We start from the raw sequence: 225,509 nt of genomic DNA on the forward strand, positions 1-225,509 counted from the left end.
TGGTGACGCTGCTGCACGAGATGCAGCGCAGCGGTGCCAAGAAGGGCCTGGCGGCGCTGTGCATCGGCGGCGGCATGGGTGTGTCCCTTGCCGTCGAACGGTGACCCACTCCTGCGCCGCCTGTGGCGTCACCCCCTCTCAAGGGGGCGGGGCGAATGGCCCGGCGAGGCCGGTTCCACCGCACCTTGGGTGAGGTCACCGCGTTGCCACAACAAGTTTTTTAATGCCATTCGGCAACACCTAGAGGAGCAAACAACATGAATCAAAAAGTTGCGTATGTCACCGGCGGCATGGGCGGCATCGGCACCGCCATCTGCCAGCGCCTGCACAAGGAGGGCTTCAAGGTCATTGCTGGCTGCGGTCCGACGCGCGACCACCAGAAGTGGATCGACGAGCAGAAGGCCTTGGGCTACACGTTCTACGCGTCGGTGGGCAATGTGGGTGACTGGGACTCCACCGTGGAAGCCTTCACCAAGACCAAGGCCGAACACGGCAGCATCGATGTGCTGGTCAACAACGCAGGCATCACCAAGGACCGCATGTTCCTGAAGATGTCCCGCGAAGACTGGTCCGCCGTGATCGAAACCAACCTGAACTCCATGTTCAACGTGACCAAGCAGGTCGTGCCCGACATGGTGGAAAAGGGCTGGGGCCGCATCGTCAACATCTCGTCGGTCAACGGCGAGAAGGGTCAGGCCGGTCAGACCAACTACTCGGCTGCCAAGGCCGGCATGCACGGTTTCTCGATGGCGCTGGCGCAGGAGCTGGCCACCAAGGGCGTGACGGTCAACACCGTGAGCCCGGGCTACATTGGCACCGACATGGTCAACGCGATCCGTCCCGACGTGCTCGAAAAGATCGTGGCCACCGTGCCGGTCAAACGCCTTGGCAAGCCGAGCGAAATTGCTTCCATCATCGCCTGGCTGGCCAGCGAAGAGGGCGGTTACGCCACTGGTGCGGACTTTTCTGTCAACGGTGGTCTGCACATGGGGTGACAGGCCTTTGCCTCCTTGAAAGCCCCGCATCCGCGGGGCTTTTTACTTTTTGATTCTCTATTTGTGTTGCAAATCGGTCGTTGTAGGTAAATCTCCTAATTTGACAGCGGGCTTGGTGTGTAATGCGCCATCGTGCACAGGAACTGCGTCACACCGATGTGTGGCTGGTTCCTCGACGTATGGTGAGGAAAACGCTTTTTTCATTTCTTCACATGGATCGGGCGAACGGGACCGCAATACTCGACAGGGAGCCATCCGATGGTTCTTTGGACGGTTCCGGTGTCTGTCCGATGGCTTTTTTTGTTTTTTTGGAGTTTTTTCAATGACTTTCAACCTACGAAGCATCGCATTCGCCACGATGTTGGCCGCTGCAGCAACGACCGTTGCAGCACAGACCAACGTCATCAAAGACGCTGACGGCAATGTGGGCTACACCACCGCTGAAGCTTGTGATGCCGCTGTGCTTGACGGTTCCGCCAAGTTCTACACCCCCTCCACCCGCATGGCGCCCAAGCGCCGCGCCGGCGAAGCCACGGTGACCGGCATGACCCTCAAGGATCTGGGTGCCGAATACAACCTCGGCGCCTGTGACAAGGGCGCTCCGCACGCCTTCGGCCGTGGCGGCGTGAGCAAGGCGCTGCAGGGTCGCTGGATTCCGTACAGCGCGTCCATGCCGATCAATGCCTACAAGGACAAGAGCGGCAAGATCGTGCGCGTGACCATGCGCGACTGCGACAACAACTTCTCTGGCATGTTCCCACGCGGCGTGCCGGCTCCTGCGCCCAAGGCTGCCGCTCCTGTGGCGCCGGTCGCCGTGGCACCCGCACCCGTGGTGATGGCTCCGGCTCCGGTGGTAGCCGCTCCTGCGCCAGCGCCGATGGCCAAGCCTGCCGTGGTCGCCTTCCCGTACGTGTTCGGCACCCTGGGTGCCCAGCGCGATCTGATCGGCAACGACGCCGTCAACGGCATTGCCCAGCACGATGACCACGACTCGAAGCTGGCCTTGCAGGCCGGTGCCGGCTACCAGTTCAACAAGCTGTGGGGCGCTGAAGCCTTTGTGCAGGCTGGCAAGCGCCTGAACTACGAAAACGGTTTCGAGTCCCAGGCTCGCACGCTGGGCCTGCGCGCCACCGTGGGCCAGGACATCGGCGAGGCAGCCCGCGTGTTCGCCAAGCTGGGTGTCGCGCGCGTGGATCACCCGCAAGACACGGCCGGTTCGGCGCAAACCCGCCCGACCGTGGGTCTGGGTGTGACGTACAACCTGAGCAACAACCTGGCGCTGCGTGGTGACTTCGACCACTACGTCAAGAAGAGCACCAGCACCGGCAAGGACTGGAAAGCGCTGAACTACGTGGGCATCGGCCTGCAGTACTCGTTCAAGCCTTGAGCGTTGACTGACGGTCGTCCATGACCGAGCCGCCGAGCATGCCGCACACACTGCGGGGTGCTCGGCGGTTTTTTTTGTGGCACCCGGCCTGGGTCGCCGCTGCAGGCCTGTGGTCAGCGGATTCCCGTCGACGGTCTCACCCTTGTTGAACGGGGGTGCTGGGATAATCTTGGCATGTTGTCTTCTGGTTCTCTGGTGTCCGATGTCCCGTCGGGGTCTGCCTCCTCTTTCTGGCGCCTGTCTGTCGCACCCATGATGGGGTGGACAGATCGCCATTGCCGTTTTTTCCACCGTCTGCTGACCCGCCACACGCTGCTGTACACCGAGATGGTGACCACCGGTGCGCTGATCCACGGCAACGCGGCCCAACACCTGCATTTCAATGGTGAGGAACACCCTGTGGCCCTGCAGCTGGGCGGCAGCGAGCCGGCCGACCTGGCGCAGTGCGCGAAGCTGGGCCAGGCACGCGGCTACGACGAAATCAACCTGAACTGCGGTTGCCCGAGCGAGCGCGTGTTGCGTGGGGCCTTCGGCGCTTGCCTGATGGGCGAAGCCGAACTGGTGCGCGACGGCGTGAAGGCCATGGTGGATGTCGTGGACATCCCGGTCACGGTCAAGCACCGCATCGGCATCGACAAGGTGGAGAGTTACGACTTTGTGCGCGACTTCGTGGGCACGGTGGCCGAGGGCGGCTGCACGACCTTCCTGGTGCACGCGCGCAATGCCTGGCTTCAGGGCCTCTCGCCGAAAGAGAACCGCGAAATCCCGCCGCTGCGTTACGAACTGGCCTACCAGCTCAAACGCGACTTCCCGCACCTCACCATCGCGGTCAACGGCGGCATCACCACCAACGCGCAGATCGCCGAACACCTGGTGCAGGTGGACGGTGCCATGATCGGTCGCGAGGCGTACCACAACCCCTGGTTGATGGTGGACTGGGATGCCCGTTTCTATGGCGACCTTTCGCTTGAAATGCCCACGCGCGAAGCGGTGGAACTGGCCATGGTGGACTACATGGAGCGTGCCCACGCCGAGGACGGCGTGAACTGGTATTCCATCGCCAGCCACATGCTGGGCTTGCGCCACGGTCTGCACGGTGCGCGCAAGTGGCGCCAGGTCTGGAGCGACCACCGCCTGAAACCCCTGCCGCCGCGCGAGGTGTGGGCGATGGCTCAGGCGCATGTGGGCCCGCCTGCCGAAGCCGCGCGCACCGATTCCCTTGTTTCGTCCATCTGAGAACCTGAATCATGAAACGTTTGCTGATTTGTTCCGCCGCACTGGCGAGCAGCCTGTTTGCCCTGCCAACCCTGGCGCAAAACGCCGTGTTGGACACCGCCGCCAAAGAGGCCGGTGCCGTGGTCACCAAGACCGGACTGGTCTACCGCTCGCTCAAGGACGGCAATGGCGCCAGCCCCGGCGCGACCGACACCGTGAAAGTGCACTACAAGGGCACCTTCCCGGACGGCAAGGAGTTCGACAGCTCCTACTCGCGAGGCACGCCGATCGAGTTCCCGCTCAACCGCGTGATCCCCTGCTGGACCGAGGGCGTGCAGCGCATGAAGCTGGGGGGCAAGGCCAAGCTCACTTGCCCGAGCGCCATCGCCTATGGCGAGCGTGGCGCCGGTGGCGTGATCCCGCCCAATGCAACGTTGGTGTTTGACGTGGAGCTGCTGGGCATCAAGTAGGTCACCCCCGCGCCGCTTCGCGGCACCCCCCAAAGGGGGCGATGCCTGTGGCCCGGCAAAGCCGGTTCCACGGCATCCTGGAGCAAGCCACCTCAAGCGGCTTACTTGCCCGTGATCTTGGCCTTGAGCTTGGTGATGCCGATGAAGTCCATGATGATCTTTTCGTAGATCGGCTCTGACGTGCCTTTCTCCATCTTGCGCATGAAGTACTTCTCGAAAGCCACCTTGGCCAGGTGCACCCACTTGCCTTCCGCGAACCAGCTCACGTTGCGCGGCGGGATCTGCGGCAGTGCCACAAAGGCCGCGCCGGTGTCGCCGAAGTCGGCCAGGCACACCGTGTTCCAGGTGGCCTTGTGCGTCGGCTCCTGGCCGTCCAGCAGTTCACGGATGTTGTGTGCCGTGGCCGTGACCATGGACTCGATCATGTAGCCAGTCTTGGGCGTGCCGCACGGGATGGGCGTGACCTCCACCGGCGGGATCGCGACGCACACGCCCACGCTGAAGATGTTCTTGAACCGGGCGTTGCGCTGGTGGGCGTCGATGGTGATGAAGCCGCGCGGGTTGGTCAGGCCTTCGATGCCGAAGACCGCGTCCACCCCCTTGAAGGCCGGCAGCATCATGCTGTGCTTGAAGGGCAGCACGTGTTCCTTGATGGGCTGGCCCTGGTCGTTGTGCTCGGTCACGTACATGTTGCCGGCTTCCACCTTGGTGGTTTTGGCGTTGCAGATCCACTTGATGTGGCGCTGGCGCAGGGCCGATTCGAGCATGCCCTTGGAGTCGCCCACGCCGCCCAGGCCCAGGTGACCGATGTAGGGCTCGGGCGTCACGTAGGTCATGGGCACCTGGTCGCGGATCTTGCGCCGGCGCAGGTCGGTGTCCATGATCATCGCGAACTCGTAGGCCGGGCCGAAACACGACGCGCCTTGCACCGCGCCCACCACGATGGGGCCGGGGGCCTCCACGAATTGATCCCAGGCGGTCTTGGTGGTCTCGGCGTGGCTCACATGGCAGATCGACTGCGTGTGGCCGCCGTGCGGGCCCAGGCCTTCGACTTCGTCGAACGCCAGCTTGGGGCCGGTGGCGATGACCAGGTAGTCGTAGTCCACCCGGCTGCCGTCTTCCAGCTCGATCTGGTTGGTGTCGGGGTGCACCCGCCTGGCGCGCTGGATGATGGACTGAATGCCTTTGCGCTGGAGTGCCGGGACGATGTCCACCTCGATGTCCTTGCGTTGGCGCCAGTCCACGGCCACCCAGGGGTTGGACGGGACGAAATGGAACTTGGGCGCCTCGCTGATCACGGTGACCGTGTCACCGGCGCGGGCGAGCGCCTTCATTTCATAGGCCATGGGCATGCCGCCGAGGCCGGCGCCCAGAATGACGATGTGAGCCATGGGATTGTCTCCAAGTGGTCGGTGTGAGAGTCACTTGGATGATGGATGCTCCTGGGGGTATGTGACTTGACAATTGTCAAGCCCGCTCCCCGGACAAACCCTTGACTGGTCAGAGCCCGATGGCGCGCAGATCGATCTCGCCGTTGCACACCGGCGGGCACCAGAAGTACGCCCCCGTTTCGGGCTCGGTGAAACCAAACAGGGCGTCGACGATGCCGTCTTCGGCGCCGGACATGCGGCGCAGCTGGGCTTCAAAGGCGTCGAACGAGCAGCCGAAGGCGGCAAACACCAGGCCCCCTTCGTTGCCCTCGGCCCAGGGCATCGAGCGCCGCAGCACAAAGGCCTCGGGATCGAAGTTTTCCTGCGCGGTGCGCTTCACATGGGCCGACTCGGGCGCGTCGTCGAGCTCCTGATTGCTCTCGCGCTCCCGGCCGATGGCGTGGTCCTGCTGCTGTTTGGACATGGCCTCGAAGCGGCTCATGTGGTGGCACCAGCGCTGCACCGCGACAAAGCTGCTGCCGGCCAGCAGCCCCGCGCTGTCGGGCAGCACGGCGGCCGCCTCGGCATCGGCCCCCTCGGGGTTTTCGGTGCCGTCCTGGTAGCCGGTCAGGTCTCTGCCGTGGTTGTGGTTGAAGGCATCGGTGATGTCCTGCACGTCGAACGCTGGTGCGATCAAGGCCTCCAGGTGGCGGCTGCGGATCAGCAGCTCGCCGCGGTCGGTGCCGCGCAGCCAGATGAGCAGGTCGGCGGGCGTGGCCGGGAGTTTGACGCGCGCGCCCTCAACGCCACGGAAGCTCCTGAGGCCCGGGACCGTCGCATCCAGCTCGCGCACCAGCGATGCGCCCAGCCCGACGATGGTGTGTTGGCCGTCGGCTTGACCGGCCAGCCGGCGCAGCACGGTGCGCGGGTCTGCGCCGACGCGCAACTGGCAGGTGAGGTAGCGGCCCTGGGCCGGAACGGGTTCGAAGATGCCCGGTTGGGCGGTGGGCGCGGTGCTCATGCAGGTTCCTGATGGGTTCGGTGAACGGCCTGACCCGGTGTGATCAAGCCTGCTCCCAACCGAATTTATCAGCCCGTGAGACCACCTTCCGTGGCCCCTCAGGTGATCACGCGGCGGCTTCGAGCCCGTTCTGGAAATGCTCGTGCATGCGCTGCTGCGTCAGCTCGGCGTTGCGCGCGAGCAGGGCGACCATGATGGCGCGGTGTTCGGCCAGCGATTCGTCGATGCGGCCGGTCTTGAACAGCGAGTTGTGGCGGTTGAGCTTCATGACCTTGCGCAGGTCGGCCACCATCTGCTCGCGCCAGCGGTTGTTGGCGATTTCGAGCACGCGCATGTGAAAACGCTCGTTGAGCGCAAAAAACCGGTCGCGGTCAGGGAGGGCGGCTTCGAGGTCGGCGTGCAAGGCCTTGAGTTCGGCCAGCTCGGTGTCGCTTGCGCGCTGGGCCACCACACCCGCAGCGTCGGATTCGAGCAGGGCGAGCAGGTGGTAGACGTCGGCCAGGTCCTTGTCGGACACTTCGGTCACGTAGGCGCCGCGGCGCACCTTCATGGTCACCAGGCCTTCGGCGGCCAGCACTTTGAGGGCTTCCCGCAGGGGCGTGCGGCTGATACCGTATTCCTCGGCGATCTTGAGTTCATCGATCCAGCTGCCAGGCTCCAGCTCGCGCTTGAAGATGCGCTGGCGCAGCAGCTCGGCGACTTCTTCGTACAGGGCGCGGGGGGCGAGCGAAAGGGCGGACATGGATTTACAGCGGGGGGATCTGTGGGTGTGTGACTGGCCGTGATTGTAAGCGGGCAGGAATATTTTGCATCAATAATTATGAATGATATAAAATCGCCGACGCGAATTTGTTGTCCCTTTGTAGCCCCACGCACCCGCCATGAGCCAGAACACGCCCGAATTCACCCCCGCCACCCTCGACGCCTGGACCAAGGCGGCCCAGAAATCCGTTCCCGGCGGCGACGTGAACGCGCTGAACTGGGTCACGCCCGACGGTATTTCCGTCAAGCCGTTGTACACGGCAGAAGACACGGCGAACCTGCCGCACACCAACACGCTGCCGGGTTTTGAGCCCTTCATCCGCGGCCCGCAGGCCACCATGTACGCGGTGCGGCCCTGGACGATCCGCCAGTACGCCGGGTTTTCCACCGCCGAAGAATCCAACGCCTTCTACCGCAAGGCGCTGGCCGCCGGCGGGCAGGGCGTGTCGGTGGCCTTCGACCTGGCCACCCACCGCGGCTACGACTCCGACCACCCACGCGTCACCGGCGACGTGGGCAAGGCCGGCGTGGCCATCGACTCGGTCGAGGACATGAAGATCCTCTTCAATGAGATCCCGCTGGACAAGGTCAGCGTCTCCATGACGATGAACGGCGCCGTGCTGCCGGTGCTGGCGGGCTACGTGGTGGCGGCGGAAGAGCAGGGCGTCTCGCAAGACAAACTGAGCGGAACGATTCAGAACGACATTCTGAAAGAGTTCATGGTCCGCAACACCTACATCTACCCGCCCGAGCCGTCGATGAAGATCATCGGCGACATCATCGAGTACACGGCCCAGCACATGCCGAAGTTCAACTCGATCTCGATCTCGGGTTACCACATGCAGGAGGCGGGCGCCAACCAGGCGCTGGAGCTGGCCTTCACGCTGGCCGACGGCAAGGAGTATGTGAAGACCGCCATCGCCAAGGGCATGGACGTGGACGGGTTCGCCGGGCGCCTGAGCTTCTTCTGGGCGATCGGCATGAACTTCTACCTGGAGATCGCCAAGATGCGCGCGGCCCGCCTGCTTTGGACGCGCATCATGAAGGGCTTCGACGCCAAGAACCCCAAGAGCCTGATGCTGCGCACGCACTGCCAGACTTCGGGCTGGTCGCTGACCGAGCAGGACCCGTACAACAACGTGGTGCGCACGGCCATCGAAGCCATGGCCGCAGTGTTCGGCGGCACGCAGTCGCTCCACACCAACAGCTTTGACGAAGCCATCGCCCTGCCCACCGAGTTCAGCGCCCGCATCGCGCGCAATACGCAGCTGATCATCCAGGAAGAGACCCACATCACGAGTGTGGTCGACCCTTGGGCCGGCAGCTACATGATGGAAAGCCTGACGCAGGAAATGGCCGACAAGGCCTGGGCCATCATCGAAGAGGTCGAGGCCATGGGGGGCATGACCAAGGCCGTGGACAGCGGCTGGGCCAAGCTGAAGATCGAAGCGGCGGCGGCGGAGAAGCAGGCTCGTATCGACAGCGGCAAGGACGTGATCGTCGGCGTCAACAAATACAAGCTCAAGACCGAAGACGCCATCGAAGCACGAGACATCGACAACGTGGCGGTGCGCGACGGGCAGATCGCTCGACTGAAGCAGATCAAGGCCAGTCGTGACGCAGCCAAGGTCGAGGCCGCACTCAACGCGTTGACCGCGTCCGCCGAGTCCGGCCAGGGCAACCTGCTGGACCTGTGCATCCAGGCCATGCGCCTGCGCGCCACGGTCGGCGAGGTGAGCGATGCGCTGGAAAAGGTTTTTGGGCGCCACCGCGCCGATACACAAAAGGTGACCGGTGTGTACGCAGCTGCCTACGATTCCGCCGAAGGCTGGGACGCCCTCAAGACAGAGATCAACGCGTTTGCCGAAGCGCAAGGCCGCCGTCCGCGCGTGATGATCAGCAAGCTCGGCCAGGACGGTCACGACCGCGGCGCCAAGGTGGTGGCCACGGCCTTCGCCGACCTGGGCTTTGACGTGGACATGGGGCCGCTGTTCCAGACACCCGAAGAATGCGCCCGCCAGGCGATCGAGAACGACGTGCATGCTGTGGGCGTCAGCACCCTGGCCGCCGGTCACAAGACCCTGGTGCCCGCCATCATTGCCGAGCTGAAGAAGCAGGGCGCCGACGACATCATCGTGTTCGTGGGTGGCGTGATCCCGCGCCAGGACTACGAGATGCTGTACGAGGCGGGCGTCAAGGGCATCTATGGCCCCGGCACGCCCATTCCCGCCAGCGCGAAGGACGTGCTGGAGCAGATCAAGAAGGCGATTGCGTGACCCCTGCCGAGTTGCAGGCCGGTGTGCTGACCGGCACCGGCGCCGTGCAGCGCCGCGCCATGGCCAAGGCCATCACGCTGCTGGAGTCGACCCGCGCCGACCACCGTGCGCAAGGCGATGAGTTGCTGACGGCGCTGCTGCCGCACACAGGCAAATCGTTCCGGCTCGGCATCAGCGGTGTGCCCGGCGTGGGCAAGAGCACCTTCATCGAGGCGCTGGGCCTGTACCTGATTGGGCTGGGCCACCGTGTCGCGGTGCTGACCATCGATCCTTCGTCCACCGTCTCGGGCGGTTCCATCCTGGGTGACAAGACCCGCATGGAGCACCTGAGCGTGCACGAGCGGGCCTACATCCGCCCCAGCCCGAGCAGCGGCACGCTGGGGGGCGTGGCCGAGAAGACGCGCGAAGCCATGCTCGTCTGCGAAGCCGCGGGCCACGACATCGTGATGGTGGAAACCGTTGGAGTGGGCCAGAGCGAGACGGCCGTGGCGAACATGACCGACATGTTCTGCCTGCTGCAACTGCCCAACGCGGGCGACGACCTGCAGGCGATCAAGAAGGGCGTGATGGAGTTGGCCGATCTGGTGGTCATCAACAAGGCCGACATCGATCCCGACGCCGCTACCCGCGCGCGCGCGCAAATCACGTCTTCGTTGCGCCTGCTCGGCCTGCATGGCCACCCGGAACATGCCCATCACGACGAACGCATCTGGCACCCGCAGGTGATCCAGATCAGCGCGCTGCACAACCAGGGTGTGGACAGCTTCTGGGCCGAAGTGTCCCGATTCCGCACCGTGCAGACCGCCAACGGCCGGCTCGCCGCGCGCCGCCAGCACCAGGCGGGCGCCTGGATGTGGGAGCGCATCGACGCCGGCCTGAAGCAACGCTTCCGTGAACACCCGCAGATCCGCGCAAGGCTCGACGACACCACCCGCCGGGTGCTGGCCGGTGAACTGCCTGCATCCACCGCAGCGCGCCAGCTGCTCGAATTGTTTGACTGAAGACGTACCGATTTTTCTGGAGAAAACGCATGCAAGACATCCTGGACCAGCTGGAGCAAAAGCGCGCCGCAGCCCGCCTCGGTGGCGGTGAAAAGCGCATCGCCGCACAACACGCCAAGGGCAAGCTCACGGCGCGCGAGCGGCTGGAAGTGCTGCTCGACGAGGGCACGTTTGAAGAGTGGGACATGTTCGTCGAACACCGCTGCACCGACTTCGGCATGCAGGACAACAAGATTCCCGGCGACGGCGTGGTCACCGGCTACGGCATGATCAACGGCCGCCTGGTGTTCGTCTTCAGCCAGGACTTCACGGTCTTCGGTGGCGCGCTGTCCGAAGCGCATGCTGAGAAGATCTGCAAGGTGATGGACCAGGCCATGAAGGTCGGCGCGCCGGTGATCGGCCTCAACGATTCGGGCGGCGCCCGCATCCAGGAAGGCGTGGCCTCGCTCGGTGGATACGCCGATGTGTTCCAGCGCAACGTGATGGCCAGTGGCGTGGTGCCGCAGATCAGCATGATCATGGGCCCCTCGGCCGGCGGCGCGGTGTATTCGCCCGCCATGACCGACTTCATCTTCATGGTCAAGGATTCGAGCTACATGTTCGTGACCGGCCCCGAGGTGGTGAAGACCGTGACGCACGAAGAAGTGACCGCCGAAGAACTGGGCGGCGCCGTGACGCACACCACCAAGAGCGGTGTCGCCGACCTGGCGTTCGAGAACGACGTGGAAGCGCTGCTGATGCTGCGCCGGCTCTACAACTACCTGCCGCTGAACAACCGCGAAAAAGCCCCCGTGCGCCCCAGTGGTGACCCGATCGACCGCATGGACCTGAGCCTCGACACCCTGGTGCCCGAGAACCCGAACAAGCCCTACGACATGAAGGAGCTGATCGTCAAGACGGTGGACGACGGCGATTTCTTCGAGCTGCAGCCCGAGTACGCGAAGAACATCCTGATCGGCTTCGCGCGCATGGACGGGCAGACGGTTGGCATCGTGGCCAACCAGCCGCTGGTGCTGGCCGGTTGCCTGGACATCAAGTCGAGCATCAAGGCCGCGCGCTTCGTGCGTTTCTGCGATGCGTTCAACATCCCGGTGATCACTTTCGTGGACGTGCCCGGCTTCATGCCCGGCACCTCGCAGGAGTACGGCGGCATCATCAAACACGGCGCCAAGCTGCTCTACGCCTACGCCGAGTGCACCGTGCCGAAGATCACCGTGATCACGCGCAAGGCTTACGGCGGCGCCTACGACGTGATGGCTTCCAAGCACCTGCGCGGCGACGTCAACTTCGCCTGGCCCAACGCCGAGATCGCGGTGATGGGCGCCAAGGGGGCGGTGGAGATCATCTTCCGCGAAGACAAGGGCGACCCGGCCAAGCTGGCGGCCAAGGAAGCCGAATACAAGGCCCGCTTCGCCAATCCCTTCGTGGCGGGTGCGCGCGGTTTCATCGACGACGTGATCCTGCCGCACGAGACGCGCAAGCGCATCTGCCGTTCGCTGGTGATGCTGAAGGACAAAAAGCTGGAAAACCCGTGGCGCAAGCACGGAAACATTCCTCTTTGAGCCGCATGGTGCTTGGCATGACCTGGGCTGGCGCTGGATCGGACTGTGTGGGCGTTTTGCTCCGTGTCCCCCGGCCTTCGGCCTCCTCCTTTACCTGCGCAAAACGCCCACACAGTCCGATCCTGGTGGGTGGGTATGCCGCTGTCTTGTGTTCAATCTCCTTCGCAGCCATGGGCACGGTGTGCCTGCCGCAGCGAAGTAGAGGAGGAGCCGACCGCAGGTCGGCGGGGGACATGAGCGGAGGCAGGCACACCGTGCCCATGGCGGGCACAGCGGCGCATCCCCGAACAAACAACACACTTGCTCTCGTCTAGGAGACTGAAATGTTCACCAAAATTCTCATTGCCAACCGCGGCGAAATCGCCTGCCGCGTGATCGCCACCGCCAAGAAGATGGGCATCGCCACCGTGGCGGTGTATTCCGAAGCCGACAAGGAAGCGCGCCACGTTCAGCTCGCCGACGAGGCCGTGTTGCTCGGCCTGGCGCCTTCGCGCGAGTCCTACCTGGTGGCGGACAAGATCATTGCCGCCGCCAAGCAGACCGGCGCGCAGGCCATCCACCCCGGCTACGGCTTCCTGTCGGAAAACGAAGCTTTCGCCAAACGCTGTGAAGATGAAGGCATCGCCTTCATCGGCCCGCGCCATTTCTCCATCGCGGCCATGGGCGACAAGATCGCGTCCAAGAAGCTGGCCAACGAGGCCAAGGTCAACACCATCCCGGGCTGGAACGACGCCATCGAAACGGCCGAGCGCGCGGTCGAGATCGCCAAGGACATCGGCTACCCCGTGATGATCAAGGCCTCGGCCGGCGGCGGCGGCAAGGGCCTGCGCGTGGCTTTCAACGACAAGGAAGCCTTCGAGGGCTTCACCTCGTGCCGCAACGAAGCCCGCAACAGCTTCGGCGACGACCGCGTCTTCATCGAAAAATACGTGCTGGAGCCGCGCCACATCGAGATCCAGGTGCTGGGTGATTCGCACGGCAACGTGATCTATCTGAACGAACGAGAGTGCTCGATCCAGCGCCGCCACCAGAAGGTGATCGAAGAGGCGCCGTCGCCCTTCATCTCCGACGCCACCCGCAAGGCCATGGGCGAGCAGGCGGTGGCCCTGGCCAAGGCGGTGAAGTACCAGAGCGCCGGCACGGTGGAGTTCGTGGTCGGCAAGGACCAGGACTTCTACTTCCTGGAAATGAACACCCGCCTGCAGGTGGAACACCCGGTGACGGAGTGCATCACCGGCGTGGATCTGGTGGAGCTGATGATCCGTGTAGCCGCAGGCGAGCAGCTGCCGATCACCCAGGACCAGGTGCAACGCAACGGCTGGGCCATGGAGTGCCGCATCAACGCCGAGGACCCGTTCCGCAACTTCCTTCCCTCCACCGGCCGCCTCGTGCGTTTCCAGCCACCGGCGCAGACCATGCACCAGTCCAACACCGCCGATCTGTACGGCGTGCGCGTGGACACCGGTGTGGTCGATGGTGGCGAAATCCCGATGTACTACGACTCGATGATCGCCAAGCTCATCGTGCACGGCAAGGACCGCAATGAAGCGATTGCCAAGATGCGCGAGGCGCTCAACGGTTTCGTGATCCGCGGCATCAGCAGCAACATCCCGTTCCAGGCCGCGCTGCTGGCGCACCCGAAGTTCGTGTCGGGTGAGTTCAACACCGGCTTCATCGCCGAGCACTACGCGCACGGTTTCCGCGCCGAAGACGTGCCGCACGACGACGCCGACTTCCTGGTCGCTCTGGCCGCTTTCGTGCGCCGCAAGTCGCGCGAGCGCGCAGCGGGCCTGACCGGCCAGCTGCCGGGCTACGGCGTCAAGGTCGGCCACGACTTCAGCGTGATCACGCTGGGTGCCGCTGGCCAGAACCGCTACACCGCCGTGCACGTGGACGAGGTGTTGGGCCAGCTCGGTTCTGCCGTGGTCACCATCGGAGGCAAGCGCTTCGAGATCAGCAGCCCTTCGCGCCTGAACGACATCTGCATCACCGGCGTGTGCAACGGCCAGCCGTTCACCGCGCAGGTGGAGCGTGGCACGCCACGCAACCCGCTGGCCCTGGTGGTGCAGCACAACGGTACGCGCATCGAGACCGTGGTGGTCTCGCGTCGCATGGCCGAGCTGCACAAGTTGATGCCGTTCAAGGCAGCCCCCGACATGAGCAAATACGTGCTCTCGCCCATGCCCGGTCTGCTGGTCGACGTGGCGGTGCAGGTCGGCCAGAAGGTGCAGGCCGGCGAGCGCGTGGCGGTCATTGAAGCCATGAAGATGGAGAACGTGCTGTTCGCCGCGGCCGATGGCATCGTATCCAAGGTGCTGGCGTCCAAGGGCGAATCGCTGGTGGTGGATCAACCCATCGTGGAGTTCGAGAAATGAGCAGCCCCCACGCTTCACCGCTGCGCGGTTCGCTGCCCCCCGAGGGGGCTGATCCGGCTTGGGGCGGCCCGGCGCCGGATCGTCAGGGCACGCCAAGACCGTTCAAGGTGCTGGGCGTCCAGCAGATCGCCATCGGCGGGCCCGACAAGCTGCGCCTGCAGACGCTGTGGGTGGACATGCTGGGTCTGGAGAAGACCGGCAGCTTCCAGAGCGAACGCGAGAACGTGGACGAAGACATCTGCGCCATCGGCAGCGGCCCGTTCAAGGTCGAGGTGGACCTGATGCAGCCCATCGACCCCGAGAAGAAGCCGGCCGTGCACACCACACCGCTGAACCACATCGGCCTGTGGATCGACGACCTGCCTGTGGCGGTGGAGTGGCTCACGGCCAATGGCGTGCGCTTCGCTCCTGGCGGCATCCGCCAGGGCGCGGCGGGTTTTGACATCACCTTCCTGCACCCCAAGGCGAACGAGGAATTTCCGATCGCTGGCGAGGGCGTGCTGATTGAACTGGTGCAGGCGCCGCCCGAGGTGGTGGCTGCCTTTGCGAAGCTGGCGGGGAGCCCTGCCTGAACGATTGAAGAAGCCGAGGAGACAGGCCCTGCGGAGCTCGCGCCCGCAGGGCCATTTTTCTGCCCGCTCGGTTTACTCGCAGATCATGTAGGTCTTGGTGAGCTGCTCCAGCACCTCGAATTCGCCTTCAAATCCGGGCGGGATGTACAGCCCCTCGCCCGGCCCCATCTCTTCAAATCCGCCCAGCGCATCGTGCACGCGGCAGCGCCCGCTGAGCACCGTGAACAGCTCGCGCTCGGTCGGCCCCATGGCGATGCGCCAGCGCCCGGGCTCGCAGCGCCACACGCCGCAAAACACCTGCCCGGCGGGCAGGCCTTCGTCCACCCGGTTCCAGGTTTCGCGCAGCGGGTTGCCCCGGAGGAGGCGCTCGGGTCTGGGGTGATCGGTCTCGGGCTGCCCGGCGGGCTGGGCATCCAGCCGGATGAGGCGGTTGGGGTGGGTTGTGGACATCCCTGGATTGTGCCAAGGCCATGTCGAGGGCTGGAGCAGGGCGGTTTTTCCCGTGTTGTTCGAGGGACCCGTCCACGCGCGGGTGGGTACGCTGGTGCCACACGTTCAACCCAGCAGGATCCCGCCATGGACACCACGCCCAACCCCTTCAGTGCCATGCCGGGCCTCGCCCCGGTGGTGACCGCCGTCCAACAGGGCGATCGCCGGTGGGCGCAACAGCCGCCGGTCTGGCGCGAACGTGAGCTCTCGCTGCACTGGCCGCTGGAGTTGCTGGAAGCGTTCAGCCTTCGCATGGCCAGCCACGGCATGTCGATCAGCCGGGCGCTGATGCTGAGCGACAAGCGCTACGCCTTGAAACAGCTCGTGCACGCGCAAACCCTGTGCGACGAGACCCTGCGTCTGATCTCGATGCAGCTGTTTCGCCACTTCGAGGCGCGGCAGGCCGGCATCTCCCCGCTGCACTGATCCGCGCCGTGACGCTCCTGGGGCTCAAGTACGACCCCATTCGCGTCGATAGATGTTTGTTGCAGTCTTTCTGGAGCCACTTGGTCATGTTCCGAATTCAACCCATGATGCCCGGCGTATGGCTGATGCGCCGCCTGCGTCTGCCCGTCAAGCTCGGTCTTCTCGCCATGGCGCTGGTGGTGCCGATGGTGGTGGTGTGCGTGCTGCTGGTGCAGCGCATCGGGGGTGACATCGACTTCACCGAGCGGGAGGCGCAAGGTTCGCACAGCATCGCGCGCCTGGCCGACCTCGTCACGGCGGTCCAGACGCACCGTGGTCAAACCCACATGCTGCTGTCGGGCAACGCGTCCGTCCGCGGCGCGCTCGACAAGACACGCGGCGAGCTGCAAGCTGCGCTGGCGGCGGTGGGCGCCGAACTCGACCGACGCCCTGACTTCGAGGTGGCTGCCGAATGGAAGACCCTGGCCAGCCGGCTGGAGCAGCTCCCGGCGACCGAGCGCTTGCCGGCCCCGGAGTCCTTTCAGTCCCACACCGCCTTGATCGACGATCTGCGTCGTCTTGTCTACACGATGGGTGAACGGTCCAGCCTGCTGTTTGACCCCGACCCTGCCAGCTACTTCCTGATGGACATGGTGGTCTCCCGCACCGTGCCCTGGACCGAGTTGATCGGGCGCCTGCGCGGCCAGGGGGCCGGCCAGCTGAGCCTGCCCCAGCCGGACCCTGAAGCCGTGACCCGCCTGCGCCTGCAGCTCGACAGCCTGCAGGCCGACGCCCTTGACCACCGGTTTTCCATGGGGTTTGCCGAACGCTACGGTCAGAACGGCCTGCAAGGCGAGTCCGCGTTGAAGGGCAGCGAGACCTTCATTGAGCAGGCGCGGCGTGCGCTGGACAACCCTGGAACGGTGACGAGCGCTGCCTTTTTTGAATCCGGCACCGCCGCGATCGGCGCAGTGCGCACCTACCAGACGGCGGTGCTGCAGCGGCTGGACACCTTGCTGGAGGCCCGGCTGGCGGCCTTGCGCACCCAGCGCCAGGTGGCCATGGGCGTGGCCTTGTTGGGCCTGGCCGCATTGACGTACCTGCTGTTGTCCTTCTACATGAGCTTCGTGGTCGACTTCCGCCATGTGAGCAGCGTGATGAGCCAGACCGCCCAAGGCAACCTGCGGGCGCATGTGCAGGTGCGGGGCAACGATGAGCTGGCCGACCTGGCGGCGCAGCTGGCGAACATGATCAACAAACTGTCGGGCATGGTTGCCGAAGTCCGCAGCAACTCGGCGCTGGTGGCCTACGCGGGCAAGAGCCTGGTGGCGGGCAACCGCGATCTGGCCGACCGCACCGAACAGCAGGCCGCCAACCTGGAACAGACGGCGGCCAGCGTGCAGGAACTGTCCAGCACCGTGCACCAGAACGCCGAAACTGCGGTCAATTCCGACGCTCAGGCGGCCCGCGTGCGCGACGTGGCGGAAGCGGGTGCCCAGGCCATGGTGCGCGCGGTGGATTCGGTCGAGGGCATCCAGAAGAGCGCACAGCAGATGAACGAGATCATCGGCGTGATCGACAGCCTGGCGTTTCAGACCAACATCCTGGCGCTCAACGCGGCGGTGGAAGCGGCGCGCGCCGGCGAGCAGGGCAGGGGGTTTGCCGTGGTGGCGAGCGAGGTGCGCAGCCTGGCGCAGCGCTCGGCCGCCTCGTCGCGCGAGATCCGTGAACTGATCCAGGCCTCGGGGGCGCAGGTCTCGGCCAGCGTGGCGCAGATGCGCGTGGCCGGCACCAACATGACCGAGATCGTCAACGGGGTGCGTGGGGTCGCGGCCAACATGTCGCTGATCTCGGCCGCCAGTGCCGAGCAGAGCAGCGGCCTGAGCGAAATCTCGACCGCCGTCGGCCAACTGGACGAAATCACGCAGCGCAACGCCCAGATGGTGGAGCGCGCGGTGCAGCAGGCCACCCAGCTGGAAGGCCGTGCGGCCACGCTGGCGCAGGCGGTGTCGTCCTTCATGCTGCAGCAGGGGGCGGCCGAGGAGGCCATGCAGCTGGTGCAGCAGGCGCTCGCGTTGCGGGCGCAATCGGGTCGAGAGGGTTTTCTGCGCGACATCACCGACCCGGCCCGGGCCTTTCACGACCGCGACATGTATGTGTTCGCCCTCGACCGCCTCGGCAGCTACCGGGCTTTCGGTGGCCGGCCCGACAAGGTCGGTGGCCGGGTGCAGGACATCCCCGGCGTGGACGGCGCGTCGCTGCTGGAGGCCATCGTGGCGCAGGCCGAGCTGGAACCGGGCTGGGTGGAGTACGACATCACCAACCCGCAGAGCGGCATCGTCCAGACCAAGATGTCTTACGTGACCAAGGTGGACGACCTGTACGTGGGCTGCGGGGTGTACAAGTCGCTGAGCGTGGCGGCCTGACGGCGCCGGCGCTCAGGCCGCAGCGTCCCGTTTCGCGCGGGCGCGGGCCAGGGCGGCTTCGATCACCGAGCGCTTTTTGTCGAGCACGGCGGGGTCGGTGTGTTGCGAGTGGGTCGCCAGATCGGCCAGCTTCATCCGGGCCTTGGCTTCCTGCCGTTGATCGTGTTCAAGCTGCTCGCGCGCCAGGCGCGCCGTGCGCTGCTGGTACCGTTCGCGGCCCTGCGCCGCCTGGGCCGCGGTCCAGGCCTGCCAGCCCGTGCGTTCGCCGCTCACCACCTCCAGTGAAATGCAGTCCACCGGGCAGACCGGCAGACAGAGCTCACAGCCCGTGCAACAGGGCTCGATGACGGTGTGCATGAGCTTGTTGCTGCCGACGATGGCGTCGGTCGGGCAGACCTTGATGCACAACGTGCAGCCGATGCACCAGTCTTCGTCAATGACCGCCAGGGTCAGCGGGCCTTCGATGCCGTTGGCGGGGTTGAGCGGGGTGACGGGCTGGCCGGTGAGGGCCGCGAGCCGCTCGATGCCCTCTTGGCCGCCAGGCGGGCACTGGTTGATGCAGGCCTCGCCGGCGGCGACAGCCTCGGCGTACCGGGCGCAGTCCGGGTAACCGCAGCGCGTGCATTGCGTCTGTGGCAGGGCGGCGTCGATGCGCCGGGCGAGGTCGTTCATGAAGCCAATATACCGGGGAGCGGGCTGCTCCCCGGGGTCCGCACCATCAGGCTGCGGGTGCCTTGCCCTTGGCGGCTGCTTTGACCACGGGCTTGGATGCGGTTTTGCTCGCGGCCACGGCCTTGACCGCAGCCTTGACCACGGGCTTGGCTGCCACCTTGGGCGTGGCCTTTTTGGCCACAGGCTTCACCACGACCGCGGACTGGCGCGCGGGGCGTTCGGCCGGTGGGGCCACCGCCGCAGGGGCCGTGTCGGGAGCCGCCGCCTTGGGCTGGTGCGCCAGGATGAAGGTCTTGACCACCGGGTACACCATCTCGCGCCAGCGGCGGCCGCTGAAAATGCCGTAGTGGCCCGCGCCCTTGGCTTCGTAGTGCATCTGGTGCGTCTTGGGGATGCTGGTGCACAGGTCGTGCGCCGCAGCCGTCTGGCCCGAGCCCGAGATGTCGTCCAGCTCACCTTCCACGGTCAGCAGACCGGTGGTGGCGATGTCTTCGGGGCGCACGCGCTCGACCTTGCCGGCTTCGTTCTTCACGTCCCAGGTGCCATTGACCAGCTTGAAGTCCTGGAACACGGTCTCGATGGTTTCGAGGTAGTAGTCGGCGTCCATGTCGAGCACGGCGTTGTACTCGTCGTAGAACTTGCGGTGGCTCTCGACGCTGGAGTTGTCGCCCTTGATCAGGTCTTTGAAGTAGTCGTAGTGGCTGGTGGCGTGGCGGTCGGGGTTCATGGCCACAAAGCCGGTGTGCTGCAGGAAACCGGGGTAGACGCGGCGGCCGGCACCAGGGAAGTTGCTCGGCACCCGGTAGATCACGTTGTTTTCAAACCAGCTGTGGCTGCGCTGCGTGGCCAGGTTGTTCACCGCGGTGGGCGATTTGCTGGCGTCGATGGGGCCGCCCATCATGGTCATGGACAGCGGCGTGGTTTCGCCGCGGCTGGCCATCAGCGACACGGCGGCCAGCACCGGCACGGTGGGCTGGCACACGCTCATCACGTGGCAGTTGCCGTAGTTCTTCTGCAGGTAGCGGATGAATTCCTGCACGTAGTTCACATAGTCGTCGAGGTGGAACTCACCCTCGGACAGCGGAACCAGGCGCGCGTTCTTCCAGTCGGTGATGTAGACCTTGTGGTCTTTCAACATGGTGCGCACGGTGTCGCGCAGCAGGGTGGCGTAGTGGCCCGAGAGCGGGGCCACGATCAGCACGACCGGCTGGCCCTTGAGCTTGCCCAGGGTGGCGGAGTCGTCGGTGAAGCGCTTGAAGCGGCGCAGTTCGCAGAACGGCTTGTCGATCTCGATGCGCTCGAAAATCGCCACGTCCACCCCGTCCACATCGGCGGTGGTGATACCGAACACCGGTTTTTCGTAGTCCTTGCCCAGGCGGTGCATGAGGTCGTAGCCCGCTGCCACCCGCTGCGCCAGCGGCATCTGCGCCAATGGCAGCGCAGGGTTGTTGTAGAGCTTGGCGGCGACCTCGGCCAGGTCCGCGAACGGCTCCATCATGGAGCGCTGGGTTTCGTAAATCTGGTAGAGCATGGGGGAACCAATGGTTATGTTGCAGTGCAATATAACAGCATGTGGCAAGACCCGAAACGGTGGAAACACCTAATTTCCCCGGGCTTTTGTCACCTTTGTGAAAGAATGACCGGCCCGGTTTTCAGGGTCGCCACAAGCCGAACCGCAGGGAGTGAGGCCACCCAGCAAAAAGCCGCTCCAGGAGCGGCTTTTTGCTGGGTGGGGGCAGGTTCAGACCACTTTGGCGATGGCCTGGCAGACGTAGTCGATGTTCTTGCTGTTGAGCGCGGCCACGCACATGCGGCCGGTGTCGGTGCCGTAGACGCCGAACTCGCTGCGCAGGCGCACCATCTGGTCCTTGGTGAGGCCCGAGTAGCTGAACATGCCGATCTGGGTGGTGATGAAGCTCATGTCCTGCTTCACGCCGGCGGCCTTCAGGCCGTCCACCAGCTTCTGGCGCATGGCCTTGATGCGCACGCGCATCTCGCCCAGCTCTTTTTCCCACAGGGCGCGCAGCTCGGGGTTGTTCAGCACCGCGGCGACCACGGCACCGCCGTGGATCGGCGGGTTGGAGTAGTTGGTGCGGATGACGATCTTGAGCTGCGACAGCACGCGGTCGCATTCTTCCTTGCTTTCGCAGACCACCGACAGGGCGCCCACGCGCTCGCCGTACAGGCTGAAGCTCTTGGAGAAGCTGGTGGATACAAAGAAGGTCAGGCCGGCGGCCACGAACTTGCCGATCACGGCGCCGTCTTCGGCGATGCCGTAACCGAAACCCTGGTAGGCCATGTCGAGGAACGGGGTCAGGCCCCTGGCCTTGACCACGGCGATCACCTGGTCCCACTGGGCGGGGGTGATGTCGTAGCCGGTGGGGTTGTGGCAGCAGGCGTGCAGCAGCACGATGGTGCCGGGCGCTGCGGCATTCAGGCTGGCCAGCATGCCGTCAAAGTCCACATCGCGCTTCTCGGCGTCGTAGTAGGCGTAGGTGTCCACGGCGAAGCCGGCGCTGGTGAACAGGGCTCGGTGGTTCTCCCAGCTGGGGTCGGAGATCAGCACGGTGGCGTTGGGGCTGACCTTCTTCAGGAAGTCGGCGCCGATCTTCAGGCCGCCCGTGCCGCCGATGCCTTGCACCGTGGCCACGCGGCCACTTTTGACGACGTCGCTGTCCGCGCCAAAGACCAGGCCCTTGACGGCCGCGTCGTAAGCGACGATGCCGTCGATGGGCAGGTAACCACGGGCGGTGGGCTTCTCCATCATGGCTTTTTCAGCCGCCTGCACGCACTGCAGCAGGGGCAGCTTGCCGGTGTCGTCGAAATACACGCCCACGCCGAGGTTGACCTTGTTGGGGTTGGTGTCGGCAGCGAACTGCTCGTTCAGACCCAGGATGGGGTCGCGGGGGGCCATTTCGACGGCGGTGAACAAAGACATGTCAGAGGTCCTGAAGTGTTGAATGCGCAGGGGCTGTGGGGGATTCGCTGCCCAGGCAGCCCAGCGCTGATTGCGGTAGGCTGTCGGGTTGTCCCGCAATTTTATCCGCCCATGTCCGCCTCCCCGTCCGCTTCCCTGAGCCTTGTTGAGGAACCGACCGTGCCAGAGGGTGAATTCGTTCGCTTTCCCGGTTCACCGTTCGAGCTCTTCATGCCCTATCCGCCGGCGGGTGACCAGCCCACCGCGATTGCGCAACTGGTGGAGGGTGTGAACGATGGTGAGGTGTTCCAGACCTTGCTGGGCGTGACCGGCTCGGGCAAAACCTTCACCATGGCCAACGTGATCGCCCGCCTGGGGCGCCCGGCCATCGTGTTCGCGCCCAACAAGACGCTGGCCGCGCAGCTGTACAGCGAGTTCCGCGAGTTCTTCCCGAAGAACGCGGTCGAGTACTTCGTCAGCTACTACGACTACTACCAGCCCGAGGCCTATGTGCCGCAGCGCGACCTGTTCATCGAGAAGGACAGCGCGATCAACGAGCACATCGAGCAGATGCGGCTGAGTTGCACCAAGAGCATCCTGGAGCGGCGCGATGTGGTGATCGTGGCCACGGTGTCGGCGATCTACGGCATCGGCAAACCCGAGAGCTACCACCAGATGGTGATGCTGCTGCGGGTGGGCGACAAGATGGGCCAGCGCGACCTGATCGCGCAGCTGGTGCGCATGCAGTACGCGCGCAACGAGGCCGATTTTTCGCGCGGCAAGTTCCGCGTGCGCGGTGACACCATCGATGTGTTTCCGGCCGAACACAGCGAGATGGCGATCCGCATCGAGCTGTTCGACGACGAGATCGAAACCCTGCAACTGTTCGACCCGCTCACCGGCAAGGTGCGGCAGAAGATCCCCCGCTTCACGGTCTACCCCAGCAGTCACTACGTGACGCCGCGCGAGCAGGTGCTCAACGCGGTGGAGCTGATCAAGGACGAGCTGCGCGAGCGCCTGGGCCAGCTGGTGGGCATGGGCAAGCTGGTGGAGGCGCAGCGGCTGGAGCAGCGCACCCGGTTTGACCTGGAAATGCTCAGCGAGGTGGGCCACTGCAAGGGCATTGAAAACTACTCGCGCCACCTGTCGGGCAGCGCTGAGGGCGAGCCGCCGTCCACGCTGACGGACTACCTGCCCAAAGACGCGCTGATGTTCCTGGACGAGAGCCACGTGCTCATGGGCCAGTTCGGCGGCATGTACAACGGCGACCGCGCGCGCAAGACCACGCTGGTGGAGTACGGCTTCCGCCTGCCCAGCGCGCTGGACAACCGGCCGCTCAAGCTCGAAGAGTTCGAGCAGCGCATGCGCCAGGTGGTGTTCGTTTCGGCCACGCCGGCCGACTACGAAAAGACGCACTCGGGCCAGGTGGTGGAGCAACTGGTGCGCCCCACCGGTCTGGTGGACCCGGAGGTGGAGGTGCGACCCGCCACCCACCAGGTGGACGACGTGCTGCAGGAAATCCGCATCCGTGTCGAGAAGAACGAGCGCGTGCTCATCACCACGCTGACCAAGCGCATGGCCGAGCAGCTGACCGACTACCTGACGGAAAACGGCGTCAAGGTGCGTTACCTGCACAGCGATGTGGACACCGTCGAGCGCGTGGAAATTCTGCGCGACCTGCGACTGGGCGCGTTCGACGTGCTGGTCGGCATCAACCTGCTGCGCGAGGGCATCGACATTCCCGAGGTGTCGCTGGTGGCGATTCTCGATGCGGACAAGGAGGGCTTCCTGCGCTCCGAACGCAGCCTGATCCAGACCATCGGCCGCGCCGCTCGCAACCTGAACGGCCGCGCCATCCTGTACGCCGACCGCACCACCGATTCGATGGCGCGCGCCATCGGCGAGACCGAGCGGCGCCGCACCAAACAGATCGCGCACAACCTGGCCATGGGCATCGAGCCGCGCAGCATCAACAAGCGCATCAAGGACCTGATCGACGGTGTGTACAGCGAAAAGGCTGGCAAGGAAGCCGACCGCCTGGCCGCCGAGAGCGCGCTGCGCGCCAGCGTGGACGACATGAGCGAGAAGGATGTGGCGCGTGAGATCAAGCGGCTGGAGAAGCTGATGCTGGAGCACGCGCGCAACCTCGAATTCGAGAAGGCGGCGGGGGTGCGAGACCAGTTGGCGCACCTCAAGGCCCAGCTGTTTGGCGCTTCGGGGCGTGACCAGCTGGCCTGAGGTTCTGCCCCACAATGGAGGGCCAAGCGCCCACGCCGGGGCCGGCCAACAGAGCCGGGTCGTGGGCATCTCCCATAAGAAGACGCCACTCCACCCATGTCAGTTCTGCCTGAGCCGCACGAGTTGCCCGCCACGGACGGTGCCACGCGCATCTATCTGATCGAAGACGACCCCTCCATCGTGCAGTTTGTCCAGCGGGCACTGGTGTCGCGCCCATCGTGGCGTCTGGTGGGCCACTCGGGCAGCGTGGATCACGCTCGCCAGCACGCCCTGGCGGGTCGCGCGAATGTGTTTCTGGTGGACCTCGGGCTTCCGGACGGACGCGGGGAGGAGCTGTTGCGCTGGCTGGCGCACGAACGGCCCGATGCCGAATTGCTGGTGTTCACGGTGTTCGGTGGCGAGTCGAGCTTGGTGGCGGCACTGCAGGCAGGCGCTACAGGGTACGTTCTCAAAGGTTGCCGGTCGGATGAGCTGATCGCTGCGATCGAGCAGATCCGCGATGGCGGCGCCCCCATTTCGCCGCTGCTGGCTCGGATGCTGCTGAAGCAGTTCCGTGTCGCACCGGACGCGCCCGCTCCCTCGCTGGTCCTCCACGATGTGCTGTTGTCCGAGCGCGAGACCGAGGTGCTCAGGCTGGTGGCTCAGGGCTACGTGAACAAGGAGATCGCTCAGCGCCTGACCATTTCCCCCGCCACGGTGGGCTCGCACATCAAGAACCTGTACCGCAAGCTCGCGGTCCACAGTCGTGTGCAGGTGGTCCGGGTGGCGCAGAAGCGTGGGTTGCTGTGATGCCAACGGGTGCCCTGACCCGGCGGATACTGGGCACGCCAGCCTATCTGTGGGCCGGGTTGCTGGTGCTGGCGCTCTTCATCGCCCTGCTGTGGGTGTCTCGAACCGGGGCGGTCGACGGTGCCTACGCGATCCGTCATGCGCAGGTCACCCACAGCCAGTCGGGTGTCGCTCTGCACACCACGGTGAGTTTGCCGCATGTGTGGGACGACCAGACGCCACCTTGGCATGGTGAGGCCCGTTACCGGCTGGACTGGCCCGCCAGCCTGGGCACCGAACGCCCGCTTGGCTTGTTGTTGCCCCGCGTGGGCGCGCGCTACCGCGTGTGGCTGAACGGACATGAGGTGAGCGACCGTTTCTGGGCACGGTCCGGCTTTGTCGACACCTCGCTGGTCCCTCACCTGGTGCTCTTTCCCAAGGCATGGCTTGCTGCTGATCCAGGTGCCAACCAGCTGGACATCGAGGTGAAGGGTCAGCCCTTGCGCAAGAGCGGGCTCTCCATCGTCCATCTCGGCGACGCCGATGCCTTGAACCACCGCTATGAGCAGCTCATGTGGTGGCAGGTGTATGCCACGTGGATGGTGGCGGCCTGTTCGCTCATGGTGGGCCTGATGTCGCTGCTGATGTGGTTGCAGACCCGTGAACGCATGTTCGGTCTGCTCGTAGGCGCGACATTCGCCTGGACCGTGCGCCTGGCGCTGACGCCCATGGAAACGCCACCCATGCCTTTCGAGGTCTGGTATTACCTCCACAAGCTGTCCTTTACCGTCTACTGCGGTTGTCTGTACCTGTTCATGTGGGAACTCTTTGAATACCGGCAGGGTTACATCCGCAACTTCGTCAATGGTTTGCTGGTGGTCGGGCCGGTGTGGCTGGCGGTCACGGTCTATTTCAACCAATACGACATGTACCGCCTCTGGATGGGCATCATCACGGCCACGTCCGCCGTGGCACTGGTCAAGCTCTTCCATCGTGCCCGCTGGGGGCTGGACTCCAATCAGCGCCTCATGGTGCTCGTGGGTGCGGCCACCATGGCCACAGGGGTGCGTGACTTTGCGGTGGTCAACATGGGGGCGCCCGGTGATGCCGACATCCGGTGGATGAATGTGGGCTCACTGATGCTGTTGTATGCCCTGGGCTGGGTGCTGGTGCGCCGCACCGCTTCGTCGATGGAGCAGGTGGGGCGCCTGAACGCTGAACTGGCCCAGAAGGTGAGTGAGCGCGAGAGCGAGCTGCACCGCCTGTTTGAACGCCTGCGACTTGTGGAAAGCCAGCGGGTGCTGGAGTGCGAACGCCGGCGCCTCACGCGGGACATGCACGACGGCCTGGGCAGTCAGCTGGTGCAGGCCCTGAACGTGGTCCGCAGCAGCGGCGGGCAGGTGGACAGTGCGGCGGTGGCCGCGATGCTCAATCACGCGCTGGAAGACCTGCGCATGACGCTGGACTCTCTGGAACCGATGGAGGGTGACCTGCCCACCATCCTGGGGACCCTGCGCCAGCGCATCGCACCTGCGCTTCAGGCGGCACGCATCGACCTGGACTGGCAGGTGCAGGACGTGCCCGCCATTCCCGGCCTGGAGGCGCAGGGTGTGCTGCACGTGTTCCGTTGTCTGCAAGAGGTGTTCGCCAACATCGTGAAGCATGCGCAGGCCAGCCGCGTGACGGTGCGCACGCTGGAAGTCGACGGGTGCGTCGAGCTCAGTGTCAGTGACGACGGTGTCGGGCTGGATGCACCGCCTGACGGCACGGTGAGAGATGGAGGACGGGGGATCGGCCACATCCGTCTGCGAGCGGCAGAGCTGGGGGTACAGGTTCACTTTGACGGAGCCAACCCGGGCACCTGTGTGCGCTTCCTGTTTCCCTTGCAGTCCCCTCCATTCGATGGTTTCTCGATGCAGACCCGGGAACCGGGACAGGCGATTCTGCTCTGACTTTCAGGGTGGTCAAGGAGCAGCCGTGCGCCCGGGAAGACCCAGCGCATTACTGGGGTATGGGGTATACTCGATAAAAACAGTCGGATAACAGTTTGACGATGCAGCTGCACTTGATGCAGTTGGGGTGGGTGGAGAAGTCGCTGGCCAGGACACCGGGTGTTTCAGCCAGCCATTCACAACGACCAAGCCTCACGAACAGGAGCCTCACATGCGCCTCACGACCAAAGGCCGCTTCGCGGTCACAGCCATGATCGACCTGGCCCTGCGCCAGAACAATGGGCCAGTCACCCTGGCGGCCATCAGCCAGCGTCAGCAGATTTCGCTCTCCTACCTGGAACAGCTGTTTGGCAAGCTGCGTCGCCACGAGCTGGTGGAGTCCACCCGTGGACCGGGCGGCGGCTACACCCTCGGGCGCAAGGCGTCCGACATCACCGTCGCCGACATCATCGTGTCGGTGGACGAGCCGATCGACGCCACACAATGCGGCGGCAAGGAAAACTGCCTGGGCGAAGGCAACCGCTGCATGACCCACGAGCTGTGGGCTGCGTTGAACGCCAAGATGGTGGATTTTCTCGACTCCGTGTCCCTGCAGTCGCTCGTGGAAGAGCAGCTGGCCAAGGGCGTGGTGGTGGAAAACGCCCCCATGATCAAACGCGCCATTTCCAGCGCGCCGGTGGTCAAGCCGATCCGAGTCAATGCACCCAACTCGGTGTTTGCCCTCGGTAACGCATTCTCCAAATAACGGGTGAAGCGGCTCGAGAGCGCCCCCTGGCGCCGACGAAACGCGACCTCCAACGCCCAGCCAGCCCCTCTCTTTGCCAGCCATGAGCACACCACACTTTCCCATCTACATGGACTACAGCGCCACCAACCCCTGCGATCCGCGGGTGGTGGACGCCATGATTCCCTGGTTGCGCGAGCATTTCGGCAACCCGGCCTCGCGCAGCCACGCCTGGGGCTGGGAAGCTGAAAAAGCGGTCGAGACCGCCCGCGATCAGGTGGCTGCGCTCATCAACGCCGATCCGCGCGAAATTGTGTGGACCAGTGGCGCCACCGAGTCCAACAACCTGGCGCTCAAGGGCGCGGCGCAGTTCTACAAGACCAAGGGCAAACACCTCATCACCGTCAAGACCGAGCACAAGGCCGTGCTCGACACCATGCGCGAGCTGGAGCGCCAGGGTTTTGAGGTGACCTACCTGGACGTGCAGGCCGACGGCTTGCTGAATCTGGACGCCTTCAAGGCCGCGATCCGCCCCGACACCATCCTGGCTTCGGTCATGTTCGTGAACAACGAGATCGGCGTCATCCAGGACATCGCTGCCATCGGCGCGATCTGCCGCGAGAAGGGTGTGATCTTCCACGTGGACGCGGCCCAGGCCACGGGCCGGGTGGACATCGATCTGCAAACGCTGCCGGTGGACTTGATGAGCCTGACCAGCCACAAGACCTACGGCCCCAAGGGCATCGGTGCTTTGTACGTGCGTCGCAAACCGCGCATCCGCATCGAAGCGCAGATGCATGGCGGCGGCCACGAGCGCGGTATGCGTTCGGGCACGCTGCCCACCCACCAGTGCGTGGGCATGGGCGAGGCCTACCGCATTGCCAAAGAAGAGATGCATGCTGAGAACGTGCGCATCAAGGCGCTGCACGACCGCATGCTGGCGGGTCTGAAAGATGTGGAAGAGGTGTTCATCAACGGCCACGAGACCCAGCGCGTGCCGCACAACCTCAACATGAGCTTCAACTACGTCGAAGGCGAGTCGCTGATCATGGGCATCAAGGGCCTGGCGGTGTCGTCGGGATCGGCTTGCACCTCGGCCAGCCTGGAGCCCAGCTACGTGTTGCGCGCCTTGGGCCGCAGCGACGAACTGGCTCACAGCAGCCTGCGCATGACGATCGGTCGCTGGACCACCGAAGAAGAGATCGATTACGCGATCGGCACGATCAAGGAAAACGTGGCGAAGCTGCGTGAGTTGTCCCCCCTGTGGGAAATGTTCAAAGACGGCATTGATATCTCGACGATTCAATGGGCCGCACACTGAAGGAGAAAGACCATGGCTTACTCAGAAAAGGTCGTTGACCACTACGAAAATCCGCGCAATGTCGGCTCGTTCGACAAGGGCGACGAGTCCGTCGGCACCGGCATGGTGGGCGCGCCCGCCTGCGGCGACGTGATGAAGCTGCAGATCAAGGTGAACCCGACCACGGGGGTGATCGAAGATGCGCGTTTCAAGACCTACGGCTGTGGCTCGGCGATTGCCTCCAGCTCGCTCGTGACCGAGTGGGTCAAGGGCAAGACGCTGGACCAGGCGGCCGCGCTGAAGAACAGCGAGATCGCCGAAGAGCTGGCGCTGCCGCCCGTGAAAATCCACTGCTCCATCCTGGCCGAAGACGCCATCAAGGCGGCGGTGGACGACTACCGCAAGAAGCACCTGAACTGATTCAAGCCCGGTCCATCGACACCATGTCCATCTCGATTTCAGAAGCTGCAGCCCGCCACGTCACCCGTTACATCGCCAAACGCGGCAAGGGTGTGGGTGTTCGCCTGGGCGTCAAGACCACCGGCTGCTCCGGTCTGGCCTACAAGCTGGAGTACGCTGACGAGATCGCGCCGGAAGACGTGGTGTTCGAGGACAACGGTGTCAAGGTGCTGGTGGACCCGAAAAGCCTGGCCTACATCGACGGCACGCAGCTGGACTTTGTGCGAGAAGGCCTCAACGAGGGCTTCCGCTTCAACAACCCCAACGAGCGCGACCGTTGTGGCTGCGGCGAGAGTTTCCGTATCTGATACTGTTGCCGGACCAACCACTTGCGGCCGCCAGTGCGTCACGTGCTGGCGGCTTTTTAACGCCCATGAACCTGCTGTCCAATGATTTTGAGATCTTCGGCGTTGCGCCCGCGTTTGCGCTGGACCGCGACGCCCTGGACGCGCGCTGGAAAGACCTGCAGCGTGAAGCCCATCCGGACCGTTTCGCTGCGGCCGACGCACAGGCCCAGCGCCAGGCCATGCAGTGGTCGGTGCGCATCAACGAGGCTTACCAGCGCCTGAAGGACCCGCTCAAGCGTGCGGCCTACCTGTGCGAACTCAACGGCGCACCGATCCAGGCCGAGAACAACACCGCCATGCCGGCCGCGTTCCTGATGCAGCAGATGCAGTGGCGCGAAGACCTGGAAGACGCCCGCGACGATGCCGCACTCGAGCGCATGGCCGACGACGTGGCTGCCGCACGCGGCCGCATGCTGCTGGATTTGCAGCAGGTGGCGGACGTGCAGCGCGACTTCCCCGCACTGGCCGGGCAGGTCAGAGCCCTTATGTTTGTAGAGCGCTTTGCCCGCGACGTTGAAAACCGGCTCGATCAGCTGGGACAATAGAAGGCTGCGCTCCGCATCCGACCGATTTCCAGCTCCACTGAAACCCCGCGCCCATGGCACTCCTGCAGATTTCCGAACCCGGCCAGTCCCTTGATCCGCACCAGCGCCGGGTGGCGGTGGGCATCGACCTGGGCACCACGCATTCGCTGGTGGCGGCGGTGCGCCATGGTGTGTCCGAATGCCTGCCGTCGGCCGATGGCCGGGTGATCTTGCCGAGTGTGGTGCGTTACCTCGATCCCGCTCAAGGCGGCGCCGGGCGGCAGATCGGCTTTGAAGCGCTGGCCGCGCAGGTCGGCGATCCGGCGAACACCGTGAGCTCCGTCAAGCGCCTGATGGGTCGCACGCGGTCTCAGGTGGTCGATGCGGACAAGCTGCCGTACTCGGTGGTGGACGACAACGGCATGGCCGTGGTCGATACCGTGGCAGGGCTCAAGACACCCATGGAAGTGAGTGCCGAGATCCTGGCCACGCTGCGTTTTCGCGCCGAAGACAGCTTTGACGACGAACTCTTCGGTGCGGTGATCACCGTGCCCGCGTACTTCGACGACGCGCAGCGCCAGGCCACCAAAGACGCGGCGCAGCTGGCCGGCATCAACGTGCTGCGGCTGATCAACGAGCCCACGGCCGCGGCCATCGCCTACGGTCTGGACAACGGTTCGGAAGGCATTTACGCGATCTACGACCTTGGTGGTGGCACTTTCGACATCTCCATCCTGCGCCTGACGCGCGGCGTGTTCGAGGTCATGGCCACCGGCGGCGATTCCGCGCTGGGCGGTGACGATTTTGACCAGGCGCTGGCGGCCTGGGTGCTGGCGCAGCTGGGCGTGGCCCATGCGCCCACCGCGTCCGAGCGCGCGGGTCTGCACGCCGAGGCCCGCCGCTGCAAGGAGGCCTTGTCCAGTGTGAAAGCAGGCGATGACGGCGTCGTGTTCGAGGCCATGGTGGCCGGCCAGGCGCTGCGCCAGACCGTGACCCCTGCCGAGTTCGAAGCCTGCACCGCCGGCCTGACCGCCCGCACCATGACCGCCTTGCGCAAGGTGCTGCGAGATGCCGGCATCGGCAAAGACGAGGTCAAAGGCGTGGTGATGGTGGGTGGCTCCACCCGCATGCCGGTGATCCGGCGCACCGTGGGCGAGTTCTTCGGCCAGGAGCCGCTGACCAACCTGAACCCCGACGAGGTGGTGGCGCTGGGCGCCGCGATCCAGGCCAACGCACTGGCCGGCAACAGCCGCGACGGTGACCTGCTGCTGCTGGATGTGATTCCGCTCTCGCTCGGCATCGAGACCATGGGCGGCCTGGTCGAACGCATCGTGCCGCGCAACAGCCCCATCCCCACCGCGCTGGCGCAAGATTTCACCACCTACCAGGACGGCCAGACCGCGCTGGCGCTGCATGTGGTGCAGGGTGAGCGCGACCTGGTGGCCGACTGCCGCAGCCTCGCGCGCTTCACGCTGCGCGGCATCCCGCCGATGGCGGCGGGCGCGGCCCGCATCCGCGTGAGCTTCACGGTCGATGCCGATGGCCTGCTGTCGGTGAGCGCGAAAGAGCAGGGCAGCGGCGTGGAAACCAGGATCGATGTCAAGCCGTCCTACGGCTTGTCGGACGAGCAGATCGCGTCGATGCTGCAAGACAGCTTCGCCACCGCACAGCAAGACATGGCCGCCCGCGCGCTGGTCGAGGCCCGGGTGGATGCCGACCGCATGATCGCCGCCACCCGCAGCGCCCTGGCCGCCGACGGGGACCTGCTGGACCCCGCCGAGCGCGAAGCCATCCATGTGCTGATGAACCAACTCGCCGAGGTCGCGACCGGCGACGAGGCTGCTGTGATCGAGGCAGCGACCACGGCCCTGGCCAAAGGCACCGAAGCGTTCGCCGCCATGCGCATGAACCGGGGCATCCAGCACGCCCTGGCCGGCAAGCGGCTGGAAGAAGTCTGAGTCGCGCCCAAGGCCCGAGAACCCCATGCCCATCATCAAAATACTGCCCCACCCCGAATACTGCCCACAAGGCACCCAGGTCAGCGCGCCCGCTGGCACCTCCATCTGCGAAGCCCTGCTGGACAATGACATCTCGATCGAGCACGCCTGCGACATGGTGTGCGCCTGCACCACCTGCCACGTGATCGTGCGCGAGGGTTACAACAGCCTCAATGAGCTCGACGAGAACGAGGAAGACATGCTCGACCGCGCCTGGGGTCTGGAGCCGCAGTCCCGCCTGTCGTGCCAGGCCATCCTGGCGCAGCAGGACGTGACGATCGAGATCCCGAAGTATTCGATCAACCACGCCAAAGAGAATCATTGACCCCCACGCTTCGCCGCTTCGCGGGTCGCTGCCCCCCGAGGGGGCTGATCCACCTTGGGGCGGCCCGGCGGTGGATCACCACTGATGCGAGAAAGCCATGAGACAAATTGTTCTGGACACGGAAACCACCGGCCTGTCGGCTGAAAACGGCGACCGCATCATTGAAATCGGCTGCGTCGAGTTGTTCAACCGCAAGCTCACCGGCAACAACCTGCATTTCTACGTCAACCCGGAGCGCGACAGCCACGAAGACGCGCTCAAGGTCCACGGCATCAGCAACGAGTTTCTGCGCGACAAGCCGAAGTTCGCCCAGATTGCGGACGAGGTGCTGGCGTACCTCAAAGATGCCGAACTCATCATCCACAACGCGCCGTTCGACATCAGCTTCCTGAACAAGGAGCTGGAGCGTTTGAAGCGCCCGCCCATGAAGGCGCACGTGGCGGGCGTGATCGACACACTGGTGATGGCCAAGGAGATGTTCCCGGGCAAGCGCAACGGCCTCGATGCCCTGTGCGACCGGCTGGAGGTGGACAACTCCGGCCGCACTTTGCACGGCGCCTTGCTGGACGCCGAGTTGCTGGCCGATGTGTACATCAACATGACGCGCGGGCAGGACGCGCTGCTGATGGACGTGGGCACCACCGAGGTGGCCGGCGAGGTGTCGGTGCAGGTGGACCTCAGTCAGGTGGTGTTGCCGGTGCTGCGGGCCAATGAGCAGGAGGTCGCTGCACACGGTGTCGCGCTGGCGGACATCGACAAGGCCTGCAAAGGAAAAACGCTCTGGCGGCAGCTCGAAACCGCATGAGTTGCACAGCGCTTCAGAAATCTGAGAAAAACAGGCTATAATCTGAGGCTTCCGAATGATCGGATCGAAAGAACACAGATCATTTGGGCGGTTAGCTCAGTGGTAGAGCACTGCCTTCACACGGCAGGGGTCGCAGGTTCGAACCCTGCACCGCCCACCAGACGGAAAACCCCGTAAGTTTCAGGACTTACGGGGTTTTTTATTGCCCCTACCAGCGCGGGGTGGCAAAGCGCTGCACCAGAAAGTCCATCAAGGCGCGCACCGCGGGCGACAAGTGCTTGCGTGAGGGGTAGAGCGCGTGGATGGCCATGTCGGGTGGTTGCCAGTCGGGCAGCACCGCCACGAGCGTGCCATCGGCCAGGTGCGGGTTGGCCAGGTAGGTCGGCTGCAGCGCCACACCGCCGCCCGCCAATGCAGCTTGCAACAAGGCGGTGGCCTCGTTGGCGCTGAGCTGGCTGCGCACGCCGACCCGGCTTTGTTCCTTCCCACGGATGAGCGTCCAGACGCTTTTGCCGAAGTTGGCAAAACTCAGGCAACGGTGGCCTTCCAGATCGGCCGGAGTGGTGGGTGTGCCATGTTCCGCCAGGTAGGCCGGAGAGGCCACCAGCACCGAAGCGCAAGGCGCCAGCACACGACCGATCAAGGCAGGGTCGGGCTCGGCGCTGATGCGGATGGCCAGGTCGATGCGCGCCTCCACCAGGTTGAGTGCACCTTCGCTGGCGTTCAGGTCGATCTTGAGCTGCGGGTGCAGCTTCAGGAAATCGGCCAGTGCGGCCGCCATCTGCGCGTAGGCGAACGAGATGCTGCAGGTGACGCGCAACTGCCCGCGCAAGGCGGTGTCTTGGCGGCTGGTTTCCTGTTCCACGTCGTCCATCAGCGCCAGCATCTGCTGGCTGCGGCGCAGGCAGGTCTCGCCCGCGTCGGTGAGCGTGACGCTGCGCGTGGTGCGCTGCAGCAGGCGGGCGCCCAGCCACTGCTCCAGCGCGCCCACATGGCGCGTGACCATGGCGCGCGACATCTCCAGTTTGTCGGCCGTGGCGCTGAAGCTGCCGCTCTCGGCCACCGCCACAAACACGCGCATGGCGGTCAAGCGGTCCATGATTTGCTCTGTTTTTGAAACATATATGGCCGGATTATGCGGTTTATCTGTTCGGATACTGAAACTACAGTTCGTTCCAGCGCTGAACAGTGCCACCTCAACCATCCAACAGGAGCCTTCCATGATCCGCACCACCGTCGTCGCCGCCTCACTGGCCATCGCCTTCACCAGTGCCCAGGCCGCACAGCCGCTGACCGTCAAGGTCTACAACGCCGCCGGCAACAGCTTCAACGTCAACTCGACCCTGGTCTATAGCGAAAAAGAGGCCATGGTGATCGATGCCGGCTTCACCCGCGCCGACGCGCTGCGCATCGCCGCCAACGTGCTCGACAGCGGCAAGCGGCTCACCACCATCTACGTGAGCCAGGCCGACCCGGACTACTACTTCGGCGTCGAAACCCTCAAGGAGATCTTCCCCCAGGCCGACGTGGTCACCACACCCGCCGTGCTGGAGAAGCTGAGCGCCAAGATGGCGGGCAAGGTGGCGTTCTGGGGCCCCAAGATGGGCGCCAACGCGCCGCGCCAACCCGTGGCACCACGCGCGCTCGTTGGCAACAGCTTGAAGCTGGAAGGCCAGACCATTGAAATCCGTGGCACGCAAGGCCTGCTGGCCCACCGTCCCTACGCCTGGATCCCGTCGATCAAGGCCGTGGTGGGCAACATCGGTGTCTTTGGCCACATGCACGTGTGGACCGCCGACACGCAAAGTGCCGCCGAGCGCGCCGCCTGGGTGGCCCAGCTCGACGAAATGGCCGCCCTCAAGCCCGAGCTGGTGGTGCCTGGTCACATGAAGGCCGGTTCCGCCGTGGACGCCAGCGCCATTGCCTTCACCAAGGACTACCTGCAGACCTTCGAGAAAAACCTGGCCGCCAGCAAGACCGGCGCCGAGCTGATCGACGCCATGAAAAAGGCCTACCCGCAGCTGACCGACGGTGCGATGTCGCTGGACATCGGCGCCAAGGTCAACAAGGGCGAGATGAAGTGGTGAGGCGATACACCATGAGCACCTCCGTCACCTACCTGTTCGATCCCCTGTGCGGCTGGTGCTACGGCGCCTCGCCGCTGGTTCAGAAGCTGGGGCAGCACAGCGGGATCAACCTGACGCTCGCCCCCACGGGTCTGTTTGCCGATGGCGGTCGGCGCATGGACGCGGCCTTTGCCGAGTTCGCCTGGTCCAACGACCAGCGCATCGCCCAGCTCACGGGCCAGCGCTTCACCGAGGCCTACCGCCAGAACGTGCTGGGTCGCCACGGCAGCTCCTTCGATTCGGCAGCGATGACGCTGGCCCTCACGGCGGTGTCGTTGACCGAGCCGCAGCGCGAACGGGACGTGCTGAAGGCTTTGCAGGAGGCACGCTATGTCGAGGGGCTGGACACCGGCAGTGTTCAGGTGGTTGGCGGTCTGTTGCGCAGCCTGTGTCTGGATGCGGCGGCCGACCGGCTGGCGGCTGCCGACGCCGATCTGATGGAGCGCCACGCGGCGCGACTGGGCCAGGCCCGTCGCCTGATGCGGACGCTGGGCGCGCAGGGTGTGCCGGCCCTGGTCGTGCACCGCGCGTCGGGCGACCGGCTGCTGGGCGGCCAAACGCTGTACGGTGATGTCGATTCACTGATCGGCCAGATCGTGGCCGGCTGAAGGAGCGAACCATGGGCGTTCTTCACACCGTGCTGGAGCATCTGCACGCCGGGCGCTGGACCGAGGCGCACAACCTGGTTCAGAGCGACGCCTCCGAGCTCGGTGCCTGGCTGCACGGCATCGTGCACATTGTGGAGGGCGACCTGGAGGACGCCGAGCACTGGTACAACCAGGCCAACCGCCCCTTTCGCAGCCGCGGTACCTTGCGTGAAGAACTGGACAGCTTGGCGCGTGAACTCGCGAACGCACCGGATGGTGCGCGCCGATGAGGATGCCGTGGGCCAGGCGGGGTGACCGGGCGCCCCTGTCGAACCTGGTCCCGCTGAACGCAAGGCCGTGCGCTCCGGACCGTGTCTGGGCGTGCCCGCTGGCGCCCGACGCCATGGGGTGATTCCCGTCGTTTCAGCGTGAAGGCGCGCGCGCCCTCTACAGTGTGGTCCCTATGCCCAGAACCGACGACGACCTGTCTCCCCTCGCGCCGCTGCGCCTGCCGGTGTTCCGCATGTTGTGGACCACCTGGCTCATGGCCAACGTGTGCATGTGGATGAGCGACGTGGCGGCGGCCTGGATGATGACCTCGCTCACCACCACGCCGCTCTGGGTCGCGCTGGTGCAGACGGCCTCCACCCTGCCGGTGTTCCTGCTGGGCCTGCCCAGCGGCGCGCTGGCCGACAGCCTGGACCGCAAGCGCTACTTCCTCGTCACGCAGTTGTGGATCGCCGTGGTGGCGTCGATCCTGAGCGTCTTCGTCTTCCTGGACGTGATGTCGCCGGCCCTGCTGCTGGCGCTGACCTTCGCCAACGGCATCGGCCTGGCCATGCGCTGGCCGGTGTTCTCGGCCATCGTGCCCGAGCTCGTGCCCCGCACCCAGCTGCCGGCGGCACTGGCGCTCAACGGGGTGTCGATGAATGCCTCGCGCATCATCGGCCCACTGGTGGCCGGCGCGCTGATCGCCAGCGCCGGCAGCGCCTGGGTGTTCCTGCTCAACGCGGTGCTCTCGCTGGTGGCCGCGGTCATCATCAGCCGCTGGAAGCGTGAGCACATACCGCACCCGCTGGGGCGCGAGCGCCTGGGCTCCGCAATGCGCGTGGGCCTGCAGTACGTGGCTCAGTCCTACCACCTCAAGGGTGTGCTGCTGCGCATCTCGATCTTCTTCTTCCACTCGACCGCGCTGATGGCGCTGCTGGCCCTGCTGGCGCGCGGCATGCAGGGCGGCGGCGCCGGCACCTTCACCCTGCTGCTGGCCGCCATGGGCGCGGGCGCCATCGCGTCCACGGCGTTCCTGCCCGGCTTGCGCCGGCGCTATCCGCGCGACGGGCTCATCCTGCGCGGCGCGGCCCTGCAGGCCGCCGCCATGGCGACCATGGCCTGGACCGACCTGGTCTGGGTGGCGGTGCCCGCGATGTTTCTGGGCGGCGCGGCCTGGATCACCACCGCCAACACGCTCAGCGTCTCGATCCAGATGGGCCTGCCCGACTGGGTGCGCGCGCGCGGCATGTCCATCTACCAGATGGCCATCATGGGCGCCAGCGCCACGGGGGCCGCGATATGGGGCCAGGTGGCCACCTGGACCAGCGTGCCGGTCAGCCTGGCCATCGCGGCCGCGACGGGGTTGCTCGCCATGTTCCTGGCCAACCGCCTGTTGCCCGACGCCGGGATGGAAGACGACCTCACGCCCAAGCGCATCTTTCCCGCACCCCAGATCCACGCGCCGCCGCCCCAGGGCCATGTGATGGTGACCATCGACTACCGCATCGACCCCGCACGTGCGGCCGACTTTCGGGAGCTGATGCTGGGCGAAGGGCGCCGCAGCCGCCTGCGCCACGGGGCCTTGTCGTGGGAGCTGCTGCACGACATCCACGAGCCCAGCCGCTTCGTCGAGGTCATCGTCGACGAGTCCTGGACCGATCACCTGCGCCGCTTTGACCGCGTCACCGCCGCCGACGTGGCGCTGCGCGACCGCAAGCTGGCCTTCCACCTGGGCGAGGAGCCGCCTCGCGTCACCCGCAGCCTGATGGAAACGACGGTGAAGACCCCCTGAATCCCGCCCGGTACCCTATCGCGGCACGATGAAGGTCGAGGGCTCCCGGACGGGCGGGAGCGACGGGTGCCCGGGATCGGTCACCTCGAAGTGGATGTCGATGATCTCGCCCGCCTTCGTGGCCGCGACCGCCTGGGGCATGTGGGCCGTCACCGTGATGGTGTGGGCCTGGGCGGGTGGCAACACCACCGTGGATGGGCCGAGCAGGTTCACCCCGCTGGACGGTTCAATGGCCACGTTCAGCGACCGCGCGCGGTCCGATGCGTTCATCAGCTGCAGGGTGTACACGTTCTCCACCGCGCCCTGGTCCACCGTGCGCGCCATCACGCTGCGGTCGCGAACGACGTTGAGCCGCACCTCGGCGCGGGTCAGGAAGGCGGTGGTCATGGCGGCCATGGCGATCAGGAGCAGCGAGCCATAGACCACGACGCGGGGTCGCCAGAACCGATTCAAGGACCGCCCGGGCTTTGAGGTGTCGCCACCCAGCTCCAGCAGCGAGGCCATGCGGATCAGGCCCCGGGGCGCCTCGATCTTGTCCATCACCTGGTTGCATGCGTCGATGCACAGTCCACAACCGATGCAGGCCGCCTGCAGGCCGTCCCGGATGTCAATGCCGGTCGGGCAGACCTGGACGCAGAGCGTGCAGTCGATGCAGTGCCCGGCGGACTTGGCGCGGGTGTCGCTGTCCGCGCCGGCCCGGCGCGGCTCGCCCCGGCGGTGGTCGTAGGCCACGTTCAGCGTGCGTGGGTCCATCAACGAGCCCTGGAAGCGGCCGTAGGGGCACATGTGCAGGCACACGCTCTCGCGCAGGAAGCCCGCATTGCCGTAGGTGGCCAGGCCGTAGAAGCCGATCCAGAAACCTTCCCAGGGGCCGAGTTGACCGGGCACGGCCAGGGCCAGTTCGCGGATGGGCGTGAAGTAGCCCACCAGCGTGAAGCCGGTCCACAGGGCCAGCAGCGCCCAGGCCAGGTGTTTGCCGCCGCGCCGCAGCAGTTTCTGCGCGTTCCAGGGGCCGCGGTCCAGCCGCAGGCGGGCCTGGCGGTCGCCCTCCGTGCGGCGCTCGATCCACTGGAACAGCCCGGTGTACACCGTCTGCGGGCAGGCGAAGCCGCACCACACGCGACCGGCCACCGTGGTGGCAAAAAACAGCAGCAGGGCGCTGATCACCAGCAGGCCGGCGAGGTAGATCAGGTCCTGCGGGTAGAGCACCGCGCTGAACAGGAAGAAGCGGCCGGCCTCCAGGTCGAACAGCACGGCCTGGCGGCCGTGCACCGTCAGCCAGGGCAGGCCGTAGTAGACCAGCTGCGTGATCCAGACCATGGCCCAGCGCCAGCGGGTGAACACGCCCGTGATCGAGCGCACCTGGATCTTGTCTTCGGCGGGCCGGTGGTTGACCGGGACGATGGGGATGGTGCGGGAGGTCATGGTGTTCAGGTGTTCAGGGCAGGGGGGCGGGGCCGGCAGGGCGCCAGGGCCTCGGCCACCGGGGCCAGCTGCTGGGCCATGTGTTGCTCGCCCAGCCACTCGTCTTCGCGGAAGAAGACGCGGTTCAGGTGGAGCGAAGCGTGGGCATGCCCGGGGGCGGCGGGGTGAACGGACAGACCGTCTTCCTCGCTGCGCAGCAGCACCCAGCCCGCGTTGCCGTCGCCCAGGCGCACCGGGGCGACCAGTGAAGAACCTTCCCAGGGCAGGTTGGGCACCCCATGAAAAACGCCGCTCAGCAGCCAGCCCCGGCCCGTGTCTTCGGCGGTCAGTTCCTTGCCGCCCGGGGCCAGCGTGGCCGCCCGGTCGCCGTTCAGAAAATCGGGTAGCCAGAATTCCCGCAGCCCCACGTTGGCGGTCTGCACCAGCGCCTCGATGGCCAGGCGCTGCGCCCACAGGACCGCTGCGGCGGCTGGGTCCTGCCGTTGCAGAAGCCCGGCGGCATGCGCCAGATCGTCGAGGCCGCCGCCGTTGCCGCCGAGATCGCGGGGCACCGCACAGCGCAGCAGGCCGGAGTCCACCACCCGCTGCAGGGGAGAGCGTGAGGCCTGAAGCGCGTTCACAACGGGAGCGGTGCCAAGGAGTCCGGTGTCGGTGAGCATGGCCATGATGGTCGCTGGTGATCATCTGGTTGCAAAGATTCAGTTGAAATGAAATCAGACCGGATCAGATGGTGCTGTTTTTCGCATCTGATCCGCTGTTTCCGGAAAAAGAGCCGTTTCTGAGCCGGGTCGCCATCAGCGGCGCGGAGATACTCGTTCCATGTCTGATTCACACACTCGCCGGTGGCCCCGGCCCGCCAAAGCCCTGCTGGCCATGGCGGGCCTGGTGGTGCTGCAGTTCCTTGGTGACGTCCTGGTGGCGCGAACCGGCTGGCCGGTGCCCGGTTCGCTGGTGGGCTTGCTGCTGCTCCTGACGGGGCTGGCGCTGCGGGGCCGCGTGCCCCAGGCGCTGGACGACGTGAGCGCGCCGCTGCTGCGGCATCTGATGCTGCTGCTCATCCCGTCGGTGGCGGCGGTGGGCCTGTACGCCGGCCTGCTGGCGCAACACGCGGTGGCGTTCCTGCTGGTGTCCGTGGGGGTCACGGCCCTGACCATCGTGGTCACCGCCTGGACCCTGCAGCGGCTTCTGAAGCGGGCGCCCCGTTGATGCTCTGGTCAGCGATCACGCTGGCGGCCTACCTGGCCGCGCTGTGGCTGTACCGGCGCAGCGGCCACCACCTGCTCTGCCTGCCCGTGCTCACCGGCACGGGCCTGGTGCTCGCCGCGCTGGCGCTGGCCGGCACCAGCTACCCGGTGTACGCCGAGGCCACCCGCGTGCTGCGCTGGTTGGCGGGGCCGGCCGTCATCGCCCTGGCCGTGCCCTTGTACCGGCAGGCCGCCTTGCTGCGGCGGCTGGCCGTGCCCTTGCTGGCCGCGCTGGCGGTGGGTTGTCTGGTGTCGGTGCTGGGCACCGTGGCGCTGTGCGTCCTTCTGGGCACGCCGATGTCGTTCGCCCTGTCGCTGGCGCCCAAGGCCGCGACCATGCCCATGGCCTTGCTGGCGGCCGAGCGCGCGGGCGGTGTGCCCGCGGTGACGGCGATGGCCGTGGTGGCCACCGGCGTGCTGGGCCCCTTGCTGGCGGGGCCGCTGCTGCGCTGGCTGCGGGTGGGGGAAGGGCCAGGGGGCGGCGCGGACGGCGAGGTCGTGCGCAGCTTCACGCTCGGCCTGGTGGCGCACGCCATCGGCGTCGCGCGGGTGTTGCAGACGCACCCCAGCAGCGTGGCCTTCGCGGCACTGGCCATGGGCTTGAACGGCGTGGCCACCGCGCTGGTGCTGGCCGTGTTGTCGCGCTGGCTGTGACGACACCGCGGCGGGACCAGCTGCCGGCAGACGCACCGCTGGCATCCGTTGGACCATCGGGTTTGCCGTCCACCGCCTGCACTGCAACAATCTCGGGAAACTGGACCTGGGAAGATCAGATGAGCGGCACCCGCCTGACCCGATACCAACAGCTGGCCGAAGACATGGCCGACGCCATCCGCGCTGGCCTGCTGCGGCCGGGCGAACGCCTGCCCTCGGTGCGGGTCACCTGCGAGCAGCGGCGCGTGAGCCCGTCCACCGTGTTCCAGGCCTACGGCCACCTGGAGTCGCTGGGGCTGATCGAGGCGCGCGCCCGTTCAGGCTACTTCGTGCGCGCCACGCGCCGCCCGCTGCGCGCCGGCCCCGAGCCGGCGCCCCCACGCAGCGAGGCCACGCCGGTGGCCATCAGCGAGCTGGTGTTCGACCTGCTGGGCACCACCCGCGACGCCGACGTGGTGCCGCTGGGCTCGGCGTTTCCGGCCCCGCACCTGTTCCCGTTCGATGAACTCGCGCGCAGCGGCGCGCGCGCCATGCGACGCCTCAAGGCGAGCCAGATCACCGGCGCGCTGACCGCGGGCGACGAAGGCCTGCGCCTGGCGCTGCGCAAACGCTACGCGCTGCAAGGCGTGCCGCTGGCCGACAACGAACTCATCATCACCAACGGCGCCATGGAGGCGCTCAACCTGTGCCTGCAGGCGGTCACGAAGCCGGGCGATGTGGTGGTGGTGGAGTCGCCCACGTTTTACGCCGCGCTGCAGGCGCTCGAACGCCTGCACCTGAAGGCGGTGGAGGTGGCGACCGACCCGAAGGAGGGCGTGGACCTGGCCGCGCTGGGCGAGCTGCTGGCGCGGCAGAAGGTGGCCGCCTGCTGGTTCATGCCCAGCTTCCAGAACCCGCTGGGGGCGCTGATGCCGGTGGCTCGGCGCCAGGCTCTGGTGGCGCTGCTGGCGCAGCACGGCGTGCCGCTGATCGAGGACGACGTGTACGGCGAACTGCACGCCGGCGTGCGCCGCCCGCCGCCGGCCAAGGCCTTCGACCAGCAGGGCGGGGTGCTGCACTGTTCGTCGTTCTCCAAATGTCTGGCGCCGGGTTACCGCGTCGGCTGGGCCGCCGCCGGGCGCTACGCACCGCAGGTGGAGCGGCTGAAGATGATGACCTCGCTGGCCACGGCCATTCCGCCGCAGCTGGCGGTGGCGGACTACCTGGCCCAGGGCGGCTACGACCGGCACCTGCGCCGCCTGCGCGAGGCCCTGGCCACGCAGCAGGCGCACGCGCTGAAGCTGGTGGAGCGGCACTTCCCGGCCGGCACCCGCGTCACGCGGCCCGAAGGGGGCTACTTCATCTGGGTCGAGCTGCCGCCCGAGGTGGACGCGCTGGCGCTGCACCAGCGGGCCAGGGCCTGCGCCATCAGCACCGCGCCAGGCGTGCTGTTCTCGGCCGACCACCGATTCACCCATCATTTGCGGCTGAACGTGGGGCACCCGGGGGATGCGCGGTTTGACGGGGCGATCAGGACGCTGGGGCGGCTGGCGTCGGACCTGCAGTCGGGGCGCTGAGGCGCCAGACACGGGATCAAAGTCGCCCGTGGCGCACTGGCTGCCAGGGATTGGCCGTGGGCTTGACGCGTGCCCTGTTCTGGGGACTCCGTGCAGGCTGGTTCGGCGGGTCAACGACTTGCCCAGAACGGACAGGATGACCCTGCCCGCAGGTGCTGCGGCACACTACGCCAGTTTCGGACCCGAGGCCAAAACTGACGGGCGTGTCAGCCGGGCTGCGGTCCAGAGGAGCATGGCATGGAACGGGTGGACGCGGTGGTGATCGGCGCGGGCGTGGTGGGGCTGGCGGTGGCGCGTGCCCTGGCCCTGGCGGGCCGGGAGGTCATGGTGCTGGAGCGCGAGGGTGCCATCGGGTCTGGGACCAGCTCCCGCAACAGCGAGGTGGTGCACGCGGGCATCTACTACCCCGCCGGCTCCCTCAAGGCCCAGCTGTGCGTGGAAGGGCGTGACCGGCTGTACGCCTACTGTGGCGAGCGCGCCATCGCCCACCGCCGTTGCGGCAAGCTCATCGTGGCCCACACACCGTCCCAGGTGGCGGCCCTGCCGGCTCTGTTGGACAAGGCCCGGGCCAATGGGGTGCACGATTTGCGGTGCCTGAGCCGCGACGAGGCGAGGGCGCTGGAGGCGCAGCTCGACTGCGAGGCTGCCGTGCTCTCGCCATCGACCGGCATCGTCGACAGCCACGGCCTGATGCTCGGTCTGCAGGGCGATCTGGAGCACGCGGGAGGCCTGGTGGCCTGCCACACCGAGGTGAAGTCCGTTCAGGCCCATGCCGACGGGCTGGACGTCGCCACCCTGGATGGCACGGTGCTGCGCGCCCGCAGCGTGGTCAACGCGGCCGGTCTTCAGGCCTGTGACCTTGCCCGTCGCACGCGGGGGCTGGACCCGGCCCAGGTGCCGAAGCCCTGGTATGCCAAGGGCAGCTATTTCACCTTGAGCGGTCGCTCGCCGTTTGAGCACCTGATCTACCCCGCCCCCGAGCCCGACAGGCACCTGGCGGGGCTGGGCGTGCACCTCACGATCGATCTGGGCGGCCAGGCGAAATTCGGCCCCGATGTGCAGTGGACCGACGATCCGGACGATCTGGTGGTGGACCCGGCGCGTGGCGCGTCGTTCTACGCCGAAGTGCGCCGCTACTGGCCCGGCTTGCCCGACGGCGCCTTGTTACCCGGTTACGCCGGCATGCGCCCCAAGATCAGCGGACCCGGCGAGCCGGCCGCCGATTTCCGGATCGACGGGCCCAGGCGACACGGCGTGGCCGGGCTTGTGAACCTGTTCGGCATCGAGTCGCCCGGGCTGACCGGTTGCCTGGCGATCGGCGAGCGCGTGGCGTCGCTGCTCTGAAGGGCTGTGATGCCGGTGGCGTTCAGGCCGCTTCGGCGCGGGCGTTCTTGATCGCCTGCGCCGACGCCCACACCAGCGACGGCCCCTTGTAGATGAGGCCGGTGTAGATCTGGACCAGGTTGGCGCCCGACTGGATCTTGCTCAATGCATTCTGGGCGCTCATCACGCCACCCACGCCGATGATGGGGAAGTCCTTGCCCAGGCAGGCGCGCAGCTGGCGGATCACCCGGTTGCTGGCTTCCAGCACCGGTGACCCCGAGAGACCACCGGCTTCTTCCGCGTGGGGCAGCCCCTTGACGGCGTCGCGGCTCAGCGTGGTGTTGGTGGCGATCACGCCCCACGAGTTGTTGACCCCACCGCGGCTGTCGGCGCCGTAACGCATCAGGGTGCCTGCAATGACCTCCACCTGGGTCTCGTCGAGGTCGGGGGCGATCTTGAGGAAGACGGGGATGCGCCGCCCCGTCTGCTGGGCCAGCTGCTCGCGCCGCTCCGAGACCGCGCCGAGCAGGGCGTCCAGCGCCTCGTCGCTTTGCAGGCTGCGCAGGTTCTTGGTGTTGGGGCTGGAGATGTTGACCGTCACGTAGTCGGCGTGCGGGTACACGCCGCTCAGGCAGGTGAGGTAGTCCTCGGTCGCCCGTTCGATCGGCGTGGCGGCGTTCTTGCCGATGTTCAGTCCGAGCAGCATCGGGCTCACACCGCCCTGATCGCGGAACCGGGCCCGCTGCACATTGGCAATGAACGCGGCGAGGCCCTCGTTGTTGAAACCCAGGCGGTTGATCAGGGCGTTGGCCTTGGGCAAGCGAAACATGCGCGGCTTGGGATTGCCCGGCTGCGCCAGCGGGGTGACCGTGCCGACCTCGACGAAACCGAAGCCCATGGCGGCCAGGCCGTCGATGCAGCGGGCGTTCTTGTCGAGACCGGCCGCCAGGCCGACGCGGTTGGGGAACTGCAGGCCGGCGAGCGTGAACGGATCGTTCACGCGGGGCTCGCTGTACAGGCAGGTCAGTGGGGAATGCTGCAGTGTTGCCAGGCTGCCCAGCGTGAGCTCGTGGGCAGCTTCGGGATCGAGGCCGAACAGGAAGGGGCGGGCGACGGCGTAGGGCAGAAGTGACATTGGATAATCGTGGGATTCTTTGTTACCGCTGATTGTCTCAAATGACCCAAGACGAACTCAAAGCCCTGGTCGGGCAGGCCGCCCTCCAGTACGTGATCCCCGGCGAGGTGGTGGGGGTGGGCACTGGCTCCACCGTCAACAAGTTCATCGACGCGCTGGCGTCGCTGAAAGACCAGATTCCGGGTGCCGTGTCCAGCTCAGAGGCCTCAACAGCCCGCATGCGCGCCCTGGGCATCCCGGTACTGAACGCCAGCGAGGTCACGGAGCTTTCGGTGTACATCGATGGCGCCGACGAGATCGACGCGCGGGGCTTCATGGTCAAGGGCGGTGGTGCGGCACTGACCCGTGAAAAGATCGTCGCAGCCATGTCCAGGCGCTTCGTCTGCATTGCCGACGAGTCCAAGATGGTGCCGGTGCTGGGTGCCTTTCCGCTGCCGGTGGAGGTGATTCCGATGGCCGCGGCCCGTCTGATGCGGCAATTTCAGCAAATGGGCGGCAAGGCGCACGTGCGGTTGAAAGACGGCCAACCGCTGGTGACCGACAACGGCCAGCACATCCTGGATGTCACGGGCCTGCAGATCACCGACCCGCTGGGGTTTGAAAGCCAGGTCAACCAGTGGCCCGGCGTGGTCACGGTGGGCGTGTTTGCCCACCAGAAGGCCGATGTCTGTCTGCTCGGCACGCCCGGTGGCGTCAAGACCCTGAGCTTCTGACACCTGCCCCAGGGTTCAGAAGCGGATGCCGCCCGAGCCTTCCACGGTAGGCGCTGCGGGCGTGTCCGCCGGTGGTGCCGCCGAGCGCCTTCTCTCTGCCGCCGTCTCGCTGGGTGCTGCTGCAGGCAGGGGCTTGGCCTCCACCAGGGCCGTGGCCGCGGGGCGCCGGTAGCTGGCGGGCAGCACCGACTGCTTGGGATACCCGGCCGCGTCCAGGTACTGGTTCCACTCCGATTCGGAATAGCCCTTGATCTGTTGACTGCCGATCGTGAGCAGGGGCAGGCTGTTGGTGTTGCTCAATCGCTTGAATGCAGCGCCGTCGTCCGCGGAGTTCACAGTTTTTTCCGTGTAGGGGATGCCGCGCGCGTTCAGCATGTTCCGACCGTTGTTGCAGGGGGTGCAGTCGCTGCCGGTGTACAGGGTGACCGGGTACCGGCCGGCCGCCTGGCGCAGTTCTGGCGGCAGGGGAGCGCTCCCGCTGGCGCCAGCCGACACGCCAGCCACCGGCCTGGCGTTGGCGCTGGGCGGTGGGGGCTGGTCGGAGTAGCTCACCCGACCGTCGGGTCCGACGATGCGGTAGACACCCTGGGCCATGGCCCAGGGTGCGGCCAGTGTTCCCAGTAACAAGGCCGCTGCCACGATGCCAGCGGGTTTTGGGGCCCGAATCGCGATGTGCTTCATGTCATCTCCTGTCAACCATTTCAAAGGGCGCTTCATGCCATGCCCTGGTGACGCAACAAGGCGTCGATGCCCGGCTCACGGCCGCGAAAAGCCTTGAACGACTCCATGGCGGGACGGCTGCCGCCCGCTTCCAGAATGGCCTCACGGTACCGGCGACCGGTGGCGACGTCCAGCGTGCTGTGACCGCCGGCTTTCGCGGCTTCCTCGAAGGCCGCGTAAGCGTCTGCCGACAGCACCTCGGCCCACTTGTAGCTGTAATAACCGGCGGAGTAGCCGCCCGCAAAGATGTGGCTGAAAGTGTGGGGCGTGCGGCTGTAGGCCGGTGGCTGCAGCACCGCGACTTCGTCGCGCACCTGCTGCTGCAGCGCGAGGATGGCCTCGCCGCTGTCGGCGGGCGGGGTCTGGCTGTGCAGCAGCATGTCGAACAAAGAGAACTCCACCTGGCGAAGCGTCTGCAGGCCGCTCTGGTAGTTCTTGGCGGCGAGCATCTTGTCGAACAGCACACGGGGCAGCGGCTCGCCGGTGTCCACATGGGCGGTCATGTGCTTGAGCACGTCCCATTCCCAGCAGAAGTTTTCCATGAACTGGCTGGGCAGTTCGACAGCGTCCCATTCCACACCACTGATGCCCGATACGTCACGCTCGTTCACCTGCGTCAGCAGGTGGTGCAGGCCGTGACCAAATTCGTGGAAGAGGGTGATCACGTCGTCGTGCGTGAGCAGCGGTGGCTTGCCGTTCACGCCTTCGGCGAAGTTGCAGACCAGGTGCGCCACCGGGGTTTGCAGTGCGCCGGTGTCCGGTCGCAGCCAGCGGGCGCGCACGTCGTCCATCCAGGCGCCGCCGCGCTTTCCGGTGCGCGCGGCCGGATCCAGGTAGAACTGGCCCACCAACTGCGTTCCCGCGGAGGTGTTGCGCTCGATGCGGTAGAACTCGACGCCAGGGTTCCACACCGGCGCCGTGTCGCGGCGGATCGCCACCTCGAACAGGGTTTCAACGATCTGGAACAGGCCAGCCAGCACCTTGGGCGCGGTGAAGTAGGGTTTGACTTCCTGCTCGCTGAAGGCGTAACGCGCTTCCTTGAGCTTTTCGCCGATGTAGGGCCAGTCCCAGGCTTGTGGATCGTTCAGCCCCAATTCGGTGCTGGCGAAAACGCGCAGATCGGCCAGGTCTTGCTCGGCGTAGGGGCGGGCTTTGTGGCCCAGATCGCGGAGGAAGCTGACCACCTGTTCGGGCGATTGGGCCATCTTGGGCACCAGCGACACATCCGCATAGTGACGATGGCCCAGGAGCAGAGCCTCTTCGTGACGCAGCGCCAACAGCTCGGCCATGATGGCCGCGTTGTCGAAGCGCTGGGCATCGTCGGGCGCCTGGTCGCTGGCGCGTGTGACATACGCCCGGTAGAGTTTTTCACGCAATCCGCTGCTGTGGGCAAACTGCATCACCGGCAGATAGCAGGGCATTTTGAGGGTCAGCTTGTGACCCGCCTGACCATCGGCCAGCGCCGCGGCCGAGGTGGCCTGCAGCACATCGGGAGGAACACCCGCCATCTCTTCGGCGGGGACCACGAGGCTGAAGGCATCGGTGGCGTCCAGCGCGTTTTCACTGAACTTCTGCCCCAGTTCGGCCTGGCGCTCCTGCAGCCAGGCAAAGCGCTCCCGGGCCTCGCCCTGGAGCTCAGCGCCACCGAGCACGAAGCTGCGCATGGCGTTGCGGTGGGCCTGGGCCTGCTCGGCGTTCAGGCGGGTCAGGTCCATCGACCGGTATTTGTTGAACAGCCGCTCGTCCGAGCCCAGGCGGGTCCAGAACTCCGTGACACGCGGCAGCGCCTCGTTGTAGGCCGCACGCAACGCGGGCGTGTCGGCCACGCTGTTGAGGTGCCCGACCGATCCCCAGGCCCGCGAGAGTCGTTCCGTTGCAACGTCCAACACCCGAGAGATCGCCGTCCAGTCGCTGGGGAAGTCGTCGGCCGTGACGGTTTCAAGCGCGGCGTTGGCTTCCTTCAGCAGTGCATCGACCGCGGGTGCCACGTGATCGGGCGCAATGGCATCAAAAAGCGGCAGACCCGAGAAGTCCAGCAAAGGGTTGTCAACGGAAATGTTCATGCGGTCTCAGTAGGGGCTCAGGGGAACAACTTCAAGACTCGACGGCGGGGCTTTCACCCATGTCGCGTCAGCGAGCGCTTTTCTTGATGCTCTTTTTCAGAACCTTGGCGCGCTTGACCTGTCCGCCGGGGGTCAGGCGCTGGTTGCCCAGCACTCGCACCACCTTCACTTCAGGGCGCTGGCCGCCACGGCTGCTGAACTTCAGCACCTTCACGTCGCGCGGGCCGGGCATGCGGTCTTCGTCCACCGCTTTCTCCTTCTCGGGCACCGGGCGCCAGAGCACCAGCAGCTTGCCAATGTGCTGGATGGGCGCGGCGTCGAGTTCGTCGGCGAGTGTTTGCAGCATGGCCTCGCGAGCAGCGCGGTCGTCGCTGAAGACGCGGACCTTGATCAGGCCGTGGGCCTTGAGTGCACCGTCGATTTCCTTCTTGACCGAGGGGCTCAAGCCATCGCCGCCAACGAGGACGACGGGATCAAGGTGGTGGGCATCGGCGCGGTGGACTTTGCGCTGGGCGGGAGTGAGTGTGATCTGGGGCATGGGACAATTATCGTTTACACAGAAGCCGGGCGTCCCTCATGGGCATGAAAGTCAAAACGAAGAGCAAGAAGGTCAACAAGGCGTGGTTGAACGACCACGTCAACGACCCTTACGTCAAGCTCGCCAGTCGCGAGGGCTACCGCGCACGAGCCGCCTACAAGCTCAAGGAGATCGACGAAACCCTGGGTTTGATCCGTCCCGGTGATTGTGTGGTCGACCTGGGCTCGACGCCAGGCGCCTGGAGCCAGTACACCCGCCGCAGGCTGAGCCCGCAGGGCGCAGCGGTCGGAGCGCTGCACGGGCACATCCTGGCGCTGGACCTGCTCCCAATGGAGCCGGTGGAGGGTGTGCACTTCATCCAGGGCGACTTTCGCGAGCCGGCTGTGCTGGCCGAGCTGGAGCAGGCCCTGATCGACCGTGGCATCCAGGCGGTGGACGTCGTGGTGTCCGACATGGCCCCCAATCTGTCCGGCATCGGATCCGCCGACGCGGCCCGCATCATCGACTTGGTGGAGCTGGCGGTCGATTTTTCGGTCAAACACCTCAAGCCGAGCGGTTCGCTGGTGGTCAAGCTGTTCCATGGGGGGGCTTACGACCCGATGGTGGCGCTGTTTCGCCAGACCTTCAAGGTGGTCAAACCGTTCAAGCCCAAGGCTTCGCGCGACAAGTCTTCTGAAACCTTTCTGGTGGGCATGGGTCTTAAAAATTGAGGTCGCTCAACGATTGCCGGGGAAACACCGACCATTTCATTGACATTGCCACGTCAAAGATCAATTCAAGGTCATCTTGAAAGACCTAAAATGGTCTCAACATGCCTTATTCCGACAATGTTCTAGCCAGGAGCCGCACTTGAACAACCAGTGGTTCTCGAAAATCGCCGTGTGGATGGTCATCGCCATGGTGCTTTTCACTGTTTTCAAGCAGTTTGATGGTCGCACCTCTGCGGGTGCCGGCACTGTGGGGTATTCCGAATTCCTCGACTTGGTCAAATCTGGCGGGCTCAAATCCGCCACCATCCAAGAAGGGCAAGGCGGTACCGAAATCGTGGCCGTCACCCAAGACGACCGCCGGGTGCGCACCACCGCCACCTACCTCGACCGCGGGTTGGTGGGTGACTTGATCAACAACAACGTGAAGTTCGATGTGCGCCCCCGTGAAGAGGGCTCGCTGCTGATGACTCTGCTCGTGAGTTGGGGCCCGATGCTGCTGTTGATCGGGGTGTGGATCTATTTCATGCGCCAGATGCAGGGCGGCGGCAAGGGCGGGGCGTTCAGCTTCGGCAAGAGCAAGGCCCGCATGCTCGACGAAAACAACAACACCGTGACTTTCGCCGACGTGGCCGGTTGCGACGAGGCCAAGGAAGAAGTGAAGGAGGTCGTGGACTTCCTGAAAGATCCAGCCAAGTTCCAGAAGCTGGGCGGGCGGATTCCGCGCGGCCTGCTGCTGGTTGGCCCTCCCGGCACAGGCAAGACCTTGCTGGCCAAGGGCATCGCGGGCGAAGCCAAGGTGCCGTTTTTCAGCATTTCGGGCTCTGACTTCGTGGAAATGTTCGTGGGTGTGGGTGCGGCCCGTGTGCGCGACATGTTCGAGAACGCCAAGAAGAACGCTCCCTGCATCATCTTCATTGATGAAATTGATGCGGTTGGTCGCCAGCGCGGTGCTGGCCTGGGCGGCGGCAACGACGAGCGCGAACAGACATTGAACCAGATGCTGGTCGAGATGGACGGTTTCGAGACCAACCTGGGGGTGATCGTGGTGGCCGCCACCAACCGCCCGGACATCCTGGACGCCGCCTTGCTGCGCCCGGGCCGTTTCGACCGCCAAGTCTATGTGACGCTGCCCGACATCCGCGGCCGCGAGCAGATCTTGAACGTGCACATGCGCAAGGTGCCCCTGGGCACCGACGTGAACCCGAGCGTGATCGCGCGGGGCACGCCCGGCATGAGTGGTGCCGATCTGGCCAACCTTTGCAATGAAGCAGCCTTGATGGCCGCGCGCCGCAACGCACGCGTGGTCGAAATGCAGGACTTCGAGAAGGCCAAGGACAAGATCTTCATGGGCCCCGAACGCAAGAGCATGGTGATGCCCGAGGAAGAGCGAAAGAACACCGCTTACCACGAAGCTGGTCATGCGCTCATTGGCAAACTGATGCCCAAATGCGATCCCGTGCACAAGGTCACCATCATCCCGCGCGGTCGCGCGCTGGGTGTGACCATGAGCCTGCCCGCTCAGGATCGCTACAGCTACGACAAAGACTACATGCTGAACCAGATCAGCATGCTCTTTGGTGGCCGTATTGCCGAAGAAGTGTTCATGAACCAGATGACCACCGGCGCTTCGAACGATTTCGAGCGCGCCACCTCCATCGCCCGTGACATGGTGATGCGCTACGGCATGACCGATGCGCTGGGCCCGATGGTGTACGCCGAGAATGAGGGTGAGGTGTTTCTGGGTCGTTCGGTGACCAAGACCACCAACATGAGCGAGCAGACCATGCAGAAGGTGGACGCCGAGGTACGGCGCATCATCGATCAGCAATACAAGCTGGCACGTGATCTGATCGAAGAGCACAGTGACAAGATGCACGCCATGGCCAAGGCCCTGCTTGAATGGGAGACCATCGACGCTGAGCAGATCGACGACATCATGGCCGGCAAGCCCCCGCGTCCGCCGAAGGACTGGACGCCACGCAATCCGTCTGTGGGGGGAGGAGGCAGTGGCGGTACACCAGCCGTGACGCCTGATCCAGCGCCGAACGCGGCCTGATTCAGGTCTTATTCACAGTATTCACGGGGCCTCACGGCCCCGTTTTCGTTGGAGCCTTGGACACCCATGCGCTGGATCACGACTCGTTTCGACATCGACTTGAATTCGCCCAAGGTTATGGGCATTGTCAACGTCACGCCTGACTCATTTTCTGATGGCGGACAACATGCTGTTGCCTCAGCCGCTTTGCTTCATTGTGAGCAGCTGATCAACGAGGGCGCACACATTTTGGACATCGGCGGCGAGTCGACCCGCCCCGGCAGCCCTGCCTTGTCGCTGGATGAGGAGCTGACCAGGGTGCTGCCAGTGGTGCGCGAAGCGGTCAAGCTGGGTGTGCCCGTGTCGGTCGATACCTACAAGCCGGAGGTGATGCGCGCCGTTCTGGACCTGGGCGTTGACATCGTCAACGACATCTGGGCTTTGAGGCAGGGTGACGCATTGGGCGTCGTGGCTTCTCACCCACGCTGCGGTGTGTGTCTCATGCACATGCATCGAGATCCTCAGACCATGCAGGTGGCGCCGATGGAAGGCGATGTGCTGTCACAGGTCGCCGAGTTTTTGATGGGATGTGCCCAGGCATTGGGCAATATTGGCGTTGCGCGCGACCGGATCGCCCTGGACCCGGGCATTGGCTTTGGCAAGACGGTGGAGCAGAACTTCTCGCTGCTCGGACGCCAGAACGAGTTGCTTGCGCTGGGGTATCCGATACTGGCGGGCTGGTCGCGTAAGTCTTCGCTCGGCGCCGTCACTGGGAGACCGGTTCCGGCCGAGCGCGTGTCGGCCAGCATCGCCGCAGCCCTGCTGGCCGTGGAGCGGGGTGCCAGCGTTGTTCGGGTGCACGACGTGCATCAGACGGTGGATGCATTGAAGGTGTGGTTAGCTATGCAAGCCTCAGAGAAACACGCAGCCTGAGAAACGTTTTAACGCGCAAAGTTACATGTTGTGTCAACTAAGGTGTTCAGTGAATATTCACGTAGCTGTTTCCACTAGTACACAAGTTACAATGCGCCGCAATAAAACAGATTTTCAGGAGGAAGCGGCCGCATCTCAGCGATCGCTCTGGTCGTCATTGCCGACACCCGTTCGGCATGCATTGAACCAGGGCTTTGTGCGTTCGCCGCGTCATGGTTCTCATGCTGGAATGCCCCGATCTTTCGGTTCCCAAAGAAGTGATGCAGCACGTGGTTCACGTCGAGTCATCACGGAATCCCTTCGCTATTGGCGTTGTGGGCGGGTATCTTGCGCGCCAGCCCAAAAGCCTTGACGAAGCGCTGGCTGCGGTTCGCCAGCTGAAGGAAGAGGGCTACAACTTCTCGGTCGGCATCGCTCAGGTCAATCGCTATAACCTGGCGAAATACGGCTTGAATACCTACGCCGATGCATTCGACGTCTGCTCCAACCTCAGAGCGGGCTCCAGAATTCTTCGCGAGTGTTACGACCGAGCCCAAGATTGGGGCAAAGCCTTCAGCTGCTACTACTCCGGAAACTTTGCCACCGGGTTTGAGCATGGCTACGTTCAAAAAATCTTTGCGTCCATGCGCAAGGTTCAGTACGGCCTTGTGTCCCAAGGGGAGCCGGTCAGGATCATTCCCTACAACAACAGTCCGCGAAAACTGGCTCGTGAAGACAACGTGCCCCTGAGCGGTGTTGGGACTGCCTCCGGTGCATCAATTGCGCGAGTTGCTGCAACCACGGGGCAGACCACCACCTACCCTGAGCCGCATGCGATCCGCAAATACCAGCCCTCGACGCCGCTGTCCATGACCGCCGCCGCGCTGGCCAACGCTCAGGTGCCTTCAGGGCCATCGTCAAGACAGAGCGCGGGCGTCGAAACAGCCGAAAACCGCCCTGCCATACCCGTTCCTGGGCCGGGTGCTGTCATGCCGGACTCAAACAAGTCCCGATCCGATGGATTGAACGGCATCCCGACGCAAGTGGTGGGCGTCAACGGCGACCCATATCAAACACGCTTGCTGCCACCTGCCAGTACAGGCTTGCCCGCAGACAAGCTTCCATTGCCTGACTTGAACGCGCCCTTGTCCCCCGTTGCAGGTGGTGGGCGTAAGTCAGAGAAATTCAGTGCATCCAGCGCCGTGGCCGCTCGAAAAGGCGGCAGCTTGTTGCACTCCATCGAGTCTTCAGGGAAACCTGGAAACACTGCTGAAGGCGCGTCCGACGGCGATACACCCAGTCTGCGAGAAAGCGCAACGCCCTCGGACAGATCATTTGTGTTTTAGAAATGGAAAGAACCATGAATCCTATTTTTTTGAAATCTATTGCAAGCCACTTTCGGGTGCTCATTAATGTTTTTTTGATTGCATTGTTGTTTGCCTCTGAATCGGCGAATGCAGCCGGCTTTGTTGATGCATGCAATAATGTTACCGGGTTTTTTGAAAATTTTGAAACAATACTGAAAGTTGCTTCGATTTCAATCGTTACGATCGCGATCGTGTTTGCTGGATATCAAATCGCATTTGCTCACAAACGGTTGTCCGATGTGGCTCCGATTTTGATTGGAGGTTTGTTGATTGGTGGGGCTGCCACTATTTCTGGATGGTTTGTTGCGGATTGGCAGGCTAACACTGGTGCAAACAACACGTGCGCGGTTAATACTCAGTGATGATTTTAAATGGTTTTTGCCAATTTAATTAAGGTGTAAAATTGCGATGAGGAAAGATGTCCTCTTTCGAGGGTGCACTCGGCCACCCATGATTCTTGGTGTGCCATACATACCTTTTTTGGTTGGTGCTGGTGGGCCATTGTTGCTTGCAATGTATATCTCTTTGTATCTGTTGCTTTTGATCCCATTTATCATTTTTGTCATGAGGATGGCTGCCAAGAGAGATGAGATGATCTTTCGTTTGATCGGGCTTCATTTGGTTTTTAGATTTTTACCTCGAAATTCAACCAATTACGGTGGTGCTTGGGTCTTTGGTCCTGGTAAAAACTTATATAGACGGCGCAAGATGATTGATTATATTGAATAGATCTATTTGTATGGTCTGGCTGAATTTCGCTTACTGATCAATATTCAATGTCACTTGTCTCTCCTGAAGCTGATTACAGCAACTTCGTCCCCTTCAGTACTCATGTGGACACCCATGTGGTGAAGTCGCGGGAAGGGGATTACATGATTACCTGGCTCTTGAGCGGTTTTCCGTTCGTGGGTCGGGAGGATTGGGAGTTGGAGCACCGGCACAAGACGTTCAACAGTCTGCTGCAAAGCTTGCGCGCGCCAGATTTTGAGAACGTCGCATTCTGGGCACATGACGTGCGGCGACGCCGGCCTATCAAGACCAGTGCTCATTTTCCTCATCGCTTCAGTCAGGAGCTGCACGACAGCTACATGGAGCGCTTGTCCAGCAAGCGTCTTATGCAGAATGAGTTGTACCTGACGATGATCTATCGGCCGGTGGTCAGCGGAAAACGATTTGCAGCCATCTCCAGGGACATTGAAGTTCTGCGTCGCGAGGAAAAAGCCTATCTTGAGAAAATCTATGAACTGGTTGGCAACGTAGAGGCGTTACTCCAGGACTATTCGCCGTACCGCTTGGGTCTCTATGAAAGTATCAACAAGCAGGTGTTCTCGGAAAACTTGGAGTTTTTTGGATACCTTTTGAATCATGTCGATGAGCCGGTGCCGGTGTTGCCAGCGCCGATCTACAATTACTTGCCCACGAGCAAGCACATGTTCTCGACGGGTAGTGGTGATTTTGCAATCCGTACGGCCAACGGAGACAATTATTACGGTGCGATTCTCAATATCAAAGAATATGCAGATAGTTCTTGGCCGGGAATTTTGAATGGTCTAAAGTACTTGGAATTCGAGTACATCGTTACGCACTCGTTCACGCCCATGAGTCGATACGACTCAATGAAGGCTCTGGAGCGCACCAAAGGTGCGATGTTGTCGTCAGAAGACAAGGCGGTCAGCCAAATCGTGGAGCTGGATTTTGCGATGGACCAGTTGGCTTCCGGGAATTTTGTTCTGGGACAATACCATTTCAATATGGCGATTTTTGCGTCAGATCAAGAAGAACTCTACAACAATATTTCTCAGGCTCGAGCTCAGCTATCGGGCGCCAGCTTCGTGACCGTGAAGGAAGATGTGGCAATTCCCGCAGCGTTTTACGCTCAGCTGCCTTGCAACTGGCGTTTTCGCCCTCGCATTGCCAATTTGAGCTCACTTAACTTTCTTGGCTTGTGCCCGTTGCATAATTTCGCAACCGGTAAACCTAACTTTAATCCGTGGGGCTCTTCTGTCAGTATTTTGCAGACGCTGAACAATCAGGCCTATCATTTCAATTTTCATGCTACCAAGCCAAACGAGTATTCGCTTGGTGAAAAGGCGATCGCCAACACGATGGTCATCGGCAAGTCCGGCACTGGTAAGACCGCGTTGATCAATTTTCTGCTCGCGCAAGTACAGAAGATTCAGCCTGAGCCCACCATCTTTTTCTTCGACAAAGACCGTGGCGCCGAGATTTTCATCCGTGCCTGCGGAGGCCGTTATTTCACGCTGGAGAAGGGGCGCCCAACTGGGTTCAATCCGCTGCAGTGCGACAACACGCCAGAAAACGAACAGTTCCTGGTAGAGCTGATTCAGGCGCTGTGTGGCAAAGACAAGTATTCCCCATCTGAACAGGAGGACCTGATTCGCGCCGTGCGGGCCATTCTCGACACGCCCATGCATTTGCGAACCATGACCAACCTGCAGAAGAGCTTGCCCAACACGGGCGAAAACAGCCTCTTCGAATGCATTTCGGTCTGGTGCAAGGGCGGCCCGGCAGCATGGGTGTTCGACAACCCCAAGGACAACATCGACTTTTCAGGCTCCAACATCATCGGTTTCGACTACACCGAGGTGATCGAAGATGGCAAGACCCGCGAACCCATCATCCAATACCTGTTGCATCGCATGGAGAGCCTGATCGATGGACGTCCATTTATCTATGTGATGGACGAGTTCTGGAAAGTGCTGGAGGGCAAGGGCGGTCTTAAGGACTTTGCGAAGAACAAACAGAAGACCATCCGAAAGCAAAACGGCCTGGGCATTTTTGCGACACAAAGCCCGCAAGACGCGCTCAATAGCGACATTTCGGCATCGTTGATTGAACAAACTGCCACGTTGATCTTGCTGCCCAACCCCAACGCCGATTCCAAAGATTACCTGGAAGGTCTCAAGCTGACGCAGGCCGAATTTGAACTGGTGGTCGGGCTGGATGAGCGCAGCCGCTGTTTTCTGGTCAAGCAAGGACACAACGCGGTGTTGTGCCAACTCAACCTCAACGGCATGGACGACGAACTCGCTGTGTTGTCTGGCTCCAGCGACAACGTGGAGATCCTGACCGAATTGCTGCGCGAGCACCCGACACCACAGCAACCAGACACTTGGTTGACCGAGTTTCACGCGCGGCGCAAAGGGTTGCGCACGCAGCGCAAGACGGCCATGGCCAACAGCCACGAATACCTCCGCCATGCGCCCACGGAGGTGATCGAAGGCCAAATCTGAGTGGTTTTGGTGCAGAGCCTCATTGGGGCAGTGATTTATTTTTCGAGGGAGTAATGATGAAAACAAAAACATGGTCCTGGCTCTTGAGCGTGGTGCTCTTGAGTTCGGTCCCTGCCAGTGCGATGGCGGCTCAGGGGCAGTCGAAATGCGGAGGTCTTGCCCCTTCTGGAACCAGTACAGGCGGCGCCGCCTTCGACGACGATCTTCCTGCCGATCAAGACGTTTTTTCTTTCTGCGCGTTCGGTTACACGCCCCACTGCTGGGTGGGCGTCAACCCGATCGCCGGCACCTGGAAAATCGCCAACAACTACTGCTTCAATCCCAAGTGGACCAGCAAGTACGAGCAGATTTGCCCAAAAGGTCTCAAGCCTGGCACCTGGAAAAGCCCGGGAAAGGACCCCTTTCAGTACAAAGGAAAGCAGGGCGCACCCGACGGGCTGGAGGAGTGCCAACACCTGATGGAAGGCTTCTGAGTCGGAGGGGTTTCCATGGGTGTTCAGGCCTGCCAGCGTGAGACCACTCATTCGATACATTCATAAGGAAGGTCTGCAAAACCGCGGCGCCGTGGGCCGATGTGAGACAGTGACGTCATGAAGCAAATGAGCCTGGGCGAGAGCGGATTCGAGCGCAAGACCAAGAGAACGCGCAAGCGCGAGTTCCTCGACGAGATGAACCTGGTAGTGCCGTGGACCGAGCTGGTGTCGCTGATTGCACAGCATGCACCAACGCCTGGCGCCAAGGGTGGTCGTCCGCCGTTTGCCGTGCGAACCATGCTTCGCATTCACTTCCTGCAGCAGTGGTTCAACCTGTCCGACCCGGCGATGGAGGAGGCGCTGTACGACACGCCCATGTTTCGAGAGTTTGCGGGGCTGGACCAGGGTGAGGAGAACTTGCCTGACGAGAGCACCATCCTGCGCTTTCGCCATCTGCTCGAACAACACAACTTGAGCCTGCAATTGCTTGCCACGGTCAACGCCACCCTGGCCGACAAAGGCCTGCTGCTCAAGAGCGGTACGGTCGTCGACGCCACGCTCATTGCCGCCCCCAGCTCGACCAAGAACAACAGCGGCGAACGCGACCCCGAGATGCATCAGACCAAGAAGGGCAACCAGTGGCACTTCGGGATGAAAGCGCATATTGGGGTCGATGCCGAATCGGGCCTGGTGCACACCGTCAAGGCCACAGCGGCCAACGCGCACGACATCACCCAGGCCAGCGAACTGCTGCACGGCGACGAAACCGATGTCTTTGCCGACTCTGGCTACCGGGGCGTTCACAAGCGCGATGAGGTGATCAAGGACCATCCCGAGGTCCACTGGTACGTGGCCATGATGCCCAGCCATCGCAAGGCGCTGGACAAGGAAACGCCCATGGGCTCGATCATGGAAGCGCTGGAGAAAACCAAGGCGCGCATCCGAGCCAAGGTCGAACACCCGTTCCGGGTGATCAAGCGCCAGTTCGGATATGTGAAGGTGCGCTACCGGGGATTGGCCAAGAACACGGCGCAGCTGCACACCCTGTTTGCGTTGTCCAACATCTGGATGGTGCGCCGAACGCTTTTGAAGGAGACCCGAGGATGAGTGCGTCCGAATGCGGCCAACGGCCACGAATCAGGGCGAAATCGGCCAACAAAGCGCCCTCGTGAGCCTGAAATCGCCATCATTTGAAATTGCATGCATCACCTCGCGCCGTAGCGGGTGTTGTGCAGACCTTCCATAAGAAATCAAGGAGGAATTATGTGCTTCGCTAGAAATACACGCCAGACACTGGCATTGATCATTGGGACCGTCTTGCTGGGTGCTGCGCCATTGGCGTCCGCTGGCATGTTTGATTCAATCAAACCACCCAAGCCAGGTGAGATGCCGGAGGCTCCAAAACCACCGGAGTTACCGGAATTGCCGGAGCTACCCAGTTTCGAGGGAAAGATGCCTCGGCCAGGCCAATCTGCTGGCCTTCAAGTGTCTTGTTTACAGCAAGGAAAAATGGACATGACCCGTCCGTCGCTCCCCTTGTTGTCTTGCTGGGAAAGCCCGGTGGCCAGTGGCGAGACGCTGGAAGAGATTCAAAAGGCATGCACCGTGCAAATGACGCCGATGACCGACGTTCAATCCACGCTCGTACCCAAATGCCCTTCCAAAGCCCTTGGTACCTGCATTAATGCCAAAAACGGAAAGAGCAGCAAGAGCGATCACTATCACTACACGCCGCAAACCCCTCTCGAATGGATCAAGGCCAAGAAGAACTGCGAGAAGGCGGGTGGTGAATGGTATGGGTTGGGTAATCCGACATCGTGGTTCTGAGAAAAGAGCCGCGCCTGCGAAGACTTACAAAATGTGCACATTTAGCTGTCAGATGTGACAGGGGGTAAGTCGATGGACCACAAATGGTGGCTATGCTCACCCGGTTCCCAGGCGAGGCAAACACAGACGACGCACAGATTGCGTGCACTGGGTTTGGCCGATTGATCAACGTTTCGCTCCGCGCGAACACCAAGGCAGGAAAAAGACCATGACACACATCCCCAAAGACCCCCTGATTTTGTTGAGCCGCCGGCGACTGCTCGGGCGTTTGGCGCTGGGCGGTTCGGCCGCTTTGGCGTTGGCGGCTTGTGGGGGCGGGGGCGGTGGTGACGATTCGGAGGGCATTGATCTTCGGGCTGCTTATGACAGGGTTGTTGAAGGCATGACCAGAGCACAAGTCGTCCGCGCGGTCGGAAGAGACCCCAATTCGGTCAGCTCCGATGAGACGTTGTATTGGAGTGAAAATGGTCAGCAGCTCGAAGTTGATATTTTTGAGCCGACCGGACTTACGTATTATGTGCGTTGGGACAGTCTGGTGGTCCCATACGGAAATTTAAGAAAAGACTTCTTCTGAAACTTGCCTTAGCTCACTTTTGGGGAATATGGTGATTAAGTATTTGATGGCACTTTTTGTATTCTTAGCTCCGAGTTTTGTGATGGCGCAATGGGCTGTATACGACCAAAAAGTATACGAAGAACTGACGAAAATTAATAACATCACTTCACTTGGACGTAACGATAATCTCGGTGGTGATTTTCGAGGGGCCATCTCCAGCTCATCCTCGGGCCAAGATGTCACCTTGGGTACGGGTTCCAATCAGGCAGTCTTGAAAGGGCTGGACACCAAGTTTGAAACCATTACGGTGGACAACCCGGAAAAGTACATTGGTACTGAGCAAGATTGTGGTTCTAATTCCGCACAATTCCTCAAGCATTACAACGCCTGTGCCGGGCTGAGAAACCTGCGCCTACAAACCCTCAAGCAAAGCCAAGACATGCTTAAGGTATTGAATAAAAGGCGTGAACAAATCGTGAACTTGGTGACTGCGTCCCGTGGTGTCAGTGACAAATCAGGCCAAATGCAGCGCTATCACTTTGAACTGCAAGCCCAACAATCGTTGTTGCAAACCGACGCGATGCAGTTGCAGGTGTTGATGGATGGTTACAAGCAGCGGGAAAAGACCTACGAAATGCAAATGGTCGAGGCCAAGCGCGAGCGCGACACGGGTCGGTTCGATGCTGGCAAAGGCGCGTTGCGCAAGCCTGCTGTGCCGTTTTTGGTGAACTGATGCTGACTGCACGTATGTCAGCCGCCGTGCATTTGTTTGTTTCTGGGGAATTATAATGCCTGCTTGTTCCGCTGCGGGAGTGTTGGCTGTAGGGGCCACGTTTGGGCTGAGCGGTATCATCGGCGCAGGCGCCGATTTGTTGACGGTGCTCAACGATGCATTTTTCTATTGCTCGGTGCGTGAATACATCATGGACGACATCATCCAGGGGCCCTACAGGGAACTGGTCGCACAAAAGCTCGCCATGGCATTGGGGGTGATGTCCACCGTGATCATGACCATCTGGGTCTCCTATCAAGGGTTTCAGATCATCACGGGTGCCAACCGAAACCCCATCGTGCCGTTGTTCATTCAGACCGGCAAGATGGTCTTGATCTTGTCGCTGGTGGGGCTTGTGGCAGCCAATTCACCCGTGATTGTGGACTGGGTGGGTAATTTCAAAAACTTGATCTCACAAGCCGTGGCCAACGGTGCAGACATCACAATCCTCGTTGACCTGAATCTGGGCATCACCTCGCTGCTCAACTCCATCACAGAATCCATGAAGGCGGTGGACAACGGCAAGGACCCGAACACCATCACCACCACCGTGGGCTTGATCGGGCAGAGCGGTCCGGCGATGCTGGTGGCGGTGTTGTTGATGTTGAGCGAGCTGTCCGTCACGTTGGCCATCATGCTGGCGCCGCTGTTCATCTTCTTTTTGCTCTTTCAGCAAACCACAGCCCTGTTTTGGTCTTGGGCCAAGTTCGTTCTAGGTGCGCTGTTTTCGATGGCCACCTTGACATTGATTGGCGCCTTGGTGTTGAAGGCAACTGCCATTTATGGCGGTTCGGTGGTTGTGGCGTATTACGGCGGCTTGCTGTCTGGCACCAGCTTGTTTGATATTTCAGGCAGCTCGTTGCGATTGGCGGCGTTGGGAGCCTTGATGTCGGCCATCATCATGGCCATCCCCCACACCATCATGCAGTTTTTCGGTGCAGGCGCAGGCTTTGCCGCCGGGGCGTTCGGGTTTGCAGGCGCTGGTGCTGTGGCGGGCAGTTTGGGCGCGGCCAAGGGGCTGGGCACTGGAGCGGGATTTGCTGCGTTGGGCCAGAACCAGCCGCAAAACAACGGAGCCACCGTTCAAGCCGGTTCTGGCAGCCAGCCCGGCAATGCGCCGGGCCAGATCGGTGGTTCCCAGTCGCTGACCCAGTCGGGATACAGCGGTTCAAGCAACGGTGGGGTTTACAGCGCGCAATCAGCGATTGGGCGGTTCAACTCGGAGGCTTCGCAAATGGGCTCCGAGAGCGATGCTTCCATGGGGCCTCGGAATGTGGCTGGATCCAGAGGGTTGGCCAATGACAGTGGGTTCACGGGCTTTCAGTCCGTTCGCCAGAACCAGAACGCGATGCAGCAGTCAGGCGAGTTGCGTCGCGACGGGTCGATGGGCAACCCGCCGACTGGAAACCACGAGGTCGTGGCCCGCGACGCGCAAGACATGACTTTGGATGAAAAGCGGGGTGTTTACACAACGCCCAGCACCGACGCTGTGCTGGCAGGCAGTGCAGGTCGCGGTGGTGATCTTCGAGTATCTGGATCGGACACAAGCGTCCATGCTGCAGACAAGGTGCTTGTAGCCAAAAACGAAGCGCAGCCCGCGCGTCCGACAGTTCCCTATGGCAACAACGGCAACACAAGAGCCACTTGATGTTGAACAACTGAGCTTTTTAATTCGCGAATACAACATGACCAAGACGAAAACAAAGAAGACATGGGATCAACTGTCGCGCGCGGTGGCAAGCGTGTTCGCGCTGGGCCTCCTCCAAGCCTGTGCCGTGCCCAAGGCCGTTGACATCGCCGACAACTGGAGGCCTATCAACACACTGAGCGCCACACCACAGGAAATCCCGCTCAAGGAAGAGGCTGAGTTGCTGCGGTTTCAGATGCTGCCGACCGACGCGACCTTGCGCAACATGCTGGAGCGCTGGGCCAAAGAGTACGGCGGTACGCTGGATTGGCAGTACCCGAGCGACCTGACGCTGGTGAGCGGTCTTGAGTCTGTCAAAGACAACAACCTTCAGCGTGCCCTCAACACGGTGCGCCGCAGCTATGCAGCGCAGAAGCTTCGTGTTCAGGTGTCGGCCAGCAAAGCGGTACTGGTCACACGCATGCCTTGAGGGGGCGGTTGAGATCAGGTTTTGCGGGTGTGGATCAACAAGGTTTTCAGGGCTGATATGGCATTGTTCAAACGGGAGCTGTCCGAGGCTTCTCAGGAGATTCTCAAGAAATCGATGGACTTTGAGTCGAACGTGATTTCCATGGTCAAGCGCAGCGAGCGCCGAGCCTGGACCGTGGCGATGGGGTCGATGGCATTGACGGTGTTGATGGCAGGTGGCATTGCCTACATGCTGCCGCTCAAAGAAAAGGTGCCCTACTTGGTGACGGTGGACCTGAAGCGCAGCACGAGCACGATTTCGCCGCTGCGGGACAACGTGGCCGCCACCGGCATCTACGCGAGCGAGGCGCTGAACCGCAGCCATGTGGCGCGTTTTGTGCAGGCCCGTGAGGGGTACGACTACGACACCATCAACGAGCACGATTGGGAGTATGTGGCGGCGATGTCGAACGATCAGGTTAAGGGCTTGTTTGTGAAGCAGTTCGACGGGACGAACAACAGCCCGGAAAAGCGCTGGGGCCGCAACATCGCGATCCGCGTCAAGGTCAACAGCATTGTGTTCAATGGCCTGGACGAAGAGCGCGGCGCGAGGCCTACCGGTGCCACGGTTCGGTTTGAAAAGTGGAAGTTCGACAAGACCACGGGCAAGAGCGACTACCTGAGCAGCCACGTCGGAACAATGACGTACGAGTACAAGACCAACCTGAAGATGAGCGACAACCTGCGCTTGCGCAATCCGTTGGGGTTCCAGGTGACGGCGTTCAGGGTGGATGACGAGTTCAACGCGCCGGTGTTCAAGTCGGCGAACCAGGATGCAGGTGTGCCGCTGCTGAATGAGGAGGAGGGCGTGACGCACCGTGGCTCGGACGTGGCGGGGGCGGCGCAAGCGCCAGCTGCCGCAGTTCAGCAGCCGAATTTGCCCGGTGCGCCAGCGACACCAACACAAGGGCAGTGATGTTTTCAGAATCCAACGATTTTTCCGGAATGAACAGGGGCAGCCAAAAATGAGCAAAAAGAACTCTCGAACTTGGGCTTTGTGGGCTCTGCTGGCAGGGGCAGGCTTGGTCTGGCAAGGTGCTGCGCAAGCGCAAGAGGTGCGTGAGGTGCCTTACCGCCCGGATCAGGTGACCCGGGTGAACACCGCCTTGGGCATTGCCACCCAGATCGAGATCAGCCCGCAGGAACAGATCAAGGACTTCGGGACCGGTTTCAGTGATGGCTGGGAGTTGGTGCGCCGCGACAACATCTTCTACATCCGTCCGAAAAACGTGGACGTGGACACCAACATGTACATCCGCACCAACATGCGCTCGTACCTGCTGGATCTGAAGGTGTCGGCCTCCAAGTGGAAGACGTTGGAGGAGGCGAAGAGTGCCGGCGTGTTCTACAAGGTCCGCTTCGTCTATGGCAGCGAGGAGCCCGACAAGGCCAGCGCTTTGGCTGCGGCCAATGCCGTGTTGTCACCGACCGCGAGCGCGCTGAATTCGCAGGTCAACTACCACCTGAACTACGACTACTCGACAGTGAGCGATGTGTCGACCATCGTCCCGACACGGATGTACGACAACCAGCAGTTCACCTACATCCACCTGCCACCGATGGCGAACTTTCCGGCGGTGTTCGGGCGCAACGAGCGCCATGGTGAAGAGTTTCTGGTCAACACCAAGAGCGAGAAAAACGTGATGGTGGTGTTGGGCGTCTATCCGTACCTGGTGATGCGGCTGGGCAATGACGTGATCGGTTTGAGGAGGAACAAATGAGCTTGCAATTTCCCAACGCCAACGGTGGCGGCCAAGGCCCCGTGCTGTCCGACAACATGCCCAAGCTGTCTGCGGGTCTGACCCGCGGGGTCAACAAGACTGCTGTGGCTTACATCGTCCTGGTGTCGCTCGCGACCATCGGCATGACGCTGTGGGTGGCGAGCAATGCGTTTTCGGCCGATGACGACAAGAAGAAGCAGGTCACTTACGAAGAAGTGACTGTTCCCGAAAAGCCGTTGCTCAAGCTGCCGCCGCCTGAGCTAGATGCAGAGGTGGTGGCCAAGGCCAACGTGCCGCCGATGCCGCCCGCCATGCCAATGGGCGAAGGCGCCGCGCCGGTCAAGGACGATCTGATGCAGCGGCGCATGGCCAGCGAAAACAACCTGGTGGCTGCGTCTGAAAAAGGCAAGAAAAATCCGCTCTTTGAAGACGAGTTTTCGTCGGTGAAACGCGGGGCTGTGGAGGCCCTCGCCAACGCCGACTTCACGCTCACGCGCGGTACCTTCATTCGCTGTTCGCTGGAGACCAAGGTCGTGTCGACGCTGGCGGGCATGACCTCTTGTATCGTGACCGAGCCGATCTATTCCGTGAACGGGAGTCGTTTGCTGATCGACAAGGGTTCCAAGGTCACTGGTGAGTACAAGTACGCCGATGAAAATTACGACCGTGTGGGCATCATCTGGACCCGCGTGTTGACGACGACGGGGCTGGACGTCCGGATCGACAGCGCGGGAACCGATGCGCTGGGTGGCGCCGGCGTTCCAGGCGAATACAACGGCCATTGGGGCGAGCGGATCGGTTCGGCCCTGTTGGTGAGCTTGCTGGCGGACGGTATCGATGCTGGCGCGCAGAAGTTCGCCAATGAAAATGACATTCGCGGACGCCAGACCACGACCTATGCGGGCGGTGCCATCCAAGAGCGCGTTGATCCCTGGGAGTCTGCGACGGCCAGCACGGCCAAGAAGGCCGCCAACGACATGCTCGCCCGCTCGGCCAACCGCAAGGCGACGGTGACGGTGCTCAACGGCACGGTGGTCAACATTTTCGCGGCGCGCGACGTCGATTTTTCCAGCGTGATGCGTTGATCGCAGTGGCCTTCATGTCATGACGGTGCAGACCAACGACGAACCCATTGCGAACATATCAACGGAGTTTCTGGAGTACCAGTACCACGTGCTGGGGATCACGAACTTCCTGAGCGATCCCCGCGTCACGGAGATTTGCATCAACCGCCCGGGGGAGGTGTTCCTGGAAACAGTGGCAGGCTGGGAGCGCATCGATGTGCCTAGCCTGACCTTTGACCGGGCGCGGCAGTTTTGCACCACGGTGGTCAACGAAAGCAAGACCGGACAGCGCATCACGCAGGTCGATCCCGTGGTGTCGCTCACCTTTCCCACCGGGCAACGTGCCCAGTTCGTGTTGCCTCCCGCCGTGCCAGCCGACCACGTGTCGATCACGATCCGCTTGCCTTCGCGCTACACCAAGACGCTGAACCAGTACCAGGACGACGGCTTTTTCGCGCAGATTCTGGAAGAGGACGGCAGCATCAGCGCCATGGACGAGGAATTGCTGGCCTTGAAACGTGCACGGGACTTTCATGGCTTTTTCAGCAAAGCGGTGCACTACAAGAAGAACATTGTGGTGTCCGGCGCCACTGGCAGCGGCAAGACCACGTTCATGAAGTCGCTGGTGACGCACATCCCGGACGACGAGCGGCTGATCACCATCGAAGACGCGCGCGAGCTGTTCATTGAGCAGCCCAACCGGGTGCACCTGATCTATTCGCGCGGTGGGCAGGGCACGGCGAACGTCACCGCCAAAGGCTGCATGGAGGCCTGCCTGCGCATGAAGCCCGACCGCATCATCCTCGCGGAAATCCGGGGTGACGAGTCGTTCTATTACATCCGAAACTGCGCTTCGGGCCACCCGGGTTCCATCACCAGTTGCCACGCTGGCAGCACCAGCCAGACTTGGGACCAGATGGCGTTGATGGTCAAGGCCTCCCCCGAGGGCTCGGGGCTGGCGTTCGGCGAGATCAAGCGGCTGCTGATGCTGACCATCGACGTGGTGGTGCACATCAAAGCCCACGCAGGGCAGCGCTACATCACCGGCATCGACTTCGACCCCCAGCGCAAGCTGGCTCTGGACGCGTGACAACCATGATCAACACCTCTTTTCTTTTCAAGGCGCTGAGCGCCGCTTCGCTGTGTGTGGCATCCATGCTGGTCCACGCAGCAACCCCAATTCCGGGTTTGACGCCTGTGGACATACGCGGCCTGTGGTTCCCGAAGTCGGAAGCTGGCTCAGCCAAGTGTGCGAATTACCTGGGACGGCAACCGGTGGAACCCGATGTAGGCGCGCTGGTCATCAACGAGCGCCAGATGGTGCGATGGGTGCAGCCTGGTCAGAGCGCCACGATTTTCGTGACCGACGTTCAACCGCGCCGCCGCAACACTTGGCGCATCCAGGGCCTGCTTGATGCACCGCCCTACGAGGCACCGAAGGTTTTGGAGACCTATGTGTTTGAGGTGCGGCAAGACGACCTGCACTGGTCGAGCCGACGGGAAGGAGCTCGGCTGAGCGAAAGGGTGGAAACCTCCGTGTTTGCGCGATGCGGTTATTGAACGCGCGCCGACCTCTTCAAACCCTTCTTTTGGCAGCCATTGGTGCTGCATTTTCCTGAAAGGTGACCTGATGCGAACTCGCCGGATTTTTGTTGGCGTTTTGATGACCCTGGCATTGGCCTCGGCGTGTGCGACCAAGGTGGCGGAGCCTTGGCACAAGTTCGCTTTTGATGGCTGGAATGACAAGTGGTATCCGGCTCATGAATTGCTGGAGTACAGCTACGGAGATAAGTACCGGATGGTTCGGGCGAGTGTCATCACGCCCGATCAACCTATTCACGAGAGCAAGAGCCAATTGCCTCCTGGTACCAACATCAACGGACCGATGCCCGTCGGAGAGTTCTTGTTCGTCAAATGGCGCATCAAGGCGACGGATGAAGTGGTCGAGGATCGGGTGGATCTGCGTCAACGTCTACCCAAGGACATGAAAGACCATGGTCTGACATTTGTGATTGAAGGCAAGCAGCTCTATGTGTATGTGGTCACGCCCAAGGTCCTGAACAGCGACTTGCCACCCAACAAGAAGACCAGTTCGTCTAGGTACAGGGAAACATTTGAAATCTATCCCACCAACGAACTGTCCAGATAAACCGGAACAAGAGACCCGGACATGGGAACAACCATTGATCGCCATCTGTCGCGAGAAGAAGTCCAGCAGGTGCAAGTTCAGCGCGATGCCATGGGTCAGCTCCATGGCGCTCCAGCCGGGAGTTTGGTTTTTTTTGCGGCTTTTGATGGGACGAACAACGACAAAGACAATCTTGAGCTGTCGGGGAACCCTTATCCGACCAATGTGGCGAACATGTATCGGCAGGCCGAGGATGCAAAGCTGGTCAATCCCAGCCTTCAAACTGGCTACTACCGCGGCGTAGGCACTGGCGGCGAAATGGGCAGATTGCTGGAGGCTGGACCGTTCCCCACGGAACCCGTTCGAGTGGCCGCCAACTATGCTTATCTAGACTTCGCTGAAAAGGCGAGAGACTACCTCCGCGACAACCCCACCGCCACACACAAAGACATCAGCCTTTCCAGCGTCGGTTTCAGTCGAGGTACCGCCTCTCAGGTCTTGTTGGCTCAGATGCTCAACGACAAAGGCCTGGTGACCGAGGATGGCAAGGTGCTGGCACCGCCCGGTGGCATCGAGGTCAAGGGCATGGTGATGCTGGACCCGGTGCACAGCTACATCAAGGGCGACATGCGCTTGCCGCCCAATGTGAAGGGTGATGTGCTGGTGGTGCGTGCCGACGACGAGTTCCGCACGGAGTTCAAGGCAGCCGACTACAGTCACGACCCGCGCGTCAAGACCGTCAACCTGCATGGCAACCATTGCGGCATTGGTGGGGGATCCCACCAACGTGGTACGGCCGCAGCTGCGCTGGAGGGCTCGACGAAGTACCTTCAGAACAGCGGGGTGACGGTGGCGGACGTGCCTGCCGGTCAACGGTTTGACCCAAACGAGCCGATCCCTTTGCACTCCGAGGCGTACCAGACAGCGCGCAATGGCGACAAGCTGTACAGCGACCCTGTCGATGGTGACCCGGCACGTTCCCGGCCCCTGTTGCAATGGGCGGTGCAAGGCGAGCGTGGTTCGCGGGGAACGACACCGGTGCATGCCGATCCAGATCGCTTCGAGGCCTTCCCCGAGCACATGCGTGGCGTGCTGAAGGATGACCGCCTGACCGATGCGCAGAAGGACAACCACGTGCTGTTGCAGCACCGGTTCGACCAGCGGATGCTGAACACCGGCATGCCGGAGACCGAAAAGCAGGCGGTGCGGACGCGAATCGAGCGTCAGTTCCACGAGCTGGCTGCCGAGGGGCGCCTTCATCAGCCGGTTCAGCAGACCGAACAGGCCATGGACGGTGTGTTCGCCTCAGCAGCTCAGGCCACGAAGACGACTGCGCCGGTGCTCGGCGGATCGCTGGGCGCGTTTCAGGCGCAGGCCCGGCAAAGCCTGGGGGCGGGCTTGTCGAACCATGGGTTCACGGCGGAACAGATCGAGCAGGTGCAGGCCTATGCCGTGCGGACGGCGGCCGAGCACCGGATGGGGACAGAGGCCAGTTGGATGGGGCTGAGCGTGGATGGTGCGCGTGTGGCAATGAAAGATGTCGCAGGGGCGATGTGGGACTTCCCGGTTCGAGATGCATTCCGGGAATCTGCAGAAGAGCATTTGCACCGCGCCACGGGACATGAACGTCGCCGGGGTGATGCCACGGCGCTGGCCCAGGTTCAGCCGCAGGCGGTGCCCGCGCAGGAGATGGCGCGAGCCTGAGGCGGTTGGGCGCTGCCGTGACCACCACATGAAACACATGAAAAGGGATGACCGATGAAGAGCAAAAGACTGGGTGTGTTGTTGCTGACCGCCTCGCTGGCCGCGTGTGGGCAACTGCCCATCGATTTCTTTCAGCCGCAACGCGACGGCCTGGAGACCCTCTCTCAGCAGATCGGTCCCGATGCAGGCAGCTTGAATTTTGATTTTGAGTTCGACGACAAGGCCGATGCGACGGCGGGCGAGGTCGGTTCGGGCTACATCGTGGTGAGCCGAGGAGGCAAGGAGTTGCAGGCCCTGCCGCACGCCTTTGAGATGCCTCGAAGCCGGTTGGACCGGCAAGCCTGGCTGCACTTCAAGGATTTCAACGGCGACGGGCTGCTGGACTTCAAGGTCACGCGCCTGTTTGCCATGGACGGCAAACTGCCAGTGGACAGCCTGTACCAGTTCGATGCCAAGACAGGCACCTTTGCCCAGGTGGATGTCGTGTCCAATGCCGGCGAGATCGAGGCGACCGCACCAGGTTGTGTGTCGTTGAAGTTGGTCAATGCCGCCGGCCATGCCAAGCAGGAAGGCCACTGTTTTGTGCCCGCCGCTGCACGCTGGGTTCGGGCCAAGCCGGAGGTGGCGAAAAAAGGAGTCGCGGCGGTGCGTGTCGAAGCGGTCTGCGACCCGCAGACGCCGGAGTTGATCGGCTGTCGTCGCGCGCGCATCGAGCAAGACCGTGTCCTGCTGACGATGGTGCGTGAGTACCGCATGGGCAAGAAGCAGGCCCTGATCGGCCTGCAAGGCAAGGCCTATGCCGAGACCTACGCCAGAATGCAGGACTTGGACCACCAGAGCTGGCAGCGTTATCGGGACGCCCGCTGCGCCTCTCAGTCGCGCGAGCAGGCGGTGGCTGTCAAGGCATTGCCTGCCGCGATCGAGCTGTGTCGCCACGACTGGTCTCGCGATCAGTTGCGCCGCTACAAAGAGCAGGTGGCGCGTTTGGGTGAGGGGAAAGGCAAGCCATGAGGCAAGCCAAGCTGCTGTTGTTTCTGGCGTTGCTGGCGGCAGTCCTGTTCGCTGGTCTGTACCTGAGTGGTCTGGTGCTGTTCTGGCGGCTGGACATGCCCTGGTCGCGCATGCAGTGGCTGGACTACCTGCGCTATTGGTTGGCCTATTCGGATGTACCCGCCCACGCCGGGGTGATCAAGAGCAGCGGGTTGATCGGTTTTGCGGTGCCATTGCTCATGCTGGTCGCGCTGACCGCTCTGGTGTTGTTCCGAAAAAAGCCCAACCTGTATGGCGAGGCCCGCTTCGCGACCACGGGTGACCTGCGCGAGCGCAAGATGCTCAAGCCCGACGACACGGCGCTGGTGGTGGGCAAGAAGGACGGCCAGTTCGTGTACTTCAACGGCCAGCAGTTTGCCCTTCTGGCCGCGCCCACCCGCTCGGGCAAGGGCGTGGGCATCGTGGTTCCCAACCTGTTGAGCTACCAGGGCTCGGTGGTGGTACTCGACATCAAGCAGGAGAACTTTGACCTCACCAGCGGTTTTCGCGCCCGCTACGGGCAGCATGTCTACCTCTTCAATCCGTTTGCCGAAGACCGGCGCACCCACCGCTGGAACCCGCTGTCCTATGTGTCGCGGGACGAACATTTCCGCATCAGCGATGTGCAGAGCATCGCCGCCATGCTGTACCCGGCCTCGGAGCTGCACAAGGACCCGTTCTGGGCCAACCAGGCGCAGAACGCCTTTGTCGCCTTCGCGCTCTACGCCTTCGAGCAGGCGGCCTACCTCGCTGAACAGTTTGACGTCCCCTACGACGCGCCCACCATCGGTGGCCTGTACCGCCTGGCGTCGGGGCGACCGGGGCAGGAGATCAAGACCTACCTGACCGAGCTGGCGGCCTGGCCGCACCTGAGCCCGAGCGCGCGCACGGCGTTCGCCACGTTGCTGGGGCAGGCCAACGAGACCTTTGCCAGCATCATGGGCACCTTCAAGGAGCCGCTGAACCCCTGGCTCAACCCGGTGGTGGATGCAGCCACCAGCGGCAACGACTTCGATTTGCGGGACGTGCGCCGCAAGAAGATGAGCATCTACGTGGTGATCCAGCCCAACAAGCTGGCGGAGAGCCGCCTGATCCTCAACCTCTTCTTCAGCCAGCTGATCAACCAGAACACCCGCGAGCTGCCTCAGGCCAACCCCGAGCTCAAGCACCAGTGCCTGTTGCTCATGGACGAGTTCACCAGCATCGGGCGGGTCGACATCATCGCCAGCGCGGTCAGCTTCATGGCGGGCTACAACCTGCGCCTGATGCCCATCATCCAGAGCATGGCGCAGCTGGAGTCGACCTACGGCAAGGAAACCGCGCGCACCATCATGACCAACCACGCGCTGCGCATCATCTTCGCGCCGCGCGAGCAGCAGGACGCCAACGAATACAGCGAGATGCTGGGCTATACCGCCATGCGCAAGGACAGCGTGAGCCGCAGCCGTTCGCGCGAGAGCAGCTACACCCGCAGCGAGAGCGACGAGCGCCGTGCGCTCATGCTGCCTCAGGAACTCAAGGCCATGGGTGACGAGAAGCAGATCCTGCTGGTCGAAGGCATGGCGCACCCGGTGATGGGCGAGAAGATCCGCTACTTCAAAGAGTCGACGTTCAAGGAGCGCCTGCTGCCGAAGGTGGAGGTGCCGATGCTGGTCTTGCCGGGCAGCCTTCCCACGAGCACCACTGCCCCGGCGCAGGTGCCCATGGCCCGCGAAGCCGTGGTGCTGGATGCACCGCCCGTGGTTCACCGGAGCGTCGAGTCCTCGCTGGCTCAGCAATACGAGGCGCACCGTCAGCGCACCCCCGAAGCGCCTCAGGAGTACACCGGTCTGGCGGGCATCGGCCAGGAGGTGGATGAGGTGATGCGTGGCCTGGCCAGCCTGTCGTTTGAAACAGTTGCTCGCTGAAGGCTTCGCTGGCTTTGGGGGTGTCAGGCGGTCGCCGGCGCGGCCCTAAAATGGTGCCCGAGGCTGCGTCCGGTCGGACCAGCCTTCACCACGGGCCGGGCCCGTCCATCTTTTTCCCTCTATGACACGCAAGTACTTTGGCACCGACGGCATCCGCGGTACCGTCGGGCAGGCCCCCATCACCCCCGACTTCGTGCTGCGCCTGGCGCACGCCGTGGGGCGGGTGCTCAAGCAGAGTGAAGCCCGTCCCACGGTGCTGATCGGCAAAGACACCCGCATTTCCGGCTACATGCTGGAGAGTGCGCTGGAGTCTGGTTTCAATTCCGCCGGGGTGGACGTGGTGCTGCTCGGCCCAGTGCCGACGCCGGCCGTGGCCTACCTCACCCGCGCGCAGCGCGCGAGCCTGGGTGTGGTGATCAGCGCCAGCCACAATCCGTTTGCCGACAACGGCATCAAGTTCTTCAGCGCCATGGGCAACAAGTTGCCTGACGAGTGGGAGTTGGCGGTGGAAGCCGCGCTGGACGAGGAGCCTGTGTGGGTCGATTCGGCCAACCTGGGCAAAGCCCGCCGCATGGACGACGCCGCGGGTCGCTACATCGAGTTCTGCAAGAGCACCTGTTCCCATCTGTTCTCGCTCAAGGGCCTGAAGATCGTGGTGGACGGGGCCCACGGCGCGGCGTACCACATCGCTCCCGATGTGTTCCATGAACTGGGTGCCGAGGTCATCAAGATCGGTTGCACGCCCGATGGCCTGAACATCAACAAGGGCGTGGGTGCCACGCACCCCGAGGCGCTGGTCGAGGCGGTGAAGGCGCACGGCGCTCACTACGGTGTTGCTCTGGATGGCGACGCCGATCGCCTGCAGATGGTGGATGCCACCGGCCGCCTGTTCAATGGCGACGAACTGCTCTACCTGATCGCGGCCGACCGCATCGCACGAGACATCGAAGTGCCCGGCGTCGTGGGCACGCTCATGACCAACATGGCGGTCGAGGTGGCGTTCAGGAAGAAGGGGGTGAAGTTCGTGCGCGCCAAGGTGGGCGACCGCTACGTGCTCGAAGCGCTGGAGCGCCATGGCTGGACGCTGGGTGGCGAAGGCTCGGGCCACCTGCTGGTGCTGGACCGTCACACCACCGGGGACGGGCTCGTTTCCGCGCTGCAGGTATTGCACGCCTGCGTGGACAGCGGCAAGACCATGGCCCAGTTGCTGGCCGACGTGACGCTGTTTCCGCAGACGCTGATCAACGTGCGCCTTCAACCGGGGCAGGACTGGACCACCAACACGCTGCTGGCCGATGAGACGAAGGCGGTGAACGCCGAGCTGGGCGAGACCGGCCGCGTGCTGGTCCGCGCCAGCGGCACCGAGCCCTTGCTGCGTGTGATGGTGGAAGCGCGCGACGCGCAACAGGCGCAGGCCTGCGCCGAGCGTTTGGTCAACGCGGTGAGGGCCGGCTGATGGCGGCCGCATTGTCGGTCCGCCGCGCGGACTACCTGAATGCACGCGATGCCGCCGCCGTGGTCGCCTTGCTCGACGCCTACGCCAGCGATCCCGCCGGTGGCGGCGAACCGCTGTCTGATTTCGTCAAAGTGAACCTGGTGCGTGAACTGGCGGCCCGTCCGCAGGCCTACAGCGTGCTGGCGTTTGATGGTGAAACGCCGGTGGGACTGGTCAACTGCATCGAGGGGTTTTCGTCCTTCAAATGCAAGCCACTGGTCAACGTGCACGATGTGGCCGTGCTCGCCAGCCACCGCGGCCGCGGCATCGCGGAGCAGATGCTGGCCGAAGCCGAGCGCATCGCCGTGGAGCGCGGTGCGGTAAAGATGACGCTGGAGGTGCTCTCGGGCAACGCGCCGGCGCGCAAGCTGTACCAGCGCATCGGCTACGCCGGCTACCAGCTGGACCCTTCGATGGGCACGGCGGAGTTCATGCAGAAATTGTTACCCCCCGCGCCGGGCTCTGATTGAGCCCGTCACCCCCCAGGGGGCGATGCGAGTGGCCCGGCGGAGCCGGTTCCACCGCATCCTGCGATGTCGATGCTCCTGCTCAGTAGAGCAGGAACTGCTTTCTTGCTTCTTCCCAGGCGGCTTCGTCCGGTGCCGTGATCGCGTCGAGCTCTTCGGGCGTTGACTTCGGGTCGTCCACCCACTCGCGCAGTGCCGGCCCGCCATTGATCAGGTCGATGGCCAGGCGATGATGTTCGTATTCGTAGGCGAAGTCGCGCCACAGCGGGTAGTCGGGCGCTTGCATCCTCACCGCCTTGAACGCCAGGGCCTGCAGGCGCCAGGGGCGGAAAGCGGCGTGGTCGTAGTGCGTCGGGTCTTCGATGTGGATCTGCACACCGGCGCAGAGTTTGCCCATGTGTTTGTGGAAGGTCGGCTCGAAGAAACACTCACGCAGCACACAGCCTTGGAGCCACTGCGGCGCGGTGCGGCGCATGTCGGCGATGAGTTGGCGGGCGTCGATGTCGGGCGCGCCGAACAGTTCCAGCGGGCGCGTGGTGCCGCGGCCTTCGCTGAGCGTGGTGCCTTCGAGCATCACGGTGCCTGCGTAAGCGCGGGCCATCCAGAGGTTGGCCGCGTTGGGGCTGGGGTTGACCCAGGTGCGCTCGGTGGGCCAGCCGAAGCCGGGGGCGGCGTCGGGCGCCCAGCCTTCCATGGTGATGACGCGGTATTCCACCTGCAGACCGAGCGTGGCGATGAACCAGTGGCCGAGTTCGCCCATGGTCATGCCGTGGCGCATGGGCATGGCGCCGGCGCCGACGAAGCTCTCCCAGCCCTCGCGCAAGGTCAGGCCTTCGACCGGGCGACCTGCGGGGTTGGGGCGGTCGAGCACCCAGACGGCCTTGCCGTGCTGCGCCGCCGCTTCGAGCACGTAGCGCAGCGTGGTGATGAAGGTGTAGATGCGGCAGCCGAGGTCCTGCAGATCGACCAGCAGCACGTCGAAGCTGGCCATCATGGCGTCGGTCGGGCGGCGCACCTCGCCGTAGAGGCTGAACACCGGCAGTCCCAAGCGCGGGTCGAGGTAGTCGGGCGACTCGACCATGTTGTCCTGCTTGTCACCGCGCAGCCCGTGTTGCGGGCCGAAGGCCGCGGTGAGTTTCAGGTCGGGCAGGGCCGCGAGGGCGTCCAGCGAGTGCGTGAGGTCCCGCGTGACCGAGGCCGGGTGGGCGAGCAGGGCGATCCGCCGGCCGGCCAGGGGCGCGCGCAGGGTGGGGTCTTCGATGAGGCGTTCGATGCCGAATTTCATGCGGGGCTTTGGAGGGCGAAAGGGGGCGGGAGCAGGCGGTGGGTCCAGCCGCTGGCGTGGTGGAAGTCGGGCCGATCGGCGCGCGGGTGGTGCAGCGCCCAGTAACTGAGCTGGCCTTCGCGGGCTTCGATCACGGCGTTCAGGCCGATCTTCAGCCAGGCGTCGTGCGCCGGCTCAGGCAGCAGCGCTGGCGGCAGCCAGACCTGCAGGTCCAGCGTGTCCGCCGAGCGCTCGCAGGTGATGGCAGGCGGGGGACTGTTGCGTTCGGCGGCGGGGTCGCGCGCCCGTTCGTCGCTGAAGCGGTACGCGGCCCACTGACCCGACGGCGAGAAATTGAACTCGCGGTAGGCCGTGCTGCCGGCCGTGCCCACGAAGGCTTCAAAGCAGGTGTGTTGCCAGAGCCCGTCCGCGGGGCCGGGTGGCAGGGGCGCGGGGATGGCCAGTGCGTTCAGGTCACCGGTGAGCGTGTAGCGAAGCCGCCAGCCGGCGCCATCGGGCACCAGCACCACCGCGAGTTGCAGGCCCTCGGCGCTGGGTGCCGCCGGATGGGCCAGCAGCGTCAACGCCGCTGCGTGCGGACCTGGCATCAGGGCTGGTAACACGTGCCGGCGGGGTCGACGTCCATGCGGATGAGCTGGTTGCTGCCACCGCCCCAGACGTTGCCGCCGGTGAAGCTCAGGCAGCCTTCGCCCTTGTAGAGCGTGACGACGCGGCGCGCGTCGCTGCCGAGGTAGAAGGGAATCCAGCGCTTGCCGGTTTCGTGGTTGAAGAGCTCGTCGTAGTTGCCGATCAGCTTCAGCACCTGTTGCAGTTCCATGCCGATCCTCAGCTTGGCGAACCGGCTGTCCGGTGCGGGCGTTCCGGAGACTTCGCCCTCAAACTTGCCGTCGGGCGACTTGACGGTGCGCACCTCCTGGCCGCTGGCCGAGCGCCCGGCGCTGGGCGCGGCAGGGTCGAGCGAGACGCTGGAACACCCCAGGATGGCGATGGACATGGCGCCCAGCGCCAGGGTGGTTCGCAGTGAGGACATGGTGACTCCTTGGGACGTGATCGGCGGTGGCGGTCATTGTAGTGAGCGCCACGCGGCGCTGACCCACGACGGGCGGGGTCATGCCGGCGATGCACCCGCTGGCATGACCACCACGGGCGAGAAGCCACCGCCTTCGGTGCGGAAGTTGGTGGTCTGGCCCGACCAGGAGCGCGCGGCCAGCAGCTGCACCTGGCCACGGTAGGTGTAGGCGCGCAGGTCCAGTTTGAGCAGCGTGGTCTGGCCGTCCACAGACACCAGCCTCTCGCTGGGCGGCACGGTGGTCTGGGCGACGTAGTCCCCCGCCAGGATCTCGCCCCACACACGCTTGGTGAGCTTGTCGCCACGGTAGGCGGCGCGGGCGCCGAAACCGGCGGCGGGCTTGAAGAACAGGGTACGCCGCTGGGCCCAGAGCGCGTCGGCGTTGTCCGCCGTGACGCGCTGCGTGGCGGGCACCACCTGGCGCAGCACGGCACGGTCGGCTTCACTCACGCCACAGGTGTCGAGCAGCGCGGCGTCGGACAGCGCGATCAGGTTGCGTTTGTCGGCGTACAGCGCGTGGGTGCGGGGATGCGGCGTGACCACGGCGGCTCCCGCGCGGTAGGCCTGTTGCAGCGGATTGTGGCCGCTGTCCTGCAGGTAGAAATCGGTCAGGCGGTTGTAGACGAGGTCCACCGGCATGCCGTCCGGCAGGGCCGAGTGCCAGAGCGCGTCGTTGCGCCATTGCAGCTCGCGGGCATCGGCCACGACGGCGATCAGGCCGTGCGCGGCGAACAGGGCGCGCGCCATCTCGAACTCGGGTGCGAGGTACTGCTCGCCGGGAGCGTCGTCCACGATCAGCACGTTGCGCAGCGGCGTGTCGCCGCGCTGCGACCGCCATTCGGCGCGGAACATGGCGACGAACACTTCGTCCAGCCGCAGCAGGGTGTCCGCCGGGTCGAACAGGGGCTCGAACCCGGCGCAGCAGGCGCGGTGCGCCCGGGCCAGCGCGGCGTTGAGCAGGGCGCCGCCGGCGTTGCTGTTGATCTCGATCAGCTTGGGGCCGTCGGCGGCGAGGTGGAAGTCGTAACCCATGAAGACACCGGCCGGGCCCCAGTCCAGCGCAGCGATCGGGTTCGCGCGGGCGAGGGCCTGTTCGCGCCAGGCGGGCAGGGCGATCACGCGCTCCAGCGTTTGCACGGCCTGCACGATCTGCCGCTGCACCCCGGCGTCGAGGAACACCGCGCTGGCGGAGAACAGGTGCGGGTGGCTCTCGGCCAGCCGCGCGGTGAGGCCGCCCAGCGCCGGGCTGGTTTCCAGCTGTTCGCGCAGGCGCGAGGCTTGGAGGGTCTGGCAGGCACAGCCCAGGTTCAGCGCGTCGGCGAGGTTCATGGGGCCTCCTGGGGTTCGCAGCACACCGCGGCACCCGCCCGCTCGGATGTCCGGCCACCGCAGCAGTGTTCGGTGAGGTAGCCCAGCAACGCGTTCATGCGGTGAAAGTGGGCGCGGTAGATCAGGTGGCGGCCCTGCGGCTCGGCGCTCACCAGGTCGGCGTGCACCAGTTCCTTGAGGTGGAACGAGAGCGAACTCGGTGCCACGTCCAGTCGCTCGGCGATGGCGCCGGGCGTCAGGCCCACCGGCCCGGCGACCACCAGCTCGCGGAAGGCGCGCAGGCGCACGGCCTGCGACAGGGCCGTGAGGGCCCGTAGGGCCTGGCTTTCCTGGGGGGTGATTGTTTCCATATTTCGATGATAGTTGAAATATAGGGCCGTCATCCGTCCCCAATCATGGTGGCGGCACCCTGCGGCTGGCCGCGCGCTGGCTTGTATCAGGCGGCCGGCTCGGCGGCGGGGCTTCGGCTCAGGGCGGGCTCGGTGGCGCGGGGCACGCTGTCCGCACCGTCCTGCATGGTGGTCCATTTGGATTCGCTCGCGGCGGAGGCCAGCACCCGCTCGATGAAGCGCACCCCGCGCGCACCCGCTTCAATGCGCGGGTAGTCCGCGGCCAGCGGATCGGCGGCCACGCCCTGCAGGCGGGCGCGGATGTCGGCGGCCACGCCCAGGTAGACGTTGGCAAAGGCCTCGATGAAACCCTCGGGGTGGCCGGCGGGCAGGCGCGAGGCACGCATGGCCGCTTCGCACAGCCCGGCCGAAGCGCGGGTGAGCGTGCGCGGCGGGCCGTCCAGCGGCAGGTGCAGCAGCTGGTTGGGGTTCTCCTGGCACCAGAGCAGGCTGCCGGTGGTGCCGCTCACGCGCAGGCGCAGGTCGTTCTCGCTGCCGGTGCAGATCTGCGAGGCGATCAGCACGCCGCGCGCGCCGCCCTGCAGGCGCAGCAGCATATTGCCGTCGTCGTCCAGTGTGCGGCCCGCGCCCATGGCGCTGAGGTCGGCGCAAATCGCTTCGATCTCCAGCCCGGTCACGGTGGTGAGCAGGTTTTCGGCGTGCGAACCGATGTCGCCCATGGCGCCGGCGGCGCCGCTCAGCGCCGGGTCCACGCGCCAGGCGGCCTGCTTGCTGCCACTGTCTTCCACGGCGGTGGCCAGCCAGCCCTGGTGGTACTCGACCACCACCTTGCGCACCGTGCCGATGGCGCCGCTGTGCACCATGTGGCGCATCTGGCGCACCAGCGGGTAGCCGGTGTAGTTGTAGGTCACGCCAAACACCGTGCCCTGCCGGTTCACGGCGGCCACCAGGTCCCGCGCCTGCGCGCTGGTGTGCACCAGCGGCTTGTCGCAGACCACGTGAAACCCCGCCTCCACGAAGGCCTGGGCCACGGGGAAGTGCAGGTGGTTGGGCGTGACGATGGAGACGAAGTCGATGCGTTCTTCGGGTGGTCGGCGCAGCTCGTCGGCCAGCAGGTCTTGCCAGCGGCCGTGGTTGCGGTCATCGGCCAGAAACAGGTCGCGGCCCGAGGCACGTGCCTTGTCGGGGCTGCTGGAGAGCGCGCCGGCCACCAGCTCGATCTGGCCGTCCAGCGCGGCGGCCTGGCGGTGCACGCCGCCGATGAAGGCGTCGCGGCCGCCGCCCACCATGGCGTAGCGCAGTCGGCGTGGAATGTGGACAAGGGTCACTGGCGTACCTCCGCTCTTCGAGCTGCGGTGCGAGCTGGCTTGGGGCGGCCCGGCGCGGCGCTCATGGGGCTTGTTGGTCTTTGGCGAACACGGCGTCGAACGCGCCGGCGGCCGGTTTGAAATCCAGGCGCTTGCAGAAGGCCGCGCTCTCGGTGGCGCCGTGCACGCGGTCCATGCGGCTGTCTTCCCACTCCACGCTCAGGGGGCCTTGGTAGCCCACGTCGTTGAGCGCGACGATGATGGATTCGAAATCGATCATGCCCCGGCCCACGCTGCGGAAGTCCCAGGTGCGGCGCGCATCGCCAAAGCTGGTGTGGCCGCCAAAGGTGCCCACGCTGCCGTCGCCCTTGCCCCACCAGGCGTCTTTCATGTGGGCGTTGAAGATGCGCGGGCCAAAGCTGCGGATGAAGCGGATGTAGTCCACGCCCTGGTAGGCCAGGTGGCTGGGGTCGAAGTTGAAGCCGAAGCGGCGGTGCTGGTTGATTGCGGCCAACGCGCGTTCGCTGGTGGCGATGTCAAACGCGATCTCGGTGGGGTGGACTTCGAGCGCGAAGTTCACGTCGACCTGGTCGAACACATCGAGGATGGGCGTGAAGCGCGCGCCGAAGTCGGCAAAGCCTTTGTCCCAGTAGGCCTGGCTGGTGGGCGGGAAGGCGTAGATCGAGTGCCAGATGGACGAGCCGGTGAAGCCGGTCACGGTCTTCACGCCGAACTTTTTGGCGGCGCGGGCGGTGTCCTGCAGCTCGGCGGCGGCGCGCTGGCGCACGCCCTCCGGCTCGCCGTCGCCCCACACATGGGCCGGCAGGATGGACTGGTGGCGCTCATCGATCAGGTCGCACACGGCCTGGCCCACCAGGTGGTTGCCGATGGCCAGGCACTGCAGGCCGTGGCTGGCGAGCAGGGCGTGTTTGTCCTTCACGTAGGTGGCGGAGGCCAGCGCCTCCTGCACATTGAAATGGTCGCCCCAGCAGGCGAGCTCCAGGCCGTCGTAGCCCATGGTTTTGGCCAGCGGGGCCAGTTCGGCCAGGGGCAGGTCGGCCCACTGGCCGGTGAACAAGGTGACGGGTCTTGCCATGGAGAGGCTCCAAAAGGAATCAAGTACCCCGTTCGGGCTGAGCCTGTCGAAGCCCTGCGCAAGGGCAGCGTTTCGACAGGCTCAACGCGAACGGCGTGGTTCAACGCGAACTCAGAACGGCGAGTTGGGGAAGTAGAAGTTCCGCGCGGTGTCCTTGGTGATCAGCACCGACGGGATGATGGTGTTGGCGGGCAGCTTGGCGCCTTTCAGGCGGGCTTCGGCCGTCATCTTCACTGCGTCGTAGATGAACTTGGGCGAGTAGGACACGTTGGCCTGGATGCGCGGGTCGCTGCCGTCCATCAGGGTCTTGATGGAGCCCTTGGCGCCCGCGCCGCCGAACACCAGCTTGATGTCGGTGCGCTTGGCCTGGTCGATGGCCTTGAGCACGCCCACCGACATGTCGTCGTCGGCGGCCCAGACGGCGTCGATCTGCGGGAAGCGGGTCAGGTAGTCCTGCATGACCTTGAACGCATCGTCGCGGTTCCAGTTGCCGTACTTGGCGTCCAGCACCTTGATGCCGGGGAAGGCTTTGAGGCCGGCGTTGAAGGCGTCGTTGCGTTCGTTGTCCACGTTGGAGGCGATGCCGCGCAGCACCACCACATTGCCCTTGCCGCCCAGCGCCTTGCCGATGTAGGCCGCCGGCACTTCGCCGAAGGTGGTGTTGTTGGGGGCCACGTAGGCGTCTTGCGCGCTGGTGTCGGTCAGGCCGCGGTCCACCACGGTCACGTACACGCCCTTGCCCTTGAGCTGGGCCACGGGCTTGGTCAGGGCGGCCGATTCGAAGGGCAGCACCACCAGGGCGTTGATCTTGTTCACGGTCAGCAGGTCCTGCAGCTGGTTGGCCTGTTCGGGCGAACCGCTGGCGGTCTTCACGATCACTTCCAGGCCGGGGTTGGCCTTCTCCAGCTCGGCCTTGGCCTGGTTGGCCCAGAACACCACGCCCGCCATGAAGCTGTGTGTGGCGGCCGGGATGGACACACCGAGCACGACCTTGTTCTGTGCGAAGCTGGGGGCGCTGCCGAGGGCGGCCATGGCCACGGCGGTCAGTGCGAGTCTGCGGGTGATTTTTTTCATTTCAGTTGTCTCCTGGGTGCAGGTTGGAAAAAACAGCGTTGTGCTGTGGTGGAAAAATTTATCTTTTTGACCGCTGCATGAAAGCGACGGCGATGATCACGAAGCCCTGCACCGCCGCGTTGAGGTACACGCTGATGATGCTGGTCAGGTTCAGGATGTTGCTGATCACGGAGAGCAGCACGGCGCCCACCACCGTGCCGGTGATGGTGCCCGCGCCGCCCTTGAGCGCGGTGCCGCCCACGATGACAGCGGCGATGGCTTCGAGCTCCCACAGCAGGCCGGTGGTGGGCGAGGCCGAGCCCAGGCGCGGCACATAGAGCAGGGTGGCAATGCCCACGCACACGCCCAGCAGCACATAGGTCAGCACCTTCACGCGGTCCACGTCCACGGCGGCGTAACGCGCCACCTGTTCGTTGGAGCCGATGGCCTGCACATAGCGGCCGAAGGTGGTGCGGTTCAGGATCACGCTGCCCAGCAGCGCCACCGCCAGGAACACCCACACCGGAATCGGAATGCCCGCCACGCTGCCGTAGTACACCGGGCTGTAGACGTCGGTCAGCTCGTTGTCCAGCGTGATGGCGCCGCCGTTGGAGAAGTAGGTCAGGTAGGCGCGGAAGATGCCCAACGTGCCCAGCGTCACGATGAAGGGCTCGATGCGCCCCTTGGTGATCAAGAGGCCGTGCGCCAGGCCGAACGCGGCGCCCAGCACCAGCGCCAGCGCCATGCCCATCACCACCGTGCCCACGGGCGTGCCCAACACGGGTGCGAGCTGGTTCATCGCCAGGATCACGCTGCCCGCGATCAGCGCGGCCATGGAGCCCACCGACAGGTCGATGCCACCCGACACGATGACGAAACACATGCCCACGGCGATGATGCCGATGAAGGCCGTGCGCGTGAGCACGTTGGTGATGTTGTCCAGCGTGGCGAAGTTGCTGTTGAGCAGCGTGCCCACCACGCACAGCACGACCAGGCCGATCACCGGGCCCATGCCCTGCAGCTGGCCCAGCCACCGGCTGGCGTGGCCCAGGGTGGTGTTCTCAGTGGGTTCCTGTGGCATGGGCGATGAGCTCCTCTTCGGTGAGTTGGGGGGATTCCAGAATGGTCTGCAGCCGGCCCGCGCGCATCACCGCCACGCGGTGGCACAGGCCGATCAGCTCCATGAGTTCGCTGGAAACGATGACCACGGCCAGGCCCTGGCTGGCCAGCTTCTGGATCAGCAAATAGATGTCGCGCTTGGCGCCCACGTCCACGCCGCGCGTGGGTTCGTCCAGCACCACGACCTTGGGGCCGGGGTGCAGCACCTTGGCCAGCGCCACCTTCTGCTGGTTGCCGCCCGACAGGCTGGAGGCCTTGATGTGCAGGCTGCCGGTGCGGATGCCGAATTCGTCCACCGCGCGGGCCAGCGCCTGGTGTTCCTGAGCGGGTTGCAGCAAGGGTGTGGCGTAGCGCTCCAGCGCCATGAGCGTGAGGTTCTCGCGCAGGCCGAAGTTGACGTGCAGGCCCTTGCCCTTGCGGTCTTCGCTCAGGTAGGTCAGGCCCAGGCGCACGGCGTCTCGCGGACTGCGGATGGTCTGCACGCGGCCCTGCAGCTCCAACGTGCCCGCGCTGCAGCGGCGCAGGCCCATGATGCCCTCGAAGAGTTCGGTGCGGCCCGCGCCGACCAGGCCGGCAAAGCCCAGGATCTCGCCGGGGCGGACTTCAAAGCTCACGTCCTGCGCCCAGCCCGGCACGCTCAGGCCCTGCACGCGCAGCGCCGGTGTGGCGGCGGCGGGCGGTGTCGCCTTGGGCGGGTACAGGTCGGCCAGTTCGCGGCCCACCATGAGGTTGGCCATCTGCTGGCGGCTCAGGCTGGCCGTGGGTTGCTGCGCCACGCAGCGGCCGTCGCGCATCACCACCACCTGGTCGGTCATGCGCTCCACCTCGTCCAGCTTGTGCGAGATGTAGACCAGGGTCACGCCCTCGCTTTTGAGCTGGCGCATCAGGCCAAACAGGCGCTCGGTCTCGGTGGGCGTGAGCGTGGCCGTGGGCTCGTCCATGATCAGCAGGCGTGCCTTGCGCAAGAGCGCGCGCGCGATCTCCACCAGCTGCTTCTCGGCCACGATCAGGTCTTTCACCCGGGTGTTCACATCGGCCGTCAGGCCGACCTGGGCGATGGCCGCCTGCGCTTCGGTGCGCATGGTGTCTTCGTCCAGCAGCAGGCCGCCCCAGCCGCGTTTTTTCTCGTGGCCCAGGAACAGGTTCTGCGCGATCGTCAGGTCCTCGGCCAGGCTGAACTCCTGGTGGATCAGCACGATGCCCCGGGCCTCGGCGTCGCGGGAACTGGTCAACGCCAGGGGCTGGCCATTGAGCAGCACGGCGCCGCCGCTGGCCTGTTCAAAACCCGCCAGGATTTTCATGAGCGTGGATTTGCCTGCGCCGTTCTCGCCCAGCAGGCCCAGCACCTGGCCCGGGGGCACGGCGAAGTCCACCCCGTGCAGCACCTGCACCGGGCCGAAGGACTTGGTGGTGCCGCGAAATTCAATCTGCAGGGAGGGTGGGCTCATGCGCTGGCCTTCCGGTGTTTCAAGGTCTCCTGCATGGCCAGCGCGCCGGCGCCCACCACGCCGGCCCGCTCGGCCAGTGGGGTGTACTGGATCTCCAGGTGCCGCGTGGACAGGGCCAGCGAGCGGTGGTACACGCTCTGCCGCACCGAGGCCAGGAACAGCGGCCCGATGCGCGTGAGACCGCCGCCGATGAACACGTGCGAGGGGTTGAAGAAGTTCACCACCGAGGCCAGCATCTGTCCGATCAGGCTGCCCGCGTCCTGGATGATGCGGTTGGCTGCGGCGTCGCCGTTGCGGCTGGCCTGGCCCACGTCTTCGGGGGTGATGGCGCCGTTGGCGGCGAGGCTCGCGGCCAGCAGCGGGCTTTCGCCCGCTTCGGCCGCGAGCGTGGCCTGGCGCACGATGGCGGGTGCGGCGGCCATGGCCTCCACGCATCCCGCGTTGCCGCAGTGGCAGCGCGGTCCGCTCGTGTCCACGCAGATGTGGCCCACGTCCCCGGCCGAGCCGTTGGCGCCGCGGTAGACCTCGCCGTGACAGACGATGCCGCAACCGATGCCGGTGCCGACCTTGATCACCAGGAAGTTCTGCAGGCCGCCCTGCAGGCGCCACAGCTCGCCCAGCGCCATCAGGTTCACGTCGTTGTCCACGAACACCGGTGCGCTGTATTCCTCGCTCAGGTAGTCGCGGATCGAGAAGCTGTCCCACTCGGGCATCAGCGGCGGGTTGACCAGCTGGGCGCTTTCAAAGTCCACCGGGCCGGGCACGCCCATGCCGATGGCGATCACCTGCCCGGCGGTCATGCCGCACTGGGCGAGCAACTGGCGCATCAGCACGCGCAACCGGGCCAGCACCACGCCGGGGCCCGTGCGCACGTCGGCCGCTTCGGTGTGGCGGGCCAGCACGCTCAGGTCGGGGCGCATCACGGCCACGTCCAGGCTGGTCGCGCCGAGGTCCACGCCCACCAGCACGCCCAGGCCGGCGCTGAGCGTGAGGGTCTCGGGCCGGCGCCCGCCGGTGGAGCCACGCAGGCCACTTTCTTCGAGCAGGCCGGCGTCCAGCAGGCCGGTGATCAGGTTGTTGGTCTTGCTTTTCGAGAACGCGAGGCGGTCGGCCAGCGACAGGCGCGAACTGCCTTCAGACCAGAAGATGGCCTGAAGCAAGGTGGTCTCGTTCAGAGACAAGTTGTCCCAGGGTGCCAATGTCTGTCTCCTGTATTTTTTGTGCGCCACCCCTGGCCCGAGGGGGTTGGTGGCGCATCGTAGGCGGCCATCTTCCGCCATACAAGATCAAACTTGGGACAAATTCAGGTCAAAGTGAAGACATTCCAGACCATGGAAACCGTTCGGAAACGGCAAAGCCGGCCCAAACGTGGGCCGGCAAACAGGACATGACATGCCCGGGGGGAGGGCGCAACGCGCACAAGCCAGCAGCAGAAGCAAGTGCCCGAAACCCAGAACGCGGCGGAGCTGGCTCGGCCAGTCCGCTCGCGTGGCCCCCTGGGGGGTGACGCCGCAGGCGGCGCGGGGGGCCAAATGCCCGCGGCGCGGGGGGGATCAGTACACCGTCGGCACCAGCATCTCGTCCGGCACCGCCTGGCGCTTGTAGTCTTCGTGTCGTTCGCGCGGGGGCAGCACGATGCCGGGGCGCTCGATCTCGGTGTAGGGCATCTGTTGCAGCAGGTGGTGGATGCAGTTGAGCCGTGCGGTCTTCTTGTCGTTGGCCTGCACCACCCACCACGGCGATTCGGGGATGTGGGTGCGTTCCAGCATCACTTCCTTGACCTTGGTGTACATCTCCCAGCGGCGCCGGCTCTCCAGGTCCATGGGGCTGAGCTTCCACTGCTTGAGCGGGTCGTGGATGCGGCCCATGAAGCGCAGGTGCTGCTCTTCGTCGGAGATCGAAAACCAGTACTTGATGAGCTGGATGCCGTTGCGAACCAGCATCTTCTCGAACTCGGGCACGTCGCGGAAAAAGGCCTCGTACTGCTCGTCGCTGCAGAAGCCCATGACCTTCTCGACGCCGGCGCGGTTGTACCAGCTGCGGTCCAGCAGCACGATCTCGCCGCCGGCCGGCAGGTGCGTCACGTAGCGCTGGAAGTACCACTGCGTTCGCTCGCGGTCGTTGGGCGCGGGCAGCGCCACCACGCGGCAGACCCGGGGGTTCAGCCGCTGGGTGATGCGCTTGATCACGCCCCCTTTGCCCGCCGCGTCGCGGCCCTCGAAGATGATCACGACCTTGTGGCCCGTGGCGACCACCCAGTCCTGCAGCTTCACCAGCTCGCCCTGCAGCCGGAACAGTTCTCGAAAGTAGGTGCGACGCTGCCCGTTGAGCTCGGCGGTGGTGCTCGACGGCGCGCCGCCTTGGCGCGCCGCCTCCTCCAGCACCCGGTCGTCCATCTCCATTTCCAGCTCTTCGTCGTAGCCGTCGAGCAGCTCGTTCTGCACCCGGCGCAGCCAGTCCGCGTCGTGTTCCATCGAGTGAGCGGTGTTCAAGTCATCCATGGCAATTCCATTCAAGCAGTCGGAGCCAAGTGAAACCGTGGCCGGAGCTAGATGCCCCACCCAGACACACCAAGGAGCCGGCTCCGCCGGTCCAAGGTGTGGTCCCCCTGCAAGGGGGAAGCCGCGAAGCGGCGCAGGGGGTCAACTTCCAATCACGCCGCCGTCGTTCTTCGTGATCACGATCGTGGCCGAGCGGGGGCGCTTGCCGGCGCCGTAGCCGGCGTTGGCGGGCCACTGGCTCTCGTACTTCGTCGGGTCGTTGACGTCGGCCATCTTGGTGCTCTCGCCGGGGTGCTGGATGTTGATGAACACCGCGCGGCCGTCGGGCGTTTCGCACCAGCCGGTGATCTCGCTGCCCTTGGGGCCGACGAGGAAGCGCGCCAGCGTGGTCGGCGTCGGGGCCTTGCCCACGTAGGTGGTGACTGTCTTGTCGCCGTGCTTGACCGTGCGCGGTCCGCCGTCGCCCTGCTTGCCGGGGATGGCGGCCAGCATCATGCAGTTGGTCTTGTCGGTGTAGGCGCCGTCGTCGGTCTGGATCCAGCAGATGCCGGTGGCCGGGCTGAACACCAGGCCGTCGGGCGAGGACATGTCGTTGTCGTCGGTCAGGTTCGACAGGTTGACGGTGGACTTGTCGGCACCGGCCTCGGCGCCGAACACATAGATGTCCCACTTGAACGACGAACCTGCGGGCGAGGCGTCGGCCAGGCGCACGATGTGGCCGTTGACGTTGCCCTTCTGCTCCTTGCTGCCCTTCATGTCGGTGTACACGCGCGGGTTGACGGCGTCGGCGCTGGCGGCGGTGCGGTTGCTGTTGTTGGTCAGCGTGAAATACACCTCACCGGTGCGCGGGTGCACGCCGTTCCACTCGGGGCGGTCCATCTTGGTGGCGCCCACGGCGTCGGCCGCGAGGCGCGTGAAGATGGCCATGTCGGCGTTGCTCTTGAACTCGAAGTACGAGCTGCCGGCCAGCACCGGGTTGTTCATCGAGAGTTCCAGCCATTCGCCGCTGCCATCACCCTTGAAGCGGGCGGCAAACAGCGTGCCCTTGTCGAGGTACTTGTCACCGGCGGCGAGGCGGTTGGCGGGCTGGGCATCTTTCGGGTCCCACTTGGCTTCGGACACGAACTTGTAGATGTACTCGCCGCGCGCATCGTCGCCCATGTAGGCCACGATGGGCTGGCCGGACACCGGCTTGGCAAACGCCACGCTCTCGTGGGCGAAGCGGCCCAGGCCGGTGCGCTTGCGCATCGGGGCTTGGGTGTCGTAGGCGTCGACCTCGACCACATAGCCGAAGGTGTTCATCTCGTTGCGGTAGTCGTCCTTGGCCGAGGCGCCGATGGCGCTGTTGTTCCAGCGCACGAAGCGGTCGTCGCTGCCCGCGCTCTCCCAGCCGTGGCGGCTGGCTTCGCCGGCCTTGCGGCCGTAGCGCTTGAGGCCTTGCACCTGCTTGTCCTTCTTGCGGGCCTCGTCGTCCTTGGCGTCGCGGAAGAAATAGCCGTACCAGTTCTCTTCACCGCTGACGAAAGTGCCCCAGGGCGTCTTGCCGGTGCCGCAGTTGTTCAGCGTGCCACGGCACAGTGTCGCGTCGGTGCTGAACTTCGTCACCAGGTGCTCGCTGCCACGGGCCGGACCATGGATGGCGGCGGTGGTCATGGTGGTCACGCGGCGGTTGAACGGCGAGGCGGCCTTGTAGGCCCACTGCTTGCCGTTGGTCTGGACTTCCACGAAAGACAGGCCGTGGATGGCCAGTTCCTTGTCCACTTCGGCGGCCGGGCGGGGCAGGGTGGCGGTGCCGCCGTTGGCGTGGATGAAGAAGGAAGCGAGCTTCTCGTCGGTCGTGGCCTCGTGGTTCATGGCCAGCAGGCCGCGGCTGGTGAAGGCGTTCGAGGGCTGGCCGCTGGCGTCCAGGCCGAACCATTCCATGCCGTCGTGGTGGTCGCCGGCGCGCTGTTCGAAGGCGGCGTCGGTGCCGTCGTTCTTGAAGGCGGGGGTGGTGGCGGTGAGCGGGTCGCCCAGCGCGTAGATGACCTGAGCGGTGTAGCCCTCGGGCACCACCACCTTGTCGGCCAGGCTCTTGGCCACGGGCTTGAAGCCCAGGCTGCTGAGCGTGGCGCCACCGCCGTTCATGGAGGTGGCGCAGCCCGTCATGGCCGTGGCGCCAGCGGCCACACCGACCAGGCCCGCGCCCCTGAACAGGCTGCGGCGGCTCAGGCGGCTGTCCAGCACCTGCTCGAACGCGGTGTTGGACGTGGTGTTGGAGTCTTCGTCGTTGAAATTCATGGGGGTGTGTTTCGGCATGGTGTTGACGCAGTGGATGAAGAACGCAGCGCAGTCTGATGGGTGGTTGTGAAAATTTGATGACGGCTTGAAGGCAGTTCGACGTGATCGCAGCGGACTGTCAACAAAGCTTCATCAAGGCGCCACAGCTTGGTCATCCGGGCTGCCCAGAATTCCATGCATGCCCGGAAAAACCATCCACAACGCGTCCATGAGTGGCGCGCATCTCTTCAAGGAGGCCACCATGCGAGAACTCCCCACCCCGACGCTGGACCTGTCCCCAGCGTCCATTTTCCGGGGGTCACTTCATCCCCGCTCTCAGCTTGTTTCGGCGATCTCCCGCGCCGAAGAACATGCACCGGCCGGCATCGAGGTCGGCTGGGCGCGGCATCTGGACGAGGTCCGCGAAGCGCAACGCCTGAGGCACGACGTGTTCGCCGGCGAGATGGGCGCCATCCTGTCGGGCGCGCTGCCCGGCCACGACGTGGACCTGTTCGACGACTTCTGTGAACACCTGCTGGTGCGCGACGCCGCGACCCGCCAGGTCATCGGCACCTACCGCGTGCTCACCCCCGAGCAGGCCAAACGCGTGGGCAGCACCTACAGCGACACCGAGTTTGACCTGGTGCGCCTGCGCCACATGCGCGAGCGCATGGTCGAGCTGGGCCGCAGCTGCGTGCACCGCGACCACCGCCACGGCGGCGTGATCATGGCCCTGTGGGGCGCGCTCGCGGCCTTCATGCAGCGCAACCGCCTGGACATCATGATCGGCTGCGCCAGCATCCCCATGCAGCACGAAGGCGAACACGGCGTGGTGGGTGGTGGCCATGTGGCGGCCAGCATCTGGCGCCAGGTGAAAGACAAACACATGGCGCCGGTGGATTGCCACGTGCGTCCCCGCCTGCCGCTGCCGGTGGACCGGCTGGACGACACGCTGGATGTCGAGCCGCCCGCGCTCATCAAGGGCTACCTGCGCCTGGGCGCCAAGGTCATGGGCCCACCGGCCTGGGACCCGGATTTCAACGCCGCCGACCTGCCGATGATGATGCGCATCGCAGACATGCCGGCGCGTTACCGCCGGCATTTCGGGATGTGATGACCCCCCGCGCCGCCTTCGGCGTCACCCCCCCCCGGGGGGGCGGCACTGGCCGTCCGGCGGAGCCGGCCCGGCGGTGCCCTGGCCGGGGGAGTTCTGCGGCGCTGTTTGTGCTGACATCAAGGAGCCAACATGAGAGCCGTCTTTGAAGCTTTGGGTGGTGCGGGTTTGGGCGGGGCCTTGCCCTCTGGTCCCGATGCCGACGACGAGCCGCATGAAGATGAGACCGGACGGCCCCACTACCGGGCGGTCTTCATCTCCGACGTGCACCTGGGCACGCCTGGCTGCCAGGCCGCGGCCTTGCTCGATTTTCTCAAGCACCACCCGAGCGACACGCTCTACCTGGTGGGCGACATCATCGACGGCTGGCAGTTGCGCCGCAAATGGTTCTGGCCGCAGGCGCACAACGACGTGGTGCAGAAGCTGCTGCGCCGCTCGCGCAAGGGCTGCCGGGTCGTGTTCGTGCCGGGCAACCACGACGAGTTCGCACGCCAGTTCGACGGCCAGCGTTTCGGCGGCATCGAGGTGCTCAATGAAACCGTGCACACCCTGGTCGATGGCCGCCACCTGTGGGTGGTGCACGGTGACCATTTCGACGGTGTGATCCAGTGCGCCAAATGGCTGGCCTACGTGGGCGACAACCTCTACGGCGTCACCCTGACCCTGAACCGCCACCTCAACACCGTGCGCCAGCGCCTGGGCATGCGCTACTGGTCGCTGTCGCAGTACCTGAAACACAAGGTGAAGCGCGCGGTGAACCACGTCTCGGACTTCGAGCGCGCCGTGGCCGCCGAAGCGCGGCAACGCGGCTTTCACGGTGTCGTGTGCGGGCACATCCACCGGCCCGAGATGCGCACCATCGACGGCACCCTGTACGTCAACGACGGTGACTGGGTCGAGAGCCTGTCGGCCCTGGTCGAGCACCGGGACGGTCGCCTGGAGCTGCTGCACTGGCACCCCCGTCATTCGGGTGGCGAAGGGACCAGCGTGCCCATGGAGGTCGCCTTGATCCCCGCCTGACATGTCTGCCGCCGCCTCCTTCCTCCCCATGAACATCCTGGTGGTGACCGATGCCTGGTTGCCTCAGGTCAATGCGGTCGTGACCACGCTGGTGGAACTGGTGCGCCAGTTGCAGGCCATGGGCCACGCCGCCACGGTGATCCAGCCGGGGCAGTTCCGGACCCGCCCTTGCCCAGGCCATCCCGGGATCGACCTGGCGCTGTTTCCCGGCCGGCGCCTGACCCGGCTCATGGACGAGGCACAGCCCGACGCCATCCACATCGCCACGGAAGGCCCGCTGGGCTGGGCCGCGCGGCGCCACTGCCTGCGCCGCGGGCTGCCCTTCACGACGGCGTTCCACACCCGCTTCCCCGAGATGCTGAAGGCCGCGTTGGGCCTGCCGCTGTCCTGGGGCTATGCCTTGTTTCGCCGGTTTCACCGGCCAAGCAGCGGCGTGATGGTGCCCACCAGCGGCGTGCGCCAGACGCTGCAGCAGCAGGGCTTCGGGCATTTGCGTGAATGGACCCACGGGGTGGACACGCGGCTCTTCGCGTTCGCGGCCCAGGCCACCGAGTCGCCCGCGCTGGGGCACCTGGCCCGCCCGGTCAGCCTGTATGTCGGTGGGGTGTCGCACGAGAAAAACATCAAGGCGTTCCTGGAGCTGGACGTGCCCGGCAGCAAGGTGGTCTGCGGCACCGGCCCGCTCGAAGACGGGCTGCGCGACCGCTACCCCAACGTGCATTGGGTGGGGGTGCTGCCGCGCCGGGAGCTGGCCCACGTGTACGCGGCGTGCGACGTGTTCGTGTTCCCGAGCCGCAGCGAAAGTTTTGGCATCGTGATGCTGGAAGCCATGGCCTGCGGCGTGCCGGTGGCGGCGCATCCGGTGGACGGCCCCTTGCAGGCGGTGGGTGACAGCCCGGCCGGTGCGTTGCGCGAAGACCTGCACGAAGCCTGGTCGGCGGCCCTGAAGGTCCGTCGCCATGAGGCACGGCGACGCGCCCAGGCCTTCGACTGGGAGCGGGTCGCCGCGCTGTTCGTGTCGCACCTCGCGAGGGTGCCTCGGCCGCTGTGGACCGCGCGGCACCACCGCTCCGTGAGCGAAGCACCCGCGGTGCTGGCGCTGCGGCGGGCCGAAGTGTCACACAACCGTCATCCCTTCGTTGAATAATCGTCACAAGTCAGTGCCGCTGCCTCTCTCGGAGCATGCCGACGCCTGACGCCACCTGACGAAACCGATGAAAGCTGAACCTTCGAACCCTGGCCTGGTGCTGCTGGACCGCGACCGCAGCATCCTGGCGTTCAACGAGCGCGTCATGGACTGGGCGCGCCGCGCCGATGTGCCCCTGCTGGAGCGCCTGCGTTACCTGTGCATCGTCTCCAGCAACCTCGACGAATTCTTCGAGGTGCGCATGGCTCCGCAACTCAGCGCTTTCAACCTGGGCGAGAAGCGGGGTGTGTACACCGCCAGCAGCTACGAACGGATCTCGAACAAGCTGCACGAGCTGGTCGCGCAGCAGTACGCGATCTACAACGACGAGTTGCTGCCCCTGCTGGAAAAGCAGGGGATCAAGCTGGTGTCTCACGGTGAACGCGACGCGCGGCAGCGGCAATGGGTGAAGTCGTTTTTCCACCGCGAGGTGCAGCCGCTGCTGATGCCCGTGGGCCTGGACCCGGCCCACCCGTTCCCGCAGGTGGCCAACAAGTCGCTCAACTTCATCGTCCGCCTCAAGGGCAAGGACGCGTTTGGCCGCGAGAACGAGGTCGCCATCGTCAAGGTGCCGCGCATCCTGCCGCGTTTCTTTCGCATGCCACCGGTCAAGGGTTCGAAGCAGACGCACTTTGTCTCGATCTCCAGCCTGATCCGTTCGCACCTGGACGACCTGTTCCCCGGGCGCCAGGTGACCGAGTTCTCGCAGTTCCGCGTGACCCGCCACTCGGACCTGGCTGTGGACGAGGAAGAGGTGAAGAACCTGCGCACCGCGCTGCGCAAGGGCCTGCAGCAGCGCCACTACGGTGAGGCGCTGCGGCTGGAGGTGTCGGCCGGTTGCTCGGAGTTTCTGTCGGGCTTTCTGCTGGAGCAGTTCGCCTTGCCGCCGCAGGCGCTGTTCAGGGTGCCGGGGCCGGTGAACCTGGTGCGGCTGAACCAGCTGATCGACCAGGTCGATGTGCCGTCCCTGCGCTTTGAGCCCTACACCGCCGGCTGGCCGGTGCAGCTCACGCCCGGGCAGTCGTTTTTTGAGCGGCTGCAACAGGGGGACGTGCTGATCCACCAGCCCTACGAGAGCTTCGACGCGGTGCTGGCCTTTCTGCGCGAGGCGGTCGACGACCCCGATGTGCTCGCGATCAAGATGACCATCTACCGCACCGGCGCCAAGTCCGAGCTGATGAACCTGCTGCGCGAAGCGGTGCGGCGCGGCAAGGAGGTCACGGCGGTCGTGGAGCTCAAGGCGCGTTTCGATGAAGAGGCCAACATCAACTACGCCGAACGCCTGGAGTCGGTGGGTGCGCAGGTGGTCTACGGCGTGGTCGGTCTCAAGACCCACGCCAAGATGCTGCTGGTCACGCGCCGGGAGAGCGGCGGACTGCGGCGCTACGGCCACGTGTCCACCGGCAACTACAACCCGGGCACGGCGCGCCTGTACACCGACCTGAGCTACCTCACGGCCGACCGCGCGCTCACGGCCGACCTGGAGCAGCTGTTCCTGCACCTCGCGAGCCAGAACCGCCTGCCGCGCCTGAAGAAGGCGGTGATCGCGCCGTTCCACCTCTACAAGACCATGCTCGACCAGGTCGAGGCCGCCGGACAGGCGGCGTTGGCCGGGAAAGAGGCCCGCATCATCCTCAAGATGAACGCCCTGACCGACGAGCCGATGGCGCGCGCGCTGGCGCTGGCCTCACAGCGTGGCGCGAAGATCGACCTGATCGTGCGCGGCGCCTGCATCCTGCCGGCCCAGGTGCAGGGCGTGACCGACAACGTGCGCGTTCGCTCGGTGATCGGGCGCCTGCTCGAACACTCGCGCGTGTTCTATTTCCGGGTCGGCGGCGAAGAGTCGCTCTGGCTCTCCAGCGCCGACTGGATGAACCGCAACATGCTGCGGCGCGTGGAGCTGGCCTGGCCGGTCACCGACCCGGCGCTGCGCCAGCGCGTGCTGGACGAGTGCCTCTCGGCCAGCCTGCACGACACCAAGGACGCCTGGCTGCTGCAGCCCGATGGCAGCTACCTGTCTGCCGCTGATGGCGCTTCCGTGCGGCACTCGGCCCAGGCGGCGCTGATGGCGCGCTACGGCCACAAAGGCTGAGGAAACACACCATGGACCTCATTCTCTGGCGCCATGCCGAGGCCCACGAACACCCCGAAGGCCTGCTGGGTGCACAGGGCGACGCGCTCGATCTGGAGCGTCGGCTCACGCCACGCGGAGAGAAACAGGCCGCTCGCATGGGCGGCTGGCTGGACCGGCAGCTGCCTGAAGGGGCCCGCGTGTACGCGAGCCCCGCGCAACGCGCCCAGCAGACGGCCGCCGCGCTGGGCCGCAAGTTCCGCACCCGCGACGAGCTGCTGCCCGGGGCCGATCTGGAGGCGGTGCTGGCCTTGGTGGGGTGGCCCGATGGCCGCTCCCCGGTGGTGGTGATTGGCCACCAGCCGACGCTGGGCCAGGTGATTGCGCGGCTGCTGCGCCTGCCCGAGCCAGAGTGCCCCATGAAAAAAGGGGCGCTCTGGTGGCTGCGCAACCGCGAGCGGGCGGGCCGCCAGCAGAACCTGCTGGTGACGGTGCAGACACCTGAACTTTTTTGAACACCCCCGCGCCGCCTGCGGCGTCACCCCCTCAAGGGGACGGCACTGGCCGTCCGGCAAAGCCGGCCCGGCTGTGCCCTTGGTGGAGCCTTCTCATGCCTCGGCGTGTTGCTCTGGCTCCAAGAAAACCCGTTGCCGCTTTGCCTTCAATGCGGTCTGATATCGCTGCAGCTCAGGCCTGGGTGACGGCGACCTTCTTGGCGACCACTTTCTTGGCGGGTTGAGCCTCGACCTTGGCGGCGGGCGTGACCGCTGGCTGCGCGACGGGCTTGGGGGCAGGAGCCTGGACCACGGGTTTGGGGCTCGGGCTGGCTTTCACCGCAACGGTTTTGGGGGCTGCTTTGACCGCCACCTTTGTCGGTGCGGCCTTTTTCACCACCGCCTTGACGGGAGCGGGCTTGGCCGGAGCGGGCTTGGTCGCAGGCTTTTTGGCCACGGCGGGGGCGAAGGGGATCTCCACCTGGACCGTGGCAGCGGGGCGCCCGGTCTTGATCGTCGGCACCGAGGCCATCGCGGCTTTGAAGCGGGCGTCGTTCAGCTGCTGCAGCAGCATGAGACCGGCCCGCAGCAGCTCGCTCTTTTTCACGCCCACACCCAGCTTCAGGGCGCGGCCCTTGAGCGCATCGATGGCGGCGTATTCGGCCTTGGGGATGGTGAAGCTGTCGCGCACGAGCTTGGGTTTTTTTCCGGCGGATTTGTTCTGAGAGTCGTTCATCGGCATGTCCTTCTGAGGTTGAGAGAGGGCGGCATTGTAAACCGTATATACCGTTTATATCTTTGCCGGAAGCCTCGCCGCCACGGCACATGCGTGTGGCCGCAACGTGAAGCCGAAGGGGTTCAGGTGCCGAGGCTTCGGACGGCTTCTTCCAGGCTGCGGCGGGTGGCCGCTGCGGTCGCCAGGAGGGCGGCCATCGCTGCGTCGGGCCGCGTCTGCTGGCTGGCGGCCTGCTCGAAGGCAGCGCACAGTTCGGACAGTGGCCGGGCGCCGATGTTGTCGCAGGCACCCTTGAGCAGGTGGGCTTCGGCAAGCAGCGACCCGAAGTCCTGCGCCTGCGCGGCGCGACCCACGGCGCTGGTGCGCTCGTCGAGCGTGGCGAGAAAGGCGTCCACGATGTCACGGCGCAGGCTGCCTTGCGCGTCATCGAACTCGGCCATCGCGGCCAGCCGCGAAGGGTCGATCCACTCGGTGCTGACCGGTACCGCCTGACGGGTACCGGGCTGGGCCGCGCTGTCCTTCGATGTCGGTGCAGGGGCCGCGCTGGTCCAGTGCCGCAGCACCTGCCCCAGCACCGGCAGCTCCATGGGCTTGACCAGGTAGTCGGCCATGCCCGCGTCCAGGCAGCGCACGCGGTCTTGTGCGAGGCTGGACGCCGACACGCCGATGATGACCGGGGCCTGCGCACCCAGGCGTTCACGGATCTGTTTCGCGGTGGACACGCCATCCATGCCCGGCATGTGGCTGTCGAGCAGCAACAGGGCGTAAGGACGGCGTTCGCGCTGCGCCTGCTCGACCGCCTCGATGGCCCGCAGGCCGTTGTCCAGGGTGTCGTGCGGATAGCCCAGCCGTGTGAGCATGGCCGAGGCCACCTGGAGATTGACCGGGTTGTCGTCCACCACCAGCACCCGTTGCAGGTGCTGCGCGGCAGGCAGGGAAGCGGATCTCACGGGCAGGACATCCTCCAGCCGGGCAGCCTCGGCCTGGAGGGTGAAGCGGAAGGTGGAGCCCACGCCCACCAGGCTGCTCACCTTGATTTCCCCACCCATGAGTTCGACCAGGTGGCGGCAGATCATCAGGCCCAGGCCAGTGCCACCATAGACGCGCGCGGTGGACGTGTCACCCTGCGAAAACGGCTGGAACAGGTCACCCAGGCGGTGCGCCGAGATGCCGACGCCGGTGTCGCTCACGCTGAACCCCAGCACCATGGGGTCGCCCGGCTGGTCCACCCACACCCGCAGCGTCACCTCGCCGTGGTCGGTGAACTTGATGGCGTTGGACAGCAGGTTGAGCAGCACCTGGCGCAGGCGGGTGATGTCGCCCGTGATGGCCGGAGGCACATCGGGCGCGATGTGCACCCTGAGCGGCAACCCCTTTTCCGTTGCCTTGAATCGAACGATCTCGCAGACGCCGGCGATGGTCCCGCGCAGGTCGAGCGGCAGGTGCTCCAGCGCCAGCTTTCCGGATTCGATCTTGGAAAAATCCAGGATGTCGTCGACCACCGAGAGCAGCTGTTCGCTCGACACCTTCAGCACACCGAGCAGGTCTTTCTGCGCATCGGTGAGCCCGGTGTCGCCCAGCAGTTCGCTCATGCCCACCACCCCGTTGAGCGGCGTGCGGATCTCGTGGCTCATCACCGCCAGGAAACCCGCCTTGGCCTTGACCGCTGCGAGGGCCTCTTCGCGCGAGGCGGCCAGCTCGGCGGTGCGCAGGCGGACCCGTTCCTCCAGCATCTGCGCGGCGTCCTGCAAGGCGGTGTTCTTCTGCTGGATTTCCTGGTTGTAGTCGCGCAGCTGGACGGCGCTGTCGTGCATCACCTCCGACAGCAGGTGCACCTCGCGAAAGCGGGTGTTCTGCTGCACCGCCGGCACCTTGCCGGAGCCGACCAGCGTGGCCGAGCGGTTGAGGCGCTGAAACTGCCGCGACAGGCCTTGCGCCACCGTGTAGGCCACCAGCACGCCCACACCGATGAGCGCGGCCATGGCCAGCAGGGCCCATTGCCGGGCCTGGGTCACCTGCTGGGTGAAGTCCTGCTCGGGTGCCACCACGATGAGCTGCCAGTCAAGCTGGAACTTCGAGCCGAACGGCCGCTGCAAGGCCATCAGGCGGTTGTTGGTCAGGCCCAGTCGCTGCAGCCAGTCTTGCTGGGTTTCCAGCCGCACCAGGCCGCCCTGGGACGCACCTTGCGCGCCCCGCGTCTGGACGCTGAGCTGGGCGTAGGACTCGCGCACCAGCGGGTCCGAGCTCTGCAAAGGCGTGATGCGCTGGTGTTTGTCGTTGACCAGCCGGCTCAGCTCCTCCTTGACCGAGGAGGCAACCATGCGACCCTGGCCGTCCACCAGGTAGGTCACGGCGTTGTCGCTGATCCGGGTGTTGCTGATCAGCTCGGTCAGGCGCGCCAGGCTCATGTCGACGGCGATCACCCCCAGCAGCGACCTGCCGTCGATGTCGAAGATCGGCTGGGCCAGCGTCAGGTCGAACTGGCTCTTCACGGCCGATCGGTACACGTCGGTGAACACGCGCTGGCCGGTGCTCGCGGCCAGCTGGTACCAGGGGCGTTTGCGCGGGTCGTACACCGTGGTCTCGGTTTTGACCAACTGGCTGCGGTCGCCCGGTTGACCGATCCGGTAGTGACGCCGACCGCTCTCGCCCGGCCGGATCTCGCGCACGATGAACTGGCCGTCCTCCCGCTCCAGCCCGAAAAAGCTGCCATCGGCGGTGCCGAAATACAGGTAGGGCACGTTGGGGGACTGCTGGGTCAGAGCGTGCGCCATCAGCTCGAACGCGGCGGTGTCCCTGAGCCAGTTGCGCGTGCGTTCGCCCTCGGCGCCGCTGGTGGCGAAGGGGGGGACCAGCGCATTGACCACCGTGTGCGACTCCCCCAGGTGCGCCAGCGCGCCCACGTCCACACGGGCGGCGGCCTGGCTCATGGCGTTTTCCGCCAGGGTGTCGATGGCCTGCGAGCTGTTGGACGACAGCAGCCAGGAGACCAGCAGCGAGGGCACCAGCGCGGTCAGGACCAGGGCCGCGATCAGCGCGGGGCCCAGCGACAGGCGGCGACGTGTCGGCGCGGGGAGGCGGGTGTCGGCGCCGGTCATGGGTCAGGGGGCCAGAGGTTCCACCGCACACACTTCCAGCGTCTCTCCACGGTGGGGCAGGGTGATGAAATGCCGCGACACCGGCTGGATGGCACCGGTGACGCTGCGCAGCACCGGAATCGACACCGTGACGCAATGGGTGGCCGGGGCCCGCCGCTGCATGGCGATCGCATCGATCACCGTCTCTCCCACCGGCAGCAGCTGCTGGGCGCCCCCGAGCAGGCCGTCCAGCCGCATCATCGCCACCGGACCACTGTGCACCGCCACACCGACCTCGAAGCGTGGCAGCTCGATGTCTGGAAACCGCTGCTTCACAAAGTCCTGCATGCCCGCGGCCGCGGTGCGCAAGCCGAAGGCCGCCTTGACCGCGCGCAGGCCCGGGTGGGCCGTGGAGCCCGCGGTCATGTTGGTGAACAGTGCGAGCAGGCCGTCGCCCACGAACTGCACGGTGCTGGCGCCAAAGAGGTGCACGGTGTCGCCGCTGCCTTCGTAGAAACGCTTGAGCACGGTGACGAGCTGGTCGGCGTTGAGCGCCGCGAGCCAGTCCGGGTAGTGCCGGATGTCGGCGAACAGCACGGTGGCCTGGGGGTGGTGTTCCTGCTGGCCCCGGGTGTCACCGGGCCACTGCTCGCTGAGCTCGCGCGCGAGGCGGTTTTCGTATTGCTCCTGCAGGCTCCAGGCCTGCTCTTCGAGCGCCTCGGACACGGCGTCGCGCACCTGCATGTCCAGCGAGGCCGAGCGCATGGCGAGCCGGTTGATCTGCGCCGACACCGCGTCCACCAGCTCGGCGGGACGCACGGGCTTGGTCAGGTAGTCGTCGGCACCCAGGGTCATGCCCTGGCGCATGTCGCGCCGTTCCTGGAGCGAGGTGAGCAGGACAAACGGGATCTGGTTCAGGTCGTCGTGTTCGCGCACGGCGCGCAGCAGCTCGAATCCGGTCACACCGGGCATGTTGATGTCACTGACCACGAGGTCCGGGCGGTGTTCGCGGATCAGCTGCCAGGCCGCCTGGCCATCGCTCGCGGTGAGCACGCTGTGACCCTGGTTGCGCAGCACCACCTGGATCAGTTTGAGTGTCCCGTTGTCGTCTTCCGCCACCACGATCAATGCCATTGCCGCTCACTTGTCCTGACTGAGAGAGGACCCATGTTACTGGTAGGGGGTATCACGCCATGCCGCCAGGCCATGGGTCAGCGGCCTTGCACTCCGGTAGCGTGACGGAATGCCGCCCGGCGTGGGCCCCGCTCAACGAAGCTCTGCCGTGAACTTCCAGGTGGTTTTTTGCCAGGCCAGCACCTCTTCCCCGATCAGCCAGGCCGATTGCGGGTAGCGCCGCGACCACCCCGGGTTGGTGGCGAGCTTGAAGGCGCCGGGCTTGTAGCTGAGCTTGACCGACTCGTGCTCGGGCATCTGCCGTGCGTGGCACAACACCACCGCCAGCCGAAGGCACATCAGCTGTTTGGCGAACAGCTCGTCGGACAGGGCCGATTCCAGTTTTTTGAGCTTGCCACGCTGGCCCAGCACCAGCTGGCTCATGCGGTGCAGTTCGGGGAAGGAGAAACCGGGCGCGTCCACGTTGTCGAGGATGTAGGCGCCATGGTGGTAGGAGCGATCGTGCGAGATGTGGGTGCCGATCTCGTGCAGGCGCGTGGCCCAGGCCAGCTTCTGCGAATAACGCTCGTTCTGGGCGTCCACCGCGGCCACCTGGGAGAAGAGGGCGGTGGCCACGGTGCTGACCCGCTGTGCCTGCGCCTCGTCGACCGAGAAGCGGGCGCACAGCCAGCGCACCGTGCGCTCGCGCACATCGCCGCCGTCGGTGTCGCGGTCGATCAGGTCGTACAGCGCCCCGTGGCGCAAGGCACCTTGCGCCGGCACCATCTGCTGGATGTTGAACAGATCGAAGATCGCGCGCAGCACGCTCACGCCGCCACCGATCACCGGACGACGGTCGTCCTTCATGCCCTCGATCTTGAGCTGGTCGGCGTTGCCGGCCTTGATCAGCCGCTCCACCAGCCAGTCCAGGCCCGAGCGGGTCACCACGCCCGAGGCCCAGCCGTTGGCCGAGAGCACGTCGGCCACGGCACCCACCGTGCCGGACGAACCGTAGGCGATGTCCCATTCGGTGGGGGGGAAGCGGTCCAGCGCCTGGTCCAGCACCGCCTTCGCGGCCACCTCGGCGGTCTTGAAGGCGGCGGCGGTGAACTGACCTTTGGGAAAGTACTTGGTGGACCAGGCCACGCTGCCCAGGCGGTAAGACTCCATCTTGCTGGCCACGTAGCCCTCGCCGATGATCATTTCGGTCGAACGGCCACCGATGTCCACCACCAGGCGCTTCTCGTCGGATTGCGGCAGCAGGTGCGACACGCCCTGGTAGATCAGGCGGGCTTCTTCATGGCCGGAGACGACCTCGATCGAGAAACCGAGGATGGCCTGGGCATTGCGCAGGAATTCGTCGCGGTTGGTGGCCTCGCGCAGGGTCTGGGTGGCCACGGCGCGCACCTGCTGCTTCTTGAAGCCGTGCAGGCGCTCGGCGAAACGGGCCAGGCACTCCCAGCCGCGCTGCATGGCGGCCTGGCTCAACGCCTTGTTTTCGTCCAGCCCGGCGCCCTGGCGAACGGTTTCTTTGATGTATTCGATGCGCTCGATGTGGCCCGATTGAAAGCGGCCGATCTCCAGTCGAAAGCTGTTGGAGCCGAGGTCGATGGCGGCGAGGAGGGTACCGTTTTGCATGGAGATGGGCCGGTGGATCCACGGGCCGGATTCGTTGAACGTCGGGTTTCCCCGGATTGTGACGCATTGCACATCGCGTCCCGGCCGCATGGCACCGGCCCGCTCGGCTTGCCCAGCCAGCGTTCGAGGAAGACATGGCGGAGATGCCCTCTGGTGTGATCGGGGTGTGACACCACGGCGCCTTTCATGCGGTTGTCACAAGGTTGTCACAGAGCATCCCTAGAGTCCCGGTTGTGAACTTTTTCCCCCAACCGAGAGGACTCGAATGAACACCAAACGCACCCTTCTGAAGACCGTTGCCGCCGCCGCGCTGGCCACCGTGGCCATGAGCTCGGCCTTCGCCGCCGACATCACCGGCGCGGGCGCCACCTTCCCGTTCCCCATCTACGCCAAGTGGGCAGAAGCCTACAAGAAAGAAACCGGCGTCGGCCTGAACTACCAGTCGATCGGTTCTTCTGGCGGCATCAAGCAGATCCGTGCCAAGACCGTGACCTTCGGCGCCTCCGACGCTCCCGTGCCCGGTGCCGACCTGGACAAGGACGGCATGGTCCAGTTCCCCGCCATCATCGGCGGCACCGTGCCCGTGATCAACCTGGAAGGCTTCAAGCCCGGTGAGTTGCGCGTGACCGGCCCGGTGCTGGCCGAGATGTTCCTGGGCAAGATCGCCAAGTGGAACGACCCCAAGCTGGTCGCCCTGAACCCCGGCAAATCGTTGCCCGACCAGAACATCACCATCGTGCACCGTGCCGACGGCTCGGGCACCACGTTCAACTGGACCGACTACCTGGCCGCGGTCAGCAAAGAGTGGGCCGACACCGTGGGCAAGGGCGCTGCCGTGAAGTGGCCTGCTGCCTCGTCCGTGGGTGGCAAGGGCAACGAAGGCGTGGCCGCCAACGTCAACCGCGTCAAGGGCGCGCTGGGCTATGTGGAGTACGCCTACGTGAAGAAGAACAACATGAACTTCATGCAGCTGCAGAACGCCGACGGCAAGTACGTGAGCCCCGACGACAAGACCTTCGCCGCCGCCGCCGCCAGCGCCGACTGGTTCAGCGTGCCGGGCATGGGCGTGTCGATGGTGAACGCCAAGGGTGCCGAGAGCTGGCCCGTGTCCACCGCGTCGTTCATCCTGATGTACAAGCAGCCCGTCGACAAAGCTGCTTCGGCCGAAGCACTGAAGTTCTTCGACTGGGCCTTCAGCAAGGGCAAGGGCCTGGCCACCGAGCTGGACTATGTGCCGCTGCCCGACACCCTGACCACCCAGATCCGCAGCAAGGTCTGGAACCAGGTCGCGAAGTAATTCTCGTTCCCTCGGGCCTGGGGGCTGATGCACACTGTGCTTCAGGTCCCAGGCCTTTCTATCTCTGGAAGCGCCCTGAGGGGAATCAATATGACCGTGGGTATCACCATGAGTTCGCACCACAAGGCCGCCGCACCGGCCAACGTCCAGATGCTGTCGATTGCGCGAAAGCAGCGGCTGCAGGACTTCTTCTTTCACCGCGTCACGCAGTCGTTTTCGCTGCTGGTGCTGGTGGCCCTGATGGGCATCATCGTCTCGCTGTTCATCAACGCCTGGCCGGCGTTTCAAAAATTCGGCGCCCACTTCATCTGGTATGTCGAGTGGGACATCATCAACGAAGAGTTCGGTGGCGCGATCGCCATCGTCGGCACCCTGGCCAGCGCCACCATCGCGCTGCTGATCGCTGTGCCGCTGGCCTTCGGCATTGCACTCTTCCTCACCGAAACCTGCCCCACCTGGCTGCGCCGCCCGCTGGGCACTGCCATCGAGCTGCTGGCGGCCGTGCCGTCCATCATCTACGGCATGTTCGGCCTGTTCGTGTTCGCGCCCTTGTTCGCGGATCATTTTCAGGTGCCGGTGCAGAACCTGCTGGGCGGCATGCCCTTGATCGGCACCCTGTTCGGGGGCAGCACCAACGGCTTCGGCATCCTGGCCGCCGGCATCGTGCTGGCCTTCATGGTGCTGCCGTTCGTGGCGGCCGTGATGCGCGACGTGTTCGAGATCGTCCCGCCCATCCTGCGCGAATCGGCCTACGGTCTGGGTTGCACCACCTGGGAGGTGGTGCGCCGCGTGGTGCTGCCGTACACACAGAAGGGCGTGATCGGTGGCGTGATGCTGGGCCTGGGCCGTGCGCTGGGTGAAACCATGGCCGTGACCTTCGTGATCGGCAATGCCAACCGCATGCCGACCTCGCTGTTTTCGCCCGGTACCTCCATCGCCTCCACGCTCGCCAACGAGTTCGGCGAAGCGGCCGACTTCCACATCTCCGCCCTGTTTGCGCTCGGTTTCCTGCTCTTCGTCATCACCTTCGTGGTGCTGGCGTTGGCCAAGTGGATGATCATCCGCGCCGAAAAAGCCAAAGGACTCTGACCATGGACTTCAATCAATCGCTCTACCGCCGGCGCCAGCTGGCCAACACCGTGGGCCTGACGCTCTCCATGGGCTCCATGATCCTCGGCCTGGCCGTGCTGCTGTGGATCCTGACGGTGCTGTTCAGCAACGGTCTGGCCGCGCTGGACCTCAACATGTTCACGCATGACACGCCCGCCCCCGGTACCGAAGGCGGTGGTCTGCGCAATGCCATCGTGGGCAGCCTGCTCATGGTGGGGTTCACGGTGCTGCTGGCCACGCCCGTCGGCATCTTTGCGGGTGTGTACCTCGCCGAGTACGGCGACACGAGCAAGACGGCCGAGTTGACCCGCTTTGTGACCGACATCATGTTGTCCGCCCCGTCCATCGTGCTGGGGCTCTTCGTGTACGCCATCGCGGTGGCCACGGTGGGGGGCTTTTCGGGCTGGGCCGGCACGCTGGCGCTGTCGCTGATCGCGGTGCCCGTGGTCGTTCGCACCACCGAGAACATGCTTCGCCTGGTGCCCGGCAGCCTGCGTGAAGCGGCCTTCGCCCTGGGTGCGCCGCGCTGGAAAGTGGCAACCATGGTGACGCTGCGGGCGGCCAAAAGCGGCGTGATGACCGGTCTGTTGCTGGCCGTGGCCCGCATCAGCGGTGAAACGGCGCCGCTGCTGTTCACCGCCCTGAACAACCAGTTCTACAGCGCCGACATGACCGAGCCCATGGCCAACCTGCCGGTGGTGATCTTCCAGTTCGCCATGAGCCCCTATGAAAACTGGATTCGTCTGGCCTGGGGCGGCGCGCTGATCATCACGATGGCCGTGCTGGTATTGAACATCCTGGCACGTGTCTTTTTCCGCGACCGGGCACCTTCCTAAGCCCGAAGTCCATCCCCAACAGGAACCAGTTGTATGAACGCCATCGCTACCGCCATCGACGTCGAGCAAAAGAACGCGCTTGAAGTCCGCAACCTCAATTTCTTCTACGGCAAGTTTCAGGGCCTGAAGAACGTGACCATGGATGTGGCCGAGCACAAGGTCACCGCCTTCATCGGCCCCTCGGGCTGCGGCAAGTCCACCTTGCTGCGCACCCTCAACCGCATGTACAGCCTGTACCCGGGCCAGCGCGCCGAGGGGCAGATCAATTTTTACGGTGACAACATCCTCGAACCCAAACAGGACTTGAACCTGCTGCGCGCCCGCATCGGCATGGTGTTCCAGAAGCCCACGCCGTTTCCGATGTCGATCTACGACAACATCGCCTTTGGCGTGAAGCTCTATGAGTCCCTGAGCAGCAGCGACATGGACGAGCGGGTGGAATGGGCGCTGACCAAGGCCGCGCTGTGGAACGAGGTGAAGGACAAGCTGAACCAGAGCGGGCTCTCGCTGTCGGGCGGACAGCAGCAGCGCCTGTGCATCGCCCGCAGCGTGGCGGTGAAGCCCTCGGTGCTGCTGCTGGACGAGCCCACCTCGGCGCTGGACCCGATCTCCACCGGCAAGGTGGAGGAACTGGTGCACGAGCTGAAAAAGGACTACACCATCGCCATCGTCACGCACAACATGCAACAGGCCGCGCGCTGCAGCGATTTCACGGCCTACATGTACCTGGGCGAACTGATCGAGTTCGGCTCCACCGAGCAGATCTTCTTCAAGCCCAAGCGCACGGAGACCGAAGACTACATCACCGGCCGTTTCGGCTGATCACAGGGAGCCACACATGGGCGACAAACACATTTCCAGCCAGTTCGACGCAGAACTCAACTCCATCTCCACCCATGTGCTCGAAATGGGCGGTCTGGTGGAGTCGCAGCTGCACCAGGCGGTGTATGCGCTGATCCACCTCAGCCTGGAGACGGCCGAGCAGGTGCTCGAAACCGAGAACCGCATCAACCAGATGGAGGTGAACATCGATCACGAGATCATCTCCACCATCGGCCGGCGCCAGCCCACGGCGCGTGACCTGCGCTTTCTGATGGCGATCTCGCGCACCACCCAGAATCTGGAACGCGCGGGCGACGAGGTGGCCCGTGTGGCGCGCATGGTCAAATCCATCATCGAAGGCGGTACGCCGCGCTCGCTGCCGATTTCCGAGCTGCGACTGGCCGCCGATCTCGCCGCGGGCATGCTGCGCAAGACGCTGGACGCCTTCGCCCGACTGGACACCACCATGGCACTGACCATCATCAAGGACGACAATGAAATCGATGCCGAGTACGACGGCTTTCTGCGCAAGCTGATCACCTACATGATGGAAGACGCCCGCACCATTTCGCCCAGCCTGGACCTGCTGTTCCTGGCCAAGTCGCTGGAGCGCGTGGGTGACCACGCCAAGAACATCGCCGAACAGATCATCTTCATCGTCAAGGGCGAAGACGTGCGCCACTCGCCGATGGACAAGGTGGAGTCGGTGGTCGGATGACACTTGGAACACCCCCCGCGGCGCTTCGCGCCACCCCCCTTGGAGGGGGGCGCCAGCAGCCGCCCGTCCTGAGCCTGTCGAAGGGCGGTTCGGCGCTGGCGCTGGCCTGCTGCACAGGCTGTGATCTTTCAGGAGTCTGGTCGTGAGAAAACTGCCACGCGTGCTGGTCGTGGAAGACGAACCGGCGATCGCTGAGCTCATCGCGGTGAACCTGCGCCACAACGGCTTTGCACCCACAGTGGTGTTTGATGGTCAGGCTGCGCAGCGCGAAATCGACGCGGTGCTTCCCGACGTGATTCTGCTGGACTGGATGCTGCCCGGCGAGAGTGGGGCATCGCTGGCGCGCCAGTGGCGCAAGCAGGACCGCACGAAGACCATCCCCATTCTCATGCTCACCGCGCGCAGCGACGAGTCCGACAAGGTGCAGGGCTTGGACGCGGGTGCCGACGACTACATCACCAAACCCTTCTCCACCAACGAGTTGCTCGCCCGCATTCGCGCGGTGCTGCGTCGGCGCGCGCCCGAGATCGTCAGCGATTCGGTGCAGGTGGGTGACCTCGCGCTGGACGCGGCCACCTACCGCGTGAGCTTTCGCGAAGCAGAGCTCAAGCTGGGGCCGACCGAATTCAAACTGCTGCACTACCTGATGAAGCACTCGGAGCGGGTGCACACGCGTGGTACGCTGCTCGACAAGATATGGGGAGACCATGTCTTTATCGAGGAGCGAACTGTGGATGTGCATGTCAAGCGTTTGAGGGAATCCCTGGGCGAAGCAGCCGGCATGATCGAAACGGTGCGTGGTGCGGGATACCGCCTCACGGTCCGACCTGCGGTGGGACTTGGCAGCAGCGACCTGTCGGCATGATCCGTCGGGCGGTGGGGCTGTTGCTCCTGATGGCGTTGGCCGCCAGCTGGGGATGGATTCGCGACTCGGCGCCTGCGACCCTGCTGGGCGCCTTGTTGGGCGCACTGACTTGGCTTGCTTTCGACAGCGTGCGTGCCTACCGGTTGCTGAGCTGGCTGGGCAAAGCCGATCTGGACCGCACGCCGAGCCTTCCTGGCCTGTGGGGCGAGCTGACGGACCGCAGCCGCAAGCTGATCAAGAAGCTGGAGAAAAAGGCCCAGAACAGCGACGACCGGCTCGAGGACTTCCTCGCCGCGATACAGGCTTCACCCAACGGGGTGGTGTTGCTGGATGCCTCGTCCCGCATCGAATGGTGCAACCTGACGGCCGCCCAGCACCTTGGTTTTGATCCCCAGCGCGATCTCGGCCAGTACGTGCGCAACATGGTCCGCCACCCGGTGTTCACCGCCTACATGGAGGCGGGTGACTTCATGCACGAGATCCAGTTCGACGGCCCTGGCCAGCGGCCCTCCCAGCCGAGCAAGATCTCGTTGCAGATTCACCCCTACGGCAAGAAACGCCGGCTGATGATGACCCGCGATGTGACGGCGGTGCAGCTGGCCGAGGCGATGCGGCGCGATTTTGTGGCCAATGTCTCGCATGAAATCCGCACCCCACTGACCGTGCTCAGTGGCTTTGTCGAAACCATGCAGAGCATTCCACTGGAAGAAGAAGAACGGCAGCGCTATCTCGGACTGATGAGCCAGCAGGCCCAGCGCATGCAGACGCTGGTGAGCGATTTGCTGACGCTCTCGCGCCTCGAAGGCAGTCCCGCACCGGGTCCTGGAGAGTGGGTCGACGCTCACGAGCTCGCGCAGCATGTGGTGCAGGAAGCGATCGGCTTGTCAGCAGCGATCGCCCGGCCTGTGCACGTTGTTGATCTGGCACCAGGTCCTAGGTTCTGGGTGTCTGGCGTCAAGACCGAGCTGCTCAGTGCCATGTCCAACCTGCTGAGCAACGCCGTGCGCTACACCCCGGCGGGCGGAAGCATTCATGCGGGCTGGCGCTTGCTGGACGACGGTACGGGCGAGTTTTTTGTGCAGGACAGTGGGCCCGGCATCGCCGCCGAACACCTGCCGCGCCTCACCGAGCGCTTCTACCGTGTCGACCGCAGCCGTTCGCGCGAAACCGGTGGCACGGGACTCGGCCTGGCCATCGTCAAACACGTGACCCAGCGACACGGTGGTCAGGTGCAGGTGCAGAGTGTGGTCGGTGAAGGGTCCACGTTCGCCATTTCGCTGCCGCCCTCCCGTGTGCGACAGCTCGCCATCGGGTAGCTCCCCGATCAGCCGCCCACGCGCAGGTACAGCAGCAGGCTTTCCTTGTCGTTCAGGCGACGCACCGTGGCTTTGTAGGCCCACTCAAACAATTGCACCCGCTCATCGAGCGTGGGCTGGCTGTCGGGATGGACCACCATCGCCTGGCATCGGGGGTCGGCTTTCAGGCCGCTGCGAACCAGGGTCAGTCCGCCCTGGTATTGCAGTGCCGAGATCTGGGCCTGGCTCAGCCCGTCTGCGAGGACGCAGGGCGACGACGCCGGTACCAGCTTGGCAATGCGGCGCACCACGGGGCCGTAGCTCCGGCCGAAATCCAGCAGCGGCAGCCACAGTGTCATCAGAAGAAGCCAGCACAGCGTGGCCCCCGCAGCCGGCAGCACCAGGCTTTTCCAGAGCGCCTGCCGATGCCGTCCGACCCGCCATGCCACCAGCCAGAACCACGCGACGGTGGCCAGCAGCGCGGGCACCAGCAGCACCAGCGAAAATTCGGGCACGAATCCAGGCGCGAGTCGAGCGACATTCGCTGCAGGCTTGGCGGGCACACCCGTCTGCATCGCAAACCAGATCACCCAGATCACCAGCGCACAGCCGCTGAAAAAAACCAGGGTGAACCAGTCGATGAGGGCCGACACACTGCGTCCGAGCGTGGGCAGCGCGAAGGCCGCCAGCGCGGCCAGTGCGGGCAAGGCAAGCAGCAGTGCGCGGTCAAAGTCCGGGTTGATCGCGCTGTTGATCACGCTGACCAGTGCCGCCCACAGGGGCAAGGCCACGTGTGGACTGAGCAACTGTCGCCGCCAGCGCCACAGGGTCCACAGCACCAGTGGCCACGCGGGCCAGGTGAACCAGACCAGGAGGCGGGCCCAACGCTGCCATTCGGTCCAAACAGCGGGCAAGGCCAACTCGTTGGGCCACTGAATCTGTTGCGTCAGTGCGGCCAGCGCGGTGGCCAGGCCCAGCAAGCCGGCCACCCAGGTCAACTCCAGCGGAGGTCGTGTGTCGCTGGCGGTTCGAGCCAGCCACACACCGACCAGAAGACCGCTGCCCAGGATGAGGGCGATCCAGGGTGCTCCACTGAACACCAGTCCCAGCGTCGCCGCCCCCCAAAGGATCACTGTTCGCCACGGGTGCCGAGTGGAGGGCAATGCCATGCGGGTGGCTGCCATCAGCACGGCGCTCACCATCGCCAGCCGTGCGAGGTCGGGGGTGGTCTCGTGCGACATCTGGGCCAGCCCCAGGCAGGCCACGAGCGCCAGCAAGGCGGCATCGGCCAATGTGCGTGCATAGTCGATCGGATCGGCCTCCCCGCCAAACGCGAAGGCCACCGGCTGCGCACTGGTCTGCCGTGCCAGGTGGTACACGGCGTACCAGGTGCAGACCAGGGTCAACGCCAGCAACAATGCGAACGGGATACGGGCTGCAATGTCGGCATCCAGAAAGGGCATTGCCCTTATGAAGAGGGCGCCCAGCCAGTAGGGCAGGGGGCCGGCCACATCGGCCGCAGCACCGAGCACCTGTGGCTGCCACCAATTGCTCTGCCCTTGCGCCATCCCCAGCATGGCGCCGAATGCCGCCACGTCGGCGTTTTTCCAAGGCTCCCGCCCAACGAAGCCGGGCAGCACATAGGCCAGGCAAAACAACAACAGCGCGAGCCGGGGCAGACGGCGCACGGCCGACTGGGGCACGATGGCTGGGGTGGCAAGGTTCACGGCGGCAAATATACAGGGGGGGGATGACAAGCCAAAAAAAAGCAGCCGGAAAACCGGCTGCTTTTGCGCAGGGACCGCGGCCTGCTGGCTCGCGCGGCGTCTGATTACTTGGCTGCGGCTGCGGTCTTGCCGAAGCGGTTGCGGAACTTCTCGACGCGGCCACCCATGTTGTCCACGCTCTTTTGCGTGCCGGTGTAGAAGGGATGTGACTCGCTGGAGGTGTCCAGCTTGAAAAGCGGCAGCTCACGGCCGTCTTCCATCTTGATCATTTCCTTCGTGTTCGCGCACGAACGCGTCACGAATTTGAAGTTGTTCGACAGGTCAACGAAGCAGACTTCGCGATAGTTGGGGTGAATGCCGTCTTTCATGACGTTTCCTTGGGTTCAGGTGCGGCAGCCGCAGCGGAACCATTCCGCTGTACTTGTCGCAATTTGCAAAGCTTTGGATTATAGCCCGAGAAGTGCAGCCGGAGGAGGTGCCTTGAACCGGGAACACCGCGGAACCGGCTTTGCCGGGCCGCTGGTGTTGCCCCCTGGGGGGTGACGCCGAAGGCGGCGCGGGGGGTCAGCCACCCCGTCGCATCATGTCGAAGAACTCTGAGTTGTTCTTCGTCGCCTTCATGCTCTTCAAGACCATTTCCATGGCTTCGATCTCGTCCATGTTGTACATGAACTGGCGCAGGATGCGGGTCTTCTGCAGGATCTCCGGCGCCAGCAGCAGCTCCTCGCGGCGGGTGCCGCTGCGGTTGAGCTGGATCGAGGGGAACACGCGCTTTTCATACAGGCGGCGGTCCAGGTGGATTTCGCAGTTGCCGGTACCCTTGAATTCTTCAAAGATCACTTCGTCCATGCGGCTGCCAGTGTCCACCAGCGCGGTCGCGATGATGGTGAGCGAGCCGCCTTCTTCGATCTTGCGCGCGGCACCAAAGAAACGCTTGGGGCGCTGCAGGGCGTTGGAATCGACGCCACCGCTCAGCACCTTGCCGGAGGAGGGCAACACGTTGTTGTAGGCGCGGGCCAGGCGGGTGATGGAGTCGAGCAGGATCACCACGTCTTTTTTCAGCTCGACCAGGCGCTTGGCGCGTTCGATCACCATCTCGGCCACGTGCACGTGGCGTGCGGCCGGTTCGTCGAAGGTAGAGGCGATCACATCACCGCGCACCGTGCGCTGCATTTCGGTCACTTCTTCCGGGCGCTCGTCCACCAGCAGCACCAGCAGTTCCACCTCGGGGTGGTTGGCCGTGATGGCATGGCAGATGTGCTGCATCATGACCGTCTTGCCGCTCTTGGGCGGCGCCACGATCAGGGCGCGCTGGCCGCGGCCGATGGGCGCAATGATGTCGATGACGCGGCCGGTGATGTTCTCTTCGGTCTTGATGTCGCGTTCCAGGCGCATCTGTTCCTTGGGGAACAGCGGCGTCAGGTTCTCGAACATGATCTTGTGCTTGTTGTCCTCGGGGGGCAGGCCGTTGATCTTGTCGAGCTTGTTGAGCGCGAAGTAGCGCTCGCCATCCTTGGGGATGCGGACCTCGCCCTCGATCATGTCGCCGGTGTGCAGGTTGAAGCGGCGGATCTGGCTCGGCGAGATGTAGATGTCGTCGGTGGACGCGGTGAAGCTCGTGTCCATGTTGCGCAGAAAGCCAAAGCCGTCGGGCAGGACTTCGAGCACGCCGTCCGCGTTCACCAGTTCGCCGCCTTTGGCGCGCTTCTTGATGATGGCGAACATCAGCTCCTGCTTGCGCATGCGGCCGGTGTTTTCGATCTCAAGCGCGTCGGCCTGCTTGAGGACTTCAGACACATGCAGTGCCTTGAGTTCGTTGAGGTGCATGGGATTCACTCCGGGAGGGAGTCGAGTCAAAAAACCGGGGGAGGGGGCGCTGACGTCCGGTTGGCGGACTGGCGCTGTCGAGAGAGGCTGGGCTGTGGTTGGCCAGCTGACGGAAGAATTATGACAGGAAAAATATCGGCTGCTGTACGAGGCCCGGGCGTTGCACCCGGGCCGGTTTCGCCGGCAGAACGATCAGGCCAGTTGCTGGTCGATGAAAGCGGTCAATTGGGCTTTGCTCATGGCGCCGACCTTGGTGGCGGCCAGTTGGCCGTCTTTGAACAGCATCAGGGTCGGGATACCGCGGATGCCGAACTTGGCGGGCACGTCGCGGTTGTCGTCCACGTTGAGCTTCGTGATCTTGAGCTTGCTGCCGTAAGAACCGGCGACTTCGTCCAGGATGGGGGCGATCATCTTGCATGGACCGCACCACTCGGCCCAGAAGTCCACCAGCACCGGTGCTTTGGCTTCGAGCACATCGGCCTGGAAAGTTGCGTCAGAAACGTGGGTGATCAGGTCGCTGGCCATGGTCCATCCTAAGGAACGTTGAAAGGGGGAGTTAAAGTCAATGGGCTGTGCCGCAGGACCTTGGGTCTCGGCGTACAGCTACAACTGCTCAATTGTGACAGAAACGCCCGTTCCATGATGTCTGCTCCCCCGATCAGCCACCCCGCAGACATACGCTGGTCGGCGCTGACCGAGCAGATCGGGCAGCGGCTGAAGAGCCGTTCTGTCGACGCTTCGCGAGCACTGGTGCTGGTGCCTTATGCCCAGCTCATGGACTCGGGGCGCCGGGCTTGGGCGCAAGCCCACCCCAGCGGCTTCTCGCCCAGGTTCGAGTCCAGCCGCAACTGGGCCGCGTCGCTGCAACCCTTCCTGCCGTCCATCAACGACCTGTCCGGCGACGTGGCCCGGGACAGTCTCGTGGCCGCCAGCTTGATCGACCGCGTGGGCCGTGGTCGGGTGGCACCTGCCCTGAGGCCGGTGCTGGTGGCCAGGCTGGTTGATGCGGCCCGCCAGCTCGGGCCATTGGCCGCAGCACGCCCCCCAGAAGCCCGTGCCGACTGGGCGGGGCAGATGCGCGAAGCGATGGCGACCGGGGGCCAGACGCTGCAATGGGAGGCCCTGGTGGCCTCGCTCGCGCTGGCCTGGACGTCCTCATCGGTCTATGCCACCGACGTGTTGTGGACACCGCTGGCGGCGCCAGGGGTCGCGTTTGATGATCTGCTGGTTCTGCAGGGTTTTCAGCCCGATCCGCTGGCGACCGCGCTTGCGGCGTTGTGGGGCGATCGGGTGACGGTGCTGCCACTGCATCCCCCGACTGAAGCATGGCCCATCGCCAGCCTGCACGCCTGCCACGATGCGCAGGACGAGGCCCAGCGCGCTGCCGCCTGTGTGATTTCGCTGGCCAATGCCGGTCGCACGCCAGTGGCGCTGGTGGCCAACGATCGTGTGCTGGTGCGGCAGGTGAGCGCGCAATTGCACGGGGCGGGGTTGTCGGTGCGCGACGAGACGGGGTGGAAGCTGTCGACCACCCATGCGGCCGCGCGGCTCATGAGCCTCTTGCGAGCGGCCGATCCACGCGCCCGCACCGACGACCTGCTCGATTTCCTGCAGCAGACCCGGGTCTGGCCAGAAGCGCAGCTGCAATCACTGGAGCGCCGGGCCCGCTCGCTGGGTCTGGCTCAAGCCGCTTCGGCCCTGCGGCACCCGCAGCTCGTGGGCAGTGTTCCGCTCGGTCTGCCCGAGCTGATCGCTGCGCTCCAGGCGCCACGACCTTTGTCGCAATGGCTCCCCGATTTGGCGCAAACCTTGCGCAGCTGCGGTTGGTGGGACGAATGGTGCAGCGACGCCGCCGGGCAGCAGATCGTGCAGACCTTGCGTCTGAGCGATGGCGCGTCCCACGAGCTGGCGGTGCTGGAGCAGGGGCTTCAGGAGGATGCAACAGAAGCCATGCGCCGCAGAAAGCCACACATGAGCCTGGCCGCCTTCACGGCCTGGGTGCGGGACGCGCTGGAGGGGGCGAGTTTCATGGCGCCAAACACCGGGACGCCCGATGTGGTCATCCTGCCCATGGCGCAACTGCTGGGGCGTTCTTTTGCGGCCACGGTGGCGCCCGGTTGCGACGAGCGCCACCTGCCCGCAAGTCCCGAGCCGCCCGGCGCATGGACACCGCAGGAACGCAGCGCCTTGGGGCTGCCGCAGCGCGAGGACCTTGCCCTGGCCGCCAGGCAGGCCTGGGAGATGTTGATCCGGTTGCCTGAGGTTCACCTGCTTTGGCGCACGCAGGAGCAAGGGGAAGCCGTCTTGCCCAGCCCCTGGGTGCTGATGCTCGACACGGCACAGGACGGTGCCGCGCTCGCGGCCACCATCGATCCGCGAGAGCGGCGCCGGCTCACACCTGAGGCGGTGGTCCGTCCAGGTCCCTCATCGGGTGACCTGCTGCCCGAAGCGCTCTCGGCCAGCGCCTACCAGGACCTGCGCGACTGCCCTTACCGCTTCTTTGCCTTGCGCCAGTTGCGCTTGCAGGACGCCGACGAGCTGGAGGTCGAGCCCGACAAGCGCGACATGGGCATCTGGCTGCACGCGGTGCTCAAGCTCTTTCACGAAGAGCGTGCGCAGGCGCAGGCCGAGGGCGCAGCGCCGGATGCACGCAGTGATCGCGAGCGCATCGACCGGCTGGCCCGGAGCACGGCCGAGCACATGGGTCTCAACGCGCTGTCGGCCGACGACGGCGCAACAGAAGGTCGTGCCGGCTTCCTGCCGTTCCAGGCTGCCTGGCCGGCGGTGTGCGATGGTTACCTGGACTGGCTGTGGAAGTTTGAAGCCAGTGGTGACCGCGCCGGCCCCCGGTTTGCCCAGGCCGAGCTGTCGCTGCGCAGCGAGGCGGGGCCGTACCGGTTGATCGGCACGCTGGACCGGGTGGATCACCAGGACAGCCCGGAGGGTGTGATTCCGTTCGTGATCGACTACAAGACCGAGCCGCGCGACACCACCCGCAACCGCGTGAAAGCACCGCTGGAAGACACGCAGATCGCGTACTACGCCGCGCTCTTGCCCGAGGAGACGGTGCGGGCGGCCTACCTGAGCGTGACCGAAAGCCGCGACGCGGGCGCCACCTTGCTGGTCGAGCAGACGCAGGTGATCGCCGCGCGCGATGCGCTGCGAGAGGGCCTGGTGCGCGACCTCGATCGGGTCGCGGCGGGGCACGGCATGCCGGCCCTGGGCGAGGGCAAGGTGTGCGACTTCTGCGCCGCTCGTGGCCTGTGCCGCAAAGACTTCTGGACAGTGACATGAGCGAACAAGCGGCATACCGCATCAACGGCGAACCGGTGTCGCGCGAGGCGTTCTACGCGGTCGCCTGCGACCCGGCGCGCAGCGTGGCGGTGGAGGCCTGCGCGGGCGCCGGCAAGACCTGGATGCTGGTCTCGCGCATCCTGCGGGCCTTGCTCGACGGCACCGCGCCGCAGGATATCCTGGCCATCACCTTCACCAAAAAGGCCGCTGGCGAGATGCGCGAACGCCTGCTCGACTGGTTGCTGGCGTTCTCGCGCTTGCCGCAGGACCAGCTGGTGCAGGAGCTGGTCCTGCGTGGCATGGACCCGGCGCAGGCCGCCGTTCGCGCCGGCGATCTGCAGGCCTTGCACGCGCGGCTGACCGCGCTGGGCCGGCCGGTGCAGATCCGCACCTTCCACAGCTGGTTCGCCGCCCTGTTGCGCAACGCGCCGCTCTCGGTGCTGCACGACCTGGAATTGCCCGCACCTTACGAGCTGCTCGAAGACGACAAACCAGCGGTGCAGCGCGTGTGGCCCCGTTTCTACGCGACCGTGGCGGCCGACGCCGGCTTGCGGCAGGACTATCTTCACAGCGTGGCCCTGCACGGGCGCCACCAGACCGGCGAGGCGCTGAAGAATGCGTTGGACAAGCGGGTCGAATTCGCGCTGGCCGATGCCAGCAGCGTGGTCGAGTCCTCGGTGGAGCCCTTCGCGGTGCTGTACCCGTCCCTGGCCCGGTTCGATGCCCCTGAAGACGCCTTGCTCGGCAGCATGGTCCGCGAGCGCTGGCTGGCGTGGGCCAAGGTGCTGGGCGGCGAGGGCAACAAGACGCCGCAGAAGGCCGCCAACGCAGTCGTGGACGCGTTCGCCGTGCCCGACGAGCCTGGGCAGATGGCGGCCCGGTTCAACCAGTTGCGCAAGGCCTTTTTCGTGGCCGACGAAGACCGCCTCACCAACCACCTGAGCAAGTTCCCCGCTGCGCAGGAAGCCGAGACCGAGCTGAAAGCCCTGTGCGGCGCGCGTCGCCAGCACCAGGCCTGGCAGCACCACCAGCGCCTGACGCGCCTGACCCGCTGCTTGAGTGCAGAGTACGCGTCGCTCAAGCGCGAGCGTGGCTGGGTGGACATGAACGACATCGAGGGCGCGGCCCTGCGCCTGCTGGGCGACGCCGAGCTCTCGGGCTGGATGCAGCAGCGCCTGGACGCGCGCGTGCGCCACCTGCTGATCGACGAGTTCCAGGACACCAACCCCCTGCAGTGGCAGGCGCTCTACGGCTGGCTCTCGGCCTACGCCGGTGCCGGTCCGGGCGAAGCGCCGCGCGTGTTTCTGGTGGGCGACCCCAAGCAGTCGATCTACCGCTTCCGCCGCGCCGAGCCGCAGGTGTTCAAGGCAGCGCAGGCGTTCGTGGTCGAGGGGCTCGACGGTGCCTTGCTCACCTGCGACCACACGCGCCGCTGCGCCACCGGCGTGGTGGACGCGCTCAACGCCGTCATGCAGGCCGCCGAGCAGGACGCGGGCTACGCCGGCTACCGCACCCACACCACAGAGAGCGACGCGCTGGGCGCGGTGCTGGCACTGCCGCAGGTGCCGCGCGCGGCGGGCGGCAATGACGACCACGGCGCGGAGGGCGAGGCCGTCTGGCGCGACAGCCTGAGCGAGCCGCGTGTGACCCCCGAAGAGACCCTCAGTGCCATCGAGGCCCGGCAGGCGGCCGACTGGATCGCCCACGAGCTGGCCAGCGGCGCGTTGAGGCCCCGCGACATCATGGTGCTGTCGCGCAAGCGTGAGCGCCTGGGCTGGTTGTTCGAGGCGCTGCGCGAACGTGGCATCGCCTGCGAGCAGCCCGAGAAGCTGGATCTCGCCGACGCGCCCGCCGTGCAGGACGTGGTCGCCTTGCTCGACGCGCTGGTCTCACCGGCCCACGACCTGAGCCTGGCGCGTGCGCTCAGGTCGCCGCTGCTCGGCCTGGGCGATGCGTCGCTGGCCCAGATCGCGCGCCTGCGAAAGCGCTGGACACCCCCCGCCGAGGTGAACGGGCCGGGCGAGAAGGTGCAAGCCCCATGCTGGTGGGACGTGCTGCAGCGCTGGTCCTCCCTCGAGTCCGACGAACAGGACGCGCTGGCCGCCAGTCTTTCCGGCGGAGAGGCCCAAGACCTCCACCCGATCGGTCCTGCCGCCATCCGCCTGGCGCGCTGGCGCGGCTGGGTCGACAGCCTGCCGCCTCATGACGCGCTCACCGCCATCTACCGCGATGGCGATGTGCTCGCGCGCTTTGCCCAGGCCGTGCCGCCACACCAGCGCGAGGCGGTGCTGGCCCAGCTGCAGAGCCTGCTGGCGCACACCCTGGCCCAGGACGGCGGGCGCTTCCTGAGCCCCTACCGGCTGGTGCGCGCCTTCAAGGCCGGCGACATCCGGGCCCCGCAGGCCGCGCAGGACAACGCGGTGCGCCTGCTGACCATCCACGGTGCCAAAGGCCTGGAGGCCCACACCGTGCTGCTGCTCGACACCGACGCCGCGCCCCCCAAGGCCGAGAGCATGGGCGTGCTCGTGGATTGGCCGGGCGAGGCACCCCAGCCGCGCCGGTTCGTGTTCCTCGCCAGCGAAAAGTCGCCGCCGGCCTGCGCCGAGGGCGTGCTGGCCATCGAGCAGCAGGCCCGCGCGCTGGAAGAACTCAACGCGCTTTACGTGGCGCTCACCCGCGCCGAACACCGCCTGGTGATCTCCAGCACCGAGCCCCATCGGGCGGCCGTCGCGCCGTCGTGGTTCCGCCGCATCCAGGCGCACGCTCTGGCCGTGGCGGCCGCACCCGAGTCGGTGCATGCCGAGGCGGCCGAGCCAGAGCCTTTCGAATTGCTCGCGCTGCCGATCTTTGTGCCAGCGGCCGCGTCCGAGGACGCGTCAGGCCAGGAAACCACGGAAAACGCGGCCCTGGACGCGCTGGCCCGCACCGGTCTCGCGCTGCACCGCCTGCTGCAATGGCGGCCCACCCCGCTGGGCGGCTTTGAGTGGACGGACCTGCACCGGCAGGCGGTGGCGCGGGAGTTCGCGCTGTCACCCGAACAGTCCGCGCAGGCGCACACCATGGCGCGCGCCATCGTCTCAGGCGAGGCCGCCTGGGCCTGGGACGCCGATCAGCTCACGCATTGGGGCAATGAGGTCGAGCTGTGGTTCGAGGGTCAGCTGCTGCGCCTGGACCGCCTGGTACGGCGACGTGACAGCGGCGAATGGTGGGTGCTGGACCACAAGAGCGCCGAGCGCCCCGAACAACAAGCCCAGCTGCTGGCTCACATGGTCCGCTACCGCCGTGCCGTGCAGACGGCGCAGCCTGGCGCCGTGGTGCGCCTCGCTTTCATCAACGCCAACGGCCAGCTCATCGAGCTGCCCGCAGAGACCGAGACCCGATAAGTGACCGACGCTTTGAATCCGATGCTTTCTCCTTTGGACGTCGCCATCGTCGGCGGCGGCCCCGCCGGCCTGATGGCGGCCGAGGTGCTGTCTCGTGAGGGCGTGCGCGTCGACCTGTTCGACGCCATGCCCTCTGTCGGGCGCAAGTTCCTGCTGGCCGGCAAAGGCGGCCTGAACCTGACCCACGCCGAGCCGCTGGACGCGTTCATCTCCCGCTATGGCGAGCGGGCCAGCACCTTGCAGGTGATGCTGCAGGCCTTCGGTCCGCAGCAGGTGCGCGACTGGGCCGCCGGTCTGGGCATCACCACCTTTGTCGGCAGCTCGCAGCGCGTGTTTCCCACCGACATGAAGGCAGCGCCCCTGTTGCGCGCCTGGCTGCAACGCCTGCGCCACCCCGCGCCCGGTGGCGAATCCGTGCGGTTTCACATGCGCCACCGCTGGCTCGGGTGGGCTGGAGATGGGACATCGCTGCGCTTTCAGACGCCCGAGGGCGAACGGCAGGTGAGCGCGCGCACCACCGTGCTGGCCCTGGGTGGCGCGAGCTGGGCCCGGCTGGGGTCGGACGGCGCCTGGTGGCCGTGGCTGCAGGCCGCCGAGGTGGACCTGGCGCCGCTGCAACCGTCCAACGGGGGCTTTGAGGTGCAGGGCGGTTGGACGCCCTTGTTCCGCGAACGCTTCGCGGGGCAGCCCTTCAAATCGGTCGCGATCCGGTTTGCCGACGACCAGGGTCACAGCTTTCAGAAAAAGGGAGAGTTCGTCGCCACCGCCACCGGCGTGGAAGGCAGCCTGGTCTACGCTGTCTCCAGCGGGCTGCGCGATCAGATCAACCGGACCGGCAGCGCCACCTTCCACCTCAACCTGCTGCCCGACCGCAGCCCGGAAGACGTGCTCAAACAGGTGGCGCACCCCCGAGGGTCGCGCAGCCTCTCCAGCCACCTCAAGAGCCGGCTCGGGCTGGACGGCATCAAGATGGCCATCCTGCACGAGCGGTGCCCCAAGGCCACGATGAACGACCCGGTCGCGCTCGCGGTCGCGATCCAGGCCCTGCCCATCACGCTCGCCGCCACCCGGCCGATCGACGAAGCCATCAGCACGGCCGGTGGTGTGCGCTTCGAAGCGCTGGACGAAGCGCTGATGGTGCAGCGCCGTCCCGGCCTCTTTTGCGCGGGTGAGATGCTGGACTGGGAAGCGCCCACCGGCGGCTACCTGCTCACGGCTTGCCTGGCCAGCGGTGTGGTGGCGGGGCAGGGCGTGGCGCGCTGGCTCAAGGCCCATTGATGGGGTGTCATCACGCCGTCAAGACCCGGGTCTAGAGTTCCACGGGTTCTTTTTGCCCTGTCCTGGAGATGTTTGCCCATGTTCGTGTCCGTTTTGCACCGCCGCCGCTTTTGCCATCAGCTCGCCGCAGGCCTCGTCGCCTTGAGCGCGGGTGCTGCCCAGGCCAATGGCTTTCCTGATCGGCCCATCAAGATCGTCGTGCCGTTCGCGCCCGGGGCCGGCACCGACGCCATGGGCCGCCTGATCGCGGCGAAGCTGGCCGAGTTGCTGAAGATCAGCGTCGTCGTGGACAACCGCGCGGGGGCTTCCGGTGCCTTGGGCGCCCAGGAGGTCGCCAAGGCCGCGCCCGACGGCCACACCTTGCTGCTCGCCGCAGCGCCCTTCACCACGGTGCCCGCCGCGCTGCCAGGTGCGGGCTACGACCCCATCGCCGGCTTCACCCCGGTGGGCATGTTTGCCCACGGCCCGCTCGTCTGGGCCGCGAGCAAAGACCTGCCCGCGAACACCCTGTCCGAGGTGGTGGCACTGGCACGCAGCCAGCCCGGCCGCCTGAACTACGGCTCGGCCGGGGTCGGCGGCATCAACCACCTGGTGCTCGAATCGCTCAAGGCGCACACCGGCACGTTCATCACGCACATTCCCTACCGTGGCATTGCGCCCGCCACCGTGGACACCCTGTCCGGGCAGATCCAGCTGCTCACCGGGACCATCCCCGCGCTCGCACCCTACATCCGGGACGGCCGCCTCAAGGCCCTCGCCGTCACCAGCCAGGGCCGCAGCCCCGCGCTGCCGCAGGTGCCCGGCATGCAAGAGTCGGGGTTTGCCGATGTCAACGTGCTGAACTACTTTGCGCTGGTCGCACCGAAAGGCACACCCGACGCCGTGGTGCAGCAGATCAATGCCGCGCTGGCCCAGGTGGTGGCCATGCCCGATGTGAAAGAGCGCCTGGCCAAAGACGCGCTGGAGCCCGCCACCGGCACGCCGGCGCAGCTCGCGCTGTTCCTGCAAAAAGACGTGGACGGCTGGAAGCGGGTGGTGGAGCGCCAGAAGCTCAAGATCGACGCTTTCTGATCGGGGCTGCCTGGCCCAGACAGCAAAAAGGCCGCTGATGCGGCCTTTTTGCTGTAGCGCGTGCGATGCGCTGAATAAGGTGACGAGCCTTGACCCCGGCACTGACTCCACAGTTAGGGCTGCTTGGTTCCCCACCTGACCCGGTTGGCCGCTTCACCATGCGGGAAGGCCCGTCGGGGTGAATTGTAGGCGATGGCAGCGACCTTTGCCGGACCGGGCGCGGTGAGGGCGCCGCTTAGAATCGACACCATGTCTTACGTCGTCCTGGCCCGCAAGTACCGCCCGCGCAATTTCACCGAAATGGTGGGGCAGGCGCACGTGGTCCAGGCCCTCACGAACGCGCTCACGACCCAGCGCCTGCACCACGCCTACCTGTTCACCGGCACGCGTGGCGTGGGCAAGACCACCGTCTCGCGCATCCTGGCCAAGTCGCTCAACTGCTTGGGCACGGACGGGCAGGGTGGCATCACCGCCGAGCCATGTGGCGTGTGCCAGGCCTGCACCGATATCGACTCGGGCCGCTTCGTGGACTACACCGAGCTCGACGCGGCCTCGAACCGCGGCGTGGACGAGGTCCAGGCGCTGCTGGAGCAGGCGGTCTACAAGCCGGTGCAGGGCCGCTTCAAGGTCTTCATGATCGACGAGGTGCACATGCTCACCGGGCACGCGTTCAACGCGATGCTCAAGACGCTGGAAGAGCCGCCCGAGTACCTGAAGTTCGTGCTGGCCACGACCGACCCGCAGAAGGTGCCGGTGACCGTGCTCTCGCGTTGCCTGCAGTTCAACCTGCGCCCGATGGCACCGGAGACCGTGCTGGAGCATCTGGGTCAGGTGCTTCAGGCTGAAAACGTGCCGGCCGAGACGCAGGCGCTGCGCCTGATCTCGCGCGCCGCGCGCGGCTCCATGCGCGACGCGCTCTCGCTGACCGACCAGGCCATTGCCTTCGGCGGCGGTCAGTTGCAGGAAGCAACCGTGCGCCAGATGCTCGGCGCCGTGGACCGCTCGTATGTGCTGCGTCTGATCGATGCACTGGCGCGGGCCGACGGCGCCACGGTGGTGGACACGGTCGACAGCCTGCGCACCAACGGCCTCAACGCCGCGTCGACACTGGAAGAAATGACCGGCCTGCTGCAGCGCATGGCCGTGCTGCAGGCGGTGCCCGAACGGCTGGCCTTGCAGGAATCGGACGACCCCGACACCCCCGAGATCGTGCGCCTGGCCCATGCGCTGCCGGCCGACGAAACCCAGTTGCTGTACAGCCTGTGCCTGCACGGCCGTGGCGAACTGGGCCTGGCGCCCGACGAGTACGCCGCGCTCACCATGGTGTTGCTGCGCCTGCTGGCGTTCAAGCCTTCCGGCACGACCCCTGTGGCCGCGGCGGAAAAAAAAACACTGAAAACGGCGGTTGAGGCGCCTGCTGCGGTTCCGCCGGCCGCGCCTGCGCCGGTGGCATCTCCACGCACGCCTGCGGAGGTTCGGCCTGCCCAGGCCATGGCGAGCCCGGTGGCCGCGCCTGTTGCGCCACCCGCGACGCCGTCACCACCGGCTCCCCTCAACGTTCGAACCGTGACCGAGGCGTCCGCCCAGCCAGTGGCCACCCGTCACGAGGTTCTAGATGACGACGATGGCCCGCCCTGGGTGGAAGACCCGGAAGAGCCACCAACGGACGAGGGTGTGCAGACCAGCCGCCGTGTCGTGGCGATTCCGGTGCGCGAGGCGGGCCTCTCTCCACGGCTGGACCAGCTGCGCGAGCCCGGTGAAACGGTGCGCTTGCCTGAGCTGGTGACCAGTGCCGAAGGCGATGTCTGGTTTGACGCGGTGATGCAGCTCGTGCGCGCCGAGACGATCACCGCGCTGGTGCGCGAGCTGGGGCTGCAGTCGCAGCTGGTGGCGCGCGACGCCGACCAGTGGGTGCTTCGCGTGGAGCGCGAGTCGCTCAACCAGGGCAACACCCGGGAACGCCTGGGCACGGCGTTGAAGACGCTGGGCCACGATATCCGCCTGGTGGTGGAGATCGGCCCGGTGAACGACTCTGCCGCGCTGCGCCTGGCGGCCGAAGCCGCGCGCCGTCAGCGCGAGGCCGAACAAATCATCCGGGACGACCCCTTCGTGCAGGCGATGATGCGCGACTTTGGCGGCAGAATCGTGCCCGGCACGCTCAAGGCCACGGACATGCGCCCCCACACTCCGCCGCTGCGCGGGTCGCTGCCCCCCGAGGGGGTTGAGCCGCCTCGGGGCGGCCCGGCGGCGGCTCGCTGAGCCTTCTGAATTCATTCTTTTTTCCAATCAGAACACAAGGATCACCATGTTCAACAAAGGACAACTCGCCGGTCTCATGAAGCAGGCCCAGGCCATGCAGGACAACCTGAAAAAAGCCCAGGACGAGCTGGCTTTCATCGAGGTCACCGGTGAATCCGGCGCTGGCCTGGTGAAGGTGCTGATGACCTGCAAACACGACGTCAAGCGCGTCACCATCGACCCCAGCCTGCTGGCCGACGACAAGGACATGCTGGAAGACCTGGTCGCCGCGGCCTTCAATGCGGCCGTGCGCAAGGCCGAAGAAACGTCGAACGAGAAGATGGGCAAGCTCACGGCGGGCATGCCTGGTCTGCCGGGCGGCATGAAGTTTCCCTTCTGATGGCCCGCCGCCCATACGCGTGACCGCCACCCACTCCCTGGAACTGCTGGTGCAGGCGCTGCGGCGTCTGCCGGGGGTGGGCGTGAAATCGGCGCAGCGCATGGCATTTCACCTGCTGCAGCACGACCGGGAGGGTGCGCTGCACCTGGCGCAGGCGCTGCAACATGCCTGCGCCGAGGTGAAACACTGTGCGCTCTGCCACACCTTCACCGAAAAAGACATCTGCCCCACCTGCCTGGACGCGCGGCGCGACCGCAGCCAGCTGTGTGTGCTGGAAACACCCGCAGATCAGGACGCCATGGAGCGCACCGGTGCCTACAAGGGCCTGTACTTCGTGCTCATGGGCAAGCTCAGTCCGCTCGACGGTGTGGGGCCGCGCGACATTGGCCTGCAGAAGCTGTTTGACCGCATCGACGCGCAGGTGGATGGGCAGAGCGAGGTGCGCGAAGTGATCCTGGCGACCAACTTCACCGCCGAGGGCGAAACCACGGCGCATGTGATTGCGCAGTCGCTCAAGGCGCGGGGTGTGAGCGTGACCCGGCTCGCGCGGGGGGTGCCGGTGGGCAGCGAACTGGAATACGTTGATCTGGGCACCATTGCCCATGCTTTGGTGGACCGCCGCTGAGCGGCCACGACCCTGGAGAGCGACTCATGACATTCGCCGGATTGACCCTGGCCTACTGGACGGTGCTGGTGGCCGCGCTGCTGCCCATCGCGTGTGCGGGCCTGGCGAAGTGGGGCATGTTTTCGAAGCCGCGCCGCGAGGGCGGTTACGACAACCACAACCCGCGCGCCTGGTTGGCGCAGCAAGGTGACTGGCGTGCGCGCGCCAACGCGGCACAGGCCAACAGCTTTGAATCCCTGCCCTTTTACATCGGGGCTGTGATCATTGCGCACCAGCTCGGCGCGTTCCAGACCCGGCTGGATCTGATGGCGTTTCTCTACGTCGTGCTGCGCCTGATGTACATCCTGTTCTATCTGGCCGACATGGCCACGCTGCGCAGCCTGGTCTGGACGGTCGCACTGGCGGTGAACATCGCGATCCTGTTCATCTGATCGCATCGCGCGTGCCCACGCCACGCTGACATTTGCTTGCAAACTTGTTCTCGGTGAAAACCCGCTCGGGAGTCGCCCCGATGCGCTTGTGCCTGTCCTCCCCTAGTCTCGGTGCTTCAATGAAGTCAGGGACAAGAGAGGATGTGGCATGTGGAGTCGCCGTGATTGCGCGCGCTGGTTGGCATCGGCTGCACTGGGTGCAGGGGTGCCTGCGGCGATGGGTCAAGTCAGACCCATTGCGCCGCCTGCGCTGCCGCGCGCGCCCATCGGGCGTGTGCAGCTGGCGGTCGAAAAGAAGTCGGCGTTTTGCTACCTGCCCTTGACCATCGCAGAGCGCCTCGGTTATTTCGCTGCGGAGGGTCTGGACGTTCAGGTGCGTGAGCTGAGCGAGCCGGGTCACGCGCTCCAGGCGCTGCTGTCGGGGTCGGTCCAGGCCCTGTCTGGTCCTTACAGCCTCGCCATCAGGCTGCAGGCGCGTGGGCAGGCCTTTCCGTCCATCGTGCTGCAAGGGCGCGCCCCGCAACTGGTGATGGGGGTCTCGCGCAAAACCATGGGTGCCTTCCGCGATGTCCGCGATCTGCGCGGCCGCAAGGTGGCGGTGACGGCCATGGGTTCGGCCAGCCAGCGCCTGACCCAGGTGCTGCTGTCCAACGCCAGGCTGGGCAGCGATGCCGTGCAGTATGTGCCGATGAACAGCCCTTCAACGGCGGTGGCGGCTTTTCGAACCGGCCAGATCGATGCCATCTGCTACACCGACCCGGTGATCACGCAACTGGAGCAGGACGGCGGGCTGCGGGTGGTGGCGGACACGCGCACAGTGCGCGGCAACGCCGAGGTGTTTGGCGGGCCGATGCCGGCGGGTTGTCTGAGTGTGTCGGCCGAGTACCTGGCCGAACATCCCACCGAGTGCCAGGCGATGGTGAATGCGATGGTGCACGCACTGAAATGGCTTCAGACGGCAGGGCCGTCGGACATCAACAAAACCGTGCCCGAGTCGTATTTTTCGGGTGACCGGGCACTGTATCTGGCGGCGTTCAGCCGGGCGCGCGAGGCCTGGGCACCCGACGGCCTCATGCCTGAAACCGGACCACAGAACGTGGCCCGTGTGCTGGAGCGGTTCGACGAAGGCGCTGCGTCCAAGAAAGTGGACCTGGCGCTGACCTACACCAACGCCCTGGCGCAGAAGGCCAAAACCCGGTTCCGGGCCTGAGCACACCCGGCCGCCCGGACGGGGCCGTTCGTCAGTTCTTGCGCGCCTTGCGGCCGTTCTTGCCTTCGGCCGCGACCCTGACCTCGGAGCGCTTGCCTTTCGCCTGGCTTTGCCGCGCGGGCTTTTCTCGTTTGGCTTGCTTGCCGGGCTTGCCCGCGCGTTTTTCCGCCCGTACCGTGGCCTTGCCGTCACGCCCCTTTTTGCGTACGGAGACAGCAGCGCTCTTGCGCGACGGGGCCGAACCGCTGGCCAGCTTGGCCGAGCGCGGCAGCATCAAGGTGACGCGCTGACCCGCCTTCAGACGCTCGTTGACCGACATGCGGTTCCACCCGGCAGCACTCGCGGCGCTCACCCCATAGCGTTGTGCCAGGCGCGCCAGGTTGTCGCCCTTGCGGGCGCGCACGATCGAGCGCTTGAGAATGATGTCGGGTGCCAGGCTGAGTTGCGCGTTGTCGGCCACGAACTCGCTCACGTCGTTGTTGCGCTGTCCGCTGCGAGGCACCAGCAGGCTGGAGCCGGCGCGCACCTTCATGCGCGGCGGGATGTTGTTGACCTCGCGCAACTCCGATTCGCTCATGCCCACGCGGTCCGCCACCTCGGCCACGCTCATGGTGGTTGGTGCGACCCAGGCGGTCCAGCTCGCGAGCTGGCCCCGGTACCCCTTGAGCTTGTCCTCGAACACCTTGGCGTTGTCCCAGGGCAGCAGGATGTTGGGTGTGCCCGCGGCCATCACGAGGGGCTGCTTGATCGAGGGGTTGAGCGAGCGGAAGTCTTTTTCGCTGATGCCGGCCATGCCAGCGATCAGTGTGACGTCCATGTCGCGCTCCAGCGTCACGGTGTCGAAGAACGGGTGGTTGCCGATCAGGGGCAGCTGGGCGCTGAAGGCTTCCGGGCGTGCGACGATGTTCTCCACCGCCTGCAGCTTGGGCACGTACATGCGCGTCTCCAGCGGCATGTTGATGTCGTTGTAGGTGGCCGGCAGGCCCGCTCGCTGATTGCGGGTGATGGCCTTGTTGACGTTGCCCTGGCCCCAGTTGTAGGCCGCGAGCGCTAGGTGCCAGTCGCCAAAGCGCGCATGAAGCTGCTCCAGGTAGTCGAGCGCGGCGCGGGTGGAGGCCAGCACATCGCGGCGGTCGTCGCGGAACACGTTCTGCTTCAGGTCGAACGACTGGCCGGTGGCGGGCATGAACTGCCACATGCCGGCGGCGCGCGCGCTGGACACCGCCTGCGGGTTGAAGGCGCTTTCGATGAAGGGCAGCAGCGCCAGCTCCATCGGCAGGTTGCGGCGCTCGATCTCTTCGACGATGTGGAACAGGTAGCGGCTGGAGCGTTCGGTCATGCGCTGGATGTAGTCCGGACGGCTGGCGTACCACTGCTCGCGGTCACGCACCATGTCGTTGTCCAGGTCGGACATGGCCAAGCCCCGGCGGATGCGGTCCCAGATGTCGGTCGGCGCGGAGAGCATCACGACCGGCGGCGGCGTGGCCGATGCCAGCGCGATGTCGCTCAGCGGGGCGTGGGCTGGCAGTTCGGTGCCCGGCGTCCGCACCGAGGGAGCGGGGGCCGGTGACGCCGGGCGGGCGGCGGTCACCGGCGCCGCGGGGTTCGACGGCGGTGCGCTGGCGCAGGCGCCCAGCAGCAGCGCTAGGCCGAGCACGGCCAGTTTGAGTCTCTGACTGGATAGTGCGAGGCTTTCCGCGCGAGGGAATGGAGAGGGCATGTGGCTCACTGGTAGGTGTTTTTCCAGGCGCGCAGCGTGGTGAACACGCCCAACGGACCAGGGGATGAATGGGGATCGTGCGCGCGGGCGGTCTGCTCGACGGCCGGCACATGGGCTCTCAGAAAAGGATTGATCTGTTTTTCCAGTTCGATGGAGCTGGGCAGCGTGGGAAGGTTCCGCTCGCGCAACCTTTGGCAGCGTTCCTCGTAGGCGCTCAACACCGCGTTGCCCGGCTCCACCGCACGGGCGAAGCGCAGGTTGGACAGCGTGTATTCGTGCGTGCAGCAGACCCGGGTGGCGCCGGGCAGCGCGGCCAGGCGGGTGAGCGAATCCAGCATCTGGGCCGGCGTGCCTTCGAAGAGGCGACCACAGCCCGCAGAGAACAGGGTGTCGCCACAGAACAGCAGGGGTGCACCATCCGCCTCGGCACAGAAGTAGGCGATGTGGCCAGACGTGTGGCCGGGCACCTCTATCACTTCGAAGTTCAAGCCCAGCGCCGTCACCCCCTCACCGCCGCCCACACGCTGAAGCGGTTCGGGCATGGGCTCGAAAGCTGGGCCGATCACGCGCGCGCCGGTGGCTTCGCGCAGGGCGGCCACGCCGCCCACATGGTCGGCGTGGTGATGGGTGATCAGGATGGTGTCGAGGGTGAGCTGGTGCTGGGTCAGCCAGTCCATCACGCCGCTGGCCTCGCCCGGATCGACCACCAATGCACGTCGACCGTCGTGCCATACCCAGATGTAGTTGTCGCTGAAGGCCGGGACGGGAAACAAGGTCATGGCGCGAAACCCGGGGAGCGGGCGTGTAGAGTATCTGGACCGGGGCCGAGGGCGGCGACCTCTGCCAGACCGACGTTGCAACACCCCACATGAACCCTCCGATTATAAGTTTGACCGACTGGTTTCAGACCGCTCCAGGTGGGTATCTTCTGGCCTGGGAAAAGGCTCAGTTTGATCTCTCGGTGGCCAACCTGTTTGGCTACAACGCCTTGCAACTGGGGCTGTCCGAACTGCACACGCTGGAGGCCAACCGCATGCCCCACCGCTGGCTGGCGCTGCCCGAGGAGTTCATGGGAGAGACGGTGCTCGGGTCGCGCGGCGATGAAGACCGGCTCGCCCCATCGAACGGATCGCCGCGCGTGGCCCTGGTCACCAACGCCGCCGCGCTGCCCTTCCCGGAAGCCAGCATCGACCTGGTGGTGCTGCCTCACACGCTGGAGTTGAGTGCCGACCCCCACCATGTGCTGCGAGAGGTGGAGCGGGTGCTCGTGCCCGAAGGCCGGGTGGTGATTTCCGGGTTCAATCCCAACAGCCTCTGGGGTCTGCGGCAAAGCCGTGGTCGGCTGGCCGACCGCATGGGTCTCTCGGCATGGGGCGTGTCCCGTCTGTACCTGCCGGAGGCCGGTGACTTCATCGGTCCGGGGCGTTTGCGCGACTGGTTGCGGCTGCTGAGTTTTGAAGTAGAGTCGGAGCGCTTTGGCTGCTACAGGCCAGCGGTTCGCAGCGACAAGTGGCTGCAGCGCATGGCCTGGATGGACCGGGCCGGCCCCCGCTGGTGGCCCATCTTTGGCGCCGTCTATTTTGTGGTGGCGGTCAAGCGGGTGCGCGGCGTTCGCCTGCTCGGGCCGGCCTGGCGTCCGCGCCGCACGGTGATGGCGGCGCCGGTGTCGGTCGCCAACCGCCATTGACTTTTTTTCTCCTGGAGACCCTCTTTTGAACCATGTGGTGATGTACACCGACGGCGCCTGCAAAGGCAATCCTGGCCCGGGCGGCTGGGGCGTGTTCCTCAAGGCCGGCGGGCACGAAAAAGAACTCTGGGGCGGTGAACGCGAAACCACCAACAACCGCATGGAACTGACCGCCGTGATCGAGGGCCTGGCGGCGCTCAAGCGGCCGTGCAAGGTGGCGGTGTACCTGGACAGCCAGTACGTGCGCAAGGGCATCACCGAGTGGATCCACGGCTGGAAAACCAAGGGCTGGAAGACGGCTGCCAAAGAACCGGTGAAGAACGCCGACCTGTGGCAGAAGCTCGATGCGCTGGTGCACGACGGCGTGCACCACATCGAGTGGCATTGGGTCAAAGGCCATGCCGGCGACCCCGGCAACGAGCGCGCCGACGCGCTGGCCAACCGGGGTGTGCCCGGCTGACTGAGTGACCGGCCCGGGCGCCGCGGGCACCAAATGGGCATTGAACTTGTCGGTGCGGCTTCGGCTCAAGCACTGCTACATTGCATTTGGTCACTTTTGCGGTGGGCTGCCGCTGGCGGACCCCTTCGCCATTCATCTCCAGGTTCCTGCACATGGCACACAAGAAGTTCTACATCTGGGTCGCTGTCGGTGGTCTGGCGCTGGCGTCCGCCGGCGCGTGGTGGTTCCAGAACAAAACGCCCGCACGAACCGTGACCGGTGCGGCCGCTGGCTCCCCGGGCGCTGCCTCCGGACCCGGCAATCCGGCCGGTGCTGTGCCGGGTGGCGGCCAGGGTGGTGCTGGTGGTGGCGGCATGCCCGGGGTCGAGGTGGTGCAGGTCGGCACCATGCGCCTGCAGGACGATGCCGAGGCGGTGGGTACATTGCGCTCGCGCCAAAGCGTGACGCTGCGGCCCGAGGTGAGTGGGCGGGTGGCCAATGTCGCGTTTGCCGACGGCGCCAGGGTGCGCAAAGGCCAGCTGCTGGTGCAGTTCGACGACACCCTGCAGCGTGCCGAACTGAGCCAGGCGCAGGCCCAGCTCTCCATCGCCCGCGCCAACCTCAAACGCAACCAGGAACTGGTCGCCGAGAACTTCGTGGCCCGCCGGGTGCTTGACGAAAGCCAGGCCAATCTGCAAGTGGCCGAGGCGCAGGTGGCGCTCGCCCAGGCCCGCCTCGCACGCATGCGCATCACGGCGCCGTTTGACGGCACGCTCGGTTTGCGCAGCGTGAACCTGGGCGATTACGTGAAAGATGGGGCCGATCTGGTGAACCTCGAAGACACGTCCGCGCTCACCGTCGACTTCCGGTTGCCCGAGCGCTACCAGGCACGCATCGCCGCGGGCCAGGTGGTGCAGGTGCGGCTCGATGCCTTGCCGGGCCAGAATTTCAGCGCGCGCGTGCAGGCGGTCGACCCCTTGCTCGATGCCAACGGACGCTCGGTGTCGGTGCGCGCGACGCTGCCGCCGTCGCCGAAGGGTGAGCTGCGCCCCGGCATGTTCGCGCGCGTGACCACGATTTTCTCGGTGAATGACGCGGCCCTGGTGGTGCCAGAAGAAGCCATCGTGCCGCAAGCGGGCAAGCAGTTCGTGTTCCGCCTGGTGGACGAAGGCGAGGGCGACGCAAGGAAGCGCGTGTCGCGCCGCACCGAGGTTCAGCTCGGCGTTCGGCGCGGCCCGCAGGTGCAGGTGATGTCCGGCCTGTCGGTCGGTGACACGGTGGTGGTGGCCGGTCAGCAGCGCCTGCAGAAAGACGGCACGCCGGTCCGCGTGGTGGACATGAGCCGTCCCGGCGGCGGCCAGCCCGCTGGTGGAAAGCCGGGTGCCACCCCGCAGCCCGGCGCGCCAGCGGCGGGCGAAGCGCCTGGCGCCGCGCCCGCGGCGAAAAGCGCTGGCTGACCGTCAGGAGACCTGCCATGCAACTGCCCGAAATCTCCATCCGGCGCCCGGTGTTTGCATCGGTGCTGTCCATGCTCATCCTGCTGGTGGGCGCGGTGGCCTTCAATGCGCTGACGGTGCGCGAGTACCCCAAGATTGACGAGCCCACGGTCTCGGTGCAGACACGGTTTGTGGGGGCGTCCAGCGAGGTGATGGAGTCCCAGATCACCAAGACGCTGGAAGATTCACTGGCGGGCATTGAGGGGGTGGACCTGATCACCTCCACCAGCCGGCAGGAGCAGAGCAACATCACGGTGCGCTTCAAGCTCGAGCGTGATCCCGACTCGGCGGCCGCCGACGTGCGCGACAAAGTCAGCCGTGTTCGACAGCGCCTGCCCCAAGGCATCGATGAGCCGGTGATCGCCAAGGTCGAGGCCGATGCGTTCCCGGTGATCTGGCTGGCACTCAGCTCCGACACCCACAGCGCCTTGCAGTTGTCCGATTTCGCCAACCGGCTGGCCAAGCCGGTGCTGCAGACCGCGCCCGGTGCGGCGGACGTGCGGGTGTACGGCGAGCGCAAGTACTCCATGCGCATCTGGATCGACCCCGACCGTCTGGCCGCCTACCGACTGACGGTGCAGGATGTGGAAGACGCGCTGCGCCGCTCCAACCTGGAGGTGCCAGCCGGCCGCATCGAGAGCTCGTTGCGCGAGTTCAATGTGACGGCGGCGACCGATCTGCAGACGCCGGAACAATTCCGAGAGGTCACGCTGCGCACCGTCAACGGCCAGTCGATCAGGCTCGGCGATGTGGCGCGCGTGGTGCAGGGCCCGCAGGACGAACGCACTTCCGTTCGGCTCAATGGTCGAGATTCGGTGTCGCTGGGCGTGATCCGGCAGGCCACGGCCAACCCGCTGGAACTCTCGGCCGGCGTGCGCCAGTTGCTGGAGAAGGTCAAGACCGACCTGCCACCGGGCGTGACGGTGGACATCGCCAACGACAACTCGGTGTTCATCGACCGCTCCATCAAGGCCGTGTACACGACCATCGCCGAGGCGGTGGTGCTGGTGGCGCTGGTGATCTTTGTCTTTCTGCGCACGCTGCGCGCGTCCATCATCCCGCTGGTCACGATTCCCGTCAGCCTGATCGGCGCCTTCGCGCTGATGGGGCTGTTCGGTTTCTCGATCAACACGCTCACCCTGCTGGCCCTGGTGCTCGCCATCGGCCTGGTGGTGGACGACTCCATCGTGGTGCTGGAGAACATCTACCGCCACATCGAAGAGGGCCTGAAACCGTTCGATGCGGCGATCAAAGGCGCCCGGGAAATCGGGTTTGCGGTGGTGGCCATGACCTTGACGCTTGCGGCCGTGTACGCGCCGCTGGCGTTCACCCCCGGGCGCACCGGCCGCCTGTTCGCAGAGTTCGCGCTCGCGTTGGCCGGCGCGGTGGTGGTGTCGGGCTTTGTCGCGCTCACGCTGTCGCCCATGCTGTCGTCGCGGCTCTTGCGCCACAACCCGAACCCGGGCCGGTTTGACCGCTTCATGGAGCGGGTGCTCGTTGGCATGACCAATGCATACAGCTCGGTGCTGGCGATGGCGCTGCGCGCCCGCTGGGTGGTGGTGGCCGTGATGGTGGCGAGCGCGGTGGGCAGCTGGTTGCTGCTGCAGTCCACCAAGCAGGAGCTGGCGCCACTGGAGGACCGAGGCGTGATCCTCGCCAACATCAACGGTCCTGACGGCGCCACGCTGGCTTACACCCGGCGCTACGCCGAAGCCATCGAGCGCATCGGCCGTGAGTACCCCGAGTTCGACCGCATCTTTGCCAACATCGGCAATCCCACCGTGGCCCAGGGCAGCGTGTTTCTGCGCGCCACCCCGTGGGAAGAGCGCAGCCGCACGACGCAGGAGATCGCTCGCGAGCTCGCGCCGCGCTTCGCCAGCCTGCCCGGCATCAGCGCGATCCCGATCACACCGCCATCGCTCGGGCAGGGCTTTCGCGAGCGCCCGATCAACTACGTGATCGTCACCTCCGACAGCTACCAGAACCTCTCGCGCGTGGTGCGGCAGTTCCAGGACGAACTCGCCAAGCACCCCGGCTTCTTGCAGGTGGACACCGACCTGCGCCTGAACAAACCCGAAATCCGCATGGACGTGGACCGCGAGCGGGCCGCCGACATGGGCGTGAACGTCGATGTGATTGCGCGCACGGTCGAGACCATGCTGGGTGGCCGGGTCGTGACGCGCTACAAGCGCGACGGCGAGCAATACGACGTGGTGGTCCAGACCGTCTCGGGGGACCGCAGTGCGCCCGAGGACATTGATGGCCTGTTCGTGCGCGGCCGGGGCGAGGCCATGATCCCGCTGGCGTCGCTGGTGACCTTGCGCGAGGTCGTGGTGCCGCGCGAGCTGAACCACTTCGGGCAACGCCGCAGCGCGTCCATCACGGCCAACCTCTCGCCCGAGCTGGCCCTGGGCGACGCGCTCAAGGTCATGGACGGCATCGCCACCGAGATCATGCCTTCGGGCTATACCACCGACCTCAACGGCCAGAGCCGTGAGTTCAAGAACTCTTCGGGGTCGCTGGCCATCGTGTTCGCGCTCTCGCTGCTGTTCATCTACCTGGTGCTGGCGGCGCAGTTCGAGAGTTTTGTCGATCCGCTGATCATCATGCTCAGCGTGCCGCTGTCGATGCTCGGCGCGCTGCTGGCGCTCAAGTTCAGCGGCGGCACGCTCAACGTGTTCAGCCAGATCGGGCTCATCACCCTGGTGGGCCTGATCACCAAACACGGCATCCTGATCGTCGAGTTTTCCAACCAGCTGCGCGAGCAGGGCCTGGACAAGCTGGAAGCGGTCAAGCAGGCGGCCGCGCTGCGCCTGCGCCCGATCATGATGACCACTGGCGCCATGGTGCTGGGCGCCATGCCGCTGGCCCTGGCCTCCGGCGCGGGCGCCGAGAGCCGTCAGCAGATCGGCTGGGTGATCGTGGGTGGCATGAGCCTGGGCACGCTGCTCACCATCTTCGTGGTGCCGACCATGTACATGCTGCTGGCGCGTGACCGGCATGGCTCGCGGGTGCTGCCGGCGGAAGCGCCGCCGGCCGGGTCGCACGGCGAGGTGCTGGTGGCCAAGTGATGAAATGATGGTCTGCTGAGCGCGGCTCCCGGACTTTCGGATTCCCGCTGGTGAAGGTCCCCCGAGGGCGCCGGTTTCAGATCACGCCGTCGAACATCATCACGTCCACCTCGTCGCCCACGGCCACGTTGCCCTGGGCGTGGTGCAGCACGATCAGGCCGTTGGCCTGCACCATGGAGCTCAACACGCCCGAGCCCTGGTTGCCGGTGGTGCGCACGCTCAAGTGACCGTCGGTGCCACGGGTCACGGTGCCGCGCTGGTACTCGGTGCGGCCGGGTTTCTTGCGCAGGGCCTCGGCGCTGCGGGCCGTGAGCAGCACCGGCTCGATGACCACGCTGCCCATCAAACGTTGCAGGGCAGGGCGCACGAAGGCGAGGAAGGTGACCATCACGGCGACCGGGTTGCCCGGTAGTCCGAAGAGGATGGAAGACTTGCCCATCTCCTCGATTCGCCCCACGGCCATCGGACGCCCCGGCCGCATGGCAATGCGCCAGAACGCCACATCGCCCAGCTGTTTCATCATGGCCTTGGTGTGATCGGCCTCGCCCATGCTGACGCCGCCGCTGGTGATGATGGCGTCGGCCTCGCGGGCGGCCTGGCGGAAGGCAGCCTCCAGGGCAGCGGGCTCGTCTTTCACCACACCCATGTCGATCACCTCCACCCCCAGGCGCGTGAGCAGGCCAAAGACGGTGTAGCGGTTGCTGTCGTACACCGCGCCCTCGCGCAGCGGTTCGCCCAGGCTGAGGATTTCGTCGCCGGTGGAGAAATAGGCCACCTTGATGCGGCGGAACACCGGCACCTGGGCCAGGCCCAGGCTGGCGATCAGGCCGAGCGCGGCGGGGCCGAGCGTCTGGCCCTGTCGCATGGCGGGCTGGCCGGCCATGAGGTCTTCGCCGAGGAAGCGGCGGTTGTCACCGCGCTGCAGCACGTCGGCCGGGAGGTGGACCTCATCGCCTTCAACCTTCACCAGTTCGAGCGGCACCACCGTGTCCATGCCCGGGGGCATGATGGCGCCGGTCATGATCTTCACGCAGGCGCCTGCGCCCGCCTCACCCGCCCAGGCCTTGCCGGCGAAGGCCGTGCCTTCGGCTTGGCGCAGGGTGAGGGGCTGGCCTTTGGTCAGCTGGCTGCCGTCAAAGGCAAATCCGTCCATGGCCGAGTTGTCGTGCGGCGGCACGCTGATGGGCGAGACCACGTCCTGCGCGAGCACACGGCCGAGCGCGGCGAACACGCCCACCTGCTCGGTGTCGGTCACGGGGTCGACCAGTTTGGCGAGGAACTGGTTGACGCTGGCGGCCGCCAGCGCCTGGGGGTCGTAGCCCTGCAGGGCGGCGGCGATCTGTTCGATCGTGGACATGGAGAAGCGTTGGAAGTGGCAGAAACTCAGGCGCCTTCGAGCGACTGCAGTTCGGCCAGGGTGTTGGCGTTGAAGAAGGCTTGTGGGTGATCGCCGGGCTGGTCGAAGGGCACGACCACCGTCTTGTGCTGATCGGTCCAGCGGTCGATCTTGCGACCCCCGGCCTGTGTGAACGCCACCAGGCTCTCCAGCAGGCTCACGCGCAGCAGGCAGAACACGGGCTGGGTGCGCAGCTGGCCGTCTTCCTCGCGGGCGGCGGCCATGGCGATTTCGGTGGATGCATCGTCGAACGCGGAGGCCAGGCGCCGGGCCAAGTCCATCGGGAACAGCGGCGTATCGCAGGGCACCGTGAGCAGGTAGGGCGTTTCACAGCGCTCCATGCCGGTGAGGAAACCGGCCAACGGGCCGGCGAAGTCGGACAGCGTGTCGGGCCAGACCGGGTGGCCAAAGGCCTCGTACGCCGCGAGGTTGCGGTTGGCGTTCACCAGCAGTTCGCCGATCAGCCCACCCTCCTGCAACTGCAGGCGCAGCAGGGTGTGCAGCGCCAGCGGCGTGCCATTGAAATTCTGCAGGCCTTTGTCGACCCCGCCCATGCGCGAGCCGCGGCCACCGGCGAGCACGAGGGCGGTGATTTCAGAGGGATGGATCAAGAGAAACCTCGCAAAGTGAGTGCATGTGTCAGCGGGTGGCTCAATGAAAGTCTCCGGAGCGAAGTGACAGAAATCCAGGATGCAGTGGAACCGGCTTGCCGGGCCGCTTGCATCGCCCCCTTGGGGGGTGACGCCGCAGGCGGCGCAGGGGGGACTCCTCTACCCCCCGATGTAACTCATCTCCACCCGGCGCCCGCCCGTGGATGCATCGGGTGGCATGGACGCGCGCAACTCCGAGTAGCGGTCGTCGCGGCCCTGCCAGATGGCGGCGATGGCGCTGGCCAGGTCGGCGTCGCTGGTGCCGTTGCGCAGCAAGTGACGCAGGTCGTGGCCCTGGCTGGCGAAAAGGCAGAGGTAGAGCTTGCCTTCGGTGGACAGGCGGGCGCGGTTGCAGTCGCGGCAAAAGGCTTGCGTGACGCTGCTGATGACGCCGATTTCGCCTGAGCCGTCGGCATAGCCCCAGCGCTCGGCGGTCTCACCGGGGGACGAAGGATCGAGCTGCACCAGCGGCAGCTCGGCGTGGATCTTGGCGACCACCTCGGCGCTGGGCATCACCTCGTCCATGCGCCAGCCGTTGGTGGCGCCGACGTCCATGTATTCGATGAAGCGCAGCACGATGCCCGTGCCTTTGAAGTGGCGCGCCATCGGCAGGATTTCATGCTCGTTGGTGCCGCGCTTGACCACCATGTTGATCTTGATCGGCCCCAGGCCCGCCGCCCGGGCGGCCTCGATGCCGTTCAGCACGTCGGCCACGGGGAAGTCGACATCGTTCATGGCGCGGAACACCGCGTCGTCCAGCCCGTCCAGGCTGACGGTCACGCGCTGCAGACCGGCCGCCTTGAGGGCCTTGGCCTTGCGCTCCAGCAGAGAGCCGTTGGTGGTGAGGGTGATGTCCAGCGGCCGGCCTTCGGTGGTGCGCAAGGCGGCCAGCTGTTCGATCAGGATTTCCAGGTTCTTGCGCAGCAACGGCTCGCCACCGGTGAGGCGGATCTTCTGCACGCCGTGGTCCACAAACCGGTTCGCCAGGCGGGTGATCTCTTCGAAAGAGAGCAGGGCGCTGTGCGGGAGGTAAGGGTAGTCCTTGTCGAAAATCGACTTGGGCATGCAGTAGCTGCAGCGGAAGTTGCAGCGGTCGGTGACGCTGATGCGCAGGTCGCGCAACGGCCGGCCCAGCGCGTCGCCCAGCAGGCCGGTGGCGGCGATGGGCATCGAGGGAATGCGGGCCGCCAGCGACGCCATGCGCTGGTCAACAAGGGGGATCACGCGGTCGGACATGCCCGCATTATGGTGGACGCTGCATACCCGCTGGGCCTGTGAGCCCTGTCATTGCAAGGGCTTCGGTGGCATTGAACAGACATCAACCAGAGCCGACGGCGAGGTAGGCGCTGGCGTTGTCGACGAGCCATCGGGCAGAAAGATCGCTGTGCTGCTGGTTGGGGTGGAAGTCGCGGCGGAAATAGGCGCGCCAGGGGTTGAAGCTCTGACGCAGCAGGCCGTCGCGCCCCAGCAGATGCCGTGTGCCGCTGACCCACGTGGACCAGCGCCAGAGCGTGCCGTCGCGCCACAGGTTGTGCGCGGTCTGGCGCAGCGTGTCAGACAGGAAGATCACGGTCACGCGCCGCATCCACCTGACGCGCCAGCCGTGGCTGCCGCCCAGCGCCTGGTACAGATCGAACGCGGTGTTTTTGTGCTCGGCCTCTTCGGCGCTGTGCCAGAGCCACAGGGTCTTGAGGCGCGGTTCGCAGCCGTCGAGCAGGTGCGGGTGCGAGAGCATCCATTCGGCGAACAGGGCGGTGAAGTGTTCGTTGGCCGCCGTGATAGCGAGACCGTGGCGCGGGTCGCTGCCTTCCATGAGCTGAAGGCGCTTCCGAGCCCGTGGCTCCCAGGCGTTGTGCAGGCCGTGTCGTTCCAGCTGCGCGTTGAACAGCGCATGGATGCGGCGGTGGGTCGCCTCCTGACCAATGAAGCCTTGCACCTCTTCTCGGGACCGCGCCTGCTGCTCGGGCGGAAGGGCTTTCAGGCCGTTGCGCACCGAGTCGATGAAAAACTGCTCGCCCACGGGAAAGCTCATCGACAGCGCATTGAACCAGGCGGTCAGAAACGCGTCGCCGTTGCACCAGTGGCGGGCCACGGGCGTCTCCAGATCGATCAGCAGGCGTCGGACGACGAGTTCGGTCATGGTTGGTGTGGGTCGGAGAAGACGTCTTCATGGTACTGCTCCGACCTGGGTTTTGCACAGCGATGTCCTGATCCGCTGTCGCCTTCAGCACCCGCCTCGGGTGGCCCGATTGGGTGTCCTTCAGATAAAAAAGGCCCCGCAAGCAGTGCCTGCGGGGCCAGGGAATTCAGAGACTCAAAGGACTCAGTTCAGCATCACCTCGACGCGACGCGCAAGATGGGCCGGCCCGTCGGCCTGGGCCTGCTCAGGTTTCTTGAGCTCGATCTTGTCCTCAGCCACGCCGGCGCCCTTGAGCAGGGCGGCCACGGCCATGGCGCGCTGCTTGGCCAGTTCGGCGTTCTTGGCGGGGTCGCCAGCCGCGTCGTGGAAACCGCTGATCACCACCTTTTTGCCCGTGGCCGCGCCAGCGACCACCTGCTCCAGCGCCTTGCCGCCCCCTTCGGCCACGTCCGCCTTGCCGCTGGCAAAGAAGAACTTGACCACGCCACCTTCCACCACCACGGAAGCGCCGTCGGCAACCGGTGCGGCAGGCGCCGCCACAGTGGGGGCGGGCATGGCTGCAGCTGGTGCGCTGGCAGCGGGAGCCGAAGCGACCTCCGCCGCAGGCGCGTGGGCCGAGCTCGCTTGGCCCGGGCCTGCGGCCACTGGCAGCAGCGGCACGATCAGCAAGGCCACGATGTTGATGATCTTGATCAGCGGGTTCACGGCCGGGCCGGCGGTGTCTTTGTAGGGGTCGCCCACGGTGTCACCGGTCACGGCGGCCTTGTGCGCATCGCTGCCCTTGCCACCGTGGTGGCCGTCTTCGATGTACTTCTTGGCGTTGTCCCAGGCGCCACCACCGGTGCACATGGAGATGGCGACGAACAGGCCGGTCACGATGGTGCCCATGAGCAGGCCACCGAGCGCCTTCGGGCCAAGCAACAGGCCGACCAGGATCGGCACCACGACCGGCAGCAGCGACGGAATCACCATCTCCTTGATGGCGGCCGTGGTCAGCATGTCGACCGCGCGGCCGTACTCGGGCTTGGCCGTGCCTTCCATGATGCCCTTGATCTCCTTGAACTGGCGGCGCACCTCCACCACCACGGCGCCAGCGGCGCGACCCACGGCTTCCATGGCCATGGCGCCGAACAGGTAGGGGATCATGCCGCCGATGAACAGGCCCACGATCACCATCGGATCGGAGAGGTCAAAGCTGATCTGGTGTCCGTAGGATTCCAGCTTGTGGGTGTAGTCGGCGAACAGCACCAGCGCTGCCAGACCGGCCGAGCCGATGGCGTAGCCCTTGGTCACGGCCTTGGTGGTGTTGCCCACCGCGTCCAGCGGGTCGGTCACGTCGCGCACGCTCTTGGGCAGCTCGGCCATTTCGGCGATGCCCCCGGCGTTGTCGGTGATGGGGCCATAGGCGTCCAGCGCGACCACGATGCCGGCCATGCTGAGCATGGACGTGGCGGCCACGGCAATGCCGAACAGGCCGGCCAGCCAATAGGCCACGATGATGGCGACGCACACAAACAGCACCGGCCAGGCGGTGGAACGCATCGACACGCCCAGGCCCGCGATGATGTTGGTGCCGTGGCCGGTGGTGGAGGCCTGTGCGATGTGCCGCACCGGCGAGTACTGCGTGCCGGTGTAGAACTCGGTGATCCAGACCAGCGCGGCCGTGAGCACCAGGCCCACCGCGCAGGCGCCGAACAGCTTCATCTGGCTGCCGCTGGCGCTGATCGCGTTGTCCGGCATGATCCAGAGGGTCACGAAATAGAAGGCGATCAGCGACAGCACACCGGCCACCGCCAGGCCCTTGTAGAGCGCGGGCATCACGTTCTTCATGCCCGGGCTGGCCTTCACGAAGAAGCAGCCGATGATGGACGCGATGATGGACACGCCGCCCAGCACCAGCGGATACAGCACGGCCTGCATGGGTGCTGCGGCCACCATCAGGGCGCCGAGCACCATGGTGGCGATCAGCGTGACCGCATAGGTCTCGAACAGGTCGGCGGCCATGCCGGCGCAGTCGCCCACGTTGTCGCCCACGTTGTCGGCGATCACAGCCGGGTTGCGCGGGTCGTCTTCCGGAATGCCGGCCTCGACCTTGCCCACCAGATCGGCGCCGACGTCAGCGCCCTTGGTAAAGATGCCGCCGCCCAGACGGGCGAAGATGGAAATGAGCGACGAGCCGAAGGCAAAGCCGATCAGCGGGTTGAGCAGGGTGGCCAGGTTCTTGTCGGGGGTGAGGTTTCCGTTGCCGACCAGGAACCAGAAGAATCCCGCCACGCCCAGCAGGCCCAGGCCGACCACCAGCATGCCGGTGATGGCGCCACCGCGGAAGGCCACGTCCAGCGCCGGGCCGATGCCCTTGGTGGCGGCCTGCGCGGTGCGCACGTTGGCGCGCACCGAGACGTTCATGCCGATGAAGCCGCAGGCACCCGAGAGCACCGCACCCAGCACGAAGCCGATGGCCGTGGTGCTGTCAAGGAACACACCGATCAGGATGGCCAGCACCACGCCCACGATGGCGATGGTCTTGTACTGTCGTGCGAGGTAGGCCGCAGCACCGGTCTGGATGGCCCCGGCGATTTCCTGCATGCGGGCGTTGCCCGCGTCCTGAGAAAGAATCCAGCTTCGGGACCAGAAACCGTAGGCCACGGCCACCAGTCCACACACCAGCGCAAAGATCAGCGCAGATTGTCCAACCATAGAGATTTCTCCTGCTCATTCGTTTCGACTTGGAGGGGGCAACGCTTTGAGGATGGCCCCCGCTGCGTTGCTTCCTCGGGTCCTCTTGCTACAGTGGGTGCAGCAAGGCAGGGCGATTGGCCAACGGGCCGAATTTAGCGGGAAATGCTTCGATTGGGAAATGATCTGGATCAGTCAGTAAGGCTGGGATCAGTAAAATCAGGGTAAATCCCAGCCGCGCATGGTCTCGTCAGCGACGTCGTCCCCGATTCCTGTCCGCGCGGCTGTTCCCCTTTCCATCAACTCTCAGAAAAACCATGTCTCTCGACAACGTCACCCCTGGCAGCAAAGTCCCCGACGCGTTCAACGTGATCATCGAAATCCCGATGAACGCCGATCCGATCAAGTACGAAGTGGACAAGGAAACCGGCGCGATCTTCGTGGACCGCTTCATGAGCACCGCCATGCACTACCCGACCAACTACGGTTATGTGCCCAAGACCCTGTCGGGTGACGGTGACCCGGTGGACGTGCTGGTGATCACACCTGTGCCGCTGATCCCTGGCGTGGTGGTGCCATGCCGCGCGATCGGCATCCTGAAGATGCAGGACGAAGCCGGTGAAGACGGCAAGGTGCTGGCGGTGCCGATCGACAAGATCCTGTCGATCTACACCCAGTGGCAAAAGCCCGAAGACCTGAACCCGATGCGCCTGAACACCATCCAGCACTTCTTTGAGCACTACAAAGACCTGGAGCCGGGCAAGTGGGTCAAGATCCTGGGCTGGGAAGGCAAAGACGCCGCCCACAAGGAGATCATGGACGGCATCGCCGCCTACAACGCCAAGAAAGACTGAGCTTTCCTTTCAGGCCACAGGCCTGGGGTTGTGGTTCAAAGAAAAAGCCTGCCAGGTTGCCCTGGCAGGCTTTTTCTCTGGTTCGGTGCAGAAGATCAGTTCTGCACCGCGTCGATGTCGCCGCGGTACTCGATCTTGCCGCGCACGCGAGCACGGGGGTGCATGTCGATCAGCTCGTCGTAGCTGGCGTCGCCGATCAACGTGGCCGAGCCGGTGATCTCCAGCGCTTTGCGAGCGATCACGGTGCCGATGACCTTGCCTTCGATGAACACGTAGTCCGCTTCCAGGCGGGTGTTCTCGATCACGCCGGTGGCGCCCACGTGGAGCGTGCCCCCGGTTTCAAACGTGATGTTGCCCTTGAGCTGGCCGTCGACCTTGATGCCCTGGTCGCGTGTGGTGTGAAAGTTGCCGTCGAAGACGGCGCCTTCGGCGATCAGGCTGGTGATGGCCGAGAGGCGCTCGGCGGGGACGAGGCGGGTGGACGCGGGGTTGTGGCTCATGGGGTCAAGGCTCCTTGCTGTGCAACCAGGTTTCGGGTTTGAGTGGAAGTGTATCGGTCTGCCTGCTCGGGGCGGGTGCCGCGCCGGGTGTCCGGGCAACCATCTGGCGGGTGGCATGCAAGGCCACCGGTTCGCCAACCTGGTCGGTGGCGTCCGTGGGGAGCGGCCGTTCTGGCGGGGGCGCGGAGGCTTCGGCCGGCTCGGCCGCTGGCATCTTGGCGGGCACAGCGATAGGCGCTCCTGCGGAGTGTGGCCAGACCAGCCAGCGGTCCGAGAAATGCAGGCCCGCAAAAACCAGCGCCAAGATCACGAGCACTGGAACGGAAAAACGCCGCAGGTACCAGAGCGTCCAGCGCCAGAACAACCTGCGCCGCGCCACCCGTTTGTCCCGACGCCAGCTGGCTTCGAGCGCAGACCGTCTCACGGCTTCCGCGCTCGGGACCTGCGGCGCAGACGTGACGGACGGTCGCGGGCTGGTGCTGCTCGGCCACAGCATGAAAGCCGTCAGATCGCTTTCCGGGCTGGAGCCACACGCTCCAGGGTGGCATTGAGATCGGCTCCGTTGACCTGGATGCGGCCGTAGCGCACCAGACCGTGCACGCTGGCGGAGTCGTGCAGCGACACCTCGCCTTGGCCCGAATCCAGCAAACCGTCGGTGTGACCCATCACGGAAATCTTGTGAGCGGTGATGTCACCCTTGACCCGCCCGGTTTCGGTCACCACCACCGAAACCTGGATGCCTTCGGCCTGGGCCAGATTGCCATCCACCTGACCGGCCACGCTGAAGGGGCCCCGGAGCACGGCGTTGCCCACGAAATGGATGCCCTCGGCCAGCATGCTGCGCGCGTTGGTCGCTTCGGTGGCGTCGATGGGTGTGCCTTGCATGGTGTCGGGCTGCAACATGGGGATGGGCTGCGCCATCGTCGGTGGCATGGCCCTGCCCACATCGACCTCCAGGGTCTGGGGCATGTCCTGCTGGTAATCCTGGGTGGGTTCCTGCTCGGGTGAATGGTCGTTGTGGTCGTTCATGGGTGAAGTTCCTGCGTCCTGTTCTGGGGGGCGGTCGGGGCGAAAGTGGCGGCGTGCTTTCATGATCGGCTTCCTGATGTTTTCAGGGGCTGCGAGGGTTGCACATCATGCAACACGGGCAGGGCGCCCGACAACTTCAGCGTCCTGAAAGGACCCCGCAGGTCCGCGCCTTCGTACAGCTGCAAGCGCTTCGCCATCAGGGTGCCGGTGGAGACACCGGTCTGGGCCACGTAGGCCATCCCGATGCACTCCAGCTGGGTGTCTTCCGGTGAGGCCTCCTGTGCGCCCAATTGACCGAAAAGGTAGAAATCACCTTGCACACGGATGGAGCCGCGCACCACGCCGCCTTTCCAGACGATCAGGCGGCCATTGACCTTGATCTGGCCTGAGACCTCGCCCTGCACGATCAGGCCACCCTCGAACTGGAGGTCGCCGCTGAGACGACAACCCGCCGCCACCCGGTTGACCACGTTCATGGCGATCGGGTCGATCGTCAAGGTGTCCTGGGGCGTTTTCAGTTCCACAGCATCGCTCCCCACAGCACCAGACTGACCAGGAACGAGCCGATGCCCAGCACCGCCAGCCACAGGGCGTGTCGCTCCAGCACACGCCGTGCGCGGCCTGGCCGCCGCCGGGTGTGTCCGACCGGATCACAGGCATGGCTCAGCACCACCCAGTCCTGCCACAGGCTGGTCAGGACACGTTCTCCTGTCCGCAGACCGATGGCAATGCCTTCGGCGCCAGGCGTTCCAGGCAAGCGTCGGCGACCCATCATGACCGTGAAGGGCGCCCCCACAACGGTTTGGGTGAAAAAGGCGTCGGTCTCATCCATGGGGGCAGTGTAATAAAGATGTAACTAATTAGGACCACCGGCCATGCTTGAACGGTCCGCTGTCCGTGGCACATGCCTGGGTCACACCTGATCCCTGGGGAGTGGGGTCTGCTCATTGTCGATGATGACGGCCGCTGGTTCGACCTTGGTCGATGTCGCGCGGAGCGGGCTGCGTTGAGTGAGGTGTTCGAGGTAGTGCTCGATGCCTTCGCCCTCGCGCTCCAGAAAGCGCTGCACCGCGTCCGCGAACGCGGGATGGGCCAGCCAATGCGCGCTCGTCGTCTGGACGGGCAGCAGCGCGCGCGCCATCTTGTGCTCGCCTTGCGCACCCCCCTCGAAACGGTGGATGCCGTGACGGATGCACCATTCGATGGGCTGGTAGTAACAGGCCTCGAAGTGGAGGCAGTCCACCCGTTCGATCGCACCCCAGTAGCGGCCATAGGCCACGCCGTGGTCGGGGTCGAGCGCGATCAGGCTGCAGGCCATGTCCCGGCCCTCGCGCTGGGCCACGAACAGCAGCCAGTGCTCAGGCATGTCGGTGGCCATGCGCTGGAAAAAGTCGCGGTTCAGGTAGGGCGGGTTGCCGTGCTCGCGGTAGGTGCGCTCGTAGCAACGGTAGAAAAAATCCCAATCGTTCCTGCTGATGGCTCGGCCCTGGGCCTGTCGAAAGTGCACGCCCGCCTCGACCACCTTGCGACGCTCCTGCCGGATCTTCTTGCGCTTCTCCTGTTGGAGGCCGCTCAGAAAGTGATCGAAATCGCGATAGTTCGCGTTGTTCCAATGGAACTGCACGGTGTGCCGAAGCATCATGCCGGCCTGTTCGCAGGCGGCGACGTCCTGCGGTTGTGCGAACAGCAGGTGCAACGACGACAGTGATGCCTGTTTCGTGAACTGCAGCAGGGCCGCGACCAGCGCCGAGCGCGCTGAGCCATCCAGCGCGAGCAGCCTGGCGCCCGGCACGGGCGTGAACGGCACCGCCACCAATGCCTTGGGGTAGTACGCCAGTCCGTGCTGTTCGTGGGCATTGGCCCATGCCCAGTCAAACACGTATTCGCCGTAGGAATGCGACTTGAGATACAGCGGGCAGGCCGCGCAGAGTTGCGCGCCTTTCCAGAGTGTCACGAAGCGGGGCTGCCAGCCGGTGGGCGCCGTGGCGCCGCCGCTGTGGTGCAGCGCGCACAGGTAGGCGTGCCGCATGAAAGGGCTCGGATCGGCCTCCTGATCGAGCAACGCATCCCAGTCCTCCGCTGGTACCTCGGAGGGTGCGTTGAGGATGCGGGTGACATAATTGTTCAGCGCCATGCGACCGCCCGGCGTCCCGTGTTTTTCCTGAGGTTGACCCGTTTCATGACGCTCAAAATCTGTGTGGCCCAGCTCAATTTCGTGGTGGGTGACATGCCGGGCAATGCCCGAAAAATCATCGATGCGGCGCATGAAGCCCATGCGCGCGGAGCCCGGCTCTTGCTTACGCCCGAACTCGCGATTTGCGGCTATGCCGCCGAAGACCTGTTTCTCCGACCGGCCTTCATTGATGCCTGTGATGATGCACTGAAAACCGTGGCGAGCGAGACCGGCCATCTCAAAGGCCTGCACATCGTGGTGGGGCATCCGTGGCATGCGGCGAAGGCCGGCGAGCGACGCGAGCGCAGCGTCTCGGTGGCGCAGTTGTTCAACGCGGCGAGCGTGCTGGTCGAGGGCCAGGTGAAACACCGTTACGCCAAGCGCAGGTTGCCCAACTACCAGGTGTTTGACGAGCGCCGGTATTTTGTGCCGGGTCACGAAACCTGTGTGTGCGAAGTGCCCACCGCCGACGGTGGCGTGGTGCGCGTGGGCCTGCTGATCTGTGAGGACGCCTGGTTCGATGAGCCGGCGGCTGAGGCGGCGGCGGCCGGCGCCCAGGTCCTGGCGGTCATCAACGCCTCGCCGTTCCACACCGGCAAAGGTGGTGAACGCGAAGCAACGATGCGCGAGCGGGTGTTGTCCACGCGTTTGCCGTTGGTCTACGCGCACCTCGTGGGTGGGCAGGACGAAATCGTGTTTGAGGGGCGCAGCTTTGTGCTGGCTCCCGATGGGGCACTGGCGGGCCGGGCGATCAGCTTCGAGGAATCACTGTTTGATGTCGCCATGAGCCCCATGCCGGGCGGCTGGCAGATCGATGCGGCCATCGACCGCGCACACAGTCTGGAGGCCGACCTGTGGCACGCGCTGGTGCTGGGCGTTCGCGACTACATCGGCAAGAACGGTTTCCCGGCCGCGATCCTGGGGCTCTCGGGTGGCATCGACTCGGCGCTGGTGCTCGCCATCGCGGTCGATGCGCTGGGCAAGGACCGTGTGCGCGCGGTGATGATGCCGTCGCCGTACACGGCAGACATCTCCTGGATCGACGCACGCGAGATGGCGGCGCGCATGGGGGTGCGCTACGACGAGATCGCGATCGCGCCCCAGTTCGAGGCCTTCAAGGCCAGCCTGGCCCAGGAGTTTGCGGGGCGGGCCGAAGACACGACGGAAGAGAACCTGCAGGCCCGCATCCGCGGCACCCTGCTCATGGCACTGTCCAACAAGTTCGGCGGCATCGTGCTGACCACAGGCAACAAGAGCGAAATGGCCACCGGCTACTGCACGCTGTATGGCGACATGGCCGGCGGGTTTGCGGTCATCAAGGACGTGGCCAAGACCATGGTGTTTCGCCTTGCACGCTGGCGCAACGCGCACGACCCCTATGGCACGGGCGCCAATCCGATCCCCGAGCGCATCATCACCCGCCCGCCCAGTGCCGAGCTGCGTCCCGACCAGAAGGACCAGGACAGCCTGCCCGAATACGCCGTGCTCGACACCATCATCGAGCGCTACATGGAGAACGACCAGAGTCCGGACAGCATCGTGGCAGCGGGTTATGCGCGCGCCGACGTGGACAAGGTGGTGCGCTTGATCCGCATCAACGAATACAAGCGCCGCCAGGCACCGGTGGGGATCCGCGTGACCCACCGCAGTTTCGGCAAGGACTGGCGTTACCCGATCACGAGCAAATACCGGGCTTAATCCTTCTGTGCGACGCGCGGCCCCCCGGGGGGCTGTCTGCGGCCCGGTAAACCCGGGTTCGCGGCATCGCTGGGCTGGCACCGTTCAGGGTGACCAGACCTCAGAGCCGAAGCACCGCGCGCATCTCCCCGACCTCGATGCCCGCCGCGTTCCTGAGCGGTGGCGGGACCAGGCCGGCCAGCACGGCGCGGCTCTCGGCATCGAGCCAACCCAGTTGGTCCAGCGCCGACACCAGGGCCACCATCAACGGAACCAATTGCCCCTCGCTGCATTTGGCCGCGATGCCGATGCCACGGCTGAAGCTGGCGATGGCCTGCACGCCATCGGCGCCGACCTTGCTCACCCAATCCCCCCGGCCCGCGCGCATCAGCGTGAGATCGTTGCGACCCTGGCCGCTGACCAGCTCGGGGTGGCGGGACATGGCGTGCGCGACGCGCTGCGGAGCGAGCCCGTAGACGGGGTCTGGGTCGGTCGGCGTCAACCGGGCAAACGCATGGGCCAGTGAGCGTAGCGGCAAGGCGTAGTTGGGCGCGCTGCAGCCGTCGGTACCGCGCACCAGCTGCTCGACCGGCACACCCGAGAAGTGGCTCACACTCTGCGCGATCTGCCGTTGGACGGGGTGCTGCGTGTCCAGATAGCCGCTGAGCGGTTGTCCCAGCGCATGGGCCAGCAGCAGCATGCCGGTGTGTTTGCCCGAGCAGTTGTGGTGAAAGCGGTTGAAGATCGCACCCGGTTCGGGCTGGCGCCCGGTGGCACCGTAGAAGTAGGGCACGTGGCTCCCGCAGGCCAGTGTGGCTTCGTTCGCGCCCATGCGGGCCAGGAGGCTGGCCACGCGGTCCACGTGCATCGGCTCGCCGCTGTGGCTGGCACAGAGCAGGGCCACGTCGGCATCGTCCAGACCCAGCCGGTCGGCGGCGAGGGCGATCAACGGCATGGCTTGAAACGGTTTGAGCGATGAGCGGGTGAACAGCGGCGAGTCCACGTCACCGACGCTGGCCAGCAACTCGCCCTGGGCATTGACCACGGCCAGCGAGCCGTGGTGGATGTTCTCCGGATGACCGCCACGGTAGCTCACCGTGATGGATACGTGGCGGGGGAGGGCCGTCAAGGCTGGCGGGATTGTGGGCATGTGATGGCTCCGGTTTCGGCGGAGTGTATGACCGGGTTGGTGACCCTTGGGCATAATGATCTTTTCCCTTCTTGAACCGCCCCGGAGACACATCCCATGAAGCAAATCACCGCCGTCATCAAACCGTTCAAGCTCGAAGAAGTGCGCGAAGCGCTGGCCGAGCAGGGTGTGACGGGTCTGACGGTGACGGAGGTCAAGGGCTTCGGCCGGCAAAAGGGGCACACCGAGCTCTACCGTGGCGCCGAGTACGTGGTGGACTTTCTCCCCAAGGTCAAGCTGGAGGTGGTGGTCAAGTCGGCGGATGTCGAGCGTTGCGTGGATGCCATCGTTCGCGCCGCACGCACCGGCAAGATCGGTGATGGCAAGATTTTTGTGACCTCGGTCGAACGTGTGGTGCGCATCCGCACCGGTGAAGAGGACGAAACGGCGGTCTGACCGGGCTCAGATCGCGTCCACGCGCGCCGCTGGCGAGAAGCCGGCGGCTTGAACCAGGTCGGGAAGCAGCCGCGCAGCGTCTGCATCAACCCGAATCAGGTTCATCTGCCAGTCACCCATGAACTGCTGCTGCACGCCAGTGTGCAGGAACGCCAACAGGCTGTCGTAGTAACCGCCCAGGTTGAGCAGCCCGACCGGTTTGTCGTGGTAGCCCAGCTGGCGCCAAGTCCAGACCTCAAAAAATTCTTCCAGCGTGCCGATGCCCCCCGGCAATGCGAGGAAAGCGTCAGCGTGTTCGGCCATGAGGCGTTTGCGTTCGTGCATGGTGTCCACGACATGCAGCTCGCTGCAACCGTGGTGCGCCCACTCTTTTTCCACCAGTGCCCTGGGAATGATGCCGATCACCCGTCCGCCGGCGGCCATGGTGGCGTCGGCCACCAAGCCCATCAGACCATTGCGACCTCCGCCGTACACCAGTTGACCGCCATGGCGACCGATCCATTCGCCCACGGCACGGGCGGCGTCTGCGAACGTGGGGTCGGCACCCGGTCGGGAGCCGCAATAGACGCACAAGGAAAAGGTGGGGGTGCTCATGGGTCTGGAGAGAGGGAGGGGGTCAAAGCCAGCGAACCCAGATCGCTGCGCTCCAGGTGCCTGCGCACAGCAGCAGGCTCAGCAGCACGGCGGCGCTGCCCATGTCTTTGGCCCGCTTGGACAGGGTGTGCCATTCCGGCCCGATGCGATCCACGGCAGACTCCACGCCCGTGTTGAGCAGCTCAACGATCATCACGAACAGCACCACACCGGTCAGCAACACCACTTCGACCCAGGTCCGCCCCAGCCAGAAGGCCAAGGGCAGCATGACCAGTGCTGCCATGGCCTCCTGTCGGAACGCGGTTTCGCCCCATCCGGCACGCAGGCCTGCCAGGGAATAACCAAAGGCGTGCCATATGCGCGGCAGTCCGGTTCGAGCTTTTTGCGCGTCCGGGGCTTCTTGTGGCGTGGATGGGTTCATGAAGGGAGCGTCAGCGCTTGTCGCGCTTGGGTGTTTCGATGGGCTGGAAGTGCACCAGCCGGGTTCCGGCCAATGCGTCGTGAACGAACTGCCGCTGGACATGAAACCGCGACAGCAGCGCCCAGACCAGCACCCACCCGACCACGATCACCGCCAGTTCTCCACCGGGCAGTGAGAAGGCTGCACCACCGGCCAGCGGTGGCAGAAACCACAGCCAACTCAAGACGTAGCGCCACAGGGCCCGTGTCTGTGTCAGCGGCCGCCCTTGACTGTCCACCACGCGGATGTTCCAGGTTTTCATGGCCAGGGTCTGGCCCTTGGCCCAGAACCACGCGAAGTAGATCCCGAACACCACGAACAGGAAGGCCTGTTGCAGATGGCGGTTGTCCAACGCGTGCCGGGTTTGGGTGAGGGTGGAGAACAGGTAGCCGGCGATGAAGACCACACCAAACAAAAGCATGCCTTCATACAGCCAGCAGGCCATTCGTCGCCGCAGTGGCGGGGCCATCAGGTTGGCCGCCTTGGTCTGAAAAGGGGGAGAAGCGGGGTCGGTCATCGGGCGGTGGAGGGATTCAGGGGCGGATTGTCGCACTGCGCGCCCTGCCTTTTTTGACCCTCAAGCCTGTCTGATTCCACAAAGACGGATCGCAACCTCTGTTGCAGTGCGATAATGTCCGGCTGCAATTCAAAAAGGCAAACGGGTCAAGGTCCGGCGGGGTATGTGTCCGCTCATGTCCATTGGCCTCAAGTTCCGACGCCGCTTCACAAGAGTGGGCGAAGGAGCACCCAAGGTATTTCGTCAGAGAAATTCTCGAAAGGTTCATCATGGAAATCAACAAGGCCGAACTGGCCTCCGCTGCAGCCGCGTCCGGCGCAGCCCCCCAAGAACTCCGCGGCGCAGAAATCCTCGTCAAGGCCCTTCAGGCCGAAGGCGTGAAGTACATCTGGGGCTATCCCGGCGGTGCTGTGCTGCACATCTACGACGCGTTCTACAAGCAGGACACCATCCAGCACGTGCTGGTGCGCCATGAGCAGGCCGCTGTGCACGCTGCCGACGGCTATGCCCGCGCCACCGGCGACGTTGGGGTGTCCTTGGTGACCTCGGGTCCCGGGCTGACCAATGCCGTCACCGGCATCGCCACAGCCTACATGGACAGCATCCCGATGGTGATCATCGCTGGCCAGGTGCCCACCGCCGCGATCGGTCTGGACGCCTTCCAGGAGTGCGACACCGTCGGCATCACGCGTCCCATCGTCAAGCACAACTTCCTGGTGAAGGACGTGCGCGATCTGGCCTTGGTGATGAAGAAGGCCTTCCACATCGCGCGCACCGGCCGCCCGGGTCCTGTGGTGGTGGACATTCCGAAAGACGTGTCCTTCAACAAGACCGCTTTCGCAGGTTACCCCGAGTCGGTCGAGATGCGCTCGTACAACCCGGTGCGCAAGGGCCACGGCGGCCAGATCCGCAAGGCCCTGCAGCTGTTGCTGACAGCCAAGCGTCCCTACATCTACACCGGTGGCGGCGTGCTGCTGGGCAATGCGGTGCAGGAACTGCGCACGCTGGTGGACTTGCTGGGCTATCCGGTCACCAACACGCTGATGGGTCTGGGTGCCTATCCCGCCTCCGACCGCAAGTTCCTCGGCATGCTGGGCATGCACGGCACGGTGGAAGCCAACAACGCGATGCAGAACTGCGACGTGCTGCTGGCCGTGGGCGCGCGCTTTGATGACCGCGTGATCGGCAACCCCAAGCACTTCGCTCAGAACGAACGCAAGATCATCCACATCGACATCGACCCGTCGAGCATCTCCAAACGCGTCAAGGTGGACGTGCCCATCGTGGGCGACGTGAAGGATGTGCTGACCGAGCTGATCAACATGGTGCGCGAAACCAGCACCCGGACCGACGAAAAGGCGCTGGCGGGTTGGTGGGAAGCCATCGAAGGCTGGCGTTCGACGGACTGCCTGAAGTACGACCGCGGCAACAAGGACGTGATCAAGCCGCAGCACGTGGTGGAAACGCTCTGGAACATGACCAAGGACGCCGATGCCTACATCACGTCCGACGTGGGACAGCACCAGATGTGGGCCGCGCAGTACTACAAGTTCAACGAGCCGCGCCGCTGGATCAACTCCGGTGGCCTGGGCACCATGGGCGTGGGCATTCCCTACGCCATGGGCATCAAGTTGGCCAAGCCCGAAAGCGAAGTGTTCTGCGTGACCGGCGAAGGCTCGGTGCAGATGTGCATCCAAGAACTCTCCACCTGCCTGCAGTACAACACGCCGATCAAGATCGTGGCGCTCAACAACCGTTACCTCGGCATGGTGCGCCAGTGGCAGGAGCTCGACTATGAGGGCCGCTACAGCCACAGCTACATGGACGCACTGCCTAACTTTGTGAAGCTCGCCGAGGCCTACGGCCACGTCGGCATGCTGATCGAGCGCCCGCAGGACGTGGAAGGTGCCTTGCGCGAAGCGCGCAAGCTCAAGGACCGCACGGTCTTCATGGACTTCCGCACCGATCCGACGGAAAACGTCTTCCCCATGGTGCGTGCCGGCAAGGGCATCACAGAGATGACGCTGGGCGCCGAAGACCTCTGAGCCTTTCACTCTGCCACCCCGAGTGGCAGTCCCTTCGACGAATCTATTTGCAGCCAAGCCTGCGCATTACCGTGCGCAGGGGAGGGCTCAGAAAAGAGGAATCTCATTCATGAAACACATCATCGCTGTCCTGCTCGAAAACGAACCCGGTGCGCTCTCGCGCGTGGTGGGCCTGTTCTCCGCGCGGGGCTACAACATCGAATCTCTCACCGTGGCTCCCACGGAAGACCCCAGCCTCTCGCGCATGACGATCCAGACCACCGGTTCGGATGACGTGATCGAGCAGATCACCAAACACCTGAACCGGCTGATCGAAGTCGTCAAGGTGGTGGACCTGACTGAAGGCGCCTACACCGAACGCGAACTCATGCTGGTGAAGGTGCGCGCGGTGGGCAAGGAGCGTGAGGAAATGAAGCGCATGGCCGACATCTTCCGCGGCCGCGTCATCGACGTGACGGAGAAGAGCTACACCATCGAACTCACCGGCGACCAGGGCAAGAACGACGCTTTTCTGGAAGCCATTGATCGCGCTGCCATCCTGGAAACGGTTCGTACCGGTTCCTGCGGTATCGGTAGGGGTGAGAGAATCCTGCGCGTTTGACCTGTTTCAGGGCTCAGCCATTTGCCCGTTCGGGCTGAGCCTGTCGAAGCCCCTGTCCACTGGATGGGGGTCCCGAGAGCCCTTCGACAGGCTCGCGAAGAACGGCAACACACCTCAAATCCATTGGAGCAAAAGATGAAAGTTTTCTACGACAAAGACTGTGACCTGAGCCTGATCAAGGGCAAGACCGTGGCCATCGTTGGCTACGGCTCGCAAGGCCACGCCCACGCCCAGAACCTGAACGACAGCGGCGTGAAGGTCGTGGTCGGCTTGCGCAAGGGCGGTGCCTCATGGGACAAGGTTGGCAAGGCCGGCCTGACCGTGATGGAAGTCAACGACGCCGTCAAGGCCGCTGACGTGGTCATGATCCTGCTGCCCGACGAGCAGATCGCCGAGGTTTACACCAACAACGTGGCTCCCAACATCAAACAGGGTGCTTCGCTGGTGTTTGCCCACGGTTTCAACGTGCACTACAACCAGGTCGTGCCGCGCGCCGACCTGGACGTGTGGATGGTCGCGCCCAAGGCCCCCGGCCACACCGTGCGCAACACCTACACCCAGGGTGGCGGCGTGCCCCACCTGATCGCGATCCACCAGGACAAGAGCGGTAAGGCGCGTGACCTCGCGCTGAGCTACGCGATGGCCAACGGTGGTGGCAAGGCCGGCATCATCGAGACCAACTTCAAGGAAGAGACCGAGACCGATCTGTTCGGCGAACAGGCCGTGCTGTGCGGGGGCGCTGTCGAGCTGATCAAGATGGGTTATGAAACCCTGACAGAAGCCGGCTACGCCCCCGAGATGGCCTACTTCGAGTGCCTGCACGAATTGAAGCTGATCGTCGACCTGATCTACGAAGGCGGCATCGCCAACATGAACTATTCGATCTCCAACAACGCGGAGTTCGGCGAGTACGTGACCGGCCCCGAAGTGATCAACGAAGAGTCGCGCAAGGCCATGCGCAACGCTCTGAAGCGCATCCAGAACGGCGACTACGCCAAGATGTTCATCCAGGAAGGCCGTCTGAACTACCCGAGCATGACGGCCCGCCGCCGCAACACCGCCGATCACAGCATCGAAGTGGTGGGCGCCCAGCTGCGCGCCATGATGCCCTGGATCGCCAAGAACAAGCTGGTCGACCAGACCCGCAACTGATCTGGCTTCATGCCTGCTCAAAGGCCACCTCGGTGGCCTTTTTCTTTTTCTGCCATCTTTCCCCTGGCTTACACTGCCACCTTGCGCCCTGAGCGCGGCAAGCGGCCTGAGCCGAACCTCCATGCACGACGGAACCGACCCATTGAACGAACCCAGCGGCGAGAGTCGCAAGCGAAGCAAAGGCATCTACATGGTGCCGAACATGATCACGCTGGCCGCTTTGTTTGGCGGGTTTTACGCCATCGTCATGGCCATGAACGGACGCTTCGACCTGGCCACGGTGGGCATTTTTGCGGCCATGGTGCTGGACAGCCTGGACGGTCGCGTGGCCCGCATGACCAACACCCAGAGCGCCTTCGGTGAGCAGATGGACTCGCTGTCCGACATGGTGTCGTTTGGTGCTGCGCCCGGGTTGGTGGCGTATGTCTGGGTGCTCAAAGACATTGGCCGTTGGGGATGGATCGCCGCCTTCGTTTACTGCGCCTGCGCCGCGCTGCGCTTGGCGCGCTTCAACGTCAACACCGGGGTGGTGGACAAACGCTACTTTCAGGGCCTGCCGTCCCCTGCAGCGGCGGCACTCGTGGCGGGGTTCATCTGGCTGGCGACCGAGTTGGAGTTGGACCGAACCGTGCTGGTGTGGCCGATGTTCGCGTTGACGCTGTATTCAGGCCTGACCATGGTCACCAATGTGCCGTTCTACAGTTTCAAGGACCTGAGTCTCAAGAAGAGTGTGCCGTTCGCGGCCATTGTCCTGGTGGCGTTGGGTATCGCGGTCATCAACATCCATCCTCCAACTGTGTTGTTCGGTCTGTTTGTCATTTACGGGCTCTCGGGCTATGCGATGTACTTCTGGCGCAGGTCCAAAGGCAGACCGACGAGCGTCATCAGCACATCCACCGACGAACCCGATGAGCGTGGTCTGCACGAATAGAGTCCCGCTTGATGGTCATGGGTTTCCCCTGCTGGAGCGCGTGCCCTTTGTGATACATTGAATGGCATGAAACAAGTTTCGTTCTCGCTGCTACTGGGTGTCCGTCACGGGCAGGTCTGGTAACGCAAAAGCGATTTCCAACAACGGCCCGTTTGCACCCGCAGCGGGCCGTTTTTGTTTTGGACTGCGGGTTTTTTCAAGCGCTGCCCACGAGGCACCACACCGGAGAATCACATGACCGACAAGCTCATCATTTTTGACACCACCTTGCGCGACGGCGAGCAATCACCAGGTGCTTCGATGACCAAAGACGAAAAACTGCGCATTGCGCGCCAGTTGGAACGTCTCCGAGTGGACGTGATCGAAGCCGGTTTTGCGGCAAGTTCCAACGGTGACTTCGATTGTGTGCAGGCGATTGCCAACACCATCAAGGACTCCACGGTGTGTTCGCTGGCGCGGGCCAACGACAGGGACATCTCTCGTGCCGCCGAGGCGCTCAAGGGTGCACACCGGGCACGCATCCACACCTTCATCGCGACCAGTCCTCTGCACATGGAGAAGAAGTTGCGCATGACGCCGGACCAGGTGTTCGAGCAGGCCAAACAGTCGGTTCGTTTCGCGCGCAACTTGGTGGATGACATCGAGTTCAGTCCGGAAGACGGCTACCGCAGCGACATGGACTTCCTCTGCCGTGTTCTGGAGGCCGTGATCAAGGAAGGGGCGACCACGCTCAACATCCCGGACACTGTGGGCTATGCGATCCCCGAGCTGTACGGCGACTTCATCCGCACGTTGCGCGAGCGGGTGCCCAACTCCGACAAGGCCATCTGGTCGGTGCATTGCCACAACGATCTGGGTATGGCGGTGGCCAACTCGTTGGCGGGCGTGAAGATCGGTGGCGCACGCCAAGTCGAGTGCACCATCAACGGCCTGGGTGAGCGCGCTGGCAACTGCTCGCTGGAGGAAATCGTGATGGCGGTGCGTACGCGTCGCGATTATTTCAACCTCGACGTGGGCGTCGATGCGACACAGATCGTGCCGGCCAGCCGCATGGTCAGCCAGACCACTGGCTTTGTGGTGCAGCCCAACAAGGCCGTGGTGGGGGCGAACGCCTTTGCGCATGCCAGTGGTATTCACCAGGACGGCGTGCTCAAAGCGCGTGACACCTATGAAATCATGCGCGCTGAAGACGTGGGCTGGGCTGCCAACAAGATCGTGCTGGGCAAGCTCAGCGGACGCAATGCCTTCAAGCAGCGCTTGCAGGATCTGGGCATCGAGATGGAGTCGGAGAGCGAAATCAACACCGCCTTCGCCGCGTTCAAGGAACTCGCCGATCGCAAGAGCGAGATCTTCGACGAAGACATCCTGGCGCTGTGCAGCGATGAAAGTGTGACCACGGAAAAGGAGCGGTACGGCCTGGTGTCCTTGGCCCAGCACAGCGAGACCGGAGAACGCCCGCACGCTGAGGTGGTGTTCACGATTGCTGGCAAGGAGTTCCAAGGGGCGTCGGATGGCAACGGCCCTGTCGACGCTTCGCTGAAGGCGATTGAAAGCCATGTGAAAAGCGGGGCGGAGCTGGTGCTCTATTCGGTGAATGCCATCACGAGTGGTTCAACCGAAAGTCAGGGCGAAGTCACTGTGCGCTTGCAGCATGGCGGGCGTGTGGTGAACGGCGTGGGTGCCGATCCTGACATCGTCGTGGCGTCTGCCAAAGCGTATCTGAGTGCATTGAACAAGCTACAGAGTCAGGCTGATCGGGTCGCTGCTCAGGGTTAAGTCTTTGAAAATCAAGTACTTAAGATGTAATCCTGCAATGGTCGCTAGAAATGTCCTGCAAACGGAGGGCTGTTCTGGCGTTCACTGAGGAATATTTCACAAGCATTTGATATTGCTAGTTTTTTTCATAGCTTCTATACTTCCCTCCAGAACAACGTCGTTGTCTGGAGTGGAGTAAATGAAACCTTTTCGCACACGCGTATTCACGCTGTTGCAACTCGTTGCGACGGTTCTGACATCGGCGACCCTGCTGCTGCCACTGTCGGCGGAAGCGGTCGTGGCGAAGAAGGTGGTGGTCAAGACCAAGAAGCCTGCAAACACGCAGGTGGTTGAGCGCAAGAAGCGCAGCGCACTGGTTGCCAAGGCGTCGGGTTCAAAGAAGGTTGCTGGCAAAGGGGTTGCTGTGGCGAAGAAGAGCCGCAAGCTTGACCGGGGCGATGTGAAATTGGCCAAGACTGAAGTTCGTGGATCCAGGCGAATCGGCACAGCTAAAAAGAATGCTTCGACGCATTTTGTGGGGGCGCGCAAACACGTGCGTGTGACCCGCGTGGCCCGTTCCCGTTCTCAAAAAGGTGAGGTGCGGCTGGTGGCCCATCGCAGTCCCGTGCCGGTCATGCGCGTGCTGGCAGAGCCTCGATTGTCCAATGGTGAGCGCTTGGGGCTGCGCGCCGCTGAAGATCCGTTGGCTTTGAACTCCAGTGTGGCGCTCGTGGTGGATCAACAAACCAACGAGGTGCTGTTCAGCAAGAATGACTCGGCAGTGCTGCCTATCGCATCGCTCACCAAATTGATGACGGGTCTGGTGATCACCGATGCCAATCTGTCGATGGAAGAGCCATTGACGATCACGCAGGACGACGTGGATACCTTCAAGAACAGCCGCTCCCGGCTCGCTGTGGGTTCAACGCTCACCCGGGGCGAATTGATGCATCTCGCGCTCATGTCGAGTGAGAACCGCGCAGCCCATGCCTTGGGCAGGACCTTTCCTGGTGGGCTCGACAGTTTTGTGCGTCTGATGAACAGCAAGGCTCGCGAACTGGGTATGCGCGACACGCGCTACGTGGAACCGACTGGTTTGTCCAGTCTCAACCAGTCCAGTGCCCGCGATCTGGCGACGCTGGTATCTGCGGCCTACCAGAGCCCCATCTTGCGCAGCCTGTCTACCTCCCCCAGCCATCAGCTCGAGCTCGGCCACCGCGTGCTGGAGTTCAAGAATTCCAATCGGTTGATTCGAAATCCTGACTGGGAGATTGGCCTTCAGAAGACCGGCTACATTTCTGAGGCCGGTCGCTGCCTGGTGATGCAGGCCAAAGTGGCTGGTCGGCAGCTGATCATGGTGTTTCTGGATTCAGCGGGGAAGTTGAGCCGTGCCCAGGACGCAGAACGCGTTCGCCGCTGGGTGGAGGCTCAGCCCTATCCCCAGGCAGCGGTTGTTCGTCCGCAGGGTTGAACGATCACGCGCTCCAAACAAAACGGTCCTCATGAGGACCGTTTTGTTTTGCATCACCAATGTGGGTGGTGTTGATGCGGGAGGATGAATGGTCCTAGCGTGGCGTGGTGTGGGCAGCTTGGGCTTTGGGGCAACCCAGGGCAATGGAGATGTCGGCTGCCGTCGCGCGAAGCTTTGGGACCCAATTTTCATCAATGCGATCAGCGGGTGCGGAGATCGACAAACCTGCCACCAGACGGCATTGGTCATCGTAGATGCCTGCGGCCATGCAACGCACCCCGAGCTCGAGTTCTTCGTTGTCCCGTGCCAAACCGGCCAGTCGGCATTGCTGGAGCTCGCGTTCCAGGGTGACCAGCTGTGTGAGGCTGTTGCGGGTGTTGCCGGCAAGACCCGTGCGCGTGGCATAGGCTCGCACACGCTGTGGTTCGTCCGCTGCCAGAAAGAGCTTGCCGACCGACGTCAGGTGCAGGGGCGCTCGGCCACCGATGGCACGCACCACCTGCATGCCGGAGCGCTCGCTGTAGGCGCGCTCGACATAAACGATTTCGTCGCCCTGGCGCACGCTGAGGTTCACCGGTTGCTGGATCAGCTTGTGCAGCTCTCTCATTGGTGTCAAAGCCGCGTCACGAACACTCAGTCGAGCTTTCACCAGATTGCCGAGCTCCAGAAGGCGCATGCCGAGTCGATAGCTGCCGGCCTCTGGCCGGTCAACAAAACGGCCGATCGTCAGGTCATTGAGGATGCGGTGGGCGGTGGAAGGATGAAGTCCGGTCTTCTCACTGATTTCCTTGAGGGACACCGGATCTTCACGGGAGGCAAGCACTTCAATCAGGTTGAACATCCGTTCAATGACCTGAACGGTGGGTGTGCTGGGCAAGGAATCGGATCGTTTGGTCATGGCCGCCATTTGGTTGCGTCCATTTTACAAGATGAAATCAAGTGGGCGGCGTCCAGCGACCGTCTCGCAACAGTTCATGGGGTTGAAAACTGGACTTGTAACCCATTTTTTGGCTCTGCTCGATCCAGTAACCGAGGTACATGTGAGGCAGTCCCAGTGCCTGCGCCTGGTCGATCTGCCACAACACGCTGTAGGTGCCATAGCTGGCACGGCTGTCGGGCTCGTAGAAGGTATACACCGCCGACAGCCCGTCGTTGAGCACGTCGACGATGGACACCATCACCAGCCGGGCCGGCTGATCCCCGGTGGCGGGTTCATGGAATTCCACCAGCCGTGAATTGACGCGGCTTTGAAGCAGAAACTGGGTGTACTGGTCGATGCTGTCCTGGTCCATGCCGCCGCCGGCATGGCGGCTGTTCTGGTAGCGGAGGTACAGCTCGTAGTGTTCTGGAACGAAGCAGAGGCCGAGCACCCGCGTTTCCAGGTGGGCGTGACGTGATCGGCAGCGCCGCTGGCTGCGTGTGGGTTTGAATCGCTCGACAGGCACCCTGAGTGGTACGCAGGCCTGGCAGCCGTCGCAGTAGGGGCGATAGGTGAACATGCCACTGCGGCGAAAGCCGTGGGTGACCAGATCGGAGTAGGCGTCGTTGTGAATGAGGTGGCTTGGCGTTGCCACTTGGGAGCGCGCCTGGCGACCCGTGATGTAGCTGCACGGGTAGGGTGCGGTCGCGTAATACTGCAGCGCCTGCAGCGGTAGTTCTTTGAGGTGGGTCACGCTCAAACGCCGTCGTCAGAGAGGAGGTGATTCCAGTATACGTTCTGGAATTTCCAGATAGGGGCGCGGTCCAGGATCGTCTGATGGAGATGCTGGCAGAAAGCGCTGCGGGGCATCAAGGTCGCACCCAGCGAGGCGAGGTGGGGGGTGTCTTGCTGGCAGTCGATCAGCGGAATATGTTCGGCGCGGCAAAACGCCACCAGGGCGCTCAGCGCGATCTTGGACGCATCGCTCTGCCGGCTGAACATGGATTCTCCAAAAACCATGGCACCCAGGTTGATGCAATACAGGCCGCCAGCGAGCTCACCATCGATCCAGGTCTCGACGCTGTGGGCGATACCGGCACGGTGCAGCCGGATGTAAGCTTGCTCCATGGCAGGCAGAATCCAGGTGCCCGACTGCTCGCCGCGTGGCGTGTGTGCGCAGGCCCGGATCACCCGCTCGAAATCGTGATCGAAACGGATCTCAAGGCGTTGCTCGGCGCGAAGCTTGTTCAACGTCTTGCGCAGCGAACGGTGCAGGCGAAAGGCCCCCGTCCGCAGCACCATGCGCGGATCGGTGCTCCACCAGAGAATGGGTTGCCCCGCGCTGTACCAGGGGAAAATGCCTTGTGAGTAGGCGGAGACCAAGGTCTGGACATCGAGCGCACCGCCAGCCGCGAGCAAGCCCGTGGCGGGATCGTTGGGGCCCCAAGCGCTGTCCACCGGTGGGAATGCATCACCTGGCTCAAGCCAAGGCAACTCCGGGGTGCGTGCTGAAGCTGACATGAGCCTATTGTCGGCTGCGCGCCATCCCGATCCCGCGAACAGCGGTCAGCAAGGCTGTCCCCCCAGCGATTCCCAGACCATCGGCCAGCAAATCCAGTCCATCCCCGTGTCGCCACCCGGTGGCAGATTGCGCCAGTTCGATCGTTGCCCCATAGGCGATCAGGCCGAGGCAGACTCGCCAGGGATGCCTGGGGTAGGCGAAGTGGCCCAGGAGCGTGAGCACAGCGAACCCGCCCGTGTGCTGGGCTTTGTCCCAGATGTCGAAGGACTGGGGCGGCAAATAGGCCACTGGCAACAACGACAAGACGGCTACAACGACGGCACAGAGCCAGAAGGCCGACTTCGTCAGCAAGGGCGGTAGCGCGGGTGAGAAATGCATTCGATGAACGAGAAGCAAAAACAACAAAGGCCTTCCGAAGAAGGCCTTTGTTGTGATTTCTGTTGGCTCCCCGACCTGGACTCGAACCAGGGACCTGCGGATTAACAGTCCGTCGCTCTACCGACTGAGCTATCAGGGAACAGCCTCAAATTATAGTGCGGTTTTTACGTCTTTTGAAAGACGCCCTACATTTCTTGGAAATTTCTTGATCTGGCTCCTGGAAGCCTCCGAGACAAACGCGTCAGTCGAACACGGGAGATTCCACGCCCAGCACCTTGTGCAGCTTGGGACTGGTGGTTGTGTACTGCAGAAACACTTTCTTCTCAGGAAAGATGATGGGCATGGCGCCATAGGCGGCGAGTGCGCACTCATGGAAACCCGAGAGGATGAGCTTCTTCTTGCCGGGGTAGGTGTTGATGTCGCCCACGGCAAAGATGCCCGGAACGCTGGTCGAGAATTTCTCGGTGTCGACCACCACCTGCTTGCGCTCAATGTCCAGCCCCCAGTCGGCGATGGGACCGAGCTTGGGGGACAGACCAAAAAACACCAGCAACAGGTCGAGCGGCACGAGCCGCGTCACGCCGTCGGCGCCGGTGACCTTGATGCCGGTGAGCCGGTTGTCCTGTTCTTCATGACCGGTGATCTGCCCGACGATGAACTGCATGTCCAGTTGCTCACACAGCTCGCGCATTCGGGCCACGTTCGCCGGTGCGGCCTTGAAGCCATCGCGGCGGTGAATCAGGATCACGCTCTCGGCCTTGTTCGGACCCTCTGCCACGAAGTTCAGGGCCCAGTCAATTGCCGAGTCACCGCCACCGACGATCACCAGGTTTTTTCCAGCGAAATCGGCGGGATTCTTGACAAAGTAGAACAGTTGCGAACCTTCGAACCGTTCAAGTCCGTCGACCTTGAGTGTGCGCGGCTGGAAAGCGCCCACGCCTGCGGCGACAAAAAGTGTCTTGGTGAGGAAACGTGTGCCCTTCGCGGTTTCCACGTAAAAGCGGCCATCGTCCTGGCGCTGAACCGTGCTTACTTCTTGGCCCAGATGAAAGGTGGCGCCGAAGGGGGCAATTTGCCTGAGCAGGGCGTCGGTCAGCTCCTGGCCCGTGCACACCGGTATCGCCGGGATGTCGTAGATCGGCTTGTCGGGGTACAGCTCGACGGGTTGACCGCCGGGGTAGGGCAGCGCATCGATGACATGGGTCTTGATTTCCAGCAGGCCCAGTTCGAACACCTGAAACAGACCCACCGGTCCAGCGCCGACAATGACCGCATCGGCCTCGATGAGGCCGATCACCGCGCTCGCAGGGTCTGGCGAAGCCACGACCGGGGACGGCGCCATGCTCAGCGCTTCAGTTCAGGCAGTTTGCCCGTGCGGTCTTTCCAGTCGTCGGCGTCGGGCAGCGCGTCTTTGCGCTTGGTGATGCTTTTCCAGTTGGGCAGCTTGGCCAGGTCGGCGTTGAGCTCCGTCATGTGAAGCTGGTCTTTGGGCAGATCTTCTTCGGCGTAAATGGCGCTCACCGGGCATTCCGGAATGCAGACTGCGCAGTCGATGCACTCGTCGGGATCGATGGTCAGGAAGTTGGGGCCTTCGCGGAAGCAATCGACAGGACAGACATCGACACAGTCGGTGTATTTACAGCGGATGCAGGATTCGGTGACGACGTGGGTCATGGTGAGAAGTGAAATTCGGGAAGAGCCCGGATTTTAGGGTTTCCAGAGGGTAAGGCAGGGCCTAAGCCCTGACCTTGACATAAGTTAACGAGACAGGTCGGCCACCAGGGCCGGTGTGGCGTCAGTTCACGAGCACCGCGCCCGAGGTCTTGTGGCTGGCCGTGTCCACGAGCACCAGCGAACCCAGCGCGCGCGATTGTGCGTAGGGCAGCGTGGCCAGCGGTTCCTGCAGAGCCAGCTCAATGTGGCCGATGGCGTTGGGTTCCAGCTGGGTCGCGTCTTCTTCGGCCAGCGTGTTGATGTCGAGCTTGTGCACGATGCGCTTGACCTTGGCCTTGACCCAGCGGTGGCCGTGCAGTGCCCAGTAGACGCGGCCAGCGACCAGGGTTTCGTCGTCCATCCAGGCCACGGTGGCGCGGATCTCTCGGCTGGCTTCGAGCGCAGCGCCTTCGCCGTCGGCGGCGAGCAGCCAGTCGCCACGTGACACATCGACCTCACGGTCGAGCACGATGCCCGCGCTGTGACCAGCCTGCACGACCTTTGGATTGCGTGCGTGGTCGAGCACCTGGGCCACGGTCGCGGTCTGGCCGCTGGGCATGACCTTGACGGGTTGGCCGGGCTGTACGCTGCCGGTGGCCACGCGGCCCCAGAACACCCGACGTCCCTGACTGGTGTCGGATGAGGAGGAGAACTTCTCGACCCACTGCACCGGGAACGCGAACGGCAGCGCGGTGTCGGCCGCGGTCACCGGCAGGTGCTCCAGGATGTCCAGCAGCGTGGGGCCGCTGTAGCCGCACCAGGCAGCGTCGGCAGCGGCGTCCACCACGTTCCAGCCCTTCAGCGCCGAGACCGGTACGGTGGCGGTGACGGTGATGCCGGCTTCGGCCGCGAAGGCGGCGAGCGCTGCACTGATGTGGGCGAACGCGAGCGCGCTGTCGGCCACGGCGTCGAGCTTGTTCACAGCGAACACGATGGATGGCACGCGCAGCAGCTTGAGCAGCAGCGAGTGGCGGCGGGTCTGCACCAGCAGCTTGAGACCTGCGTCCTGCCAGTCCAGCTTGGTGGCATCGACCAGCACCACGGCCGCGTCGGCGGCGGAAGCGGCGGTCACCATGTTGCGCGTGTACTGCTCATGGCCCGGCGCGTCGCCGATGATGAACTTGCGCGTCTCGGTGTTGAAGTAGCGGTAAGCCACGTCGATGGTGATGCCCTGTTCGCGCTCGGCCGACAGGCCGTCGGTCAGCAGTGCGAGGTCGGTTTCACCCTGGCGCTGCACGCCGGCCAGGTGGTCCTGCAGCACGGCCTTGCTGTCCACCAGCAGGCGGCCGATCAGCGTGCTCTTGCCGTCATCCACCGAACCGCAGGTGATGAATTTCAGGGCGGGGCGGGTGTCTTGTGCGAGGGCTTCGACAGGCTCAGCCCGAACGGAGGAAGTGGTGTTCATGAAGGGGTATCCGAGTGAATTGTCTGTTTCAAGGGCGCCGCTGAACCGGCTTTGCCGGGCCGCCAGCGCCGCCCCCTTGAGGGGGTGACGCGCCCTTGGGCGCGGCGCGGGGGTGGGCTATTTCTTTCAGAAATACCCGTCTTTCTTCCGCTTCTCCATCGAAGCGTCCGAAGTCTTGTCGTCCATGCGCGTCGCGCCTCGCTCGCTCACGTCGGCGGCCAGCGTCTCGATGACGATGTCGCCGGCCGTGGCAGCCAGGCTCTCCACCGGGCAGGTGCAGGTGATGTCACCCACCGTGCGGAAACGCACGTCGCGCACCTGCACCGTCTCGCCGTCTTTCGGCGGGGTCAGTTCGGTCACGGGGACCAGCAGGCCTCGGCGGTCCACCACCTCGCGCTGGTGGGTGTAGTAGATCGAGGGCAGGGCGATGTCTTCGCGCTCGATGTACTGCCACACGTCCAGCTCGGTCCAGTTGCTGATGGGGAACACGCGGAAGTGTTCGCCCGGGGCCAGGCGGGTGTTGAAAAGCGTCCAGAGCTCGGGGCGCTGGGCCTTGGGTTGCCACTGGCCGAAGCTGTCGCGGTGCGAAAAGATGCGCTCCTTGGCGCGCGCCTTTTCTTCGTCGCGGCGGGCACCGCCGATCAGCGCGTCGAAGCGGAACTCTTCGATCGCTTCGAGCAGCGTGACCGACTGGTGCACGTTGCGGCTCTCGCCCGGGTGGGCCAGGCGCACGGTGCCGCGCTTCATCGAGTCCTCGACGTTGCGCACGATCAGCTCGGCCTGCAGTTCGGCGGCGCGGCGGTCGCGGAAGTCGGTCACTTCGGGGAAGTTGTGGCCGGTGTCGATCATCAGCAGCGGGTAGGGGATGCGGCCGACGCCAAAGGCCTTTTCGGCGCAGCGCAGCATCACCAGCGAGTCTTTTCCGCCCGAGAACAGCAGGGTGGGGCGCTCGAAGGCGGCCGCCACCTCGCGCAGGATGAAGATGGTTTCTTCTTCGAGCGCGTCCAGGTGGGCGTTGCTCAGGTGGTGGCCGGCGGCGGCCTGCAGGGCGGTCTGGATCACTTCGGGTTCGGTGCGTGCGTTCATGATGGGTCTTGTGTCCTGATCAGTGGGCCAGGTGCAGGCCGCACTCGCGGTTGTCTTCGCCCTTGGTCGGGTCCACGTAGTCGAAGTTGTTGGGCAGGCCGTGCGCCTCGCAGTACTGGTACAGCTCTTTGGACGACCAGTGCAGCAGCGGCGCAACTTTGATCAGGCCGTCGGGGTTGATGCTCACGGGGTCCATCTGGGCGCGCACGGCGGTGTCGGTGGCGCGCAATGCGGTGAACCAGACCTTGGGCGCCGTCTCGCGCAGGGCGCGGGCAAAGGGTTCGAGCTTGACCTCTTCGGTGAAGGCGGCATGGCGCGGGTCGTCCAGCGCCGGCGTCAGACCGTCCACGGCCTCGCGGTGGGCGCGCGAGCGGCGCGGCAGGTAGATGTGCAGGTTCAGTTGGAGTTGCCGAGTGACTTCGTCGGCGAAGCGGTAGGTGGCTTCGGTGTTGTAGCCGTTGTCCATCCAGACCACCGGCACGTCGGGATTCACGCTCGCGACCATGTGAAGGATCACAGCTTCGAATGGGCGGAAGTTGGTGGTGACGATGGACGTCTGGCCCAGGCCGAGGGCCCACTTCACCAGTTCAGGGGCGTTGCGGCCGAGTTCGGCGTTGACTTGTGCGAGGTTGATGGTGCTCATGGTGTTTCTTCTTGAAGCTCAGGCCACGGCGAAGTGCGGTTGCGTGTCCACTGCGTCGCCCTGGTAGAAGGCCGGGTAGTGGGCCAACAGTTTTTGGCCATGTTCGATGTCCTGGTCGGCGCGCAGCACGGCCTGCGTGAAGCCCGTGCGCTGCATCTGTGCCAGCTGGTCGATCAGCACGTCGCCCGTGGCGCGGATCTCGCCTGTGAAGCCCAGTCGGCGACGCAGCAGGAAGGCCTGGCTGAAGGCGCGGCCGTCGGCGAACTTGGGGAACTGCAGCACGACTGTGCGGATGCCTTCGAGCGAGGCTTCGCGCGGATCGGCATCGTTGGCCAGCGTCAGGGTGCCGGCTTCATCCGTGGCGAAAGACTCGGCCTTGAAGAGTTGGAGCGTGGGTTTCATGCGGGTCTCGGATGCTGGGCTCAGGCGGCGACGGGTGTGCGGGCGGTGGCCACGCGCACCGCGTTGGCGGCGGTCTTGAAGGGGTCGACGCCGATGCGCTTCACGGTGTCGATGAAGGTCTCGCGGTCGTTGCGCTGCTCGCGGTAGGTGTTGATCACGGCCTCGATCACGTCGGTCATTTCGTTGGCGGCGAATGAGGGGCCGATGACTTTGCCGGGCGTGGATTCGCCCGACAGGCGCGTGCCATCCGAGCCGCCCAGCGTCACCTGGTACCACTCCTGGCCGTCCTTGTCGACGCCGAGGATGCCGATGTGGCCACTGTGGTGGTGGCCGCAACTGTTGATGCAGCCGCTGATGTGCAGGTCGATCTCACCCAGGTCGTGCAGTTCGTCCAGGTCTTGGTAACGCGCGAGCAAGGCTTGCGCGATGGGCAGCGAGCGGGCGTTGGCCAGGTCGCAGAAATCGCCACCGGGGCAGGCGATCATGTCGCTCAGCAGACCGATGTTGGGCTTGGCCAGGCCGAGGCGGCGCGCTTCGCGCCACAGCTCGGGCAACTGGTCGCAGCTGACCCAGGGCAGCAGCAGGTTCTGTTCGTGCGTCACGCGCGCCTCGCCGGCCGAGAAGCGGTCGGCCAGGTCGGCGGCGCGCTCCAGCTGATCGGCACTCGCGTCGCCGGGGGCCGAGCCCAGGCGCTTGAACGACAACGTGACGGCGCGCAGGTCGGGGTTCTGGTGCGGCTTCACGTTCTGTGTGAGCCAGCGGCTGAACTCCACGTCGTCTTCGGCCGCGGCCTTGAGGATGTGGGCGATCTTGGCGTCGGCGCTCTTGCGGTCGCAGTTCAGCGCGGGCGGTACGAAGAAGGCGCTCACGCGGTCCAGCTCGGCTTGCGTGATGGTGTGCGGCGCACCGTCTTTTTCGATGATGTCGCGGTACTCGGCTTCCACCTGGTCGGTGAAGGCCTGGCCTTCGGCCTTCACGAGGATCTTGATGCGGGCCTTGTAAATGTTGTCGCGGCGGCCGAAACGGTTGTAGGCGCGTACCACGGCTTCGAGGTAGTTGAGGATCTGGCTCCAGGGCAGGAACTCGCGGATCACGGTGCCGATGATCGGTGTGCGGCCCATGCCGCCACCCACGCGCACCTGAAAGCCCAGGTCGCCATCCACGTTGCGCAGCAGTCGCAGGCCGACGTCGTGCCACGGCGTGGCAGCCCGGTCTTCGCGGGCGCCGGTGATGGCGATCTTGAACTTGCGAGGCAGGAAGGCGAACTCGGGGTGCAGCGTGCTCCACTGGCGCATGATTTCGGCGAAGGGGCGCGGGTCGGCGACCTCGTCCACCGCGATGCCCGCCAAGGCGTCGGTGGTGATGTTGCGGATGCAGTTGCCGCTGGTCTGGATGCCATGCAGGTTCACGCTGGCCAGCAGGTCCATCACGTCGGCCGAGCGGGCCAGCGGAATCCAGTTGTATTGCACGTTCTGGCGGGTGGTGAAGTGGCCGCAGCGGTCGGGCAGGGTGGGCACGTCGGCCAGTGCCGCGTTGGCCTTGGAGACGTCGTGGTCTTCCTTGTGGTCGAAGTCACGGGCGATCTGGGCCAACACGCGCAGCTGGGCGCTGTTGAGTTCGCCGTAGGGCACGGCCACGCGCAACATGGGCGCGAAGCGCTGGATGTACCAGCCGTTCTGCAGGCGCAATGGCTTGAACTCGTCGCCCAGCAAGGTGCCGGCCTGGAAACGTTCGAGCTGGTCGCGGTATTGCGCAGCGCGCTGCTGGACGAACTGGCGGTCGAAGTCGGAGTACTGGTACATCGTGATCGTGGGGGCGAAAGGGTCAGGTTGTTCAGAAGGCGATCAGCTTGGTGCCGGCGTAGGCCAGCAACAGCGACAGAAGCGAGCGCACCAAGCGTTCGGGCGTGTGGCGCATCAGGCGGGTGCCGAGCCAGATGCCCGGAATGGAGCCGGCCAGCAAATTGACCAGCAGCGGCCAGTCCACCGAGCCCAGGCTGGCGTGACCCAGACCGGCCACCAGGGTCAGCGGCACAGCGTAAGCGATGTCGGCGGCCACGATGCGCGGCAGCGGCAGCAGCGGGAACAGGATCAGCAGCACCGAGACACCGATCGCCCCGGCGCCGACCGAGGTGAGGGTGACCAGGGTGCCGATCACGGCGCCGAACAGCACCGGCAGGCTCCAGTGGCGTGCGCGGGTCGCGTCTTGCAGCCGTCCTTCTGGCAGGGTGCGTGGCAGCTGTTTCCCACGGGCGGCCTTGTAGAGCATGGCGGCAGCGGTCAGGAGCAGGGCGATGCCCAGGGTGTGTGTCATGACCGACTGCACCTGGGGGTTGGCCGGGCCGACTTGGTGCAACACCGCCAGGGTGAGCAGCGCCGCCGGGATGCTGCCGGCGCAAAGCTGGCCCACCACGCGCCAAGGCACCAGGCGCTGGCGCGCCAGGCTGAGCGTGCCACTGGCCTTGGTGAAGGCGGCGAAGAGCAGGTCGGTGCCGACCGCGAGGTAGGGCTTGATGCCGAAGAAGAAGATCAAGATCGGCGTCATCAGCGACCCGCCCCCCACGCCGGTCAGTCCGACGATGAGTCCCACGGCAAAGCCGGCAAAGATGAGGGCGAATTCAGGCATGGGCGCGACTGTAAAGAGGTCCGCTTATATTGCAAACGACATTTTGGTTGTTCATATATGCCTTTGAGCAATAAAAGGATGCGTCGGGTGCACCTCAGCCGGATCGCCCCGACCGGGCAGCGGCCAGTGGCGTGGCGGTAACATGTGTCCATGGCCAAGCAGCGGATTTACGTCAATGTCGTGGGTTTTTCCGACGTGGAACGGCATGCGCTCAACACGGTGTTTCGCCTGTCCGAAGAGCGCGAACTGTCCTATGTGCCCTGGGTCCCGCTCACCGCTCCGGGCGTTGACCCCAACATCAAGCGCGCCGATGTTGCGCTGGTGGATGGCGACAGCGCCGAGGCGGTGCTCGCCCACGCCAAAGAGCTTCCTCCGGGGCAGCGATTGATCTGGGTGGGGGCCGGGGCACCGGTGCATGCGTGGCGGGTGGTGGGCCGGCCGATCCAGTGGGCGGGCCTGCTGGACGATCTCGACGCGGTGTCTGCGGCGAGGCGGGTCGATTCCGGCCATCTGGATCTGGACGTCACGTCGCCAGCTCCACTGGAGATTGCGTCCGGTGAGATCCACCGGCGGGCGCTGCTGGTGGGGGCCCTCCCCGAGGAAGAACCCCTTTTTCGCGCGCGGTTGGCGCTCGTGGGCGTGCTGGACGCCGACCTGGCCCAGAGCACCGAGCTGGCGGCAGAGATGATCGGGAGCCAGCGCTATTGCTGTGGCGTCTTCAATCTGGACGACCACCACATCGATGCCTGGTCGCTGGCCCGGCTGTTCGCGCAGCGCAACCCCCAGGCGCTCAACATGGGCATCAGCGAACACGCGGGGCCGCTGTCGCCCTGGTGGAGCCGGCGTCGGATGAGGCGGGATACCGAGCGCACCGGCATCAACGCCTTGCTGGCCCGACCGCTGCAGGCCGACGAGCTGCAACGGTCGCTGGATCTGCTGCGCTGAGCGTGCTCAGCTGCGCTGTCGCCGGGCGGCCTTCCAGGCGAATCTCGAGGGGTCCAGGGCCTGTTCCAGGCCGTGGTCGGTGGGCGGCAGGGGCGATGCCTCGCCGCTCATGCGGGCGGCCAACAGGCGGGCACACCAATGTGCCAGCGTCAGGCCACGCGATCCCAGGGCGGTCAGCAGGTACAGATTGGGCAGGCGTGGTGTCTCGGCCAGAGGCACCCGCCCCCGGCGAGCGCCAGCGTCGTTCATCAGCGCGTCAAGCGCCGGCAGGTCGGGTGCGGCACCCACCAGCGGCAAACGGTCCAGTGAGGCGCAACGAACCTGCGCCCAGCCCCGCAACGAGCCGTCGGCGACCGATTGCCGCAACACGCCAGCCGCGGCGGCGTGCATCTCTTCCAGACTCTGTGCGTTGCGTTCATGGGCGGTCGCATCGACATCGCTGTTGTCCGCGCCACGTTCGTATGTCGAGCCCATGGCCCAGATGCGCGGTGGCCACGCCGGCTGCAGGCCCGCGTCTTCGTAGGCTGGCACGAACACACCGTTGTTGCGCATGGGGCGGGGTGCCAGCGGGTCGCCATCGAGCGCGGCCAGGCTCATCTGCCCCTTGACCGGGCGCAACGGCAGGGCCGTGGCGGTCAAGCCGTGGCGACCTTCGAGCAGGGTCCGGGTGCCGTGAGCGGCCGCCACCACCACGGTCTGGGCCTGGGCCAGTGGCCCGTCTGTGTCATCCAGCGCCACCCAGGCGCCGTCGGGCGTGCGGGTGAGGCGCGCCACGCGCCGATTCCAGAGGCAGTCCAGTGCACCGAAGCCGCGTGCCTCATCCAGCCAGGCATTCACCAGGGCGGCTGGTCGCACCAGCACCGCGGGCCAGCGACCGGGGTCGTGACCCAGGTTGTCCACCTCACAGGCTTGCCACCCGTGGCCTTGTGGCACCAACCGCTGCAATTCGAGCCGGGCATCCGCCACCCCAAAGGCGCACAGGCGCGACAACGGCGTGGGAACCCGGGTCACATGCGGGCTGAGCATGCCCACGGGCAAGGCAGAGGCCGCCTGGGCCGGGCCAGGCGCGGCGTCCAGCAAGGTCAGCTGCCATCCCCGACGGGCCAGGGCCGCGCACACAGCCGACCCGGCCAGGCCAGCGCCGATCACCAAGGCGTGGCGGGTGGAGGAAGGTTCGGACAACGGGGCTGGAGCATCCGGACCGACAGGACCGGACGATTGGGGCGCGGTCAGGATGCGCTGGGTGGCGGCACGTAACCTGCGGCGGCGTCGGCGCCTTCGCCAAAGAAGTGCTTCTCCATCTGGCGGGCCAGGTACTGGCGCGCACGGGCATCGGCCAGGTTGAGGCGGTTTTCGTTGAGCAGCATGGTCTGGTGCTTGAGCCAAGCCGCCCAGGCTTCCTTGCTCACGTTCTCGAAAATGCGCTTGCCCAGCTCGCCTGGGTAGGGCGGGAAGTCCAGACCTTCAGCTTCCTTGCCGAGCTTGATGCATTGGATGGTGCGTGCCATGGGGTGTCCTTAATATCTCTTTGGATATGAATCAAATAAAAATATATTGGTTCTGGTTTTAACCGGGCGCGGGCATCATGCGGGTTTTCCAGAGCGGCCGGCCGGGTGGAGCCCGGTAGGCATTGGCCCGACTGTATCAACGATTGGGTGTCCCTGGACTCAGCGGGGCGGGACATCGGGGTGCAGTGTGACCCGGATCGGCATGGTCCGGGCTGACATAACGCAAATCTTTGGCAGACGCGGGCTTTTACAATCTGAGGATCTGATGCGGTGCCCTGACCGCCACCGGTGCGCCGGACCTTTCGCCGACCTGCTGCAGCCTGGCTGCGGTTCACAGACCTTTTCAAGACCATGAGTGCTTTCATCGAAGAACGCGTGTTGACCGTGCATCACTGGACCGACCGCCTGTTCAGTTTCACCACCACCCGTGACCAGGCCCTGCGCTTCTCGAACGGGCACTTCACCATGATCGGCCTGCGGGTCAACGACAAACCGCTGCTGCGCGCGTACAGCATTGCCAGCCCCAACTACGCCGATCACCTGGAGTTCCTGAGTATCAAGGTGCAGGACGGTCCGCTGACCAGCCGCCTGCAGCACATTCAGGTGGGTGACAAGGTCATCGTCGGCCGCAAGCCCACCGGAACCCTGCTGATCGACTACCTGCTGCCCGCCAAGCGCCTGTACCTGCTGGCCACCGGCACCGGACTGGCACCTTTCCTGAGCGTGATCCGCGACCCCGAGACCTACGAGAAATTCGAGCAGGTCGTGCTGGTGCATGGCGTGCGAGAGGTCAAGGAGCTGGCGTACCGCGAGATGCTGGAAAGCACGCTCAAGCAGGACGAATTCCTGGGCGAACAGGTGCAGCAGCAATTGTTGTACTACCCGACCGTGACCCGTGAGCCGTTCGTGCACCAGGGCCGCATTCCGGTCATCCTCGAAAATGGCCAGCTGGCCAAGGATCTCGGGATTCCTGAGCTGAACCCTGCGGAGGACCGTGTCATGATCTGCGGCAGCCCCGAAATGCTGCGCGATCTCAAGGCCCTGTGCGAGAAGCGTGGCTTTGCCGAAGGCAACACCACGCGTCCGGGCCAGTTCGTGATCGAGCGCGCTTTCGCCGACAGCTGATTGCTCGTTCCATCAGGAACTCCGAGGCGCTCGACGGGTCCACCGCAGCGCCTCGTTTCATTTTCAGGAGATCGCTTGAGCGCCCTTGCCCCCGTTTTCAACCTGCTGGATCAACACCCCCGTCGTTTGCTCGCCCTGGTGGCTTTGGCCTGTGTCGGCCTGCTGGCCTTTGGCATCCTCTACCTGCAGCAGGTCGTGGGGCTGGAACCTTGCCCGATGTGCATCGTGCAGCGCTACGCGTTGATCCTGGTGGCGGTGGTGGCGGGTGTGGCCGCCGTGCTGCCCGGTCGTTCCGGGCGCCAGGTGAGTGTCGGCCTCATGGGCGCCTTGGCCGTGGGCGGGGCCTTCGTGGCGGCCCGCCAGAGCTTTCTGCAGTGGAACCCGCCGGAGATCATGAGCTGCGGTCGTGACTTCTACGGCATGATCGAATCGTTCCCGCTCAAGCGCGCCATACCGATGATTTTCAAGGGCAGTGGTGACTGCTCGGCGGTGGACTGGACCTTCCTGGGTCTGACGATTGCCAACTGGTCATTTCTCTGCTTCGCTGGCATTGCCGCGCTGGCCTTGTTGCTGTTGCTGCGCAGGCCGGCCGCCTGAACCGATGGTGTTCACAAAGAGAAGCCGCCCGAGGGCGGCTTCTCTTTTGGGGTGTTCTGATTGCTCAGAGAATGGCGCCCCCGGGTCGCTCACCGCGTTCATACACCACGTGGGCCCGGCCCACGATCAGTGAATCGAGAGGGCCGATGTTTTTCGGATCCTTGTTGGTGTACGGCAGTTTCTGCAGCAGGTAACGCATGGCGTTGAGGCGCGCGCGCTTCTTGCAGTCGCTCTTGATCACGGTCCATGGAGCGTCGGCCGTGTCGGTCTCGAAGAACATGGCCTCCTTGGCCTGGGTGTAGTCGGCCCATTTGTCCAGTGAGGCCAGGTCGATGGGGCTGAGCTTCCACTGTTTGAGCGGGTGTGCCTTGCGCTCCTTGAAGCGGCGGCGCTGTTCTTCGCGGCTGACGGAAAACCAGAACTTGATCAGGTGCACGCCGCTGCGCACCAGCTGGCGTTCGAACTGCGGCGCCTGGCGCATGAACTCCTGGTACTCGTCTTCGGAGCAGAAACCCATCACCTTTTCCACGCCGGCGCGGTTGTACCAGCTGCGGTCAAACAGCACGATCTCGCCGGCCGTGGGCAGGTGCTGCACATAGCGCTGGAAATACCACTGCCCACGCTCTACCTCGCTGGGTTTCTCCAGTGCCACCACGCGGGCGCCGCGCGGGTTCAGGTGTTCCATCATGCGTTTGATGGTGCCGCCCTTGCCGGCAGCATCGCGGCCCTCGAACAGGATCACGATCCGCTGTCCGGTTTCCTTGGCCCAGGCCTGCAGCTTGAGCAATTCCACTTGCAGCAGGTATTTCTGCGCTTCATAGACCTTGCGCGACAGCAAGTTCCTGTACGGGTAGGCGCCGCTGCGCCAGTCCTTGTTGAGCTGTTCGTTGGGGTCCACCTCATTGGCCGTGGTGGTCCGCTGAGAGGCCTTCGCCTCACCGCGCAGCAGCTGGCGAATTGCCTTGGCATCGTCGGGGGCCGCGCCTTCAAGGATGGCGCGCAGTGACGATGCTTTGTCGGTCTTGCTGTTCTCAGGGCGAGAGAGGATGTCCCTCACGACCGCGAGCTGCCCTGCCTGCCTGGAGGCCACCACCTGCGCCACGGTGTTTTTGCGGATGGTCCTGGGCTGGCTGCTGCCACTGGTGTCGCCCAGGGTCACGCGACGCGGGGCTTCTGCGGTTTTGCGCGAAACGGCGGCCTTCCGGGCGGCGGGCTTGGCGGCCGGTTTTCCACTGGCGGCCGTGCCGGAGCTGGAGGCATTCGGTGTCGGGGTGCTGCGTTCGGTCATGCTGTTTTCACCTGGGTGTCACTGAATTCAACAGTATGGACAGATGGCACGGTGCTGGCTTGATGTTCGTCAAACGGGGCCGCGCGGTGCGCTTCAACCCAGCTTTTTCACCAGCACCTGGCTCTTGCGGTCCCAGTTGTATTTGCGTTTGCGGGCCTCGGGCAGCCACTCGGGGTTGACCTGCACGAAGCCGCGCTTGAGGAACCAGTGCATGGTGCGGGTGGTGAGCACGAAGATGCTCTGCAGTCCCTGGGCGCGGGCGCGGCTTTCGATGCGCTTGAGCAGCCGCTCGCCATCGCCCTGGCTCTGTGTGTCGGGCGACACGGTGAGCGCGGCCATCTCGCCGGTGCGGGCCTCGGGGTAGGGGTAGAGCGCGGCGCAGCCGAAGATCACGCCGTCGTGTTCGATGATGGTGTAGTTGCCCGCGTCGCGCTCGATCTCGGTGCGGTCGCGCTTGACCAGCGTGCCGTCTTTTTCGAACGGTTCGATCAGCGCCACGATGCCGCTCACGTCGTCCATCGTGGCTTCGCGCACGCTCTCCAGTTTTTCGTCCACCACCATGGTGCCGATGCCGTCGTGGGTGTAGATCTCCAGCAGGAGCGCGCCATCGACCGCGAACGGCAGGATGTGGCTGCGTTCCACGCCGCCCTCGCAGGCACGGATGCAGTGCTGCAGGTAGAAGGCGGTGTCGGTGGGCTGGGTGGGCGCGGGCAGGACCTTGAGCAGCTTCTTGGCATCGGCCAGCGGCAGTTCGGTGTCGATCACGCTGTCGTGGGCCGGGTGCGGCGCGCCCGCGTCGAGCGCGATGCCTGGCACCTCGGTCAGGAACATCAGCTTGTCGGCCTGCAGCGCCACGGCCACCGAGGTGGCCACATCCTCCATGCTGAGATTGAAGGCCTCGCCCGTGGGCGAAAAACCGAAGGGCGAGAGCAGCACCAACGCGCCCATGTCCAGCGTGCGCTGGATGCCTTCGGTGTCGATCTTGCGCACCAGGCCCGAGTGCTGGAAGTCCACGCCGTCCATCAGGCCCACGGGTCGCGCGGTGACGAAGTTGCCTGAGATCACGCGCACCGTGGCACCGGCCATGGGGGTGTTGGGCAGGCCCTGACTGAACGCGGCCTCGATCTCGTAGCGCAGCTGACCGGCGGCCTCCTGCGCGCAGTCCAGCGCCACCGAGTCGGTGATGCGCATGCCGTGGGAGTAGCGCGCTTCATGCCCTTTCAGACGCAACTGCTCGTTCACCTGCGGCCGGAAGCCGTGCACCAGCACCACCTCCACCCCCATGCTCTGGATCAGCGCCAGATCCTGCGCGATGAGAGGCAGCTTGCCCGCTGCGATCGCTTCGCCCGCCACGCCAACGACCACCGTGCTGCCGCGCAGTTTGTGGATGTAAGGCGCGACCGAGCGGAACCAGGGCACGAAGGTGAAGTTGAAGACGTTGGACATGGATCGGGGCAAGGCGGTCTTGTGGCGGGCGGAAGGGGCTGGGGCGCGGATAATCGCCGGTTGCCTGATTTTGACTGAAGTTCCCCCTTGACCTCCGCGCCGCTGCACATCGAATTCCCCGAGTCCCTGCCCGTCTCCGCCCGCCGTGACGAGATCGAGACCGCCATGCGCGAGCACCAGGTGGTCATCGTCTGCGGCGAAACCGGCTCGGGCAAGACCACGCAGCTGCCCAAGATCGCGCTGCAGATGGGGCGCGGCAAGCTCAACGCGAAACCGGGCCAGCGCCCGCAACTGATCGGTCACACGCAGCCACGCCGCATCGCGGCCTCCAGCGTGGCCAAGCGCATTGCCGAGGAGCTGAAGACGCCGCTGGGCGACGTGGTGGGTTTCAAGGTGCGCTTCCAGGACCGGCTCTCCAAGGACGCTTCGGTCAAGCTCATGACCGACGGCATCCTGCTGGCCGAAACGCAGACCGACCCGGACCTGCGCGCCTACGACACCATCATCATCGATGAGGCGCACGAGCGCAGCCTCAACATCGACTTCCTGCTCGGCTACCTGCGCCAGTTGCTGCCGCGCCGCCCCGACCTGAAGGTGGTGGTGACCTCGGCCACCATCGACGCGCAGCGTTTTGCCGATTACTTCGCCTCAAAAAAGGGCCCGGCGCCGGTCATCCAGGTGTCTGGGCGCACCTTCCCGGTGGAGGTGCGATACCGGCCCTTCGAGGAGAGTCGTGAATACGACCTCAACAACGCGATCACCGATGGCGTGGACGAGCTCTGGCGCACACCACAGGGCGGCGACATCCTGATTTTTCTGCCCGGTGAACGCGAGATCCGCGAGGCGGCCGACCACCTGCGCAAGCACCTCAGCCACATCCCCACGCTGCGCAACGCCGAGGTGCTGCCGCTGTTTGCGCGCCTGTCGCAGGCCGAGCAGGACCGCATCTTCCAGGACCACAGCGGGCGGCGCATCGTGCTCTCGACCAACGTGGCCGAGACCTCGCTGACGGTGCCGGGCATCCGCTATGTGATCGACGCCGGCACCGCGCGTGTGAAGCGCTACAGCTTCCGGCAGAAGGTCGAGCAACTGATGGTCGAACCGATCAGCCGGGCGGCGGCCAACCAGCGCGCCGGGCGCTGCGGCCGCGTGGCCGACGGCATCTGCATCCGGCTGTACGACGAGGCCGGATTCAATGGCCGGCCGGCCTTCACCGACCCGGAGATCCTGCGCAGTTCGCTCGCGGGCGTGATCCTGCGCATGAAGGCGCTGCGCCTGGGCGCGGTGGAAGACTTCGCTTTCATCGAAGCGCCGCAGAAGCGCGCCATCGTGGACGGCTACCAGCTGCTCTCCGAACTGGGTGCGGTGGACGAGGCCAACGAGCTCACGCCGATTGGCCAGACGCTCTCGCGCCTGCCGCTGGACCCGAAAGTGGGCCGCATGCTGCTGGAGGCCCAGCAGCGTGGCGCGCTCGACGAGGTGATGGTGATCGCTTCGGCCCTGAGCGTGCAGGACGTGCGCGACCGGCCCATGGACAAACAGACCCAGGCCGACCAGGCGCACGCCAAGTTCGACGACGAGAAGAGCGAGTTCAGCGGCACGCTCAAGCTCTGGAAGTGGCTGGACGACACCAAGGGCGGCCATGGCAAGGACCACAAGCTCAGCCACCGCCAGTACGAAACCCTGCTGCGCGAGAACTTCATCAACGTGCGGCGCGTGCGCGAATGGCGAGACATCCACACCCAGCTGCACACCGTGGTGGCCGAGCACAAGTGGGTGCTCAACACGCAGCCCGCGAGCTACGAACAGCTGCACCTGGCCATGCTCTCGGGTCTGCTCGGCAACATCGGCCAGAAGAACGAAGCCGAAGACTGGTACCTGGGCGCGCGCGGCATCAAGTTCTACCGCCACCCGGGCGCGAACCTGAGCAAGAAGCCCGGGCGCTGGATCGTCTGCGCCGAGCTGGTGGAGACCACGCGCCTGTTTGGCCGGGGCATCGCGAACATTGATCCGACCTGGCTGGAGCAGGTGGGCACGCACCTGCTGAAAAAACAGTTGCTGGACCCGCACTGGGAAAAGAAAGCGGCTCGCGTCTCGGCACTGGAGCGTGCCACGCTCTACGGCCTGGTGGTCTATCACAACCGCCGCACCGACTACGGCCGGGTGGACCCGGCGGGCGCGCGCGAAATCTTCATCCGCGAGGCGCTGGTCGCTGGCGACTGGGAGACCCGCCTGCCGTTCCTCGCTGCGAACCAGAAACTGGTGAAGCAGGTGGCGGAGCTGGAGCACAAGTCGCGCCGGCAAGACGTGCTGGTGGACGACGAGCTGATCTACGCCTTCTACGACCAGCAGCTGCCCGCCGACGTGTGCAGCGGTGCCAGTTTCGAGCGCTGGTTCCAGGGTGCGGTCAAGCTCAATCCCAAGCTCTTGCTGCTGACCAAAGAAGAGCTGATGCGCCACGAGGCGGCCGGCATCACCACGCAGGCGTTCCCCAAGACCTTGCGGCTCGGCGGCGTGGACTGCGCCTGCACCTACCTGCACGAGCCCGGCGACCCGCGCGATGGTTTGAGCGTCACGGTGCCGATCTTCGCGCTCAACCAGGTGAGCGAAGACCGCTGCGACTGGCTGGTGCCCGGCATGCTGAAAGACAAGCTGCTCGCGCTGTTGAAGACGCTGCACCAGCGCCCACGTTCGCGCCTGGTGCCGCTGCCAGCCACGGCCGAACGTTTCGCCGCCGCGCTCACCGAGCCCGCAGTGTTCGGTGCCGGCAACCTGATGGACGCGCTGCTGAAACTGGTGCGCGAGGCGACACAGCTTGACATCGTGCGCAACGACATCAAGGTCGACATGCTCACACCGCACCACTTCATGCACCTGCGCGTGGTGGACGAACACGGCCGCCAGCTGGGCCAGGGGCGCAGCCTCGCGGCGCTCAAAGCAGAGCTGGGGGGGCAGGCGCGCGGTGCTTTCCAGGCGCTGGCTTCGCTCAAGCTGGAAAGCCTGCGCCCGGCTGCGCCCGAGCCCAAAGTCGCGCCAGCACCTGCCAGTTCGGGTGGTGCGCGCCGCGTCACGGCAGAAGCGCAGCCAACACCCGCCGCCAGCGCCACCCAGCGCCACACCAGCTGGGATTTCGGCGAACTGCCCGAACTCATGGAAATCCGCAAGGGCGGGCAGACGCTGATCGGTTTCCCGGCGCTCATGGACCTGGGCGATGCGGTCGGCATCGAGGTGTTCGACGAGCCCGAGGTGGCGATGGCACGCCACCGAGAAGGCCTGCGCCGCCTGTTCGCGCTGCAGATCAAGGACGCACTCAAGTACCTGGAGAAGAACCTGCCCGGCCTGATGACCATGGCCACGGCCTACATGCAGGTGGGCAAGACCGACAGCGGCTCGGGCGGCGGCACGCTGGAAGAGCTGCGCAACCAGATCATCGAACTCGCGCTGGACCGCGCCTTCCTGGCCGACCCGCTGCCCACCGACGAAGCCGCGTTCAAGAAGCGGGTGGACGAGGGCCGCGGCCGGCTCACGTTGATCTCATCCGAGATCGCGCGCAACGCGGGCCTGATCCTCAGCGAATACGCGGCCGCCGCGCGCAAGCTGAAAGACAGCCGCCCTCCCGCGGATGTGGCCATCGACGTGGGCCAGCAGCTGCAGCGCCTGGTGCCCAAGCGCTTCCTGCTGACCACGTCCTACGCGCAGCTGCAGCACTTTCCGCGTTACCTGAAAGCGGTGCAGCTGCGTCTGGACAAACTGCGCGCCGACCCGGCGCGCGACGCCGCCAAGCTGGCCGAACTGCGCCCGCAAGACCAGCGCTTCTGGCGCATGGTGGCGGAACGCAAGGGCGTGCAGGACGCGCGCCTGCAGGAGGTGCGCTGGCTGCTCGAAGAGCTGCGAGTGAGCTTCTTCGCGCAGGAATTACGCACGCCGCAGCCGGTGAGCGTGAAGCGGCTGGAGAAGGCCTGGTCTCAGCTCAACGGCTGAGCGCATTCCGCCCCGGTTCGCCGCGCATGCGGCCACCCTGGATCAGCACGCCGGCGCCGGGTGAGCGCTCGGTCTGTCCGATGACCTACAGCCGCGCCAGACGCTGCAGGGCGCTGTGCAGCGTGTCGTCTTTCTTGGCAAAGCAGAAGCGGATCACCTTCTGGTCGAAGCCGTCGCCATAAAAGGCCGACAGCGGGATGGCGGCCACGCCGATCTCGCGCGTGAGCCACTGGCAGAAGTCGGCCTCGGGCAGGTCGCGTTCGGGCACCGCCAGATCGCCGATACCGACGCACTGGAAGTAGGTGCCCTGGCCCGGCAGCAGCGTGAAACGCGTGCCGGCCAAGCCCTCGCGGAACAGGTCGCGCTTGCGTTGGTAGAACGCGCTCAGTTGCAGATAGGGCGCCGGGTCGGCCATGTGGGCGGCCAGCGCGTGCTGCATCGGCGTGTTCACGGTGAACACGTTGAACTGGTGCACCTTGCGGAACTCGGCCGTGAGCGGCGCGGGCGCGACCACGGTGCCCACCTTCCAACCCGTCACGTGGTAGGTCTTGCCGAAGCTGCTGATGATGAAGGCACGCGCCGCCAGGCCGGGAAAACGCGCCGCGCTCTGGTGTGCCTGGCCATCGAACACCATGTGTTCGTACACCTCGTCGCTGATGAGCAGCACGTCGGTGGGCGCCAGCAGCTCCTGCAGCGTGAGCATGTCTGCCTCGGTCCAGACCTGGCCGCTGGGGTTGTGCGGGCTGTTGATGATGAGGGCGCGGGTGCGCGGCGTGATCGCCGCGCGGATCAGGTCGAAGTCAGGCCGGAAGGTGCCGGGCGTGAGCGGCACGCGCACCGCCACGCCGCCGGCCAGCTCGATGTTGGGCACGTAGCTGTCGTAGCAGGGTTCGAGCACGATGACCTCGTCGTCCGGGTGCACCACGGCCAGGATGGCGGTGAGGATGGCCTGCGTGGCGCCCGCTGTGACGGTGATCTCGGTGTGGGCGTCGCAGTGCAGGCCATAGAGCGCCTGCATCTTCGCGGACATGGCCTGGCGCAGCGCGGGAACGCCGGGCATGGGCGGGTACTGGTTGTGGCCTGCCTGCATGGCGTGGGTCACCGCGTCCACCAGCGCCGGGTCGCAGTTGAAATCAGGGAACCCCTGCCCCAGATTGACCGCGCCCACCTCGGCCGCCAGGGTGGACATGACGGTGAAGATGGTCGTGCCCACGTTGGGCAGGCGGGAGGTGAGGGCTGGGGTGTTGGGTGAGAGAGCTGCCATGTCAATGTCCGGCGATCAAGGTAACCCCAGCCAGAACACCGAGGAACCGGCTCAGCCGGGCCGCAGGTGTTGCCCCCTGGGGGGTGACGGCCGTCAGGCCGGCGCGGGGGGTGTCAAAGTTCATAGTCATCCGGCGTGCCGCTCATGGCTTTCATGATCAGTTCGCGCGAAAGCCGGTCGCTCAGCAGCTCGGCGAACCGCAGCACGAACTGGCGCAAGTAGCTGCCGCGCTTGAAGGCGACACGGGCGAGGTTGTGGCCGAACAGCTGCGCCCCGGGGCGGGCCACCAGATCGGGCGTCGCGTTGTCGCCCTGCATGGCCATTTCGGCCACGATGCCCACGCCCATGCCCAGCTTCACATAGGTCTTGATCACGTCGGAGTCGATGGCCTCGAGCACGATGTTGGGGCGCAGGTGGCGCAAGGCGAAAGCCTGGTCGATGCGGGTGCGGCCCGTGAAACTGGGGTGGTAGGTGATCAGCGGCACTTGGGCCAGGTCTTCCAGCGTGATGCGATCGCGGTTCACCAGGGGGTGATCGTGCGGGAACACCAGCACGTGCTGCCACTCGTAGCAGGGCAGGGTGACCAGGTCGGGGTAGTTGGTCAGCGACTCGGTCGCCATGCCGATCTCGGCCACCTCTTCCATCAGCATCTTCGCCACCTGGTCGGGCGAGCCCTGGTGCAGGCTGATCGCTACCTTGGGGTAGGCCTGCCGCAGCTTCGCCACCGGTCCTGGAAGCACATAACGGGCCTGGGTGTGCGTGGTGGCAATCGACAGCGTTCCGCTGTCCTGGGCGGCGTACTGCTCGCCGATGCGCTTGAGGTTGTTCACCTCACGCAGAATGACCTCGATGCTCTTGAGCACCTGGAGGCCGGGCTCGGTGACGCGCTTGATGCGCTTGCCGTGCCGCGCAAAGATCTCGATACCCAGCTCGTCTTCAAGCTCGATGATGGCTTTGGACACGCCGGGTTGCGAGGTGTGCAGCGCCTTGGCAGCTTCGGTCAGGTTCAGGTTGCGGCGCACCGCCTCCTGGACGAAGCGGAACTGGTGCAAATTCATGTCCGGGGTTCCAGGGCGATCCTGGCCAGCAGCGCGGTGAGTCGGGGGTCTTCGCCGGCGGTCGCCAGCTGTTCAAACACCACATGGGGGTGGGACGCCGCCAGCCCGGCCATCAGCACGGGCAGGTCTTCCCGGGCGTGTTTGCCCATGCCAAAAAACAATGGAAGCACCCGCACCCGGGTGGCTCCTTCGGCCAGCAGGGCGCTGGCGGCGGTCTGGAGATCAGGCTCGCAGAGTTCCAGGTAGGCGCAGGCCACTTTGGCGTGCGGATCGGTGCGCCGAATCTGTTGGGCCACCGCCTCCACCGGCGCACGCCACATCGGGTCGCGCGAACCATGGGCAAACACGATCACACCTTGCATGTTGTTCACCGCCGAAGCACGAGCCAACCAAAGGCACCGAGCGATACAAAAGAATAGATGATGGCCGGTGAGGCCGCCGCGAGCCAGGGGCGCCAGTGGTTGAGGTTGCCGATGTGCCCGAAGACGTTGTTCAGCAGGAAAAAGCTGATGCCGATCATCACACCGCCAAACACATAGCCCGTGATCCCGCCGCTGCGGAAATGGAAGTAGGCAAAAGGCAGGGCCAGAACCACCATCACCAGGCAGCTGAGCGGGTAGAACACCTTTCGCCAGAACTCGATTTCGTAGCGCTGGGCGGTCTGGCCGTTGGCCTCCAGGTGCTGCACGTAGGCGTACAGGTCCGCAGTGCGCATGCGGTCGGGCTTCAGCAAGGCGACCGAGATCATCTCTGCCGAAATGCTGCTGGGCCAATTGAACGTCTGGTGCACGCTCTTGACAATCTTGGCCGACTGCTGCCCCGACGTCTCGAACTCGCGGCGAACCACCTTGCGCAACGTCCAGGAAGTGTCTTTTTCGATCTGGCCTTTTTCGGCTTGCAGCGTGGACACCAGCAGGCCCTGGTTGTCGAACTCGAAGATGCGGACCTCCCCCAGTTCACCCTGGGGTGAGAGCGACCCCACATTCACCGAAAAATTGCTGTGGGTCTGCCGCTCCTTGAGCCAGGCGCCCGTTTGCCCCAGGCTGATGCGCCCCTGGTAGCGGGCCTTGAGCAACTGGGCGGTTTTGTCGGCGATGGGCGCCACGTAGTCGCCGATGGCGAAGGTCAGCGCGACAAACAGCAAGCCCAGCCCCAGCAGGGTGCGCAGCGCTTTCCAGGGCCCCAGGCCGCTGGTTCGCAGGATGGTGTATTCCGAGCTCTGGGCCAGCCGCGCCAGCACCGCGACCGACCCGATCAGCACCGAAATGGGCAACAACTCGTACACCCGGCTGGGCATCAGCAGGCCCACGTACAGCAGGGCGTGGCGCATCTCGTAGATCACCTTTGGGTCCAGGCGCGAGGGCTGACCCAGCGAACCCAGCTCTTCCACAAAGTCGAAGAAGAAGAAAAGCGACAGGAAGGCCAGCAACACAAAGCCAGTGGCGATCAGGATTTCGCCATAGATCAGGCGGCGGATGGTCCTCATGCGGCAGCACCGGTGGACCGTTGCCCCGCCAGGAAGCGGCGGGGCAGGTCGAGCAGGCTGACGTTGTGGTGGCGCTTGGCCAGCCAGACGGCACACAGCACAAACACAATGCCATGCAACAGCACCAGCAACGTGACCCAGTTGACCTGACCGGAGGCCACCCACCGTTGTCCCACGTTGAGCATGTTGAAGTAGACGATGAAGGCGAACAGGGTGAACATGAGGTTGCCGCCTTTGCCGGCCCGTGGGTTGCTGATGGTCGCGGCCACCCCCAGCAACACCAGGTTCAGCGCGGTCAGTGCCACACCGATGCGCCACCCGAACTCGCCCATGTTGCCCACGGTGGGGTCCTTGAGCAGCGCGAGCGTGTTGCGCGCTTTCAGCGCCCTCGCGCTGCCGGTGTAGATGGCGGCTGCGCCAATCTGGGCACCGTACTGTTCAAACTCGCTGACCTTGATGCGCCCCGTTTTCGGGTCGTTCTCAAGCCGCTGGCCGTTGTTGAGCATCAGGAACTGCCGCTCTTTGACCCACTCGATGCGCCCCGAATTGGCCGAGGTGACCGTTTCGTTGCCGTTCTTTTCGATGCTGGAGATGAAGACGTTCTTGCCCTCCGTGCCATCGGCAGTGTCCTTGTCGATGAAAAAGACACGGCGGCCACTGGACGACTCCTGGAACTGACCTGGCGCGATGCGTTGCAGGTCGCCCCGATTTTCAAACCGGGCACGCAAGTCTTCTGTTTGCTGGTTGGCCCAGGGCCAGACGAAAAAAACCATCAGCGCGATGACCGCGAGGATGGGCCAGGCAAACCGGAACACCGGACTGAGGAATCCACCGAGCGAGCGCCCGCTGGAAAACCAGATGATCATTTCGCTGTCGCGGTACATGCGCGAGAGCGTGGAGACGATGGCGATGAACAGGGCCAGCGTCAGGATGGTCTGGGTGTAGCCGAGCACCGTGTAACCCAGCACCAGCATCACCTCTTCCGGGTTGACGCTGCCACGCGAGGCCATGCCCAGCGTGCGGATCAGCAGCACCGTCAGAACGATGGTGAACAGCACCACCAGCGTGGCCCCAAAACTGCGTGCCAGCTCAGTGCGAATAGAAGAATGGAATAACATCGAATGAAACCGGAAAGACGCAATTATGGACTTTGAACTCAAACCCCTTTCAGGCGCTCAAGCGGCTCGTTGGGCCGTGGACGCCGTGTTGGTGCTCGTGCCCGACAGCCTGGTCGCTGCCGACGGTGACGATGCGCTGACCGAGCTGGTTCGCGAGGCTTTGCGCCGAGGTGATCTGGAGTCAGGCGCAGGCAAGTGCCTGTCGTGCTACCGCCCCGCTGGCTTCAAGGCGAGCCGTGTGGTGCTGGTCCGTGCGGGTGACGGGTCGGCCACGGCGGTGCGCAAGGCGATGACAGCGGGTCTGAGTCAGTTGAAGGTGCCTGGTGTCAAGAAGCTGGGTGTGTTGCTGTCTTTGCTGGAGCGCGATGCCACCGTGGTGCGCACGGCCATGACCGCCGCGGCCGACGCGACCTACAGCTACGTGACCACCAAACCCTCGGCGCACGCGAGATCGCTCCAGCAGATCGTGCTCGGTGTGAAAGATCTGGCGGCATCGCGTCAGGAGTTCCAGATGGGGCAGGCCCTGGTGACGGGGGTGGAACTGGCCAAGGAGTGGGCGAACCGACCCGCCAACCACGCCACACCCAGCCAGCTGGCCGACGTGGCACGCAAGCTCGGTCGCAAACCACGCATCAAGACCGAGGTGCTCGGGCCGAAAGAAGTGGCCGCGTTGGGCATGGGCGCATTCCTGGCCGTGGCCCGTGGGTCGGCCGAACCGCTGCGCTTCATCGTGATGCAGTACCAGGGTGGAGCCAAGGGCAGTGCCCCCGTGGTGCTGGTGGGCAAGGGCATCACCTTCGACACCGGTGGCATTTCCATCAAGCCAGCGGCCGAGATGGACGAGATGAAGTTCGACATGGGCGGGGCGGCGAGTGTGCTGGGCACCTTCGCTGCGCTGGCTGAGCTGCAACCCGCCATCAACGTGGTCGGCATCATCCCCAGTTGTGAAAACATGCCCGACGGGCTGGCGGTGAAGCCTGGGGACGTGGTCACCAGCATGAGCGGGCAGACCATCGAGATCCTCAACACCGACGCAGAAGGGCGCTTGATCCTGTGCGACGCGTTGACCTACGCGGCGCGGTTCAAGCCCCGTTGTGTGGTCGATATCGCGACCCTCACCGGGGCCTGTGTCATTGCGCTCGGAGCCGTTCGTTCCGGGCTGTTCTCCAACCGCGAAGAGCTGGCCGATGCCTTCCGTGTGGCCGGGGACCGCTCCCTCGACCTGTGCTGGCGCATGCCGCTGGACGAGGACTATGCCGAGGGACTCAAGTCCAACTTTGCCGACATGGGCAACGTCGCTGGACGCGCGGGCGGGGCCATCACCGCCGCCAAGTTCCTCCAGAAGTTTGTCGCCGAGACGCCTTGGGTGCACCTGGACATCGCGGGCACGGCCTGGAAGAGCGGTGCCGCCAAAGGCTCCACCGGACGACCCGTGCCGTTGCTGCTTCAGTATCTGGTTGATCAAGCCTCTTTGGCGGAGAACGACAAACCCGTTCAGAAAAAGCGCAGGGTTGTGGCGGCGTCTCGGCGAGCTTGACCGCCTGGTCGTCATGACCGAGGTTGCTTTCCATCTCAACGTGGGCGACAAGCGAGCCTACGCCTGTCGACTGCTGCGCAAAGCCTACCTGAAGGGGTCGAGGCTGCTGGTGCTGGGCGATGAGCCCACCCTCGACGCGCTGGACCTTGCGCTCTGGCTCATGGGGCAGGGCGAGTTCGTGCCGCACGCCCGCGGTTCCGACCCGGCGCACGTGCTGCGGCACTCCCCCATTCTGCTGAGTGCCCGCGAGACGGACGGTTTTGCCGCCGATGTGCTGGTCAACATAGGCAGTGCCATGCCGGCGGAGGTGGGGCGGTTCGACAGGGTCATCGAACTGGTGGGGGGCGGCACAGAGGACCGCCAGGGAGCGCGCGAGCGGTGGCGGCAGTACAAGGCCGCTGGCCTTGAGCCGTTGTCGCACGATCTCGCCGCCGTCCGGGACAGCTGACTCCCGCATTCATGCGCACGCCTTATGGCCCATGCGTTGGCGTGATACGGGCTGGGGCAAACCCTCGGAGATGCCGCGCAAATAAGGCGCAGCCCGCGAAAGTGCTGGTGTTTTGGAGTATCTTTATGGGTGTGGAGAAAAAGTTCCCTCCGCATTCCAACCTTTATTCCTTTCCGAGGATATCTATGCACATGAACATCAAACTGGCCGTTATTGCTGCGGCCGTCGCTCTGGTTGCTTGCGGCAAAAAAGAAGAGGCCGCTCCGGCAGCCGCTCCTGCTGCTGAAGCACCTGCCGCAGCACCCGCTCCAGCCCCGGCCGCCGACGGTGTGATCAAGATCGGTCACGTGGGTCCGACCAGTGGTGCCATTGCCCACCTCGGCAAAGACAACGAAAACGGCGCCAAGATGGCCGTTGAAGAACTCAACGCCGCTGGCCTGACCATCGATGGCAAGCCCGCCAAGTTCGAGTTGCTGGCCGAAGACGACGCGGCCGATCCGAAGCAAGGCACCGCCGCCGCACAAAAGCTGGTGGACGCGAAGGTGGCCGGTGTGATCGGTCACCTGAACTCCGGAACCACCATCCCCGCTTCGCAGATCTACAACGACGCAGGCATTCCCCAGATCTCCCCCTCGGCCACCAACCCCAAGTACACCCGCCAGGGTTACGCTGGCGTGTTCCGCATGGTGGCTGACGACGTGCACCTCGGTGGCACCCTCGGCAAGTACGCCGTGGAAACCCTCAAGGGCAAGAACGTCGCCGTCATTGACGACCGCACCGCTTACGGCCAAGGCGTGGCCGACGAGTTCGAAAAAGGCGTGACGGCTGCCGGCGGCAAGGTTGTGGGTCGTGAATTCACCAACGACAAAGCCACCGACTTCAATGCCATCCTGACCACCTTGAAGGCCAAGAAGCCCGACGTGGTGTTCTTCGGCGGCATGGACGCAGTGGCCGGCCCGATGCTCAAGCAGATGAAGGCCCTCGGCATCAAGGCCAAGTTCATGGGCGGCGACGGCATCTGCTCCAGCGAGCTGCCCAAGCTGGCTGGCGACGGCATGGCCGACGATCAGGTCTACTGCGCAGAAGCCGGTGGCGTTGAAGGCGAGCAGAAGGCTGGCATGGAGAAGTTCCGCGCCGACTTCAAGACCAAGTTCGGTACCGACGTTCAGGTGTATGCCCCCTACGTGTACGACGCGGTGAAGGTGATGGCCGAAGCCATGGTCAAGGCCAACTCGTCTGAGCCGGCCAAGTACCTGCCGGCACTCAAGGCCATCGAGCACAAAGGCGTGACCGGCAATATCGCGTTCGACGAAAAGGGCGACATCAAGAACGGTGCCCTGACGCTGATGACCTACAAGGGCGGCGCCCGCACCACCATCGCCGTGATCCGCTGATCAGGCGGGATCGAAGCGGCGGGATTTCCGCTGCCAAAGAAAAAGGCCACCTCAGGGTGGCCTTTTTTGTGGCGAATGAATGAACATGGAGGCGCTGCAATGCGATCGCAAGTGGACAGCGGCTTGTGAGAACCATGCCTAGGGGCCCAGGCACGGTGGACGGATTTCGGGAGGATTGAGAGTGGTTTCCTTGGCCGGGCGGTCAAAGCGCACTCACGAAGCTGTGTACCTCAGGGTGCAGCCGCCTGGTTTTGCGTTTGGACACGCTGCCGATGTTCAGGAAGCAGACCGCTTCTTCGCCCTTGGCAAGAGCAAACAGGATCGTTTTGCCGCCATTGCGTGAACGCCCCGAAGACATCCGCTGGCTGACCGAACGGCTGCTCGCGTCGCTGGTGCTGGAGCAGGGACGACCGCTGGCGATGTCCGAGACCTTCCTGCGCGACATCATGGGACGCGAATGGCGCGGCAATGTCCGTGAGCTGCGCTCTTATCTGGAGCAAGCCCTGGTGATGAGCGACGGGGGCTTGCTGGACACGCCCCTGGCGCTGGAGAGCGCGAACGCGCCGCCCAACGGCGCCCGCACAGAACCGATCGCGCCGTTGCAGAGCATTCTCGAAGGTGTGGAGCGCACGCACATCCGCAAAGCGCTGTCGCACTGCGAAGGCAGCGTCGGCAAGACGGCCGAGGTGGTGGGCATCAGCCGCAAGACACTGTGGGAGAAAATGAGGAAGCTCTCGATCACGGCCTGAAGGGCGTGCTCCGCCCCCGAGCTGCGCAGGTCGAGCAGACCGACCCGGTGGGCACGCTGGCCCAGGCCTGCCTGCCTTCGTGGCACCGCTTGTTGTGAACCTCCAGAGCCCAAGGACTTCCCATGACCCGATATGAAGCCGGACCCGACGCCATACCCGATGCCAGCCACGACCGGTGGACCCGCCGCTTCTGGCTGGGTGGAGCCGCCGCCGTGCTGGTGACCCCATGGTCCGCCGTCATGGCCCAGCCGGTCTCGGCCGCGGCCGAAGAAGCCAAGGCCCCACCGCTGCCTGCGCTTGGCAGCGAACTCAAAGTGCCGCGCATCACCCGGCTTGATGGCTCGGTGTTCGAGCCCGCCCAGGCCGAAGGCCGGCCGCTGCTGGTGTACTGGTGGTCCAGCACCTGCCCGTTCTGCGCGTTGCAAAGCCCGAGCATGGAGCAGCTCTGGCAGAGCCAGGAGGCCCGCGGGCTTCAGATGCTGGCGCTGTCCATCGACAGGAAACCCGAAGACGCCGTGGCCTATCTGATGAAAAAGGGCTACAGCTTCCCGGCCGCCTGGGCGGGCCCGGACTGGCGCAAGGCCTTCCCCAAACCCCGGGGCCTGCCCATCACCCTGCTGCGTGGGCGCGATGGTCAACTGCTGCTGGCGGAAAAGGGCCAGATGTTTGCCGAGGACGTGGAAGCCATCGCCGGGTTGATCTGAGGCCGCACGACCCTTCGGTGGGATGGGGTCAACTTTTTTTGAACCGACCTGCATCTTTTGCCGTGGACTCACGTCTTCTGCGGCATGGGCCCCTCGACGTCTCCCTCGCCCTCGGCGAGCGGGTTCGTGGGCTCGGGTCGCTGCGGGTTTTCTTTCTGGAGGGGTTACCCTGTCAAGGGGCCACGCCTTGAAGCGGCGGCGTTGTCCGACCCACCCGCCGCTCTGGCCGTTCAAGCGCGCACGACATGACAGACACCCCAACGCCCACCCAGATGAGGTTTCACGTGAGCTCGCGCCGCGTGGATGGCGTGCGGCAGGACGTGCCGCCCAAAATGGAGAGCATCCGCTATCAGATCAGCGTGGACACCGATGAAACCGACAGGCGCATGGACCTGCTGCACGACAACGTCCAAAAGTACGGCACGGTGTTCAACACCGTGGCGCCGGGTACCGATCTGAGCGGCGTGATGCGCCGCGCTTGAAAAAACAAAAGCCTTGCAAGCACAAACCCCATGAGCGCCGGACACGATCACAGCCACGCCCCCGCCAGTTTCAACAAGGCCTTCGCCTTCGGCATCGGTTTGAACCTTGCCTTTGTGGCGATCGAAGCTTTCTACGGCTGGAAAATCAACTCGCTGGCCCTGCTGGCGGATGCGGGGCACAACCTGAGCGATGTGGCCGGGCTGGTCCTGGCCTGGGGCGGGGCGCTGGCTGGCAAGCTGCGACCCAACCCCCGCCACACCTATGGATGGAAGCGCGGCAGCATCCTCGCGGCGTTTGCCAATGCCTTGCTGCTGCTCGTGGCCATGGGCGCGCTGGTCTGGGAGGCTGCGGGGCGCCTGATGTCACCCGACCCCATGGCCGGCGCCGAGGGCCTGACGATCATGGCGGTGGCGGGTGTGGGCATCATGGTCAACACCGTCACCGCCTTGCTGTTCATGCGGGGACGCGAGAACGATCTGAACATCCGCGGGGCTTTCCTGCACATGGCGGCCGACGCGCTGGTGTCGGCCGGTGTGGTGGTGGCCGGCGCGCTCAGCTTGTGGATGGGCTGGGCCTGGCTCGATCCGGTGGTCAGCCTGCTGATCGCCGCCGTGATTCTCATCGGCACCTGGAACCTGTTCCGGCAGTCCTTGCACCTGTTGTTTGATGGCGTGCCCGACAGCGTGGATCCGCAGGCGGTGCACGACTACCTGGCGGCGCTGCCGGGCATCAGCCGCGTGCACGACCTGCACATCTGGGCCATGGACACGTCACAGGTGGCCATGACGGCCCATCTGGTGATGCCGCAGGGGCATGCCGACGACGGGTTTCTGAAAGAGGCCACGGAGCAGCTGCATGAGCGCTTCGAGATCACCCATGCCACCTTGCAGGTGGTGAACGTGCCGTTCACCCAGCCCTGTGGCGACTGGCAGGCGGCGTCGGACACGTCCCCTGCGCAGCAGGGGCCTGGCAGCCATGTCCACCCTCATTGAGGGGCGGGCTTCACGGCACAGTCAGGCGGACAGCCACTTCTGGACTTCCGCCACCGTGGGAATGCGTCCGCTGCTGACCAGTTTGTCATTGACCACCAGGCCCGGCGTGGAGAGCAGGTCGTAGGCCATGATCTGCTGCATGTCGGTGACCTTGAGGAACTCGGCCTCGATGTGGCTGGCGGTGGCGGCTTCGCGGGCCACGGCTTCGAGCTTCTTGCAGTTGGCACAGCCGGAACCCAGGATCTTGACGGTCAACATGGTGTATCTCCTTTGAAAACGTGAATCGGATCAGGCCGCGACAACCATGCGCCGCCGCCGGCGCAACCAGCCCAGTGCCACGGCCAGGCCGGCCAGACACGCGCCCATCACCGCAGCCAGCGACGTCCAGGCCGCACCGTCGACCCAGGCGCCAAAGATCAGGCCCGCGGAAACACTGAACAAGGCCACCCAGCCCACGTAGGCCGCGGTCTTGGTGCGCCCGATCACCGCGGCCACCATCAGCATGCTCTGCAGGCTGAGTTCCGGGTCGGCCATGAGGTAAGCGAGCAGTGGGCCGGGGTGCATGCCCAGGTCCAGGAACATGCGGGCCACCGGCACCTCGACCAGCGTGGGGAAGTACATGAAGACGCCGAAACCCACCGCCACCACGTTGGCCATCAGGGTGTTGCTGCCAGCCAGCGATTCGATCCACTCGGGGCGAATGAGCTGCCGCACCATGCCGACCACGAACACGCCAATCACCAGCACCAGGAAGATCTGCTTCACGAAGCGCCACGCTTCCCACAACCAGCTGCGCCAGTCGTCGGCGGGCAACTGCCGTGCGTAGAACCACACCGCCCACAGCGACAGCGCGACCCCCAGTGCACGCCCCGTGAGGGCCATTTCCAGACCTTCTGGCGTGGGCCGTCAGGCGAAGCGCCGCCACCAGCAGGGTGGTGGCCGCCAGGCCCAGCGCGACCCAGGTCCAGCGGTTGGCGCCTTCGATGATGTTTTCCATGCCCTTCCAGGCGGTGGCCGAAATCAGCAGCAGCAAGCCGATCAGCACCGAGCCCTGGAAGCTCACGCCTTCTTCGCCTTTGGCGGCGTCAAACGGCACCCAGCCGAACAGGGTTTCCTGCCATGGGAGGGCCCAGGGCAGGGGCAAGGTGAAGGTGCCCAAGGTGGTGGTCAATGGCCACAGCTTCAGCGTGCCAGCAATCAGCAAGGCCACCAGCGACAGCAGGACGCCCAGGGCCGCCGGGTTGATGCTGGCCTGCGCCGCAAAGAGCGTGTCGGTCTGTGCGTCGTGGCTCGCATCGTCGCGCCAGAACACCAGCGCCATCAGGATGCCGATACCGATGCCGAACATCAGGCAGAACACCACGCGCGCCACCGCGAACTCGGGGCCGAGGATGCTGCCGGTGTAGGCCAGCGCCATGATGTTGCCGGCCGGCGCAAAGAAGAGAAAGGTCATCGCCGGGCCGATGCCGGCGCCCTTGCGGTAGATCCCGGCGAACAGCGGCACGATGGTGCAGGAACACACCGCCAGCAGCGACCCGGCCGCCGCGGCGGCCGGGTAAGACACATAGGCGGGTGTGCTGCGTCCGAGCCAGCGCGTGATGCTGGCCTTGGGGATCAGGGCAGCCATGGCGCCTGCGATGAAAAACGCCGGCAGCAGGCAGAGCAGCACGTGGGCCGCGAGGTAGGCCGCCAGGCTGCCCGCGCCACCCGTCAGAAGTTTCAGCATCAGTTCCATCGGGTTCCTTTCGCGGTGGCTTCCGGTTGATTGTCAACCTCTGCCGTCGAATGGCAATCGGTCATTGAGGACGGCTTGAGGCGGATCAACGGAGCAGGTCGGGTCGCGCCGGTCACAACAGCGTCACCACGCCCCAAACGGTCAGCACCCCGATGCACACCAGGTCCAGCCACAGGCCGGCCCTCAGCATGTCGCGCTGGCGCACCCGGCCCGAACCGAACACCAGGGCATTGGGCGGCGTGGCCACGGGCAGGGCAAAGCCACAGGAGGCCGCCAGCGCCACCACCACGACCAGCGTGCCGGCGGGCAGCCCCAGCTGTGGGGCGACCGCGGCAAACACCGGGACGAGCAGCGCGGCCGCGGCGGTGTTGCTGGCAAATTCGGTGAGCAGCACCATGAAGGCGGCGACCGCCAGCAGCATGGTCCAGTGCGGCGCACCCTGCAGCAGGCCGGCCAGCTGCTGGCCCAGCACCACCGAGGCGCCCGAGGTGGCCAGCACCTCACCGAGCGCCAGGCCACCGCCGAACAGGATCAGCACCCCCCAGTCGGTGTGCGCCGAGACGGCTCGCCAGCTCGCCAGTCGCAGTGCCACCACGGCGATGGCGGCGGCCAGCGCGAACACCGTGTCGGGGCTCTGGATGCCCAGGTGTTTCAGGGGCTCGGCCCCGAAGGTCCAGCCCAGCGCGGTCAAGAAAAACACACCCAGCGTCAGACCCCGTTGCCAGGTCCATGGCACATCGGTCGCGGTAATCTTGATGTGCTGGTTGAGCCGGGGGCGCAGCACCATCCACAGGGTGAACACCATCAACGGCATGAGGAGCAGCACCATCGGCAGACCGATCCAGAGCCATTGGGCAAAGCCGATGCCGGCCGCGCGGGCGGCAATCGCGTTCGGCGGCGAGCCGACCAGGGTGCCGATGCCCCCGATGCTGGCGGAATAGGCCACACCGAGCAGCACGAAGGCAAAGGTCCGTCGCTCGCGCTGTGGGTCCAGCGGTCCCAGAATGCCCAGGGTCAGTGGCAGGGCCATGGCCGCGGTGGCCGTGTTGCTGATGCCCATGGACAGCAGCGCCGTGACGGCAAACAGCAGCAGCACGGCCCGGCCCAGATGACCACCCGAGAGCGTCAGCAGGAAGCCGGCCATCTTGCGATCCAGTTGCTGGGCACGCAAGGCACTGGCCAGGGCGAAGCCACCGAGAAACAGGAACACGATGGGGTCGGCAAACGGTGCCAGGGCCTGGACCGTGGTCAGCCCGGGGAACCCCAGCGCCAGTGCACCGACGGGCACCAGCAAGGCCGTCACCGGCAGCGGGATCGCCTCCGTGAGCCAGAGCAGGCCGATGAAGACCAGCAGGCAAAGGCCCTTGCTGACCGGGGCGTCGTAGGGCAGCCAGGCGTACAGCGCCAGCGACAGCCCCAGCGCGAAGAGGAAACAGAGGCCTGCCCGGCGGGCCGACACCGCACCACCTCCGTCAGAAGCTGCGTCCATGCTCATGCGTGTCTCTGCGTTGTGCTGTGCCGCCCACGGGGCCGGAGATCACACCGCCTGGGGCAGGTTCACCCGCCGCATGAGTTCTTCGGCGCTCTCTTTGCGCTCGCTGTAGCGGTCCACCAGGTAGGGTGAGACATCGCGGGTCAGCCAGGTGAACTTGACCAGTTCCTCCATCACATCGACCACCCGGTCGTGGTAGCTCGACGGTTTCATGCGGTCGCTGTCGTCAAACTCCTGGAAGGCCTTCGCCACGGACGACTGGTTCGGGATGGTGATCATGCGCATCCAGCGGCCCAGCACGCGCATCTGGTTGACTGCGTTGAAGGACTGCGAGCCGCCGCACACCTGCATCACCGCCAGCGTCTTGCCCTGGGTGGGCCGCACGGCCCCGGCCGCCAGGGGAATCCAGTCGATCTGGGCCTTCATGATGCCGGTCATGGCACCGTGGCGTTCGGGTGAACACCAGACCATGCCTTCGGACCACAGCGCCAGTTCACGCAGTTCCTGCACCTTGGGATGGGTGTCGGGCGCATCGTCGGGCAAGGGCAGCCCGCTGGGGTTGAAGATGCGGGTCTCCGCACCCAGGGCCTCCAGCAGCCGGGCTGCCTCTTCCACCAGCAGACGGCTGAAGGAACGCGGGCGCAGGGAGCCGTACAACAGCAGGATGCGGGGCGGGTGGGCCGAGTGCGGGCGCAGGAGGCGCGACGGATCGGGCACGCGGAAATGTTCGGGCATCACCTGCGGCAGATCGTTCAGGGGTTTGGAGACGCTCTTAGACACGGTGCCCCCCGGCATCGACCACCACTTCACCGTCTTCCTTGATGAACGGGCCTTGCTGGGGGTTGGGCAGGATGTCGAGCACGACCTCGGAGGGGCGGCACAGCCGCACGCCCAGCGGGGTGATGACGAACGGCCGGTTGAGCAGGATCGGGTGTTGCTGGATGAAGTCCAGCAGCTGTTCATCGGTCCATTTCGGATGGGCGAGGTCCAGCTCGGCGTAGGGCGTGCCTTTTTCCCGGAGGACCTGGCGCACCGTGGCGCCCATGGCGCTCAGCCAGGCCTTGATCTGCTCGGTGCTGGGCGGGTTCTTGAGGTACTCGATGACGGTGGGTTCCACGCCGCTGTTGCGGATCATGGCCAGCACGTTGCGCGAGGTGCCGCAAGCGGGGTTGTGATAGATCGAGATGTCGGTCATGTGCGAAGTGGCGTGCAAAAGTTTCAGACGGTTTGGGGCTTCCAGGCGTTGACGATGGCCACCAGGGACAGCATCACGGGCACCTCGACCAGCACGCCGACCACCGTGGCCAGCGCCGCGCCCGAGTTCAGCCCGAACAGCGAGATCGCCACCGCCACGGCCAGCTCGAAGAAATTGGAGGTGCCGATCAGGCAGGCCGGGCCGGCGATGTTGTGTGGCAGCTTCAGCAGCTTGGCGCCCCACCAGGCGATGAAGAAGATGCCGTAGGACTGAAGGATCAGCGGGACCGCGATCAGCGCGATCACCAGGGGTTTGTCCACGATGGTGCCAGCCTGAAAGCCAAACAGCAGCACCACGGTGGCGATCAGGCCCACCACCGACCAGGGCTTGAGGCGCGCCACAAACTGGCCCAGTGCGGTGGGCGACTGTTTCACCAGCACCTGACGCGTGGCCATGCCCGCCAGCAGCGGCAACACCACGTACAGCACGGTGGAGAGCAGCAGCGTTTCCCAGGGCACGGTCACGTTGGTCACGCCCAGCAGGAAAGCGGCAATCGGTGCAAACGCCACCACCATGATGAGGTCGTTCACCGAGACCTGCACCAGGGTGTAGTTGGCATCGCCTTTGACCAGTTGGCTCCACACAAACACCATGGCCGTGCAGGGCGCCACGCCCAGCAGGATCATGCCGGCGATGTACTCGCTGGCCGACTGCGGATCGACCCAGCCCGCGAACACGTACTGGAAGAACAGCACGCCCAGCGCCGCCATGGTGAAGGGCTTGATCAGCCAGTTCACCACCAGCGTGAGCAACAGGCCCTGGGGGCGCTTGCCCACGTCCTTCACCGCATGCCAGTCGATCTGGATCATCATCGGATAGATCATCACCCAGATGAACACCGCGACCACCAGATTGACCTGCGCGATCTCCATCGCGGCCACGGCCTGGAAGACGCCGGGGATGGCCAACCCCAGTCCCACACCGGCCAGAATGCCCAGACCGACCCACACGGTCAGGTAACGCTCAAACACACCCATCGCTCACCTCACAAAAGAAAAACGCCCGATCGCTTCGGCGACCGGGCTGTACGCCGGATTGTCCGCTCAGGCCTTTTGCCGGCCAATGTCCACCAGCTCCTTCTGCAGGGCCAGCCGGTCGAGCTTGTCGAACGGCAGGTTCACCATCAGGGCAATGCGGCGACTGAGGATCACGAAGGTTTCCGTGAAGGCCTTTTTCACGGCCTCTTCGTCGCCCTTGACCTCGGCGGGATCGGGCACCCCCCAGTGGGCCGACATCGGCTGACCGGGCCAGACCGGGCAGACCTCACCCGCGGCCTTGTCGCAGACGGTGAGCACGAAGTTCATGTGCGGCGCATCGGCTTGCGCAAACTCGCTCCAGTTCTTGCTGCGCAGGCTGTCCGTCTTGTAGTGGTTGCGCTGCAGCAGCTCGATGGCGTGCGGGTTCACCTGGCCGGCGGGGTGGCTGCCCGCGCTGTGGGCCCGAAAGCGGCCACCGCCCAGGTGGTTCAGGATGGCTTCGGCCATGATGCTCCGGGCCGAATTGCCGGTGCACAGGAAGAGCACGTTGTAGACAGACATGGGGGAGGTCCTTTCAGCCGACGGCTGGTGGTGGTTGGGGAAGCGGAGGTGACGTGAGGGCGAGGCCCCGGGCTTTTCAGCAGTGGCTGCAATCGAGCTTGGCGGGTGATTCCAGGCAGGGCTGGCCCTGGCAGCAGTGCGCCGTCAGGAAGCCCAGCAGGTTGTTCATCAGCGGAATCGAGGCGCGGTAGATCAGGTGGCGGCCGTCGCGCTCGGCGGCGATCAGGCCCGCGTGGCTCAGCTCCTTCAGATGGAACGACAGGGCGGTGGGGGCGGCACCCAGTTCGTCCGACATGTGGCCCGGGGTCAGTCCGTCGGGCCCCGCGACCACCAGCAGGCGGAAGATCCGCAAGCGGGTTTCCTGGGCCAGTGCGGCCAGTGCCTTGACGACGTCTGCTTCTTCCATGGGGTGTCCTCAGGTGGTCGGGGGGCTGGGCAAGGCGGTTCTGGTGGGCAACCCCAGCGTCAGCAGCCAGCACACCAGCAGCATCAGCGCCGAGCCCACCAGCGCGTAGAGCAGGCCGCCCCACTGGTACAGCAGGCCCGACATCAGCGTGCCGAAGAAGCGGCCGAGCGCGTTGGCGGCGTAATAGAAGCCCACGTCCTCCGCCGCCTTTTCGGAGCCGGCGTAGGCCAGGATCAGGTAGGAATGCACCGATGAGTTGACGGCGAAGGCGAAGCCGAACAGGCCCAGGCCGCCGACCACCCACCACTGCAGGTCCGGCGCTTCCAGCAGCACGGCGGTGGCGATGCCCACCGGGATCAGCGCCAGCGCCAGCGACCACCAGCGCGCCGCCGGCACTTCGCTGGTCAGCCCGTCGGCGCTGCGCTTGACGATGTTGGGCGCGAGCGCCTGCACCAGGCCGTAGCCGATGGTCCAGAGCGCGAGGAAGCCGCCGACCATGGTGAAGGTCCAGCCCTGCGAATACAGGAACACTGGCACACCGACCACGAACCACACGTCGCGCGCACCGAACAGCGCCACGCGCGCGGCGGCCAGCGCGTTGATGCCGGCATTTTTCGCAAACAGTTCCTTGGCCGATTTGGATGCCTTGCTCTTGCCCATGAGCGGCGGCACGAAGCCCACCACGCCGGCCAGCACCAGCACCAGCAAGCCGGCCATGGCCCAGAGCGCGTGCTGGAAGCCCAGCGCATCGAGCAGCAGGCCGCCGAGGAAAAAGCCGAAGCCCTTCATGGCGTTCTTGCTGCCGGTGAACCACGCCACCCACTTGAACAGCTGGCCCGAGCCCTGGTTCTTCGCCTGGTCGGCGGTGATCTTGATGGCCGACTTACTGGCGGTCTTGGTCAGGTCCTTGGCCACGCCGCAGATGCCTTGCGCCACCACCACCCAGGCCACCGACATGACCGCCGTCCAGGCCGGGTTGAGCAGCGAGAGCAGGGTGAAGCCGGTGATCTGCGTGACCAGGCCCACGGTCAGCATGCGCTGGATGCCGTAGCGCGTGGCCAGCCAGCCGCCGATCAGGTTGGCCAGCACGCCCGCCGCTTCGTACAGCAGGAACAGGAAGGCCAGCGTGAACGGCGAATAGCCCAGGCGGTAGAAGTGCAGCAGCACCAGCATGCGCAGCGCGCCGTCGGTGAGTGTGAAACCCCAGTAGGCGGCGGTGACGATGGCGTAGTTGCGGGTGGCGCTGCTGGCGCCCGACGAGACGGTGGTGCTCATGGAACGGGCTTCGACAGGCTCAGCCCGAACGGCGTTGTGGGTTGGACCGGCATGGCTTCAGAGACCCTGCGCTTCAAGATGACAAGCCAGGTCCACCATGCGCGTGGCGTAGCCCATCTCGTTGTCGTACCAGGCGTAGACCTTGAGCAGCGTGCCGTCGGTCACCATGGTCGAGAGGCCGTCCACGATGGCGCTGCGCGTGTCGCGCGCGTAATCGGCGCTCACCAGCGGGCGGTTCTCAAAGCCCAGGATGCCGGCCAGCGGGCCGTTGGCGGCGGCTTCGAACAGGGCGTTGACCTCTTCGGCCGTGGTGGCGCGGTTGAGCTCGAACACGCAGTCGGTCAACGAGGCGTTGAGCGCCGGCACGCGCACCGCGTGGCCGTTGAGCTTGCCCTTGAGTTCGGGGTAGATCAGCGCGATGGCGGTGGCGCTGCCGGTCGTCGTGGGCGCCAGGTTGACCATGGCGCTGCGGGCGCGGCGCAGGTCCTTGTGCGGCGCGTCCACCACCAGGTTGGTGTTGGTGGGGTTGTGCAGCGTGGTGATCTGGCCGTGCTTGATGCCGATGGCTTCGTGCACCACCTTCACGACCGGTGCCAGGCAGTTGGTGGTGCAGCTCGCGGCGGTCACGATGCGGTCGCGCGCCGGGTTGTACAGGTGTTCGTTGACACCCACCACGATGTTCAGCACATCACCCACCTTCACCGGCGCCGCCACGATCACGCGCTGGGCACCCCGGTCCAGGTGGCCTTGCAGGGTCTCGGGCGTGAGGAACTTGCCGGTGCATTCCAGCACCAGGTCCACGCCCAGGTCGCCCCAGGGGATCTGGGCGGCGGTGGCGTGGCTGCTGAAGGAGAGCGTGCGTTCGTTGATGCGGATGGCGTCCTCGCCCTCGGCCGCGATGTCGGCGCGCCATTTGCCTTGCACCGTGTCAAAGGCCAGCAGGTGGGCGGTGGCGGCGGCACCACCCTTGATTTCGTTCAGGTGAACGACCTCCAGGCGGTTGCCGCTGCGCGGGTCGATGGCTTCGCGCTCGATGGCGCCGAAGGCCGCGCGCAGGGCCAGGCGGCCCATGCGGCCCATGCCGTTGATACCGACTTTCATGCGGGAGACTCCTCAGATCAATAATTCAGTGAATGTTGAATTATTGACCGAACAAGATGACGTCGCTGTGACAGCCCGGGCCTGGACGGCATGCGGCCCCCGTCTTGGCGCGGGCTGCAGCGTCACCACACCGTCGCAGGCGCGAGCAGCCGCTTGACGGGCTGGCCGCCCACGATGTGCGTGTCGAAGATCTCCCCCACATCCTCGGGTGCGACGTTGCGGTACATCACCGCTTCGGGGTAGACCAGCACGTTGGCGCCCTGGTCGCAGGGGCCGAGGCAACCCGAGTAAGTGATCGAGAGCTGGTCGTAGGCCTGCCGCTTCTGCTGCTCGGCCCAGAAAGCCTGCAGCACGGCGGTGCCGCCCTTGCTGGCGCACGAGCCGCGCGGGTGCTGCGGCGGGCGGTTCTGGGTGCAGACGAAAACATGGCGTTGAGGACGGGGCATGAGAACTCCAGGAAGTGCGTAAGTAGCAGGCCTGCCACGCGTGAAGAAGCGCCAACCAAGAATGCCGCGGAACCGGCTTTGCCGGGCCGCAGGCATTGCCCCTTGAGGGGGATGCGGCTACACGAAGTGAGCAAGCAACGGGGTGCTATCCAAATTTGAAGAGGATGCCGTGCCCGCCGCGCGGGTACTCCCAGTTCACGTTGCTGAACTCCGAGCAGATGATCCGGCAGCTGCCGCACTCCAGGCAGCCGTCGGTGATCAGGGTCACGCTGCCGTTGCCCTCGGCTTTGTAGCAGGAGGCCGGGCACACGTAGGTGCAGGACTTCTGGGTGCAGTCGTTGGCGCAGATCTCGGGGTCCTTGATCTGGATGTGGGGCCGGCCCGCGTCCACGCGGTAGCGGTTCTGAAACAGTTTCTCTTCGACATTCACGGCAACGGCGTTCATCGGAAAGCCCTCCAGAGTTTGACGGCGTCACCCACCAGGCCGGTGAGCGAACGCGAGGTGCGGAAGCTGGAAAAAATCTCGCGTTCCTTGGTCTTCTTGTCCACGCCATCGACCGTGAACATCTTGTGCGCGGCCTTGGACACCAGTTCGGGGTAGGTGGTGAAGAACTGGTTGTTCTTGTGGAAAACCTCGGGCATGTCGCGGTACTTGTGCAGGTCTTTCATGACGAAGCTCTTGTCGAGTTCGGTCTTGTAGGTCTTGAGCACCGCTTCGCTCATGGGTTTGCCGGCGGCCTTGGCGGCGATCACGGTCTCGGCCGCGAGGCGCCCGGTGGTCATGGCCAGGTTGGAGCCTTCGCGGTGCACCGCGTTGACGAAGCCGCCCGAGTCGCCCACGATCATCCAGCCGTTGCCGTAGACCTTGGGGATGGCGTAGAAGCCGCCCTCGGGGATCAGGTGGGCCGCGTACTCCTTCATCTCGCCGCCCTGGATCAGCGGGGCAATCGAAGGATGCCGCTTGAGCTTTTCCAGCAGGGTGTAAGGGCTGGTCTTGTTCACGCTGCCCTTGAAATCGCCCAGCATGCAGCCGATGCCGATGGTGAGTGATTCCTTGTTGGTGTAGAGGAAGCCCGTGCCCATCATGCCGTCGGTGATCTTGCCGACCATCTCGATCACCACGCCTTCTTCTTCACCGATGTTGAAGCGCTGGCGGATGATGTCTTCGGGCATGAAGAGGATCTCTTTCACCGCGAGTGCGACGTTGCTGTCCTTGATCTCGCCATGGAAACCGGCCTTGCGTGCCAGCGTGCTGTTCACGCCGTCGGCCAGGATCACCACGTCGGCGTACACGTCGCCGGCTTCGCGGTCGCACTGCACGCCCACCACCTGCTCGCCGTCCATGATCAGGTGGTTGACCGTGGTCTCGCAGATCAGCAGCGCACCGGCCTCGCGCACCTTGGAACTGAACCACTTGTCGAACTGCGCCCGGATGATGGTGTAGCGGTTGTAAGGCGGCTTGTTGTAGTCGTCGCTGCGGTAGTGCGTGCCGACGAAGCTGTTGTCGTCGAGCACCCAGACGCGCTGTTCGATGATGTGGCGCTCCAGCGGCGCGTCGTCGCGGAAGTCGGGAATGATCTTCTCCAGCGCGTCGCTGTAGAGGATGGCGCCCTGCACGTTTTTCGAACCCGGGTATTCGCCGCGTTCGATCTGCAGAACCTTGAGGCCGGCCTTGGCCAGGGTGTAGGCGCAGGCGTTGCCCGAGGGCCCCGCGCCCACCACGATGGCGTCGAATTGAGAGGGTTTTTTCATGGCGTTCCCCAGAGGTGGTGGACGGGATCAAGCAACCAGCGCGCTGCGCTTGGACAGGTGTTCGGCGAACGCCTTGGTCAGCGCGGGCAGCACCAGCATCGCGTTGCCGACGATGCCGTAGTGCGCGAATTCGAAGATGGGCGCATTCGGGTCGGTGTTGATGGCCACGATCACGTCCGCGCCCTCCATGCCCACGCGGTGCTGCACCGCGCCGCTGATGCCGGCGGCGATGTAGAGCTTGGGCCGCACGGTCTTGCCGGTCTGGCCCACCTGGCGATCCGCCTCGACCCAGCCGGCCTGCACGCAGGGGCGGGTGGAACCCACCTCGCCGCCGAGCACACGCGCCAGTTCGAACACCAGCTTGAAGTTGTCGGGGTTCTTCAGGCCCTTGCCGCCGCTCACGATCACGTCCGCGTAGGGCAGGTTGATCTTGTTGCTGTTCGCATCCGCGATGAAGTCCAGCAGCTTGGTGACGATCTGCGTCTCGACCATGCCGAGCGTGTCATGGATCAGGTTGCCGGTGCGGCTGCTGTCGGCCTTGGGCATCAGCATCACGCGCGGGCGCACCGTGGCCATCTGTGGCCGGTAGGCCAGGGTCATGATGGTGCAGTAGAGCGAGCCGCCGAAGGTCGGGCGGGTGGCGGCCAGGGCCTTGGAGACCGGGTCGATGTTGAGCTCGGTGCAGTCGGCGGTCAGGCCGGTGAGCAGGGTGGTGGCCACCGAGCCCGCGAGGTCGCGACCTTGTGAGGTGGCACCCAGCAGCAGGATCTCGGGCTTGTACTTGTTCACCAGATCGGTCAGGCCCTTGGTGAAGGGCTCGTTGCGGTAGCCCTTGAGCACCGGGTCGGTCACGATGTACACGGTGTCGGCGCCGAAGCTGATGGCCTCGGCCGCGAACTTGTCCAGGTGCTCGTCGGCGCCGCCCAGCAGCACCGCACCCACCTGGCTGCCCAAGGTGTCTGCCAGCTTGCGCGCTTCGCCCAGCAGCTCCCATGACACGCTGTGCACATGGCCGCGGTCGTGTTCGACGAACACCCAGACGCCTTTGTAGGCCTTGAGTTCGTCCGACAGTTCGAGGTTGCGGCCGCGACCGGCAGGGCGCTTGGCGGGTGCAGCAGGTGTGGTGGGGGCGTTCATGCTTCTTCCTTCATCAAGAGATCGGCTTCGAGCGTGGGGTGGCGCGTGAAAACCTTCTGCAGCAGGTTCAACGAGATGTCGCGCAGGTTGGAGGTTTCCAGGTCCAGCATCTCCACCTTCTCGGTGCGTGGCGAAGGGCCGAAGACCTTGCTCACCACGGTGGGCGAACCCTTCAGACCGATCTTGTCGAGGTCTTCAATGGCCGCCTGCTCCTTGCTCCATTTGCGCACCGGATACGCGGCGGCGTGGATCATGGCGGGCAGGTTGGCGAAGCGCATCTCGTTGGTGTTCTCCAGCATCGTGATCAGGCAGGGCAGGGCCGTCTTCAGCACCTGCACACCACCTTCGGCGCGGCGCTCGACCGTGATCGTGCGGCCGTCCAGATCGGTCTCGACGATGCGTGACACATAGGTCAGCAGCTGCAGGCCCATGCGCTTGGCGATGCCCGGGCCGACCTGGGCGGTGTCGCCGTCGATGGTCTGCTTGCCGGTGAAGACGATGTCCACCGCCTGCTCCTTGGCGATCTGGCGGATGCCCGCGGCCAGCGCGTACGAAGTGGCGAGCGTGTCGGCGCCGGCGAAGGCGCGGTCGGTCACGAGCACGGCGTCGTCGGCACCGAAGCTGATGCACTTGCGCAGCGCCTCTTCGGCCTGCGGCGGCCCCATGCACAACACGGTCACCTTGCCGCCGAACTTGTCCTTGAGGCGCAGCGCCTCTTCGAGCGAGAACAGGTCGTAGGGGTTGACGATGGCCGGCACGCCCTGGCGCATGATGGTGTTGGTGACCGGGTGGACGCGGATCTGTGCCGAGTCCGGAACCTGCTTGATGCAGACGACGATGTGCATGGTTTTCTCCGTTGCGGGGTTCAGGCGACAGCGCGTTGCGGCAGCGATGTTTTCAGGCTGTCCAGCGTCACGTGCTGTTTGCCGCCGACGTCCTGGAATACTTTGAACACCTTTTCCTGCGCGGGCGTGGACTTCACGAAGTCGGCGTAGGCCTTGACCAGCTGTTCGCGGTAGACGGTGTAGAGCGCGAGCTCGTCGTCGGCCGAAGGCAGGGTCTGCTGGCGGATGTACTGGAAGAAGCGCTTGAGGATGTGCAGGCGGCTCACGTTGACCACCGACTGCTCGAACGGCACGCCGAAGTACTGCAGGAAGTCCTCGGCCGAGGACAGGGCCTTGAGCTGTTGAACGAAGTTTTCCATTGGGAGTTACTCCACGGTGGCGGGTTGTAGATGGGGTTTCGCGGTCGCGAACCCCGGTTCGGCACATTGATCGTCACAAAGGCCGCAGGCGTTGTCGGCACCGGCCAGGCCTTTCAAGCCTTCCAGGCCCTGGCTGTGGGCCAGGCATCGCTCCAACTGGGCCACGCGGTCGAGCAGGCAGGCAATCGCCTTGCCCACGGGGTCGGGAATGAGGTGGTGTTCGAGGTCGAAGCCGTGCGTGGTGCGGCGCGCGGGAGCGACCACGCGGCCCGGGATGCCGACCACGGTGGCGCCGGCCGGCACGGCCTCGATCACCACCGAATTGGCCGCCACGCGGGCGCCATCGCCGACCTTGATCGGGCCAAGGATCTTTGCGCCGGCGCCCACCACCACCTGGTGGCCCAGGGTGGGGTGGCGCTTGCCGGCGTGCCAGCTCGTGCCGCCCAGCGTGACACCGTGGTAGACCGTGACGTCGTCACCGACCTCGGCCGTTTCGCCGATCACGACACCGGTGCCGTGGTCGATGAAGAAGCGCGCGCCGATGCGCGCGCCGGGATGGATGTCGATCTGCGTCAGCGCACGCGACACGAACGACAGCCAGCGCGGCAGGTAGCGCCAGCCGCGGCTCCACAGCGCGTGAGCCAGGCGGTGCATGGCAATCGCCTGCAGGCCGGGGTAGATGGTCCAGACCTCGATCAGGCTGCGTGCGGCCGGATCGCGGGTGAGCACACAGCGCGCGTCTTCACGCAGCAGGCTGAACCAGCTGGAGGGCGCAGTGGAGGCAGCGGCCGTGGCGTCGGCGTTCATTGGAGTGCCTCCGCGCTGCACGCTGCGGCACGAGCACCCTTCGGAGCGGCCGTGCGGGTGCTCATGCCCGTCCCCAGGCCGGCGCCACGTGGGCCATGTTGTGCGCGTCCATCAAAAAGCCGCGCAGCTCTTCGGGTGTGGCTTCTTGCTTCACGCGCATGGCGTGTTCGCGGATGCGGGCCAGCACGCGTTCGGTCAGCGCATCGTCTTCAATCGCCAGACCCATGGCACCAAAGGCCAGGCGCACGGCCTGCGAACCCGAGTGTTTGCCGAGCACGGTGCGGCGCTCGCGACCGAGTTCACCCGGGTCGAAGCCTTCGTAGGTCGAGGGGTGCTTCTGCAGGCCGTCGATGTGGATGCCCGACTCGTGCGTGAACACGGCCTCGCCGACGATGCTTTTGTTGAAGGCCACCGAGCGTCCGGAAGCGCGTGCCACGAGTTGCGAAATGCCGAGCAGGGCGTGGGTGTCGACGCCGGTGTCGGTCTGTTGCAGATGACGCGCGGCCATCACCACCTCTTCCAGCGCGGCGTTGCCGGCGCGTTCGCCCAGGCCATTGACGGTGGTGTTGGCGTGGGTCGCGCCGGCGCGCGCGGCGGCCAGGGTGTTGGCGGTGGCGAGGCCCAGGTCGTCGTGGGCGTGCATCTCGATGTCGATGTCCACCGCGTCGCGCAGGCGGGCGATGGCGTCGAAGGTGGCAAATGGGTCGAGCACACCCAGGGTGTCGGCGAAGCGGATGCGGCTGGCGCCTGCGGCCTTGGCGCGTTTGGCCACTTCGATCAGGAAAACGATGTCGGCACGCGATGCGTCTTCGGCACCGAAAGAAATCTGGCGCCCGCTCTGCGCGGCCTGGCTGATCAGGCGCGTGACCTGCTCCAGCACCCACTCGCGCGACTGGCGCAGCTTGTATTGCAGGTGGATGTCGGAGACCGGGATCGAGAGGTGCACGATCTGCGCGTTGCAGCGCAGCGCGCTGGCGAGGTCGGTCTCGGTCAGGCGGCCCCAGACCATCAGCCAGGCTGGCAGCTTCAACGCAGCGATGGCGTTGATGCAGGCGATCTCTTCGTCGCCCATGGCCGGGATGCCGATTTCCATCTCGGCCACACCCGCGGCCGAGAGGGCCGAGGCGATGGCGCATTTCTCGGACACCGTGAACGCCACCCCGGCGGTCTGTTCGCCGTCGCGCAGCGTGGTGTCGTTGATGATGAGATTGCGTGGCATGTGAGCGGCATCCTTTGGTGGGCTTGATCGCAAGCACCGTGCCACCTGTTTGGACGCTTCAAAACCCGCTTTCTCTCGGCATGTGGGGTTGGTTTGTCGGGTCTGGTCTGCTGGGCGCGTTCTGCCCTTGCTTTGCCTCTGTCGGAAATGTGTTGTTTCGGACAGGGGTGCGGGTTCTCTCGGGTTGCACCTCGCGGCCAATGCGTGTGCGGGCAGGCCGCAGCGCTTCGGTGAGGCGGTCGGCGCTGCGCACCGACTTCCCTGTGATGCTCGCGACCGTGGCCCGTCGCCAAACTCGCTGCGTTCGCTGGCGCTCTCTCCGCTCAAACAATGGCGACGAGTCAGTCAACGAAGCGCGCTGCGCGCGCGGCCACGGTCACTGCGCTTCTCGGCGCCTCACAGGCGCGCTACGGCCTACCCGCACACGCCTTGGCAAACAGCAGTGTTGGCGCGCCACTGGTGGAGAGCAAACCTCCCTTCTTGCTGCGGCAGGCGCTGTCCGGTGGGGGCGATTTCTGGGGCGGCTGTGACCGCCAGCCTGGGGCCGGGCGCGCAAGTGCGCGCTTCGTTTCTGACTCGCGGCCACTGTCTGAGCGGAGAGAGCGCAGCGAACGCAGCGAGTTTGGCCGCGCCGGCTCCAGGCTGGTGGGCGCAGCGGAGTCGGCGCAAAGCGCCGACCGTCCCAGCATGAGCCCCCGCCGGGCAGCGCCTGCCGCAGCCGCGAGGTGCTGCGAACGAAACCAATGAAAAACTCTGTCAGTGCTCCCGCGCATGGTTGCGCGTGTGGCGCGGAAACTCGATCACCAGATCGGCCTCACGCAGCTTCACGCAACAGGCCAGGCGCGACTGCGCGTCCAATCCCCAGGCGTGGTCGAGCTGGTCTTCTTCGTCGTCCTTCGGCTTGGACAACGAAGCGCCACCTTCCCGCACGTAGACATGGCATGTCGCGCAGGCTGCCACCATCTCGCAGGCGTGTTCGATGGCGATCCCGTGCGCCAGCATGCCCTCACACAGGGACTCACCCTTTTGCAGTTCGATCTCACGCCCCTCGGGGCAGAGGTCTGGGTGGGGCAACAGACGGACTTTGGGCATGGGGTTCCTAGGGAATCAAACTGTCCATGGCACGGCCTGCCAATGCTTTCTGGATCGACGCGTTCATGCGCCGTGCCGCGAAGGCATCGGTGGCGGCAGAAAGCGCATTGGTGCTTTGGCGCAGCTCCTCTACCGGGGCTTCAGTTTCCAGCCGGTCGGCCACCGCGTACAGGGCCTTGTGAATGGCGTCGATTTCGACAGGGTTGAGCAGGCCGCCGTCTTCCGCGAGCGCGCTTTCGGTCGCGTCGAGCAGTCGCCGCGCGTCGATCTGGGCCTCGCGCAGCGCGCGCAGCCGCATGTCGGATTGCGAGGCCGCGATCGCGTCCTGCAGCATGCTGGCGATCTGTTCGTCGCCCAGCCCGTAGCTCGGTTTCACCTCGATATGGGCCTCGATGCCGCTGCTCTGTTCGCGTGCGCTGACCGAGAGCAGACCGTCGGCGTCGATCTGGAAGCTCACGCGGATGTGCAAGGCACCGGCCACGGCCGGTGGCAGGCCGCGCAGCTCGAAGCGCGCCAGTGAGCGGCAGTCGGCGACCGATTCGCGTTCGCCCTGCACCACGTGCAGCGACATCGCGGTCTGGCCGTCCTTGAAGGTGGTGAAATCCTGCGCGCGCACGGTGGGCAGCGTGGAATTGCGCGGAATCACCTTTTCCACCAGGCCGCCCATGGTCTCGATGCCGAGCGAGAGCGGGCAGACGTCGAGCAGCAGCCACTGGTCGCCGCTGCCGTTGCCGGCGAGCACGTTGGCCTGCAGGGCCGCGCCGATGGCGACCACCTGGTCGGGGTCGAGATCGGCCAGCGGTTCGAGGCCGAAGTAGTCGCGCACCGCGTCGCGGGCGATGGGCATGCGGGTCGATCCGCCCACCAGCACCACGCCGGTGATCAGGGCGGTGTTGAGCTGGGCGTCGCGCAGCGCGCGCTTGGTGGCGCTGAGGGTGCGCGCGATCAGCGGCGCACCGAGCGTGGCGAACTGGGTGCGCGAAAGGATGGCCGCCAGCGACTGTCCATCGGCCAGCGTGAGACAGAGTTCGGCGCTGTCGTGGCTGGAGAGCTTTTCCTTCGCCGCGCGCGCGGCCGTGAGCAGAGCGCGCTGTTGCGAAGGCGGCAACGCGGCCACACCGTTCAAACCGTGTTCGGCGCAGAACCAGGCCGCGATGGCGCTGTCGAAATCGTCACCGCCCAGGGCCGAATCGCCGCCGGTGGACAGCACCTCGAACACGCCTTGGGTGAGCTTGAGGATGGAAATGTCGAAGGTGCCGCCGCCGAGGTCGTAGACCGCGAACGTGCCTTCGGCCTGCTGGTCCAGGCCGTAGGCAATCGCCGCGGCCGTGGGCTCGTTGAGCAGGCGCAGCACGTTCAGGCCGGCGATGCGCGCGGCGTCCTTGGTGGCCTGGCGTTGCGCGTCGTCGAAGTAGGCCGGCACGGTGATCACGACACCCGAGAGCGGGCCGCCCAGCGAGGCTTCGGCTCGCACACGCAGCGTGTTCAGGATCTCGGCCGACACCTGCACCGGCGAACGCTCGCCCGCCACGGTCTGCAGGCCCACCATGCCCGGCCCGTCCTTGAACTGGTAGGGCAGGGCGGCCGCGTCTTTCAGGTCGGCCAGCGAGCGGCCCATGAAGCGTTTGACGGAAACGATGGTGTTGTGCGGGTCGATGGCTTGCTGCTCCTGAGCGGCGCGCCCGACCACGGTGGCACCGTCATCCAGGTAGCGCACCACCGACGGCAGCAGCATGGCACCGTGTTCGTCGGGCAGACACGCGGCCACCGCGCTCTTCACGCTGGCAATCAGGGAGTTGGTCGTGCCCAGGTCGATGCCCGCTGCCAGCCGGTGCTGGTGCGGCGCAGCGCTTTGTCCAGGTTCAGCGATTTGCAAGAGGGCCATGTCAACGTACCCCCCGTTTCTTGCTCACTGCGTGTAGCCGAATCCCCCCCAGGGGGCGCACCCAGCGGCCCGGCAAAGCCGGTTCCGCGGGTGCCCTGGAACGTGCTTCGCTGCGCTCGCAGAGGGATGCGGAGAGGTGTTTCATACGGCGAAGCTCTCGCCACATCCGCAGCTGTTTTTCGCGTTCGGGTTGTTGAACTTGAAGCCTTCGTTCAGGCCTTCGCGCACAAAGTCGAGCTCTGTTCCGTCCAGCATGGCCAGGCTCTTGGCGTCGACGATGAGCTTGGTTCCCTGGGTCTCGAAGCACTGGTCGTCGGCGTTCAGGGTGTCGACGAATTCCAGTGCGTAGGCGAAGCCCGAGCAGCCGCTGGTCTTGACCGCGAGGCGCAGACCAATGCCGCTGCCGCGCTTGGCCAGGGATTTTTCAACGTGCCGCGCGGCGGCGGGGGTCAGTGAAACTTGCATGGGGTTTCCTTTCTTCTTTGGCTGGCTGGCCCCTCACCCCAGCCCTCTCCCCAGAGGGGCGAGGGAGCAAGGCGGAAGCGGGGATGCCATCTCAAACTGAAAAAGAGCTGCCGCAACCGCAGGTCGTGGCGGCGTTCGGGTTGTGGATCACGAAACGCGAGCCTTCCAGGCCGTCCTCGAAATCGACCCGTGCACCCAGCACGTACTGCTGGCTCATGGCGTCCACGACCAGGGCCACGCCGGCGGTCACGGTCAGGGTGTCGTCTTCGTTGACCTGGTCGTCGAAAGCGAAGCCGTACGAGAAACCCGAGCAACCGCCGCCGGTCACGTACAGGCGCAGCTTGAGGTTGGGGTTGCCCTCTTCGACGATCAGTTCGGCCACCTTGGCCGCGGCCGCTGGCGTGAACTCCAGCATGGGCGGCATGGCGATGGGGTCGGCGGGGGTTGAGGCAGCGGCAGCGACTTGCATGGTGGTGACTCCGGTGGTGGTGTGGGGCGATGAGGTTTCAGCGCGTGCTGGAGGCGCAGGCGGGCTGCTCCGAGACCAGGGTGGCGGCTTCGCCGGTGGCCTGGCGCGAGCGGAAGTCGGCCACGGCCGCCTTGATCGCGTCTTCGGCCAGGATGGAGCAGTGGATCTTCACGGGCGGCAGGGCCAGCTCTTCGGCGATCTGCGAGTTCTTGATCGCGAGCGCTTCGTCCAGCGTGCGCCCGCGCACCCACTCGGTCACCAGCGAGCTCGACGCGATGGCCGAGCCGCAGCCGTAGGTCTTGAACTTGGCGTCTTCGATCACGCCCTGCGCGTTGACGCGGATCTGCAGGCGCATCACGTCGCCGCAGGCCGGCGCGCCGACCATGCCGGTGCCGACGCTGGCGTCGTTGGCGTCGAAGGCGCCCACGTTGCGCGGGTTTTCATAGTGATCGACGACTTGTTCGCTGTAGGCCATGGTGTTACTCCAGAAGGGGGTGAGTGGGTTACAGGGCGCTGATGCAGAGACCGGCATCAAGCGAGGTGTCTCAAGCCGGGAATGCCGCAGAACCGGCTTTGCCGGGCTGCTGGCATTGCCCCTTGAGGGGCGGAGCGGCGACGCGCAGCGCGCAAGCGACGGGGGTGGGCATGTTGGTCATCAATGCTCCGACCACTGGATCGTGCTGAGGTCGATGCCGGCCTGCACCATGTCCCACAGCGGGCTCATGGCGCGCAGGCGGTTCACGACCTCGGTGACCTGGGCAATCGTGAAATCGATCTCTTCAACCGTGGTGAAGCGGCCGATGGAAAAACGCACCGAACTGTGCGCGAGCTCGTCGCTGCGGCCCATGGCGCGCAACACGTAGCTCGGCTCCAGGCTGGCCGAGGTGCAGGCCGAGCCCGACGACACGGCCACGCCCTTGATGCCCATCAGCAGCGACTCGCCTTCGACGTAGTTGAAGCTGCAGTTGAGGTACTGCACGGCGCGCTGGCTCTCGTCGCCGTTGAGCACCACGCAGTCCATCTTCTGGAAGCCGGCCCAGAGGCGGTCGCGCAGGGTCTTGATGCGCGCGTTGTCGGCGGCCATGTTGTCGCGCGCCAGCCAGAAGGCCTCGCCCATGCCCACGATCTGGTGCGTGGCCAGCGTGCCCGAGCGCATGCCACGTTCGTGGCCACCGCCGTGCATCTGCGCGTCGATGCGCACGCGCGGCTTGCGCCGCACGTACAGGGCGCCGATGCCCTTGGGGCCGTAGATCTTGTGCGCCGAGAGCGAGAGCAGATCCACCGGCAGCACGTCCAGATCGATCACCACCTTGCCGGCGGCCTGGGCCGCGTCCACGTGGAAGACCACGCCCTGGGCGCGGCAGATGGCGCCCAGCGCAGCGATGTCCTGGATCACGCCGGTCTCGTTGTTGACCATCATCACCGAGGCCAGCACCGTGTCGGGTCGCAACGCGGCTTCGAACACCGCGATGTCGAGCAGGCCGCTGGGCAGCACCGGCAGCACCGTGACCTCATAGCCTTCGCGCTCCAGCTCGCGCATGCTGTCGAGCACCGCCTTGTGTTCGGTCGCGACCGTGATCAGGTGCTTGCCCTTGGCGCGGTTGAAATGCGCGGCGCCCTTGATCGCGAGGTTGTTCGATTCGGTGGCGCCGGAGGTCCAGACGATCTCGCGCGGGTCGGCGTTGATCAGCGAGCAGACCTGTTCGCGCGCCAGCTCCACCGCCTCGTCGGCGGCCCAGCCAAACGCATGCGAGCGACTCGCCGGATTGCCATACAACTCCGTCAGATAGGGAATCATCTTGTTCGCCACGCGGCGGTCCACGGGAGTGGTGGCGGCGTAGTCGAGGTAGACGCTGGCGGCGGCACGGGCGGGGGCGGGATCTCGGCTGCTGAGCGACATGGAAGACTCCAGACAAATGGGGTGGGCCGCAGCACTTTCCGCAATTTCGGTGCCATGCCATTTGTTGCCTGTTCGCGACGTTTTTCGGCCTGTTTTGTGGGTTTTGTTCGCGCCATCCGCCGTGTCATCGAACAGCCCTGTCCGGTTTGTCGGAAAGCCGGGTGGCATGCGACCGGCGGCAGCCAACAAGAGGTCGTTGGTGCATTTCTTGCGTGATGACGTTCTCGAAGGTGGTTTTTGGTGTCAGAAATCCCGGCGTTGGTGCTCACCGGCCACGCTGGACCCGACCTTGCCTTTCACAGGTTCCTGCCTTGCACCTACCCGGAGCGCACCATGGTGATGAACACACAAATGACCGCAGCACGGCGCGAACTGAACGTGGTCTACGAGATCAGCAAGACACTTGCGACCTCGCTCGACGTCCACAAAACGTTTCGCGAAGCCCTCAACTACCTGTTGCAGGCCATGGAATGGCGCCGCGCTTTTGTCGTGTTGTCCGAACCGGGCTCCAGCGAGCTGCACGGCCTCTGCGCCGTGGGGCTGAGCCAGGAGGAGAGCCAGCGCCTGAAGTTCCTGCCGGGCGAAGGCATCGTGGGCCGGGTCTATGCGACAGGCATGCCGTTTTCGGTGCCCGATCTGCGCGCCGAGCCCCTGTTCCTGAACCGCACCGGCGGCGGGGACCAGAGCCCGGGTGCCTGTGTCGCCATGCTGGCCACGCCGATCCGGGCGGACCGGCGCACGGTGGGCGTGCTGGCCGTCGACTACCTGAACCCCCACACCCGCAGCCATTTCGGCGACGACCTGCAGTTGCTCAAGATGGTGTCCACGCTGATGGGCCAGGCGCTGCTGCTGCACCGCAGTGTCAGCGCGGCCCACGACAGCATGCAGGACGAGGTGCGCCGCATGTCCAAGGCGCTCAATCACAGCGCCCGACCCGGCCACAAGATCGAACACGTCGTGGGCACCTCGGCGCCCATGCTGGAGGTGTTTGACCAGGTGCACCAGGTGGCGCCCGCGCGCACGACGGTGCTGTTGCGTGGTGAAAGTGGCACCGGCAAGGAAGTGATCGCGCGCGCCATCCACAGCCTGTCGCCGCGCAAGGGCGAGGCCTTCATCTGCGTCAACTGCGCGGCGCTGACCGAGTCGCTGCTGGAGAGTGAACTCTTCGGCCATGAAAAGGGCTCGTTCACCGGCGCCCAGGGCCAGCGCAAGGGTCGCTTCGAGATGGCGCACGGCGGCACCCTGTTCCTCGACGAGATCGGTGACATCTCGGCCTCGTTCCAGGCCAAGCTGCTGCGCGTGCTGCAGGAGCGCGAGTTCGAGCGCGTCGGGGGCGGCACGCCGGTGAAGGTGGACGTGCGCCTGATCCTCGCCACCAACCGCGATCTGGAACGCATGGTGAAGGCGGGCGAGTTCCGGGCCGACCTGTACTACCGCATCAACGTGGTCAGCATCCAGCTGCCGCCGCTGCGCGAGCGCCGCGAAGACATCCCGGCCATGGCCAAACATTTTCTCGACCGGTTCAACCGCGACAACGCACGCAGCACCCAGTTCAGCCCGGCGGCGATGCGGGTGCTGAGCAGTTGCTACTGGCCGGGCAATGTGCGCGAGCTGGAGAACTGTGTGGAGCGCACCGCGACCATGGCGCACAGCGACGTGATCACCGACCTGGCCTTTCCCTGCCAGGGCAACCGCTGCCTGACGCAGGTGTTGCACCACATCGACCGCGAAGACGCGGTGCGGCCGAGCCGCCTGGCGGAGATTCCCATTCAGGAGCGGCCCATGGGGCCCACCGTGGGGGATGCCTCGTTGCCAGCGCCCGAAGCCGCGGCTCCCGAACCTGTTGCCGGTGGCGCGCCGGCGGCCATCGCCGACGGCAAACCCGAGGGTGAAAGCGAGCGCCTGGTCTGGGCGATGGAGCGCAGCGGCTGGGTGCAGGCCAAGGCGGCGCGCCTGCTGAAGATTTCACCGCGCCAGATGGGCTATGCCTTGCAGAAGCATGGCATTGAGGTGCGGAAGTTCTGATCTAGGGCTACGCTGAACAAGTCCAGGGGTGGCGCGAGGTTTGCATGTATCGATGCACCCGAGACACGAAGGTGAAGATGAAGCAACAGACCCTGGCGATGGCAGCCGATCAAGGCGACGGATTCGAGCCCTACCGCAAGCCGACCAAGCGCGATGTGTTCCTTGCGACGATGGAACAGATCGTGCCCTGGCAGGCGCTGTGCTCTGTCGTCGAACCTCACTACCCCAAAGCCGGCAACGGGCGCCCACCGATCGGGCTCGAACGCATGCTGCGGATGTACTTCGTGCAGCACTGGTTCAACCTGGCCGATGAGGCCTGCGAAGAGGCCCTGCTCGACAGCACGGCGCTGCGCCGCTTTGTGGGCATCGATCTTGGGCGGGAGCGCGTGCCTGACGGGACCACCCTGCTGAAGTTTCGCCGCCTGCTGGAGCAGCACAAACTGGGCGAGGCCCTGTTTGCCAAAGTGGGGGAGGTGCTGCAGGCGCGAGGCTTGAAGGTGGGCACCGGCACCATCGTGGACGCCACCATCATCGGCGCGCCCAGTTCGACCAAGAACGCCGACAAGCAGCGCGACCCCGAGATGCACCAAACCCGCAAAGGCCAGCAGTGGTATTTCGGGATGAAGATGCACATTGGCGTGGACAGCCGCACCGGGCTGGCGCACAGCGCTGTGGTGACAGCAGCCAACGTACACGACAAACACCCGCTGCCCGATCTGCTGCACGGCAACGAGCAGCGTGTGTATGGCGACAGTGCCTACGCCAGCCAGAAAGCGTTGATCGGATCGAAGGCCCCCAAGGCCAAGGACTTCACCAACCAGCGCGTGCGCAGGGGTGGCGATATCGACGAGGCCGAGCGCTCCAGAAACCACAACAAGTCCAAGGTCCGCGCCCGGGTCGAACACGTCTTCGCTGTGGTCAAACGGCTCTGGGGCTTTGCCAAGGTGCGCTACCGGGGCCTGGCCAAGAACGCCACGCGCTCGTTCGTTGTGCTGGGTCTGGCCAATATCTATTTGGCGCGTCAGCGCCTCATGGCATGAGTGCGTCCGTTGCGCACGACGGGTGCGCGAGCACGGCTGGTATGTTCAGGGAACGCGGTCGAATCGCGCTGCTTGCCCGCGTCGGCAACCCTTTGCGTAGCGGGCCACTCAATTCGGCTACTTGTTCAGCGCAGCCCTAGACCGCCTGAGAGGCCGCGTGCACCCCTCAGCCCTGGCGATGCGGCTCACATCAGAAGCACGCCCGGCCCCGGATCGGCACTGACGTCCTTGTACTGACTGGGTGTGCAGTTGAAGGTGGCCCGGAACAGGCGGTTGAAGTACGACAGGTCGTTGAAACCGACGCTGTAGGCAATGGTGGAGATGAAGGTCTTGTTCTCCGTCATGCGCTGCTGCTTCAAGGCCTCGCAAGCGCTGGCCAGGCGCTTTTGCAGCAGGTACTCGGTGGGCGTGATGTCCAGCGACGTGAAGGCCCTTTGCAGCTGGCGGCTCGACGCCTTGAGATCCACGGCCATGCGCTGGATGGTCAATTCGCAGTCGGTGTGGTTCGCATCAATGTAGGCCACCGCTCGCTCCAGCAAACGGGCGTTGCCCACGTCCGCGTCGATGCAGCGGGCCGGCGTGCCGTTGGCAAACAGCATGGACCCGAGCAGTCCGTACATGGCCTCGCCCAGGTAGCTGGATTGCGTCGGGTTGTTGCTCGGTTGAAAAGCCTTGGCGAGCACCGCAATGATGGCCAGCGTGGTGTGGTCGCTGCGCGGCATGAACAGCCCGCCGCGCAAGGCATCGCCAAACCTTTTTTGAAGTTCCATGCGCGGCAGATGCACCGACAGCTGCCGGCTGTAGCTGCCAAAGAACGTGAATTCGGAGGGCTCGGCGCTGTCGATCAGGACCAGATCGCCGGGGCGCAGCATGCTGACCGATTCGCGCTGGCTCATCAGCGCTCGGCCCTCTTCCTGAACGATGAGAAAGAAGTGCTCCGCGCTGTCGCGGGCGATGTTGCTTCGGTCGCGGCGGATCGACTGCGCGTCTTTGGCCACATGCGCGAACTCGAATCCGCCCCGCGCTTCGTGGGCCACCGCGCCGCGCAAAAAGTCGCGGCTGGCGGCCGGCTGGACATCGAACGAGCCGCAGATGGCATGCAGATCCGACCGGAACTGGTCCACGGGAAGTGAGGAGGTGGAAAGCGTGGTCAGCATGGGGCGCTGATGTTGATCATCAACGCGGGTTGAGGCTATTCGGGTTAACCCACACCCGCAAAAGCGCTGTCGTTTGCGTCCTATTCGCGTGTCGCTGGAGCCCAAGTGGGCGCAGGGGTGTCGCTCCTACGATCCGTCCGCTGAATCAACCACTCCACTGGAGGAGACATGACGGACTTTCCCATGATCATCAACGGCCAGCCCGTGAGCGCGGCCGAACACTTCGACGTGAAGAACCCGGCCACCGGGGAAACGGTGGGCCGCGCGCCCAACGCTTCGCGTGACCACCTTGACCAGGCGGTGGCCGCCGCCGAAGCGGCGTTCGCGAGCTGGTCGCAGCAGCCCGACGCCGTGCGCGCCCAGGCCTGCCTGGACATTGCGGACAAGCTCGGCGAGCAGGCCGAAGACCTGGCGCAGCTGCTGACGCGGGAGCAGGGCAAGCCGCTCAACGGGCTGGGCTCGCGCTTTGAGATCGGTGGCGCGCGGGCCTGGGCCGCGCACACGGCCAGCCTGTCGCTGCCGGTGAAGGTGTTGCAGGACAACGAGCAAGGCCGCGTCGAACTGCACCGAAAGCCCATCGGGGTGGTGGGCTCCATCACGCCGTGGAACTGGCCGGTGATGATCGCGGTCTGGCACATCCTGCCGGCCGTGCGCAGCGGCAACACCGTGGTGGTCAAGCCTTCGCCCTTCACCCCGCTGTCCACCATCCGGCTGGTCGAGCTCATGAACGAGGTGCTGCCGCCCGGCGTGGTCAACGTGGTCTGCTCAGACGACCAGAAGACCAACATCGGCGCCGCGATCTCCGCCCACCCGGGCATCCGCAAGATCGTCTTCACCGGCTCCATCAACACCGGCAAGAAGGTCATGGCCTCGGCCGCCGAAACGGTCAAGCGGCTCACGCTGGAGCTGGGCGGCAACGACGCGGCCATCGTGTTGCCCGACGTGGACCCGAAGGCCATTGCCGAAGGCCTGTTCTGGGGCGCCTTCATCAACAACGGCCAGACCTGCGCGGCAATGAAGCGCCTCTACGTGCACGAGAGCGTGTACGACGAAGTCTGCTCGGCGCTGGTCGATTACGCCAAGGCCGTCCCCGTGGGCGCTGGCACCGACGAAGCGTCGGCCCTGGGTCCGGTGAACAACCGCATGCAGTTCGACAAGGTCAAGCGCCTGGTGGACGCGGCCAAACACCAGGGCAGGGTGCTGCTGGGCGGCGAGCCTGGCGAGGGCTTGTTCTTTCCGCCGACGCTGATTGCCGATCTGTCCCACGACGACCCGCTGGTGTTCGAAGAGCAGTTCGGCCCTGCGCTGCCCATCATCCGGTACAGCGACGTGGAAGACGCCATCCGCCAGGCCAATCACAGCCCCAACGGCCTGGGCGGCTCGGTCTGGTCGCGGGACATCGACAAAGCCCGGCAGGTGGCCAGCCGCCTGGAGTGCGGCTCCGTGTGGATCAACAAGCACGGTGCGATCCAGCCGAACGCACCCTTCGGCGGGGTGAAGTCCTCGGGCTGCGGTGTGGAGTTCGGTGAAGAAGGCCTGGCCGAATACACCGACATCCAGGTCATCTTCAACTGAGAGCAACGCAACCATGGAACAGTTTGACTACATCGTCGTGGGCGGTGGCGCCTCGGGTTGTGTGATGGCCTCGCGCCTGAGCGAGAACCCGCGCTCCAAGGTGTTGCTGATCGAGAGCGGGCGCCGCGACGACGACCGCTACATCAAGATGCCAGCGACCTTCTTCAAGGTCATTGAAAAGGGGCGCGACATCGTCGCCTACGTGGGCGAACCGTCGCCGTGCGTGAACGGGCGCCCCTCCATCGTCATCCAGGGGCAGGTGATCGGCGGCGGCTCGTCGATCAACGCCATGCTCTACATCCGTGGCCAGGCGCAGGACTACGACGGCTGGGCCGCCGCTGGCAACCCGGGCTGGGCTTATGCCGACGTGTTGCCCGTGTTCAAGGCGCTGGAAAACAACATGGAGCTGGCCGATGTCTTCCACGGCACCGAGGGCGAGCTGCACGTGTCGGGAACCGGCTACCACCACCCGCTCTGCCGCGCCTTCATCCGCGCCGCGCAAGAGGTGGGCCTGCCCAACAACCCCGACTTCAACGGCGCCAGCCAAGAGGGCGTGGGCTTCTACCAGACCACCACGCACGATGGCCGGCGCTGGTCCGCCGCCGAGGCCTTTCTGCGCAAGGCCGAGGGGCGTCCCAACCTGAAGATCATGACCGAGACCCGGGTGGCCCGGGTGGTGTTCGAGGGCACGCGGGCGGTCGGTGTGGCGCTGGAAAACGGAACCACCATCAAGGCCGCGGCCGAGGTGATTCTGTGCGCCGGTGCCATCGAAACGCCGCGCCTGTTGCAGCTGTCGGGTGTGGGCGACGCCGCCCACCTGCAGTCCTTCGGCATCAAGGTGGTGGCAAACCTGCCGGGCGTGGGCCAGAACTACCAGGACCACCTGGAGAGCACGGTGCAGGGCGTGACCCGCGACCCCATCTCCTTCCTGGGGCAAGACAAAGGCTTGCAGGCCGTCAAGCACCTGGCGCAGTACCTCCTGTTCCGCTCCGGGCTGCTCACCTCCAACGTGGTCGAGTGTGGCGGCTTCGCCGACGTGTCCAACGCGGGGGTGCCCGATGTGCAGTTTCACGTGTTGCCCTTCATGGTGGGCTGGGCCGACCGCGAGCCGGTGCAGGAACACGGCATCGCCATCGGCCCGTGCTTTCTGCGGCCCAAGTCGCGCGGCTCGGTGCGCCTGCGTTCGGCCAAAGCGCAGGACCCGGCCCTGTTCGACGCGGGCGCCTTTTCAGACGAGGCAGACCTCGACGTGCTCGTCCGGGGTGTGCGCAAGGGCATCGAGATTCTGGAAGCCCCTGCGCTGGCCAAGCTGATCAAGCGACGCGCGCTGCCGCAAGCCGGGATCGAGAAGGACCCAGAAGCCCTTAGGAACTATGTGCGCCAGACCGCCAAGACGGTGTTCCACCCGGTGGGCACCGCCAAGATGGGCGCCGAGTCAGACCCCATGGCCGTGTTGGACCAGCAGCTGCGCGTGCGCGGCACCCAAGGCCTGCGCGTGGCCGATGCGTCCGCCATGCCGGCCTTGGTGTCCGGCAACACCAATGCCCCGACCATGATGATTGCCGAGCGGGCGGCGAGGTTCATTGCAGGCAAGCAGTGACAGAGAAGCGTTTTACCCATAACCAAAGGAGACAAGCATGAGAAAACTGTTGCAAGCCGGCGCCGCTGCGCTCGCGTTCATGACCCTGCCCGCGATGGCGCTGGCCGCAGGCGAGCCCACCCCCAGCTGCGGCCCCGGCAAGGGCAAAGCGGCCACGGGCAAACCCATCAAGGTCGGTGCCATCCACGGCAACGCGGCCCCGGGTGATTTTTCCTCGGCCACCGACGCGGCCGCGGCCTACTTTGCCTGCGTCAATGCCTCCGGCGGCGTGCATGGTCGCCCGATCCAGTACCTGGTTGAAAACGACCAGTGGAACCCCGAGCTGGCGGCGCAGGCCGTGTCCAAACTGGTTCAGGACCAGAAGGTCGTGGCGATGGTGGGCAACGCCTCGTTCGTCGAGATGAGCGTGAACGCGCCGTTCTACGCCAAGAACAACATCATGGCGATGGCCTCGGGTTGCGCGGTGTCGGAGTGTTTCGAGAGCTCGAACATCGTGTCCACCAACCAGGGTCCGCTGGCATCGTCCATCGGGGCCGCCATGCACGCGGTTGAAAAGCTCGGCGCCAAGAACATCGCGTGCATCGGCCTGGCCATTCCTTCGGTGGGCAACTGGTCTTGCGGGGCGGTGGAAAAGTACATGGCGGGCAAGGGCCTCAAGGCCTCGTCGGTGCTGCTCAACCCGGGGGCGCCCGACGTGAACGCCGCCCTGCTGGAGGCGATGGCCTCGGGCGCGAACTCGGTGCTGGTCAACCTGCCCGCCGGTCTGGCCATCGCTTTCCTGCGCGCCGCGCAGGAGCAGGACCTGCGCGACAACTACAGCTGGACCTCGTCCACGCCGCTGTACGACAAGTCGGTTCCCGCTGCGCTGGGCAAGTACTGGAGCGGCAAGGTCTACGTCAACGCCGAGCTCACCATGCTCGACGGCAAGGGTGCCGACAACCAGCACTGGCTCAAGGTCATGGATGCCTATGCCAAGAAGGACGATCCGCGCGACACGTTCAGCCAGTCGGGCTACCTGTCGGCCAAGTACTTCACCCAGACGCTGGCCGCCATGGACCCGTCCAAGGTCGACGACCGCGCGGCCGTGACGGCGGCGATCAAGAAGATCTCGGGTCTGCGTTCGGACCTGAGCTGCGGCCCCTACTACGTGGGCGAGGCCAAGCAGCACATGCCCAACCACGCCGGGATCATGGTGGTGGTCAAGGACGGTGGCTTCCAGAAGGTGCGCGACTGCTACGAGTACGAAGGCCCGTACTTCACACCCCTGGTGAATGCCGAGAAGGCGCTCGGACTGCGCTGATGACCTTGCCCCTGTTCTGGTTGCGCCAGGACAGGGGCTCGCCAAGCCTGGCTTATGAAATCCAAACTGCCTTTTCTGGCCGCCTACCTCGTGGGCATGGCCCTTGTCTGCGGCATCCTGGCGTGGGGCAAGCCGCTGCCCATGGTCGGTCTGTTCGTCGTGTCCGGTCTGGCCATCGGCTCCTTGTACGCCCTGGGTGGCGTGGGGCTGGTGGTGCTGTACCGCACCACGGGCGTGCTCAACTTTGCCAGCGGCGCCATGGGGGCCATGGGCGTCATGACGGCCTGGCAACTGGAGCAATGGGGTTGGTCTGAGCCCCTGTCCTGGGCCATCGCGCTGTTGCTGGCCACGGCGCTGTCGCTGGGCTATGGCCGGGTGATCGCGCCCCGCCTGGCCTGGCGCGACCCGGTGGTCAAGGCCATTGCCACGCTCGGCTACGCCTTGATCATCCTGGGCATCACGTCGTTTCTGTGGGTGGACCAGGTCCGCTCGTTCACCCTGCCCACCGACCAGATGGCCTTTCGCGTCTGGGGCCTGCGGGTCACGGTCACGCGCTTCATGGCGCTGCTGGCGACGCTGGCCGTGGTGGTGGGCATCTGGGTCTACCTGGAGCGCACCCGCACCGGCCTGCAGATGCGCGCGCTGGCCAACGAACGCGAGCTGTCGGCGCTGATCGGTGTGCGCATCCTCAAGGTGGAAACCATCGCCTGGGGCATGGCGGGGCTCATCGCCGGGTTCACCGGTCTGATGTTTGGTGACCTCATCCGGCTGGAGCCCAGCATCATCACCTTCATGGTCATCCCGTCCATCGCGGCGGCCATCTGCGGGCGGCTCGACAGCCTGGGCATGGTGCTGGTCGGTGGCCTGTCCATCGGCGTGCTGGAGTCGTTGTTGACACTGTCGCCCGCCCTCAAGTCCGTGCGCACCGTGGCCCCGTTCATGGTGGCCATTGTCATGCTGCTCCTGCTGCAGCGGGGCCGGCGCATCCCTTTCGAGAGAGACGAATGATGAATCGCCCCCACGTTCCCCCACTGCGTGTGGGTCACTGCCCCCCGAGGGGGCGCCTTTCGCCTTGGGGCGGCCCGGCGGCGAAACGCCTGCTGCCCCTGTCGTGCGGGTTGGTGGCGCTGGTGGTCATCCCCATGTTCCTCGGCGGGCAGTGGGTACAGATCCTCACCTCCACCGCCTGCTTCGCCCTGGCTGCGGCAGGCGTCGGGTTCATGTATTCGCGCCTGGGCATGGTGTCGCTCGCCCAGGTGGGGCTGATGGGCGTGGGCGGCTGGGTGATGCTGCGCATGAACCATGGCTTCGACCTGCCGTTTGAGCTCAACCTGGCGGTGGCCGCGACCGTGACCATGGTGTTTGGCTGGGTCATGGCCTTGCCCGCCTTGCGCATGCGCGGCCTGTACCTGGCGCTCATCACCCTGATGGCGGCGAGTGGCCTGGAGATCGTCTTTTCCACCTTCCGCTTTCCCAATGGCGGCGAGGGCTTCTGGGGCGTGATGCCTTCGCTGATCGCGCCGTTCCGGCGGCCCTGGCTGGCCACTGGCGACGAAGCCTACCTGCGCTACACCGTGGTCATGCTGCTGGTGGGCTTCCTGCTGATCGAGGCCCACCGGCGCATGGCGCCCGGGCGGGCCTGGGCCATGATCCGGCGCTCCGAGGCCGCTGCCATGGCTTCGGGTGTGAACGTGGTCTATTACAAAGCCTGGGCCTTCGGCATGTCCGGCCTGCTGGCAGGAATGGCGGGCGCGCTGTTGGCCGGTACCTTGGGGCTGCTGGACCCGGCCACGTTCAGGGCGTCGGAGTCCATCATGCTGTTTGCCCTGGCCGTGGTGGGCGGCGCCCGGCACTGGCTGGGCGCGGTGCTGGCGGCGGTGCTCTACCGCGTGTTGCCCGGGCTGTTCAACAACTGGGGCCTCGATGCCGATCTGGCCCTGGTGATCTTCGGTGCCGCGCTGCTGCACGCGCTGATGACGGCGCCCGATGGCTTGGCCGGGCAACTGCTGGGCCTGGTGCGCCGCAAAGAAGGGAGCGCCACGTGATCGAGCTCAAAGACATCACCGTGCGCTTCGGCGGCGTGACCGCGCTGGACGCCGTTTCCGTGGTGTTCGACGCCCCGGTCTCCGGCATCATCGGTCCCAACGGGGCGGGCAAGACCACCACCATGAACGTGATCTCGGGCTTCCTGCCGTCTTCCGGGCAGATCGCCTGCGACGGCGAGGTGATTTCGCACCAGGCGCCGCACAAGCGGACCCGCTGGGGTTTGCGCCGCTCGTTCCAGCGCGAACAGCTGGCCGACGACCTGAGCGTGATCGACAACCTGCGCGTGATCCTTGACGTATTGCCGGGCAGCCGGCGCGACAAGGTGGCCGACATGGACCGGGCTTTGGACGTCACGGGCCTGGCCCCCCAAGCCCACACCCTGGCCGCCCGCCTCAACACCTACGAACGCCGCCTGGCCGACGTGGCCCGCTGCCTGGTGGGCCGACCGCGCATCGTGATGTTTGACGAACCGGCCGGGGGGCTCACCCCCGAAGAAACCCGGCACCTGGGCGACCTGATCCTGCAGATCCATGGCCTGACCGGCGCCTCCACCTTGGTCATTGACCACGATGTGGACCTGATCACCCGGATCTGCGAGCAGACGCTGGTGCTGGACTTTGGCCGGCGCATCGCGATGGGCCCCACCGCAGCGGTGTTGGCCGATCCGCTGGTGCAGGCGGCCTATCTGGGCATGGAGGAGTTGGGCTGATGGCACTGATCATTGAAAACCTCACGGTGGCCAAACAGGGGCGGGAGCTGGTCCGCAACGTCTCGATGTCGGTCGAGCAAGGGCAGGTCACGGCGGTGCTGGGGGCCAATGGCGCGGGCAAGTCGGAGCTGGTGCTGGCCGTGGCCGGCATGCTGCCCATCGCCCAGGGGCGCATCAGCGTCGATGGCCGCGCCATCCAGGGCTGCCCGCCCGACGTGGTGCGCCTGGCGGGCGTGGCCGCGGTGCCCGAAGGCCACCGGGTGTTGTCGAAGCTGTCGGTGGACGACAACCTGCGTGTGGCCGGCTCCATGCTGGCGCGGGATCGGGTCGGTCCTGCCGTGGCCGAGGTGTATGCGCTGTTTCCCGAGCTGGCGGAACGCAAGCGCCAGCTGGCCGGCACCATGTCCGGCGGGCAACAGCAGATGCTGTCCATCGGGCATGCGCTGATGGCGCGCCCCAAGTACCTGCTGATCGACGAAATGTCGCTGGGCCTGGCGCCCCTGATCGTCAAGCGCCTGGTCAGGACCATCGAATCGCTGGTGGACCAGGGCGTGGGCGTCATCCTGGTGGAGCAGTTCACCGAGGTGGCCTTGTCGGTGGCGACCTCGGCCGTGGTGATGCGCACGGGGGACGTGCGCTACAGCGGGCCCGCCAGCGAGATCAGGGCCCAGCCCAA

Annotated in this window: 208 protein-coding genes, 2 tRNA genes, 1 other RNA gene and 1 pseudogene (2 of these 212 cut by a window edge); 113 read left to right on the forward strand and 99 right to left on the reverse strand. The window is 65.1% G+C overall.

All coding sequences use genetic code 11. The features are described 5' to 3' along the window. The 5 genes from IM738_RS06460 to IM738_RS06480 form a co-directional block, all read left to right on the forward strand. A protein-coding gene (locus IM738_RS06460) for an acetyl-CoA C-acetyltransferase (protein WP_236965063.1) crosses the window boundary here: on the forward strand, positions 1-104 show its 3' end. The gene continues 1,075 nt to the left of window position 1, outside the view; only the last 104 of its 1,179 coding nucleotides appear in the window; its start codon lies off the left edge, out of view; its stop codon occupies positions 102-104. Between the two features lie 153 nt (positions 105-257). Continuing rightward, positions 258-995 carry an acetoacetyl-CoA reductase gene (phbB, locus tag IM738_RS06465; protein WP_236965064.1) on the forward strand — a complete coding sequence of 246 codons (738 nt, stop codon included), beginning with the start codon at positions 258-260 and terminating at the stop codon, positions 993-995. A gap of 322 nt (positions 996-1,317) precedes the next feature. Beyond that, positions 1,318-2,382 (forward strand): outer membrane beta-barrel protein, encoded by a 1,065-nt coding sequence (locus IM738_RS06470; RefSeq protein ID WP_236965065.1) that lies wholly within the window; start codon positions 1,318-1,320, stop codon positions 2,380-2,382. Positions 2,383-2,556: 174 nt separating this feature from the next. After that, positions 2,557-3,618: a tRNA dihydrouridine(20/20a) synthase DusA gene (gene dusA / locus IM738_RS06475; RefSeq protein ID WP_236965066.1), complete on the forward strand. Its 1,062-nt coding sequence runs from the start codon at positions 2,557-2,559 to the stop codon at positions 3,616-3,618. A gap of 11 nt (positions 3,619-3,629) precedes the next feature. Beyond that, a complete protein-coding gene (locus IM738_RS06480) occupies positions 3,630-4,067 on the forward strand; it encodes an FKBP-type peptidyl-prolyl cis-trans isomerase (protein WP_236965067.1) in 438 nt (145 codons plus the stop codon). A gap of 101 nt (positions 4,068-4,168) precedes the next feature. On the opposite strand, the gene IM738_RS06485 is transcribed toward IM738_RS06480, so the two are convergent. The 3 genes from IM738_RS06485 to IM738_RS06495 form a co-directional block, all read right to left on the reverse strand. After that, entirely contained in the window at positions 4,169-5,458 is a 1,290-nt protein-coding gene (locus IM738_RS06485) for an NAD(P)/FAD-dependent oxidoreductase (protein ID WP_236965068.1), read from the reverse strand. Between the two features lie 109 nt (positions 5,459-5,567). Further along, positions 5,568-6,458, reverse strand: a complete 891-nt coding sequence (locus tag IM738_RS06490; RefSeq protein WP_236965069.1) for a Dyp-type peroxidase — start codon at positions 6,456-6,458, stop codon at positions 5,568-5,570. A 106-nt stretch (positions 6,459-6,564) separates the two neighbouring features. Then, on the reverse strand, positions 6,565-7,200 hold the full coding sequence (locus IM738_RS06495; protein ID WP_236965070.1) for a GntR family transcriptional regulator: 636 nt from the start codon (positions 7,198-7,200) through the stop codon (positions 6,565-6,567). Between the two features lie 139 nt (positions 7,201-7,339). Between IM738_RS06495 and scpA the strand changes: the two genes are divergently transcribed. From scpA to IM738_RS06520, 5 genes are all read left to right on the forward strand, one after another. After that, positions 7,340-9,496 carry a methylmalonyl-CoA mutase gene (scpA, locus tag IM738_RS06500; protein WP_236965071.1) on the forward strand — a complete coding sequence of 719 codons (2,157 nt, stop codon included), beginning with the start codon at positions 7,340-7,342 and terminating at the stop codon, positions 9,494-9,496. Continuing rightward, positions 9,493-10,497 carry a methylmalonyl Co-A mutase-associated GTPase MeaB gene (gene meaB / locus IM738_RS06505; RefSeq protein WP_236965072.1) on the forward strand — a complete coding sequence of 335 codons (1,005 nt, stop codon included), beginning with the start codon at positions 9,493-9,495 and terminating at the stop codon, positions 10,495-10,497. Before scpA ends, meaB begins: the two co-directional genes overlap by 4 nt. Positions 10,498-10,526: 29 nt before the next feature. Then, a complete protein-coding gene (locus IM738_RS06510; RefSeq protein ID WP_236965073.1) occupies positions 10,527-12,059 on the forward strand; it encodes an acyl-CoA carboxylase subunit beta in 1,533 nt (510 codons plus the stop codon). Positions 12,060-12,382: 323 nt separating this feature from the next. Beyond that, positions 12,383-14,434, forward strand: a complete 2,052-nt coding sequence (locus tag IM738_RS06515; RefSeq protein ID WP_236965074.1) for an acetyl-CoA carboxylase biotin carboxylase subunit — start codon at positions 12,383-12,385, stop codon at positions 14,432-14,434. Further along, positions 14,431-15,006, forward strand: coding sequence for a VOC family protein (locus IM738_RS06520; protein ID WP_236965075.1), 576 nt, complete (start codon positions 14,431-14,433; stop codon positions 15,004-15,006). Before IM738_RS06515 ends, IM738_RS06520 begins: the two co-directional genes overlap by 4 nt. Before the next feature lie 72 nt (positions 15,007-15,078). Here the strand turns inward: IM738_RS06520 and IM738_RS06525 are convergent, their stop codons facing one another. Then, a complete protein-coding gene (locus IM738_RS06525; RefSeq protein ID WP_236965076.1) occupies positions 15,079-15,456 on the reverse strand; it encodes a cupin domain-containing protein in 378 nt (125 codons plus the stop codon). A 126-nt stretch (positions 15,457-15,582) separates the two neighbouring features. Between IM738_RS06525 and IM738_RS06530 the strand changes: the two genes are divergently transcribed. Next, on the forward strand, positions 15,583-15,921 hold the full coding sequence (locus IM738_RS06530; RefSeq protein WP_236965077.1) for a hypothetical protein: 339 nt from the start codon (positions 15,583-15,585) through the stop codon (positions 15,919-15,921). 86 nt (positions 15,922-16,007) lie between these two features. Continuing rightward, positions 16,008-18,326, forward strand: a complete 2,319-nt coding sequence (locus IM738_RS25970) for a methyl-accepting chemotaxis protein (protein WP_336886553.1) — start codon at positions 16,008-16,010, stop codon at positions 18,324-18,326. 12 nt (positions 18,327-18,338) lie between these two features. Here the strand turns inward: IM738_RS25970 and rsxB are convergent, their stop codons facing one another. The 3 genes from rsxB to IM738_RS06550 form a co-directional block, all read right to left on the reverse strand. Beyond that, on the reverse strand, positions 18,339-18,998 hold the full coding sequence (gene rsxB, locus IM738_RS06540) for an electron transport complex subunit RsxB (protein ID WP_236965078.1): 660 nt from the start codon (positions 18,996-18,998) through the stop codon (positions 18,339-18,341). 46 nt (positions 18,999-19,044) lie between these two features. Continuing rightward, positions 19,045-20,529, reverse strand: a complete 1,485-nt coding sequence (locus IM738_RS06545; RefSeq protein ID WP_236965079.1) for a polyhydroxyalkanoate depolymerase — start codon at positions 20,527-20,529, stop codon at positions 19,045-19,047. A gap of 210 nt (positions 20,530-20,739) precedes the next feature. Beyond that, positions 20,740-21,936, reverse strand: a complete 1,197-nt coding sequence (locus IM738_RS06550; protein ID WP_236965080.1) for an amino acid aminotransferase — start codon at positions 21,934-21,936, stop codon at positions 20,740-20,742. Positions 21,937-22,047: 111 nt separating this feature from the next. Here IM738_RS06550 and uvrB point away from each other — a divergent pair, with 111 nt between their 5' ends. From uvrB to IM738_RS06610, 12 genes are all read left to right on the forward strand, one after another. Continuing rightward, positions 22,048-24,153, forward strand: a complete 2,106-nt coding sequence (gene uvrB / locus IM738_RS06555) for an excinuclease ABC subunit UvrB (protein ID WP_272907809.1) — start codon at positions 22,048-22,050, stop codon at positions 24,151-24,153. 96 nt (positions 24,154-24,249) lie between these two features. Next, complete coding sequence (locus IM738_RS06560; RefSeq protein ID WP_236965082.1) at positions 24,250-24,942, forward strand: LuxR C-terminal-related transcriptional regulator; 693 nt, start codon at positions 24,250-24,252, stop codon at positions 24,940-24,942. Then, on the forward strand, positions 24,942-26,873 hold the full coding sequence (locus IM738_RS06565; protein ID WP_236965083.1) for a sensor histidine kinase: 1,932 nt from the start codon (positions 24,942-24,944) through the stop codon (positions 26,871-26,873). The genes IM738_RS06560 and IM738_RS06565 overlap by 1 nt, the downstream gene beginning before the upstream one ends. A 211-nt stretch (positions 26,874-27,084) precedes the next feature. Next, positions 27,085-27,618: a Fe-S cluster assembly transcriptional regulator IscR gene (iscR, locus tag IM738_RS06570; protein ID WP_236965084.1), complete on the forward strand. Its 534-nt coding sequence runs from the start codon at positions 27,085-27,087 to the stop codon at positions 27,616-27,618. A gap of 82 nt (positions 27,619-27,700) precedes the next feature. After that, positions 27,701-28,918 (forward strand): IscS subfamily cysteine desulfurase, encoded by a 1,218-nt coding sequence (locus tag IM738_RS06575; RefSeq protein WP_236965085.1) that lies wholly within the window; start codon positions 27,701-27,703, stop codon positions 28,916-28,918. Between the two features lie 12 nt (positions 28,919-28,930). Further along, the gene (iscU, locus tag IM738_RS06580; RefSeq protein WP_077331347.1) at positions 28,931-29,317 is read left to right on the forward strand and encodes a Fe-S cluster assembly scaffold IscU; all 387 of its coding nucleotides are present in this window, start codon (positions 28,931-28,933) and stop codon (positions 29,315-29,317) included. Positions 29,318-29,340: 23 nt separating this feature from the next. After that, the gene (iscA, locus tag IM738_RS06585) at positions 29,341-29,664 is read left to right on the forward strand and encodes an iron-sulfur cluster assembly protein IscA (protein WP_077331348.1); all 324 of its coding nucleotides are present in this window, start codon (positions 29,341-29,343) and stop codon (positions 29,662-29,664) included. A 65-nt stretch (positions 29,665-29,729) separates the two neighbouring features. Continuing rightward, positions 29,730-30,248, forward strand: a complete 519-nt coding sequence (gene hscB, locus IM738_RS06590; protein ID WP_236965086.1) for a Fe-S protein assembly co-chaperone HscB — start codon at positions 29,730-29,732, stop codon at positions 30,246-30,248. A 53-nt stretch (positions 30,249-30,301) separates the two neighbouring features. After that, positions 30,302-32,185 carry a Fe-S protein assembly chaperone HscA gene (hscA, locus tag IM738_RS06595; RefSeq protein WP_236965087.1) on the forward strand — a complete coding sequence of 628 codons (1,884 nt, stop codon included), beginning with the start codon at positions 30,302-30,304 and terminating at the stop codon, positions 32,183-32,185. Between the two features lie 25 nt (positions 32,186-32,210). Continuing rightward, entirely contained in the window at positions 32,211-32,549 is a 339-nt protein-coding gene (fdx, locus tag IM738_RS06600) for an ISC system 2Fe-2S type ferredoxin (protein ID WP_236965088.1), read from the forward strand. Between the two features lie 97 nt (positions 32,550-32,646). Next, positions 32,647-33,354 (forward strand): DNA polymerase III subunit epsilon, encoded by a 708-nt coding sequence (gene dnaQ, locus IM738_RS06605; RefSeq protein WP_236965089.1) that lies wholly within the window; start codon positions 32,647-32,649, stop codon positions 33,352-33,354. Between the two features lie 85 nt (positions 33,355-33,439). Beyond that, a tRNA-Val gene (locus IM738_RS06610) sits at positions 33,440-33,514 on the forward strand. 48 nt (positions 33,515-33,562) lie between these two features. Here IM738_RS06610 and IM738_RS06615 read toward each other — a convergent pair. Further along, positions 33,563-34,453, reverse strand: coding sequence for a LysR family transcriptional regulator (locus IM738_RS06615; protein WP_236965090.1), 891 nt, complete (start codon positions 34,451-34,453; stop codon positions 33,563-33,565). Between the two features lie 121 nt (positions 34,454-34,574). Here IM738_RS06615 and IM738_RS06620 point away from each other — a divergent pair, with 121 nt between their 5' ends. The 4 genes from IM738_RS06620 to IM738_RS06635 all read left to right on the forward strand — a co-directional run bounded on the left by IM738_RS06620 (position 34,575) and on the right by IM738_RS06635 (position 38,129). Beyond that, the gene (locus IM738_RS06620) at positions 34,575-35,441 is read left to right on the forward strand and encodes an MBL fold metallo-hydrolase (protein ID WP_236965091.1); all 867 of its coding nucleotides are present in this window, start codon (positions 34,575-34,577) and stop codon (positions 35,439-35,441) included. An 11-nt stretch (positions 35,442-35,452) separates the two neighbouring features. Then, positions 35,453-36,088: a DsbA family protein gene (locus IM738_RS06625; protein WP_236965092.1), complete on the forward strand. Its 636-nt coding sequence runs from the start codon at positions 35,453-35,455 to the stop codon at positions 36,086-36,088. 11 nt (positions 36,089-36,099) lie between these two features. After that, the gene (locus IM738_RS06630; RefSeq protein WP_236965093.1) at positions 36,100-36,357 is read left to right on the forward strand and encodes a hypothetical protein; all 258 of its coding nucleotides are present in this window, start codon (positions 36,100-36,102) and stop codon (positions 36,355-36,357) included. Between the two features lie 173 nt (positions 36,358-36,530). Then, complete coding sequence (locus tag IM738_RS06635; protein ID WP_236965094.1) at positions 36,531-38,129, forward strand: MFS transporter; 1,599 nt, start codon at positions 36,531-36,533, stop codon at positions 38,127-38,129. A 15-nt stretch (positions 38,130-38,144) separates the two neighbouring features. Here the strand turns inward: IM738_RS06635 and ccoG are convergent, their stop codons facing one another. Both ccoG and IM738_RS06645 read right to left on the reverse strand, forming a co-directional pair. Then, on the reverse strand, positions 38,145-39,554 hold the full coding sequence (gene ccoG, locus IM738_RS06640) for a cytochrome c oxidase accessory protein CcoG (RefSeq protein WP_236965095.1): 1,410 nt from the start codon (positions 39,552-39,554) through the stop codon (positions 38,145-38,147). Between the two features lie 5 nt (positions 39,555-39,559). Further along, complete coding sequence (locus IM738_RS06645) at positions 39,560-40,213, reverse strand: acyl-CoA dehydrogenase family protein (protein WP_236965096.1); 654 nt, start codon at positions 40,211-40,213, stop codon at positions 39,560-39,562. A 160-nt stretch (positions 40,214-40,373) separates the two neighbouring features. Here IM738_RS06645 and IM738_RS06650 point away from each other — a divergent pair, with 160 nt between their 5' ends. The 4 genes from IM738_RS06650 to IM738_RS06665 all read left to right on the forward strand — a co-directional run bounded on the left by IM738_RS06650 (position 40,374) and on the right by IM738_RS06665 (position 44,352). Next, entirely contained in the window at positions 40,374-40,760 is a 387-nt protein-coding gene (locus IM738_RS06650; protein WP_236965097.1) for a CidA/LrgA family protein, read from the forward strand. Continuing rightward, positions 40,760-41,452, forward strand: coding sequence for an LrgB family protein (locus tag IM738_RS06655; protein WP_236965098.1), 693 nt, complete (start codon positions 40,760-40,762; stop codon positions 41,450-41,452). The genes IM738_RS06650 and IM738_RS06655 overlap by 1 nt, the downstream gene beginning before the upstream one ends. Positions 41,453-41,571: 119 nt before the next feature. Continuing rightward, positions 41,572-43,008: an aminotransferase-like domain-containing protein gene (locus tag IM738_RS06660; protein ID WP_272907811.1), complete on the forward strand. Its 1,437-nt coding sequence runs from the start codon at positions 41,572-41,574 to the stop codon at positions 43,006-43,008. A gap of 237 nt (positions 43,009-43,245) precedes the next feature. After that, entirely contained in the window at positions 43,246-44,352 is a 1,107-nt protein-coding gene (locus IM738_RS06665) for an NAD(P)/FAD-dependent oxidoreductase (RefSeq protein WP_236965099.1), read from the forward strand. 22 nt (positions 44,353-44,374) lie between these two features. Here the strand turns inward: IM738_RS06665 and IM738_RS06670 are convergent, their stop codons facing one another. Continuing rightward, complete coding sequence (locus IM738_RS06670; protein WP_236965100.1) at positions 44,375-45,466, reverse strand: quinone-dependent dihydroorotate dehydrogenase; 1,092 nt, start codon at positions 45,464-45,466, stop codon at positions 44,375-44,377. A gap of 41 nt (positions 45,467-45,507) precedes the next feature. Here IM738_RS06670 and rpiA point away from each other — a divergent pair, with 41 nt between their 5' ends. Continuing rightward, a complete protein-coding gene (gene rpiA / locus IM738_RS06675; protein ID WP_236965101.1) occupies positions 45,508-46,179 on the forward strand; it encodes a ribose-5-phosphate isomerase RpiA in 672 nt (223 codons plus the stop codon). 15 nt (positions 46,180-46,194) lie between these two features. Here rpiA and IM738_RS06680 read toward each other — a convergent pair whose 3' ends face one another. From IM738_RS06680 to IM738_RS06690, 3 genes are all read right to left on the reverse strand, one after another. Continuing rightward, positions 46,195-46,860 (reverse strand): glutaredoxin family protein, encoded by a 666-nt coding sequence (locus IM738_RS06680; protein WP_236965102.1) that lies wholly within the window; start codon positions 46,858-46,860, stop codon positions 46,195-46,197. 32 nt (positions 46,861-46,892) lie between these two features. Next, positions 46,893-48,962, reverse strand: a complete 2,070-nt coding sequence (locus tag IM738_RS06685; protein WP_236965103.1) for a M3 family metallopeptidase — start codon at positions 48,960-48,962, stop codon at positions 46,893-46,895. A 67-nt stretch (positions 48,963-49,029) separates the two neighbouring features. Then, the gene (locus IM738_RS06690) at positions 49,030-49,500 is read right to left on the reverse strand and encodes a YhbY family RNA-binding protein (protein WP_236965104.1); all 471 of its coding nucleotides are present in this window, start codon (positions 49,498-49,500) and stop codon (positions 49,030-49,032) included. 44 nt (positions 49,501-49,544) lie between these two features. On the opposite strand from IM738_RS06690, the gene IM738_RS06695 reads away from it, so the two are divergent. From IM738_RS06695 to IM738_RS06815, 25 genes are all read left to right on the forward strand, one after another. Further along, positions 49,545-50,210, forward strand: coding sequence for an RlmE family RNA methyltransferase (locus IM738_RS06695; RefSeq protein ID WP_236965105.1), 666 nt, complete (start codon positions 49,545-49,547; stop codon positions 50,208-50,210). Positions 50,211-50,349: 139 nt separating this feature from the next. Next, the gene (gene ftsH / locus IM738_RS06700; RefSeq protein ID WP_236966261.1) at positions 50,350-52,266 is read left to right on the forward strand and encodes an ATP-dependent zinc metalloprotease FtsH; all 1,917 of its coding nucleotides are present in this window, start codon (positions 50,350-50,352) and stop codon (positions 52,264-52,266) included. A gap of 66 nt (positions 52,267-52,332) precedes the next feature. After that, positions 52,333-53,178, forward strand: coding sequence for a dihydropteroate synthase (gene folP / locus IM738_RS06705; protein ID WP_236965106.1), 846 nt, complete (start codon positions 52,333-52,335; stop codon positions 53,176-53,178). 212 nt (positions 53,179-53,390) lie between these two features. Next, complete coding sequence (locus IM738_RS06710; protein ID WP_236965107.1) at positions 53,391-54,503, forward strand: lytic transglycosylase domain-containing protein; 1,113 nt, start codon at positions 53,391-53,393, stop codon at positions 54,501-54,503. A 14-nt stretch (positions 54,504-54,517) separates the two neighbouring features. Next, complete coding sequence (locus IM738_RS06715; protein ID WP_236965108.1) at positions 54,518-54,886, forward strand: TrbC/VirB2 family protein; 369 nt, start codon at positions 54,518-54,520, stop codon at positions 54,884-54,886. A 46-nt stretch (positions 54,887-54,932) separates the two neighbouring features. Further along, positions 54,933-55,253: a type IV secretion system protein VirB3 gene (locus tag IM738_RS06720; RefSeq protein ID WP_272907813.1), complete on the forward strand. Its 321-nt coding sequence runs from the start codon at positions 54,933-54,935 to the stop codon at positions 55,251-55,253. Positions 55,254-55,300: 47 nt separating this feature from the next. Then, positions 55,301-57,778, forward strand: a complete 2,478-nt coding sequence (locus IM738_RS06725; RefSeq protein WP_236965110.1) for a VirB4 family type IV secretion/conjugal transfer ATPase — start codon at positions 55,301-55,303, stop codon at positions 57,776-57,778. Positions 57,779-57,834: 56 nt separating this feature from the next. Beyond that, complete coding sequence (locus IM738_RS06730; protein WP_236965111.1) at positions 57,835-58,251, forward strand: hypothetical protein; 417 nt, start codon at positions 57,835-57,837, stop codon at positions 58,249-58,251. 117 nt (positions 58,252-58,368) lie between these two features. Next, the gene (locus tag IM738_RS06735) at positions 58,369-59,358 is read left to right on the forward strand and encodes an IS5 family transposase (protein WP_236961435.1); all 990 of its coding nucleotides are present in this window, start codon (positions 58,369-58,371) and stop codon (positions 59,356-59,358) included. A gap of 408 nt (positions 59,359-59,766) precedes the next feature. After that, complete coding sequence (locus IM738_RS06740; protein ID WP_236965112.1) at positions 59,767-60,078, forward strand: hypothetical protein; 312 nt, start codon at positions 59,767-59,769, stop codon at positions 60,076-60,078. A 208-nt stretch (positions 60,079-60,286) separates the two neighbouring features. Next, positions 60,287-60,652 (forward strand): hypothetical protein, encoded by a 366-nt coding sequence (locus tag IM738_RS06745; protein ID WP_236965113.1) that lies wholly within the window; start codon positions 60,287-60,289, stop codon positions 60,650-60,652. Positions 60,653-60,698: 46 nt separating this feature from the next. Next, entirely contained in the window at positions 60,699-61,367 is a 669-nt protein-coding gene (locus IM738_RS06750; RefSeq protein WP_236965114.1) for a hypothetical protein, read from the forward strand. A gap of 55 nt (positions 61,368-61,422) precedes the next feature. After that, complete coding sequence (locus IM738_RS06755; RefSeq protein WP_236965115.1) at positions 61,423-63,054, forward strand: type IV secretion system protein; 1,632 nt, start codon at positions 61,423-61,425, stop codon at positions 63,052-63,054. Between the two features lie 37 nt (positions 63,055-63,091). Then, complete coding sequence (locus IM738_RS06760; RefSeq protein ID WP_236965116.1) at positions 63,092-63,523, forward strand: TcpQ domain-containing protein; 432 nt, start codon at positions 63,092-63,094, stop codon at positions 63,521-63,523. A 27-nt stretch (positions 63,524-63,550) separates the two neighbouring features. Next, positions 63,551-64,477 (forward strand): virB8 family protein, encoded by a 927-nt coding sequence (locus tag IM738_RS06765; protein ID WP_236966262.1) that lies wholly within the window; start codon positions 63,551-63,553, stop codon positions 64,475-64,477. A gap of 49 nt (positions 64,478-64,526) precedes the next feature. Further along, positions 64,527-65,282, forward strand: a complete 756-nt coding sequence (locus IM738_RS06770; RefSeq protein ID WP_272907814.1) for a TrbG/VirB9 family P-type conjugative transfer protein — start codon at positions 64,527-64,529, stop codon at positions 65,280-65,282. After that, a complete protein-coding gene (locus IM738_RS06775; protein WP_236965118.1) occupies positions 65,279-66,367 on the forward strand; it encodes a TrbI/VirB10 family protein in 1,089 nt (362 codons plus the stop codon). The genes IM738_RS06770 and IM738_RS06775 overlap by 4 nt, the downstream gene beginning before the upstream one ends. A 19-nt stretch (positions 66,368-66,386) precedes the next feature. After that, positions 66,387-67,436, forward strand: coding sequence for a P-type DNA transfer ATPase VirB11 (gene virB11, locus IM738_RS06780; RefSeq protein WP_236965119.1), 1,050 nt, complete (start codon positions 66,387-66,389; stop codon positions 67,434-67,436). A gap of 5 nt (positions 67,437-67,441) precedes the next feature. Next, complete coding sequence (locus IM738_RS06785) at positions 67,442-67,906, forward strand: hypothetical protein (RefSeq protein WP_236965120.1); 465 nt, start codon at positions 67,442-67,444, stop codon at positions 67,904-67,906. After that, positions 67,887-68,495, forward strand: coding sequence for a hypothetical protein (locus IM738_RS06790; protein ID WP_236965121.1), 609 nt, complete (start codon positions 67,887-67,889; stop codon positions 68,493-68,495). Before IM738_RS06785 ends, IM738_RS06790 begins: the two co-directional genes overlap by 20 nt. A 21-nt stretch (positions 68,496-68,516) precedes the next feature. After that, complete coding sequence (locus IM738_RS06795) at positions 68,517-70,178, forward strand: DUF2235 domain-containing protein (protein WP_236965122.1); 1,662 nt, start codon at positions 68,517-68,519, stop codon at positions 70,176-70,178. 78 nt (positions 70,179-70,256) lie between these two features. Further along, positions 70,257-71,189: a hypothetical protein gene (locus tag IM738_RS06800; protein ID WP_236965123.1), complete on the forward strand. Its 933-nt coding sequence runs from the start codon at positions 70,257-70,259 to the stop codon at positions 71,187-71,189. Continuing rightward, the gene (locus tag IM738_RS06805; RefSeq protein ID WP_236965124.1) at positions 71,186-73,114 is read left to right on the forward strand and encodes a type IV secretory system conjugative DNA transfer family protein; all 1,929 of its coding nucleotides are present in this window, start codon (positions 71,186-71,188) and stop codon (positions 73,112-73,114) included. Before IM738_RS06800 ends, IM738_RS06805 begins: the two co-directional genes overlap by 4 nt. A 121-nt stretch (positions 73,115-73,235) precedes the next feature. Continuing rightward, entirely contained in the window at positions 73,236-74,570 is a 1,335-nt protein-coding gene (glmM, locus tag IM738_RS06810; RefSeq protein WP_236965125.1) for a phosphoglucosamine mutase, read from the forward strand. Beyond that, positions 74,570-75,079 carry a GNAT family N-acetyltransferase gene (locus tag IM738_RS06815; protein WP_236965126.1) on the forward strand — a complete coding sequence of 170 codons (510 nt, stop codon included), beginning with the start codon at positions 74,570-74,572 and terminating at the stop codon, positions 75,077-75,079. Before glmM ends, IM738_RS06815 begins: the two co-directional genes overlap by 1 nt. A gap of 79 nt (positions 75,080-75,158) precedes the next feature. Here the strand turns inward: IM738_RS06815 and IM738_RS06820 are convergent, their stop codons facing one another. The 13 genes from IM738_RS06820 to IM738_RS06880 all read right to left on the reverse strand — a co-directional run bounded on the left by IM738_RS06820 (position 75,159) and on the right by IM738_RS06880 (position 89,913). After that, positions 75,159-76,361 carry an exo-beta-N-acetylmuramidase NamZ family protein gene (locus IM738_RS06820; RefSeq protein WP_236965127.1) on the reverse strand — a complete coding sequence of 401 codons (1,203 nt, stop codon included), beginning with the start codon at positions 76,359-76,361 and terminating at the stop codon, positions 75,159-75,161. Then, positions 76,358-76,948, reverse strand: coding sequence for a DOMON-like domain-containing protein (locus tag IM738_RS06825; RefSeq protein WP_236965128.1), 591 nt, complete (start codon positions 76,946-76,948; stop codon positions 76,358-76,360). The genes IM738_RS06820 and IM738_RS06825 overlap by 4 nt, the downstream gene beginning before the upstream one ends. Next, positions 76,948-77,391: a hypothetical protein gene (locus IM738_RS06830; RefSeq protein ID WP_236965129.1), complete on the reverse strand. Its 444-nt coding sequence runs from the start codon at positions 77,389-77,391 to the stop codon at positions 76,948-76,950. The genes IM738_RS06825 and IM738_RS06830 overlap by 1 nt, the downstream gene beginning before the upstream one ends. 78 nt (positions 77,392-77,469) lie before the next feature. Next, a complete protein-coding gene (locus IM738_RS06835) occupies positions 77,470-78,759 on the reverse strand; it encodes a hypothetical protein (protein WP_236965130.1) in 1,290 nt (429 codons plus the stop codon). After that, positions 78,756-79,109 (reverse strand): ArsR/SmtB family transcription factor, encoded by a 354-nt coding sequence (locus tag IM738_RS06840; protein ID WP_236965131.1) that lies wholly within the window; start codon positions 79,107-79,109, stop codon positions 78,756-78,758. Before IM738_RS06840 ends, IM738_RS06835 begins: the two co-directional genes overlap by 4 nt. Before the next feature lie 86 nt (positions 79,110-79,195). Then, a complete protein-coding gene (locus IM738_RS06845) occupies positions 79,196-80,398 on the reverse strand; it encodes a Gfo/Idh/MocA family protein (protein WP_236966263.1) in 1,203 nt (400 codons plus the stop codon). Positions 80,399-80,498: 100 nt separating this feature from the next. Continuing rightward, the gene (locus IM738_RS06850; RefSeq protein WP_236965132.1) at positions 80,499-81,512 is read right to left on the reverse strand and encodes a sugar phosphate isomerase/epimerase family protein; all 1,014 of its coding nucleotides are present in this window, start codon (positions 81,510-81,512) and stop codon (positions 80,499-80,501) included. A 111-nt stretch (positions 81,513-81,623) separates the two neighbouring features. Continuing rightward, positions 81,624-82,586: a substrate-binding domain-containing protein gene (locus tag IM738_RS06855; protein ID WP_236965133.1), complete on the reverse strand. Its 963-nt coding sequence runs from the start codon at positions 82,584-82,586 to the stop codon at positions 81,624-81,626. A 58-nt stretch (positions 82,587-82,644) separates the two neighbouring features. Further along, a complete protein-coding gene (locus IM738_RS06860; protein ID WP_236965134.1) occupies positions 82,645-83,646 on the reverse strand; it encodes an ABC transporter permease in 1,002 nt (333 codons plus the stop codon). After that, the gene (locus IM738_RS06865) at positions 83,627-85,132 is read right to left on the reverse strand and encodes a sugar ABC transporter ATP-binding protein (protein ID WP_236965135.1); all 1,506 of its coding nucleotides are present in this window, start codon (positions 85,130-85,132) and stop codon (positions 83,627-83,629) included. The genes IM738_RS06860 and IM738_RS06865 overlap by 20 nt, the downstream gene beginning before the upstream one ends. Beyond that, complete coding sequence (locus IM738_RS06870; protein ID WP_236965136.1) at positions 85,129-86,331, reverse strand: ROK family protein; 1,203 nt, start codon at positions 86,329-86,331, stop codon at positions 85,129-85,131. The genes IM738_RS06865 and IM738_RS06870 overlap by 4 nt, the downstream gene beginning before the upstream one ends. A 354-nt stretch (positions 86,332-86,685) precedes the next feature. Beyond that, positions 86,686-87,633, reverse strand: a complete 948-nt coding sequence (gene ppk2 / locus IM738_RS06875) for a polyphosphate kinase 2 (RefSeq protein ID WP_442908492.1) — start codon at positions 87,631-87,633, stop codon at positions 86,686-86,688. Between the two features lie 141 nt (positions 87,634-87,774). After that, positions 87,775-89,913 (reverse strand): PhoX family protein, encoded by a 2,139-nt coding sequence (locus IM738_RS06880; protein ID WP_236965137.1) that lies wholly within the window; start codon positions 89,911-89,913, stop codon positions 87,775-87,777. A 241-nt stretch (positions 89,914-90,154) separates the two neighbouring features. Here IM738_RS06880 and IM738_RS06885 point away from each other — a divergent pair, with 241 nt between their 5' ends. The 5 genes from IM738_RS06885 to IM738_RS06905 all read left to right on the forward strand — a co-directional run bounded on the left by IM738_RS06885 (position 90,155) and on the right by IM738_RS06905 (position 95,798). Further along, positions 90,155-91,006, forward strand: a complete 852-nt coding sequence (locus IM738_RS06885) for a GNAT family N-acetyltransferase (protein ID WP_236966265.1) — start codon at positions 90,155-90,157, stop codon at positions 91,004-91,006. A 132-nt stretch (positions 91,007-91,138) separates the two neighbouring features. Continuing rightward, on the forward strand, positions 91,139-92,026 hold the full coding sequence (locus IM738_RS06890; protein ID WP_236965138.1) for a UDP-2,3-diacylglucosamine diphosphatase: 888 nt from the start codon (positions 91,139-91,141) through the stop codon (positions 92,024-92,026). A gap of 28 nt (positions 92,027-92,054) precedes the next feature. Further along, positions 92,055-93,173 carry a glycosyltransferase family 4 protein gene (locus IM738_RS06895; protein ID WP_236966266.1) on the forward strand — a complete coding sequence of 373 codons (1,119 nt, stop codon included), beginning with the start codon at positions 92,055-92,057 and terminating at the stop codon, positions 93,171-93,173. Between the two features lie 67 nt (positions 93,174-93,240). After that, on the forward strand, positions 93,241-95,304 hold the full coding sequence (ppk1, locus tag IM738_RS06900; protein WP_236965139.1) for a polyphosphate kinase 1: 2,064 nt from the start codon (positions 93,241-93,243) through the stop codon (positions 95,302-95,304). 11 nt (positions 95,305-95,315) lie between these two features. Next, entirely contained in the window at positions 95,316-95,798 is a 483-nt protein-coding gene (locus IM738_RS06905) for a SixA phosphatase family protein (RefSeq protein WP_236965140.1), read from the forward strand. 172 nt (positions 95,799-95,970) lie between these two features. On the opposite strand, the gene IM738_RS25975 is transcribed toward IM738_RS06905, so the two are convergent. The 4 genes from IM738_RS25975 to ppx all read right to left on the reverse strand — a co-directional run bounded on the left by IM738_RS25975 (position 95,971) and on the right by ppx (position 102,341). Next, positions 95,971-96,513 (reverse strand): hypothetical protein, encoded by a 543-nt coding sequence (locus tag IM738_RS25975; RefSeq protein ID WP_336886554.1) that lies wholly within the window; start codon positions 96,511-96,513, stop codon positions 95,971-95,973. Positions 96,514-96,635: 122 nt separating this feature from the next. Beyond that, a complete protein-coding gene (locus IM738_RS06915; protein ID WP_236965141.1) occupies positions 96,636-99,611 on the reverse strand; it encodes a hybrid sensor histidine kinase/response regulator in 2,976 nt (991 codons plus the stop codon). A gap of 3 nt (positions 99,612-99,614) precedes the next feature. Continuing rightward, complete coding sequence (locus IM738_RS06920; RefSeq protein WP_236965142.1) at positions 99,615-100,724, reverse strand: response regulator; 1,110 nt, start codon at positions 100,722-100,724, stop codon at positions 99,615-99,617. 132 nt (positions 100,725-100,856) lie between these two features. Further along, positions 100,857-102,341 (reverse strand): exopolyphosphatase, encoded by a 1,485-nt coding sequence (gene ppx, locus IM738_RS06925; RefSeq protein WP_236965143.1) that lies wholly within the window; start codon positions 102,339-102,341, stop codon positions 100,857-100,859. 265 nt (positions 102,342-102,606) lie between these two features. Between ppx and pstS the strand changes: the two genes are divergently transcribed. The 7 genes from pstS (at position 102,607) to phoR (ending at position 109,305) form a co-directional block, all read left to right on the forward strand. After that, positions 102,607-103,638 carry a phosphate ABC transporter substrate-binding protein PstS gene (pstS, locus tag IM738_RS06930; RefSeq protein WP_236965144.1) on the forward strand — a complete coding sequence of 344 codons (1,032 nt, stop codon included), beginning with the start codon at positions 102,607-102,609 and terminating at the stop codon, positions 103,636-103,638. Between the two features lie 108 nt (positions 103,639-103,746). Next, positions 103,747-104,727, forward strand: coding sequence for a phosphate ABC transporter permease subunit PstC (gene pstC, locus IM738_RS06935; RefSeq protein WP_236965145.1), 981 nt, complete (start codon positions 103,747-103,749; stop codon positions 104,725-104,727). A gap of 2 nt (positions 104,728-104,729) precedes the next feature. Next, positions 104,730-105,584, forward strand: a complete 855-nt coding sequence (pstA, locus tag IM738_RS06940; protein ID WP_236965146.1) for a phosphate ABC transporter permease PstA — start codon at positions 104,730-104,732, stop codon at positions 105,582-105,584. A 33-nt stretch (positions 105,585-105,617) separates the two neighbouring features. Further along, positions 105,618-106,406 (forward strand): phosphate ABC transporter ATP-binding protein PstB, encoded by a 789-nt coding sequence (gene pstB / locus IM738_RS06945; RefSeq protein WP_236965147.1) that lies wholly within the window; start codon positions 105,618-105,620, stop codon positions 106,404-106,406. Between the two features lie 16 nt (positions 106,407-106,422). Then, a complete protein-coding gene (phoU, locus tag IM738_RS06950; protein ID WP_236965148.1) occupies positions 106,423-107,124 on the forward strand; it encodes a phosphate signaling complex protein PhoU in 702 nt (233 codons plus the stop codon). A gap of 142 nt (positions 107,125-107,266) precedes the next feature. Next, a complete protein-coding gene (gene phoB / locus IM738_RS06955; RefSeq protein ID WP_236965149.1) occupies positions 107,267-107,989 on the forward strand; it encodes a phosphate regulon transcriptional regulator PhoB in 723 nt (240 codons plus the stop codon). Beyond that, positions 107,986-109,305, forward strand: coding sequence for a phosphate regulon sensor histidine kinase PhoR (gene phoR, locus IM738_RS06960; protein WP_236965150.1), 1,320 nt, complete (start codon positions 107,986-107,988; stop codon positions 109,303-109,305). The genes phoB and phoR overlap by 4 nt, the downstream gene beginning before the upstream one ends. An 8-nt stretch (positions 109,306-109,313) precedes the next feature. Here phoR and IM738_RS06965 read toward each other — a convergent pair whose 3' ends face one another. The 4 genes from IM738_RS06965 to trxA form a co-directional block, all read right to left on the reverse strand. Continuing rightward, positions 109,314-111,011 (reverse strand): hypothetical protein, encoded by a 1,698-nt coding sequence (locus IM738_RS06965; protein WP_236965151.1) that lies wholly within the window; start codon positions 111,009-111,011, stop codon positions 109,314-109,316. 104 nt (positions 111,012-111,115) lie between these two features. After that, positions 111,116-111,379 (reverse strand): type B 50S ribosomal protein L31, encoded by a 264-nt coding sequence (locus IM738_RS06970; protein WP_236965152.1) that lies wholly within the window; start codon positions 111,377-111,379, stop codon positions 111,116-111,118. A gap of 196 nt (positions 111,380-111,575) precedes the next feature. Continuing rightward, positions 111,576-112,838 (reverse strand): transcription termination factor Rho, encoded by a 1,263-nt coding sequence (gene rho / locus IM738_RS06975; protein WP_077334936.1) that lies wholly within the window; start codon positions 112,836-112,838, stop codon positions 111,576-111,578. 192 nt (positions 112,839-113,030) lie between these two features. Next, on the reverse strand, positions 113,031-113,363 hold the full coding sequence (trxA, locus tag IM738_RS06980) for a thioredoxin TrxA (RefSeq protein WP_077334934.1): 333 nt from the start codon (positions 113,361-113,363) through the stop codon (positions 113,031-113,033). A 114-nt stretch (positions 113,364-113,477) separates the two neighbouring features. On the opposite strand from trxA, the gene IM738_RS06985 reads away from it, so the two are divergent. From IM738_RS06985 to IM738_RS07000, 4 genes are all read left to right on the forward strand, one after another. Next, positions 113,478-116,132, forward strand: coding sequence for a PD-(D/E)XK nuclease family protein (locus tag IM738_RS06985; RefSeq protein WP_236965153.1), 2,655 nt, complete (start codon positions 113,478-113,480; stop codon positions 116,130-116,132). Continuing rightward, complete coding sequence (locus IM738_RS06990; protein ID WP_236965154.1) at positions 116,129-119,515, forward strand: UvrD-helicase domain-containing protein; 3,387 nt, start codon at positions 116,129-116,131, stop codon at positions 119,513-119,515. Before IM738_RS06985 ends, IM738_RS06990 begins: the two co-directional genes overlap by 4 nt. A gap of 21 nt (positions 119,516-119,536) precedes the next feature. Then, the gene (locus IM738_RS06995) at positions 119,537-120,793 is read left to right on the forward strand and encodes a TIGR03862 family flavoprotein (RefSeq protein WP_236965155.1); all 1,257 of its coding nucleotides are present in this window, start codon (positions 119,537-119,539) and stop codon (positions 120,791-120,793) included. Positions 120,794-120,871: 78 nt separating this feature from the next. Continuing rightward, the gene (locus IM738_RS07000) at positions 120,872-121,864 is read left to right on the forward strand and encodes a Bug family tripartite tricarboxylate transporter substrate binding protein (RefSeq protein WP_236965156.1); all 993 of its coding nucleotides are present in this window, start codon (positions 120,872-120,874) and stop codon (positions 121,862-121,864) included. Between the two features lie 78 nt (positions 121,865-121,942). Here IM738_RS07000 and ffs read toward each other — a convergent pair. Next, positions 121,943-122,039: signal recognition particle sRNA small type (ffs, locus tag IM738_RS07005), an RNA gene on the reverse strand. A gap of 74 nt (positions 122,040-122,113) precedes the next feature. Between ffs and dnaX the strand changes: the two genes are divergently transcribed. From dnaX to IM738_RS07030, 5 genes are all read left to right on the forward strand, one after another. After that, positions 122,114-124,123 carry a DNA polymerase III subunit gamma/tau gene (dnaX, locus tag IM738_RS07010; RefSeq protein WP_236965157.1) on the forward strand — a complete coding sequence of 670 codons (2,010 nt, stop codon included), beginning with the start codon at positions 122,114-122,116 and terminating at the stop codon, positions 124,121-124,123. Positions 124,124-124,169: 46 nt separating this feature from the next. Beyond that, the gene (locus IM738_RS07015; protein ID WP_236965158.1) at positions 124,170-124,502 is read left to right on the forward strand and encodes a YbaB/EbfC family nucleoid-associated protein; all 333 of its coding nucleotides are present in this window, start codon (positions 124,170-124,172) and stop codon (positions 124,500-124,502) included. Between the two features lie 19 nt (positions 124,503-124,521). Further along, positions 124,522-125,127: a recombination mediator RecR gene (recR, locus tag IM738_RS07020; protein WP_236965159.1), complete on the forward strand. Its 606-nt coding sequence runs from the start codon at positions 124,522-124,524 to the stop codon at positions 125,125-125,127. A gap of 26 nt (positions 125,128-125,153) precedes the next feature. Next, on the forward strand, positions 125,154-125,558 hold the full coding sequence (locus tag IM738_RS07025) for an MAPEG family protein (protein WP_236965160.1): 405 nt from the start codon (positions 125,154-125,156) through the stop codon (positions 125,556-125,558). Between the two features lie 217 nt (positions 125,559-125,775). Further along, the gene (locus IM738_RS07030; protein ID WP_236965161.1) at positions 125,776-126,768 is read left to right on the forward strand and encodes an ABC transporter substrate-binding protein; all 993 of its coding nucleotides are present in this window, start codon (positions 125,776-125,778) and stop codon (positions 126,766-126,768) included. Between the two features lie 31 nt (positions 126,769-126,799). Here IM738_RS07030 and IM738_RS07035 read toward each other — a convergent pair whose 3' ends face one another. Beyond that, positions 126,800-128,488 (reverse strand): transglycosylase SLT domain-containing protein, encoded by a 1,689-nt coding sequence (locus IM738_RS07035; protein ID WP_236965162.1) that lies wholly within the window; start codon positions 128,486-128,488, stop codon positions 126,800-126,802. A 5-nt stretch (positions 128,489-128,493) separates the two neighbouring features. Further along, complete coding sequence (gloB, locus tag IM738_RS07040) at positions 128,494-129,267, reverse strand: hydroxyacylglutathione hydrolase (protein WP_236965163.1); 774 nt, start codon at positions 129,265-129,267, stop codon at positions 128,494-128,496. A gap of 89 nt (positions 129,268-129,356) precedes the next feature. On the opposite strand from gloB, the gene IM738_RS07045 reads away from it, so the two are divergent. The 4 genes from IM738_RS07045 to IM738_RS07060 all read left to right on the forward strand — a co-directional run bounded on the left by IM738_RS07045 (position 129,357) and on the right by IM738_RS07060 (position 135,181). Then, positions 129,357-130,175: a class I SAM-dependent methyltransferase gene (locus IM738_RS07045; protein ID WP_236965164.1), complete on the forward strand. Its 819-nt coding sequence runs from the start codon at positions 129,357-129,359 to the stop codon at positions 130,173-130,175. A gap of 25 nt (positions 130,176-130,200) precedes the next feature. Further along, positions 130,201-130,635, forward strand: coding sequence for a ribonuclease HI (gene rnhA, locus IM738_RS07050; RefSeq protein WP_236965165.1), 435 nt, complete (start codon positions 130,201-130,203; stop codon positions 130,633-130,635). Between the two features lie 152 nt (positions 130,636-130,787). After that, positions 130,788-132,071, forward strand: coding sequence for an efflux RND transporter periplasmic adaptor subunit (locus IM738_RS07055; RefSeq protein ID WP_236965166.1), 1,284 nt, complete (start codon positions 130,788-130,790; stop codon positions 132,069-132,071). A 17-nt stretch (positions 132,072-132,088) separates the two neighbouring features. After that, positions 132,089-135,181, forward strand: a complete 3,093-nt coding sequence (locus IM738_RS07060) for an efflux RND transporter permease subunit (RefSeq protein ID WP_236965167.1) — start codon at positions 132,089-132,091, stop codon at positions 135,179-135,181. A 76-nt stretch (positions 135,182-135,257) separates the two neighbouring features. Here IM738_RS07060 and moeA read toward each other — a convergent pair whose 3' ends face one another. The 5 genes from moeA to IM738_RS07085 form a co-directional block, all read right to left on the reverse strand. Continuing rightward, positions 135,258-136,538 carry a molybdopterin molybdotransferase MoeA gene (gene moeA, locus IM738_RS07065; RefSeq protein WP_236965168.1) on the reverse strand — a complete coding sequence of 427 codons (1,281 nt, stop codon included), beginning with the start codon at positions 136,536-136,538 and terminating at the stop codon, positions 135,258-135,260. 26 nt (positions 136,539-136,564) lie between these two features. Continuing rightward, on the reverse strand, positions 136,565-137,188 hold the full coding sequence (mobA, locus tag IM738_RS07070) for a molybdenum cofactor guanylyltransferase MobA (protein ID WP_236965169.1): 624 nt from the start codon (positions 137,186-137,188) through the stop codon (positions 136,565-136,567). Positions 137,189-137,347: 159 nt separating this feature from the next. Next, complete coding sequence (gene moaA, locus IM738_RS07075) at positions 137,348-138,463, reverse strand: GTP 3',8-cyclase MoaA (RefSeq protein ID WP_236965170.1); 1,116 nt, start codon at positions 138,461-138,463, stop codon at positions 137,348-137,350. 82 nt (positions 138,464-138,545) lie between these two features. Then, the gene (locus tag IM738_RS07080) at positions 138,546-139,367 is read right to left on the reverse strand and encodes a metal-dependent hydrolase (protein WP_236965171.1); all 822 of its coding nucleotides are present in this window, start codon (positions 139,365-139,367) and stop codon (positions 138,546-138,548) included. A 183-nt stretch (positions 139,368-139,550) separates the two neighbouring features. Beyond that, positions 139,551-142,064 carry a sodium-translocating pyrophosphatase gene (locus IM738_RS07085; RefSeq protein WP_236965172.1) on the reverse strand — a complete coding sequence of 838 codons (2,514 nt, stop codon included), beginning with the start codon at positions 142,062-142,064 and terminating at the stop codon, positions 139,551-139,553. Between the two features lie 296 nt (positions 142,065-142,360). On the opposite strand from IM738_RS07085, the gene ppa reads away from it, so the two are divergent. Further along, the gene (gene ppa, locus IM738_RS07090) at positions 142,361-142,897 is read left to right on the forward strand and encodes an inorganic diphosphatase (RefSeq protein WP_236965173.1); all 537 of its coding nucleotides are present in this window, start codon (positions 142,361-142,363) and stop codon (positions 142,895-142,897) included. Between the two features lie 95 nt (positions 142,898-142,992). Here ppa and IM738_RS07095 read toward each other — a convergent pair whose 3' ends face one another. From IM738_RS07095 to IM738_RS07115, 5 genes are all read right to left on the reverse strand, one after another. Continuing rightward, positions 142,993-143,397, reverse strand: coding sequence for a bactofilin family protein (locus tag IM738_RS07095; RefSeq protein ID WP_171984676.1), 405 nt, complete (start codon positions 143,395-143,397; stop codon positions 142,993-142,995). Positions 143,398-143,901: 504 nt separating this feature from the next. Next, positions 143,902-144,426 (reverse strand): bactofilin family protein, encoded by a 525-nt coding sequence (locus tag IM738_RS07100; protein ID WP_236965174.1) that lies wholly within the window; start codon positions 144,424-144,426, stop codon positions 143,902-143,904. Positions 144,427-144,485: 59 nt separating this feature from the next. After that, complete coding sequence (locus IM738_RS07105; RefSeq protein ID WP_236965175.1) at positions 144,486-144,950, reverse strand: bactofilin family protein; 465 nt, start codon at positions 144,948-144,950, stop codon at positions 144,486-144,488. Then, positions 144,941-145,258, reverse strand: a complete 318-nt coding sequence (locus IM738_RS07110) for a hypothetical protein (protein WP_236965176.1) — start codon at positions 145,256-145,258, stop codon at positions 144,941-144,943. Before IM738_RS07110 ends, IM738_RS07105 begins: the two co-directional genes overlap by 10 nt. Positions 145,259-145,339: 81 nt before the next feature. Next, a complete protein-coding gene (locus tag IM738_RS07115; protein WP_236965177.1) occupies positions 145,340-146,560 on the reverse strand; it encodes a GNAT family N-acetyltransferase in 1,221 nt (406 codons plus the stop codon). 45 nt (positions 146,561-146,605) lie between these two features. Between IM738_RS07115 and IM738_RS07120 the strand changes: the two genes are divergently transcribed. Next, complete coding sequence (locus IM738_RS07120; protein ID WP_236965178.1) at positions 146,606-148,297, forward strand: NAD+ synthase; 1,692 nt, start codon at positions 146,606-146,608, stop codon at positions 148,295-148,297. A gap of 100 nt (positions 148,298-148,397) precedes the next feature. On the opposite strand, the gene IM738_RS07125 is transcribed toward IM738_RS07120, so the two are convergent. After that, entirely contained in the window at positions 148,398-149,426 is a 1,029-nt protein-coding gene (locus IM738_RS07125; protein ID WP_236965179.1) for an asparaginase, read from the reverse strand. A 96-nt stretch (positions 149,427-149,522) separates the two neighbouring features. Here IM738_RS07125 and IM738_RS07130 point away from each other — a divergent pair, with 96 nt between their 5' ends. After that, positions 149,523-149,861, forward strand: a complete 339-nt coding sequence (locus IM738_RS07130) for a P-II family nitrogen regulator (protein ID WP_236965180.1) — start codon at positions 149,523-149,525, stop codon at positions 149,859-149,861. 6 nt (positions 149,862-149,867) lie between these two features. Here the strand turns inward: IM738_RS07130 and IM738_RS07135 are convergent, their stop codons facing one another. From IM738_RS07135 to IM738_RS07145, 3 genes are read right to left on the reverse strand one after another with little or no spacing between them, the layout of a single operon-like run. Next, on the reverse strand, positions 149,868-150,455 hold the full coding sequence (locus IM738_RS07135) for a TIGR00730 family Rossman fold protein (RefSeq protein ID WP_236965181.1): 588 nt from the start codon (positions 150,453-150,455) through the stop codon (positions 149,868-149,870). 22 nt (positions 150,456-150,477) lie between these two features. Next, positions 150,478-150,876, reverse strand: coding sequence for a diacylglycerol kinase (locus IM738_RS07140; RefSeq protein WP_236965182.1), 399 nt, complete (start codon positions 150,874-150,876; stop codon positions 150,478-150,480). A gap of 10 nt (positions 150,877-150,886) precedes the next feature. Next, the gene (locus IM738_RS07145; RefSeq protein WP_236965183.1) at positions 150,887-151,432 is read right to left on the reverse strand and encodes an RDD family protein; all 546 of its coding nucleotides are present in this window, start codon (positions 151,430-151,432) and stop codon (positions 150,887-150,889) included. A 269-nt stretch (positions 151,433-151,701) separates the two neighbouring features. Between IM738_RS07145 and IM738_RS07150 the strand changes: the two genes are divergently transcribed. The 6 genes from IM738_RS07150 (at position 151,702) to IM738_RS07175 (ending at position 159,387) form a co-directional block, all read left to right on the forward strand. After that, a complete protein-coding gene (locus tag IM738_RS07150; RefSeq protein WP_236965184.1) occupies positions 151,702-153,477 on the forward strand; it encodes an acetolactate synthase 3 catalytic subunit in 1,776 nt (591 codons plus the stop codon). Positions 153,478-153,586: 109 nt separating this feature from the next. Continuing rightward, positions 153,587-154,078: an acetolactate synthase small subunit gene (ilvN, locus tag IM738_RS07155; RefSeq protein WP_068168656.1), complete on the forward strand. Its 492-nt coding sequence runs from the start codon at positions 153,587-153,589 to the stop codon at positions 154,076-154,078. A gap of 135 nt (positions 154,079-154,213) precedes the next feature. Continuing rightward, entirely contained in the window at positions 154,214-155,230 is a 1,017-nt protein-coding gene (gene ilvC / locus IM738_RS07160) for a ketol-acid reductoisomerase (RefSeq protein ID WP_236965185.1), read from the forward strand. Positions 155,231-155,351: 121 nt separating this feature from the next. Beyond that, the gene (gene pssA / locus IM738_RS07165) at positions 155,352-156,161 is read left to right on the forward strand and encodes a CDP-diacylglycerol--serine O-phosphatidyltransferase (RefSeq protein ID WP_236965186.1); all 810 of its coding nucleotides are present in this window, start codon (positions 155,352-155,354) and stop codon (positions 156,159-156,161) included. 234 nt (positions 156,162-156,395) lie between these two features. Continuing rightward, positions 156,396-157,937 carry a 2-isopropylmalate synthase gene (locus tag IM738_RS07170; RefSeq protein ID WP_236965187.1) on the forward strand — a complete coding sequence of 514 codons (1,542 nt, stop codon included), beginning with the start codon at positions 156,396-156,398 and terminating at the stop codon, positions 157,935-157,937. Positions 157,938-158,115: 178 nt separating this feature from the next. Then, complete coding sequence (locus IM738_RS07175) at positions 158,116-159,387, forward strand: serine hydrolase (RefSeq protein ID WP_236965188.1); 1,272 nt, start codon at positions 158,116-158,118, stop codon at positions 159,385-159,387. Positions 159,388-159,481: 94 nt separating this feature from the next. Here the strand turns inward: IM738_RS07175 and IM738_RS07180 are convergent, their stop codons facing one another. The 12 genes from IM738_RS07180 to IM738_RS07235 form a co-directional block, all read right to left on the reverse strand. Continuing rightward, a complete protein-coding gene (locus tag IM738_RS07180; RefSeq protein WP_236965189.1) occupies positions 159,482-160,285 on the reverse strand; it encodes an IclR family transcriptional regulator in 804 nt (267 codons plus the stop codon). 37 nt (positions 160,286-160,322) lie between these two features. Continuing rightward, the gene (locus IM738_RS07185) at positions 160,323-161,060 is read right to left on the reverse strand and encodes an arginyltransferase (protein ID WP_236965190.1); all 738 of its coding nucleotides are present in this window, start codon (positions 161,058-161,060) and stop codon (positions 160,323-160,325) included. A gap of 2 nt (positions 161,061-161,062) precedes the next feature. Beyond that, complete coding sequence (gene aat, locus IM738_RS07190) at positions 161,063-161,827, reverse strand: leucyl/phenylalanyl-tRNA--protein transferase (RefSeq protein WP_236965191.1); 765 nt, start codon at positions 161,825-161,827, stop codon at positions 161,063-161,065. Positions 161,828-162,269: 442 nt separating this feature from the next. Next, positions 162,270-162,345: transfer RNA gene (locus IM738_RS07195), tRNA-Asn, on the reverse strand. 102 nt (positions 162,346-162,447) lie between these two features. Beyond that, on the reverse strand, positions 162,448-163,548 hold the full coding sequence (locus IM738_RS07200) for an NAD(P)/FAD-dependent oxidoreductase (RefSeq protein ID WP_236965192.1): 1,101 nt from the start codon (positions 163,546-163,548) through the stop codon (positions 162,448-162,450). A 2-nt stretch (positions 163,549-163,550) separates the two neighbouring features. Beyond that, positions 163,551-163,880, reverse strand: coding sequence for a ferredoxin FdxA (gene fdxA, locus IM738_RS07205; RefSeq protein WP_236965193.1), 330 nt, complete (start codon positions 163,878-163,880; stop codon positions 163,551-163,553). 121 nt (positions 163,881-164,001) lie between these two features. Further along, a complete protein-coding gene (locus IM738_RS07210; RefSeq protein ID WP_236965194.1) occupies positions 164,002-165,324 on the reverse strand; it encodes a sulfate adenylyltransferase subunit 1 in 1,323 nt (440 codons plus the stop codon). Positions 165,325-165,450: 126 nt separating this feature from the next. Then, on the reverse strand, positions 165,451-166,410 hold the full coding sequence (cysD, locus tag IM738_RS07215) for a sulfate adenylyltransferase subunit CysD (RefSeq protein ID WP_236965195.1): 960 nt from the start codon (positions 166,408-166,410) through the stop codon (positions 165,451-165,453). 19 nt (positions 166,411-166,429) lie between these two features. Continuing rightward, positions 166,430-167,053: a phosphoadenosine phosphosulfate reductase domain-containing protein gene (locus tag IM738_RS07220; protein WP_236965196.1), complete on the reverse strand. Its 624-nt coding sequence runs from the start codon at positions 167,051-167,053 to the stop codon at positions 166,430-166,432. Positions 167,054-167,071: 18 nt separating this feature from the next. Then, a complete protein-coding gene (locus IM738_RS07225; RefSeq protein WP_236965197.1) occupies positions 167,072-167,455 on the reverse strand; it encodes a DUF934 domain-containing protein in 384 nt (127 codons plus the stop codon). A 20-nt stretch (positions 167,456-167,475) separates the two neighbouring features. Next, positions 167,476-169,257, reverse strand: coding sequence for a nitrite/sulfite reductase (locus IM738_RS07230; RefSeq protein WP_236965198.1), 1,782 nt, complete (start codon positions 169,255-169,257; stop codon positions 167,476-167,478). Positions 169,258-169,288: 31 nt separating this feature from the next. Then, positions 169,289-170,080 (reverse strand): sulfite exporter TauE/SafE family protein, encoded by a 792-nt coding sequence (locus tag IM738_RS07235; RefSeq protein WP_236965199.1) that lies wholly within the window; start codon positions 170,078-170,080, stop codon positions 169,289-169,291. Between the two features lie 150 nt (positions 170,081-170,230). Between IM738_RS07235 and IM738_RS07240 the strand changes: the two genes are divergently transcribed. Then, positions 170,231-171,025: a hypothetical protein gene (locus IM738_RS07240; protein ID WP_236965200.1), complete on the forward strand. Its 795-nt coding sequence runs from the start codon at positions 170,231-170,233 to the stop codon at positions 171,023-171,025. A gap of 6 nt (positions 171,026-171,031) precedes the next feature. Here the strand turns inward: IM738_RS07240 and IM738_RS07245 are convergent, their stop codons facing one another. Further along, complete coding sequence (locus IM738_RS07245) at positions 171,032-172,207, reverse strand: FAD-dependent oxidoreductase (protein ID WP_236965201.1); 1,176 nt, start codon at positions 172,205-172,207, stop codon at positions 171,032-171,034. A 47-nt stretch (positions 172,208-172,254) separates the two neighbouring features. Continuing rightward, positions 172,255-172,533: an oxidative damage protection protein gene (locus tag IM738_RS07250; protein ID WP_236965202.1), complete on the reverse strand. Its 279-nt coding sequence runs from the start codon at positions 172,531-172,533 to the stop codon at positions 172,255-172,257. A gap of 351 nt (positions 172,534-172,884) precedes the next feature. On the opposite strand from IM738_RS07250, the gene IM738_RS07255 reads away from it, so the two are divergent. Then, positions 172,885-173,658, forward strand: a complete 774-nt coding sequence (locus tag IM738_RS07255; protein WP_236965203.1) for a ferredoxin--NADP reductase — start codon at positions 172,885-172,887, stop codon at positions 173,656-173,658. A 75-nt stretch (positions 173,659-173,733) separates the two neighbouring features. Further along, positions 173,734-174,255 carry a disulfide bond formation protein B gene (locus tag IM738_RS07260; protein WP_236965204.1) on the forward strand — a complete coding sequence of 174 codons (522 nt, stop codon included), beginning with the start codon at positions 173,734-173,736 and terminating at the stop codon, positions 174,253-174,255. 64 nt (positions 174,256-174,319) lie between these two features. Here IM738_RS07260 and ppk2 (IM738_RS07265) read toward each other — a convergent pair whose 3' ends face one another. Beyond that, on the reverse strand, positions 174,320-175,543 hold the full coding sequence (ppk2, locus tag IM738_RS07265) for a polyphosphate kinase 2 (RefSeq protein ID WP_236965205.1): 1,224 nt from the start codon (positions 175,541-175,543) through the stop codon (positions 174,320-174,322). A gap of 93 nt (positions 175,544-175,636) precedes the next feature. Next, positions 175,637-176,989 (reverse strand): amino-acid N-acetyltransferase, encoded by a 1,353-nt coding sequence (gene argA, locus IM738_RS07270; protein WP_236965206.1) that lies wholly within the window; start codon positions 176,987-176,989, stop codon positions 175,637-175,639. Positions 176,990-177,076: 87 nt separating this feature from the next. Here argA and hrpA point away from each other — a divergent pair, with 87 nt between their 5' ends. Then, positions 177,077-180,970, forward strand: coding sequence for an ATP-dependent RNA helicase HrpA (gene hrpA / locus IM738_RS07275; RefSeq protein ID WP_236965207.1), 3,894 nt, complete (start codon positions 177,077-177,079; stop codon positions 180,968-180,970). 85 nt (positions 180,971-181,055) lie between these two features. Here hrpA and IM738_RS07280 read toward each other — a convergent pair whose 3' ends face one another. From IM738_RS07280 to lptF, 5 genes are all read right to left on the reverse strand, one after another. Continuing rightward, positions 181,056-182,234, reverse strand: coding sequence for a pyridoxal phosphate-dependent aminotransferase (locus IM738_RS07280; RefSeq protein WP_236965208.1), 1,179 nt, complete (start codon positions 182,232-182,234; stop codon positions 181,056-181,058). Between the two features lie 113 nt (positions 182,235-182,347). Beyond that, positions 182,348-183,292 carry a CysB family HTH-type transcriptional regulator gene (locus IM738_RS07285; protein WP_236965209.1) on the reverse strand — a complete coding sequence of 315 codons (945 nt, stop codon included), beginning with the start codon at positions 183,290-183,292 and terminating at the stop codon, positions 182,348-182,350. Beyond that, positions 183,289-183,654 (reverse strand): sirohydrochlorin chelatase, encoded by a 366-nt coding sequence (locus IM738_RS07290; RefSeq protein WP_236965210.1) that lies wholly within the window; start codon positions 183,652-183,654, stop codon positions 183,289-183,291. The genes IM738_RS07285 and IM738_RS07290 overlap by 4 nt, the downstream gene beginning before the upstream one ends. Positions 183,655-183,659: 5 nt before the next feature. Next, entirely contained in the window at positions 183,660-184,778 is a 1,119-nt protein-coding gene (gene lptG / locus IM738_RS07295; RefSeq protein WP_236965211.1) for an LPS export ABC transporter permease LptG, read from the reverse strand. Next, the gene (lptF, locus tag IM738_RS07300; protein ID WP_236965212.1) at positions 184,775-185,896 is read right to left on the reverse strand and encodes an LPS export ABC transporter permease LptF; all 1,122 of its coding nucleotides are present in this window, start codon (positions 185,894-185,896) and stop codon (positions 184,775-184,777) included. The genes lptG and lptF overlap by 4 nt, the downstream gene beginning before the upstream one ends. 25 nt (positions 185,897-185,921) lie before the next feature. On the opposite strand from lptF, the gene IM738_RS07305 reads away from it, so the two are divergent. The 7 genes from IM738_RS07305 (at position 185,922) to IM738_RS07335 (ending at position 192,203) form a co-directional block, all read left to right on the forward strand. Then, the gene (locus tag IM738_RS07305; protein ID WP_236965213.1) at positions 185,922-187,433 is read left to right on the forward strand and encodes a leucyl aminopeptidase; all 1,512 of its coding nucleotides are present in this window, start codon (positions 185,922-185,924) and stop codon (positions 187,431-187,433) included. A 13-nt stretch (positions 187,434-187,446) separates the two neighbouring features. Next, on the forward strand, positions 187,447-187,881 hold the full coding sequence (locus tag IM738_RS07310) for a DNA polymerase III subunit chi (protein ID WP_236965214.1): 435 nt from the start codon (positions 187,447-187,449) through the stop codon (positions 187,879-187,881). 185 nt (positions 187,882-188,066) lie between these two features. After that, on the forward strand, positions 188,067-189,275 hold the full coding sequence (locus tag IM738_RS07315) for a branched-chain amino acid ABC transporter substrate-binding protein (RefSeq protein WP_442908493.1): 1,209 nt from the start codon (positions 188,067-188,069) through the stop codon (positions 189,273-189,275). A gap of 257 nt (positions 189,276-189,532) precedes the next feature. Then, on the forward strand, positions 189,533-190,024 hold the full coding sequence (locus tag IM738_RS07320) for a helix-turn-helix domain-containing protein (RefSeq protein ID WP_236965216.1): 492 nt from the start codon (positions 189,533-189,535) through the stop codon (positions 190,022-190,024). A gap of 122 nt (positions 190,025-190,146) precedes the next feature. Further along, entirely contained in the window at positions 190,147-190,728 is a 582-nt protein-coding gene (locus tag IM738_RS07325) for a TlpA family protein disulfide reductase (RefSeq protein WP_236965217.1), read from the forward strand. Positions 190,729-190,973: 245 nt separating this feature from the next. Beyond that, a complete protein-coding gene (locus IM738_RS07330) occupies positions 190,974-191,210 on the forward strand; it encodes a hypothetical protein (protein ID WP_236965218.1) in 237 nt (78 codons plus the stop codon). A gap of 30 nt (positions 191,211-191,240) precedes the next feature. Then, positions 191,241-192,203 carry a cation diffusion facilitator family transporter gene (locus tag IM738_RS07335; RefSeq protein WP_236965219.1) on the forward strand — a complete coding sequence of 321 codons (963 nt, stop codon included), beginning with the start codon at positions 191,241-191,243 and terminating at the stop codon, positions 192,201-192,203. Between the two features lie 21 nt (positions 192,204-192,224). Here the strand turns inward: IM738_RS07335 and IM738_RS07340 are convergent, their stop codons facing one another. Both IM738_RS07340 and IM738_RS07345 read right to left on the reverse strand, forming a co-directional pair. Next, positions 192,225-192,461: a thioredoxin family protein gene (locus tag IM738_RS07340; RefSeq protein WP_236965220.1), complete on the reverse strand. Its 237-nt coding sequence runs from the start codon at positions 192,459-192,461 to the stop codon at positions 192,225-192,227. Positions 192,462-192,491: 30 nt separating this feature from the next. Next, a complete protein-coding gene (locus IM738_RS07345) occupies positions 192,492-193,085 on the reverse strand; it encodes a permease (protein ID WP_236965221.1) in 594 nt (197 codons plus the stop codon). 128 nt (positions 193,086-193,213) lie between these two features. Between IM738_RS07345 and IM738_RS07350 the strand changes: the two genes are divergently transcribed. Beyond that, a complete protein-coding gene (locus IM738_RS07350; protein WP_236965222.1) occupies positions 193,214-193,609 on the forward strand; it encodes a hypothetical protein in 396 nt (131 codons plus the stop codon). On the opposite strand, the pseudogene IM738_RS07355 reads toward IM738_RS07350, so the two are convergent. The 23 genes and pseudogenes from IM738_RS07355 to IM738_RS07465 all read right to left on the reverse strand — a co-directional run. Next, positions 193,537-193,938: pseudogene (locus IM738_RS07355) on the reverse strand (permease); the annotation flags it as partial. The gene IM738_RS07350 and the pseudogene IM738_RS07355 overlap by 73 nt on opposite strands. Before the next feature lie 112 nt (positions 193,939-194,050). Continuing rightward, complete coding sequence (locus IM738_RS07360) at positions 194,051-195,427, reverse strand: SLC13 family permease (RefSeq protein WP_236965223.1); 1,377 nt, start codon at positions 195,425-195,427, stop codon at positions 194,051-194,053. A gap of 48 nt (positions 195,428-195,475) precedes the next feature. Further along, positions 195,476-196,165, reverse strand: a complete 690-nt coding sequence (arsH, locus tag IM738_RS07365) for an arsenical resistance protein ArsH (RefSeq protein ID WP_236966267.1) — start codon at positions 196,163-196,165, stop codon at positions 195,476-195,478. Between the two features lie 37 nt (positions 196,166-196,202). Beyond that, positions 196,203-196,625, reverse strand: coding sequence for an arsenate reductase (glutaredoxin) (arsC, locus tag IM738_RS07370; RefSeq protein WP_236965224.1), 423 nt, complete (start codon positions 196,623-196,625; stop codon positions 196,203-196,205). A gap of 23 nt (positions 196,626-196,648) precedes the next feature. After that, positions 196,649-197,662, reverse strand: coding sequence for an ACR3 family arsenite efflux transporter (arsB, locus tag IM738_RS07375; protein ID WP_236965225.1), 1,014 nt, complete (start codon positions 197,660-197,662; stop codon positions 196,649-196,651). Between the two features lie 66 nt (positions 197,663-197,728). Continuing rightward, on the reverse strand, positions 197,729-198,223 hold the full coding sequence (locus IM738_RS07380) for an arsenate reductase ArsC (protein ID WP_236965226.1): 495 nt from the start codon (positions 198,221-198,223) through the stop codon (positions 197,729-197,731). 76 nt (positions 198,224-198,299) lie between these two features. Then, positions 198,300-198,629 (reverse strand): ArsR/SmtB family transcription factor, encoded by a 330-nt coding sequence (locus IM738_RS07385; protein ID WP_236965227.1) that lies wholly within the window; start codon positions 198,627-198,629, stop codon positions 198,300-198,302. A gap of 9 nt (positions 198,630-198,638) precedes the next feature. After that, positions 198,639-199,904, reverse strand: coding sequence for an organoarsenical effux MFS transporter ArsJ (gene arsJ, locus IM738_RS07390; protein WP_236965228.1), 1,266 nt, complete (start codon positions 199,902-199,904; stop codon positions 198,639-198,641). A 57-nt stretch (positions 199,905-199,961) separates the two neighbouring features. Further along, entirely contained in the window at positions 199,962-201,005 is a 1,044-nt protein-coding gene (locus IM738_RS07395; protein ID WP_236965229.1) for an ArsJ-associated glyceraldehyde-3-phosphate dehydrogenase, read from the reverse strand. Positions 201,006-201,127: 122 nt separating this feature from the next. Next, entirely contained in the window at positions 201,128-201,451 is a 324-nt protein-coding gene (locus IM738_RS07400; protein WP_236965230.1) for a (2Fe-2S) ferredoxin domain-containing protein, read from the reverse strand. 145 nt (positions 201,452-201,596) lie between these two features. Next, complete coding sequence (locus IM738_RS07405; RefSeq protein WP_236965231.1) at positions 201,597-201,896, reverse strand: ferredoxin family protein; 300 nt, start codon at positions 201,894-201,896, stop codon at positions 201,597-201,599. Further along, positions 201,893-203,203, reverse strand: coding sequence for an FAD-dependent monooxygenase (locus IM738_RS07410; RefSeq protein WP_236965232.1), 1,311 nt, complete (start codon positions 203,201-203,203; stop codon positions 201,893-201,895). The genes IM738_RS07405 and IM738_RS07410 overlap by 4 nt, the downstream gene beginning before the upstream one ends. Positions 203,204-203,230: 27 nt before the next feature. Further along, positions 203,231-204,340 (reverse strand): electron transfer flavoprotein subunit alpha/FixB family protein, encoded by a 1,110-nt coding sequence (locus tag IM738_RS07415; protein WP_236965233.1) that lies wholly within the window; start codon positions 204,338-204,340, stop codon positions 203,231-203,233. Then, positions 204,337-205,185: an electron transfer flavoprotein subunit beta/FixA family protein gene (locus tag IM738_RS07420; RefSeq protein ID WP_236965234.1), complete on the reverse strand. Its 849-nt coding sequence runs from the start codon at positions 205,183-205,185 to the stop codon at positions 204,337-204,339. The genes IM738_RS07415 and IM738_RS07420 overlap by 4 nt, the downstream gene beginning before the upstream one ends. Before the next feature lie 20 nt (positions 205,186-205,205). Further along, entirely contained in the window at positions 205,206-205,544 is a 339-nt protein-coding gene (gene nifW / locus IM738_RS07425; RefSeq protein WP_177138567.1) for a nitrogenase stabilizing/protective protein NifW, read from the reverse strand. 6 nt (positions 205,545-205,550) lie between these two features. Then, entirely contained in the window at positions 205,551-206,351 is an 801-nt protein-coding gene (cysE, locus tag IM738_RS07430) for a serine O-acetyltransferase (protein WP_236965236.1), read from the reverse strand. A gap of 61 nt (positions 206,352-206,412) precedes the next feature. Next, the gene (gene nifV, locus IM738_RS07435; protein ID WP_236965238.1) at positions 206,413-207,570 is read right to left on the reverse strand and encodes a homocitrate synthase; all 1,158 of its coding nucleotides are present in this window, start codon (positions 207,568-207,570) and stop codon (positions 206,413-206,415) included. A gap of 756 nt (positions 207,571-208,326) precedes the next feature. After that, positions 208,327-208,662, reverse strand: a complete 336-nt coding sequence (gene fdx / locus IM738_RS07440; protein WP_236965240.1) for an ISC system 2Fe-2S type ferredoxin — start codon at positions 208,660-208,662, stop codon at positions 208,327-208,329. Between the two features lie 7 nt (positions 208,663-208,669). Next, entirely contained in the window at positions 208,670-210,547 is a 1,878-nt protein-coding gene (gene hscA, locus IM738_RS07445) for a Fe-S protein assembly chaperone HscA (RefSeq protein WP_236965241.1), read from the reverse strand. Positions 210,548-210,688: 141 nt separating this feature from the next. Further along, on the reverse strand, positions 210,689-211,012 hold the full coding sequence (gene iscA, locus IM738_RS07450) for an iron-sulfur cluster assembly protein IscA (RefSeq protein ID WP_077334091.1): 324 nt from the start codon (positions 211,010-211,012) through the stop codon (positions 210,689-210,691). 91 nt (positions 211,013-211,103) lie between these two features. Then, positions 211,104-211,481, reverse strand: coding sequence for an iron-sulfur cluster insertion protein ErpA (gene erpA, locus IM738_RS07455; RefSeq protein WP_177138558.1), 378 nt, complete (start codon positions 211,479-211,481; stop codon positions 211,104-211,106). A 37-nt stretch (positions 211,482-211,518) separates the two neighbouring features. Continuing rightward, a complete protein-coding gene (gene iscU, locus IM738_RS07460; RefSeq protein WP_177138556.1) occupies positions 211,519-211,956 on the reverse strand; it encodes a Fe-S cluster assembly scaffold IscU in 438 nt (145 codons plus the stop codon). Between the two features lie 180 nt (positions 211,957-212,136). Further along, positions 212,137-213,381 (reverse strand): IscS subfamily cysteine desulfurase, encoded by a 1,245-nt coding sequence (locus tag IM738_RS07465; protein ID WP_236965243.1) that lies wholly within the window; start codon positions 213,379-213,381, stop codon positions 212,137-212,139. Positions 213,382-213,714: 333 nt separating this feature from the next. Between IM738_RS07465 and nifA the strand changes: the two genes are divergently transcribed. Then, positions 213,715-215,406 carry a nif-specific transcriptional activator NifA gene (nifA, locus tag IM738_RS07470; protein WP_236965245.1) on the forward strand — a complete coding sequence of 564 codons (1,692 nt, stop codon included), beginning with the start codon at positions 213,715-213,717 and terminating at the stop codon, positions 215,404-215,406. A gap of 77 nt (positions 215,407-215,483) precedes the next feature. Beyond that, positions 215,484-216,446, forward strand: a complete 963-nt coding sequence (locus tag IM738_RS07475; protein WP_236965246.1) for an IS5 family transposase — start codon at positions 215,484-215,486, stop codon at positions 216,444-216,446. Positions 216,447-216,631: 185 nt separating this feature from the next. On the opposite strand, the gene IM738_RS07480 is transcribed toward IM738_RS07475, so the two are convergent. Continuing rightward, complete coding sequence (locus IM738_RS07480) at positions 216,632-217,603, reverse strand: helix-turn-helix domain-containing protein (RefSeq protein ID WP_236965247.1); 972 nt, start codon at positions 217,601-217,603, stop codon at positions 216,632-216,634. A 168-nt stretch (positions 217,604-217,771) separates the two neighbouring features. Between IM738_RS07480 and IM738_RS07485 the strand changes: the two genes are divergently transcribed. The 7 genes in view from IM738_RS07485 to IM738_RS07515 are tightly spaced (at most 54 nt apart) and all read left to right on the forward strand, a layout consistent with a single transcriptional unit that may run on beyond the window. Beyond that, a complete protein-coding gene (locus IM738_RS07485) occupies positions 217,772-219,178 on the forward strand; it encodes an aldehyde dehydrogenase family protein (RefSeq protein WP_236965248.1) in 1,407 nt (468 codons plus the stop codon). Positions 219,179-219,191: 13 nt separating this feature from the next. Further along, positions 219,192-220,778, forward strand: coding sequence for a GMC family oxidoreductase (locus tag IM738_RS07490; protein WP_236965249.1), 1,587 nt, complete (start codon positions 219,192-219,194; stop codon positions 220,776-220,778). A 37-nt stretch (positions 220,779-220,815) separates the two neighbouring features. Next, positions 220,816-222,078: an ABC transporter substrate-binding protein gene (locus IM738_RS07495; RefSeq protein WP_236965250.1), complete on the forward strand. Its 1,263-nt coding sequence runs from the start codon at positions 220,816-220,818 to the stop codon at positions 222,076-222,078. 54 nt (positions 222,079-222,132) lie between these two features. Continuing rightward, positions 222,133-223,086 (forward strand): branched-chain amino acid ABC transporter permease, encoded by a 954-nt coding sequence (locus tag IM738_RS07500; protein WP_236965251.1) that lies wholly within the window; start codon positions 222,133-222,135, stop codon positions 223,084-223,086. Beyond that, a complete protein-coding gene (locus IM738_RS07505; RefSeq protein ID WP_236965252.1) occupies positions 223,086-224,123 on the forward strand; it encodes a branched-chain amino acid ABC transporter permease in 1,038 nt (345 codons plus the stop codon). The genes IM738_RS07500 and IM738_RS07505 overlap by 1 nt, the downstream gene beginning before the upstream one ends. After that, positions 224,120-224,833, forward strand: coding sequence for an ABC transporter ATP-binding protein (locus IM738_RS07510; protein WP_236965253.1), 714 nt, complete (start codon positions 224,120-224,122; stop codon positions 224,831-224,833). Before IM738_RS07505 ends, IM738_RS07510 begins: the two co-directional genes overlap by 4 nt. Further along, positions 224,833-225,509, forward strand: partial view of an ABC transporter ATP-binding protein gene (locus IM738_RS07515; protein WP_236965254.1) — the 5' portion only. Its footprint extends 25 nt past the window's final position; the window shows 677 of its 702 coding nt (coding positions 1-677); the start codon lies at positions 224,833-224,835; its stop codon lies off the right edge, out of view. Before IM738_RS07510 ends, IM738_RS07515 begins: the two co-directional genes overlap by 1 nt.

Source organism: Hydrogenophaga sp. SL48 (assembly GCF_021729865.1).
GTDB lineage: Bacteria > Pseudomonadota > Gammaproteobacteria > Burkholderiales > Burkholderiaceae_C > Hydrogenophaga.

What these genes read in the sequence shown, in the direction of transcription:
- IM738_RS07235 (WP_236965199.1), bottom strand. Translation starts at nt 170,080, where the DNA reads ATGCCTGAATTCGCCCTCATCTTTGCCGGCTTTGCCGTGGGACTCATC.
- IM738_RS07055 (WP_236965166.1), top strand. Translation starts at nt 130,788, where the DNA reads ATGGCACACAAGAAGTTCTACATCTGGGTCGCTGTCGGTGGTCTGGCG.
- IM738_RS06715 (WP_236965108.1), top strand. Translation starts at nt 54,518, where the DNA reads ATGAATCCTATTTTTTTGAAATCTATTGCAAGCCACTTTCGGGTGCTC.
- IM738_RS07135 (WP_236965181.1), bottom strand. Translation starts at nt 150,455, where the DNA reads ATGAGCACCCCCACCTTTTCCTTGTGCGTCTATTGCGGCTCCCGACCG.
- IM738_RS06835 (WP_236965130.1), bottom strand. Translation starts at nt 78,759, where the DNA reads ATGAACCTCGCCGACGCGCTGAACCTGGGCTGTGCCTGCCAGACCCTC.
- IM738_RS06760 (WP_236965116.1), top strand. Translation starts at nt 63,092, where the DNA reads ATGACCAAGACGAAAACAAAGAAGACATGGGATCAACTGTCGCGCGCG.
- virB11 (WP_236965119.1), top strand. Translation starts at nt 66,387, where the DNA reads ATGACGGTGCAGACCAACGACGAACCCATTGCGAACATATCAACGGAG.
- fdx (WP_236965088.1), top strand. Translation starts at nt 32,211, where the DNA reads ATGCCCATCATCAAAATACTGCCCCACCCCGAATACTGCCCACAAGGC.
- IM738_RS06485 (WP_236965068.1), bottom strand. Translation starts at nt 5,458, where the DNA reads ATGGCTCACATCGTCATTCTGGGCGCCGGCCTCGGCGGCATGCCCATG.
- IM738_RS07095 (WP_171984676.1), bottom strand. Translation starts at nt 143,397, where the DNA reads ATGAGCCACAACCCCGCGTCCACCCGCCTCGTCCCCGCCGAGCGCCTC.
- IM738_RS06625 (WP_236965092.1), top strand. Translation starts at nt 35,453, where the DNA reads ATGAGCACCTCCGTCACCTACCTGTTCGATCCCCTGTGCGGCTGGTGC.
- IM738_RS07240 (WP_236965200.1), top strand. Translation starts at nt 170,231, where the DNA reads ATGGCCAAGCAGCGGATTTACGTCAATGTCGTGGGTTTTTCCGACGTG.
- IM738_RS07100 (WP_236965174.1), bottom strand. Translation starts at nt 144,426, where the DNA reads ATGAACGACCACAACGACCATTCACCCGAGCAGGAACCCACCCAGGAT.
- IM738_RS06720 (WP_272907813.1), top strand. Translation starts at nt 54,933, where the DNA reads ATGAGGAAAGATGTCCTCTTTCGAGGGTGCACTCGGCCACCCATGATT.
- IM738_RS06680 (WP_236965102.1), bottom strand. Translation starts at nt 46,860, where the DNA reads ATGAAGCACATCGCGATTCGGGCCCCAAAACCCGCTGGCATCGTGGCA.
- IM738_RS07120 (WP_236965178.1), top strand. Translation starts at nt 146,606, where the DNA reads ATGACGCTCAAAATCTGTGTGGCCCAGCTCAATTTCGTGGTGGGTGAC.
- IM738_RS06770 (WP_272907814.1), top strand. Translation starts at nt 64,527, where the DNA reads ATGAGCAAAAAGAACTCTCGAACTTGGGCTTTGTGGGCTCTGCTGGCA.
- IM738_RS07305 (WP_236965213.1), top strand. Translation starts at nt 185,922, where the DNA reads ATGGACTTTGAACTCAAACCCCTTTCAGGCGCTCAAGCGGCTCGTTGG.
- phoU (WP_236965148.1), top strand. Translation starts at nt 106,423, where the DNA reads ATGGGCGACAAACACATTTCCAGCCAGTTCGACGCAGAACTCAACTCC.
- dnaQ (WP_236965089.1), top strand. Translation starts at nt 32,647, where the DNA reads ATGAGACAAATTGTTCTGGACACGGAAACCACCGGCCTGTCGGCTGAA.
- IM738_RS07115 (WP_236965177.1), bottom strand. Translation starts at nt 146,560, where the DNA reads ATGGCGCTGAACAATTATGTCACCCGCATCCTCAACGCACCCTCCGAG.
- IM738_RS07015 (WP_236965158.1), top strand. Translation starts at nt 124,170, where the DNA reads ATGTTCAACAAAGGACAACTCGCCGGTCTCATGAAGCAGGCCCAGGCC.
- IM738_RS06890 (WP_236965138.1), top strand. Translation starts at nt 91,139, where the DNA reads ATGAGAGCCGTCTTTGAAGCTTTGGGTGGTGCGGGTTTGGGCGGGGCC.
- IM738_RS06855 (WP_236965133.1), bottom strand. Translation starts at nt 82,586, where the DNA reads ATGAAAAAAATCACCCGCAGACTCGCACTGACCGCCGTGGCCATGGCC.
- IM738_RS06560 (WP_236965082.1), top strand. Translation starts at nt 24,250, where the DNA reads ATGTCAGTTCTGCCTGAGCCGCACGAGTTGCCCGCCACGGACGGTGCC.
- IM738_RS07110 (WP_236965176.1), bottom strand. Translation starts at nt 145,258, where the DNA reads ATGGATGAGACCGACGCCTTTTTCACCCAAACCGTTGTGGGGGCGCCC.
- IM738_RS06880 (WP_236965137.1), bottom strand. Translation starts at nt 89,913, where the DNA reads ATGAATTTCAACGACGAAGACTCCAACACCACGTCCAACACCGCGTTC.
- IM738_RS07280 (WP_236965208.1), bottom strand. Translation starts at nt 182,234, where the DNA reads ATGGCAGCTCTCTCACCCAACACCCCAGCCCTCACCTCCCGCCTGCCC.
- IM738_RS07255 (WP_236965203.1), top strand. Translation starts at nt 172,885, where the DNA reads ATGAGTGCTTTCATCGAAGAACGCGTGTTGACCGTGCATCACTGGACC.
- IM738_RS07495 (WP_236965250.1), top strand. Translation starts at nt 220,816, where the DNA reads ATGAGAAAACTGTTGCAAGCCGGCGCCGCTGCGCTCGCGTTCATGACC.
- IM738_RS07490 (WP_236965249.1), top strand. Translation starts at nt 219,192, where the DNA reads ATGGAACAGTTTGACTACATCGTCGTGGGCGGTGGCGCCTCGGGTTGT.
- gloB (WP_236965163.1), bottom strand. Translation starts at nt 129,267, where the DNA reads ATGACCTTGTTTCCCGTCCCGGCCTTCAGCGACAACTACATCTGGGTA.
- rpiA (WP_236965101.1), top strand. Translation starts at nt 45,508, where the DNA reads ATGACCCAAGACGAACTCAAAGCCCTGGTCGGGCAGGCCGCCCTCCAG.
- IM738_RS07395 (WP_236965229.1), bottom strand. Translation starts at nt 201,005, where the DNA reads ATGAAAGTCGGTATCAACGGCATGGGCCGCATGGGCCGCCTGGCCCTG.
- moaA (WP_236965170.1), bottom strand. Translation starts at nt 138,463, where the DNA reads ATGTCCGACCGCGTGATCCCCCTTGTTGACCAGCGCATGGCGTCGCTG.
- IM738_RS07150 (WP_236965184.1), top strand. Translation starts at nt 151,702, where the DNA reads ATGGAAATCAACAAGGCCGAACTGGCCTCCGCTGCAGCCGCGTCCGGC.
- IM738_RS06620 (WP_236965091.1), top strand. Translation starts at nt 34,575, where the DNA reads ATGATCCGCACCACCGTCGTCGCCGCCTCACTGGCCATCGCCTTCACC.
- IM738_RS06690 (WP_236965104.1), bottom strand. Translation starts at nt 49,500, where the DNA reads ATGCCCCAGATCACACTCACTCCCGCCCAGCGCAAAGTCCACCGCGCC.
- IM738_RS06480 (WP_236965067.1), top strand. Translation starts at nt 3,630, where the DNA reads ATGAAACGTTTGCTGATTTGTTCCGCCGCACTGGCGAGCAGCCTGTTT.
- IM738_RS06470 (WP_236965065.1), top strand. Translation starts at nt 1,318, where the DNA reads ATGACTTTCAACCTACGAAGCATCGCATTCGCCACGATGTTGGCCGCT.
- IM738_RS06860 (WP_236965134.1), bottom strand. Translation starts at nt 83,646, where the DNA reads ATGCCACAGGAACCCACTGAGAACACCACCCTGGGCCACGCCAGCCGG.
- scpA (WP_236965071.1), top strand. Translation starts at nt 7,340, where the DNA reads ATGAGCCAGAACACGCCCGAATTCACCCCCGCCACCCTCGACGCCTGG.
- IM738_RS07335 (WP_236965219.1), top strand. Translation starts at nt 191,241, where the DNA reads ATGAGCGCCGGACACGATCACAGCCACGCCCCCGCCAGTTTCAACAAG.
- IM738_RS07030 (WP_236965161.1), top strand. Translation starts at nt 125,776, where the DNA reads ATGGGTCAAGTCAGACCCATTGCGCCGCCTGCGCTGCCGCGCGCGCCC.
- IM738_RS07290 (WP_236965210.1), bottom strand. Translation starts at nt 183,654, where the DNA reads ATGCAAGGTGTGATCGTGTTTGCCCATGGTTCGCGCGACCCGATGTGG.
- IM738_RS07480 (WP_236965247.1), bottom strand. Translation starts at nt 217,603, where the DNA reads ATGCTGACCACGCTTTCCACCTCCTCACTTCCCGTGGACCAGTTCCGG.
- IM738_RS06815 (WP_236965126.1), top strand. Translation starts at nt 74,570, where the DNA reads ATGGCGGCCGCATTGTCGGTCCGCCGCGCGGACTACCTGAATGCACGC.
- IM738_RS06635 (WP_236965094.1), top strand. Translation starts at nt 36,531, where the DNA reads ATGCCCAGAACCGACGACGACCTGTCTCCCCTCGCGCCGCTGCGCCTG.
- IM738_RS07230 (WP_236965198.1), bottom strand. Translation starts at nt 169,257, where the DNA reads ATGTACCAGTACTCCGACTTCGACCGCCAGTTCGTCCAGCAGCGCGCT.
- IM738_RS06695 (WP_236965105.1), top strand. Translation starts at nt 49,545, where the DNA reads ATGAAAGTCAAAACGAAGAGCAAGAAGGTCAACAAGGCGTGGTTGAAC.
- IM738_RS06905 (WP_236965140.1), top strand. Translation starts at nt 95,316, where the DNA reads ATGGACCTCATTCTCTGGCGCCATGCCGAGGCCCACGAACACCCCGAA.
- IM738_RS07400 (WP_236965230.1), bottom strand. Translation starts at nt 201,451, where the DNA reads ATGCCCCGTCCTCAACGCCATGTTTTCGTCTGCACCCAGAACCGCCCG.
- pstB (WP_236965147.1), top strand. Translation starts at nt 105,618, where the DNA reads ATGAACGCCATCGCTACCGCCATCGACGTCGAGCAAAAGAACGCGCTT.
- IM738_RS06995 (WP_236965155.1), top strand. Translation starts at nt 119,537, where the DNA reads ATGCTTTCTCCTTTGGACGTCGCCATCGTCGGCGGCGGCCCCGCCGGC.
- nifA (WP_236965245.1), top strand. Translation starts at nt 213,715, where the DNA reads ATGGTGATGAACACACAAATGACCGCAGCACGGCGCGAACTGAACGTG.
- IM738_RS06515 (WP_236965074.1), top strand. Translation starts at nt 12,383, where the DNA reads ATGTTCACCAAAATTCTCATTGCCAACCGCGGCGAAATCGCCTGCCGC.
- IM738_RS06650 (WP_236965097.1), top strand. Translation starts at nt 40,374, where the DNA reads ATGTCTGATTCACACACTCGCCGGTGGCCCCGGCCCGCCAAAGCCCTG.
- IM738_RS06970 (WP_236965152.1), bottom strand. Translation starts at nt 111,379, where the DNA reads ATGAAAGACGGCATTCACCCCAACTATCGCGAAGTCTGCTTCGTTGAC.
- IM738_RS07475 (WP_236965246.1), top strand. Translation starts at nt 215,484, where the DNA reads ATGAAGCAACAGACCCTGGCGATGGCAGCCGATCAAGGCGACGGATTC.
- cysE (WP_236965236.1), bottom strand. Translation starts at nt 206,351, where the DNA reads ATGAACGCCGACGCCACGGCCGCTGCCTCCACTGCGCCCTCCAGCTGG.
- IM738_RS07060 (WP_236965167.1), top strand. Translation starts at nt 132,089, where the DNA reads ATGCAACTGCCCGAAATCTCCATCCGGCGCCCGGTGTTTGCATCGGTG.
- uvrB (WP_272907809.1), top strand. Translation starts at nt 22,048, where the DNA reads ATGTCCGCCTCCCCGTCCGCTTCCCTGAGCCTTGTTGAGGAACCGACC.
- IM738_RS06805 (WP_236965124.1), top strand. Translation starts at nt 71,186, where the DNA reads ATGAGGCAAGCCAAGCTGCTGTTGTTTCTGGCGTTGCTGGCGGCAGTC.
- hscB (WP_236965086.1), top strand. Translation starts at nt 29,730, where the DNA reads ATGAACCTGCTGTCCAATGATTTTGAGATCTTCGGCGTTGCGCCCGCG.
- IM738_RS07315 (WP_442908493.1), top strand. Translation starts at nt 188,067, where the DNA reads ATGCACATGAACATCAAACTGGCCGTTATTGCTGCGGCCGTCGCTCTG.
- IM738_RS06495 (WP_236965070.1), bottom strand. Translation starts at nt 7,200, where the DNA reads ATGTCCGCCCTTTCGCTCGCCCCCCGCGCCCTGTACGAAGAAGTCGCC.
- IM738_RS07225 (WP_236965197.1), bottom strand. Translation starts at nt 167,455, where the DNA reads ATGAAACCCACGCTCCAACTCTTCAAGGCCGAGTCTTTCGCCACGGAT.
- fdx (WP_236965240.1), bottom strand. Translation starts at nt 208,662, where the DNA reads ATGCCCAAAGTCCGTCTGTTGCCCCACCCAGACCTCTGCCCCGAGGGG.
- IM738_RS06745 (WP_236965113.1), top strand. Translation starts at nt 60,287, where the DNA reads ATGACACACATCCCCAAAGACCCCCTGATTTTGTTGAGCCGCCGGCGA.
- IM738_RS06685 (WP_236965103.1), bottom strand. Translation starts at nt 48,962, where the DNA reads ATGAACATTTCCGTTGACAACCCTTTGCTGGACTTCTCGGGTCTGCCG.
- dusA (WP_236965066.1), top strand. Translation starts at nt 2,557, where the DNA reads ATGTTGTCTTCTGGTTCTCTGGTGTCCGATGTCCCGTCGGGGTCTGCC.
- iscR (WP_236965084.1), top strand. Translation starts at nt 27,085, where the DNA reads ATGCGCCTCACGACCAAAGGCCGCTTCGCGGTCACAGCCATGATCGAC.
- iscU (WP_177138556.1), bottom strand. Translation starts at nt 211,956, where the DNA reads ATGGCCTACAGCGAACAAGTCGTCGATCACTATGAAAACCCGCGCAAC.
- IM738_RS06655 (WP_236965098.1), top strand. Translation starts at nt 40,760, where the DNA reads ATGCTCTGGTCAGCGATCACGCTGGCGGCCTACCTGGCCGCGCTGTGG.
- ppa (WP_236965173.1), top strand. Translation starts at nt 142,361, where the DNA reads ATGTCTCTCGACAACGTCACCCCTGGCAGCAAAGTCCCCGACGCGTTC.
- IM738_RS07410 (WP_236965232.1), bottom strand. Translation starts at nt 203,203, where the DNA reads ATGAAAAAACCCTCTCAATTCGACGCCATCGTGGTGGGCGCGGGGCCC.
- IM738_RS06575 (WP_236965085.1), top strand. Translation starts at nt 27,701, where the DNA reads ATGAGCACACCACACTTTCCCATCTACATGGACTACAGCGCCACCAAC.
- IM738_RS07345 (WP_236965221.1), bottom strand. Translation starts at nt 193,085, where the DNA reads ATGGCCCTCACGGGGCGTGCACTGGGGGTCGCGCTGTCGCTGTGGGCG.
- pstC (WP_236965145.1), top strand. Translation starts at nt 103,747, where the DNA reads ATGAGTTCGCACCACAAGGCCGCCGCACCGGCCAACGTCCAGATGCTG.
- IM738_RS07485 (WP_236965248.1), top strand. Translation starts at nt 217,772, where the DNA reads ATGACGGACTTTCCCATGATCATCAACGGCCAGCCCGTGAGCGCGGCC.
- IM738_RS06885 (WP_236966265.1), top strand. Translation starts at nt 90,155, where the DNA reads ATGCGAGAACTCCCCACCCCGACGCTGGACCTGTCCCCAGCGTCCATT.
- aat (WP_236965191.1), bottom strand. Translation starts at nt 161,827, where the DNA reads ATGTCAGCTTCAGCACGCACCCCGGAGTTGCCTTGGCTTGAGCCAGGT.
- IM738_RS07405 (WP_236965231.1), bottom strand. Translation starts at nt 201,896, where the DNA reads ATGAACGCCGTTGCCGTGAATGTCGAAGAGAAACTGTTTCAGAACCGC.
- ppk1 (WP_236965139.1), top strand. Translation starts at nt 93,241, where the DNA reads ATGAAAGCTGAACCTTCGAACCCTGGCCTGGTGCTGCTGGACCGCGAC.
- IM738_RS07125 (WP_236965179.1), bottom strand. Translation starts at nt 149,426, where the DNA reads ATGCCCACAATCCCGCCAGCCTTGACGGCCCTCCCCCGCCACGTATCC.
- IM738_RS06520 (WP_236965075.1), top strand. Translation starts at nt 14,431, where the DNA reads ATGAGCAGCCCCCACGCTTCACCGCTGCGCGGTTCGCTGCCCCCCGAG.
- IM738_RS06865 (WP_236965135.1), bottom strand. Translation starts at nt 85,132, where the DNA reads ATGAGCCCACCCTCCCTGCAGATTGAATTTCGCGGCACCACCAAGTCC.
- arsJ (WP_236965228.1), bottom strand. Translation starts at nt 199,904, where the DNA reads ATGAGCACCACCGTCTCGTCGGGCGCCAGCAGCGCCACCCGCAACTAC.
- moeA (WP_236965168.1), bottom strand. Translation starts at nt 136,538, where the DNA reads ATGTCCACGATCGAACAGATCGCCGCCGCCCTGCAGGGCTACGACCCC.
- IM738_RS07340 (WP_236965220.1), bottom strand. Translation starts at nt 192,461, where the DNA reads ATGTTGACCGTCAAGATCCTGGGTTCCGGCTGTGCCAACTGCAAGAAG.
- IM738_RS07180 (WP_236965189.1), bottom strand. Translation starts at nt 160,285, where the DNA reads ATGACCAAACGATCCGATTCCTTGCCCAGCACACCCACCGTTCAGGTC.
- IM738_RS07420 (WP_236965234.1), bottom strand. Translation starts at nt 205,185, where the DNA reads ATGCACATCGTCGTCTGCATCAAGCAGGTTCCGGACTCGGCACAGATC.
- IM738_RS06530 (WP_236965077.1), top strand. Translation starts at nt 15,583, where the DNA reads ATGGACACCACGCCCAACCCCTTCAGTGCCATGCCGGGCCTCGCCCCG.
- IM738_RS07170 (WP_236965187.1), top strand. Translation starts at nt 156,396, where the DNA reads ATGACCGACAAGCTCATCATTTTTGACACCACCTTGCGCGACGGCGAG.
- IM738_RS07045 (WP_236965164.1), top strand. Translation starts at nt 129,357, where the DNA reads ATGAACCCTCCGATTATAAGTTTGACCGACTGGTTTCAGACCGCTCCA.
- IM738_RS06845 (WP_236966263.1), bottom strand. Translation starts at nt 80,398, where the DNA reads ATGGTGGGCGGCGGCCGCGACGCCTTCATCGGCGGCGTGCACCGCCAG.
- hscA (WP_236965241.1), bottom strand. Translation starts at nt 210,547, where the DNA reads ATGGCCCTCTTGCAAATCGCTGAACCTGGACAAAGCGCTGCGCCGCAC.
- iscA (WP_077334091.1), bottom strand. Translation starts at nt 211,012, where the DNA reads ATGCAAGTTTCACTGACCCCCGCCGCCGCGCGGCACGTTGAAAAATCC.
- IM738_RS06795 (WP_236965122.1), top strand. Translation starts at nt 68,517, where the DNA reads ATGGGAACAACCATTGATCGCCATCTGTCGCGAGAAGAAGTCCAGCAG.
- IM738_RS06565 (WP_236965083.1), top strand. Translation starts at nt 24,942, where the DNA reads ATGCCAACGGGTGCCCTGACCCGGCGGATACTGGGCACGCCAGCCTAT.
- IM738_RS06990 (WP_236965154.1), top strand. Translation starts at nt 116,129, where the DNA reads ATGAGCGAACAAGCGGCATACCGCATCAACGGCGAACCGGTGTCGCGC.
- IM738_RS06545 (WP_236965079.1), bottom strand. Translation starts at nt 20,529, where the DNA reads ATGCTCTACCAGATTTACGAAACCCAGCGCTCCATGATGGAGCCGTTC.
- lptF (WP_236965212.1), bottom strand. Translation starts at nt 185,896, where the DNA reads ATGTTATTCCATTCTTCTATTCGCACTGAGCTGGCACGCAGTTTTGGG.
- phoR (WP_236965150.1), top strand. Translation starts at nt 107,986, where the DNA reads ATGATCCGTCGGGCGGTGGGGCTGTTGCTCCTGATGGCGTTGGCCGCC.
- IM738_RS06510 (WP_236965073.1), top strand. Translation starts at nt 10,527, where the DNA reads ATGCAAGACATCCTGGACCAGCTGGAGCAAAAGCGCGCCGCAGCCCGC.
- IM738_RS07500 (WP_236965251.1), top strand. Translation starts at nt 222,133, where the DNA reads ATGAAATCCAAACTGCCTTTTCTGGCCGCCTACCTCGTGGGCATGGCC.
- argA (WP_236965206.1), bottom strand. Translation starts at nt 176,989, where the DNA reads ATGTCCAACGTCTTCAACTTCACCTTCGTGCCCTGGTTCCGCTCGGTC.
- nifV (WP_236965238.1), bottom strand. Translation starts at nt 207,570, where the DNA reads ATGCCACGCAATCTCATCATCAACGACACCACGCTGCGCGACGGCGAA.
- IM738_RS06840 (WP_236965131.1), bottom strand. Translation starts at nt 79,109, where the DNA reads ATGGAAACAATCACCCCCCAGGAAAGCCAGGCCCTACGGGCCCTCACG.
- folP (WP_236965106.1), top strand. Translation starts at nt 52,333, where the DNA reads ATGCGCTGGATCACGACTCGTTTCGACATCGACTTGAATTCGCCCAAG.
- nifW (WP_177138567.1), bottom strand. Translation starts at nt 205,544, where the DNA reads ATGGAAAACTTCGTTCAACAGCTCAAGGCCCTGTCCTCGGCCGAGGAC.
- IM738_RS25970 (WP_336886553.1), top strand. Translation starts at nt 16,008, where the DNA reads ATGTTCCGAATTCAACCCATGATGCCCGGCGTATGGCTGATGCGCCGC.
- IM738_RS07175 (WP_236965188.1), top strand. Translation starts at nt 158,116, where the DNA reads ATGAAACCTTTTCGCACACGCGTATTCACGCTGTTGCAACTCGTTGCG.
- IM738_RS06750 (WP_236965114.1), top strand. Translation starts at nt 60,699, where the DNA reads ATGGCACTTTTTGTATTCTTAGCTCCGAGTTTTGTGATGGCGCAATGG.
- IM738_RS06825 (WP_236965128.1), bottom strand. Translation starts at nt 76,948, where the DNA reads ATGCCAGGTCCGCACGCAGCGGCGTTGACGCTGCTGGCCCATCCGGCG.
- IM738_RS07145 (WP_236965183.1), bottom strand. Translation starts at nt 151,432, where the DNA reads ATGACCGACCCCGCTTCTCCCCCTTTTCAGACCAAGGCGGCCAACCTG.
- IM738_RS06660 (WP_272907811.1), top strand. Translation starts at nt 41,572, where the DNA reads ATGAGCGGCACCCGCCTGACCCGATACCAACAGCTGGCCGAAGACATG.
- pssA (WP_236965186.1), top strand. Translation starts at nt 155,352, where the DNA reads ATGCACGACGGAACCGACCCATTGAACGAACCCAGCGGCGAGAGTCGC.
- cysD (WP_236965195.1), bottom strand. Translation starts at nt 166,410, where the DNA reads ATGAACGCACGCACCGAACCCGAAGTGATCCAGACCGCCCTGCAGGCC.
- trxA (WP_077334934.1), bottom strand. Translation starts at nt 113,363, where the DNA reads ATGGCCAGCGACCTGATCACCCACGTTTCTGACGCAACTTTCCAGGCC.
- ppk2 (WP_236965205.1), bottom strand. Translation starts at nt 175,543, where the DNA reads ATGACCGAACGCAGCACCCCGACACCGAATGCCTCCAGCTCCGGCACG.
- IM738_RS06710 (WP_236965107.1), top strand. Translation starts at nt 53,391, where the DNA reads ATGGTTCTCATGCTGGAATGCCCCGATCTTTCGGTTCCCAAAGAAGTG.
- IM738_RS07035 (WP_236965162.1), bottom strand. Translation starts at nt 128,488, where the DNA reads ATGCCCTCTCCATTCCCTCGCGCGGAAAGCCTCGCACTATCCAGTCAG.
- IM738_RS07310 (WP_236965214.1), top strand. Translation starts at nt 187,447, where the DNA reads ATGACCGAGGTTGCTTTCCATCTCAACGTGGGCGACAAGCGAGCCTAC.
- hscA (WP_236965087.1), top strand. Translation starts at nt 30,302, where the DNA reads ATGGCACTCCTGCAGATTTCCGAACCCGGCCAGTCCCTTGATCCGCAC.
- ilvN (WP_068168656.1), top strand. Translation starts at nt 153,587, where the DNA reads ATGAAACACATCATCGCTGTCCTGCTCGAAAACGAACCCGGTGCGCTC.
- IM738_RS07285 (WP_236965209.1), bottom strand. Translation starts at nt 183,292, where the DNA reads ATGAATTTGCACCAGTTCCGCTTCGTCCAGGAGGCGGTGCGCCGCAAC.
- IM738_RS06665 (WP_236965099.1), top strand. Translation starts at nt 43,246, where the DNA reads ATGGAACGGGTGGACGCGGTGGTGATCGGCGCGGGCGTGGTGGGGCTG.
- pstS (WP_236965144.1), top strand. Translation starts at nt 102,607, where the DNA reads ATGAACACCAAACGCACCCTTCTGAAGACCGTTGCCGCCGCCGCGCTG.
- IM738_RS06740 (WP_236965112.1), top strand. Translation starts at nt 59,767, where the DNA reads ATGACCCGTCCGTCGCTCCCCTTGTTGTCTTGCTGGGAAAGCCCGGTG.
- IM738_RS06630 (WP_236965093.1), top strand. Translation starts at nt 36,100, where the DNA reads ATGGGCGTTCTTCACACCGTGCTGGAGCATCTGCACGCCGGGCGCTGG.
- IM738_RS07330 (WP_236965218.1), top strand. Translation starts at nt 190,974, where the DNA reads ATGACAGACACCCCAACGCCCACCCAGATGAGGTTTCACGTGAGCTCG.
- dnaX (WP_236965157.1), top strand. Translation starts at nt 122,114, where the DNA reads ATGTCTTACGTCGTCCTGGCCCGCAAGTACCGCCCGCGCAATTTCACC.
- IM738_RS07025 (WP_236965160.1), top strand. Translation starts at nt 125,154, where the DNA reads ATGACATTCGCCGGATTGACCCTGGCCTACTGGACGGTGCTGGTGGCC.
- IM738_RS07210 (WP_236965194.1), bottom strand. Translation starts at nt 165,324, where the DNA reads ATGAACACCACTTCCTCCGTTCGGGCTGAGCCTGTCGAAGCCCTCGCA.
- IM738_RS07140 (WP_236965182.1), bottom strand. Translation starts at nt 150,876, where the DNA reads ATGAACCCATCCACGCCACAAGAAGCCCCGGACGCGCAAAAAGCTCGA.
- IM738_RS06735 (WP_236961435.1), top strand. Translation starts at nt 58,369, where the DNA reads ATGAAGCAAATGAGCCTGGGCGAGAGCGGATTCGAGCGCAAGACCAAG.
- IM738_RS07465 (WP_236965243.1), bottom strand. Translation starts at nt 213,381, where the DNA reads ATGTCGCTCAGCAGCCGAGATCCCGCCCCCGCCCGTGCCGCCGCCAGC.
- IM738_RS06550 (WP_236965080.1), bottom strand. Translation starts at nt 21,936, where the DNA reads ATGTCTTTGTTCACCGCCGTCGAAATGGCCCCCCGCGACCCCATCCTG.
- IM738_RS07325 (WP_236965217.1), top strand. Translation starts at nt 190,147, where the DNA reads ATGACCCGATATGAAGCCGGACCCGACGCCATACCCGATGCCAGCCAC.
- iscU (WP_077331347.1), top strand. Translation starts at nt 28,931, where the DNA reads ATGGCTTACTCAGAAAAGGTCGTTGACCACTACGAAAATCCGCGCAAT.
- IM738_RS07415 (WP_236965233.1), bottom strand. Translation starts at nt 204,340, where the DNA reads ATGAACGCCCCCACCACACCTGCTGCACCCGCCAAGCGCCCTGCCGGT.
- IM738_RS25975 (WP_336886554.1), bottom strand. Translation starts at nt 96,513, where the DNA reads ATGAACGACTCTCAGAACAAATCCGCCGGAAAAAAACCCAAGCTCGTG.
- arsB (WP_236965225.1), bottom strand. Translation starts at nt 197,662, where the DNA reads ATGGGTGTGTTTGAGCGTTACCTGACCGTGTGGGTCGGTCTGGGCATT.
- arsC (WP_236965224.1), bottom strand. Translation starts at nt 196,625, where the DNA reads ATGACCGACATCTCGATCTATCACAACCCCGCTTGCGGCACCTCGCGC.
- IM738_RS07360 (WP_236965223.1), bottom strand. Translation starts at nt 195,427, where the DNA reads ATGGACGCAGCTTCTGACGGAGGTGGTGCGGTGTCGGCCCGCCGGGCA.
- IM738_RS06985 (WP_236965153.1), top strand. Translation starts at nt 113,478, where the DNA reads ATGATGTCTGCTCCCCCGATCAGCCACCCCGCAGACATACGCTGGTCG.
- IM738_RS07080 (WP_236965171.1), bottom strand. Translation starts at nt 139,367, where the DNA reads ATGACCGAACTCGTCGTCCGACGCCTGCTGATCGATCTGGAGACGCCC.
- iscA (WP_077331348.1), top strand. Translation starts at nt 29,341, where the DNA reads ATGTCCATCTCGATTTCAGAAGCTGCAGCCCGCCACGTCACCCGTTAC.
- IM738_RS06785 (WP_236965120.1), top strand. Translation starts at nt 67,442, where the DNA reads ATGATCAACACCTCTTTTCTTTTCAAGGCGCTGAGCGCCGCTTCGCTG.
- IM738_RS06850 (WP_236965132.1), bottom strand. Translation starts at nt 81,512, where the DNA reads ATGGCAAGACCCGTCACCTTGTTCACCGGCCAGTGGGCCGACCTGCCC.
- erpA (WP_177138558.1), bottom strand. Translation starts at nt 211,481, where the DNA reads ATGCAAGTCGCTGCCGCTGCCTCAACCCCCGCCGACCCCATCGCCATG.
- IM738_RS07250 (WP_236965202.1), bottom strand. Translation starts at nt 172,533, where the DNA reads ATGGCACGCACCATCCAATGCATCAAGCTCGGCAAGGAAGCTGAAGGT.
- lptG (WP_236965211.1), bottom strand. Translation starts at nt 184,778, where the DNA reads ATGAGGACCATCCGCCGCCTGATCTATGGCGAAATCCTGATCGCCACT.
- IM738_RS06820 (WP_236965127.1), bottom strand. Translation starts at nt 76,361, where the DNA reads ATGAAATTCGGCATCGAACGCCTCATCGAAGACCCCACCCTGCGCGCG.
- rsxB (WP_236965078.1), bottom strand. Translation starts at nt 18,998, where the DNA reads ATGAACGACCTCGCCCGGCGCATCGACGCCGCCCTGCCACAGACGCAA.
- rho (WP_077334936.1), bottom strand. Translation starts at nt 112,838, where the DNA reads ATGCACCTCAACGAACTCAAGGCACTGCATGTGTCTGAAGTCCTCAAG.
- arsH (WP_236966267.1), bottom strand. Translation starts at nt 196,165, where the DNA reads ATGCCCGAACATTTCCGCGTGCCCGATCCGTCGCGCCTCCTGCGCCCG.
- IM738_RS06755 (WP_236965115.1), top strand. Translation starts at nt 61,423, where the DNA reads ATGCCTGCTTGTTCCGCTGCGGGAGTGTTGGCTGTAGGGGCCACGTTT.
- phbB (WP_236965064.1), top strand. Translation starts at nt 258, where the DNA reads ATGAATCAAAAAGTTGCGTATGTCACCGGCGGCATGGGCGGCATCGGC.
- IM738_RS06490 (WP_236965069.1), bottom strand. Translation starts at nt 6,458, where the DNA reads ATGAGCACCGCGCCCACCGCCCAACCGGGCATCTTCGAACCCGTTCCG.
- IM738_RS06645 (WP_236965096.1), bottom strand. Translation starts at nt 40,213, where the DNA reads ATGCTCACCGACACCGGACTCCTTGGCACCGCTCCCGTTGTGAACGCG.
- IM738_RS07505 (WP_236965252.1), top strand. Translation starts at nt 223,086, where the DNA reads ATGAATCGCCCCCACGTTCCCCCACTGCGTGTGGGTCACTGCCCCCCG.
- IM738_RS06730 (WP_236965111.1), top strand. Translation starts at nt 57,835, where the DNA reads ATGAAAACAAAAACATGGTCCTGGCTCTTGAGCGTGGTGCTCTTGAGT.
- IM738_RS07385 (WP_236965227.1), bottom strand. Translation starts at nt 198,629, where the DNA reads ATGGAAGAAGCAGACGTCGTCAAGGCACTGGCCGCACTGGCCCAGGAA.
- ilvC (WP_236965185.1), top strand. Translation starts at nt 154,214, where the DNA reads ATGAAAGTTTTCTACGACAAAGACTGTGACCTGAGCCTGATCAAGGGC.
- IM738_RS07130 (WP_236965180.1), top strand. Translation starts at nt 149,523, where the DNA reads ATGAAGCAAATCACCGCCGTCATCAAACCGTTCAAGCTCGAAGAAGTG.
- IM738_RS06775 (WP_236965118.1), top strand. Translation starts at nt 65,279, where the DNA reads ATGAGCTTGCAATTTCCCAACGCCAACGGTGGCGGCCAAGGCCCCGTG.
- IM738_RS07220 (WP_236965196.1), bottom strand. Translation starts at nt 167,053, where the DNA reads ATGAGCACCATCAACCTCGCACAAGTCAACGCCGAACTCGGCCGCAAC.
- pstA (WP_236965146.1), top strand. Translation starts at nt 104,730, where the DNA reads ATGGACTTCAATCAATCGCTCTACCGCCGGCGCCAGCTGGCCAACACC.
- IM738_RS06615 (WP_236965090.1), bottom strand. Translation starts at nt 34,453, where the DNA reads ATGGACCGCTTGACCGCCATGCGCGTGTTTGTGGCGGTGGCCGAGAGC.
- IM738_RS06895 (WP_236966266.1), top strand. Translation starts at nt 92,055, where the DNA reads ATGAACATCCTGGTGGTGACCGATGCCTGGTTGCCTCAGGTCAATGCG.
- fdxA (WP_236965193.1), bottom strand. Translation starts at nt 163,880, where the DNA reads ATGACCCACGTCGTCACCGAATCCTGCATCCGCTGTAAATACACCGAC.
- IM738_RS07380 (WP_236965226.1), bottom strand. Translation starts at nt 198,223, where the DNA reads ATGTCTGTCTACAACGTGCTCTTCCTGTGCACCGGCAATTCGGCCCGG.
- IM738_RS07085 (WP_236965172.1), bottom strand. Translation starts at nt 142,064, where the DNA reads ATGGTTGGACAATCTGCGCTGATCTTTGCGCTGGTGTGTGGACTGGTG.
- IM738_RS07000 (WP_236965156.1), top strand. Translation starts at nt 120,872, where the DNA reads ATGTTCGTGTCCGTTTTGCACCGCCGCCGCTTTTGCCATCAGCTCGCC.
- IM738_RS06670 (WP_236965100.1), bottom strand. Translation starts at nt 45,466, where the DNA reads ATGTCACTTCTGCCCTACGCCGTCGCCCGCCCCTTCCTGTTCGGCCTC.
- IM738_RS06915 (WP_236965141.1), bottom strand. Translation starts at nt 99,611, where the DNA reads ATGACCGGCGCCGACACCCGCCTCCCCGCGCCGACACGTCGCCGCCTG.
- IM738_RS06920 (WP_236965142.1), bottom strand. Translation starts at nt 100,724, where the DNA reads ATGGCATTGATCGTGGTGGCGGAAGACGACAACGGGACACTCAAACTG.
- ppk2 (WP_442908492.1), bottom strand. Translation starts at nt 87,633, where the DNA reads ATGGATGACTTGAACACCGCTCACTCGATGGAACACGACGCGGACTGG.
- IM738_RS06830 (WP_236965129.1), bottom strand. Translation starts at nt 77,391, where the DNA reads ATGTCCTCACTGCGAACCACCCTGGCGCTGGGCGCCATGTCCATCGCC.
- IM738_RS06525 (WP_236965076.1), bottom strand. Translation starts at nt 15,456, where the DNA reads ATGTCCACAACCCACCCCAACCGCCTCATCCGGCTGGATGCCCAGCCC.
- IM738_RS07200 (WP_236965192.1), bottom strand. Translation starts at nt 163,548, where the DNA reads ATGGCGCCGTCCCCGGTCGTGGCTTCGCCAGACCCTGCGAGCGCGGTG.
- glmM (WP_236965125.1), top strand. Translation starts at nt 73,236, where the DNA reads ATGACACGCAAGTACTTTGGCACCGACGGCATCCGCGGTACCGTCGGG.
- ppx (WP_236965143.1), bottom strand. Translation starts at nt 102,341, where the DNA reads ATGCAAAACGGTACCCTCCTCGCCGCCATCGACCTCGGCTCCAACAGC.
- ccoG (WP_236965095.1), bottom strand. Translation starts at nt 39,554, where the DNA reads ATGACCTCCCGCACCATCCCCATCGTCCCGGTCAACCACCGGCCCGCC.
- IM738_RS06725 (WP_236965110.1), top strand. Translation starts at nt 55,301, where the DNA reads ATGTCACTTGTCTCTCCTGAAGCTGATTACAGCAACTTCGTCCCCTTC.